General features: G+C 63.6%; 213 protein-coding genes, 1 tRNA gene and 1 other RNA gene (1 of these 215 running past the window's edge). 142 read left to right on the top strand and 73 right to left on the bottom strand.

Going from position 1 to position 228,254, the window contains the following annotated elements:
- Nucleotides 1-478, bottom strand: partial view of an MATE family efflux transporter gene (locus tag OX459_RS19465; protein WP_289906241.1) — the beginning only. 917 nt of this gene lie to the left of the window's left edge; the window shows 478 of its 1,395 coding nt (coding positions 1-478); its start codon is at nt 476-478; the stop codon falls past the left edge of the window.
- Between the two features lie 189 nt (nt 479-667).
- Here OX459_RS19465 and OX459_RS19460 point away from each other — a divergent pair, with 189 nt between their 5' ends.
- From OX459_RS19460 to OX459_RS19435, 6 genes are all read left to right on the top strand, one after another.
- Entirely contained in the window at nt 668-1,333 is a 666-nt protein-coding gene (locus OX459_RS19460) for a beta/gamma crystallin family protein (RefSeq protein ID WP_099665187.1), read from the top strand.
- 179 nt (nt 1,334-1,512) lie between these two features.
- Entirely contained in the window at nt 1,513-2,373 is an 861-nt protein-coding gene (locus tag OX459_RS19455) for a beta/gamma crystallin-related protein (RefSeq protein ID WP_289906240.1), read from the top strand.
- Between the two features lie 102 nt (nt 2,374-2,475).
- Nucleotides 2,476-3,471, top strand: coding sequence for a beta/gamma crystallin-related protein (locus tag OX459_RS19450; RefSeq protein ID WP_180278612.1), 996 nt, complete (start codon nt 2,476-2,478; stop codon nt 3,469-3,471).
- Between the two features lie 159 nt (nt 3,472-3,630).
- Entirely contained in the window at nt 3,631-4,314 is a 684-nt protein-coding gene (locus OX459_RS19445; RefSeq protein ID WP_289906239.1) for a beta/gamma crystallin-related protein, read from the top strand.
- 130 nt (nt 4,315-4,444) lie between these two features.
- Complete coding sequence (locus OX459_RS19440; protein ID WP_099665183.1) at nt 4,445-5,371, top strand: DnaJ C-terminal domain-containing protein; 927 nt, start codon at nt 4,445-4,447, stop codon at nt 5,369-5,371.
- Between the two features lie 3 nt (nt 5,372-5,374).
- Nucleotides 5,375-5,686: a MerR family transcriptional regulator gene (locus tag OX459_RS19435; RefSeq protein WP_289906238.1), complete on the top strand. Its 312-nt coding sequence runs from the start codon at nt 5,375-5,377 to the stop codon at nt 5,684-5,686.
- A 3-nt stretch (nt 5,687-5,689) separates the two neighbouring features.
- Here OX459_RS19435 and OX459_RS19430 read toward each other — a convergent pair whose 3' ends face one another.
- Together OX459_RS19430 and OX459_RS19425 are read right to left on the bottom strand one after the other, a co-directional pair.
- Complete coding sequence (locus OX459_RS19430) at nt 5,690-5,917, bottom strand: hypothetical protein (RefSeq protein ID WP_099665181.1); 228 nt, start codon at nt 5,915-5,917, stop codon at nt 5,690-5,692.
- A gap of 174 nt (nt 5,918-6,091) precedes the next feature.
- Nucleotides 6,092-7,006 (bottom strand): LysR family transcriptional regulator, encoded by a 915-nt coding sequence (locus tag OX459_RS19425; protein WP_289906237.1) that lies wholly within the window; start codon nt 7,004-7,006, stop codon nt 6,092-6,094.
- A gap of 134 nt (nt 7,007-7,140) precedes the next feature.
- On the opposite strand from OX459_RS19425, the gene OX459_RS19420 reads away from it, so the two are divergent.
- Nucleotides 7,141-7,746: an FMN-dependent NADH-azoreductase gene (locus tag OX459_RS19420; protein WP_289899960.1), complete on the top strand. Its 606-nt coding sequence runs from the start codon at nt 7,141-7,143 to the stop codon at nt 7,744-7,746.
- 153 nt (nt 7,747-7,899) lie between these two features.
- Nucleotides 7,900-8,406: a nuclear transport factor 2 family protein gene (locus OX459_RS19415; protein WP_289906236.1), complete on the top strand. Its 507-nt coding sequence runs from the start codon at nt 7,900-7,902 to the stop codon at nt 8,404-8,406.
- A gap of 18 nt (nt 8,407-8,424) precedes the next feature.
- Here the strand turns inward: OX459_RS19415 and OX459_RS19410 are convergent, their stop codons facing one another.
- Nucleotides 8,425-8,724, bottom strand: a complete 300-nt coding sequence (locus tag OX459_RS19410; RefSeq protein WP_099665177.1) for a hypothetical protein — start codon at nt 8,722-8,724, stop codon at nt 8,425-8,427.
- A 139-nt stretch (nt 8,725-8,863) separates the two neighbouring features.
- On the opposite strand from OX459_RS19410, the gene OX459_RS19405 reads away from it, so the two are divergent.
- From OX459_RS19405 to pncB, 3 genes are all read left to right on the top strand, one after another.
- Nucleotides 8,864-9,118, top strand: a complete 255-nt coding sequence (locus OX459_RS19405) for a hypothetical protein (protein ID WP_099665176.1) — start codon at nt 8,864-8,866, stop codon at nt 9,116-9,118.
- A 123-nt stretch (nt 9,119-9,241) separates the two neighbouring features.
- Nucleotides 9,242-10,105, top strand: coding sequence for a cysteine hydrolase (locus OX459_RS19400; protein ID WP_289906235.1), 864 nt, complete (start codon nt 9,242-9,244; stop codon nt 10,103-10,105).
- Nucleotides 10,106-10,182: 77 nt separating this feature from the next.
- Nucleotides 10,183-11,373: a nicotinate phosphoribosyltransferase gene (gene pncB, locus OX459_RS19395; RefSeq protein WP_099665174.1), complete on the top strand. Its 1,191-nt coding sequence runs from the start codon at nt 10,183-10,185 to the stop codon at nt 11,371-11,373.
- A 42-nt stretch (nt 11,374-11,415) separates the two neighbouring features.
- Here pncB and OX459_RS19390 read toward each other — a convergent pair whose 3' ends face one another.
- The gene (locus OX459_RS19390) at nt 11,416-11,715 is read right to left on the bottom strand and encodes an antibiotic biosynthesis monooxygenase family protein (RefSeq protein WP_034781921.1); all 300 of its coding nucleotides are present in this window, start codon (nt 11,713-11,715) and stop codon (nt 11,416-11,418) included.
- Between the two features lie 66 nt (nt 11,716-11,781).
- Nucleotides 11,782-12,120: a hypothetical protein gene (locus tag OX459_RS19385; protein WP_289906234.1), complete on the bottom strand. Its 339-nt coding sequence runs from the start codon at nt 12,118-12,120 to the stop codon at nt 11,782-11,784.
- A 195-nt stretch (nt 12,121-12,315) separates the two neighbouring features.
- On the opposite strand from OX459_RS19385, the gene OX459_RS19380 reads away from it, so the two are divergent.
- The 4 genes from OX459_RS19380 (at nt 12,316) to OX459_RS19365 (ending at nt 15,726) form a co-directional block, all read left to right on the top strand.
- Nucleotides 12,316-12,897 carry a DJ-1/PfpI family protein gene (locus OX459_RS19380; protein WP_289906233.1) on the top strand — a complete coding sequence of 194 codons (582 nt, stop codon included), beginning with the start codon at nt 12,316-12,318 and terminating at the stop codon, nt 12,895-12,897.
- Nucleotides 12,898-12,961: 64 nt separating this feature from the next.
- Nucleotides 12,962-14,194: a GAF domain-containing protein gene (locus OX459_RS19375; protein ID WP_099665170.1), complete on the top strand. Its 1,233-nt coding sequence runs from the start codon at nt 12,962-12,964 to the stop codon at nt 14,192-14,194.
- Nucleotides 14,195-14,227: 33 nt separating this feature from the next.
- On the top strand, nt 14,228-14,875 hold the full coding sequence (locus OX459_RS19370) for a response regulator (RefSeq protein WP_231958435.1): 648 nt from the start codon (nt 14,228-14,230) through the stop codon (nt 14,873-14,875).
- Between the two features lie 155 nt (nt 14,876-15,030).
- Nucleotides 15,031-15,726: a Crp/Fnr family transcriptional regulator gene (locus OX459_RS19365; RefSeq protein ID WP_034759676.1), complete on the top strand. Its 696-nt coding sequence runs from the start codon at nt 15,031-15,033 to the stop codon at nt 15,724-15,726.
- Nucleotides 15,727-15,836: 110 nt separating this feature from the next.
- Here the strand turns inward: OX459_RS19365 and OX459_RS19360 are convergent, their stop codons facing one another.
- Nucleotides 15,837-17,036 carry an MFS transporter gene (locus OX459_RS19360; RefSeq protein ID WP_289906232.1) on the bottom strand — a complete coding sequence of 400 codons (1,200 nt, stop codon included), beginning with the start codon at nt 17,034-17,036 and terminating at the stop codon, nt 15,837-15,839.
- Between the two features lie 91 nt (nt 17,037-17,127).
- Here OX459_RS19360 and OX459_RS19355 point away from each other — a divergent pair, with 91 nt between their 5' ends.
- Both OX459_RS19355 and OX459_RS19350 read left to right on the top strand, forming a co-directional pair.
- Nucleotides 17,128-17,580, top strand: coding sequence for a helix-turn-helix domain-containing protein (locus OX459_RS19355; RefSeq protein ID WP_289906231.1), 453 nt, complete (start codon nt 17,128-17,130; stop codon nt 17,578-17,580).
- The gene (locus tag OX459_RS19350) at nt 17,577-18,800 is read left to right on the top strand and encodes a D-amino acid dehydrogenase (RefSeq protein WP_289906230.1); all 1,224 of its coding nucleotides are present in this window, start codon (nt 17,577-17,579) and stop codon (nt 18,798-18,800) included. Before OX459_RS19355 ends, OX459_RS19350 begins: the two co-directional genes overlap by 4 nt.
- On the opposite strand, the gene OX459_RS19345 is transcribed toward OX459_RS19350, so the two are convergent.
- The 3 genes from OX459_RS19345 to OX459_RS19335 form a co-directional block, all read right to left on the bottom strand.
- Nucleotides 18,775-19,854 (bottom strand): hypothetical protein, encoded by a 1,080-nt coding sequence (locus OX459_RS19345; protein WP_289906229.1) that lies wholly within the window; start codon nt 19,852-19,854, stop codon nt 18,775-18,777. The two genes, OX459_RS19350 and OX459_RS19345, sit on opposite strands and share 26 nt — an antisense overlap.
- Before the next feature lie 67 nt (nt 19,855-19,921).
- Complete coding sequence (locus tag OX459_RS19340) at nt 19,922-20,956, bottom strand: MerR family transcriptional regulator (RefSeq protein ID WP_289906228.1); 1,035 nt, start codon at nt 20,954-20,956, stop codon at nt 19,922-19,924.
- Nucleotides 20,957-21,043: 87 nt separating this feature from the next.
- On the bottom strand, nt 21,044-21,958 hold the full coding sequence (locus OX459_RS19335) for a LysR family transcriptional regulator (protein WP_289906227.1): 915 nt from the start codon (nt 21,956-21,958) through the stop codon (nt 21,044-21,046).
- Between the two features lie 97 nt (nt 21,959-22,055).
- Here OX459_RS19335 and OX459_RS19330 point away from each other — a divergent pair, with 97 nt between their 5' ends.
- Nucleotides 22,056-23,123: an SDR family oxidoreductase gene (locus OX459_RS19330; protein ID WP_289906226.1), complete on the top strand. Its 1,068-nt coding sequence runs from the start codon at nt 22,056-22,058 to the stop codon at nt 23,121-23,123.
- Here the strand turns inward: OX459_RS19330 and OX459_RS19325 are convergent.
- From OX459_RS19325 to OX459_RS19315, 3 genes are all read right to left on the bottom strand, one after another.
- Nucleotides 23,110-24,126 carry an SMP-30/gluconolactonase/LRE family protein gene (locus OX459_RS19325; protein ID WP_289906225.1) on the bottom strand — a complete coding sequence of 339 codons (1,017 nt, stop codon included), beginning with the start codon at nt 24,124-24,126 and terminating at the stop codon, nt 23,110-23,112. The two genes, OX459_RS19330 and OX459_RS19325, sit on opposite strands and share 14 nt — an antisense overlap.
- A 76-nt stretch (nt 24,127-24,202) precedes the next feature.
- Nucleotides 24,203-24,445: a hypothetical protein gene (locus OX459_RS19320; protein ID WP_289906224.1), complete on the bottom strand. Its 243-nt coding sequence runs from the start codon at nt 24,443-24,445 to the stop codon at nt 24,203-24,205.
- Nucleotides 24,442-25,200 (bottom strand): hypothetical protein, encoded by a 759-nt coding sequence (locus OX459_RS19315; protein ID WP_099665162.1) that lies wholly within the window; start codon nt 25,198-25,200, stop codon nt 24,442-24,444. The genes OX459_RS19320 and OX459_RS19315 overlap by 4 nt, the downstream gene beginning before the upstream one ends.
- Nucleotides 25,201-25,472: 272 nt before the next feature.
- Here OX459_RS19315 and OX459_RS19310 point away from each other — a divergent pair, with 272 nt between their 5' ends.
- From OX459_RS19310 to OX459_RS19280, 7 genes are all read left to right on the top strand, one after another.
- Entirely contained in the window at nt 25,473-25,715 is a 243-nt protein-coding gene (locus OX459_RS19310) for a hypothetical protein (protein WP_099665161.1), read from the top strand.
- A 197-nt stretch (nt 25,716-25,912) separates the two neighbouring features.
- Nucleotides 25,913-27,514, top strand: coding sequence for a sensor domain-containing diguanylate cyclase (locus OX459_RS19305; RefSeq protein WP_289906223.1), 1,602 nt, complete (start codon nt 25,913-25,915; stop codon nt 27,512-27,514).
- A 109-nt stretch (nt 27,515-27,623) separates the two neighbouring features.
- Nucleotides 27,624-28,286, top strand: a complete 663-nt coding sequence (locus OX459_RS19300; protein WP_289906222.1) for a hypothetical protein — start codon at nt 27,624-27,626, stop codon at nt 28,284-28,286.
- 187 nt (nt 28,287-28,473) lie between these two features.
- On the top strand, nt 28,474-28,926 hold the full coding sequence (locus OX459_RS19295; protein ID WP_289906221.1) for a GTP pyrophosphokinase: 453 nt from the start codon (nt 28,474-28,476) through the stop codon (nt 28,924-28,926).
- Nucleotides 28,927-29,193: 267 nt separating this feature from the next.
- Nucleotides 29,194-29,655 carry a penicillin-insensitive murein endopeptidase gene (locus OX459_RS19290; RefSeq protein WP_289906220.1) on the top strand — a complete coding sequence of 154 codons (462 nt, stop codon included), beginning with the start codon at nt 29,194-29,196 and terminating at the stop codon, nt 29,653-29,655.
- Nucleotides 29,656-29,668: 13 nt separating this feature from the next.
- The gene (locus tag OX459_RS19285) at nt 29,669-30,037 is read left to right on the top strand and encodes a hypothetical protein (RefSeq protein ID WP_289906219.1); all 369 of its coding nucleotides are present in this window, start codon (nt 29,669-29,671) and stop codon (nt 30,035-30,037) included.
- Nucleotides 30,031-30,417 carry a hypothetical protein gene (locus OX459_RS19280; protein WP_289906218.1) on the top strand — a complete coding sequence of 129 codons (387 nt, stop codon included), beginning with the start codon at nt 30,031-30,033 and terminating at the stop codon, nt 30,415-30,417. The genes OX459_RS19285 and OX459_RS19280 overlap by 7 nt, the downstream gene beginning before the upstream one ends.
- A gap of 13 nt (nt 30,418-30,430) precedes the next feature.
- Here the strand turns inward: OX459_RS19280 and OX459_RS19275 are convergent, their stop codons facing one another.
- The 5 genes from OX459_RS19275 to ompA form a co-directional block, all read right to left on the bottom strand.
- Nucleotides 30,431-30,850, bottom strand: a complete 420-nt coding sequence (locus OX459_RS19275; protein ID WP_289906217.1) for a hypothetical protein — start codon at nt 30,848-30,850, stop codon at nt 30,431-30,433.
- A gap of 461 nt (nt 30,851-31,311) precedes the next feature.
- Nucleotides 31,312-31,672: a transfer-messenger RNA gene (gene ssrA, locus OX459_RS19270) on the bottom strand.
- Nucleotides 31,673-31,755: 83 nt separating this feature from the next.
- Nucleotides 31,756-32,460 (bottom strand): HAD-IA family hydrolase, encoded by a 705-nt coding sequence (locus tag OX459_RS19265; RefSeq protein WP_289906216.1) that lies wholly within the window; start codon nt 32,458-32,460, stop codon nt 31,756-31,758.
- A gap of 68 nt (nt 32,461-32,528) precedes the next feature.
- A complete protein-coding gene (gene ubiG, locus OX459_RS19260; protein ID WP_077400739.1) occupies nt 32,529-33,224 on the bottom strand; it encodes a bifunctional 2-polyprenyl-6-hydroxyphenol methylase/3-demethylubiquinol 3-O-methyltransferase UbiG in 696 nt (231 codons plus the stop codon).
- Nucleotides 33,225-33,351: 127 nt separating this feature from the next.
- Complete coding sequence (gene ompA, locus OX459_RS19255; protein ID WP_034782001.1) at nt 33,352-34,062, bottom strand: outer membrane protein OmpA; 711 nt, start codon at nt 34,060-34,062, stop codon at nt 33,352-33,354.
- A 656-nt stretch (nt 34,063-34,718) separates the two neighbouring features.
- Here ompA and gyrA point away from each other — a divergent pair.
- From gyrA to OX459_RS19180, 15 genes are all read left to right on the top strand, one after another.
- A complete protein-coding gene (gene gyrA, locus OX459_RS19250) occupies nt 34,719-37,403 on the top strand; it encodes a DNA gyrase subunit A (protein ID WP_251349945.1) in 2,685 nt (894 codons plus the stop codon).
- A gap of 107 nt (nt 37,404-37,510) precedes the next feature.
- Entirely contained in the window at nt 37,511-38,095 is a 585-nt protein-coding gene (locus tag OX459_RS19245; RefSeq protein ID WP_289906215.1) for a DUF2059 domain-containing protein, read from the top strand.
- A 27-nt stretch (nt 38,096-38,122) separates the two neighbouring features.
- Entirely contained in the window at nt 38,123-39,214 is a 1,092-nt protein-coding gene (gene serC, locus OX459_RS19240) for a 3-phosphoserine/phosphohydroxythreonine transaminase (RefSeq protein ID WP_289906214.1), read from the top strand.
- Nucleotides 39,215-39,297: 83 nt separating this feature from the next.
- Nucleotides 39,298-40,368, top strand: a complete 1,071-nt coding sequence (gene pheA / locus OX459_RS19235) for a prephenate dehydratase (protein WP_077400751.1) — start codon at nt 39,298-39,300, stop codon at nt 40,366-40,368.
- A gap of 44 nt (nt 40,369-40,412) precedes the next feature.
- Complete coding sequence (hisC, locus tag OX459_RS19230; protein ID WP_289906213.1) at nt 40,413-41,519, top strand: histidinol-phosphate transaminase; 1,107 nt, start codon at nt 40,413-40,415, stop codon at nt 41,517-41,519.
- A gap of 4 nt (nt 41,520-41,523) precedes the next feature.
- On the top strand, nt 41,524-42,429 hold the full coding sequence (locus tag OX459_RS19225; protein WP_289906212.1) for a prephenate dehydrogenase/arogenate dehydrogenase family protein: 906 nt from the start codon (nt 41,524-41,526) through the stop codon (nt 42,427-42,429).
- Nucleotides 42,430-42,447: 18 nt separating this feature from the next.
- Nucleotides 42,448-43,803, top strand: a complete 1,356-nt coding sequence (aroA, locus tag OX459_RS19220) for a 3-phosphoshikimate 1-carboxyvinyltransferase (RefSeq protein ID WP_099665146.1) — start codon at nt 42,448-42,450, stop codon at nt 43,801-43,803.
- Nucleotides 43,804-43,818: 15 nt separating this feature from the next.
- Entirely contained in the window at nt 43,819-44,487 is a 669-nt protein-coding gene (gene cmk, locus OX459_RS19215; RefSeq protein WP_099665145.1) for a (d)CMP kinase, read from the top strand.
- 141 nt (nt 44,488-44,628) lie between these two features.
- Nucleotides 44,629-46,341, top strand: coding sequence for a 30S ribosomal protein S1 (gene rpsA, locus OX459_RS19210; RefSeq protein WP_071650172.1), 1,713 nt, complete (start codon nt 44,629-44,631; stop codon nt 46,339-46,341).
- Nucleotides 46,342-46,358: 17 nt separating this feature from the next.
- Nucleotides 46,359-46,664, top strand: a complete 306-nt coding sequence (locus tag OX459_RS19205; protein WP_008446215.1) for an integration host factor subunit beta — start codon at nt 46,359-46,361, stop codon at nt 46,662-46,664.
- A 124-nt stretch (nt 46,665-46,788) separates the two neighbouring features.
- Nucleotides 46,789-47,091, top strand: coding sequence for a LapA family protein (locus OX459_RS19200; RefSeq protein WP_077400759.1), 303 nt, complete (start codon nt 46,789-46,791; stop codon nt 47,089-47,091).
- 46 nt (nt 47,092-47,137) lie between these two features.
- Nucleotides 47,138-48,313, top strand: a complete 1,176-nt coding sequence (lapB, locus tag OX459_RS19195) for a lipopolysaccharide assembly protein LapB (RefSeq protein WP_077400762.1) — start codon at nt 47,138-47,140, stop codon at nt 48,311-48,313.
- A 139-nt stretch (nt 48,314-48,452) separates the two neighbouring features.
- The gene (locus OX459_RS19190) at nt 48,453-49,820 is read left to right on the top strand and encodes a UDP-glucose/GDP-mannose dehydrogenase family protein (protein WP_099665144.1); all 1,368 of its coding nucleotides are present in this window, start codon (nt 48,453-48,455) and stop codon (nt 49,818-49,820) included.
- Nucleotides 49,817-50,770, top strand: coding sequence for a D-glycero-beta-D-manno-heptose-7-phosphate kinase (rfaE1, locus tag OX459_RS19185; protein WP_077400769.1), 954 nt, complete (start codon nt 49,817-49,819; stop codon nt 50,768-50,770). Before OX459_RS19190 ends, rfaE1 begins: the two co-directional genes overlap by 4 nt.
- A gap of 165 nt (nt 50,771-50,935) precedes the next feature.
- Nucleotides 50,936-51,643, top strand: a complete 708-nt coding sequence (locus OX459_RS19180; RefSeq protein ID WP_099665143.1) for a helix-hairpin-helix domain-containing protein — start codon at nt 50,936-50,938, stop codon at nt 51,641-51,643.
- A gap of 86 nt (nt 51,644-51,729) precedes the next feature.
- Here the strand turns inward: OX459_RS19180 and OX459_RS19175 are convergent, their stop codons facing one another.
- The 4 genes from OX459_RS19175 to OX459_RS19160 all read right to left on the bottom strand — a co-directional run bounded on the left by OX459_RS19175 (nt 51,730) and on the right by OX459_RS19160 (nt 57,102).
- Nucleotides 51,730-52,575 (bottom strand): sterol desaturase family protein, encoded by an 846-nt coding sequence (locus OX459_RS19175; protein ID WP_289906211.1) that lies wholly within the window; start codon nt 52,573-52,575, stop codon nt 51,730-51,732.
- 77 nt (nt 52,576-52,652) lie between these two features.
- Nucleotides 52,653-53,411, bottom strand: coding sequence for a PEPxxWA-CTERM sorting domain-containing protein (locus tag OX459_RS19170; RefSeq protein WP_289906210.1), 759 nt, complete (start codon nt 53,409-53,411; stop codon nt 52,653-52,655).
- 230 nt (nt 53,412-53,641) lie between these two features.
- Nucleotides 53,642-55,207, bottom strand: a complete 1,566-nt coding sequence (locus OX459_RS19165; protein ID WP_289906209.1) for a phospholipase D family protein — start codon at nt 55,205-55,207, stop codon at nt 53,642-53,644.
- A 125-nt stretch (nt 55,208-55,332) separates the two neighbouring features.
- On the bottom strand, nt 55,333-57,102 hold the full coding sequence (locus OX459_RS19160) for an FAD-dependent oxidoreductase (RefSeq protein WP_289906208.1): 1,770 nt from the start codon (nt 57,100-57,102) through the stop codon (nt 55,333-55,335).
- 252 nt (nt 57,103-57,354) lie between these two features.
- Here OX459_RS19160 and cysM point away from each other — a divergent pair, with 252 nt between their 5' ends.
- Nucleotides 57,355-58,257 carry a cysteine synthase CysM gene (gene cysM, locus OX459_RS19155; protein ID WP_289906207.1) on the top strand — a complete coding sequence of 301 codons (903 nt, stop codon included), beginning with the start codon at nt 57,355-57,357 and terminating at the stop codon, nt 58,255-58,257.
- A gap of 100 nt (nt 58,258-58,357) precedes the next feature.
- Here the strand turns inward: cysM and OX459_RS19150 are convergent, their stop codons facing one another.
- The 5 genes from OX459_RS19150 to OX459_RS19130 all read right to left on the bottom strand — a co-directional run bounded on the left by OX459_RS19150 (nt 58,358) and on the right by OX459_RS19130 (nt 64,228).
- Nucleotides 58,358-58,690, bottom strand: a complete 333-nt coding sequence (locus tag OX459_RS19150; RefSeq protein ID WP_034751784.1) for a hypothetical protein — start codon at nt 58,688-58,690, stop codon at nt 58,358-58,360.
- A 438-nt stretch (nt 58,691-59,128) separates the two neighbouring features.
- Nucleotides 59,129-60,289 carry a lytic murein transglycosylase B gene (mltB, locus tag OX459_RS19145; protein WP_289906206.1) on the bottom strand — a complete coding sequence of 387 codons (1,161 nt, stop codon included), beginning with the start codon at nt 60,287-60,289 and terminating at the stop codon, nt 59,129-59,131.
- 8 nt (nt 60,290-60,297) lie between these two features.
- On the bottom strand, nt 60,298-62,319 hold the full coding sequence (locus OX459_RS19140) for a DUF3488 and transglutaminase-like domain-containing protein (protein WP_289906205.1): 2,022 nt from the start codon (nt 62,317-62,319) through the stop codon (nt 60,298-60,300).
- Nucleotides 62,316-63,314, bottom strand: coding sequence for a DUF58 domain-containing protein (locus OX459_RS19135; protein ID WP_289906204.1), 999 nt, complete (start codon nt 63,312-63,314; stop codon nt 62,316-62,318). The genes OX459_RS19140 and OX459_RS19135 overlap by 4 nt, the downstream gene beginning before the upstream one ends.
- A gap of 5 nt (nt 63,315-63,319) precedes the next feature.
- Nucleotides 63,320-64,228 carry an AAA family ATPase gene (locus OX459_RS19130; protein WP_289906203.1) on the bottom strand — a complete coding sequence of 303 codons (909 nt, stop codon included), beginning with the start codon at nt 64,226-64,228 and terminating at the stop codon, nt 63,320-63,322.
- 244 nt (nt 64,229-64,472) lie between these two features.
- Here OX459_RS19130 and OX459_RS19125 point away from each other — a divergent pair, with 244 nt between their 5' ends.
- Entirely contained in the window at nt 64,473-65,399 is a 927-nt protein-coding gene (locus OX459_RS19125) for a histone deacetylase family protein (protein ID WP_099665135.1), read from the top strand.
- Nucleotides 65,400-65,413: 14 nt separating this feature from the next.
- On the opposite strand, the gene OX459_RS19120 is transcribed toward OX459_RS19125, so the two are convergent.
- Both OX459_RS19120 and OX459_RS19115 read right to left on the bottom strand, forming a co-directional pair.
- A complete protein-coding gene (locus OX459_RS19120; RefSeq protein WP_143451364.1) occupies nt 65,414-65,800 on the bottom strand; it encodes a hypothetical protein in 387 nt (128 codons plus the stop codon).
- A 169-nt stretch (nt 65,801-65,969) separates the two neighbouring features.
- A complete protein-coding gene (locus OX459_RS19115; protein ID WP_289906202.1) occupies nt 65,970-66,767 on the bottom strand; it encodes a hypothetical protein in 798 nt (265 codons plus the stop codon).
- A gap of 200 nt (nt 66,768-66,967) precedes the next feature.
- On the opposite strand from OX459_RS19115, the gene ylqF reads away from it, so the two are divergent.
- Nucleotides 66,968-67,915 carry a ribosome biogenesis GTPase YlqF gene (gene ylqF, locus OX459_RS19110; protein WP_083411975.1) on the top strand — a complete coding sequence of 316 codons (948 nt, stop codon included), beginning with the start codon at nt 66,968-66,970 and terminating at the stop codon, nt 67,913-67,915.
- A 69-nt stretch (nt 67,916-67,984) separates the two neighbouring features.
- Here the strand turns inward: ylqF and OX459_RS19105 are convergent, their stop codons facing one another.
- Nucleotides 67,985-68,788 carry a class III extradiol ring-cleavage dioxygenase gene (locus OX459_RS19105; protein WP_289906201.1) on the bottom strand — a complete coding sequence of 268 codons (804 nt, stop codon included), beginning with the start codon at nt 68,786-68,788 and terminating at the stop codon, nt 67,985-67,987.
- A gap of 114 nt (nt 68,789-68,902) precedes the next feature.
- On the opposite strand from OX459_RS19105, the gene OX459_RS19100 reads away from it, so the two are divergent.
- A complete protein-coding gene (locus OX459_RS19100; protein WP_289906200.1) occupies nt 68,903-69,793 on the top strand; it encodes a LysR family transcriptional regulator in 891 nt (296 codons plus the stop codon).
- Here the strand turns inward: OX459_RS19100 and OX459_RS19095 are convergent, their stop codons facing one another.
- Both OX459_RS19095 and OX459_RS19090 read right to left on the bottom strand, forming a co-directional pair.
- Entirely contained in the window at nt 69,794-70,678 is an 885-nt protein-coding gene (locus OX459_RS19095) for a hypothetical protein (protein WP_289906199.1), read from the bottom strand.
- Nucleotides 70,675-72,963 (bottom strand): M1 family metallopeptidase, encoded by a 2,289-nt coding sequence (locus OX459_RS19090; protein ID WP_289906198.1) that lies wholly within the window; start codon nt 72,961-72,963, stop codon nt 70,675-70,677. The genes OX459_RS19095 and OX459_RS19090 overlap by 4 nt, the downstream gene beginning before the upstream one ends.
- A 245-nt stretch (nt 72,964-73,208) precedes the next feature.
- Here OX459_RS19090 and OX459_RS19085 point away from each other — a divergent pair, with 245 nt between their 5' ends.
- The 5 genes from OX459_RS19085 (at nt 73,209) to OX459_RS19065 (ending at nt 77,446) form a co-directional block, all read left to right on the top strand.
- A complete protein-coding gene (locus tag OX459_RS19085; protein ID WP_289906197.1) occupies nt 73,209-74,744 on the top strand; it encodes a TonB-dependent receptor in 1,536 nt (511 codons plus the stop codon).
- A gap of 146 nt (nt 74,745-74,890) precedes the next feature.
- On the top strand, nt 74,891-75,562 hold the full coding sequence (locus tag OX459_RS19080; RefSeq protein ID WP_289906196.1) for a thiol:disulfide interchange protein DsbA/DsbL: 672 nt from the start codon (nt 74,891-74,893) through the stop codon (nt 75,560-75,562).
- 14 nt (nt 75,563-75,576) lie between these two features.
- Nucleotides 75,577-75,801: a hypothetical protein gene (locus OX459_RS19075; RefSeq protein ID WP_289906195.1), complete on the top strand. Its 225-nt coding sequence runs from the start codon at nt 75,577-75,579 to the stop codon at nt 75,799-75,801.
- A 228-nt stretch (nt 75,802-76,029) separates the two neighbouring features.
- Nucleotides 76,030-76,776, top strand: a complete 747-nt coding sequence (locus tag OX459_RS19070) for an SDR family oxidoreductase (RefSeq protein WP_289906194.1) — start codon at nt 76,030-76,032, stop codon at nt 76,774-76,776.
- A gap of 217 nt (nt 76,777-76,993) precedes the next feature.
- Nucleotides 76,994-77,446, top strand: coding sequence for an ester cyclase (locus OX459_RS19065; protein WP_289906424.1), 453 nt, complete (start codon nt 76,994-76,996; stop codon nt 77,444-77,446).
- A 10-nt stretch (nt 77,447-77,456) separates the two neighbouring features.
- Here the strand turns inward: OX459_RS19065 and OX459_RS19060 are convergent, their stop codons facing one another.
- From OX459_RS19060 to OX459_RS19030, 7 genes are all read right to left on the bottom strand, one after another.
- Nucleotides 77,457-78,374 (bottom strand): LysR substrate-binding domain-containing protein, encoded by a 918-nt coding sequence (locus OX459_RS19060; protein WP_289900001.1) that lies wholly within the window; start codon nt 78,372-78,374, stop codon nt 77,457-77,459.
- Entirely contained in the window at nt 78,371-79,276 is a 906-nt protein-coding gene (locus OX459_RS19055) for an efflux RND transporter periplasmic adaptor subunit (RefSeq protein WP_289906193.1), read from the bottom strand. The genes OX459_RS19060 and OX459_RS19055 overlap by 4 nt, the downstream gene beginning before the upstream one ends.
- Nucleotides 79,277-79,314: 38 nt before the next feature.
- On the bottom strand, nt 79,315-79,515 hold the full coding sequence (locus OX459_RS19050) for a DUF1656 domain-containing protein (protein ID WP_070224633.1): 201 nt from the start codon (nt 79,513-79,515) through the stop codon (nt 79,315-79,317).
- A complete protein-coding gene (locus OX459_RS19045) occupies nt 79,505-81,649 on the bottom strand; it encodes an FUSC family protein (RefSeq protein ID WP_289906192.1) in 2,145 nt (714 codons plus the stop codon). The genes OX459_RS19050 and OX459_RS19045 overlap by 11 nt, the downstream gene beginning before the upstream one ends.
- A 10-nt stretch (nt 81,650-81,659) precedes the next feature.
- Entirely contained in the window at nt 81,660-82,166 is a 507-nt protein-coding gene (locus tag OX459_RS19040; protein WP_034782299.1) for a MarR family transcriptional regulator, read from the bottom strand.
- Between the two features lie 73 nt (nt 82,167-82,239).
- A complete protein-coding gene (locus tag OX459_RS19035; RefSeq protein WP_289906191.1) occupies nt 82,240-83,652 on the bottom strand; it encodes an efflux transporter outer membrane subunit in 1,413 nt (470 codons plus the stop codon).
- A gap of 127 nt (nt 83,653-83,779) precedes the next feature.
- Nucleotides 83,780-84,097, bottom strand: a complete 318-nt coding sequence (locus OX459_RS19030; RefSeq protein WP_180278609.1) for a DUF4148 domain-containing protein — start codon at nt 84,095-84,097, stop codon at nt 83,780-83,782.
- A 284-nt stretch (nt 84,098-84,381) separates the two neighbouring features.
- Here OX459_RS19030 and OX459_RS19025 point away from each other — a divergent pair, with 284 nt between their 5' ends.
- The 3 genes from OX459_RS19025 to OX459_RS19015 all read left to right on the top strand — a co-directional run bounded on the left by OX459_RS19025 (nt 84,382) and on the right by OX459_RS19015 (nt 85,637).
- Nucleotides 84,382-84,687 (top strand): hypothetical protein, encoded by a 306-nt coding sequence (locus OX459_RS19025; protein ID WP_289906190.1) that lies wholly within the window; start codon nt 84,382-84,384, stop codon nt 84,685-84,687.
- 96 nt (nt 84,688-84,783) lie between these two features.
- A complete protein-coding gene (locus OX459_RS19020) occupies nt 84,784-85,101 on the top strand; it encodes a hypothetical protein (RefSeq protein ID WP_099665117.1) in 318 nt (105 codons plus the stop codon).
- 74 nt (nt 85,102-85,175) lie between these two features.
- Nucleotides 85,176-85,637 carry a DUF2244 domain-containing protein gene (locus OX459_RS19015; RefSeq protein WP_289906189.1) on the top strand — a complete coding sequence of 154 codons (462 nt, stop codon included), beginning with the start codon at nt 85,176-85,178 and terminating at the stop codon, nt 85,635-85,637.
- A gap of 14 nt (nt 85,638-85,651) precedes the next feature.
- On the opposite strand, the gene mgrA is transcribed toward OX459_RS19015, so the two are convergent.
- On the bottom strand, nt 85,652-86,692 hold the full coding sequence (mgrA, locus tag OX459_RS19010) for an L-glyceraldehyde 3-phosphate reductase (protein ID WP_289906188.1): 1,041 nt from the start codon (nt 86,690-86,692) through the stop codon (nt 85,652-85,654).
- A 121-nt stretch (nt 86,693-86,813) separates the two neighbouring features.
- Here mgrA and OX459_RS19005 point away from each other — a divergent pair, with 121 nt between their 5' ends.
- Nucleotides 86,814-88,394 (top strand): CYTH and CHAD domain-containing protein, encoded by a 1,581-nt coding sequence (locus OX459_RS19005; RefSeq protein ID WP_289906187.1) that lies wholly within the window; start codon nt 86,814-86,816, stop codon nt 88,392-88,394.
- Between the two features lie 48 nt (nt 88,395-88,442).
- Here OX459_RS19005 and OX459_RS19000 read toward each other — a convergent pair whose 3' ends face one another.
- The 4 genes from OX459_RS19000 to OX459_RS18985 all read right to left on the bottom strand — a co-directional run bounded on the left by OX459_RS19000 (nt 88,443) and on the right by OX459_RS18985 (nt 91,926).
- Complete coding sequence (locus OX459_RS19000) at nt 88,443-89,318, bottom strand: Kdo hydroxylase family protein (protein WP_289906186.1); 876 nt, start codon at nt 89,316-89,318, stop codon at nt 88,443-88,445.
- A 78-nt stretch (nt 89,319-89,396) separates the two neighbouring features.
- A complete protein-coding gene (locus tag OX459_RS18995) occupies nt 89,397-89,768 on the bottom strand; it encodes a lysozyme inhibitor LprI family protein (RefSeq protein WP_289906185.1) in 372 nt (123 codons plus the stop codon).
- A 230-nt stretch (nt 89,769-89,998) separates the two neighbouring features.
- Nucleotides 89,999-90,577, bottom strand: a complete 579-nt coding sequence (locus tag OX459_RS18990) for a Fe-Mn family superoxide dismutase (protein WP_099665109.1) — start codon at nt 90,575-90,577, stop codon at nt 89,999-90,001.
- Between the two features lie 329 nt (nt 90,578-90,906).
- Nucleotides 90,907-91,926 (bottom strand): substrate-binding domain-containing protein, encoded by a 1,020-nt coding sequence (locus OX459_RS18985; RefSeq protein WP_289906184.1) that lies wholly within the window; start codon nt 91,924-91,926, stop codon nt 90,907-90,909.
- 420 nt (nt 91,927-92,346) lie between these two features.
- Between OX459_RS18985 and OX459_RS18980 the strand changes: the two genes are divergently transcribed.
- The 6 genes from OX459_RS18980 to OX459_RS18955 all read left to right on the top strand — a co-directional run bounded on the left by OX459_RS18980 (nt 92,347) and on the right by OX459_RS18955 (nt 100,461).
- On the top strand, nt 92,347-93,636 hold the full coding sequence (locus tag OX459_RS18980; protein ID WP_289906183.1) for an extracellular solute-binding protein: 1,290 nt from the start codon (nt 92,347-92,349) through the stop codon (nt 93,634-93,636).
- A 7-nt stretch (nt 93,637-93,643) separates the two neighbouring features.
- On the top strand, nt 93,644-94,633 hold the full coding sequence (locus OX459_RS18975) for a sugar ABC transporter permease (RefSeq protein ID WP_289906182.1): 990 nt from the start codon (nt 93,644-93,646) through the stop codon (nt 94,631-94,633).
- Nucleotides 94,630-95,448 (top strand): carbohydrate ABC transporter permease, encoded by an 819-nt coding sequence (locus OX459_RS18970; RefSeq protein WP_289906181.1) that lies wholly within the window; start codon nt 94,630-94,632, stop codon nt 95,446-95,448. Before OX459_RS18975 ends, OX459_RS18970 begins: the two co-directional genes overlap by 4 nt.
- Nucleotides 95,449-95,475: 27 nt before the next feature.
- Nucleotides 95,476-96,849, top strand: a complete 1,374-nt coding sequence (locus OX459_RS18965; RefSeq protein ID WP_289906180.1) for a GH1 family beta-glucosidase — start codon at nt 95,476-95,478, stop codon at nt 96,847-96,849.
- Between the two features lies 1 nt (nt 96,850).
- Entirely contained in the window at nt 96,851-97,891 is a 1,041-nt protein-coding gene (ugpC, locus tag OX459_RS18960; RefSeq protein WP_289906179.1) for a sn-glycerol-3-phosphate ABC transporter ATP-binding protein UgpC, read from the top strand.
- Between the two features lie 107 nt (nt 97,892-97,998).
- Nucleotides 97,999-100,461 (top strand): TonB-dependent receptor, encoded by a 2,463-nt coding sequence (locus OX459_RS18955; RefSeq protein ID WP_289906178.1) that lies wholly within the window; start codon nt 97,999-98,001, stop codon nt 100,459-100,461.
- A 93-nt stretch (nt 100,462-100,554) separates the two neighbouring features.
- Here OX459_RS18955 and xseA read toward each other — a convergent pair whose 3' ends face one another.
- Both xseA and OX459_RS18945 read right to left on the bottom strand, forming a co-directional pair.
- A complete protein-coding gene (xseA, locus tag OX459_RS18950; RefSeq protein WP_289906423.1) occupies nt 100,555-101,916 on the bottom strand; it encodes an exodeoxyribonuclease VII large subunit in 1,362 nt (453 codons plus the stop codon).
- 316 nt (nt 101,917-102,232) lie between these two features.
- Nucleotides 102,233-102,376, bottom strand: coding sequence for a hypothetical protein (locus tag OX459_RS18945; protein ID WP_289906177.1), 144 nt, complete (start codon nt 102,374-102,376; stop codon nt 102,233-102,235).
- Between the two features lie 869 nt (nt 102,377-103,245).
- Between OX459_RS18945 and OX459_RS18940 the strand changes: the two genes are divergently transcribed.
- The 9 genes from OX459_RS18940 (at nt 103,246) to OX459_RS18900 (ending at nt 110,476) form a co-directional block, all read left to right on the top strand.
- Complete coding sequence (locus tag OX459_RS18940; protein WP_289906176.1) at nt 103,246-103,848, top strand: MotA/TolQ/ExbB proton channel family protein; 603 nt, start codon at nt 103,246-103,248, stop codon at nt 103,846-103,848.
- Entirely contained in the window at nt 103,845-104,285 is a 441-nt protein-coding gene (locus OX459_RS18935; RefSeq protein WP_035825768.1) for a biopolymer transporter ExbD, read from the top strand. The genes OX459_RS18940 and OX459_RS18935 overlap by 4 nt, the downstream gene beginning before the upstream one ends.
- 74 nt (nt 104,286-104,359) lie before the next feature.
- Nucleotides 104,360-105,415, top strand: a complete 1,056-nt coding sequence (gene lpxK, locus OX459_RS18930; RefSeq protein ID WP_289906175.1) for a tetraacyldisaccharide 4'-kinase — start codon at nt 104,360-104,362, stop codon at nt 105,413-105,415.
- Nucleotides 105,396-105,572, top strand: coding sequence for a Trm112 family protein (locus OX459_RS18925; RefSeq protein WP_010395789.1), 177 nt, complete (start codon nt 105,396-105,398; stop codon nt 105,570-105,572). The genes lpxK and OX459_RS18925 overlap by 20 nt, the downstream gene beginning before the upstream one ends.
- A 2-nt stretch (nt 105,573-105,574) precedes the next feature.
- Nucleotides 105,575-106,330 carry a 3-deoxy-manno-octulosonate cytidylyltransferase gene (gene kdsB, locus OX459_RS18920; RefSeq protein WP_289906174.1) on the top strand — a complete coding sequence of 252 codons (756 nt, stop codon included), beginning with the start codon at nt 105,575-105,577 and terminating at the stop codon, nt 106,328-106,330.
- Nucleotides 106,331-106,574: 244 nt separating this feature from the next.
- Nucleotides 106,575-107,231, top strand: coding sequence for an adenylate kinase (gene adk / locus OX459_RS18915; protein WP_077400901.1), 657 nt, complete (start codon nt 106,575-106,577; stop codon nt 107,229-107,231).
- Between the two features lie 180 nt (nt 107,232-107,411).
- Complete coding sequence (locus OX459_RS18910; RefSeq protein WP_289906173.1) at nt 107,412-109,535, top strand: sodium-translocating pyrophosphatase; 2,124 nt, start codon at nt 107,412-107,414, stop codon at nt 109,533-109,535.
- A 190-nt stretch (nt 109,536-109,725) separates the two neighbouring features.
- Complete coding sequence (locus tag OX459_RS18905; protein ID WP_289906172.1) at nt 109,726-110,112, top strand: hypothetical protein; 387 nt, start codon at nt 109,726-109,728, stop codon at nt 110,110-110,112.
- A gap of 13 nt (nt 110,113-110,125) precedes the next feature.
- Nucleotides 110,126-110,476, top strand: coding sequence for a glycine zipper family protein (locus OX459_RS18900; protein ID WP_289906171.1), 351 nt, complete (start codon nt 110,126-110,128; stop codon nt 110,474-110,476).
- A 129-nt stretch (nt 110,477-110,605) separates the two neighbouring features.
- Here the strand turns inward: OX459_RS18900 and OX459_RS18895 are convergent, their stop codons facing one another.
- Nucleotides 110,606-112,666: a TonB-dependent receptor gene (locus OX459_RS18895; RefSeq protein WP_289906170.1), complete on the bottom strand. Its 2,061-nt coding sequence runs from the start codon at nt 112,664-112,666 to the stop codon at nt 110,606-110,608.
- 296 nt (nt 112,667-112,962) lie between these two features.
- On the opposite strand from OX459_RS18895, the gene OX459_RS18890 reads away from it, so the two are divergent.
- The 31 genes from OX459_RS18890 to OX459_RS18740 all read left to right on the top strand — a co-directional run bounded on the left by OX459_RS18890 (nt 112,963) and on the right by OX459_RS18740 (nt 152,315).
- Complete coding sequence (locus tag OX459_RS18890; RefSeq protein ID WP_289906169.1) at nt 112,963-113,382, top strand: hypothetical protein; 420 nt, start codon at nt 112,963-112,965, stop codon at nt 113,380-113,382.
- A 152-nt stretch (nt 113,383-113,534) separates the two neighbouring features.
- Nucleotides 113,535-114,293 carry a 3-hydroxyacyl-CoA dehydrogenase gene (locus OX459_RS18885; protein ID WP_289906168.1) on the top strand — a complete coding sequence of 253 codons (759 nt, stop codon included), beginning with the start codon at nt 113,535-113,537 and terminating at the stop codon, nt 114,291-114,293.
- An 84-nt stretch (nt 114,294-114,377) separates the two neighbouring features.
- Nucleotides 114,378-116,153 carry a gamma-glutamyltransferase gene (gene ggt / locus OX459_RS18880; RefSeq protein ID WP_289906167.1) on the top strand — a complete coding sequence of 592 codons (1,776 nt, stop codon included), beginning with the start codon at nt 114,378-114,380 and terminating at the stop codon, nt 116,151-116,153.
- A gap of 41 nt (nt 116,154-116,194) precedes the next feature.
- Nucleotides 116,195-117,364: a patatin-like phospholipase family protein gene (locus tag OX459_RS18875; protein WP_034751717.1), complete on the top strand. Its 1,170-nt coding sequence runs from the start codon at nt 116,195-116,197 to the stop codon at nt 117,362-117,364.
- Between the two features lie 54 nt (nt 117,365-117,418).
- On the top strand, nt 117,419-121,648 hold the full coding sequence (locus OX459_RS18870) for a two-component regulator propeller domain-containing protein (RefSeq protein ID WP_289906166.1): 4,230 nt from the start codon (nt 117,419-117,421) through the stop codon (nt 121,646-121,648).
- A gap of 86 nt (nt 121,649-121,734) precedes the next feature.
- A complete protein-coding gene (locus tag OX459_RS18865; RefSeq protein WP_289906165.1) occupies nt 121,735-122,445 on the top strand; it encodes a response regulator in 711 nt (236 codons plus the stop codon).
- 93 nt (nt 122,446-122,538) lie between these two features.
- Entirely contained in the window at nt 122,539-124,158 is a 1,620-nt protein-coding gene (locus OX459_RS18860) for an AMP-binding protein (RefSeq protein WP_289906164.1), read from the top strand.
- Complete coding sequence (locus tag OX459_RS18855; RefSeq protein WP_289906163.1) at nt 124,155-126,542, top strand: bifunctional salicylyl-CoA 5-hydroxylase/oxidoreductase; 2,388 nt, start codon at nt 124,155-124,157, stop codon at nt 126,540-126,542. Before OX459_RS18860 ends, OX459_RS18855 begins: the two co-directional genes overlap by 4 nt.
- 1 nt (nt 126,543) lies before the next feature.
- Nucleotides 126,544-127,332 (top strand): SDR family NAD(P)-dependent oxidoreductase, encoded by a 789-nt coding sequence (locus OX459_RS18850; RefSeq protein ID WP_289906162.1) that lies wholly within the window; start codon nt 126,544-126,546, stop codon nt 127,330-127,332.
- 13 nt (nt 127,333-127,345) lie between these two features.
- Nucleotides 127,346-127,858 (top strand): MarR family transcriptional regulator, encoded by a 513-nt coding sequence (locus OX459_RS18845; protein ID WP_289906161.1) that lies wholly within the window; start codon nt 127,346-127,348, stop codon nt 127,856-127,858.
- Between the two features lie 2 nt (nt 127,859-127,860).
- Nucleotides 127,861-128,715: an enoyl-CoA hydratase family protein gene (locus tag OX459_RS18840; protein ID WP_289906160.1), complete on the top strand. Its 855-nt coding sequence runs from the start codon at nt 127,861-127,863 to the stop codon at nt 128,713-128,715.
- A 4-nt stretch (nt 128,716-128,719) separates the two neighbouring features.
- Entirely contained in the window at nt 128,720-129,880 is a 1,161-nt protein-coding gene (locus OX459_RS18835) for an acyl-CoA dehydrogenase family protein (protein ID WP_289906159.1), read from the top strand.
- A gap of 17 nt (nt 129,881-129,897) precedes the next feature.
- Nucleotides 129,898-130,290 carry a RidA family protein gene (locus OX459_RS18830; RefSeq protein WP_289906158.1) on the top strand — a complete coding sequence of 131 codons (393 nt, stop codon included), beginning with the start codon at nt 129,898-129,900 and terminating at the stop codon, nt 130,288-130,290.
- Nucleotides 130,291-130,409: 119 nt separating this feature from the next.
- Complete coding sequence (locus OX459_RS18825) at nt 130,410-131,183, top strand: PEP_CTERM-anchored TLD domain-containing protein (protein WP_257218706.1); 774 nt, start codon at nt 130,410-130,412, stop codon at nt 131,181-131,183.
- Nucleotides 131,184-131,523: 340 nt separating this feature from the next.
- Nucleotides 131,524-132,891 (top strand): MBOAT family protein, encoded by a 1,368-nt coding sequence (locus OX459_RS18820; protein WP_354669673.1) that lies wholly within the window; start codon nt 131,524-131,526, stop codon nt 132,889-132,891.
- Nucleotides 132,892-132,899: 8 nt separating this feature from the next.
- Nucleotides 132,900-133,967 carry a hypothetical protein gene (locus OX459_RS18815; RefSeq protein ID WP_289906156.1) on the top strand — a complete coding sequence of 356 codons (1,068 nt, stop codon included), beginning with the start codon at nt 132,900-132,902 and terminating at the stop codon, nt 133,965-133,967.
- A 71-nt stretch (nt 133,968-134,038) separates the two neighbouring features.
- A tRNA-Arg gene (locus OX459_RS18810) sits at nt 134,039-134,113 on the top strand.
- A gap of 172 nt (nt 134,114-134,285) precedes the next feature.
- Nucleotides 134,286-136,178, top strand: coding sequence for an ATP-binding cassette domain-containing protein (locus tag OX459_RS18805; protein WP_077400945.1), 1,893 nt, complete (start codon nt 134,286-134,288; stop codon nt 136,176-136,178).
- 176 nt (nt 136,179-136,354) lie between these two features.
- Complete coding sequence (locus OX459_RS18800; RefSeq protein ID WP_289906155.1) at nt 136,355-137,017, top strand: CAAX prenyl protease-related protein; 663 nt, start codon at nt 136,355-136,357, stop codon at nt 137,015-137,017.
- A 40-nt stretch (nt 137,018-137,057) separates the two neighbouring features.
- Nucleotides 137,058-138,296 (top strand): XrtB/PEP-CTERM-associated polysaccharide biosynthesis outer membrane protein EpsL, encoded by a 1,239-nt coding sequence (epsL, locus tag OX459_RS18795; protein WP_289906154.1) that lies wholly within the window; start codon nt 137,058-137,060, stop codon nt 138,294-138,296.
- Nucleotides 138,297-138,304: 8 nt separating this feature from the next.
- Nucleotides 138,305-139,687 carry an undecaprenyl-phosphate glucose phosphotransferase gene (locus OX459_RS18790; RefSeq protein ID WP_099665081.1) on the top strand — a complete coding sequence of 461 codons (1,383 nt, stop codon included), beginning with the start codon at nt 138,305-138,307 and terminating at the stop codon, nt 139,685-139,687.
- A gap of 527 nt (nt 139,688-140,214) precedes the next feature.
- The gene (locus tag OX459_RS18785) at nt 140,215-141,153 is read left to right on the top strand and encodes an EpsD family peptidyl-prolyl cis-trans isomerase (RefSeq protein WP_289906153.1); all 939 of its coding nucleotides are present in this window, start codon (nt 140,215-140,217) and stop codon (nt 141,151-141,153) included.
- Between the two features lie 56 nt (nt 141,154-141,209).
- A complete protein-coding gene (gene epsE, locus OX459_RS18780; protein WP_077400957.1) occupies nt 141,210-141,998 on the top strand; it encodes a polysaccharide export protein EpsE in 789 nt (262 codons plus the stop codon).
- A 41-nt stretch (nt 141,999-142,039) separates the two neighbouring features.
- Nucleotides 142,040-143,437, top strand: coding sequence for a chain length determinant protein EpsF (gene epsF, locus OX459_RS18775; RefSeq protein ID WP_077400960.1), 1,398 nt, complete (start codon nt 142,040-142,042; stop codon nt 143,435-143,437).
- Between the two features lie 13 nt (nt 143,438-143,450).
- Entirely contained in the window at nt 143,451-144,329 is an 879-nt protein-coding gene (gene epsG, locus OX459_RS18770; RefSeq protein ID WP_077409017.1) for a chain length determinant protein tyrosine kinase EpsG, read from the top strand.
- The gene (gene xrtB / locus OX459_RS18765) at nt 144,329-145,237 is read left to right on the top strand and encodes an exosortase B (protein WP_251350013.1); all 909 of its coding nucleotides are present in this window, start codon (nt 144,329-144,331) and stop codon (nt 145,235-145,237) included. Before epsG ends, xrtB begins: the two co-directional genes overlap by 1 nt.
- Nucleotides 145,234-145,920 (top strand): exosortase-associated protein EpsI, B-type, encoded by a 687-nt coding sequence (gene epsI, locus OX459_RS18760; RefSeq protein ID WP_289906152.1) that lies wholly within the window; start codon nt 145,234-145,236, stop codon nt 145,918-145,920. The genes xrtB and epsI overlap by 4 nt, the downstream gene beginning before the upstream one ends.
- A gap of 64 nt (nt 145,921-145,984) precedes the next feature.
- Nucleotides 145,985-147,523 carry a lipopolysaccharide biosynthesis protein gene (locus OX459_RS18755; protein ID WP_289906151.1) on the top strand — a complete coding sequence of 513 codons (1,539 nt, stop codon included), beginning with the start codon at nt 145,985-145,987 and terminating at the stop codon, nt 147,521-147,523.
- Nucleotides 147,516-148,934 (top strand): O-antigen ligase family protein, encoded by a 1,419-nt coding sequence (locus tag OX459_RS18750; protein WP_099665077.1) that lies wholly within the window; start codon nt 147,516-147,518, stop codon nt 148,932-148,934. The genes OX459_RS18755 and OX459_RS18750 overlap by 8 nt, the downstream gene beginning before the upstream one ends.
- On the top strand, nt 148,934-149,878 hold the full coding sequence (locus OX459_RS18745) for a glycosyltransferase family A protein (RefSeq protein ID WP_289906150.1): 945 nt from the start codon (nt 148,934-148,936) through the stop codon (nt 149,876-149,878). The genes OX459_RS18750 and OX459_RS18745 overlap by 1 nt, the downstream gene beginning before the upstream one ends.
- A 205-nt stretch (nt 149,879-150,083) precedes the next feature.
- On the top strand, nt 150,084-152,315 hold the full coding sequence (locus tag OX459_RS18740) for a heparinase II/III family protein (protein WP_289906149.1): 2,232 nt from the start codon (nt 150,084-150,086) through the stop codon (nt 152,313-152,315).
- Nucleotides 152,316-152,363: 48 nt separating this feature from the next.
- Here OX459_RS18740 and OX459_RS18735 read toward each other — a convergent pair whose 3' ends face one another.
- The gene (locus OX459_RS18735; protein ID WP_289906148.1) at nt 152,364-153,350 is read right to left on the bottom strand and encodes a glycosyltransferase; all 987 of its coding nucleotides are present in this window, start codon (nt 153,348-153,350) and stop codon (nt 152,364-152,366) included.
- A 2-nt stretch (nt 153,351-153,352) separates the two neighbouring features.
- Here OX459_RS18735 and OX459_RS18730 point away from each other — a divergent pair, with 2 nt between their 5' ends.
- The 10 genes from OX459_RS18730 to OX459_RS18685 all read left to right on the top strand — a co-directional run bounded on the left by OX459_RS18730 (nt 153,353) and on the right by OX459_RS18685 (nt 166,406).
- Nucleotides 153,353-153,583, top strand: a complete 231-nt coding sequence (locus OX459_RS18730) for a hypothetical protein (protein WP_289906147.1) — start codon at nt 153,353-153,355, stop codon at nt 153,581-153,583.
- Nucleotides 153,584-153,666: 83 nt separating this feature from the next.
- On the top strand, nt 153,667-154,878 hold the full coding sequence (locus OX459_RS18725) for a glycosyltransferase (protein ID WP_289906146.1): 1,212 nt from the start codon (nt 153,667-153,669) through the stop codon (nt 154,876-154,878).
- Nucleotides 154,879-155,109: 231 nt separating this feature from the next.
- Nucleotides 155,110-156,144: a glycosyltransferase family 4 protein gene (locus tag OX459_RS18720; protein ID WP_289906145.1), complete on the top strand. Its 1,035-nt coding sequence runs from the start codon at nt 155,110-155,112 to the stop codon at nt 156,142-156,144.
- Between the two features lie 26 nt (nt 156,145-156,170).
- A complete protein-coding gene (gene asnB / locus OX459_RS18715) occupies nt 156,171-158,039 on the top strand; it encodes an asparagine synthase (glutamine-hydrolyzing) (protein ID WP_289906144.1) in 1,869 nt (622 codons plus the stop codon).
- Nucleotides 158,040-158,046: 7 nt separating this feature from the next.
- On the top strand, nt 158,047-160,062 hold the full coding sequence (locus tag OX459_RS18710; protein WP_289906143.1) for an alginate lyase family protein: 2,016 nt from the start codon (nt 158,047-158,049) through the stop codon (nt 160,060-160,062).
- Nucleotides 160,059-161,369 carry a UDP-glucose/GDP-mannose dehydrogenase family protein gene (locus OX459_RS18705; protein WP_077400992.1) on the top strand — a complete coding sequence of 437 codons (1,311 nt, stop codon included), beginning with the start codon at nt 160,059-160,061 and terminating at the stop codon, nt 161,367-161,369. Before OX459_RS18710 ends, OX459_RS18705 begins: the two co-directional genes overlap by 4 nt.
- Nucleotides 161,350-162,612 carry a glycosyltransferase family 4 protein gene (locus OX459_RS18700; protein ID WP_289906142.1) on the top strand — a complete coding sequence of 421 codons (1,263 nt, stop codon included), beginning with the start codon at nt 161,350-161,352 and terminating at the stop codon, nt 162,610-162,612. The genes OX459_RS18705 and OX459_RS18700 overlap by 20 nt, the downstream gene beginning before the upstream one ends.
- A gap of 49 nt (nt 162,613-162,661) precedes the next feature.
- Nucleotides 162,662-163,816 carry an NDP-sugar synthase gene (locus tag OX459_RS18695; protein ID WP_289906141.1) on the top strand — a complete coding sequence of 385 codons (1,155 nt, stop codon included), beginning with the start codon at nt 162,662-162,664 and terminating at the stop codon, nt 163,814-163,816.
- 20 nt (nt 163,817-163,836) lie between these two features.
- Complete coding sequence (locus tag OX459_RS18690; RefSeq protein WP_289906140.1) at nt 163,837-165,291, top strand: mannose-1-phosphate guanylyltransferase/mannose-6-phosphate isomerase; 1,455 nt, start codon at nt 163,837-163,839, stop codon at nt 165,289-165,291.
- Between the two features lie 74 nt (nt 165,292-165,365).
- A complete protein-coding gene (locus OX459_RS18685; RefSeq protein ID WP_289906139.1) occupies nt 165,366-166,406 on the top strand; it encodes a TIGR03790 family protein in 1,041 nt (346 codons plus the stop codon).
- A 65-nt stretch (nt 166,407-166,471) separates the two neighbouring features.
- Here the strand turns inward: OX459_RS18685 and OX459_RS18680 are convergent, their stop codons facing one another.
- Nucleotides 166,472-167,194, bottom strand: coding sequence for a PEP-CTERM sorting domain-containing protein (locus OX459_RS18680; protein ID WP_289906138.1), 723 nt, complete (start codon nt 167,192-167,194; stop codon nt 166,472-166,474).
- Nucleotides 167,195-167,643: 449 nt separating this feature from the next.
- Between OX459_RS18680 and OX459_RS18675 the strand changes: the two genes are divergently transcribed.
- The 4 genes from OX459_RS18675 (at nt 167,644) to OX459_RS18660 (ending at nt 172,896) form a co-directional block, all read left to right on the top strand.
- Nucleotides 167,644-170,658, top strand: a complete 3,015-nt coding sequence (locus OX459_RS18675; RefSeq protein ID WP_289906137.1) for an ExeM/NucH family extracellular endonuclease — start codon at nt 167,644-167,646, stop codon at nt 170,656-170,658.
- A 10-nt stretch (nt 170,659-170,668) separates the two neighbouring features.
- Nucleotides 170,669-171,307: an NF038129 family PEP-CTERM protein gene (locus tag OX459_RS18670; RefSeq protein ID WP_289906136.1), complete on the top strand. Its 639-nt coding sequence runs from the start codon at nt 170,669-170,671 to the stop codon at nt 171,305-171,307.
- 195 nt (nt 171,308-171,502) lie between these two features.
- On the top strand, nt 171,503-172,213 hold the full coding sequence (locus tag OX459_RS18665) for a winged helix-turn-helix domain-containing protein (RefSeq protein WP_289906135.1): 711 nt from the start codon (nt 171,503-171,505) through the stop codon (nt 172,211-172,213).
- Nucleotides 172,213-172,896, top strand: coding sequence for a LuxR C-terminal-related transcriptional regulator (locus OX459_RS18660; RefSeq protein WP_289906422.1), 684 nt, complete (start codon nt 172,213-172,215; stop codon nt 172,894-172,896). Before OX459_RS18665 ends, OX459_RS18660 begins: the two co-directional genes overlap by 1 nt.
- Nucleotides 172,897-172,902: 6 nt before the next feature.
- On the opposite strand, the gene OX459_RS18655 is transcribed toward OX459_RS18660, so the two are convergent.
- The gene (locus OX459_RS18655; protein ID WP_289906134.1) at nt 172,903-173,268 is read right to left on the bottom strand and encodes a protease inhibitor I9 family protein; all 366 of its coding nucleotides are present in this window, start codon (nt 173,266-173,268) and stop codon (nt 172,903-172,905) included.
- 262 nt (nt 173,269-173,530) lie between these two features.
- Here OX459_RS18655 and gspG point away from each other — a divergent pair, with 262 nt between their 5' ends.
- The 12 genes from gspG to OX459_RS18595 all read left to right on the top strand — a co-directional run bounded on the left by gspG (nt 173,531) and on the right by OX459_RS18595 (nt 183,619).
- Nucleotides 173,531-173,974: a type II secretion system major pseudopilin GspG gene (gene gspG / locus OX459_RS18650; protein WP_034782166.1), complete on the top strand. Its 444-nt coding sequence runs from the start codon at nt 173,531-173,533 to the stop codon at nt 173,972-173,974.
- Nucleotides 173,975-174,010: 36 nt separating this feature from the next.
- Complete coding sequence (locus OX459_RS18645) at nt 174,011-175,216, top strand: type II secretion system F family protein (RefSeq protein WP_251350032.1); 1,206 nt, start codon at nt 174,011-174,013, stop codon at nt 175,214-175,216.
- Nucleotides 175,213-176,919, top strand: a complete 1,707-nt coding sequence (locus OX459_RS18640) for a GspE/PulE family protein (RefSeq protein ID WP_289906133.1) — start codon at nt 175,213-175,215, stop codon at nt 176,917-176,919. Before OX459_RS18645 ends, OX459_RS18640 begins: the two co-directional genes overlap by 4 nt.
- Nucleotides 176,912-177,730, top strand: coding sequence for a hypothetical protein (locus tag OX459_RS18635; protein WP_289906132.1), 819 nt, complete (start codon nt 176,912-176,914; stop codon nt 177,728-177,730). Before OX459_RS18640 ends, OX459_RS18635 begins: the two co-directional genes overlap by 8 nt.
- Entirely contained in the window at nt 177,727-178,275 is a 549-nt protein-coding gene (locus tag OX459_RS18630; protein WP_289906131.1) for a hypothetical protein, read from the top strand. Before OX459_RS18635 ends, OX459_RS18630 begins: the two co-directional genes overlap by 4 nt.
- Nucleotides 178,272-178,844 (top strand): hypothetical protein, encoded by a 573-nt coding sequence (locus OX459_RS18625; RefSeq protein WP_289906130.1) that lies wholly within the window; start codon nt 178,272-178,274, stop codon nt 178,842-178,844. The genes OX459_RS18630 and OX459_RS18625 overlap by 4 nt, the downstream gene beginning before the upstream one ends.
- A complete protein-coding gene (locus OX459_RS18620; protein WP_289906129.1) occupies nt 178,841-179,362 on the top strand; it encodes a hypothetical protein in 522 nt (173 codons plus the stop codon). The genes OX459_RS18625 and OX459_RS18620 overlap by 4 nt, the downstream gene beginning before the upstream one ends.
- A complete protein-coding gene (locus OX459_RS18615) occupies nt 179,362-181,377 on the top strand; it encodes a secretin N-terminal domain-containing protein (protein WP_289906421.1) in 2,016 nt (671 codons plus the stop codon). The genes OX459_RS18620 and OX459_RS18615 overlap by 1 nt, the downstream gene beginning before the upstream one ends.
- A complete protein-coding gene (locus OX459_RS18610; protein ID WP_251350037.1) occupies nt 181,374-181,865 on the top strand; it encodes a type II secretion system protein in 492 nt (163 codons plus the stop codon). The genes OX459_RS18615 and OX459_RS18610 overlap by 4 nt, the downstream gene beginning before the upstream one ends.
- A gap of 3 nt (nt 181,866-181,868) precedes the next feature.
- A complete protein-coding gene (locus OX459_RS18605) occupies nt 181,869-182,252 on the top strand; it encodes a prepilin-type N-terminal cleavage/methylation domain-containing protein (protein WP_099665056.1) in 384 nt (127 codons plus the stop codon).
- Between the two features lie 5 nt (nt 182,253-182,257).
- A complete protein-coding gene (locus OX459_RS18600; protein WP_289906128.1) occupies nt 182,258-182,899 on the top strand; it encodes a type II secretion system protein in 642 nt (213 codons plus the stop codon).
- Between the two features lie 222 nt (nt 182,900-183,121).
- Nucleotides 183,122-183,619 carry an FxDxF family PEP-CTERM protein gene (locus tag OX459_RS18595; RefSeq protein ID WP_077401053.1) on the top strand — a complete coding sequence of 166 codons (498 nt, stop codon included), beginning with the start codon at nt 183,122-183,124 and terminating at the stop codon, nt 183,617-183,619.
- 160 nt (nt 183,620-183,779) lie between these two features.
- Here the strand turns inward: OX459_RS18595 and murJ are convergent, their stop codons facing one another.
- Nucleotides 183,780-185,327, bottom strand: coding sequence for a murein biosynthesis integral membrane protein MurJ (gene murJ, locus OX459_RS18590; RefSeq protein ID WP_099665054.1), 1,548 nt, complete (start codon nt 185,325-185,327; stop codon nt 183,780-183,782).
- 308 nt (nt 185,328-185,635) lie between these two features.
- On the opposite strand from murJ, the gene rpsT reads away from it, so the two are divergent.
- A complete protein-coding gene (gene rpsT, locus OX459_RS18585; RefSeq protein WP_010395935.1) occupies nt 185,636-185,902 on the top strand; it encodes a 30S ribosomal protein S20 in 267 nt (88 codons plus the stop codon).
- 162 nt (nt 185,903-186,064) lie between these two features.
- Here rpsT and OX459_RS18580 read toward each other — a convergent pair whose 3' ends face one another.
- The 3 genes from OX459_RS18580 to OX459_RS18570 all read right to left on the bottom strand — a co-directional run bounded on the left by OX459_RS18580 (nt 186,065) and on the right by OX459_RS18570 (nt 187,675).
- Entirely contained in the window at nt 186,065-186,508 is a 444-nt protein-coding gene (locus OX459_RS18580; RefSeq protein WP_251350039.1) for a DUF192 domain-containing protein, read from the bottom strand.
- 169 nt (nt 186,509-186,677) lie between these two features.
- On the bottom strand, nt 186,678-187,001 hold the full coding sequence (locus tag OX459_RS18575) for a hypothetical protein (protein ID WP_289906127.1): 324 nt from the start codon (nt 186,999-187,001) through the stop codon (nt 186,678-186,680).
- A 110-nt stretch (nt 187,002-187,111) separates the two neighbouring features.
- Nucleotides 187,112-187,675, bottom strand: coding sequence for a pseudouridine synthase (locus OX459_RS18570; RefSeq protein ID WP_289906126.1), 564 nt, complete (start codon nt 187,673-187,675; stop codon nt 187,112-187,114).
- Nucleotides 187,676-187,967: 292 nt separating this feature from the next.
- Here OX459_RS18570 and icd point away from each other — a divergent pair, with 292 nt between their 5' ends.
- Nucleotides 187,968-189,221, top strand: coding sequence for an NADP-dependent isocitrate dehydrogenase (icd, locus tag OX459_RS18565; RefSeq protein WP_289906125.1), 1,254 nt, complete (start codon nt 187,968-187,970; stop codon nt 189,219-189,221).
- 92 nt (nt 189,222-189,313) lie between these two features.
- Here the strand turns inward: icd and OX459_RS18560 are convergent, their stop codons facing one another.
- Nucleotides 189,314-189,517 carry a cold-shock protein gene (locus OX459_RS18560; protein WP_010395943.1) on the bottom strand — a complete coding sequence of 68 codons (204 nt, stop codon included), beginning with the start codon at nt 189,515-189,517 and terminating at the stop codon, nt 189,314-189,316.
- A gap of 321 nt (nt 189,518-189,838) precedes the next feature.
- Between OX459_RS18560 and clpS the strand changes: the two genes are divergently transcribed.
- The 3 genes from clpS (at nt 189,839) to OX459_RS18545 (ending at nt 195,999) form a co-directional block, all read left to right on the top strand.
- Nucleotides 189,839-190,141: an ATP-dependent Clp protease adapter ClpS gene (gene clpS / locus OX459_RS18555; protein ID WP_034751577.1), complete on the top strand. Its 303-nt coding sequence runs from the start codon at nt 189,839-189,841 to the stop codon at nt 190,139-190,141.
- Entirely contained in the window at nt 190,138-192,438 is a 2,301-nt protein-coding gene (clpA, locus tag OX459_RS18550; RefSeq protein ID WP_035825884.1) for an ATP-dependent Clp protease ATP-binding subunit ClpA, read from the top strand. The genes clpS and clpA overlap by 4 nt, the downstream gene beginning before the upstream one ends.
- A 207-nt stretch (nt 192,439-192,645) precedes the next feature.
- A complete protein-coding gene (locus tag OX459_RS18545; protein ID WP_289906124.1) occupies nt 192,646-195,999 on the top strand; it encodes a S41 family peptidase in 3,354 nt (1,117 codons plus the stop codon).
- Nucleotides 196,000-196,004: 5 nt separating this feature from the next.
- Here OX459_RS18545 and OX459_RS18540 read toward each other — a convergent pair whose 3' ends face one another.
- From OX459_RS18540 to prpR, 5 genes are all read right to left on the bottom strand, one after another.
- The gene (locus tag OX459_RS18540; protein ID WP_289906123.1) at nt 196,005-196,724 is read right to left on the bottom strand and encodes a LytTR family DNA-binding domain-containing protein; all 720 of its coding nucleotides are present in this window, start codon (nt 196,722-196,724) and stop codon (nt 196,005-196,007) included.
- Nucleotides 196,721-197,785, bottom strand: coding sequence for a histidine kinase (locus tag OX459_RS18535; RefSeq protein ID WP_289906122.1), 1,065 nt, complete (start codon nt 197,783-197,785; stop codon nt 196,721-196,723). The genes OX459_RS18540 and OX459_RS18535 overlap by 4 nt, the downstream gene beginning before the upstream one ends.
- A gap of 3 nt (nt 197,786-197,788) precedes the next feature.
- The gene (locus OX459_RS18530; protein ID WP_289906121.1) at nt 197,789-198,661 is read right to left on the bottom strand and encodes an alpha/beta hydrolase; all 873 of its coding nucleotides are present in this window, start codon (nt 198,659-198,661) and stop codon (nt 197,789-197,791) included.
- A gap of 90 nt (nt 198,662-198,751) precedes the next feature.
- Entirely contained in the window at nt 198,752-199,678 is a 927-nt protein-coding gene (locus tag OX459_RS18525) for a phytanoyl-CoA dioxygenase family protein (RefSeq protein ID WP_289906120.1), read from the bottom strand.
- 25 nt (nt 199,679-199,703) lie between these two features.
- Nucleotides 199,704-201,329, bottom strand: a complete 1,626-nt coding sequence (gene prpR / locus OX459_RS18520) for a propionate catabolism operon regulatory protein PrpR (protein ID WP_289906119.1) — start codon at nt 201,327-201,329, stop codon at nt 199,704-199,706.
- A 212-nt stretch (nt 201,330-201,541) separates the two neighbouring features.
- Between prpR and OX459_RS18515 the strand changes: the two genes are divergently transcribed.
- On the top strand, nt 201,542-205,204 hold the full coding sequence (locus tag OX459_RS18515) for an EAL domain-containing protein (RefSeq protein WP_289906118.1): 3,663 nt from the start codon (nt 201,542-201,544) through the stop codon (nt 205,202-205,204).
- 86 nt (nt 205,205-205,290) lie between these two features.
- Here the strand turns inward: OX459_RS18515 and xth are convergent, their stop codons facing one another.
- The gene (gene xth / locus OX459_RS18510; RefSeq protein WP_289906117.1) at nt 205,291-206,055 is read right to left on the bottom strand and encodes an exodeoxyribonuclease III; all 765 of its coding nucleotides are present in this window, start codon (nt 206,053-206,055) and stop codon (nt 205,291-205,293) included.
- Nucleotides 206,056-206,624: 569 nt separating this feature from the next.
- Between xth and OX459_RS18505 the strand changes: the two genes are divergently transcribed.
- From OX459_RS18505 to OX459_RS18490, 4 genes are read left to right on the top strand one after another with little or no spacing between them, the layout of a single operon-like run.
- The gene (locus tag OX459_RS18505) at nt 206,625-206,996 is read left to right on the top strand and encodes a hypothetical protein (RefSeq protein WP_034751548.1); all 372 of its coding nucleotides are present in this window, start codon (nt 206,625-206,627) and stop codon (nt 206,994-206,996) included.
- A 10-nt stretch (nt 206,997-207,006) separates the two neighbouring features.
- Nucleotides 207,007-207,195, top strand: a complete 189-nt coding sequence (locus tag OX459_RS18500; protein ID WP_034782199.1) for a DUF1653 domain-containing protein — start codon at nt 207,007-207,009, stop codon at nt 207,193-207,195.
- A 33-nt stretch (nt 207,196-207,228) separates the two neighbouring features.
- Complete coding sequence (locus OX459_RS18495) at nt 207,229-207,699, top strand: CreA family protein (RefSeq protein ID WP_289906116.1); 471 nt, start codon at nt 207,229-207,231, stop codon at nt 207,697-207,699.
- A 10-nt stretch (nt 207,700-207,709) separates the two neighbouring features.
- Complete coding sequence (locus OX459_RS18490) at nt 207,710-208,237, top strand: hypothetical protein (RefSeq protein WP_289906115.1); 528 nt, start codon at nt 207,710-207,712, stop codon at nt 208,235-208,237.
- A gap of 186 nt (nt 208,238-208,423) precedes the next feature.
- Here OX459_RS18490 and OX459_RS18485 read toward each other — a convergent pair whose 3' ends face one another.
- Nucleotides 208,424-209,917: a leucyl aminopeptidase gene (locus tag OX459_RS18485; protein WP_289906114.1), complete on the bottom strand. Its 1,494-nt coding sequence runs from the start codon at nt 209,915-209,917 to the stop codon at nt 208,424-208,426.
- 67 nt (nt 209,918-209,984) lie between these two features.
- Between OX459_RS18485 and lptF the strand changes: the two genes are divergently transcribed.
- From lptF to OX459_RS18465, 4 genes are read left to right on the top strand one after another with little or no spacing between them, the layout of a single operon-like run.
- Complete coding sequence (gene lptF / locus OX459_RS18480; RefSeq protein ID WP_077401100.1) at nt 209,985-211,130, top strand: LPS export ABC transporter permease LptF; 1,146 nt, start codon at nt 209,985-209,987, stop codon at nt 211,128-211,130.
- Nucleotides 211,127-212,296 carry an LPS export ABC transporter permease LptG gene (gene lptG, locus OX459_RS18475; RefSeq protein WP_289900075.1) on the top strand — a complete coding sequence of 390 codons (1,170 nt, stop codon included), beginning with the start codon at nt 211,127-211,129 and terminating at the stop codon, nt 212,294-212,296. Before lptF ends, lptG begins: the two co-directional genes overlap by 4 nt.
- Nucleotides 212,296-212,703 (top strand): CbiX/SirB N-terminal domain-containing protein, encoded by a 408-nt coding sequence (locus OX459_RS18470; protein ID WP_099665039.1) that lies wholly within the window; start codon nt 212,296-212,298, stop codon nt 212,701-212,703. The genes lptG and OX459_RS18470 overlap by 1 nt, the downstream gene beginning before the upstream one ends.
- Nucleotides 212,700-213,668 carry a Stealth CR1 domain-containing protein gene (locus OX459_RS18465; protein ID WP_289906113.1) on the top strand — a complete coding sequence of 323 codons (969 nt, stop codon included), beginning with the start codon at nt 212,700-212,702 and terminating at the stop codon, nt 213,666-213,668. Before OX459_RS18470 ends, OX459_RS18465 begins: the two co-directional genes overlap by 4 nt.
- Here the strand turns inward: OX459_RS18465 and OX459_RS18460 are convergent.
- The 8 genes from OX459_RS18460 to OX459_RS18425 form a co-directional block, all read right to left on the bottom strand.
- The gene (locus OX459_RS18460) at nt 213,665-214,315 is read right to left on the bottom strand and encodes a hypothetical protein (protein ID WP_289906112.1); all 651 of its coding nucleotides are present in this window, start codon (nt 214,313-214,315) and stop codon (nt 213,665-213,667) included. The genes OX459_RS18465 and OX459_RS18460 overlap by 4 nt on opposite strands.
- A 248-nt stretch (nt 214,316-214,563) precedes the next feature.
- Nucleotides 214,564-215,328, bottom strand: a complete 765-nt coding sequence (gene cobA / locus OX459_RS18455) for a uroporphyrinogen-III C-methyltransferase (RefSeq protein WP_289906111.1) — start codon at nt 215,326-215,328, stop codon at nt 214,564-214,566.
- Nucleotides 215,329-215,356: 28 nt separating this feature from the next.
- Complete coding sequence (locus OX459_RS18450) at nt 215,357-216,673, bottom strand: GTP-binding protein (RefSeq protein ID WP_251350055.1); 1,317 nt, start codon at nt 216,671-216,673, stop codon at nt 215,357-215,359.
- Nucleotides 216,673-217,584: a sulfate adenylyltransferase subunit CysD gene (cysD, locus tag OX459_RS18445; protein WP_034782216.1), complete on the bottom strand. Its 912-nt coding sequence runs from the start codon at nt 217,582-217,584 to the stop codon at nt 216,673-216,675. Before cysD ends, OX459_RS18450 begins: the two co-directional genes overlap by 1 nt.
- A gap of 40 nt (nt 217,585-217,624) precedes the next feature.
- Complete coding sequence (locus tag OX459_RS18440) at nt 217,625-218,341, bottom strand: phosphoadenylyl-sulfate reductase (RefSeq protein ID WP_289906110.1); 717 nt, start codon at nt 218,339-218,341, stop codon at nt 217,625-217,627.
- A gap of 9 nt (nt 218,342-218,350) precedes the next feature.
- Nucleotides 218,351-218,911, bottom strand: a complete 561-nt coding sequence (locus tag OX459_RS18435) for a DUF934 domain-containing protein (RefSeq protein WP_289906109.1) — start codon at nt 218,909-218,911, stop codon at nt 218,351-218,353.
- Entirely contained in the window at nt 218,904-220,592 is a 1,689-nt protein-coding gene (locus OX459_RS18430; RefSeq protein ID WP_289906108.1) for a nitrite/sulfite reductase, read from the bottom strand. Before OX459_RS18430 ends, OX459_RS18435 begins: the two co-directional genes overlap by 8 nt.
- A gap of 82 nt (nt 220,593-220,674) precedes the next feature.
- A complete protein-coding gene (locus OX459_RS18425; protein WP_289906107.1) occupies nt 220,675-221,448 on the bottom strand; it encodes a sulfite exporter TauE/SafE family protein in 774 nt (257 codons plus the stop codon).
- A gap of 160 nt (nt 221,449-221,608) precedes the next feature.
- On the opposite strand from OX459_RS18425, the gene OX459_RS18420 reads away from it, so the two are divergent.
- The 3 genes from OX459_RS18420 (at nt 221,609) to OX459_RS18410 (ending at nt 224,395) form a co-directional block, all read left to right on the top strand.
- Complete coding sequence (locus OX459_RS18420; protein ID WP_034751505.1) at nt 221,609-222,550, top strand: CysB family HTH-type transcriptional regulator; 942 nt, start codon at nt 221,609-221,611, stop codon at nt 222,548-222,550.
- A 61-nt stretch (nt 222,551-222,611) separates the two neighbouring features.
- Nucleotides 222,612-223,262: a class I SAM-dependent methyltransferase gene (locus OX459_RS18415; protein WP_289906106.1), complete on the top strand. Its 651-nt coding sequence runs from the start codon at nt 222,612-222,614 to the stop codon at nt 223,260-223,262.
- A gap of 185 nt (nt 223,263-223,447) precedes the next feature.
- On the top strand, nt 223,448-224,395 hold the full coding sequence (locus OX459_RS18410; protein WP_046682561.1) for a porin: 948 nt from the start codon (nt 223,448-223,450) through the stop codon (nt 224,393-224,395).
- A gap of 46 nt (nt 224,396-224,441) precedes the next feature.
- On the opposite strand, the gene OX459_RS18405 is transcribed toward OX459_RS18410, so the two are convergent.
- From OX459_RS18405 to OX459_RS18395, 3 genes are all read right to left on the bottom strand, one after another.
- Complete coding sequence (locus tag OX459_RS18405; RefSeq protein WP_099665029.1) at nt 224,442-225,632, bottom strand: PAS domain-containing sensor histidine kinase; 1,191 nt, start codon at nt 225,630-225,632, stop codon at nt 224,442-224,444.
- 166 nt (nt 225,633-225,798) lie between these two features.
- Entirely contained in the window at nt 225,799-226,557 is a 759-nt protein-coding gene (locus OX459_RS18400; protein ID WP_034751497.1) for a LytTR family DNA-binding domain-containing protein, read from the bottom strand.
- Between the two features lie 68 nt (nt 226,558-226,625).
- Nucleotides 226,626-227,918, bottom strand: a complete 1,293-nt coding sequence (locus OX459_RS18395) for a histidine kinase (protein WP_289906105.1) — start codon at nt 227,916-227,918, stop codon at nt 226,626-226,628.
- Between the last annotated feature and the right edge of the window lie 336 nt (nt 227,919-228,254).

Genomic DNA, 228,254 nt, shown 5'->3' with positions numbered 1-228,254 from the left:
TGGTGCTGTAGCCGTACAGCGCGCGGTAGGCGGCGAACGGCGGCAGCGCGCAGCTGATGATGTGCACGAACAGCTTGGCCTTGGCCGCGACAAGGGGTTCGAGCATCAGGTGGTCGAACACCAGCGCCGCCATGTTCGTCAGCAGGCAAGCCACGAGGCCGACCAGCAGCGCCTTCCACAGCGACTGGCGCACGATGTGCGGCACCCGGTCGTGGCGCGCGGCGCCGATTTCATGCGCCACCAGGGTATTGATCGCCATCATGATGCCGCTCACGGTGACGAGTACGATGGACCAGATGGCCGCGCCCAGCGAGACGGCGGCCAGTTCCTCGGGATTCGTATGCCCCGTCATCGCCACGTCGGCCGCGCCCATGCCGACGGTGGCCAGCTGGCCGATCAGGATGGGCCACGCCAGCTTCCACAGCGAAGAAATTTCAGTACGGACGGCGGGCAGGGTGAACGAGGTAGTGTGTGGCATGGTCGGCAAGCTTGACTAAACACAAGATTCTACCGGCATTCACCGTGCTTGTCCGCCGTGGCATCCCTGGCGCCCGGGCACGGTAATCATTTGTTACAGCTAAGTGGGCCAGTCGCGGATAGACTGCGCGCTCTATTTGGCAAAATGACCAAATAGTCAACCGCAGTACCCTGACTATGGAGTAAGACCATGTTGAAGAAAGCTTTGAACTGCGCCCTGCTGCTGGGCGCCGCCATGACGGCCGAACTGGCCGGCGCCGGCGAACTGACCCTGTATTCGCGCGACGATTATCACGGCCGCTCGCACACCGTGCGCGACGCCGTCGCCGACCTGGAAGAGGTCCGTTTCAACGACACGACGCAAAGCATCCGCGTGCGCTCGGGCCGCTGGGAAGCGTGCGAGGAAGCCGATTTCCGCGGCGCCTGCTTCCTGCTTGAGGCGGGCGAGTATCCGTCGCTGGACGGCCATGCCAACAAGATCACCTCGCTGCGCGAAGTGCGCGGCGGCTGGGATGGTTATCCGGGCCGCGACCGCGACCGGGGGCGCGACTGGGACGGACGCCGTGACCGCGACCGCGAGCGGGGCCATTTGCCGGGGCGCTCGCTGGGCGGCGAACTGACCTTCTATACGCGCGACGATTTCGCCGGCCGCAGCTTGACCGTGCGCAATGCCTCGGCCGATTTGCGCGAACGCGATTTCAACGACACGGTGCAAAGCGTGCGCGTGCGCTCCGGCTATTGGGAAGTGTGCGAGGACGTGGATTTCCGCGGCCGCTGCCGCACCCTGGAACCCGGTGAATACGCGAGCCTGGAGCGCCTGAGCAACCGCATCTCGTCGGTGCGCGAAGTGCGCTGACGCGGGGCAGCGCGTCAGCAAAATGGCAATAACCGGCTCCCGCAGGGCCGGTTATTGCTTTTGGTAACAATTTGTTGTCCTTTTCTCATACTTTGTTACACCGTTTTTTCTACGGATGGCTACACTGACATCAGTTGTCATGTCGATCACTTGCCTTTGCCGCCACCGGAGACCGCCCCATGAATCGCCCGTTCGCTTTTGCCCTGCTGTGCGCCAGTTCGCTGTTTGTCCACCTCGCGGCGCAGGCCGGCGAGATCCGCCTGTACACCGACGATAATTTCAAGGGCAGGGTGGTGGTCTTGCGCGATACGACCGATGACCTGTCGCGCGTCAATTTCAATGACACTGTGTCGAGCATCCAGGTCGAGTCGGGCAGCTGGGAAGTGTGCACGAATTCCGATTTCAAGGGCGATTGCAAGACGCTGGAGCGCGGCGACTACCGCTCGATGCCGGGCATGAACGACAAGATTTCATCCGTGCGCGAAGTCGGCGGCAGCGGCAGCGGCGGCCGCCGCGCGGCGCTGGAACTGTATGCGGACGGCGGCCAGCGCGGCGCGTCTACCGGCATCAACGCGGACCGCGACGACCTGGTCGACATCCGCTTCAACGACCGCGCCAGCAGCGCGCGCATCGAATATGGCTACTGGCAGCTGTGCAGCGATTCCAACTACCGCGGCAGCTGCCGCGTGTTCGGGCCTGGCAGCCACGATGACTTGGGCAGCCTGAGCGGGCGCGTGTCGTCGGCGCGCCTCGTCGATCCGCGCGAAGAGAACCGTCCGCAGAATAACGAGGGACTGGTGGTGCTGTACGGCCGCGCGTTCCTGAATGGACCCGGGCTGCAGGTGAACCGCGACGTCAGCGACCTGGTGCGCCTGAACTTCAACGACCAGGCCGCCTCCATGACCATCCACGAAGGCACCTGGGAAGTGTGCACGGACTCGCAGTTCAGCGGCACCTGCGAGCGCATGGGACCGGGCAAGTATGAAACCCTGGGCGCGACGCTGGAAAAGCGCATTTCCTCGCTGCGCCGCCTGTATTGAATGCGCGACCGGGCCTTCGCCGAGGCCTTGTATTTGTTACACTAACACCCTGGCGTTTTGGCCAGGCGAATCATCACCAAAGAATGAAGAATGGAGTTAATCATGACGGGCCCTTTCAAACACGCGCTGGCATGCGCGGCGACCTTGCTGCTCTCGCTGGGGGCGCATGCAACCGCCCATGCGGGCGATATCACCTTGTTCGAGGATGATAATTTCCGGGGCCGCGCCGTGAACCTGCGCGAGACGACGGACGATTTGTCGCGCTTTGGCTTCAACGACAAGACATCGAGCATCCTGGTGCGTTCTGGGACCTGGGATGTGTGTACCGATGCCGGCTTCCGCGGCAATTGCAAGACCCTGGGGCCGGGCGAGTACCGCTCGATGCCGGGTATGAACGACGCCATCAGTTCGGTGCGCGAATCGGGGCGCGGCGACGGCTACAATCCGGGACGCCCCGGGCGCGATCCGGACCGAGGCCATGGCGGTTATGGCCGTGGCGGCACCCTGGAAGTGTATTCGGGCGCGGGGCAGAATGGCGGCTCGGCGCGCCTGAACCGCGATACGGACGATTTCGTCAGTATCGGCTTCAACGACCGCACCACGAGCATCGTCATCTATAACGGCTACTGGCAACTGTGCAGCGATTCGAACTACAACGGCGTGTGCCGCATCTTCGGCCCTGGCCGCCACGACGACCTGGGGCGCGGCCTCGATGGGCGCGTCTCGTCGGCGCGCATGGTGGACGAGCGCGAAGCGCGCCGCCAGCAGCAGTATGAGCAGCAGTACCAGCGGCCGCAATACGAGCAGCAGTATCCGCAACAGCAGTATCCGCAACAGCAGTACCAGCAGCGCGGCGCCGTCCTGCTGTTCCCCGAAGCGGGCATGCGCGGCGAACCGCTGGCGCTGGACCGCAATGCGGAAGACCTGGTGCGCTACAACTTCAATGACCGCGCCTCGTCCATCGTCGTCAACGAGGGCCAGTGGGAAGTGTGCAGCGATTCGAACTTCCGCGGCCGCTGCGAAGTGATCGGGCCGGGAGAGTACGGCCGCCTGAACAGCATGGAAAACCAGATTTCCTCGCTGCGCCGCGTGCGCTGATCGCGTCTTGACGCGGTACTGACAGGCCGCCTGCCGGGTTGATCCCGCCAGGCGGTTTTTACATTCCCTGCCGTGTGCTGACATTTGCTTGCCCTTTGTTACACTCGCCGCCTGCCGCCTGGACTACACTGGCGAAAATGTCTCAGTATTGGAGTTGTCATGGTTCGATCTTTCCGGCCCGCGCTGCTGTGCGCCGCCACCTTCCTCGCCCCCCTCGCCGCATCGGCGGGCGAAATCACCCTGTTCGAGGATGCCGGTTTCCGCGGCCGCCCGGTCACCCTGCGTTCCGATACGGGCGACCTGTCGCGCATGGGCTTTAACGACAAGACCTCCAGCATCATCGTGCGCTCGGGCACCTGGGAAGTGTGCAAGGACGCCAATTACCGGGGCAACTGCCGCACCCTGGGACCGGGCCGCTACGACACCATGCCGGGCATGAACGACGCCGTTTCCTCCGTGCGCGAAGTGGGCCGGCCGGGTCACGGCGGCGGCGATCACCGTCCCTACCCGCCGCGGCCGAACCGCCCGTATCCGGAGCCGGAACGCCCATACCCTGGCCACGGCCATGGCGGCGGCCACCGTCCCGACATGAATGGCGCCGTGCTGATGTTCCCCGATGCGGGCATGCGCGGCCGGCCCGTGCGCCTGGACCGCGAAGTGCGCGACTTGAGCCGCTATGGCTTCAACGACCGCGCCGAGTCGATCGTCGTCAATTACGGCCGCTGGGAATTCTGCGTCGATGCCAACTTCCGCGGCCGCTGCGTGGTGATGGGGCCAGGCAGCTACGGCCGCCTGCACCATGGCCTGGATCGCCGCATTTCCTCGCTGCGCCGCGTGCGCTAGACCTTTTCCGCTGCCCTTGCACCGCCCGCGCGACCCGTGTCCCGCGGGCGGTTTGGTTTGTGCGTCCGCTGTCCTTCGGCCAATTCGTGTACTCTTCCCATAGGCACTTCAACCATGGGGAGCAGGCACGGTGGAATACAAGGATTATTACAAGGAACTTGGCGTCGAAAAGACGGCGACCGAGGCCGAGATCAAGAAGGCGTACCGCAAGCTGGTACGCAAATACCATCCCGACGTGAGCAAGGAGCCGGACGCCGACAAGCGCACCAAGGCCCTCAACGAAGCCTACGGCGTGCTGGGCGACGCGGAAAAGCGCGCCGCCTACGATGAACTGGGGCGCAGCGCGCAGGGTCATCCCAAGGGAGAACCCTTCCGACCGCCGCCGGACTGGGGTGCGGGCTACGAATCGTCGGGCGCCGACGACAGCGACTTCTTTGCCGACCTGTTCGCCCACGTGGGCGGGCGGCGCCGCGCCAACAGCACGTTCCAGATGCAGGGCGAGGACAGCCACGCCGCCATCACCATCGATTTGCAGGACAGCTACCAGGGCGCCAAGCGCCATATCGTCATGCGCGTGCCCGAGGCGGATGCGCAAGGCCACGTGGTGACGCGCGAACGCACGCTGGAAGTGACGATACCGAAAGGCGTCACGGAAGGCCAGCAGCTGCGCATGAAGGGGCAGGGCAATCCGGGCAGCGGCGGCGCGCCCGCCGGCGACTTGTACCTGGAAATCCGCTTCCGGCCCGATGCGCGCTACAAGGTGGAAGGGCGCGACGTCTTCGAGACGGTGCCCGTCACGCCGTGGGAGGCGGCGCTGGGCGGCGAGATCGACGTGCCCACGCCATCGGGCACGGTGTCCGTCAGCGTGCCGCCCAATTCGCAGACGGGGCGCAAGCTGCGCCTGAAGGGACGCGGCATCCCCGCCGCCCAGCCGGGCGACCTGTATCTGCTGCTGGAAGTGGTGCTGCCGCCGGCGAACGATGACAAGGCGCGCGAACTGTATGCAACCATGGCGCGCGAGATGGCTTTCAATCCGCGCCAGAAGCTGGGAGGGTAAATCATGACAAACAAGGTTATTGGCGAATTGCTCGAAGACCGTGCCCTGAGCCTGGAAGAACTGGCGCGCGCCTGCGCCGTGGAGCCGGACTGGGTGGTGCAGCACGTGCAGACGGGCGTGCTGCTGCAAAATGGCCCGCCGCCGGGGCAACTCACGGCCTGGCGCTTCACCAGCCTGGACCTGGTGCGCGCGCGCCGCCTGCACGAAATCGAATCTGTGTTCGACGCGAACGCCGAACTGGCCGCGCTGGTGGTCGACTTGTCGGAAGAAGTGGCGCGCTTGCGGCGCCGCCTGCACGTGCTGGGCGTCGATTAGACCTTATGCCGGCTCGCCGTGCCGTTGCACGGTGAGCCGGGCAATATAAAACTGCCCGTCGACGACCACCCGGTGCGGGATGCCGGCCACGTCGAAGCCGGGGCCGCCGTCCTCCATCCATTCCTGCGCCAGCGAATCGAATTGCTGCGGCGTCATGCGCAGCATCTGCGCCGTGATGACGAAGCGCGCGCCAGGTTTTTGTTTGTTGACGAAGTCGTCGATGCCGGCCATGTGGTTCCTTATTAAAGTGTTACCCGCATCATACCTGTGTCAATTGTGAACTCACAACGCCTAACAAAACCGTAGCGAGCGGCAGCGATTTGTGGCTAAGAAGCGCAACCGTACTTTAGTACGGTGAGCATCGCAGGCCGCAAAGCGCGACGCGCAGTAGGTTTTGTTTTGCGTTTAAAACCCTTGGGCCAGTAGCGGCAACTGTTCCGCAAACCGCTCCGTCAGCCACTTGCCCGCCTGGCCCGGCGGCGTGTCGGCGCGCTGGATCAGGTAAATCGGGTAATTCTCGCCATTGTCGACGGCCAGCGGCAGGTGCACCAGGCGGCCTTCCGCCAGGTCGTCGCGCACCATCGCTTCGGGCATGTTGCCCCAGCCCAGGCCCGCGCGCAGCAGCGCGTGCTTGGAACCGAGGTCGCCCAGGCGCCAGTTGCGCAATCCCAGCACGCCGAAATCCTGGCCTTCCGTCAGCATGCTGCGGTCGCTGAGCACCAGCTGCACGTGTTCGCGCGCCACGTTGGAGGTGATCGGGCCTGCCAGCTGCGCCAGCGCGTGGCTGGGCGCGGCCACGGGAATCAGGCGCACGTGGCCCACGGCCAGGCGCTCGAAGACGCTGGCCGTGGCCGTCATCCAGCCACCGAGGCCGATATGGCAGCTGCCATCCATCACCAGTTGCGCCACGGCGCCCATCGCCTCGATGCGCAGGCGCAGGGCGACGGTGGGGAATTGCGCCTGGAACGCTTCGAGCACGCGCACCAGCACGCAGGTGGGAAACATCACGTCGACCACTACCGACACTTCCGCCTCCAGCCCGCCGGCCAAGGCCTTGGCGCGCGCGCGCATGCCGTCGACCTTCAGGGCCACGGCGCGCGCGTCGGCCAGCAGGGCCTTGCCCGCGTCCGTCAGGGTGGGCTTGCGCTTGCCGCGGTCGAGCAGCACCACGTTCAGTTGTTCTTCCAGGTTGGCGATGGTGTAGCTGATCACCGACTGCGTGCGGTGCAACTGGCGCGCCGCGTGGGCGAAACCGCCCGCGTCGATGACGGCGACAAACACGCGCAACTGGTCGAGCGAAGGCTGGCCCGGTTCTCTCATGCTGACTCCATATCTAGAAATTCGATGCTAATCATTTATATTTACACGGTTTTCTCGATGGTAGACCCGAACTATGCTGTGTGCAAGGGCTGCGATGCGGCCATTCCCGTCACCCGTTTTCACAGGAGCACTTCATGAGCAAGGTCTTATACATTAATAGCAGCGTGCGCAACAGCGGTTCCCTTTCTCGTCAATTGTCCGGCGAATTCGTCGCCAAACTGGCCGCGCAAGGGGCCAGCGTCGTCGAGCGCGACCTGGCGGCGCAGCCCGTGCCGCACTTGACGGAAGAGGTGATGGGCGCCTTCTTCACGCCGGCCGACCAGCGCAGCGCGCAGGCGGCAGCGGCCGTGCAATTGTCCGATACCCTGGTCGACGAATTGCTGGCGGCCGACGTGCTGGTGCTGGCCGCGCCCATGTACAACTTTTCCGTGCCCTCGACCCTGAAGGCGTGGATCGACCACGTGGCGCGCGCGGGCCGCACGTTCCAGTACACGGCGACGGGCCCGGTCGGCCTGGCCACGGGCAAGAAAGCGGTCATTTTCACGGCCAGCGGCGGCGTCTACAGCGAAGGCCCCGGCGCCGCGTATGACTACCTGAGCACTTATCTGCGCACGGCGCTGGGCTTCATCGGCATCACCGAGATCGAGTTCGTGCAAGCCGAAGGCGTGGCCATGGGCGAGGAAGCCGTCAGCAGCGCGATCGCCAAGGGCCGCGCGTCGATCGAGGCCCTGGCTGCCTGAATCAGGCTCTCCTCTAGTTCCAAAGGGGGATTGCCAATCTGCCATGGTTGACATAAGCTTGCCGGCGGCACGCCCCGTGCCGGCCCGGCGAGCGGTTCGCCATGAAAGTCCCTCATGCACAAGTTGGCAAGCGCAATATTGTTCGGATGTTCTTTGTTTTCAGCAGGCATTGCGCTGGCGCAAACTGCGCCCGTGGCGCCGCCCCACGTGGGCCGCCACGCTTCCACGCCCGAAGATATCCGCGCCATCGAAAAAGTCGTCGCCGACTTCCAGGCGGCCCTGATCGCCAAGGATGTCAAGCTGCTGTCGTCGCTGCTGCTGCATACGAACATCCTGTTCGCCTCGCCGGCCGACGACGATTTCATCAAGAAAATGCGCGACACGACGGACGTCCACTTCGACGGCGTCGGGGCGGCCGGCTATGTCGGTTTCGCCAACTTCATCAAGCGCGAACCCCAGCGCACGGAAGAAAAATTCTACAACGTCAAGATCACCCAGGACCGCCATGTAGCGTGGGTCAACTTCGACTACGAATTCCTCGTCGGCAATAAATTGTCCAACTATGGCGTGGAAGCGTGGCAAATGGTCAAGCGCGATGGCGAATGGAAAATCCTCAGCGTCGTGTGGTCCATGCATTCCGCGGCCGAGGCCGGAAAGTAGCGGGCCGGCGACGCCGTGTCAGTCGCGCGGCAGCTCGCGAATTTCCACCGTCCCCCCTGCGTTCAGTACGGGGTTTCCGATTAACAATTTTTTTGCATCGTCTATACTTTCAGCTTGTACACGTATATAACCTGACAAGTGTGGCGTCACTGGTTTGGCCTGGCCGGACCGGTGCACGCAGATACCGGGACCGATGGAACTGCCGCCGCAGAAGCGGCCGCTGGCCCTGAGCATGGCGAAGTAATCTTCCCAGGCCGGCGTGGCGACGTCCACCGGTGTTTCCGTGTCGTCGTGCATGAAGATGAGGTAGTCATTCATCCATTTTCTCCTGTGCCGCGTTATAAAAACAAAGCCGCATCGGGTATCCCGAGCAGGCGTGAACGCATGGTTTTACCTTTTTACCGCGTCAGTCCGTAGAGACAAGCTGTCCGGCCATGTCATTTTTGGAGCGAACATCGTGCCGATAAAGTATGTTGATTTTTATGAGGTGAATTACACGGCGGAACCCTTGCGGGGCTGCAAGCTATGGGGCGCCTACGTCGCCATCTATGCCCCGTCGCGCAACCCCATGCACCGGGTCAACCTGGTGAAAAAGCGCCGGGTTTCGGCCGACCACCAGTTTACAACGGAAGCGGACGCCGTGGCGGAGGCGGGCGAGGTGGCCGTCAAGCTGGTCGAGCGGCGCCAGCGCCGCTATGTCTTCCATCCCTGAAGCGTCGCGTGGCTTGTTTCGGCGCAAGTTATTGCGAGTGAGCACAGTCCGGGCGTAGCCGGTGCAGGCGCGCCGGCGCAGTTGCCCGTATCATGCGAACTATTGCCACGCCAGAGGACCGCCATGAAACGCCAGTTGCACCTGCTCGTCATCGATCCGCAAAACGATTTTTGCGACTTGCCCGCCGCCTGGCTGCCGCCAGACGCCGCACCGGCGCTGGCCGTGCCCGGCGCCCACCAGGATATGCTGCGCGTGGCGCAACTGATCCGCGAAGGGGGCGGCGGTTTGACGCAGATCAGTATCACGCTCGACGCGCACCACCGTTACGACATCGCCCACCCCGCCTTCTGGCGCACGGGCGATGGCGGCGCCGTGCCGCCATTTACGCAGATCAGCGCGCAGCAGGTGCGCGACCGCCTGTTCCTGCCCGCCGCCAGCGGCGCCTTGCCGCGCGCGCTGGCTTATCTGGATGCCTTGCAGCAAGCGGGGCGCTATCAATTGATGGTGTGGCCCGTGCATTGCGAGATCGGCAGCTGGGGGCAGAATGTCCACGCGGCCGTGCGCGCCGCCTACAACGCGTGGGAAGTGGAGCGGCTGCAAGTGGTGGCCAAGCTGAGCAAGGGTTCGAATCCATGGACCGAGCATTACTCGGCCGTCATGGCGGAAGTGCCCGATCCGCAGGATGCGGCCACCCAGCTCAACCGCGCCTTCCTCGATACCTTGCTGCCGGCGCAGCAGATTTATGTCACCGGCGAAGCGGGCAGCCACTGCGTGAAAGCCAGCACGGAGCACATCGCCGACTACCTGCAAGCGCAGCAGGGACCGCAGGCGCTGGCGCGCCTGGTCTTGCTGACGGACTGCATGAGCCCTGTCACGGGCTTTGAAGCGCAGCAGCGCGACTTCCTGGCCGCCATGCATGCGCGCGGCGCGCGGCTGGCCACGTCTGCCGACGTCTTGCCCGAACTGCAGGCGAACGCGATTGCCTGAGCCATTGTCGATTGTGTCCTGCTGAAATGCTTGCAGTGGCGTACTATTCTGGCTTCAGGAAGTTGGAGAAAACACACATGACCCCGATAGTGCGCAGTTTGCTGGAAACCGATCTGTATAAATTTACAATGTGGCAAGCATTGCTGCACGGTCATCCGAATACCCATACCGAATACGAATTTGTCTGCCGCAACGCCACGGCCTTTCCCCTGGCCGAACTGAAGGGCGAGCTGGAAGAGCAGCTAGACCATTTATGCTCGATGTCGTTTGCCGACGACGAGCTGGCCTATCTGCGCACCCTGCGCTTCATGAAGAGCGACTTCGTCGACTTTTTGACGGTGTTCCGCTTCCAGCGCAAGTTCATCGAAGTGAGCACGGATGGCGACACCTTGCTCGTGCACGCGGCCGGGCCGCAAGTGCACGTGATGGGCTTCGAGATTTTCGTGCTGTACATCATCAACGAACTGTATTTCCGCCGTTTCGACCTGGATGCGGCCATGCGCGAAGGGCGCCACCGCCTGGGCTTGAAAGTGGCGGCCGTGAAGGAATTCGGCAAGCTGCCAAGGCGCAAGCATCCATTCGAGTTTTCCGACTTCGGCGTGCGCCGGCGCTTTTCCGGTGCCTGGCATGACGAGGTGGTGCAGCGCCTGGCGCGCGAGGTGCCCGAGTATTTCAAGGGCACGTCGAATGTCTACCTGGCGAAAAAGCTCGGCATCGTGCCGATCGGCACCATGGCGCATGAATACATGCAATCGTTCCAGTCGTTTGGCGTGCGCCTGCGCGACTTTCAAAAGGCGGCACTGGAAGACTGGGTGCAGGAATACCGGGGCGACCTGGGCATCGCCCTGACGGACGTGGTGGGAATGGACGCCTTCCTGGCCGACTTCGACCTGTATTTTGCCAAGCTGTTCGACGGCTTGCGCCACGATTCGGGCGACCCCGTCGAGTGGGGCGAGAAGGCGCTGGCCCACTACGCGGCCCTGCGCATCGACGCCAATACGAAGCGCCTCGTGTTTTCCGACGGCCTGGACCTGGACAAGGCGTTTGCCCTGTACCAGCACTTCGCCGACCGCATCATGACGGGTTTCGGCATCGGCACCAATCTCACCAACGACGTCGGTTTGACGCCGCTCAATATCGTCATGAAACTGGTGCGCTGCAATGGCCAGTCCGTGGCGAAACTGTCGGATTCGCCGGGCAAGACCCTGTGCAAGGATGAAACTTTCCTCGCGTATTTGCGGCAAGTGTTTCACCACCCTGCCGTTTAAGGCGCCGGCACGGACATTTACAGCCCGTGCCGCTTGCCGATATTAAAACCCGGTCACCACCGTGTTCATGTGCTCGACCTGGGGCGGGGCGGCGAAGAATTCGCCCACCAGGCCGCGCCACGCCTGGAAGTCGTCGCTGCCGCGGAAATGCACGGTATGGTCTTCCAGCGTCGTCCAGCCCACGACGAGGCGGTAGGCGTCGCCGTTTTCGATCGAGCGCTCCAGGCGCATCGACTCGCAGCCGCGCGCGCGCTGGAACAGGGGGATGGCTTTCGTCACGGCCGCTTCGAAGGCAGCGTGCGTGGCCGATTTGATCTGGATGTGGGCAATTTCAAAAATCATGGCAAGTTCCACTGAGGAATGAAGGAAGCTTGATCTTGCCATAATTTGACCGCGCGGGGGAGGGCGTCAGCCGGCCAGCGCGTGCGCGCCTGCGCGCCGCCCGCCCGCGTGGCTGGCCGTGCGCTGGTCGATATCGCAGCCGTGATGCGCCTGCACGATGGCGTGCGCCCGTTCCCGTTCCTGCGGATTGCCGATGGCCACGACGAGGCGGAACATGCCGCGCCACGCGGCCTTGCCCTGTATGGGGACGGTGGGAACGGCCTCGTCGTCGACCGTGTCGAGCTGCACGGCGTGCGCGGGGAAACCATCGTCGAGCAGGGCGCTGCGGGCCTGCTGCGCATCGGCAAAATGGTCGAAGATACGGATCAGGGCAGGCGCAACAAGGGGGCTGGTGGCGGTGTGCATGGCCAGGCTTTCGAGAGGGGGCGTCCGAGTTTGACCTGCCAGCCTGTAAAAAATTCTGCCTCAGCCTGTAAAATCCTCGATCAAGGCGCAAAAGTTTGATAAATATCCAGTATGGTTGCCAAGTCGCGCTAAGATACGCCTTGCGGTGCGTCTTGCTGGCAGGGATGCGGGATCAATCTTTCATAGGAGAACTAAATGGCAGCGAAGAAAATTCTGTTTTTGACCGGCGATTTTGCAGAAGATTATGAAACGATGGTGCCGTTCCAGGCCCTGCTGATGCTCGGCCATACCGTGCATGCCGTGTGTCCCGGCAAGAAGAGCGGCGAGACGATCAAGACGGCCATCCACGATTTCGAGGGCGACCAGACCTATACGGAAAAGCCGGGCCATTTGTTCACCCTGAACGCCAGCTTCGACGACATCGACCCGGCCCACTATGACGCCGTGATGATCGCCGGCGGCCGCGCCCCCGAATACCTGCGCCTGAACGATAAGGTCATCGCCGCCGTGCGCCATTTCGCCGACGCGGGCAAGCCTGTCGCGGCCGTCTGCCACGGTGCGCAGTTGCTGGCCGCCGCCGACGTCATCCGCGGCAAGCGCATTTCCGCCTATCCCGCCTGCGCGCCGGAAGTGAAGCTGGCGGGCGGCACGTATGCCGACATCGCCGTCACGGACGCCGTCACGGATGGCCAGTTCGTCACGGCGCCCGCGTGGCCCGCGCATCCGGCCTGGCTGGCGCAGTTCGTCAAGCTGCTCGGTACCGAGATCCATTTGTAACCTTTACCAGCCCGGCAAGCCGCAGCGCTTGCCGGGCGCACCACTTTTCAGATTCGAGTTCTTCATGCATGCGCCGCGCAGTCAATCTTCCCGCAAACAACTTCCAGCGTCGCGCTGGCGCCAGCGCCGCCTGGCGCAAGCCGAGTCGGGCCTGAGCGCCGCGCAGGAACGCCAGCTGGCCACCCTGCACGAGATTTCCACCTTGCTGGCGGGACAGCACGCCATCGATGCGCTGTGCCGCGGCTTCCTGCGCCACGTGATGCAGTTCGCGCAGGCGGAAGGGGGCACCGTGCGCATCCTCGATCCGCAGCACGATACCGTGCACATCATCGTGCACGAGGGCATTTCCGATGCCATGGTGGAAGAGGAACACTGCATCCGCAACAACGATTGCCTGTGCGGCGCGGCCGTGGCGCAGGGCGTGATCCAGATCCGCGATTTCCGCCAGGTCGATGCCTTGCAGCGCTACCGTTGCCAGGATGAAGGATTTATCGCCATCGCCGTCTTCCCCATCCTCGCGCGCGACCAGGTGGTGGGCAGTTTTTCGCTGCACTTTGCGCGCCCGCAAGCCGTGCATGCGCAGCAGCAGGGCTGGCTGGAAACGCTGGGCCAGAGCCTGGGCATCGCCATCGAAAACCAGCGCCTGATCGCGCGCGAAAAGGAATTCGCCGTGGCGCGCGAACGCAGCCTGCTGGCCGAAGGCTTGCATGACAGCATCGCGCAAAGCCTCAACTTCATCAGCCTGCAAGTGCAGATGCTCGACGATTCCGTGCGCCGGGGCCAGCTCGACGAAGCGGCTGAAGTGTTGCCGCTGATGCGCATGGGCGTCGAGCAAAGCTACCAGGACGTGCGCGAATTGCTGGTCAATTTCCGCACCCGCTGGCATGGCAGCGACCTGGAAAGCAAGCTGTCGGAAGTGCTGGCCAAGTTCGAGCTGCAGACGGGCGTCGTCGGCACCCTGGACATGAGCGGCAATGGCGCGCCGCTGGCGCCCGAGCAACAGTTGCAGATCCTGTTCATCGTGCAGGAAGCGCTGTCGAATATCCGCAAGCACGCGCAAGCGAGCAACGTGGCGCTGCGCGTGGTCAACGGGCGCGATTTCGCGCTGCAGGTGCGCGACGATGGCGAAGGCTTCGCCGCCAACCTGCGCGACAAGAAAACGGAATTGCAGATCGGCTTGCGTATCATGCAGGAAAGAGCCGAGCGGCTCGGTGCGCAATTTGCCATCGACAGCACGCCCGGCGGCGGCACGACGATCTCGCTGGCCTTGCCGGCAGCCCGGCGCCAGGCCGCGTAACAGATGACTTATCCCTATCAGGCCACAAACATAGTGAACGCACCAATCAAAATCCTGCTGGTCGACGACCACACCTTGCTGCGCAGCGGCGTCAAGCTGCTGCTGCAGCGCAATCCTCAATTCCAGGTGGTGGGCGAGGCATCGAACGGGCTGGACGGCGTGCGCCTGACGGCCGAACTGCGGCCCGACGTGGTGCTGATGGACTTGAACATGCCCGGCGTGTCCGGCGTCGAGGCGCTGCAGCTGATCTTGCAGGACTTGCCGCAGATGGTCGTGCTGATGCTGACCGTGTCGGAAAACGCGGCCGACCTGGGCGCGGCCCTGCGCGCGGGCGCGCGCGGCTACCTGCTGAAAAATATCGAAGCCGAGCAGCTGGGCCAGGCCATTTGCCGCGCCGCCGCCGGCGAATCCGTGATCGCCGACGCCATGACGGCCAAGCTCGTGTCGCAGTTCCGCGCGGGGCAGAACGCGCCCCAGGCCGACTATGACAAACTGACGCCGCGCGAACGCGAAGCCATGGCTTGCCTGGCGCAAGGATTGAGCAACAAGGAAATCGCGCGCCAGCTCGATGTGGCCGAAAGCACGGTGAAAATCCACGTGCAAAACATCCTCAAAAAGCTTAAGCTCAGCAGCCGCGTGCAGATCGCCGTGTATGCCGTCGAGCGTGAGTTGAGCAAATAAAGATCAAACAAAGTGCAAATAGTGCGCAAGGAATGCGCGATTGTTTGATCTGCATGGCGTTCCGGCCTAGACAACCCTAGTTCCTTTGACGTATGGCCTTGACCGTGCCTGCGCATTACACTCTTAGTCATTCGCTAATCTAATAAGAGAGTGTCATGCATAAGGTCAACGTCGATGGCTTGCTATCGAGCCAGGCTCTGTTTCGCCATATTTCCCCTTCGCAATTAGAGCAATTGCGCCAGGATGTCGTGCGCGTCGAAGTGGAAAAAGGCAAAGTGCTGTTCCGCAAGGGCGAAGTGGCGGAAGGCGCCTATGTGGTGGTCTTCGGCCTCGTCAAGCTGAGCGTGTTTTCCATGGAAGGTACGGACAAGGTACTGGAACTGATCCGCCCGGGCCAGAGTTTCGGCGAAGCCATGATTTTCCTCGATGAACCGTATCCGTTCTGCGCCGAAGCGCTCGAGCACTGCCTGCTGCTGCGCATTCCGCCGCACGCGCTGCTGCGCCTGCTGGACCAGTCGCCCCGTATCGCGCGCCAGATGATGAACAGCCTGTCGCATCACCTGATGGGTTTTATCCGCAACGTGGAGCGCTGCTCCGTGCAGAACGCCACCCAGCGCGTGGTCGAGTACCTGCTGCAAGCGTCGGACCAGCAGCGTTCGAACGAGGTCAAGCTGGACCTGAAGAAAAGTCTGTTGGCATCGTTCTTGAACCTGGCGCCCGCCACCCTGTCGCGCGTGCTGCACCAGTTGACGGACTTGCATTTGATTAAAGTCAGCGGTTCGCTGATCCAGATTCAGCCGGATGCCTTGAAGACGTATCGCCATGGTTCCGCCACGGCCATGCTGAACTAAGCACCTAACATAACCTACTGCGCGTCGCGATTTGCGGCCTCCGATGCTCACTGTGCATCCGCACAGCTGCGCTTCTCAGCCGCAACTCACTGCCGCTCGCTACGGTTCTGTTAGGCGCTCTCAGTTTTTTCAGCAGGCAAGGTCAGTCGCCAGAACAGCAGGGCGAGCAAGCTGACCGCCGCGCCCAGCGCGCATACCCCATGCCAGCCCGCCAGCGCATACACGCTGGTGGCGGCAATCGCACCGAGTCCGCTTCCCACCGCATAAAACAGCATGTAGCACGCCACCAGGCGGCTGTGCGCATCGCTGTCCTGTTTGAAAATCAGGCTCTGGTTCGTCACGTGGATGGCCTGGCCCGCCAGGTCCAGCGCGATGATGCCGACGACCAGGGGCCACAGGGACGCGCCCGCAAAGCCGAGCGGCAGCCACGCGGCCAGCAGCAGCAACAGGGCTGCGCCCGTCGTCCACTGCGCGCGGCCATTATCGGCCAGCGCCCCGGCGCGCGCCGCGCCCAGCGCCCCCGCCACGCCCACGAGGCCAAACGCGCCGATGGCCGCATGGCTATAGCCTTGCGCCGTCAGGGGCAGCACCAGGGCGCTCCAGAAAATATTGAACACGGCAAACATCAGCAGGGCCAGCGTGCCCCGCACGCGCAAGACCTTGTTGTGCATCAACATCCCCGCCATCGAGGCAAGCAGGGCGCCGTAGGCCAGCCGTTCGCTGGCAGGCTGCGCCGGCGGCAGCTTGCGCCACAGCAGCAACAGCAGGGCGCAGGCGATGGCCGCCGACACAAAGTACACGGCGCGCCAGTCGGCCACATCGGCCACCACGCCGGACAGGGTGCGCGCCAGCAGCAAGCCGATCACCACGCCGCCCTGCGCCGTGCCGACCACGCGGCCCCGCTCGTGGCTGGCCGCCGCGCTGGCCGCATAGGCGATCAAGCCCTGCGTCATGGCCGTCCCCAGCAAGCCGACCAGGAGCATGCCGCCCAGCAAGGCGGCCGTGGAGCGGGCGCAGCCCAGCGCCGCCAGGGAGATGGCCAGCAAGCCCAGCTGGAACAGGGTCAAACGGCGCCGGTTCAGCATGTCGCCCAGGGGCACCAGCAGCAGCAGGGCCAGCGCGCAGCCGAGCTGCGTGGCCGTGATGACCATGCCGCTGGCCGCTTCCGTCATGCCGAATTCCTGCGCCAGGGTGGCGAGCAAGGGCTGGGCGTAATACACATTGGCCACGCTGAGGCCGGCCGCCGTGGCAAACAGCCAGACGAGGGCGGGGGGAAGTGTGGTGGTGAGGGGAGTCGTCGTATCGCGCATGGGTCTGTATGTAAGTAGTTTCAAATTAAAACCAGTTGGAGTCTACGCCGGGAAGTTTTAAAATGCAACCACTCAATCCTGGAGAATGCCCGTGGCCAAGCGCAAGAGCCTGAAAACCGACCCCTGTCCCGTGGCGCGCGCGCTCGACGCGATCGGCGAGCGCTGGTCGCTCCTGATCGTGCGCGACGCCTTCGACGGCATGCGCCGGTTCGGGGAATTCCAGAAAAGCCTGGGCGTGGCGAAGAACATCCTGGCCGACCGCCTGCACACGCTGGTGGAAGAGGGCATCTTTACGGTCGCGCCCGCCTCGGACGGCACGGCGTATCAGGAATACGTGCTGACGCCCAAGGGACTGGCGCTGTTTCCCGTCGTCGTTGGCTTGCGCCAGTGGAGCGAGGCGCAATTGTTCGCGGCGGGCGAGGCGCATTCGACCTTGCTGCAGCGCGGTTCAGGCTTGCCCGTGCGCAGGATGGACGTGCTGGCGCCGGACGGCAGCGTCTTGCAGGCGGGCGATACCGTCGTGCACAAGGTGTCGCCACCATGACGCGGGTGGCCGTGCTGGGCGCCGGCATCACGGGCGTCACGACCGCTTACGCGCTGGCGAAACGGGGCGTCAATGTCACCCTGATCGAGCGCCACCGTTATGCCGCCATGGAAACGTCGTATGCGAACGGCGGGCAATTGTCGGCCTCGCACGCGGAAGTGTGGAACCACAAGGCAACGATTTTGAACGCCCTGAAATGGATGGCGCGACGCGACGCGCCCCTGCTGCTGCATCCATGGCCCAGCTGGCACAAGCTGAGCTGGTTTGCGCAATTCCTTGCCGCCATGCCCGCCTACGAGCGCAACACCATCGCCACGGCGCGCCTGGCGATCGCCGCGCGCGCACACTTGTTTGCCTGGGCGCAGGAAGAGCATATTGATTTCGATCATCGCCGTGCCGGCATCCTGCACGTCTACCGTGACCAGCGCGGCTTCGAGCGGGCGGCCGGCGTGTCGCGTTTGCTGGCACAGGGCGGACTGGAGCGGCGCGCCGTCACGCGGCAGGAAATGCGCGCCATCGAGCCGACCTTGCAGGGCGACTTTTATGGCGGCTACTACACGGACAGCGATTCCACGGGCGACATCCACAAATTTACCAGCGGCCTGGCCGACGCCTGCCTGCGCCTGGGCGTGGCTTGCCGCTACGGTGCGCAGGTCACCGCGCTGGCGCGCGAACACGGCAAGGTGCGCATCAGCGTGGGCGCGGGCGAGGACAGCACCTTGTTCGACGCCGTCGTCATCTGCGCGGGCACGGCCAGCCGCGCCATGGCGGCAATGCTGGGCGACCACGTGAATGTATATCCCGTGAAAGGCTATTCGATTACCGTGCAGCTCGACGACGCAGCCAGCCGCGCGGCGGCGCCGAAGGTCAGCCTGCTCGACGACGCGACCAAGCTGGTCAGCAGCCGCCTGGGCGAAGACCGGCTCAGAGTGGCGGGCACGGCGGAATTCAATGGCTTCAATGACGACATCCGCGCCGACCGCATCCGCCCGCTGGTGCGCTGGGTGGAGCAGTGTTTTCCCGGCGTCAATACGCGCAAGGTGATCCCGTGGGCGGGCTTGCGCCCCATGCTCCCGGACATGCTGCCGAAAGTGGGGCCGGGCAAGGCCCCCGGCGTGTACTACAACACGGGCCACGGCCACCTGGGCTGGACCCTGGCGGCCGCCACGGCAGAGATGGTGGCAGAGGTGCTGCTTAGTTCTTCGGCAGCAAATCGCTGAGCGCGGCGCGGCCCTTGACGGTGAGGAAGGGGCCGACCTTGCTGTAGGGCAGCAAAAAGTCGTTTTCGCAGCCGCTGCCGTTCGAGTCTTCCCAGAACGACACGCCTTCCGGCTTCAGGGACAGGTGGAAGCGGCCGCGGCCGTCGTAATCCGTGCCCTTGCATTCGGCATCGATTTTCACGTCCTTGAACAGGGCCTGGCGCAGGCGGTCCGGCAATTCGGCCTTGTCGTCGCCATCGCTGGCGCTGGCGCCAAACCAGTTCCACACGTCCGTTTCCTGGCCCGTTTTGACGTCCCAGGTACGGAATTTGATGGAGATGCCGTTGGCGCCATAGCCTGCCGCCCAGCGGTAGAACTTGACCGTCACCCAGCGCGGCGACCAGTAGGTCGGCTCCGCATACACTTCGTCTTCCGTCGTGAACCCGTTGCGGCCCAGGTATTCGCGGCGCGTGGCATAGAAGTCGGCCAGGTCTTTTTTATTTTTTGCCAGCACGGCGCGCAACTGCGCATTGATTTTTGTCACGCCATCGCCGGGCGCGATCAATTCCACGGTGATGGTGTCGCCCACTTGCAGGTTGCGGTATTGCTTGCCTTCGAAGGCGATCGGCTTGCTCGTCTTGGTATTGGGAAAATCTTCCAGCGCCAGGTTGTAGGCATCGCTGGCGCAGGATGGATGCTCGCGGTCGCCCGCCGCTTCCAGCAGGGTCAGGGCCAGGGGCAGGGTCTTGCCGCTTTTCGGGTCCGCCCAGGTGCCGGTGACTTTGCCGTCTTGCGGCGCATTCAGGGACCAGGTGCCCGTCGTGTCGCCCTTGGCGTCGAGTTCCTGCCACAGCGTCTTGCCGTTCGGCTTGGCCAGCATGATCGGCGTCTTGTAGCGCGTGTAGTAATAGTTGCCGCTGCGGTCAGACCCTTGCGTGGGGCTGGGCTGGTTGAAGCAAGCCACGATATTGGCCTTGCCCACGGTGCCCTGCCACACCCCTTGCACGGGCGGCTCGGCCGCCATGGCGGCGTGCAGGGCGGGCAGGGTCAGGCAAGCAAACAGAAAGCGGCGCATCGGTTGTTCCTCTCGTGGGCGAAGGCCGATTCTACATGGCCCCGCCCACGAGATGCCACACGTCAACTTATTTGGCGGGACGCTCCTGCGCCACCACGGCCATCGCCGCGCCCAGGTATTGCAGCATGGCCCCGTCGACGAAGCTGCCTTCCATCAGACGCGGTTCCTGCTGGTGCGCCTGGCGGAATTTCAGCTGCGTGGCCGGGTTCGTGCCCGCATACGAGCGGAACAGTTCCAGCCACTGCCGCGCCAGCTGCAGCACGGCCGGGTCGGTGGGCGGCGTGCGCGCATCCATGGCGGCGCGCACGGCGGCGATCAGGGCCGGCCACTCGCCCGAACGCCTGCCGTAGTTGGCCACCAGGTACGCATATTCCTGCTCATCGAGGAAAGGTCGATACAGCGCAATGCGCGAGGCATTGAAGGCGGCGATGATGAATTGCATCACGTCCGCATCGACGCTGCTCGTCGCTTGCATCGATGGTTCCTGCTCGTGCATGCTGTTCAGGCGCGCGAACAGGCCCGGGTGGGCGCCCGTGTCGCGCACCAGCTTGACCATCCATTCCGTGGCCAGCGCTTGTGCTTGCGCATCGCCGGGGCCGGCGCCCGCCTCCTTGACGGCGCGCACCCTCGCTACCAGTGCTTTCCATTCCTGTTCCACGGCGCTATCTGTCAGCAGCGGCAGCTGTTGCAGTTCTTCGGGACTAAAGTATTTGTCGTACATGGTCATTAACTCCATAGTTGTGAGCCACTCGGCCAGTTCCGGCGCCTGCCCCTGCGCCAGTTGCGCCTGCAGGGTGCGCAGGCGTTCGCGCAGGGTGGAAGCTTGCGCGATCTGGCGTTCCAGCATGGCGATCTGCTGCGCCACGATGGAATGCAAAGGCAGGTCCGGGCCGGCGAGGGCGTTGGCGATATCGGCCAGCGACAACCCGAACTTGCGCAGCGCCATGATCCGGTGCAGCCGGTCCATGTCGCCGTGCTGGTACAGGCGGTAGCCAGCTTGCGTGCGCGCCGAGGGCGAGAGCAGACCGATGCTGTCGTAGTGGTGCAGGGTGCGGATGCTCAAGCCTGTCATCTTGGCCAGTTCACCGATTTTCAACAGCATGGGGTACTCCTTTCCGGGTGCGTGCAAGCAGAATCGCACCTGACGTAACGTCAGGGTCAAGCGGAATTTTCAACTGAATCAACTGAATCAACTGATCGTCAGCCGCTGCCGCAGTTCCTGCAGCAGGGTGCCTGTTTTCGGCGTCAGCTGGCGCGCTAGCGGCCACGCCAGGTACAGGGGCAAGCCTTGCGTGGCCAGTGCCGGCAGCACCGCCACGATGGCGCCCGTGGCCAGGTGCTCGTGCACCAGCCACGTAGCCAGCTGCGCCACGCCCAGGCCGGCCAGTACGGCGGCCGTGCGCGCTTCCGCGTCGCCCACCGTCATGCGGGGAGATGCCAGGCGGTGCTCGACCTGCCCGCCCGTGGCGACGTCAGGAAAGACCCACGGCATGGGCGAACCGTCGCCGCGCCCGTAGGCGATGCAGTCGTGGCCATCCAGATCCGCGATGGACGCGGGCGTGCCGCGCCGCGCCAGATAGCTGGGCGCGGCGCACAGGATCAGCTGTTCGTCGCCCAGGTGCATCTGGCCCAGCGCGGCCGGCCAGTGCGAGGGGGCGCCGATGCGCACGGCGATGTCGATGCGCTCCTCGAACAGGTCGACGAAGCGGTCGCTGAAGGCGATCGACGGCTGCAAGCGCGGATACTGCGCGCACAGTTCCAGCAGCGCCGGCATCACGCGCAGGCGCCCGTACGAGGCGGGTACGCCGATGCGCACCTTGCCCGCCAGCTCCGTCGCGTGTTCGGCCAGCACGTCTTCCGCATCCATCAGTTCCTGCAGCACGCGCTTGCAGGTGGCGTAGTAGGCGCGGCCCGCGTCGCTCAGTTTCAGCCGGCGCGTGCTGCGCTCGAACAGCAGCACGCCCAGCCGTTCTTCCAGCCGCGCCACGCTCTTGCTGACGGCCGAGCTGCTCAGGTGCAGGCGCTCGGCCGCCCTGGTAAAACTGCCCGCGTCGGCCGTGGCGAGAAATGGCGTGAGGCCCTTGAGATGTTCCGATGAAAACATGATCCGCGAATTTTATTCATGAATAGGGAGAAATAGTATCGCGGATAAGAATTGATGTCGCGGATATGATGTTTTTTTCTTTCGGAGGCTTTCTCTCATGCAAAAACACGCTCTCATCATCGGCGCCAGCGGCATCATCGGCAGCAATCTGGCCACGCACTTGCTGGCGCAGGGCTGGCAAGTGACGGGCGTTTCGCGCGGCCGCACGCCCGTGCCGGCAGGCTGCACTTCCCTGCAATTGGATGCCACGGATGGCGCGGCAGTAAACGCCGCCCTGGCGGGCCTGGACGCCAGCCACGTCTTTTTCACGGCCTGGGCACGCCAGGCAAACGAGCAGGAAAACATCCGCGTCAATGGCGCCATGGTGGCCAATGTGCTGGCCGCGCTGGGACCGGCCGGCCACTTGCGCCATGCGGCGCTGGTCACTGGCCTCAAGCATTACCTGGGACCGTTCGATGCGTATGGCAAGGGCAGCGTGCCCGTCACGCCATTTCGCGAAGAGCAGGGCCGACAAGCGGTCGAGAATTTCTACTATGCTCAGGAAGACCGGCTGTTTGAAGCGGCCGCGCAGTACGGTTTTACGTGGAGCGTGCACCGCCCGCATACCATCATCGGCTACGCGCTGGGCAATGCCATGAACATGGGCCTGACCCTGGCCGTGTATGCGAATTTGTGCAAGGCCGGCGGCCAGCCCTTCGTGTTTCCCGGTTCGCCCGCGCAATGGCACGGCTTGTCCGACATGACGGACGCGGGCCAGATCGCGCGCCACCTGGCGTGGGCGGCCGACAGCCCGGCCGCGCGCAACGAGGATTTCAATATCGTCAATGGCGACGTCTTCCGCTGGAAGTGGCTGTGGCCGTGCCTGGCCGCCTATTTCGGCGTCGCGGCGGCCGACCTGCCCGAGGTGATGGCACCGCTGGCCGAGCGCATGCAGGATGCCCCCGCCCAGTGGCGCGCCATCGCGCAGCAGCATGATCTGGTCGAGCTGGATGTCGGCCGCCTCGCTTCCTGGTGGCATACGGATGCCGACCTGGGCCGGCCGATGGAAGTGATGACGGACATGGGCAAGAGCCGCAAGGCCGGCTTCCTTGATTACCAGGATACGCAAGACGCCTTCTTCCAGCTGTTCGAGAAGTTGAAGGCGGAACGCGTCATTCCGCGCTGACGGACTCCGCGGCAGCCGGTGGCGGGGTTGTCGCGGCTGCTGCCGCTGCCGCCGCATTTGCCGCATTTACTTTATGCTGCTGCGCCCGCTGCCATTCCAGGCCCGGGCGGTCGACGCGAAATTGCAGCAGCCGTCCCTGCACCACTTCCGTCACGTACGCCGTGCGGCCATCGGGGCCGCCGAAGGTGATGTTACTCGGCTTGGCGCCGGGCACGCTGATCTCGCGCAAGATGCGGCCCTGCGGCGATAGTTTGACCACGCTGCCCTTGCCGTAGCGCGTCACATACAGGTTGCCGTCGACGTCCACGCGCATGCCGTCCATGCCGAAATCGTCGAACTCGATCAGCAATCGCTTGCCGCTCAGGCTGCCGTCCGCGGCGATGTCGTACATCCAGATATTGCGCTGCACGCTTTCATTCACATACAAGATATTGCCGTCAGGACTCACTTCGATGCCATTGGCCGTGCCCATGGTGTCGAGCGCCAGGGTCACCGTACCGTCTTGCGCGATGCGCCACACGCGGCCCGTGTTTTCCTTCCAGTTCGGGTCGCTCGCATACAGTACGTCGTCGGCCGTGATGGCGATGTCGTTCGGCTGCGTCATGCGCGGTTCGCGTGCGTGGATGGCGAGCGCGCGCGTGGCCGGGTCGACCAGGTAAATCGTGTGTTCCATGTAGTCGGCCAAGTACATCTGCCCGCGGCTGCCGAAGCGGATGCCGTTGGCGATGCTGGTGCCAGGCAGGGTCAGGTACACCTCGCCCATGCCGCCGGGGCTGACCTTGCCGATGGTTTGCTGGCGCGCAAAGTTGACGGCGTAGATATTGCCATCCGCATCCACGGCCGGGCCTTCGACGCCCTTGGTGAAGGAGTGCGCGGGCGTGAGGATGGTGGCGAGGAACAGCGTTTCGTGCGCCGGCGGGCTGGCGCAGGCGGACAGGTTGGCCAGCGCGGCGGCCAGCACGGCCGTGCGCAGCGACGGCAGGGCGTATCGGGAATGGGGCATCGGGTGTTCTCTGTATGGCGAAGGTGGCGTATGTTACCCGACGCGCGCCGACGCAGGCGCCTGGCTAGGTTGCCACCTAGGCCGCCACCACGACGAGGTCGGGGAAGTCGTCTTGCCAGCCGTCCCAGTCGTCTTGCAGATGGGCATGCATGCCGGCCCGGTCTTGCGCCTGATCAAAGGTGTCGGCGCTGGCCAGCAGGAAGCGGGCGATGGCGCGCAGGGTGGCCGGGTCGGCGTGGATGGTCACGTCGGAGCAGGGCAGGGGCCGCTCGGCGGCGACGTCCTGCAGATAGCAGTGCAGCGATAAATGTGTGCTCATGGGTGTCGGTGGCTGATATAGGCGCCCAGCATGGCGTGTGCGTTCAGCGCGGTGCGGGCGGCGTCCAGTTCCTCGGGCGGCAGATACCAGAAAGTCAAGCCGGCATGCTCTTCGCAGCGGCCATACGCCTGCATCGCGTCGCGCAGCGCTTGCCGGCGCTCGGGCGGCAGCGCATCCAGTCTGGCTTGCGTGAAACCGTTGATCGGATATACATCGCGCAGGTGCGAATCTTGCAGCCCGCGCCGCTTGATGGCGGCCCAGTTATTTGCGGGGCAAGGAGTGCCAAAGGTCATCGGATGGGCTTCATCGATCTGCCGGTAGCCGAGTGCGTAGCCGGTGCCATAGCCCTGCGTTTCAGCGTAGCAGTACACATATTCGCAATGCTCAAACAGGCCGGGTATGGCCCGGGCACCGTCGAACAACGGCATCAGCGCAAGCTTGCTGGCGCGTATGGACAGAACCAGCTCCGAGCCCGATGAATACATGGCCTGCGCGTCGCAGTTGACGGCCTCGTCAGCTTCGTCGGGCGGCACGAGACGCGGCGAAAGCAGTCCGATGCCGTCGGTCTCTGGCGCGAACAGCATCTTCTCGTAATTTCGCTGTGAGAACTTGACGATCTTGCCGCGCTTGTTGCCGTAGCGCTCGACGGGTTCGCCGATGTGCGCGAACCAGGCGAACAGCTGTGCGCTGGCCGCGGCGGCAATGAAGGGGGTATTTTTCTTGAATTCGCCTACCAGGAAGTGATATTGGTCCATGTGTCGCCAGAGTGAATGGGTAACGCGCATGATGCCATGTGCGGGAACGTGCGGCTAGCGCGCACGCGAGGAATGGCGCAGGTCTGGATGCACGGTGATGAAGCAGGACGGGTGGAATGGAAAAAGATGCGCGACAGGACGGCGCAATGGCCGGGTTGAGGCGTATGATGGAAATACGGATGTGGTTGCCGCAATGCAGTGCGACCGGCATGGGCCGCACGTCTTGCAGGTTTTTTTCGTGGTTTTGGCAGCAATAACAACGAGGAGACATCATGGACAAACCCGAATTCATCCTGGCCGCCAAGGCCATGGAAACCCTTGAGATGTATCAAACGTTTTACGGGCACTCCAGCGAATACCAGGCGCACCAGCAGGAAGTCTTGAAACTGCTGCGCCACAAGGGCGCCTCCCTGCTGGTGTCGGACCATGGCCCGGCGAAGTTCTTGCTGGCGTTTGCCGATGCGCTGGAGGTGGCCAGCTTGCCGGGGGAATACGTGCCGCTCAGCCGCAGGTAGGGCGGGCGCTGCCTGTCAGCCGCGTGTGTCGTCGAGAAAAGAGCGAGCACCATGGCGCAGCAGGCAAAATAATTATTCATCCATGCTCCCTGGCAAGTGCAGTGGTAATTTTTTTGTATCTTGTTTGTGACGATGTGTGAGTATGTTGCTGCCTATTTGGTGCACACTTTGCGGCATGTCAATCCGGGAGTGTCGCCATGATCAGGTCACGCAGCTTGCCGCCACGCTTGTTGGGAGCAGGTTTCCGTGGTTTTTCCTTGCTGCCGCTGGCCATCTCATTTGTCGTGCTGGTGTGCCTGTCGCTCCTGGCGATCCAGTTCTGGATGACCTTGCGCGCACGGGAAGTACAGCTGAGTGAGGCGGCCCGCGAAAGCGCCAATCTGGCGCAATCTGTTGCGCAGCATGCCTATGACACCATCAAGGAAGCCGATACGGTGCTGGTCGGACTGGTGGAGCGGGTGGAAACAGACGGTGTTTCCGATAGCGAATTGGCCCGTGTGCACAAATTGCTGGTCGCCCGTGTCGCCGAGCTGCGCCAGTTGCACGGCATCTTCATCTATGCGAGGGATGGCAGCTGGCTCGTGAATTCGCAGAAAACGCTGTTGAGCAATCTGAATAATTCTGATCGGGATTATTTCAACTACCATCGAACGCATGAGGACCGGGGGCCCTATGTCGGACCTCCCGTGCGCAGCAAATCAACGGGGCAATGGATAGTCACGGTATCACGGCGAATCAATATGCCCGACGGAAGTTTCGGCGGCGTGGCGCTGGCGACCATCGACATGAATTATTTCAGGCTGTTTTATGAACGTTTTTCGATAGGGGAAAAAGGCGCCATTTTCATTGCGAATGGAAAAGGCATTCTTTTATTGCGGAGGCCTTTCGATGAAAGCCTGTTGGGACGCGATATTTCGCAATTCCCCGTATTCCACGATTATTTGCCCAAAAGTCCCGTTGGCACGGCCGTGATCAAGTCGGGCGTCGATGGCGTGACGCGTATCAATAGCTATCGAAGGGTCGAGGAATACCCGCTGGTTGTCTCTGCCGCACTGTCACAGGATGAAGTCCTCGCTTCGTGGCGTCTCGACACGATTTTGCAGAACGCGGTGGGTGGCGTGCTGGTGCTGCTGATTGCCTTCATCGGATACCGCGTGGTGCGGCAAATCGATTTGCGGGTCAAGAGCGAGGCTGGATTGCTCGAGGCGCGCAATGAACTGGAATTGATCAATGAAACCCTGGCCCGCCTTGCCAACCAGGATGGATTGACGGGGCTGGCGAACCGGCGCCACTTCGACCAGTCGCTGCTTGCCGAGTTCAGCCGTGCACAGCGTGAAGACGGCTCGCTTGCGCTGGTGTTGATCGATGTCGACTTCTTCAAGCAATACAACGATATCTATGGCCATGTGGCCGGCGACGAGTGCCTGAGAAAAATCGGCAAAGTGGTCGGCTACAGCATGCGCAGGCCGGGCGACCTGGCGGCACGCTATGGTGGCGAGGAAATGGTCATTTTATTGCCTGGAACGGATTTGCCGGGCGCCCTGGCGGTGGCGGAAGGTGTTCGCCAGGCAGCGCAATCGCTGGGCGTCGAACATCGGGGCAATCCCCTGGGCGTGGTGACGGTCAGCGTCGGCGTGGCGGCTTTCATGCCGACGCACCTGGAAAACCAGGCGGTCGAACTGGTTGAACTCGCTGATACGGCACTGTACAAGGCCAAGGCATCCGGCAGAAATCAAGTCTGTTATGCCTCGCCTTGCGAGCCGGCCGAGCAGGCCGCGACTGCTTTTGCGTTTCGATAGCGATTGCTGACGGCTGAGGAAGGGGCGCGCGTGCGCCAGCCTTGTCCATGTACAATCGGCAACATCCGGATCGACGTATCCGCCCCTTCATTGCGGAGTACGCCTGAGCGTGACACAAACATTGCAAACCTGGCTGCAGGCCTGGCGGGAAGCCTTCACGTGCATCGGCCTGGGAGTGCGCGATGCGCGTCATGCGGGGCTGTGGTGGCGCTCCGCGCTGTGGTGCATGGCGGTCGTGGCCCTGTGGCTGGGGCTGTATGGCTGCTTCGGCCGTTTTTTTGTCGAGCTGAGCGCCATGCTGGCGCTGGTGTCGGTTACCGGCTTGCTGGGCCTGGGCGTGATGGATGGCGTCGGGACACTGGCCAACGGGCCTGCCACGCTCTCGCAGATGGGCAATGTCGCTGGTAGCCTGGGCAGCGCCGCCAAGGCCCTGCTGTCGATAGGCCAGATCGCCCTGGCCTTGCTGGCGCTGGCCACCTTGTTCTATGTCATGGTCTTTATCGTCGGCGCCATCGGCACGGCGCGCTTGCCGCTGCGCTGGCTGTTGCTGGAACGGGCCAAGGCTGTGGCGGCACGCCGCTATGCCTCGTGGCAAGCGCCGGCCGGCCTGGAGCTGTCCGCCCCGCCCCCCGTCTGGCGGCGCCTGTTGCTGCTGCTTTCCCTGCTGATCCCCGTGTGGGCCATGTGCGTGCTGGTGTCGTACCTGCTGGCTTGGAATGTCCGGATGATCTACGGCGCGGCGGCCGAAGACGTGCTCGGCGCAGAACAGTAAGCGGCGTTGCGCCGCGCGCAGCGCCCGGCGATTGCTGCCCTGGGTCTGCTGCTGTGCTTGCTGATGCTGATACCGGTCCTCAATTTACTGGTGCCAGCCTTGCTGTGCAGCAGTGTTTGCCATTTGCAGCGCCGCGGCTGGCGTGCAACGGGGTCAGCAACCAACATGGAGTGAACAAGGAATAAACATGAGTGAACACGCAAGACGCGGCACCCTGGAACGCGCGATTGAAATCGCCGCCGCCGCCCATGCCGGCCAGACGGACAAGGGCGGCGCGCCATACATACTCCACCCCTTGCGCGTCATGCTGCGCGTCGCCCCTGGCGCCCAGCAAATTGTGGCCGTGCTGCATGATGTTGTGGAAGACAGCGATGGAAAAATCACCTTCGACGACCTGGCGCGCGAAGGATTTTCCCGGGAAGTCATCGACGGCGTGCGCGCCGTGACCAAGATCGAGGGCGAATCGTACGAGGATTTCATCGCCCGCGCGGCCCTGAATCCGGTCGGCAAGGCCGTCAAGCTGGCTGATCTGGCTGAGAACAGCGAGTTGTCGAGGATAGGGGAGCCAACGCAGAAGGATTTGGAGAGGGGGGAGAAGTATCGGAGGGCGATGGGATATTTGCTGGGGGAGGTTCTTTAGTCTCAACGTGGCACTGCGCGATCTTGCGCTTGTTCAATGTCATGGCTGCAATTAGCGATAACGCCATTAACGTACAGGGATTTGATCCTTCGCAATGCTCAGAAGATGTATAACGGCAAAAATTGTCGAGTGTGCAGATTTCTTTGCGTGGCGCGAGGATTCCTGCCAGGGACGTCGGTGCGTAACATCTGCATCGAGATGTGCAGCGAGCACTGTTTGTTGCCATGGTTTGAACTGAGCGCTGGGATGTTACATTCAGGAGCACGCATGCTGGAATTGCAGCCAAGGGATGCACGCGGCTACTTTAATCTTCCGCAAAGGCCGGAAGGCGCGGGATATTACACCTATGGCACACCGCCCAATGGCGCCGGACAATATGCCCATCCCAAGTTACTTTCGCTACTATTTTTGGTCGAGCATCAATGGCAAGGTATCGATAGTCGGAAAATTGGTTTTGGAAATATCAGCTTGGCTGATGGCGTTGTTTACCATGACCATGCGAGCCATCGAAGCGGAAAAGACGTCGACGTCCGATTGTTTCGCAAAGATAAAATGGAGCGCGCGGTGACAAGGTTTGACACGCAATATGATCGCGATGCAACGGCGCAGCTAATCCGCATATTTTTTGAATTCAGCTTTGTCCAAGTTATTTATTTTAATGACCCTACTATCCCCCGGATAAGACCACTCATACATCACGACGACCATTTTCACATCACGATTAAATAGCGGGACGGATGACATGAAACGCCTTCTCGCTGTTTTTCCGCTCCTTGTCGTTGCTATGGCCATGGCTCAGTCCGCTCCCAAATGGTTATTTTCGTATCAGTCATTCAAAGGCCGCTATGCCATCTATAGCGGAGGCTTGAGCGATCCGCAACCGTCGACCAGTAAAGACAAGCGCATCGCGTTCTGGATCGACGGCAAGGCGGCAAAGCAGCTATTCGATGCGATGGGGCCGGACTTGCGCAACGTGTGCGGTATGGACGGCGAATATCGCCTGCGCCAGCGGGCGGAAGTGCGCTGCTCCTATCATCCCCGTGATGGGCACCATTGCGACTTCGGTTTTGATCTGGTGACCGGGCGCAGCATCGGCGGCTCCGTATGCTGAGGCGCGCCAGCCTGCTATTCGTCGCGCTGCTGTGCTTGTTGTTGGCGCATCAGGCCAGGGCCGTATGGGAATTCGTGCAAAAGGATTTTTCAGGGGGCTACGCGATCTATGGCGCATATCTCGACGATGCAGTGGCACCGGTTGCGGGCGATACCAAAGTTGCGTTTCGTTTGACGGGAGGCGCTGCAAAGGACATGTTCGACGCCATCGGGCCGGATATGCGCGATGGCTGCCCCGATCCGCAAATACGCATTCGCAATCGTGACATGCTGCTGTGCCGGCACCGTCCGAAAAATGGCTATCGCTGTGATTTTGGTTTCGATTTGTCGACGGGCTTGAGTATCGGGGGAGCGGTGGGTGGGGCGGTGTGTGGGGAGTAATGGGGGCGACCGGTCACCGGGTACGAGCAAGAGCTTTGCGGATGGCTTGTTCGGCGGGGCGGTCTATCAGCGCCAAAACGATGACCATGACAGCGGTAACGATCAGTCCGGCCAGCAAATCAGGGTCAGGGAAAAGTTGCTGATTGGTGATGGCACCGGGCACTGTTGCTCGTTTCCAGACAAGGAGCAACAGTGCGGCACCCGCGGCGAGAAGCATGGCCGGTCGACGATGGTGCAAGCGGGCGATTTGTCCCATCAGCAGCAGCGCGATACCCCACGCAAAGGGATATAAGCCGTGGTCGAACAAGATCATGCGCTCATCGTAGTATGCGCCCGTGTACCAGGTAAAACGGGAGACGCCGAAAAGACCATAGGCGACGAGGGCCACGGCTAGCACGAGGAAACTGGAGGAAAGGAGGCGAGCAATTTTCATGGTTGGGGTTTCTTTACCAATGCCTCGATATTGTGCCCGATCAGGTGGCCTTGCTGCTTGGTTACTTTGATGGTCTTGTCTTTGCTGAATATGGCTCGCTTGCCGTGTTTGTAGTCTTGCTTGCTATTTTTTTCTCGCCGCCGGCGTGGCTCGCCGGGCCACCTTTGCGTATGATTTTACCGGCTAAAGGACGAGGGGCACGTCCGCCATTCGTACACGGCCTGAGAAGTTGATGTTGTCGTTAGGAAAAACCGCCTGCGGCGCAAAACCTAACCAGACGAATCGGAGGGGGTTGCGCTTGCAAGCGCAACCCGGTTTTGCGGCGCCGAGCTGCGCTCGCCGAAGCCCCGCAAAACCCCCGCGTCCGTACCGGACGCGGATTCGACGCCCGCGTTCTGCATGCATGGAATAAATAAAAAGGGCCTCCCCGCCAAAACGGGGAAGCCCTTTTATTTATTCAGTGGTGGAGACGGCGGGAATCGAACCCGCGTCCGCAAGCACTCCACAGACAGTTCTACATACTTAGCACTATCATTTAATTTAACTCAGCCAGCACGGATGTGCACGTTATGGGCAAGCGAGTTACCTATTATTTAGTCGGACGCTAAGTAACCCAGCATACGACGAGTCCCTGTAAATGACTCTAGAGCTTTTGACGGCCCACCCCAGGGACGAGGTGTTCTAGAGCTAACAGCGATTAAGCTGCCAGTGCGTACGAGTTATCGTTTGCAGTTAAGTTTTTTCAGGTTGTATTTACGAGGTAGCCCGCCCTCGGTATGCCCTGCGCTGCTTTGCAACCCACGTCGAAACCAGGTCGTCCCCACAGAACCTTCATTGTAGCGCAATCCGCCCACTCTTGCATGGTGCATTCGCTTGCTGGTGTGCCAGATCAAGCGCGGGCCGATTTATGCCGCCAATTGCCGCGCCTGCGCCGCCTTCACTACCGCGCTGATCAGCTCGAGCAGCGCATGCGGGGTATCCAGCAGGTGGTCGGCGTTCCAGTGCTGCGGTTCGACGGGGCCGCAGTAGCCCCAGGCGCAGGCCACCGTGCGCATGCCGGCGGCGCGGCCGGCCTGGATGTCGCGCAGGTCGTCGCCCACGTACCAGCAGTCTTGCGGCGCCAGGTCCAGGCGGCGCGCCGCTTCCAGCAGGGGGGCGGGGTGCGGTTTCGGGTGCGCCATGGTGTCGCCCGAAATCACGCAGCCGGCGGCGCCCAGGCCGATCTGGCCCACCAGCGGGTCGGTGAAGCGGGCGGCCTTGTTGGTGACCACGCCCCAGGCCAAGCCCAGGGCTTGCAGGCCTTCCAGCAGGGCAGGGATGCCGTCGAACAGGCGGCTTTCCACGGCCAGGGCCGCTTCGTAATTGTTCAGGAATCCGTCTTTCAGGGCTTCGTAGCCGCTTTCGCCGGGGCCGATGCCGTAGGATGCACCGATCATGCCGCGCGCGCCGGCCGAGGCCGTGGGGCGCAGGACGTCATACGGGGTCGGCGCCAGGCCGGCGCGCGCGCGCAGCAGGTTGATGGCCGCCGCCAGGTCGGGCGCGGTGTCGGCCAGGGTGCCGTCGAGGTCGAACAGGATGGCGCGCGGGGCTGGCAGATGGTCAGTGATCATGGCGGAAAAAGTGTGTCAAGTAGGAATGAAAAATGGCGGCCGCAGCCGCCTTGTATTGTGCGTGATGGTTACAGCGGCCGGGTGCAGGCCACCAGATAATTGACGCTGGTATCGCTATTAAGTGAGTAAATCTTGGTCAGCGGATTGTAGCCCATGCCGCGCATGCTGTTGACGTCCAGGCCGGCGCTGCGCACGTATTGCGACAGTTCGGACGGGGTGATGAATTTGTCATAGTCATGCGTGCCTTTCGGCAGCAGGCGCAGCAGGTATTCGGCGCCCAGGATGGCGAACAGGTACGCTTTCGGGTTGCGGTTCAGGGTCGACAGGAACACGTGGCCGCCCGGTTTCACCAGCGCGGCGCAAGCCTTGACGATGGCGGCGGGGTCCGGCACGTGCTCGAGCATTTCCATGCAGGTCACGACGTCGTACTGGCCGGCCTCTTCCTCGGCCATGGCTTCGGCGGCGATCAGCTTGTAGCGCACCTTGGCGCCCGATTCCAGGCTGTGCAGGTCGGCCACTTTCAAGGCCTTGTCGGACAGGTCGATGCCCGTCACATCGGCACCCTTGCGGGCCATCGATTCGGCCAGGATGCCGCCGCCGCAGCCGATGTCGATCACGCGCTTGCCGGCCAGCGGCACTTTCGCGTTGATCCATTCCAGGCGCAGGGGGTTAATTTCGTGCAGGGGACGAAACTCGGAAGTGGGGTCCCACCAGCGGTGGGCCAGCTCACTGAATTTTTGGATTTCGAGAGGGTCGGCGTTCATAGGTCGAATAATAGCGGCAATTTTACAATTGGGCAGCCACGGACGAAAAAAAACCCCGCCGTGGCGGGGTTTTTCATGCTGTTCTTGACTTGCGCGATGACTTGCGGCAAGTCCAGGGGTTCAGCTATTACTTGTTGCGGGTACCAACAACTTCGATTTCCACGCGACGGTTTTTCGCACGGCCTTCGGCAGTTTTGTTATCAGCAACAGGTTGTTTCTCGCCTTTGCCTTCGGTGTACACGCGGTTGCTTTCAACGCCTTTGGTGACCAGGTAGGCTTTGACAGCATCAGCACGACGTACCGACAGTTTTTGGTTGTAAGCATCGGTGCCGACGGAGTCGGTGTGACCCACAGCGATGATGACTTCCAGGTTGATGCCGCCCAGTTGTGCGGACAGCTCGTCCAGCTTGGCTTTGCCTTCTGGCTTCAGCGTAGCTTTGTCGAAATCGAAGAATGCATCAGCAGCGAAGCTGACTTTTTCCGAGGTAGGAGCAACTACGACTGGTACTGGTACGACAACGACTGGTGCCGGTGCTGGTACGACTGGTGCTGGAGGAGCCACGCATTTGCCGTCTTGCAGGGTTTCTGGCTCTACGCACAGTGGCACGTCGCAACCTGGCACTGCGTCAGCAGGTGTCCAGTAGCCGGTACGCCAGCACAGGCCGAATGGGTCACGCACGATCACGCCGCGGGCATCTTGCACGTAAGCGCTTTTTGGGCTTGGTGCTTTGATGTCAGTGGTAACTGGCGCGAATGGTGGGGAGGTTGGGGTTTGGGCCGAAGCCGAGCCAGCAATCACTGCGGATGCAGCGAAAAACAGCGTTACAAATTTATTCATTCTTTTTTCCTTTCGGGGGGTGATATCCGCAGAACAACACTGCGCTACTGGTGCTACGTGCCAAGATTTTATCATGTAGACCATATGCGCTCGTTTCAGATTGCGAAACTAGCAATTAACTTCCCAGTCATTTTGCCACACGCATCAGGGGCGCACGACCGTGGTTAAATCAAAGCTTGCCCGATTTTAGACCGCGCGTTGTTTTTGCGCAACGAAAATGCCCATTTGTAACGCGTCTGTAACAATTGATCGCTTTTTTTGCCTCTTTTAAGGGCAGGTATCTTGAACTGGTATTGCCATTGTGCATTATCGAGAGGTCAGGCTGCACGGCTCCGGTGCAAACTGCCAATCTTGTTGGTATGGCCAATTTGTGCAGGTAGCTGGGCGCGCATGCTAAAATCGTGCGCTTGACTGTTAAGAGTGTCGGGCAAATGCCCACGGCGGCACTGCATGGCCAGCTCGTACCACTGCGGTGCACGTACTGGCCGTGCCGCCAGCCCGCCGATTTGTTCCGGTACTCTGCGACATGGAAGCCGGGCCGCGCCAGCAGCGCGCGGCGCGGCGTCCACGACGACAGCCACCCAGGATATGCAGTATTGCGTCATACATTGCGTAACAGATAAGTTAACCACAGCCTGAGATCAGTCGAACCGCCAATGGATCAATTCGCAAAAGAAACAATTCCTATTTCCCTCGAAGAAGAGATGCGCAAGAGCTACCTCGATTACGCCATGAGCGTGATCGTCGGTCGCGCCTTGCCCGATGCGCGCGATGGCTTGAAGCCAGTGCACCGCCGCGTCTTGTTCGCGATGCATGAAATGAACAACGTGTGGAACCGCCCTTACGTCAAGTGCGCCCGCGTGGTCGGCGAAACCATGGGTAAATACCATCCCCACGGCGATGCCTCGATCTACGACACGCTGGTGCGCATGGCGCAGGATTTCTCGCTGCGCTACATGCTCGTCGATGGCCAGGGCAACTTCGGTTCCGTCGACGGCGACGGCGCCGCGGCGATGCGTTACACCGAGTGCCGCCTGGACAAGATCGCCAGCGAGTTGCTGGCCGATATCGACAAGGACACCGTCGACTTCCAGCCCAACTACGATGGCAAGGAAAAGGAACCGACGGTCTTGCCGACGCGTATCCCGAACCTGCTGATCAATGGCTCGTCCGGTATCGCGGTCGGCATGGCGACGAACATTCCGCCTCACAACATTACCGAAGTCATCGACGGTGCGCTGCACGTGCTGCGCAACCCCGAGTGCACGATCGATGAATTGATCGAGCTGATCCCGGCGCCGGACTTCCCGACGGCCGGCATCATCTATGGCGTGTCCGGCGTGCGCGACGGCTACCGCACGGGCCGCGGCCGCGTCGTCATGCGCGCCAAGACCCACTTCGAAGAATACGGCAAGGATGGCGGCCGCATCGCCATCATCGTCGACGAGCTGCCATTCCAGGTCAACAAGAAATCCTTGCTGGAACGCATCGCTGAAAACGTGCGCGACAAGAAGCTCGACGGCATTTCCGACATCCGCGACGAATCCGACAAGTCGGGCATGCGCGTGGTGATCGAGCTGAAACGAGGCGAAGTGCCGGAAGTGGTGCTGAACAACCTGTACAAGCAGACCCAGTTGCAAGACACCTTCGGCATGAACATGGTGGCCCTGGTCGATGGCCAGCCGAAGCTGCTGAACCTCAAGCAGATGCTGCAATGCTTCCTGTCGCACCGCCGCGAAGTGGTGACGCGCCGCACCGTGTTCGAACTGCGCAAGGCGCGCGAACGCGGTCACGTATTGGAAGGCCTGGCTGTCGCGCTGGCCAACATCGATGACTTCATCGCCATCATCAAGGCCGCGCCGACGCCGCCGATCGCCAAGGTCGAGCTGATGGCCAAGGCCTGGGACTCGTCCGTCGTGCGCGAAATGCTGGCCCGCACGGGCGACGGCTCGACGCCAGGCGGCATCGACGCCTACCGTCCGGAAAATCTGCCGAAGCACTATGGCATGCAGGGCGATGGCCTGTACAAGCTGTCGGACGACCAGGCGCAGGAAATTCTGCAAATGCGCCTGCAGCGCCTGACCGGCCTGGAACAGGACAAGATCGTCAACGAGTACAAGGACGTGATGGAACATATCGCCGACTTGCTCGACATCCTGGCCAAGCCGGAACGCGTCACCGTCATCATCACCGACGAAATGACGGCGGCGAAGAACGAATACGGCGCCGGCAACAAGGACGTGCGCCGCTCGCAGATCGAGTTGAATGCCACCGACCTGGAAACGGAAGATCTGATCACGCCGCAGGACATGGTCGTGACCCTGTCGCACACGGGCTACATGAAGGCCCAGCCGATCACCGAATACCGCGCGCAGAAGCGCGGCGGCCGCGGCAAGCAGGCGATGGCGACGAAAGAGGAAGACTGGATCGACCAGCTGTTCATCGCCAACACGCACGACTACATCCTGTGCTTCTCGGATCGTGGCCGCATGTACTGGCTGAAGGTGTGGGAAGTGCCGCAAGGCTCGCGCAATTCGCGCGGCAAGCCGATCGTCAACATGTTCCCGCTGCAGGACAACGAAAAGATCACCGTGATCCTGCCGCTGTCGGGCGAGAACCGCACGTTCCCGGAAGACCATTACGTGTTCATGTCGACCAGCCTCGGTACCGTCAAGAAGACGCCGCTGAAGGACTTCAGCAATCCACGCAAGGCCGGCATCATCGCGGTCGACCTGGACGACGGCGACTTCCTGATCGGCGCGGCGCTGACCGACGGCCAGCACGACGTGATGCTGTTCTCCGATTCGGGCAAGGCAGTGCGCTTCGACGAAAACGACGTGCGTCCGATGGGCCGTACGGCGCGCGGCGTGCGCGGCATGAACCTGGAAGAAGGCCAGCACGTGATCGCCCTGCTGGTGGCCGAGAACGAGCAGCAGTCGGTGCTGACGGCCACGGAAAACGGCTACGGCAAGCGTACGCCGATCACCGAGTACACGCGCCATGGCCGTGGCACGAAAGGCATGATCGCCATCCAGACCAGTGAGCGCAACGGTAAAGTGGTTGCCGCGACCCTGGTCGATACCAGCGATGAAATCATGCTGATCACCACCGGTGGCGTATTGATCCGCACCCGCGTGTCGGAAATCCGCGAGATGGGCCGCGCGACGCAGGGCGTGACCCTGATCGCCGTGGAAGACGGCACCAAGCTGTCCGGCCTGCAGCGCGTGGTGGAGACGGATATCGACGAAGTCGAGCTGACGACGGAGGCGGGCCAGGAGGCTGCGGCCGCGCCGGCAGCGGCTGAACCGGCCGATCCTGTCGACCCGGCGCAGCCGGAGTAAGATGATTGGGGCTCTTTCGGGAGCCCCAATTGCTGTTGGCGTGCCAGTTGCGGCGCCAGCCTGCGTACCCCCAGATAGTTCCCCGCTTTTGTAAAGTCCCGCATGCCATGAGAAAAATCGTCGCCACCTTCTTCGCCGCGTTTTCGCTGGCCTTCCTTGCGACCCTGCCGGCCCTGGCCCAGAGCACGCAAGCCACGCCCGCCCGCCAGGCGGCGCCCAGCCCCGCCATGAAGGTGGCCGTGCGGCGCATGCTCGACGCGATGCAGTTTCCGCAACTGACGCGCAACATCTTCGACCAGATGCTGCAATCGGTGCCGGCCATGATCCGCCAGTCGGCGCAGCAGCAAATCAGCAGCAACCCGAACCTGGACGAGCAGCGCAAGGCGCGCGCGCTGGCCAGCGCCGAGGAAGAAATCCCCCTGGCCATCGCCACCCTGACGCAGGTGCTGGCCGACCCGACCCTGATCGACGAACTGGCCGCCGAAATGGTGCCCCTGTACGCGCGCTTCTACACGGTGCCCGAAGTCGAGCAGCTGACGACCTTCTACAAGACGCCGCTGGGGCGCAAGATGCTGGCCACCATGCCGCAACTGTCTGCCGAATCGATGGCCATCAGCCAGCGCGTGCTGATCCCGCGCGTGAATGCGGTGCTGGACCAGGTCATGCGGGCGGCCACGCAGGCACCCCAATAAGATTTCCATTTTGCCAAGGACCGTATCGTGACCCATATCTACAATTTTTCCGCCGGCCCCGCCGTCCTGCCCAAGGAAGTGCTGGCGCAAGCGGCTGCCGAGATGCAGGACTGGCATGGCAGTGGCATGTCGGTGATGGAAATGAGCCACCGTGGTCCCGAATTCATTTCCATCTACCAGCAGGCAGTGGCCGACCTGCGCGAGCTGCTGGCCGTGCCCGAGAACTACAAGATCCTGTTCCTGCAGGGCGGTGGCCTGGGCGAGAACGCCATCATCCCGATGAACCTGGTGGGCCTGGCCGCGCAGCAGCCGGCCACCGTGGACTTCGTGCACACGGGCTCGTGGTCCGGCAAGTCGATCCAGGAAGCGGCCAAGTACGCCAACGTCAACGTGGCCGCGTCGTCCAAGGCCGCCCGTTTCACGGGCGTGCCGCCGGTCGCCGAATGGCAGTTGACGCCAGGCGCCGCCTACCTGCACATCTGCACCAATGAAACCATCGACGGCGTGGAATTCCAGCAGGCGCCGAACGTGCCGGCAGGGACCACCATCGTGGCCGACATGTCGTCGCACATTCTGTCGCGCGTTATTGATGTATCGCAATATGGCGTCATCTTCGGCGGCGCGCAGAAAAATATCGGTCCGGCCGGCCTGACCCTGGTCATCGTGCGCGAAGACTTGCTGGGCAAGGCGCTGCCGATCTGCCCGTCGGCCTTCGACTGGAGCATCGTGGCCGAACATGAGTCGATGTACAACACGCCGCCCACCTACGGCATCTATATCGCCGGCCTGGTTTTCCAGTGGCTCAAACGCCAGGGTGGCGTTGCAGCCATGGAACAGCGTAATATTGAGAAAGCGGCGCTGCTGTACGCGGCGCTCGATGCGGACGACTTTTACCAGAACCGGGTCGCCCCAGAATACCGCTCGCGCATGACCATCCCGTTCTATCTGCGCGATGAAAGTCTGAACGACGCATTCCTGGCCGGCGCGAAACAGCGCGGCCTGCTGCAACTGAAGGGCCACAAGTCCGTCGGCGGCATGCGTGCATCGATTTATAACGCGATGCCGATCGAGGGCGTGCAAGCCCTGGTCAACTATTTGAACGAGTTTGCCGGACGCTGAGTCGCCTAGACGACCGCGCCGGCCCGCCGCCGGCGCAGGCCGCGCGGCCATGATTGAAGTACAGCTGACGAAACAAACCAACCATGACCGATAAATTGAAACCGCTGCGCGAACAGATCGATGCGATCGACGCGCAAATCCTCGAACTGCTGAACCGCCGCGCGCAAATCGCCCAGCAAGTGGGCCACGTGAAGGCTGAAACGCAGGCGCCCGTGTTCCGCCCCGAGCGCGAGGCGCAGGTGCTGCGCGGCGTGGCCGAACGCAATCCCGGCCCCATGGGCGACCGCGAAGTGCAGACCATCTTCCGCGAAATCATGTCGTCCTGCCGCTCGCTGGAAAAGCGGGTCACCGTGGCCTACCTTGGTCCGGCCGGCACTTTCAGCGAACAAGCCGTGTACCAGCAGTTCGGCAGTGCCGTGGAAGGCTTGCCATGCGCGTCCATCGACGAAGTATTCCGTTCCGCCGAGGCGGGAACGGCGGATTTCGGCGTGGTGCCGATCGAAAATTCCTCGGAAGGCGCCGTCAACCGCACCCTGGACATGATGTTGCAGACGAGTCTCATCATCAGCGGCGAGGTGGCGATCGCCGTGCACCACAGCCTGATGACGAAGAGCGGCAACATGGATGGCGTCACCGCCATCTGCGCCCATTCGCAGGCGCTGGCGCAGTGCCAGGTGTGGCTGAACCAGAATTACCCGCACATCGCGCGCCATGCCGTGGCCTCGAACGCCGAGGCGGCCCGCATGGCCGGCGAAGACGGCACGGTGGCGGCCATCGCCAGCGAACTGGCGGGCGCGCAGTACAAGCTGGGCGTGGTCAAGGGCCATATCCAGGACGACCCGCACAACCGCACGCGCTTTGCCGTCGTTGGCACCTTGCAGACGGCGCCGTCGGGCAAGGACCAGACGTCGCTGGTGCTGGCCGTGCCGAACAAGGCGGGCGCCGTGTACCAGTTGCTCGCGCCCCTGGCGAAACACGGCGTGTCGATGACGCGCTTCGAGTCGCGCCCGGCGCGCATGGGCAGCTGGGAGTATTATTTCTATGTCGACGTGGAGGGCCACGTGCACGACGCAGCCGTCGCCCAGGCGCTGGCCGAGCTGCAAAGCAATGCGGCGTTTTTCAAGGTGCTGGGGTCATATCCTGTCAGCCTGTGAAGCTGTAGCTATTCTTACAATCACCCACTTTTTTAAAGAACACCATGTCTAAAAATATCGGTCCAGAATACGTCCGCGCCATCGCCCCTTACCAGAGCGGCAAACCGATCGCGGAAGTCGCGCGCGAATTCGGCCTCGACGAGGCAGCCATCGTCAAGCTGGCGTCGAATGAAAACCCGTACGGCATGCCGGAATCGGCCAAGCAGGCGATGATCGCCGCCATCGATGACCTGGGCCGCTACCCGGACGCCAACGGCTTCGACTTGAAAGCCGTGCTGTCGAAGCGCTATGACGTGCCGGCCGACTGGATCACCCTGGGCAACGGCAGCAACGACATCCTGGAAATCGCCGCGCACGCGTTTGTGCAGCATGGCGAATCCGTCGTGTACTCGCAGTATTCGTTCGCCGTGTACGCGCTGGCCACGCAAGGCCTGGGCGCGCGCCACATCGTCGTCCCGGCGCAAGCCTATGGCCATGACCTGGACGCCATGGCGGCGGCGATTGCCGACGACACGCGTCTGATTTTCATCGCCAACCCGAACAACCCGACCGGCACCTTCCTGACGGCGGCGCAGCTCGAAGCCTTCCTGCAGAAAGTGCCGGCGCATGTCGTTGTCGTGCTGGACGAGGCCTACAACGAATTCCTGTCGGCCGACGAGCAGTACGAATCGACGGCGTGGGTGCGCCAGTATCCGAACCTGGTGGTCTCGCGCACCCTGTCGAAGGCCTACGGCCTGGCCGGCCTGCGTATCGGCTTCGCCATCGCCCAGCCTGTGCTGACGGACCTGATGAACCGCATCCGCCAGCCGTTCAACGTCAACTCGCTGGCGCAAGCGGCTGCGATTGCCGCCCTGAACGACAAGGCATTCCTCGAGCAAAGCGCGCGTAACAACGCGGCCGGCTACCAGCAGTTTACGGAAGCGTTTGCGCAACTGGGCCTGGAATACGTGCCGTCGCACGGCAATTTCGTGCTGGTGAAGGTGGGCGACGATGATGAAGCGGGCGCGCGCGTGAACCTGGCGCTGCTGAAACAGGGCGTGATCGTGCGCCCCGTGGGCAGCTATGGCTTGCCGCAATGGCTGCGCATTTCCATCGGCCTGCCGCAGGAAAACGCCATCTTCATCGCCGCGCTGACGAAAGCGCTGGCTTGACGCCATGACGACGCCTGCACTGAAGAAGGTCGTCATTTTTGGCGTAGGCCTGATCGGCGGCTCGTTCGCGCGCGCCTTGAAACACGCGGGCGCGGTTCAAACCGTAGTCGGCATGGGCCGCTCGCCCGCCTCGATGGTGCGCGCGCTCGAACTGGGTATCATCGACGAAATCGGCGGCGACATGGCGCAAGCCTTGCATGGCGCCGACCTGGTGCTGCTGGCTGCGCCCGTGGCGCAGACGGGTCCCATCCTGGCATCCATCGCGCCGCACCTGCAGCCCGGCACCATCGTCACCGATGGGGGCAGCACGAAGAGCGACGTGGTGGCGGCCGCGCGCGCGGCGCTCGGCGGCAAGGTGGGCCAGTTCGTGCCCGGCCACCCGATCGCGGGGCGCGAGACGAATGGTCCCGACGCCGCCATCATTGATCTGTATCAAGGCAAGAAAGTGGTGCTCACGCCGCTGGCGGAAAACGCCGCGGACGACGTCGAGCGCGTGGCAGTCGCCTGGCGTGCCTGCGGCGCCATCCTGCACACGTTGACGCCCGAAGAACATGACAAGGTATTTGCCGCCGTCAGCCATCTGCCGCATTTGCTGGCCTTTGCGCTGGTCGACGACATCGCCAACAAACCGCACGCGGGCCTGCTGTTTCAATACGCGGCCAGCGGCTTTCGCGATTTTACGCGCATCGCCGGCTCATCGCCGGAAATGTGGCGCGACATCAGCCTGGCCAACCAGCCGGCGCTGCTGCACGAACTGGACGCCTACCTGGCGCAGTTGACGACCTTGCGCGCCCACCTGGCCGCGCACGACGGCGCCGCCATCGAGGGCGTATACGCGAACGCCCAGCACGCGCGGCAGCAATGGATCGAGGCGATCGAGATGGCGGAAACTCCCGCGCCCGCACAATAAATACTCAAGGATTCCAGCATGACCCAGACCAAGCACTACCCCCACCATATCGACTTGAAACCGGTGATGCACGCCGAGGGCACGGTGCGCTTGCCCGGCTCGAAAAGCATTTCCAACCGCGTGCTGCTGCTGGCCGCGCTGGCCAAGGGCACGACGAAGATCGTCGACTTGCTCGCCTCCGACGACACCTTCGTCATGCTGACGGCCCTGACGTCGCTGGGCGTCAAATGGACGCAGGACGAGTTGCAGGGCGACCCGGCCACCGCGCACCAGATCCACCACGTGGAAGGCTGCGGCGGCGTGTTCCCGCACCACGAGGCTGACCTCTTTATGGGCAATGCCGGTACGGCGATCCGCCCGCTGACGGCGGCGCTGGCCGTCATCGGCGGCGACTACACCTTGCACGGCGTGTCGCGCATGCACGAACGCCCGATCGGCGACCTGGTCGACGCGCTGAACGCCGTCGGCACGCAGATCGAATACACGGGCGAGCAGGGCTTCCCGCCGCTGCGCATCCGCCGCGGCCACATCCACGCGCAGCGCATCGCCGTGCGCGGCAACGTGTCGAGCCAGTTCCTGACGGCCCTCTTGATGGTGGCGCCGCTGATGGCGCGCGATCATGCCGTCACCATCGATGTCACGGGCGAGCTGATTTCCAAGCCGTACATCGAGATCACGCTGAACCTGATGCGCCGTTTCGGCGTGACGGTCGAACATGACGGCTGGCAGTCGTTCACCGTGCAGCCGGGCCAGCAATACCAAAGCCCGGGCACCATCCACGTGGAAGGCGACGCTTCGTCGGCCTCGTATTTCCTGGCGGCCGGCGCCATCGGCGGCGGCCCCGTGCGGGTGGAAGGCGTGGGGCGCGACAGCATCCAGGGCGACGTGCGCTTCGTCGAAGCCTTGCAGCAGATGGGCGCGACCATCACCATGGGCGAGAACTGGATCGAAGCCCGTTCGAACGGCGTGCTGAAAGCCGTCGACATGGACTTTAACCACATCCCCGACGCGGCCATGACGATCGCCGTGGCCGCCCTGTACGCGGACGGCACTTCGACCTTGCGCAATATCGCCAGCTGGCGCGTAAAAGAGACGGACCGCCTGGCCGCCATGGCAACGGAGTTGCGCAAGCTGGGCGCGGAAGTGGAAGAGGGCGCGGACTACCTGCGCGTGACGCCGCCGGCGCAGATTCTTGCCGCCACCATCGACACGTATGACGACCACCGCATGGCCATGTGCTTTTCGCTGGCTTCGCTGGACGGCGCCGCGCGCCGCGGCAACGAGATGCGCATCAACGACCCGAAATGCGTGGCCAAGACCTTCCCCGAGTATTTCGCCGCCTTCGCGGGGATTGCCAAAGACACTTTGATTTAATTGATTGCTAACACTATGCCGACCTCCAACATCCCAGTCATCGCCATCGACGGCCCCACCGCTTCCGGCAAGGGCACGGTGGCGCACCGCGTGGCCGACAAGCTGGGCTTTCATTACCTGGACTCGGGCGCGCTGTACCGCCTGACGGCCTTGAGCGCGCTGCGCCGCGGCACGGACTTGCGCGACGAGCACGCGCTGGCCAAGCTGGCCGAGCACTTGCCCTGTCATTTTGCGGGCGGCGAGATCCTGCTGGCGCATGAAAATGTCACGGAGCAGATCCGTGCCGAAGAAGTGGGGAATACGGCGTCGAAAATTGCTGTTTTACCAACTGTCCGCCATGCCTTGGTCGGTTTGCAGCTGGGCTTTCGCAAGACGCCGGGCCTGGTGGCCGACGGACGCGACATGGGCACGGTGATCTTCCCGCATGCCCCATTGAAGGTGTTCCTGACCGCCAGCGTCGAGGCGCGCGCGCAACGGCGCTACAAGCAATTGATAGACAAGGGTTTTTCTGCTAATATGGAAGACCTTCTGATGGATTTGCAGGCGCGGGACGAACGTGATACTCACCGTGCGATTGCGCCGCTGGTCCCCGCGGAAGGGGCGCATGTCCTCGATACCTCGGCCATGACGGCAGATGATGCCGTCGAAACCGTGTTGAAATGGTATGCCGCAGTTGCAAAATAAGCAGCAAAATAGCGTGTATTGATGTGTAGTGCATGCTATGTGGTGCCCGTTGACGGCTCCTGGCCTGTCCGGGTGTGTCAAAAACCTAACCCAGTTTAAGTCGCATCGTGCGATCTCTGCTGGATAACCTGTGTGAACCCTATGTCTACTGTTACAACTAACGAATCTACCGGTATGGAAAGTTTTGCTGCGCTCTTCGAGGAATCGTTGTCGCGTCAAGATATGCGCTCCGGCGAAGTTATTTCCGCTGAAGTCGTGCGCCTCGACCACAATTTCGTGATCGTGAACGCTGGCCTCAAATCCGAAGCATTCATCCCTGTCGAAGAATTCAAGAACGACCACGGCGAACTGGAAGTCAAAGTTGGTGACTTCGTTTCCGTGGCGATCGAATCGCTGGAAAACGGTTTCGGCGATACCATCCTGTCGCGCGACAAAGCCAAGCGTCTGGCTTCGTGGCTGGCTCTGGAAAAAGCGATGGAATCGGGCGAAATCGTCGTCGGTACCGTCAATGGTAAAGTCAAAGGCGGTCTGACCGTGTTGACCAACGGCATCCGCGCATTCCTGCCGGGCTCGCTGGTTGATACCCGTCCTGTCAAAGACACCACCCCATTCGAAGGCAAAACCCTCGAATTCAAAGTGATCAAGCTGGATCGCAAGCGTAACAACGTGGTTCTGTCCCGCCGCGCCGTCATCGAAGCTTCGATGGGCGAAGAGCGTCAGAAACTGATGGAAACGCTGAAAGAAGGCACGGTCGTGACCGGCGTCGTCAAAAATATCACCGACTACGGCGCGTTCGTGGATCTGGGCGGTATCGATGGCCTGCTGCACATCACCGACCTGGCATGGCGCCGTGTACGTCACCCGTCGGAAGTTCTGACGGTTGGCCAGGAAATCACCGCCAAAGTCCTGAAATACGATCAAGAGAAAAACCGTGTTTCGCTGGGCGTGAAACAACTGGGCGACGATCCTTGGACCGGTCTGTCCCGTCGTTACCCACAAAGCACCCGTCTGTTCGGTAAAGTAACGAACCTGACCGACTACGGCGCGTTCGTTGAAGTGGAACAGGGTATCGAAGGTCTGGTACACGTTTCCGAAATGGACTGGACGAACAAAAACGTTGCTCCTAATAAAGTTGTCCAACTGGGCGACGAAGTAGAAGTGATGGTTCTGGAAATCGACGAAGAGCGTCGTCGTATTTCGCTGGGCATGAAACAATGCAAAGCCAATCCATGGGACGACTTCGGTGTTACCCATAAGAAAGGTGACAAAGTCCGCGGCGCGATCAAATCGATCACCGACTTCGGCGTGTTCATCGGCCTGGCCGGCAACATCGACGGTCTGGTGCACCTGTCCGACCTGTCCTGGACCGAAACCGGCGAAGAAGCCGTGCGTCGCTTCAAGAAAGGTGACGAACTGGAAGCCATCGTTCTGGCCATCGACGTTGAGCGCGAGCGCGTTTCCCTGGGCGTCAAGCAATTGGAAGGTGACCCATTCAACAACTTCGCAGCCATGAACGACAAAGGCTCGCTGGTAACCGGTACCGTTAAATCGGTTGAGCCTAAAGGCGCCGTGATCCAACTGTCCGAAGAAGTTGAAGGCTACCTGCGCGCTTCCGAAATCTCGCGCGACCGCGTTGAAGATGCTGGTACGCACCTGAAAGTCGGCGACACCGTCGAAGCAATGGTGTTGAACATCGACCGCAAAGCCCGTGGTATCCAACTGTCGATCAAAGCGAAAGACAACGTTGAAACCCAGGAAGCCATGCAGAAGATGGCAGCTACCGACAACAACGCAGCTTCGGGCACCACCAGCCTGGGCGCCTTGTTGAAAGCTAAGTTCGATAACAAGAACTAAGACTGCGGATACGGCAGATGACAAAGTCCGAGCTGATCAACCGCCTCGCTGAGCGTTATTCTCAGCTGGTGGCGAAAGATGCGGAGTATGCCGTCAAGACCATTCTCGATGCGATGACCAACGCCCTGGCGACCGGTCAGCGTATCGAGATCCGCGGTTTTGGCAGTTTTGCCCTGAACAGCAGGCCCCCGCGCATCGGCCGCAACCCGAAATCCGGCGACAAGGTGATGGTTCCCGAGAAACGGGTACCCCACTTCAAGCCGGGCAAACAGTTGCGCGAGCGGGTGGACGCGATGGTCGGGCAACCGATCATCGAGGATTAATCGTCTGCTGGAAGGCGACACAAAGAGCGGCGTCCTTGGATGCCGCTTTTTTTTGTTAATATGTTCTAAGTTTATGCCCTGTCGGCATTCACACCACCTTGTGTAGCTTTCTTTGGACCTATCGATGAAAATCATCTCCACCATCGTTGGCTGTGTTCTCTTCGTCCTGTTCTTCAGTTTCGCGCTGAAGAATGCGCAGGTTGTCGACCTGCATGTTTTCCTCAATTATGAAATTCGCGGCCCCCTGGTCCTGATGCTACTGGGCTTTTTTGTCGCCGGCGCCAGCCTGGGCGTACTGGCCCTGACGCCGACCGTGTTCCGTCACCGCCGCGAAGCGAGCAAGCAAAAAACCACCATTGCCGCGCTGCAGACCGTTGGCGTGGCCAGCAATGTCCAGCCGCAACCGGACAGCGTGAGCGCGCAGTAAGCGGCGCCATCGCTCCTATCTCTCTTACTCGAATAAAAACAATCGCATGGATTTTGAACTCTGGTGGCTCTTGGGTATCCCCGTGTTTTTCGCGCTGGGCTGGATTGCCGCGCGTGTTGACATTCATCAACTGGTGTCAGAATCGCGCAGCCTGCCGCGCAATTACTTCAAGGGCTTGAATTTCCTGCTCAATGAGCAGCATGACAAGGCCATCGACGCCTTCATCGAAGTCGTCAAGCTGGACCCGGAATCGGCCGATATGCACTTTGCGCTGGGCAATTTATTCCGCCGCCGCGGCGAGACGGAGCGCGCCATCCGCGTGCACCAGAATTTGCTGGCGCGCCCGGACTTGCCGCTGGAGCAGCAGGGCCATGCCGCCTATGAACTGGGCATGGATTACCTGAAGGCGGGTCTGCTGGACCGCGCCGAAGAAACCTTCAACAGCCTGGTCGACACGCAATATGCGGCCCAGGCGCGCCGCGCGCTGCTGGAAATCTACCAGCGCGAAAAGGAATGGCCACGCGCCATCGAAGCGGCCGTGGGCTTGCAGGAATCGGGCGCCGGCGCGCGCCAGAAGGAAATCGCCCAGTTCTATTGCGAACTGGCGCATGACGCGCTGGTGCACATGAAGCCGGACGAAGCCATGCCGCTGCTGGAAAAAGCCTTGCAGACGGACCGCAAGAGCGTGCGCGCCACCATCCTGACGGGCGACGTGCTGCTGGCGCGCGGCGACGTGGAAGGCGCGCTGACCACCTGGCGCCGCGTGGAGCAGCAAAGCGTGCCGCACGTGGCCCTGGTGGCGCAGCGCCTGATGGATGGTTATACCAAGCTGGGCCGTCCACAGGAAGGCGTCAACCTGCTGCGCTCCTACCTGGAAGAGGCGTCGTCGATCGACTTGATCGAAGTCGTCTTCAAGGCCGTCATCGAGCTCGACGGCGTGGAAGCGGCGAAACAGTTGGTCAGCGCCGAGCTGCGCCGCACGCCGACCCTGCTGGGCCTGGATAAACTGCTGGAAGCGCGCATGATGGATGCGCCGGCCGCCATCTGGTCGGAGCTGTCGATGGTGAAAAACCTCGTGCACGGCTACACGCAGAAGCTGGCCCGCTACCAATGCAGCCACTGCGGCTTCAAGGCGCGCCAGTTCTATTGGCATTGCCCGGGCTGCAACAAGTGGGAAACCTATCCGCCGCGACGCACGGAAGAGCTCAACGTCATGAATTAGTCGTGCCCACCACAGGGCCCATGGCTGCGTTGCAGCGCCTCGCCGTACTATTCGTACTGTCTTCGGCGCCGCGCCTCGCCCTGAACCCTGTGCTGTGCACTTGCAGGTCAGATATATATATTACAAATACGGCACAACCATGAAAATCACCATTATCGGCACGGGCTATGTGGGCCTCGTGACGGGCGCCTGCTTGGCGGAGCTGGGCAATGACGTCTTTTGCCTCGACCTCGACGTACAGAAGGTCGCCTTGCTCAACAGCGGCGGCATCCCCATCCATGAACCGGGCCTGGAAGAAGTCGTGGCGCGCAACCGCGCCGCCGGGCGCATGACCTTTTCCACCGACGTCGAGGCTGCTGCCGCGCACGGCGTGATGCAATTCATCGCCGTCGGCACGCCGCCCGATGAAGACGGTTCGGCCGACCTGCAATACGTGCTGGCCGCCGCGCGCGGCATCGGCAAGTACATGACGGACTTCAAGGTCATCGTCGACAAGTCCACCGTGCCCGTCGGCACGGCCGAAAAAGTCCGCGCCGCCATCCAGGGCGAACTCGATGCGCGCGGCGTGGCCGCCACGTTCTCGGTGGCGTCGAATCCGGAATTCCTCAAGGAAGGCGCGGCTGTCGAAGACTTCATGCGCCCGGACCGCATCGTCATCGGCGTCGACGCCACGCCGGACGGCGAACGCGCGCGCGAATTGCTGAAAAGCCTGTACGCGCCGTTCAACCGCAACCACGAGCGCACCTACTGGATGGACGTGCGCTCGGCCGAATTCACGAAATATGCGGCCAACGCCATGCTGGCCACGCGCATCTCGTTCATGAATGAGCTGGCGAATCTGGCCGACAAGGTGGGCGTCGATATCGAAGCCGTGCGCCACGGCATCGGTTCCGACCCGCGTATCGGCCACAGCTTCCTGTATGCCGGTTGCGGCTACGGCGGTTCCTGCTTCCCGAAAGACGTGCAGGCGCTCGAGCGCACGGCGCGCGGCCACGGCCAGGAATTGCTGATCCTGCGCGCCGTCGAAGCCGTCAACGACCAGCAAAAGCAGGTGCTGGGCCGCAAAGTGGTCGCTCGCTTCGGCGAAGACTTGACGGGCAGGCATTTTGCCGTCTGGGGCCTGGCCTTCAAGCCGAATACGGACGACATGCGCGAAGCGTCGGCCCGCGTGCTGCTGGCCGACTTGCTGGGGCGCGGCGCCACGGTGGCCGTGTACGACCCCGTCGCCATGGCCGAGGCGCGCCGCGTGCTGCAACTGGACTTGACGCCGGAGCAACTGGCGAAGGTGCGCTTTGCCGACAGTCCGAAGGATGCGCTGCAGGACGCCGATGCGCTGGTCATCGTGACCGAATGGAAAGCCTTCCGCAGCCCCGACTTCGAGCAGGTCAAGGCGCGCCTGAAGCAGGCCGTCGTCTTTGACGGGCGCAACCTGTTCGAGCCGGCCGTCATGGCCGAGAATGGCATCGAATACCACGGGATCGGCCGCTCGATCCTGACGCGCGCATGAGCGCCCAAGAGGTGGTCGCCTTGACGGCGCCGGCCGCATTGGCCCAGGTACGCCTGCTGGTGGTGGGCGATGTGATGCTGGACCGCTACTGGTTCGGTGACGTCAGCCGCATCTCGCCGGAAGCGCCCGTGCCCATCGTGCGCATCGAAAAGCGCGAGGAACGCCTGGGCGGCGCGGCCAACGTGGCGCGCAACGCGGCCGCGCTGGGCGCGAAGACGAGCTTGCTCGGCGTGGTGGGCGACGACGAGGCCGGCAGCCAGGTCGAGCGTCTGCTCGAAGGCGGCGGCATCCACAGCTATCTGCAGCGCGACGCAGCCATTTCCACCATCATCAAGCTGCGCGTGATCGGCCGCCAGCAGCAGATGTTGCGCATCGACTTCGAGGATGCGCCCAGCGATACGGTGCTGCGCGACAAGCTGGCGCAGTTCAACGCGCTGCTGCCCCATTATGACGTGGTGATCCTGTCCGACTACGCCAAGGGCAGCCTGGTGAACGTGGCCGAGATGATCAAGGCGGCCCGGGCCGCCGGCAAGATCGTCATGGTCGACCCGAAAGGCGATGATTTCAGCCGCTATTCAGGTGCGTCAGTACTCACTCCGAACAAGTCCGAACTGCGCCGCGTGATCGGCAGCTGGAATACGGAGGAGCAACTCACGGAGCGCGCGCAGCAGATGCGCGCGCAACTGGGGCTGGACGCCTTGCTGCTGACCCGTTCCGAAGAAGGCATGAGCTTGTACACGGCCGATGAGGTGCTGCACATGCCGACCGATGCGCGCGAAGTGTTCGACGTCTCGGGTGCCGGCGACACGGTGATAGCCACCATGGCAGCCATGCTGGGGGCCGGCATGGCCCTGGGCGACGCCGTGCGCACGGCCAACCGCGCCGGCGGCATCGTCGTCGGCAAGCTGGGCACGGCCACCGTCACCCGCGACGAGCTGTTTTCGCAGTAATATGTTGTATCGCCTGCGCCGGACCGTTTGATCTGGCGCAGGTTTTCCCGCAGTTCCGCAGTCCCATCTTGTCAACCGTATCACGCTACAGCCGTTAAAGCCGTTAAGGCGCTGTTCCTCCCTTGCGTTCGAGTCATCTTGAAACCACATCACGGAGAGATACCCATGTTCAAAAAAATACTGCTGGCCATCGCCACCCTGATCGCGACGATGGGCTTTGCCTTTGCCCAGGTCGATGTCAACAAGGCGGACCAGGCGGCACTCGACAGCGTCAAGGGCATCGGCCCCGTCACGTCGAAAGCCATCGTCGATGAGCGCGCCAAGGGCGGTGCCTTCAAGGATTGGGCCGATTTCGAAAGCCGCGTAAAAGGTATCGGCCCGAAAAGCTCCGTGAAACTGTCGGAAGCGGGCTTGCAAGTGAATGGCCAGGCCAAGTCCGGCGCGCCAGCGGCACCCGCTCCGGCGGCGAAAGCTGCCCCGGCAAAAAAGGATGCTGCAGTGAAGGAAGTTGCAGCGAAAGAAGCCGCACCGAAGCCAGCTGCTGCGACCGACACCGCTGCGGCACCAGCCAAGTCGGCCGCTGAAGCGAAGAAGGAAGCTGCTGCAGCCAAGAAAGAAGCCAAGGCCGCTGCCGCTGCCGCCAAGAAAGAAGCCGCCGCCAAGGCAGTGCCTGCTGCTGCGCCGGCTCCCGCTGCTGCCGCGGCCGATGCCGCCCCTGTGAAAACGGCTGCCGAGACGAAGAAGGAAGCCGCTGCCGCGAAGAAAGCGGCAACGGCGGCCAAGAAAGAAGCCAAGGCTGCGGAAGCGGCTGCGAAGAAGGAAGCCAAACTGGCTGCTGCCGACGCGAAGAAGGCAGAAGCCGAGAAAAAGTAAGCGTGTTGCTGTAAAGCGTGTTGCGTGGTGGTGCCGCGCAGCACGAGAAGAAAACCCCGCGTGGTACCGGCCGCGTGGGGTTTTTTTTATTCCGCGGCCGGAACTTCCCGCTTGTCGGTGGGCCGGAATGGCGCAGCCAGTTGCCCTGCCAGCGACTTCGGCATGTACGCCTCGATGCCGCAGGCATCGGGCCATGTGCGCGGCAAGTGATGGGTGCCGAACACCCGGTCCAGCACGGGCAGGGTTGACGCATAGTTGCGGTTGATGTGTTCGAACTTACTGTGGTGCCAGTGGTGGAAGGCGGGTGTGGCCACCAGCCATTCCAGCGGGCCGAAGCGCCAACGCAGGTTGGCGTGGATGAAGAAACCCCAGACGGTGCCGATCAGCAGCAAGAGCACGGGTGCCGCGCTGCCTGCCGCGCCGGGGCCGGCCAGGCCCAGCAGATACAGCGGTGTCAGGCCGAATAGGCGCGTGATGACCATGTCGACGGGATGGGTGCGCGTATTGGCGAGGAAATACAGCTGTTCCGTGCTGTGGTGCACGGCATGGTAGCGCCACAGCCATGGAATTTCATGGCTGAGCCTATGCCCCCAGTAAGTGCCGACTTCGCCGATCAGCAAGCCCAGCAGAAGCTTGCCCCACAGGGGCAGGGCAGACATGGTGGCGGGGATGGCGTCCGGCAGCAGGTGCTGGCCGGCGACGGCGAGCAGGGCCAGCGGCGCGGCCAGCAAGGCGGCCGGCAGTAGGCTGCTGATGAAATAAAAGCCCAGGTCGCTGAACAGTTCCGTGCGGGAGCGCCCCGCGTGGCGTTCGCCAAAGAAGCGCTCGAGCGGCACGAAGATCACGGCCAGCAGCACCAGCCACAGGCTCAGGCGCAGCACATCGACGGCGATGCCGGGCAGGTGGGTTTGCAGGGTGTGCAGCAGGCTCATTTCATTCCATCAGGTAAGAAACAAAAAAATCCGGACAAAGCTGGGCTGGTCCGGATTCTGTCACGCGCGCTGGCGGCTCAGACTGCTACAGCAGCCTTGCGGCGGCGTGCCATGAAGCCCAGAAGGCCCAGGCCGCCGATCAGCATGCCCCAGGTCGACGGTTCCGGCACGGCCGACACCAATGAGACGCCGTCGAGCAGCATGAATGGCGGCGCGCCGGACGGGCTGCCCTTGGCCATGAACGACAGCAATTCGCTGCTGTTGGCGGCCGTGAAGGTCATGCTGGCCTGGTGCCAGCCCGTGAAACCCTGGCTGACGTTGGCCAGGGACGCCGTCTGCTGTTTGCTGTTGCCCAGCGACACATCCCAGTAATTGACCAGGTTATCGCCACGGAAGCCCACTTGCTGGGCCGCGCCGTAGGAAAAGCTCAGGGTGTAGGCCTGGCCGGGGATCAGGCCGCTGACTTGCTGCGTGACGGGGCCGGGAAAGTAATCCCAGTCGGCCGCCAGCACATTGCCGCCCGTCGGACTGGCGCCCAGACCGTTTTGCGGGCCGTGGCCGCTGTACGAATTCGGACCCCACAAGGCCAGCGCCGTCGCGGCGTTGGTGTCGTCGATGTTGTTACCGTTCAAGACGAAGTTATAGCCTTTGCTGGACCAGTCGCTCAGGTAGGTGCGGTCCGCGCGCGCGTACGTGCCTTCGTTCAGCTGTTTCGAGGTACCGTTGCTGGTCAGTTCGAAATCGCCATTCTTGACCAGGTTGGTCGTGGCGGCCTGGGCGGCGGTGACGCACAGGGAAGCGACGGCCAGCGCCAGCAAGGTAGATGTTTTACGCATGATAAAGCTCCAAAAGTGACAGGGTAGTGTTGCAGTCTGTCGGCGAGCTTTTGGCCAACGTTTATTCAATCGCGGAAGGGGCGAGAAGGGTACTTCAAGGACAGCGGTGGTGTCCCGTCGAAGCGATTATAGCAGCGTTTGGCAAAACAGCATCTAACATGTCTCGAAAACAACAAATATTTTTAGATGGCAATCTTGCCAGGATTAAAGTTTTTACATGCCGCGCACGCCTACAGCTGCGATTCGATCGGCAGCCAGCGCATCACGGATACCAGCGTGCGGCGCCAGAAGCCTGCTTCGGGATCGTGCGTCCACACTTTGGCGGGTTCCTCGGTAGCATCGGACCAGCGCAGGGCGCCCTTGTCGAGGAACACGCGGTAGCTGGTGTCGCTGGCCGTCGAATGCTGGAACAGCGCGCGCATGTCGGCCGCCAGCGCGGCATCGTCGAACAGCACGCCCATTTCCGTATTCAGCTGGGCCGAGCGGGGATCGAGGTTGAAGGAGCCGACGAAACCCCGCTGGCCATCCACCACGACGGCCTTGGTATGCAGGCTGGCGCGGCTCGAGCCCATCAGGCTGATGCGCTTGCGGTGCAGGGTCTTCAATTCATACAGCTCGATGCCGCCGCCCAGCAGCGCCTGGCGGTAGCGCGCATAGCCTGCATGCACGAGGGCAACGTCGGTGGCGGCCAGCGAGTTGGTCAGCACCTGGACCTGGACGCCGGCGGCAACCTTTTCACCCAGGGTCTGCGTCAGTTCCGCGCCGGGCACGAAGTATGGCGAGGTCAGCAGCGCTTCCTCGCGCGCGTCCGTCAGCAGCGGCAGCAAGCTGTGCATGAGCCAGTGCTCGCTGCGCTGCAAACTGGCCACGGGCGCGGCTTTTTCCGGCGGGTCCGACAATACTTGCACGTGCGTGCTCCAGTGCAGGCGCAGGCGGCCATCGAGGTGGGCTTGCAGCTGGCCCGCATCGGTCAGCTGGCGCAGGTAGGGCGAGGCGTCCAGTTCTCCGGTCAGCGCGTCGAGGCGGGTGCGCACGGCCTGTAGCTCCGATGCGCCCGTGTTCTTGCCAGCGTGCAAGGCGCTGATGGGAATGACGGCGCGGCTGTTCCAGAAGCGGTCGAAGATGTCGCTCGTCTGCTGCACGGCGGGTCCCACCAGCAGCAAGTCGGCATCCTGGAAATTGACTTGCTCTGCGGCATCGAAGTATTCATCGCCGATATTGCGCCCGCCGACGAGGGCGACCCTGCCGTCGACGATCCAGGCCTTGTTGTGCATGCGCCGGTTCAGGCTGACGGCGCGCAAGGCCATTTCCATGGCGCGCAACCAGATGCCGTCGCGGTTGCGGCCCGGATTGAAGATGCGCACGTCGATCAGCGGGTGGCTGTCGAGCGCCAGGATGGCGGCGTCCTGGCCCCGCGCGTTGATATCGTCGAGCAACACGCGCACGCGCACGCCACGGTCGGCCGCGCGCAGCAGTTCGCGCACGAGCAGGCGTCCCGTGACGTCGTTATGCCAGATGTAGTATTGCAGGTCGATGCTGCGGCCCGCTTCGCGCGCGCTCAGGGCGCGCAGGGCGAACGCTTCCAGGTTGTCGTCGATCAGCGCCGTGCCGCTGTGGCCCGGGCGTTGCGCCAGCTGCGGCGCCAGCACGCGGTCGAGCAGGGTGGCATCCATCGCCACGGGCAAGGCCATTCCTGGCGCACCCAGCGACCGCTCGGCGAAACGCCCGTAGCTGTACAGGGCAGCGATGCTGAGCACGGTAAACAAGGTGGCCAGCAGCAACAGTTTGACGAGCATGCGGCGCACCGTCAGCGAACCGCGGGCATGCTGCGGCGCGAGGAAAGCTTGGCGGTGTGGGGCATGCGGACTCTTTCAGCTGGATGGCAACAGCCGATTGTAGCAGTTTCTACAATGCACGATTTTCAGGCGGAGCCCGCCGGCAACCGCGCCAGGAAGCCGTGAATCTGCGACACCACGGCCGCCCCTTCGCCGACGGCGGCGGCCACGCGCTTGGTGGAACCGGCCCGCACGTCGCCGATGGCGAACACGCCCGGCACGCTCGTTTCCAGGGCGGCCCGCTCCGGCAAGTCCGGCGGCGGGTAGGCTAAATGCGCCGCATGGCCATGCGCGCGGCATTCGGCGCGCGTGACGTCGAAGCCCGTGCGGATGAAGCCCTGTTCATCGACGGCCACGGCGCAGTCGTGCAGCCAGTCCGTGTTCGGATCGGCGCCGACGAAGAGAAACACGCGGCGCACGGCGCAAGCGGCTTCCTCGCCCGTGCGGTTGTTGCGCCAGCGCACCTCCGTCAAGCCATCGTCGTCGCCTTCGAGGGCGATGATTTCCGTGTGCGTGTGCAAGGTGATGTTGGGCGTGGCGGCGATGCGCTCGATCAAATAGCTCGACATGCTGGCCGCCAGCCCTTCGCCGCGGATCACCATGTGGACCTTGGCGGCATGGCCGGAGAGAAACACGGCCGCCTGGCCGGCCGAATTGCCGCCGCCGACCAGGATGATCTCTTCCTGCCGGCACAGCTTGGCTTCGATGGGCGAAGCCCAGTAATACACGCCCCGTCCCTCATACGTTTTCAGGTTCGCCAGCGAGGGGCGGCGATAGCGCGCGCCGCACGACAGCACCACCGTGCGGGCCCGCACCTGCGTGCCGTTGCACAGGTTGACGCGCAGGGGCCAGGTGTCGCACAGCAAGTTGGCGGCGCTGGCCGGCGTGGCGATTTCGACGCCAAATTTTTGCGCCTGCACATAGGCGCGCCCCGCCAAGGCGCGGCCAGAGATGCCGGTGGGAAAACCCAGGTAATTTTCGATGCGCGCGCTGGCGCCTGCCTGGCCGCCGTACGCGCGCTGCTCCAGCGCCAGCACGGTGAGACCTTCGGACGCCGCATACACGGCCGTGGCCAGGCCGGCAGGGCCGGCGCCCACCACTAGCACGTCAAAAATCTTGTCGCCGGACAAATCGGGCAGCATGCCCAGACAGCGCCCCAGTTCCGCATTGCCAGGATTCTTCATGATCTTGCCGTCCGGACAGACCACCAGCGGCCATTCCTGCGGCGTGGGCTGGTAGCGCCCGGCCAGCGCGGCGGCGGCCGCATCCGTGGCCGGATCGAGTACCGTGTGCGGATGGCCATTGCTAGACAGGAAACTTTGCAGGTGGAACAGATTGCCGTTGCCGCGCGGCCCCACCAGCACGGGGCCGCCCGAGTTGGATTCGATCAGCGCCACGCGGCGCAGGATCAGGGCGCGCACGATGCGTTCGCCCATCTCCGCCTCGGCTACGATCAGCGCGCGCAAGGATTCCGAGCTGATGTCGAGCAATTCCACGGCGCCCACGGCGCTGCCGTTGACGAGGGTGGGGCGGCCGGACAATTGCGCCACTTCGGCAATGAAGTGGCCGACGCCCACTTCGCGCAGCTGCGACGCCTGCCCCAGCACTTCGTGACGCTTGATGCTGACCCGCCCGGACAATATCACCAGCATGCCGAAGCTGCTGCTGCCCGCCTCGAACAGCGTATCGCCATCGGCAAAGCGCCGCCGCGTGCCATAGCGCTGCAAGCGCTGCAGTTCGAGCGCGGTGAAGACGGGCGAGATCTGGTGGCTGCGGCCCTGCAAGTCGAGCGTGGCAAACTGGACGGGATCGTCCTGCGTCGTTTCGGGAATGAATTCGGGTGTGTTGCTGGCCATGGCGAGTCCGTTCGGAGGCTGAATAAGCAAATAACAAAAATAACTAACAGTGGCGAGTCTAGCGCATGCGGCGCGCGCCTGCCGCAATCGCCCTTGTACACGCCCGGAAACGGCAGCGCGGCAGGCGCCGTGCGGCATGCGGCGGCGCAGCCGGACGCGCGCGCAGGCCCGGATGCAGGCGCCGATGAGCGATACGCCACCCAGCATCTCATATTAGAATGGGTCTTTGTTGAATCTACTCAAACAGACACGATGGCTTACAAGACACTTGAAGATACGATAGGCAATACCCCGCTGGTGCAGCTGACGCGCTTGCCGGGTGCCGATGCGCTTGCGCGCAACAACGTCATCCTTGGCAAGCTGGAGGGCAATAATCCGGCCGGCTCCGTGAAGGATCGCGCCGCCATGTCCATGCTCAAGCGCGCTGAAGAGCGCGGCGTCATCAAGCCGGGCGATACCCTGATCGAGGCGACCAGCGGCAATACGGGCATCGCGCTGGCCATGGCCGCCGCCTTGCGCGGCTACAAGATGCTGCTCCTGATGCCGGACAATCTCAGCGTGGAGCGCCGCCAGAGCATGGCCGCCTACGGCGCCGACATCCTGTTGACGCCGAAGACGGGCGGCATGGAATATGCGCGCGACCTGGCCGAGCAGATGCAGAAGGATGGCCGTGGCGTGATCCTCGACCAGTTCGCCAACGAAGACAATTCGCGCGCCCACTATGAAAGCACGGGGCCGGAAATCTGGCGCGATACCAATGGCCAGATCACGCATTTCGTCAGCGCCATGGGCACGACGGGCACCATCATGGGCGTGTCGCGCTATTTGAAGGAGCAGAATCCCGCCATCCAGATCATCGGCGCCCAGCCCGAGGAAGGTTCGCAGATTCCCGGCATCCGCAAGTGGCCGGAAGCGTACTTGCCGAAAATATATGACAAGTCGCGCGTGGACCAGGTGGAATACGTGAGCCAGGGTGTGGCCGAACGCATGGCGCGCAGCCTGGCGGCGGAAGAGGGCTTGTTCTGCGGCATCTCGGCCGCCGGCGCGTGCGAAATCGCGCTGCGCATCTCGCAAACGGTGGAAAACGCGACGATCGTGTTCGTCGTCTGCGACCGTGGCGACCGCTATCTGTCGACCGGCGTGTTTCCTGCTTGATAGTTGATACGGGAAAATAATATCGGCCAGAACGGCCTGAGAACTGCTGGAAATACCCCCTCCCCATGGCGGGGAGGGAAAACCTGCGCAACTGGCAGGATCAGCCTTGTGGCGTTTCGCCTTCTTTTGGCTTGAATTGCTTGTCGCTGATGCGGAATTTGTTGCGACGGTCACCCATCAGGTAACGCAGGTCGCGGATGCTCAGGTCGCTAACTTCGTGCATGCGGATCAGCAGCGATGCGCCGACCGGCAGGCGGTGGTGGCGGATTTTGCTGATGACTGGCGGCGCTACTTCCAGCGCGCGGGACAGGGCTGCGTCGTTTTTCAGGCGCAGGTTTTCGATCAGGGTATCGAGCAATCTGTTTGGGTTGTATTGAAGCAGATCGTCGGAGTCCGAATCGCTGTTCATATCAATGCCGACTTGGTTTGTCATGATGTTATTGTTCCTTCTGTAGTTGCACTGCAAAGTAAAAAACACTCGGAGCTCGCTCTTGCTGCGTTCATGTTCATTCTTTACTAAAAGGAACGAATTCACACACGGTACGATCCGGGATACAGTTTTTCGTAATATATACACAATTGTACAACAGGATTCAATTTCAGGCCGGAAAGCCCAGTAATCTTGCTTTGTACAAAATAGGTGTTGTCTTGTTGCAACACCTATTTATTCTTTATTATGCTCTATGATAGAACAAAAATTGTACTTTGACAAAAGTTAAGTATAAAACCATTTCCGTATTCCGTGCCGCACAAAGGCTGGCGAGCAAGGCTGGCACATGTTATCGGCCCTACCATAGACTTGTTTTCTGGTCGCTTCAACATCCCTTACGCTTTCTTACAAGTAATATTATAACTTTACACCGACTTTCAGTTAGCGTGCGCGCACTTGACTGATGGCCTTGCCCAAGTCGATCACTGACATGGCATAAAAATAACTTCTGTTGTACTGAGTTATAGCAAAGAAGTTATTGGTTGCCAAGTGATACTCAGTTGCTTCTGAACCATTTTGCAGATCGATCAGGCCGAACAACATGTTCTGCGGCGTGGACGGGCCAGCGCTCACGCCGGCCTCCTGCAATTCCGCCAGCCGGTACTTGGCTTGCAAGCCCTGGCCGATGAATTTTTCCCAGGCGCGGCTGGCAGAGACGGTGACGGGATAGGTGCTGATGACGGGATCGTCGCGCCGCCAGCCGTGCTCGACGAGGAAATGCGCGACGCTGCCGATGGCGTCGGCCGTGGAATTGCGCAGGTCGATGTGACTATCGCCATCGAAGTCCACCGCATATTTCATGATGCTGCTAGGCATGAACTGGGGCAAGCCGATGGCGCCCGCATACGAGCCGAGCAGGGTCAAGGGATCGATGCCATCCTTGCGCGCGTACAGCAGCGCGTTTTCCAGTTCTCCCTTGAAAAACTCCATGCGCGCGGCGCGGGTCGGGCTTTCCGGATAGGAAAACGCCAGGGTGGTCAGCGCGTCGAGCACGCGGAAGCGGCCCGTGTTGCGTCCATACACCGTTTCCACGCCGATGATGCCGACGATGATTTCGGCCGGCACTCCATACTCGCGTTCGGCGCGCGCCAGCGCTTCCGCATTTTCTTCCCAGAATTTCACGCCCGCATTGATGCGCACCGGCTCGATGAAGCGGGCGCTGTACGCTTGCCAGTTCTTCGGTTTGCCCGGCGGGGCCGGCTTCATCAGTTGCACGGTCGATTCGACATAGCGCACCTTGCCGATCAGGGTATCGAGTTCGGCGCGGTTAAAGCCATGCTTGGCGGACATGTCGTCGAGGAAAGCGCGTACTTCTTTCCAGTTGGCATAGTCGACAAATTCGCCTTCGAAGTCGAATTTCGCCGGCGCTTTCTTCGCCGCTGGCTTGCCGGCAACCTTCTTGACGGGCTGGGCCTTGGCCGCGCGCACGGCGCGGGCGCGGTCGGCGTCGGAAATATTGCTGTTTTCGCCAGCGTGCGCGGTGGACAGGCACAGGGGAAGGGAGAGGAGCAGGGACAGGGCGGAGGTTTTGATCGGTAACAAGGAGCGTCTCATCGGCATTGGGTTAACAGGCGGCGCAAGCTGCGCCGCGCGCGGAGTTGTTCGTCTGGGTTGGCATTACCATACTTCATCGCGGCATAGATTGCCAGAAACTGTGCGATGGCGGCGTGCGCTTCTTGTGTGGCCTTGCCTGCGGCCAAACGGGCAGCATAACCGTGCGGGCCTTCATGCGGCGCACGGCTGTAGCCGCGCCGCGCCTGCCGGTGGCAAAACTGCGCGTACAGGGCGTCGAGCGGATCGCCTTGCCGCGTCTGCCGCCACCAGACCAGTGCGCCGGCCAGGGCGGACAGCAGGGCCAGCACGGCGCAAGCGGCTGCCAGTTTCTTTGCCGGCAGGTTTTTCAAGCCATCGAGCATGGCGCGCCGGCGTTGCGGCGTGGTGTCGAGCACCCAGCTGCTCCAGGCTTGCTCGGCTTGCTGCCATTGCTGGCGCCACGCGGCCAGCGCTCCGTGCGCGCCGCCGTCGAGGCCAGCCAGGGCGCGCCATGCCGTCAGCGGCGATGGGGCCGGCGGCAGGGCGGCATCGAGGTTGCGCTCCGTGCGCAGGGGCGCGACGGCGCTGGTGGGATCGACGCGCACCCAGCCCCGGCCCGCGAGCCACACTTCGCTCCACGCATGGGCGTCGGACTGGCGCACGCTCAGGCTGTTGTCTGCCGCGCCATGCAGGCCGCCCTGGTAACCGGTGACGACGCGCGCGGGAATGCCCATGGCGCGCATCAGCACGACAAAGCTGCCCGCGTAATGTTCGCAAAAGCCCGCTTGCGTGGCAAACAGGAAGTCGTCGACGCCATGCTTGCCCAGCAGCGGCGGCTTCAGGGTGTAGCGGAAGGGTGCGCGGCGGAAGTGCTCGAGCACGGCGGCGATGGCGTCGGCGGGCGCCAGCGCCTGCGCGCCATGGCCGCGCAATGCGCGGGCCCAGGCCACGCTGCGCGGATTGCTGCCGGCAGGCAAGGCCAGCCAGGGCTGCTGCTGGGCAAAAGTCAGGCTGGCCTGCAAGCGGTAGCGGGGCTGGGAACTGACGCGGTAACGGACGGTCGAAGTAATGGGCTGTATGGTCAGCACTTCCAGCGCGGACGACACGACGTACGGATTGCCGGGCAAGCGTTCGATGCTGCGCGGCACGTCGAGCGCGAAGATGCGCCGCTGGCCGCTCGCTTGCAACGTCACTTCGTACTGGCTGGGCTGGCCTTCCAGGGCGATGTCTATCCGGCTGTCGCTGGCAGGCGTGCGCTGGCCAGCGCCCCTGCGCGTCCAGGTGGCGCCGTCGAAGTCGCCCAGCACCACGCCGCGCCAATACAGCTGGTCTTGCGGCGGGAGCGGTGTGCTGAAACGGGCTGTGAAGACGGGTTCGCTTGACAGGGCCAGCGAGGCGATGGCGCCCGGCTGCATGCTGTCGGACAAGCCCGTGCGCGCCTGCGTGCCTTCTGGTGCCGCGCCCCACAGGGGGCCGTCGACGCGTGGCACGGCAAGAAACATCACGGCCGACAGGGGAAGGGCCAGCGCCAGCATGCGTCCCAGCAAGCCCAGCCTGTGCGCCAGGCGTGGTTGCACGGCGCCATACTGGGACGACAGCAGGCCGGCCAGCAGGACGATGACGGTGGCCAGCATCCAGGCGGCGCTGACGATGCCTTGCGCATGAAAGAAGTTCGCCAACAGGAGGAAAAAACTGAGGAAGACAAAGACGAAGATGTCGCGCCGGCCATGCATTTCCAGCGATTTCAAGGCCAGCAGCAAGGCCAGCATGGCCACGCCCGCATCGCGTCCCAGTACGGTGCCGTAGCTGACATAGACGGCGGCGATGCCGAGCAAGGCCAGCGGCGCGAGCACGGCCAGCCGCGGCTGGCGCCGGCCCCGCAGGGTGATGAAGGCGCGCCACAGCAGGGGCGCGGCGGCCGCGGCCGACAGCCATGGGGGCAGGTGCAGCGCGTGCGGCGCCAGCACCATGGCGGCGGCCAGCAACAGCAGCAGGATGTCGGCCTTGTCGCGCGACAAGTTAGCTAGCCATTGCCTCATGCCATGGCCTCATCCTGTGGCAAATCGTGCAGGGCCAGCGCGCGCAGGCAGGCGTCGCGCTGGTGGGCGCCCAGGGCCGGCGCCACGGTCAGCGTGCCCAGGCGCAAGCCGTATGGCAGGCCCGTGCGTTCCGCCTGCAACACCCAGGCGGCCAGGCGCGACAATCGCGCTTCCGGCGCCAGCGCGTGCAGGGCGGCGTGCTCGAGCACGATGCTGTCAGGGGCGGCTCCCGTTGGTGCGTCGGCGGCTGGCTGGAATTGCTTGCTGAATAAATGCTCGCCGTCATGGCGGGCGATCTGGCGCCAGGCCAGGCGCCGCAAGGGGTCGCCCGCTTGGTAGGCGCGCACGCCCGCCAGTTCCACTGCCAGTTCCAGGGCGCCATCGGACGTGCGTGGCCGTGTTTGCTGCCGTGTCTGCTGTACCGTGCCAGCCGGCAAGGGCAGCGGCGGCGCGTTGTGCTCGGGTTGCGGATACACGAGCACGTGCGCTTCGGGCTGCCAATGGCACCAGGCGATAAACAGGCCCAGCGGGAAACTGCCGGACAGGCGCACCGGCGGGGCAATCACCCATCCGCGTTGCCGCGCCGCAACGACGATGGTGACGGCCGTTTCCCCGTGGGCGGCGATGTCGACCGGGCCGGGCGCCGCCGCCGAATCGCGCATGGTCAGGTGGATCGCATGGCGCGGGCGGGCGCTGCGGTTGATCAAGCGCAAGGTGAACGTGGCCTGACTGCCCGCGAACACGGGATTGCCCGGCGTGGCGGCCAACGCCAGGCCCGCCAGGTTACGGCTGGCAAACAGCATGTCGGCGATGGCGCAGGCGGCCGCGAAACAGGTCAGCGCGTAGCCCAGGCCCAGGCGGTAGTTGACGGCGGCGATCCACAGCGCCAGCAGCAGGGCGGCAAACGCCAGGCCCGCGCGCGAGGGACGGATGTGCACGCGCTGCGCGCCCAGCCAGGGGCGCGCCGGCAGCCAGCGGATGGTACGCAGGCGCACGGCTGTCAGACGGGTGTCGCCAGCAGCAATTGCTGCAGCAGCGTGCGGCTGTCCGTGACCCCTTGCGCGGCGTGCAGGCGGTGGGCGCAGACGGGAATGAGTACGGCTTGCACATCGTCGGGCGTGACGTGGTCGCGTCCGGCCAGGGCGGCCCAGGCGCGCGCCGCCTGCAGCAAGGCCAGCGCGGCGCGCGGGCTCAGGCCATCGGCAAACACGCCCGGCACGCGGGTGGCATGCACGAGGGACAGCACGTAGTCGACGACGGCAGGTGAGGCGTGGATGGCGCGCAGGCCCGCTTGCGCCTGCAGCAATTCTTCCGCGTTCATGACGGCCGGCAAGGTTTGCAGCATGGCGCGGCGGTCGGCGCCCAGCAGCAGCTCCCGTTCGGCGGCCGCATCGGGGTAGCCCAGGGTGACGCACATGAGAAAACGGTCGAGCTGCGATTCGGGCAGGGGGAAGGTGCCCAGCTGGTGCGCGCAGTTTTGCGTGGCGATGACGAAAAACGGCTGCGGCAGCGCGCGCGTGACGCCATCGAGCGTCACTTGCCGCTCTTCCATCGCTTCCAGCAAGCCCGATTGCGTCTTCGGCGTGGCGCGGTTGATCTCGTCGGCCAGCAGCACCTGGGTAAACAGGGGGCCAGGATGAAAGATGAAACTGCCACTGCCACGGTCATACACGCTCATGCCGGCCACGTCGGCGGGCAGCAGGTCGCTGGTAAACTGCTGGCGCTTCCATTGCAGGCCCAGCGAGATGGCCAGCGCATGCGCCAGGGTCGTCTTGCCCACGCCGGGCACGTCCTCGATCAGCAGGTGGCCGCCGGCCAGCACGCAGGCGAGGGTCTGGCGGATCTGTAACTGTTTGCCGACGAGAACTTCGCCGATCTGCTGTGCGGCCTGGTGTATTTTCGAAAACATGCTATTTCTATCACAGTAAGACGGATTATTTAATTTACAATCGCTTTGGCCAGGTCAAACCACGCCGCCCGTCGCCTGCGCGCTCGTGGTAGATTAGCGTGACAGCAAAGGCGGCAAGGGCGGCACAGACCAGCCAGTGATTTTATGCGAGAACGGGCCAGGCAGGCAGGAATGCTCTGCAGTGATTCCGGCATGCGTTCCCGGTATGGATAGAGAGCAGAGACAGAGGTAACCAGTACAGCGCATGAGCACAGCCATTTATACCCATCCCGATTGCCAGCGCCACGAAATGGGCGACTGGCATCCCGAATCGCCGGCCCGCTTGCAGGCCATCAACGATCAATTGATCCTGGCGCACATCAGCGACCTGGTCGAGCACCGCGACGGCGTGCGCGCGCAATTGTCCGATATCGAGCGCAACCACAGCGCCACGGCCATCGGCCTCGTGCGCGACAACGTGCCGCCCGCGGGCGATTATTACCCGCTCGACGGCGACACCCTGCTCAACGCGCACAGCTACGACGCGGCGCTGGCTGCGGCCGGCTCGGCCGTGGCCGCCACGGACGCCGTCATCGACGGCGAGATCAGCAACGCTTTTTGCGCGATCCGCCCGCCCGGCCACCATGCGCGGCCCAGCGAGCCCATGGGCTTTTGCCTGTTCAATAATATCGCCATCGCCGCCAAGCATGCGCTCGACGTGCGCGGGCTCGAACGGGTCGCCATCGTCGACTTTGACGTACATCATGGCAATGGCACGGCCGAATCCGTGGCGCACGATCCGCGCATCCTGATGGTCAGCTTTTTCCAGCACCCGTTCTATCCGTACAGCGACGTGGAATCGTACACGGACACGCGCGTCAACGTGCCCGTGCCGGCCCGCTCGAAAGGCGACGCCGTGCGCCAGCTGGTGCTCGACCACTGGCTGCCCGCGCTGCACCGGCAGCAGCCGCAGATGATTTTCATTTCCGCCGGTTTCGACGCCCACCGCGAAGACGACGTGGGCGGCATGGGTCTGGTGGAGGCCGACTACACGTGGATGACGCAGCAAATGATGGCCGTGGCCCATCAGTATGGCAAGGGCCGCATCGTCAGTTGCCTCGAAGGGGGCTACAACCTGTCGTCACTGGGCCGCAGCGTGGCCGCGCACGTGAAGGCGCTGGCGGAGCTGTAAGGAGTGAGCTTGAACTACAGCAGGCTGGGGCGGCTGCGGGAATTCGTGTGGCGGTGCGTCTGGTAGTCGAGCGCGTCGCCAGCCATGAAGCGGCGCCAGGCTTGCGTGTAGACGAGCGATGATTTATCCGCGTCAAAACTGTCGAGCTGCAACATGTCGCGGTGGTGCTTGATTTCATTGACCAATTGGTCATACAGCACTTGCAAGCCATAGCTGTCGGCGCTCTGGCGCTTCAGGCGCTCTTCCAGCTGCGCCACTTGCCCCTGCAATTGCCGGCATTCCTTCTTCCACTGCAACAGGCTGCCATTGCGCGGCACGCGCTTGGCCGCCGCCTTGGCCGGGCGCGCGCTGCCACGTTCGCATTCCACGTGTGCCGCTGGCGCCTTGCCAGTGTGTTCCATCACCATATCGAGCCATCCCTATCGCCTATCTCCCTGCACCCGGCGCTAGCCAGCCTGGAAAATAATTGCTTTTCATTTAAGAGGCGATATTAGAACATACTTCTTTATTTCTTTCAGTAAATATAAGAATCCATGTGGAAATATTTGACCTGGCTGCGCGGGCGGCGCCTTACTGGCGCTGCGCTGCCGGCGAGGGCGCTGCCAGGGCGGCTCCCGCCATTTTTCCGTCGTCGGCGTAGGTCAGGGTCAGCAGGGTATTGTCGTCCCAGTTCAGGTCATGCAGCGGCGGCACGAAGCGCTGCCGGTCTTGCGTGACGCGGATGTCCAGCGTGCGCTCGCCCGAGCGCGCCTGCACGGCAAGCAGCTTGCGCACCACGGGAAACGGCACGTGGATCAGCGACGAGTGGCATGGCCCGCCTGCCAGGCGGAACAGGTTGCGCCGGACAAAGGACAACTCATCCTGCTCGACGGCCCAGCGGATTTCGCATTCCAGGCGCAAGTCGCCCAGGCGGCGCACGTTCTGGGGCAGGCCCGGCGTATGGATGTCGGCGCGCCAGCGCAAGGTGTCGCGCTTCTTGTTGCTGACCAGGTCGGCATTCGCATCGTAGGCGGTCTTGTCGCGCGACAAGGTAAAGCCGCCGTCCGCCGCCAGCGGCACGGGGATCGACAGGTTGTCGGCCGACAAGTGCAAGGTCACGCCGTCGAGCCTGGCCTGCGGCGTGGCGGGAATCAGCATGAAGCGCAGCGGCGCGCCCGGCGCCAGGCGCTGGTGGTCGGCATACGCATCGAGTCCCTTGAGCATGGTGCGGTAGGGGCGCAGGTCGGGATCGCGCGTGCTTTGCACGTCGACAATCTGCTGCATTTCCTGGCTTGCCGCGTCGCCCCGCGCCGCCGCTTGTTCCTGGGCCATGGCGGGCAGCAGGCTGGCATAAAGGGAGGCGAGGAGGCAAAAGCGGGGAAAGTGCATGGATTGCGTGCCAGGTTAAGCTTGCGATGGGAAACCGTCCAGGCTGGACGGACTGCGAATCTTATCATTCATGTAACTGCCAAATTATCACCAATTGTCTCGTTCGTGTCGCACGGCTGGCATTGGCGGCGGAAAATGGGACGTCGTGGCGGCAACCACGTAAAATAGCGGATTGACCGAACGATTTTGAAAGCAAGAGCATGGCGATACAATGGTACCCAGGACACATGAACGCGGCCCGCAAGAAAGCGGCCGAGACCATGGAAAACACCGATCTGGTGATTGAAGTGGTGGACGCGCGCCTGCCGGCAGCCAGCTGCAATCCCATGGTGGACGAGCTGCGCCTGTTCCGCCAGCGCCCTTGCCTGAAGATCCTCAACAAGACCGACCTGGCCGATCCTGCCGCCACGGCCGCCTGGGTGGCGTATTTCAACGCCCAGGAAGGCGTGACCGCATATGCGATGACGACCAAGAAGCCGGGCGACGTGGCGCGCATCCCGGAACTGGCGAAATCGCTGGCGCCGCACCGCGGCGTGCCGACGAAGCCGCTGCGCATCATGATCATGGGCATCCCCAACGTGGGCAAGTCGACCCTGATGAACGCGCTGCTGAAAAAGCGCGTGGCCAAGGTGGGCGACGAGCCGGCCGTCACCAAGATGCAGCAAAAGTTGTACCTGGACAAGAACACGATTTTGGTCGACACGCCCGGCATGCTGTGGCCGAAGATCGCCATCCCCAGCGATGGCCTGATGCTGGCGGCCAGCCACGCCATCGGCTCGAACGCGCTGATCGAAGAGGAAGTGGCCGTGTTCCTGGCCGAGGAATTGCTCAAGCGCTATCCGGACTTGCTGGCGGCCCGCTACGGCACCAAGGTCGATGAAGTCGACGCCATCGGCGTGGTCGAGGGCATCGCCGCCAAGCGCGGCTTCCGCATCAAGGGCGGCGACTACGATTTCGAGAAAGCCTCGCATACCCTGCTGCTCGACTACCGCAGCGGCATCCTGGGACGCATTTCGCTGGAAACGCCGGATACGCGCGCGGCCCTGCTGGCCCAGCACGCGGCCGAGATGGCGGAAAAAGCGGCCAAGGCGGCGGAAATCGCCGCCGAGAAGGCCAGGAATGCGGCGCGCGGCAAGCGCGGCACGTAAGTTACCGCTTCACCATGCAAAAAGCGCCGCGACAGCAATGTCGCGGCGCTTTTTGCATGCGCTGGCCGATTAGCCGAATTTGAAGCTGGTGACGGCCAGCGCGCCAAAGAAATCCTCCTCGTGGTACACCACCTGCGCCGCTTCCTGCTCGGCCGCGCCCAGCGCCACCATCAGTGGTAGCAGATGGTCTTCCTGCGGATGAGCCTGGCGCGCGCCCGGCGCCTGGTCCCAGGCCAGCAATTGCTCCAGCCTTTGTTCTGGCGGCAAGGCCATGGCCTGGCGCAGCCAGGCGTCGAACTGGTGCGAGGCGACGGCGCCCGCCTGGCCGAACTGGCGCAGGTTGTGATAACTGAGGCCGCTGCCGAGTATCAGCACGCCCTGGCGGCGCAGGCTGGCCAGCGCGCGGCCCACCTCGACGTGCGTGAGCGGGTCGTAGCCGTGTTTCAGCGACAGTTGCACCAGCGGCATGTCCGCCTGCGGGTAGATGGGGAACAGGGCGCTGAAGGTGCCGTGGTCGAAACCCCGCTCGTGGTCCAGGCGTGCCGGATGGCCGGCCGCGTCGAGCAACTGTTTGACTTGCGCCGCCAGTTCCGGCGCGCCCGGCGCCGGGTACTGGATCTGGTACGTATGCGGCGGAAAGCCTGAATAATCGTAGATCATGCCCGGACGGGGGCTGGCCGAAACGAGGAATTGCGGCCCTTCCCAGTGCGCCGTGACGACCAGCACGGCCTTGGGACGCGCGCCGACCTGGCGCGGGATAGCCTGCAGCGACGCTTCCAGCACGTCGTAGCGGCCGCCGAACTGGTCTTTCATGAACGGCCACGGGCCGCCGCCGTGCGACAGGAAGTAGGTGGGGAAGGTGTGCTCTTGCATGGCGGCTCCTGGTGGGAATGGCTAACGATGGAACCATGATAGTCATGCGCAGTCAGTTGATCAAGATCGCTATTATTGATATATCATTTCCATTTTGTTGATGATTGGGTCGTCATGGATACCTTGCGCAGCATGCGCGTGTTTCGCGCCGTGGTGGAGCTGGACAGTTTTGTGCGCGCCAGCGAGCGCCTGGACCTGTCGCCGGCCATGGTCAGCAAGCATGTGATGCACCTGGAGCGCCACCTGGGCGCGCGCCTGCTGAACCGCAGCAGCCGCCACCTGAGCCTGACGGAAATCGGCAAGGTGTATTTCGAACAGTGCCGCGATATGCTCGACAATCTCGACGAGGTGGAAGCGACCGTCGGCCGCACGACGGTAGTGCCGCGCGGCATGCTGCGCCTGAGCGCGCCCGTCTGGTTCGCCAACGCCATCTTTACGCGCACCCTGGCCGCCTACCGCGAGCGCTTTCCGGAGGTGACCTTCGACATCGACCTCAGCGGCCGCGTGGTGAACCTGGTGGAAGAGGGCTTCGACCTGGCCCTGCGCGTGAGCCAGGCCCCATCGCCGACCCTGATCGCGCGGCCCATCGGCAGCATCGAATTCCACCTGGTGGCCGCGCCCGCCTATCTGGCGCGCGCGGGCCACCCGCACCTGCCGCAAGACCTGGCGCAGCACGCCATGATCAGCTATTCCTTGTTGGCAAACGGCAATGAACTGGCCTTCGACGGGGCACAGGGGCGCGAGACGGTGAAGTTTTCGCCTGTCCTGCAATGCAATAACGAAAGCCTGCTGCACGCGGCCGTGCTCGACGGCATGGGCATCGCGCTGCTGCCGTCGTGGCAGACGGATGCGGACCTGGCGGCGGGGCGGCTGGTGCGCCTCTTCGACGATTTCAAGCTGGCGGGCGGCAAGGTGTACGCCGTGTACACGAGCCGCCGCTACCTGTCGTCGAAAGTGCGCACCTTCATCGACTTCCTGGCCGATGAAGGGCGCCTGGGGGCGTGATTACGCGAGCGAGCGCTTGACGTCAATCAAGGCGAACAGGCGCGCGCTGCGCATCCACGCCAGCACCAGCGCGGCCAGCTGCGTCACCAGCAAGCCGGCCACGATGGCCAGCGGGCCGGGCGCTGCCAGGTTCAGGCGCGCCACGCCCAGCAGCGCATACAGCGCCAGCCCCAGCAGGGTGATGACGAGGTAGATGGCCAGGCTGGCCAGCGGACGCCGGCGCAGCATGCCCAGTCCCCGCCACCAGGCCTTGACGGCCGACGTGCGGCGGCGGTCGACGGCCAGCGCCGCGCGGCCCGCGTCGAGCGTGGCGCAGGCCAGCAGGAACAGCAAGCCCGTGAGCAGCAAGGCCAGGTGGCGGGCCAGGTCGGCGTCCGCTTCCAGGATGGCCTTTGCCGCGTGCTTGTCGGCCAGTTTCAGCGCGCCGGCGCCGATCGCCAGCGCCACGCCCAGCGGCACGATGCTCCACAGCAACATGCGCAGCATGCGGCCGTATTCGCTGAAGGCACCCGTCAGCAGGGGGCCGAAGCCGGGTGGCGCAGGCGCGCGCGCGGCCGTCACCACCAGGCCGCTCAGCAGCGGCGACAGCAGCAGGGCCAGCACGACGCCGGTGATGGCGGCCTGGCTGATGGCGGCGCCGTTGCGTCCCGTGTTGGCCACCAGGTCGGCCAGGGTCATCAGGTCGAGCTTGTGCGCCAGGGCCGCCGCATGCACGGCGTTATCGAGGCTGGCGCTCAAGGTGCGCCAGAGGGGTATGACGGCAAGGATGGCGGGGACCAGCAGCAGGCCCGCCCACAGCAGCAGCAAGCGCCATTGCAGGGCGGCGCGGCCGGCGCGCGTGGTCAGGGTCAGGCCGCTGGCCCGTGTCGTGGAAGTGGCGCTCATACGGTGGCAATCAGGGAAAGGAGGTATTGGAAGACGGCGGCAAGGTCGAAGCTCCAGCGCCGCGCGGCCGAGGTGTCGGCTTTCAGGGTGCGGCTGTCATCGAGCTTGTTGACGTCGAGGTAGTGCACGCGGTCGGGATCGAGTTCGGCCGAGACGGCCTTCACGGGCTTGCTCCAGGTGTAGCGCTGCCACAGCTGCTCGTTATCCCACACCACGCGTTCGGAGCTGCCGTCGGCGAATTTCACCAGCAGCACCTGCGGCACGGGCGCGCCGCGGCGGCGCAAGACCACGCTGGTGAGATAAGGATACGGGCCCGTGCCGGGCTTGGCGTCCGGATGCGCCTTGTCCCACGCCTCGCGTACCTTTTTCTCCTCTTTTTCCAGCGCTTCGGCCGTATGTTCCACGCGCTTGCCGTTCACCACCGCCATGCCGGCCAGCGGCGTCTGCTCTTCGCTGGTGAAGGTGCCGATGCGGTCGTCGATATTCGCGCTGGCATAGACCTGCTGCGCGAAGACCTGTTCCACGATGCGGCGCTGGCCCGTCGCCTCGGCCAGCGTTTCGCGCAGGTCGGCCACGCTCGGGTGGCGGAATTTCCACTGTTCGTAATAGGCCTTGAAGCCCCGTTCCATGGCTTCGCTGCCGATGCGCGCCTCCAGGTCGCGCATGGTGATGGCCGTGCGGCTGTAGACGGGGCCCACGCCCTGCAGGCGGTTCCACGCGTTCTGGCCCAGCGGGTCGGCCGCATCCTGGCGCGGGGCGGCCATGCGCTCGAATTCGAAGACCTTGAAGACGGGATCGAAGCCCAGGCGCTTGAGCAGGGGCGTGGTGGCGTGGATGTCCTGGCCGCGCGCGCGCAGCATGCGCTGATCCCAGTATTCGTTCAAGCCTTCGTCGAGGAGGGGTTCCTCGAACTCGTTCGACGCCAGGATGCCATAGAAATAGCCATGACCGAATTCATGGATGGTGACGAAATCGAGGCCGAATTCGGGGATGGTCTTCGGCTGCAGGTTGGCGTAGCTCGAGGCCGTGATGAAGGTCGGGTATTCCATGCCGCCCGCTTCGGCCGCGTTAAACGGCGGAATCACCACCGTCAGGGTCTTGTACGGATACGGGCCCAGGGTGCGCGAGAAATACGTGAGCGAATCCTTCGCCGCCTGCAGCGCGGGCGCCGCGTTCGACGCGTATTCGGGCGGGTACAGCACCTTGATGGCCACCGGCGGGCTGCCCGGGCCGCTCCAGCTGCCCGTCAACGGCTGCGCGCTGCGCTTGTCTGCCGTCCAGGCGAAATCGTGCACGTCGCCCTGCACATAGTGATGCGTGAGCATGCCGTTCTTTTCCTGCGGCGCGGCCTGCAGTTCGCCCGTGGCGCCCACCGTGTACTCCTTGGGCACGGTCAGCTTCACGTCGTAGTTGCCGAAATCGGCGTAGAACTCCGAATTGAGGTGGAATTCATGCGCGTTCCAGCGCGGCGCGGTGGCGCCCCGTTCGCCGGGCAGTTCCAGCACGGCGATCTTGGGGAACCACTGGCCCACCAGGTGGAAGCTGCCGAAATAGCCGGTGCGCGCGATGACGCGCGGCAGCTGGTCGAAGAAGCGGATGTCGAGCGTCGTCTCGGCGCCCGGCGCGACGGCCTGCGGCAAATCGACGCGCACGACCGTGCGGTCGGTGGCCGGGCCGTTGTCCGGCTGGACGAAATGCCAGGGCGCCTTGGCGCCGTTCTGCGTCATGCTGCGCAGTTCGATGTAGCCCCACTCGCCGTCGCGCGTGTCGACCCCCGAGCGGAAACCCGTGTCGAGCTTGCGCTTTTCGGTGAAGAAGGTCGAATGTTCGCCTTCGAAGGCATTCAGGTACAGGTGCAGGTACACGCTGCTGACGGCTTGCGCGCTGCGGTTGCGCCAGCGCAGTTTCTGCTGGCCGTCTATCGTGTGCTTGACGGGATCGAGCGTCGCTTCGATCTGGTAATCGACGACGCGGTCCGACAGGGTCGCTTGCGCGCCTGTGCGCGCACCGCCCCAGGCATTGCTGGCGCTGGGCGTGCTGACGGCCGACGCATGCGGCGACGCCAGGGCGATGCCGTCGGCGGACGGCGCCAGCGGCGTGGGCGCGCCGGCCGGCTTGCCTTGGCTTGGCTGGGCGAACAGGTCGGCCTGCAAAGCAAGGCCGGCCAGCAGCATGGCGGTGATGGAAAGGGCTTTGAGCTTGCCCGAGATGGGGAAAAAACCAATGCTGCGGCGCGTGCCGCGGGGACTTGGCGGCCCCCGGCGCGTTGTGCTACGACTTTCCATGCGTGACTCCCACAGTGACTTCTTATTGTTGATTTTTAAATGCAGTCGGCTGCGCCCGGGATCGCCGGGCGCACCTTAATATACCTACAAAAATGCCAAATAACCAATAAAATATTGGCATAAGGAAAGTACCGCCGGGCTGGCGCTTGCGGCGCCGTGCGCCGTGCGTATAATGATTCGCTTTTGCCATCCCTCCGTTCCACCAGCGCGCGTCCGCGCCGCGGTGACGCCTCAAGCCTGCCGCCATGATGCCTGCCCCTCCCATCCTGACCATCGCCACGCGCACCTTGCTGCTGTGCGCCCTGGCCATGCCGGCGTGCGCGCAGGAAGGCGTGGATGCCGGCGCGGCCGGCGTCACGCATGGCGACGTGTCCGCCGAGCTGGCGCAGGGCGGCCAGCACAGCGTGCGCGGCGCCCTGTCGCGCGAACAGGACGGCATGACGCTCGATGTGGCCATGGATGGGCTGCGCAATGGCAATTACCGCGATGGCAGCGTGTTTCACCAGCGCGGCTTCAACGGCGGCGCGGAATGGAAGGCGCGCCAGGGCCGCTTCGGCTTCAGCGCCGACCAGCTGAAGCAGGACACCCGCTATCCCGCGCCCGAGGCGCCGTTCCTGGCCTTGCTGTCGGCGCGCCCGGAAGACCTGTACCGCTATGAGGTGCGGCGCGCCAGCGCCTTCGTGCAGCGTTATGTGGGCAGTTTCGAGCTGGGCGTGGAACTGTCGCAGCGGGAAAAGCGCGCCACGGCCCACTATGCGGGCGAGTACGGCAGCAGCGAATCGAGGTACAGCAGCCGCCGCCGGCAACTGGCGCCCCGCCTGCGCCATTACGGCAAGGTGGGCGGCGTGGGCACGGATACGGAAGTGGGCCTGGACCTGATGCAGTGGCAGCGGCGCTCGGACCGCGATGGCGACGGACAGCGCCGCCAGTATTCGCGCGCGCTGCTGCTGCGCGAAGAGCTGGCCTTCGGCGGCCCGTATGCGCCGCGCCTGCTGCTGGGGCTGCGGCATGAACAGTTCCAGCTCGATCCGGCCGACCTGCCCGCCGGCGGCAGCGACTGGGAAAACCAGAATGCCTGGGACTTGCAGGGCAGCCTGCAATTGCGCCCGCAATTGAGCGTCTACGCCAAGGCCGCGCGCAGCTACCGCATCGACGACGATGGCTATACCCGCGCCGGCTACCGCCCCCTGGCGGGTCAGTTGCGGCGCGAAATGGAAGTGGGCGCCACCTTTGGCGACGCGGCGCGCAGCGCTTCCGTGCGCGTATTCAGCGAGCGCCTGAGCAACCAGATCGTCTTCGACCAGAGCCTGGGCCAGCTGGGCTTTGCGGGCAACCTCGACCCCTCGCGCCGCGACGGCATCGCCATCGAGGCCAGCATGGCGCTGGCGCGCGACTGGCGCCTCGACGGCCAACTGCGGCAAGTGCATGCGCGCTACGACGATTACGCCTATGACGGCCCGGATATCGCCCTCGTGCCGAAAACCCTGGCCAGCCTGCGCCTATACTGGACGGGGCAGGGCGGCGCCAGTGCCGACGCGGGCGTGCAATGGCTGCGCGCGCTGCGCTATGGTCCCGATTTCGCCGGCAGCTGCCTGGCGCAGGTGCCCGCGTTTGCAACCGTGGACGGGCGCTATGTGCACAAGCTGGGCGCCTGGGAGCTGGAACTGGCCGGCAGCAACCTGGCCAACCGCCGCCATTTCGGCGATGCGCCCGGCTGCCGCTCCAGCATTTACCTCAAGGATGCGCGCCAGCTGCGCGTGTCGGCGCGCTACCATTTTTGAGGCGCGGGCGCAGCGGGGCTTAAATACGGCTTAAGCTGGCGCAAACCGGGGCGATAAACACGGCTTTTTTCCGCCCGGGCCTCATCGCCTGGCGCAAAAAGTGGTAATCTCGCCCCGTTCACGACCATTTATGATGAAGGATTATTATGCGTTTTCTGCGTTTCTTGCGTCCCCTGCTTGCCGCTGTCACCCTGGTGGCGGCCACCGGCGGCGCCATGGCGGCCGATACCGGCTTTACCACGCTCCCGACGCCAGTGCGCACGGACACGGGCAAGAAGGTGGAAGTGGTGGAGTACTTCATGTATTCCTGCCCGCATTGCTACGCGCTCGATCCGCTGATGCACGACTGGGTCAAGAAGCAGGGCGACAAGATCGCCTTCCGCCGCATCCACCTGGCCTTCTCCGGCCCGAAGGATCCGCAGGCGCACGCCTACGCCACGCTGGAGGCGATGGGCCAGCTGGACCAGTTCCACGACAAGATCTTCCGTGCCATCCACGTCGAGCGCAACCGCCTGAACCGCGATGACGCCATCCTCGACCTGCTGGTGAAGAACGGCATCGACAAGGCGAAATACCTGGACATGTTCAATTCCTTCGGCGTGCAGACCAAGCTGAAACGCAATGAACAGCTGATCACCGCCAGCAAGATCGACAGCGCGCCGACCATCGTCATCGATGGCCGCTTCGTGACGTCGCCGGCGCAGCTGTCGCGTCCGGGGCAGTCCGAGCCGCAAACCCAGACAGCGACCCTGCGCGTGATGGATGAACTGGTGGCGCGCGTGCTGAAAGAGCGCGCCCCCGCGCCAGCGAAGAAGTAATACAGGAGAACGTCATGAAACAGCTGCCCTGGACCCTGTGCGCGCTGGCTCTTGCCCTCGTGGCCTGGCTGGCGATTGCCATCGTCAGCGTGGAAAACCAGCGCAATGCGCTGGCCACCAAGGCGTGCGTGGACCCCGCGTTCAAGAACGAGGTCGACGCGAAATGCCTGGCGTCCGTGCAGTCGCGCGAGCACTGGTGGCAGCATCTGACTTACGCCATGACGCATTTCAGGCCATAGAACGCCGGATAAAATCTACTGCGCGTCGCGCGTCGCGCTTTGCGGCCGGCGATGCTCACCGTAATAAAGTACGGTTGCGCTTCTCGGCCACAAATCACTGCCGCTCGCTACGATTTTCTCCGGCGTTGTGACGATAAGGAATAGACAGACAAACTGCCCGCCTTGCGCGGGCTTTTTTACGCCTGCAGCTTACAGGTATCATGAAGCCACAACCATTCAGGAGGGGCGATGAAGGAAGTGATCTTGATTACCGGTAGCAGCCGCGGCATCGGCGCGGCGACGGCGCAGCTGGCGGCGCGCCAGGGCTATGCCGTTTGCGTCAACTATGTGCGCGATGCGCAGGCGGCCGAGGCGCTGTGCGCGCGCATCGTCGCCGGCGGGGGCGAGGCCATCGCCGTGCAGGCTGACGTCAGCGATGAAGCCGACGTGCAGCGCCTGTTTGCGGAAGTCGACGCGCGCCTGGGGACCTTGACGGCGCTGGTCAACAATGTGGGCGTGCTGGAGCAGAAATGCCGGCTGGCCGACATTTCCGTGCAGCGCCTCGAACGCGTGCTGCGCACCAACGTGATCAGTTATTTCCTGTGCTGCCAGCAAGCCGTGCGGCGCATGTCGACGGCCAATGGCGGGCAGGGCGGACGCATCGTGAATGTCTCGTCGGCAGCCGCGCGCCTCGGCTCCCCGGGCGAATACATCGATTACGCGGCCTCGAAAGGCGCCGTCGATACGCTCACCATCGGCCTGGCGAAGGAAGTGGCGGCCGAGGGCATCCGCGTCAACGGCGTGCGCCCCGGCATCATCTACACGGACATCCACGCGTCGGGCGGCGAACCGGGACGGGTGGCGCGCCTGGCGTCCGGCGTGCCCATGCAGCGGGGCGGCCAGCCGGAAGAAATCGCCGACGCCATCCTGTACCTGCTGGGACCGGGCGCCACGTATGTGACGGGCAGCATCCTCGACGTGGCCGGCGGCCGCTGATTTTCAACTACTGCAAGCAAGTGATTCAATCTTGGGGCCAATTATCAAATAGGGCAAGCGAGTCCAGAATGACGGGGTGCCCTATGCAGCAGGCACGCCGATCAACCCACCTGGATTCATTATGCCCGCACCTGTTCTTGCCCCCGCCATCCTGGCCCTTTCTCTGCTGGCCGCTGCCGCGCCAGTCCATGCCGCCGACGTGGCGCCTTCACTGCCCATGCCGGCCCACCTGGCCGGCGCCGCCGCCACCGACAAGGTGGTGCTGGCCGCGCGCCGCTATGCCGCGTTCTGGCAGAGCGGCGATCCGGCCCTGGCGCGCCTGGCGCTGGCCGACGATTTTACCGATCGCAGCTTGCCCGCCGGCCGCCCGCAGGGACTGGCCGGCCCGCTGCAGGCGTCACAGGTCTTTCACGCGGCCGTGCCGGATTTGCAGGTGGCCATCGACGACATGCTGGTGGCCAGCGACCGTGTCACCTTGCGCCTGCATTTCACAGGCCGCTTCACGGGCGTCTTCCCCACGCCGCAGGGCGAGGTGCGCGGCAAGGGACAAGCCATCGACTTTTACGCGTTCGATCTGTACCGGGTCAATGCGCAGGGGCGCATCAGCGACAACTGGCACCTGGAAGATAATCTGACCCTGCTGCGCCAGCTGGGCGTGCTGGCGCCCTGACCGTGGCCCGCTAGCGCTGCGCCGGCAGGGCGGCGAATTGCTGCAGCAGGAAGTCGGCCAGCAGGGCCACGCGCGGCGGCTGGAAGCGGCTGCGCCGGTACAGCAGGTTCAGGGGGACGCTGTCGGCAAAGTAATCGTCGAGCACCGTGTGCAAGCGCCCCGCGCGCAGGTCGTCGCCGATGTCGAGCAGGGATTTGTAGGCATAGCCATGGCCGGCCACGGCCCAGCGGCGGATGATTTCGCCATCGTTGCTGTGCCAGGCGCCTTGCGGGCGCAGGCTGTGGCGCTTGCCATCCTCACGGTAGCGCCACTCCTGCGGCGCGCCGTCACCCGCCGTCAGCACGAGCGTCGGCAGCAGCGCCAGGTCGCGCGGTGTGGCCGGCACGCCCACTTTGGCGGCCAGCGCGGGCGCCACGCACACGACGCGCCGGCCCGGGTGCAGCAGGCGCGCCACCATGTCGCTGTCGGGCAGCTCGCCGTAGCGGATGGCCAGGTCGATATCGTCCTGCACCAGCCTGGCCGTGGCGTCCGTCAAGGTCAGCGCATGGCGCACCTGCGGGTGCAGCGCGGCAAAGCGGTCGAGCATGGGCAGCAGCAGCTGGCGGCCGATGTCGGACGGCGCCGAGATGCGCACCACGCCGCGCACGGCGGCGCCGCCTGCAGGCAAGCCGTCTTCCGCCTGCGCCAGCAAGTCCAGCGCCTGTTCGCTGTAGTGGCGGTAGTGCAGACCCTCTTCCGTCAGGCGCAGCTGGCGCGTGGTGCGCTCGAACAGGGTGACGCCCAGCGCCGTTTCCAGGCGCGCGATGGCGGCGCTGGCGGCGGCCGGCGACAGGCCGTGCTTGCGGCCGGCCGCGGAAAAGCTGCCCAGCGCCGCGGCGTTGAGGAACAGGGCGATTTCCGCCAGGCGTCCGGCGCCGCCGCGGCTCATGCCGGGTGCGCGGCCGCTGGCTTCGGCGCCGGTGCGGAATGCGCCGAGTGGGGCGTGATCACCACGGTGCACGTGGTGCCGGCCACCAGCAATTGCCCCTTCGGCTGCTCGTCGATGTGGATGCGCACGGGCACGCGCTGCGCCAGGCGCACCCAGTTGAAGGTGGGATTGACGTCGGCCAGCAATTCCCGGCCCGTGGCGGCGTCGCGGTCGGTGATGCCGCGCGCGATGCTCTCGATGTGGCCATGCAGGGTGCCGCCGCTCATCAGATTCATTTCCGCCTTGTCGTCCTGCGCCAGCATGCCCAGCTTGGTCTCTTCGAAGTAGCCGACGACGTAGTACGAGGCGCTGTCGATGACGGCCAGCTTGGCCGCGCCGACGGCGGCGAAATCGCCCTTGTGCACGTTCAGGTTGGTCACGTAGCCGCTGACGGGGGCGCGCACGGTGGTGCGCTCCAGATTCAATTGCGCCAGCGCGCGGGCGGCCACGGCGGCCTGCACTTGCGACGAGGCCGAGCTGGCGGCAAAGGCCGCGCTTTCGCGGCTTTCCGTCGAGATGATGCTGGCGTCGAGGCCTGCGCGGCGCTGCGCTTCCTTGCCGCGGCGGCCCATCTCCGTTTTTTGCGCCGCCAGCACGGCGTCGGCCTGCGCCAGCGCGCTCGCATAGCGTTCCTTGTCGACGACGAACAGCACGTCGCCTTTTTGCACCACCTGGTTGTCGCGCACCAGCACGTCCGTGACGGTGCCGGCCACGTCGGCGCTGATGTTGACGATGTCGGCCTTGATGCGGCCGTCGCGCGTCCACGGCGACTCCATGTAGCGGTCCCAGACGGTCTTGCCTATCCACAGGGCTGCAGCCAATAGCAGCAGGGTGATTGCATAGCGGGTCAGTTTGCTTACCATGTCGGCAGCCTTTCCTTGATTGGATTGAACAGTTTTTTTTATTTGTAAAGCGATAAGGCCAGCGCGCCGAAGATGGCGATGAAGATGCACAGCCGCGCCAGCGACGGGTGCCACACCATGCGGTACACGCCCAGCCAGCCCAGCACGCGGTCGAGCAGGGTTTGCAGGCCGATGCTGAGGATGAACAGGGGCAGCAGGGTAGGAATCAGAATTCCGAACAGGGCGAATTCACGCGGCATGGTGGTCTCCGGCGCCAGGCGCCATGTGGTCGAGTAAAGAGGTGTAGATCGAATGCAGGTCGGCCAGCGCCGTCTGCAGGCGCGCGCTGCGCTCGGGTGTGACGCCGGCTTCGTTCTGCGCCGCGCGCACCACGGCGCCCGCCTGCAGGGTCGCCGCCAGGGCCGCCTGCAGTGCCGTGTCGCCGCGCGTGCGCAGCCAGCCGGCGATGTGGTCCACGCACTGCTGCAGCGCGTGGCGCGTGGCGCCCGGCCGGGCGGTCGCGATCAGTTCGCGCAATTCGATCACCGAGTGGCCGATTTCCAGCAGGGTCAGGGCCTGGCGCACGACGGCGCGCGTGGCCTCGCCAGGCGCCGGGCCGGCCGCCGCATTGAGCTGGCTGAGCAAGTCGCGCACGCGGTTGTCGAAACGGTGTTTCACGCGCCGCGCCGGCGCCGTGCACGCATGCAGCGCTTCGCGCCACAGGGCGCGGCCGATATGGTCCTTGTGGCCCATCGTGTGCTCGGGCAACAGCACGGCAAACACGAGGGCGGCCAGCATCAGGCCGACGATCAGCGCCATGCCCGTGTTGAGGAAGGCGGCGCCGTCGACATGCATCAGATTTGTCGGCGCCATCTGCGTGATGAAGGTCGACACGCCCAGGCCCACGCCCAGCTTGGCCGGATTCGTCATCAGATACAAGCCCACGGCGAGGAAGGGCGCAAAACTCAGTACCAGCATGGGGAAGCCGTCGCCATGCACCAGCACGAAGTACACGCAGACGAGCGACAGCGGCATGGCGATCAAAAAACCCGCCAGCACTTGCCGGATCATCAGGATGGGGCGCGGCGAGGACGAGGCCAGCGCGCAGAACACGGCCGCCATCAGCATCGCCGTGCTGGCGTAGGGCCAGGCGAGGAAGTAGGCGCCCAGCGCCAGCAGGGCCAGGCTGATGGCCGCGCGCGCGCCGCTGGCGATCACCAGCGCGGGCGGCGTCTTCGGCGCGTAGGCCTGCGGCGTGCTGATTTCCAGTGGCGTATCGTGCGCCAGGCTGAAATACACTTCGTGAAAGCGGCTCATGTCGCGCGCGAAGCGCTCGAGCAGCTCGCACACGGTGTCGAAATCGATGCGCTGCGCATGCGCGATGGGGGCGCCGTCGATGTCCGCGCGGGCCTGCCCCAGCGCCGTTTGCAGGTGCTGCTGCATGGTGTCGAGCGAGTCTTGCGACGGCGTCGTTTGCAGCGCTTCGGCGACGATGGCGTACAGGGGCGCGCAAGCCTGCATGACTTGCGTCTCGTCGTCGCGCTGCAGGCGGTCGAACAGGCGGTGGAAGGTATAGAAGGTGGTCAGCGCCGTCATGAAGGTGGCGTTGAAGGCATGCAGCTTGCGGTTTTGCGCGCGCACGTGGCTCACTTTGCTGGTGACTTCGAACAGGGCGGCCGAGCGGCCCAGTTCCAGCGCCGCCACGTCGGCGGCGAATTGCAGGTGCGTCAGCTCCACCTGCGCCGGCGTGAGTTTTTGCTGCAGCACGTCCTGGCAAAAGGTGAGGAATTTGCCGTAGCGCGCTTGCACCGTGCGCATCACCTGCGTGCCCTGGTGGCGCGGCAGCAGCACGCTGGAGACGGCCGCCGAGCAGATGATGCCCAGGCCCACTTCAGCCACGCGCGTGACGGCCAGCGCGAACACCTGCATCGGCTGCTCGATGGCGGGCAGCACGATCATGCAGGCCGTGTAGCCGGCCAGCACGTACACATACGATTGCGCGTTGCGGTGCAGGGCCGAGCCGCTCGTGCACAGACCCACCCACAGGGCCAGGCCGGCGAACAGCAGCACGGGCTGCTGCGGGAACAGGCCGATCAGGGTCAGCGCGGCCGTGCATCCGAGCAGGGTGCCGCACAGGCGGTAAAAGCTTTTTTCCAGCACCATGCCGCTGCTGGGCAGGGCCAGGATGATGGTCGTGGTCATCGCCGTGCTGGGCGAATCGAGGCCCAGGCGGTAGGCCAGCCACAGCGCGCAGAACGAGGCGATGAGGGTCTTGCCGACGTAGATCCAGCGTTCGCCTTCCGTCGAGCGCCAGTCCTGCAGCGCCAGCGCCAGCCAGTGGGCCGCCCGGGTCAGGGGGCCGTATATAGGTTTTGTTGCTGTGGCTGGCGTCATCGATAGGCTATCAGTTCTGGTTGTTGAGATTGTTGAGGTTGCGCAACTGGCGCATGTACAGCTTGTCCAGCACTTGCAGCTCTTCGTCCGTGAAACCTTCGTACAGGGCCGAGGTTTCCTGGTACACGTCCGGCAGCGCCGTTTCGATCAGGGCGCGGCCCTTGTCGGTCAGCGAGATCATCACGGAGCGGCGGTCGCCGGGGCGCGTGCCGCGGTGGATCAGTCCGCGCGTTTCCAGGTCGTTGCACACGCGCGTCAGGTTGGCCGGCTTTTCATGGCACGCCATGCCCAGGGTGCAGGCGTTCGAGGTTTCGTCGTCCGTGCCGTACAGCACGGCCAGCACCATGTAGCTGGCATCGACCAGGTCGTGCTTTTTCAGCGCGGCATTGGTCAGATCCTTCATGCCTTTTTGAATGTGGTACGTCATGCGCAACAGGCGCATCAGTTCCATGGGGAAGCCTGGCATGCGCGTGCGGATGTTTTGCAGCCGCTTGGAGGTGGCGTCAAAAGCGGTCATGTCATATTCCTTCATGTGTGAATAAAGTTCCGATTGTATCTTGTTGGGCTAGGGCAATGCCAGGATTGCAAGCTCAGATGCCGCCTCCCAGTGCATTCATCAAGGAAACGTACAGATCGAGCTCGCGCGCCCCATTTTGCGCCTGCTGCTGTTCTTCCGCCAGCAGCGCCACTTGCGTGTTGAGCATGTTGATGGCGTCGCTCATGCCCGCCTTGTAGGCCTTTTCCGCCAGGTCGCGCGCGCGCTGCGCCGTGGCCAGCGCCTGCACGGTCAGCTGGTGCTGCTTTTCCAGCGACTGGGCCTTCGTGACGGCGTTGGCCACGTCCGACATGGCGTTGATGACGGTGGCGTTGTATTGCTCCACGGCACCGTCGTACACGGCCGTCTGGCTGCCCAGCTGGGCGCGCAGGCGGGCGCCGGCGAAGATGGGCAGGCTCAGCGCGGGCGAGACGCCGCGGATGTCCGAGTTGGCATCGAGAAAATGGCTGAAGCCGAAGGCCTGGAAGCCGGCAAAGGCCACCAGGTTGACGTTCGGGTAGAACTCGGCCTTGGCGGCGTCGATGCGTTGCGCCGCCGCTTCCACGCGCCAGCGCTGGGCGGCGATGTCGGGGCGGCGGCCGATCAGGTCGGCTGGCAGGGCGGCGGGAATGGCCAGCGGCTGGTCCAGGCGCAGCACGGGCCGCGTGAGCGCCGCACCGGCTGCCGGACCCTTGCCCGATAGGGCCGCCAGCTGGTTGCGCAGCAGGGCCAGCGACTCGGCCGACTGTTCCAGCTGGCGCCGGCCGGCGGGCAAAGTGGTTTCTATTTGCGCTACATCAATATCGGTGCCGATGCCGGCTTGCTTGCGCTGGCGCGTGATGTCGAGGATGCGGGCGCGCTGCGCCAGGCTGCGTTCGATCACGTCCTGCAGCTGGAATTCATACGACAGCTGGATATAGGTGCGCACCAGCGCCGTTTCCAGCGCCAGGCGGGCCATCTGCGATTCGGCCGACGCCATCTGCACGTCGCCCAGGGCGGCGGACAGGGCGGCGCGGTTGCGGCCCCACAGGTCCAGGTCGTACGAAGCCGTGACGGTGGCCTGGTTGCGCCAGGCGTAATTGCCGGCCAGGGGCGCCGGCGTGCTGCCATGCTGCGAATACAGTTCGCGGTTGATCGAAACATTCGCGTCGGCCTGCGGGCGGGTCTTGTCTTCCGCCGCGCCCGCCAGCGCCTCGGCCTGGCGCACGCGCGCCTGGGCCCCGCGCAGGGTAGGGCTGTCGGCCAGCGCCTGCTCCATCAGGCGGTTCAATTGGGGGTCGTGCAAGTCTTGCCACCATTGCGTGCGCGGCCATTGTATGGCGGCGCTGGCGGCGGCATCCATGGCCTGGCTCGCCTGCAGCTTGTTGGCGTCGAGCATGGCCGATTGCGGCGCGATATGGCCCATGTCGGCGCAGGCGCTCAAGGCAAGGATCAGGCTGGCGGCAAGCAAACGGCGGTGCAGGGACATGCAGGGACTCCGGGAAAGATCGTGTTGGGGGTGCTGCTGACAGCTCGCCGCGGTGAGCTTCGGGAGTGGCCCGAGTGCTGCGCCGCAACTGAGGTGTGTTACTGACTGAAACCGGCTGACTGGTTTCTTATTTCACGACGTGCTTGGTCGTTTGCGCGACGTCAAAGTCTGCTTCCGTTTGCGGGATCAGGCCAGCCTTGCGGGCGGCGTAGAACTCGGCCATGACTTCTTCGCGCGTCACTTTGCTGGCGGCGGTGGCCGGCGTTTTCGGGTAGTCGACTTCGCTGGTGGCGATTTCGCCGGCGTTGCGGGCACGGATGTATTCGGCCGTGACGTCAGCGCGCGTAAGTTGCTGGCTGGCAGCGGCAGGCGCGGCGCTTTGGGCGAAAGCCGACGTGGCGGCGGTGATGGCAAACAATGCTGCGATGAGTGATTTGGCTTGCATGATAAAACTCCAATATGTGCATGATGGCTGGGTGGATGGGCCGGCTCGCCACGTACCGGTCGGTTCGGCGGCATGGCGCTGGTGGGCGCCGTGCCGCCGATGAAGCAGTTTCTGGATGAGAAGATGCTTACTTGAATTAACTATATCAATGAATAGTACATTTGTGAAGTAATTTCTGAAAATAGTTGTGCGCCGCCGCATTTTTCCCACGGAAATGCCGTGCAGGCGTGCGCCGCAGGCCAGGCCAGCGGAGTAAGCTGGTTTTTTATGAACGGGAGGCCGCCATGAGCAGCAGCACACTCGATCCGGACAATTTGCCCGTCACGCCTGACCGCGTCCTGGGCAGCGGCCATGGCAAGGGGGCGCTCGGTCCCAGCGACAGTTCCGACAGCGGCAGCGACATGCAGGGCGTGCCGGGTCAGGATGCGGAAGCGCTGGAGAACGACAGCGATGCGGCCGGCACGGGCGAGCGGGCCGGCGTGGAGCCGCGCAATACGGTGCCCGACGGCGGCGACATCGACGTCGATCATGTGGAAAGCGTGGCGCCCGTGCAGCCGGCGCAGGGTGGTGATGGCGAATTGCCCCCATGAATTACCGCCTCTCCTGCGCCATCGGCGTAAAATGCAGGCAAGGCGGCGTGCGCGCCGCCATGGCCAGCCGGCCGGTACAGGATAGGATGTCAGAGGATGCAAACGCAGATGTCGGAAGAGAAAGAAAAAGACTTGATGTCGATGTACCGCGAGACGCGGCCGCGCGAGTTTTTTGGCGAAAAAAGTAACACCAATCACCTGGCCTGGAGTTCGCTGGTGGTCTTGCTGGCGCTGGCGTTCTGGCTCGTCGTGGCCCTGGCGGCGGCGGAGAATCAGCGTTACGCGCTGGAAACGAAGGTGTGCCAGGATCGTGTCTTCCCCGCGGAAATCGACACGTCTTGCCTGAAACAGATCAAGTCGCGCGATCACTGGTGGCAGCACGTGGGCCATGCGCTGGTGCGGATGGGCGCCTGAGCGGCGCAAGCATATCCTGAAGGACGCGCCGCTGCAGCGATGACGCCGGCGCCCTTCCTGTTGCGGGAGGCGAGATGCCACGCGATACTGCACGGGAACAGCCGCAATGGCTGTTTACGCGCCACAGTGCCTTGACGGTGCGCCAGTTGCTGCGCGCCTATGGTGTGCTGTGCCTGTTTTCCACCGCCATCGCCGCCGCCTTTGCGCTGCGCGGCTACTGGTACATTCCCGTCTTTTCATTTGCCGAACTGGTCTTGGTGGCCATTTCCCTGCTGTATTACCTGCGCCATGCCCGCGACTACGAGCATCTGGCCCTGCGCGACGGCGTGCTGGTCGTCGAACAGGTGAGCGCCGGCCGGCGCCAATGCAGCAGCTTTCGCCCCTGGTGCACGCATATCGTCGTGCCGGAGGGGCCGCGCCAGCTGATATGCATCAGCTGCGGCGACACGCATGTGGAGGTGGGCGCCTTTGCCACGCCGGAGCGGCGGCGGCAGGTGGCGCAGGAGTTGCTGGCCTGGCTGCCGCCGCCCTTGTAGCCGTCGTGATTGCGTTACACGGCCCGCGACGGACCTTCCCACAGATTGATATGGCCTTCGCGCGCCTGCACGTCGATGGCGGCCAGCTCGTCGGCCGTGAATGACAATTGCTGCAGTGCAGCCACGTTTTCGCGGATTTGCGCGCTGCTGCTGGCGCCGATCAGGGTCGAGGTGACGCGCGGATCGCGCAGCACCCAGGCCAGCGCCATCTGCGCCAGGGTCTGCCCCCGCTGCGCGGCGATCTGGTTCAGCGCGCGCACGCGGGCCAGGTTTTCCGCGCTCAGGTGTTTTTGCAGCAGCGAGCCGCCGCCGGGGCGGTTGACGCGGGCATCCTGCGGCACGCCGTCCAGGTATTTGTCGCTGAGCAAGCCCTGCGCCAGCGCCGTGAACGTGATGCAGCCCATGCCTTCTTGCTGCAGGGTATCGAGCAAGCCGTCTTCCTCGATCCAGCGGTTGAGCATATTGTAGGCTGGCTGGTGGATCAGACACGGCACTTTCCACTCTTTCAGCAGTTTGGCTGCCTCGGCCGTCTTTTGCGGCGAATACGAGGACAGGCCCACGTACAGCGCCTTGCCCTGCTGCACGGCGGTGGACAGCGCGCCCATGGTTTCTTCCAGCGGCGTGTCGGCGTCGTAGCGGTGCGAGTAAAAGATGTCGACGTAGTCGAGGCCCAGGCGCTGCAAGCTCTGGTCCAGGCTGGCCAGCACGTATTTGCGCGAGCCGCCGCCCTGGCCGTACGGGCCCGGCCACATGTCCCAGCCTGCCTTGGTGGAAATGATCAGTTCATCGCGGTACGGTAAGAAATCGTCGCGCAGCAGCTTGCCGAAATTGCTTTCCGCGCTGCCATATGGCGGGCCGTAGTTGTTTGCCAGGTCGAAATGCGTGATGCCCAGGTCGAAGGCCGTGCGCAGCATGTCGCGCTGCGAGGCCAGGCTGTTGCTGTCGCCAAAGTTGTGCCACAGTCCCAGGGACAACAGCGGCAGTTTCAGCCCGCTGCGCCCGCACGTGCGGTATTGCATGGTGTCGTAGCGGTTTTCGGCGGCGTGGTAGGTCATGGCATCTCCTGGTTGAATGAAGCGCCTATTTTCGCGCAAAATCAAGGTCGGTGCGCGTGCTCCTTGTATGTGGCTGGACGCGCCTTACAATGGGCGTTCAGGAGTCTCGCGAGGAGCGGTCATGGAAATCGAATTGAAATTGTTGCTGGCGCAGCAAGATGTAGCGCGCCTGCGCGCGCACCCGTTGCTGGCGCAGCAGGCGCAAGGAGAGGTGCAGCTGCTGCAGATGCACGATATCTATGTCGACACGCCCGATTTGCAGCTGTGCCGCCACCAGGCGGGCTTGCGCGTGCGCCAGGTGGACGGGCGCTGGGTGCAGACCCTGAAGGCCGGTGGCACCGTCAACAGCGGCTTGCACAGCCGCCACGAATGGGAAGGCGAAGTTTCCGGGCCGCAACCGGATCTCGCCGCGCTGGATTCGGCCATCGGCCGCAAGCAGCCCATTCGCGCGCTGCTGCGCCGGGACGCCGTCCGCGACGCCTTGCAGCCTGTGTTTACCACGCGCATGGAGCGCACCGTATGGCAGCTGCGCACGCCGCAGGGCGACGAGATCGAATGCGTGCTGGACCAGGGTGTCATCGAAAGCGGCGCGGATGGGGCGAATGGCGCCGTCCGCAGCGTGCCCGTCAGCGAGATCGAACTGGAATTGAAGCAGGGGCAAGCGGCCAGCCTGTTCGACGTGGCGCTGGCCCTGCTGCAGGACGTGCCGCTGCAGCTGGGCCACATGAGCAAGGCGGAACGCGGTTACCGCCTCGCGGCATCGCAGCCTCTGCAGGCGGTCAAGGCGCAGCCCCTGGCGCTGGACGCGGCGATGTCGGTGGAGCAAGTGTTCCTGGCCATCGCCGGCAATTGCCTGGAGCAGGTCAGCGGCAACCAGGATGGCGTGGCGGCGGGCGAGGATGTGGAAAGCGTGCACCAGATGCGCGTGGGCCTGCGCCGTCTGCGCTCGGCGCTGGGCATGTTCAAGTCGCTGCTGGCGCTGCCGGACGCCTTGAAGGTCGAACTCGACTGGATGGGCGGCGCGCTGGGCGAGGCGCGCGACTGGGATGTGTTGGCTGGCAATACCCTGGCGCAGCTCGATGGCGAGGCGCAGGCGGATGCGGCGGCGCTGGCAGAGGCGGCGCACGCGCAGGCGCGCCTCAAGCATGCGCAAGCGGCCCAGGCCGTCACGTCGGCGCGCTACACGGCTTGCATGCTGGGCTTGCAGCGCTGGCTGCAGGCGCGCGCCTGGCGCGACAGCTGTTCCGCGCGCCAGGTGCGGCGCCTGGATGCGCACGTCTCGCCGTTTGCCCGCGCCACCCTGCGCAAGGACCAGCGCCGCCTGGTGAAGCGCGGCAAGCGCCTGCTGCATGCCACACCGCTGCAGCGCCACCGGGTGCGCATCGCGGCCAAGAAGACGCGCTATGCGACGGAATTTTTTGCCTCGCTGTTTGCCGCGCGCGCCGTGCAACCGTATGTGGGGCGGCTGTCGGTGCTGCAGGATGAACTGGGCTGGCTCAACGATGTGCAGGTGGCCGACCGGCTGCTGCAGCAATTGCCTGATGTTCAGACTGGCCAGGCTGACCAGTCCGCCCAGGATGGGTTGCGGCAGCACGCGGCCTTCGTGCGCGGCTACCTGGCGGCGCGCGCGCAGGCGCAGGGCAGCGATGGCCGCATGCACAAGGCCTGGCGGCGCTTCAAGGCGGCCCGTTTGCCGGCCTGAGCCGGTTTGCCTGAGCCTGGCTTTGCCGGGGCGCAGTGCCTGGTCAGGCTAGGCCAGCGGGCGTTGCAACTGGCGCTCGAGGATGGCCAGCGGCGACTTGTCGGGGGCGGCCATGGCACGCACGGGCAGTAGCCAGGTTTGCTCCAGCGCATGCTGTCCCCGCAGGGCCGCGTGCGATACGGCGTCGCTGAAGATGATCCACGTCTGGCCCGGCGCGAAGGCATGCGTGTGCTGTTCCACCTGCGCCTGGTAGGCCAGGTCGGCCTTCATGGCGTCGTGCAGCTGCAGCATGTAGTGATCGTAGGCCGTGCGCCGCGACTTGGTGATGCGCAGCCATTGCAGCAGGGTCGCCAGCACGGGTTGCGGACGCTGCGCGACGGGTAAAAAATGCTGCGCCACCTGCTCGAAGGGCGGGCCCAGTTTCCACACGCGGGGCGCGTCACGCGGATGGATGTTGGTGAAGACGCGCAGGATGCGCCGGCCCTGCGTGGGCGAGGAGGGGAAACTGTCGATATGCAGGCGCGTATCGTCCTTGCGCCAGGACGTTACCCTGCCGGCGATTTCCACGGGGCGAAAGCTGCCCTTGCCTTGCTGCAGATGCGCCTGGTAGCTGGGCAGCAAGCCGGCCAGCAAGCTGCGCGTCTGGCGTGCGTAGCGCTGCATCAGCGCCGCCAGCAGGGCCGCATCGCAGGCGTCGCCCTGGCCGCGTACGCCGCGCGCGGGATCCCAGCTGATGTTCTTGGCGCCGCTGGCGCTACCCGCCGCGCCGTTCAGCAGCCCATGTTCTTCCGGGTATAGGACGAAACCCAGGCGGGGCAGCAGCAGTACGTGCCCATCTTCGAGGGCTTGCAGCGCCGCCGCCTGCTGCGCGGGGCTGCCGCTGGCGTCCCATTGATCCAGGGAAATATCGATGAGTTTGCTCATGGCATAAACGGAAAGACCTCCGAGTGGCCAGTATGGGTGATTACCGCCCGCTCGTGTTTGCGCTGGCGCAGCTTCAGCTCACAGTTTGCTGTTCTGGCAGCCGGCGCTCACGCATTCGCGCACGCGGTCCTGCAAAAATTGCGCGCGTTCGATGGTGGTCTGGGTGGCGCAATCGAGGTTCACATAGAAGCCCGAGGATTCGCGTTTCGAGCAGTTCTGGTTGCGTGCGCTGATCCACGCCAGCTGGCCCGTTTTCAGCTTTTGCTTGCCGCTGGCGTCGAGCTGGGAGCTCAGTTTCTTGTAGTTGGCGTTGAGTTCCTTGTCCGCTTCCTGGTACACCTTGTTGAGGCAATACAGGCCGTCGAAGTCGTTGCGCGGCGTGTCGCAGGCCGAGTTGGCGAAGGCGGAACCGGAGGCGCAGAGCAGCAGGGCGAGCATGAATCTTTTCATTTTTTTCTTTCAGCAAGGAAACGGGGACAGGGCGCATGGAGGAGCGCAGCTCTTGCGCATCTTATAACATTCCGATTGCCATACCGGTTCGCTTGACAGCGCGTGGCGGGCACGCGTGTTCTGCAGGGGCAAAAAAAAGAAGCCCGGCTCGCAGGCACAGGCTTCTTTTCAAGACGGGTCACTGCGGCACATGCCGCAAGCGCGTCCGTTTTACGTTGTCAGGAACGCGCTTACGCGAAGTTCTTGGCAACGAAGTCCCAGTTGACCAGGCCCCAGAACGTTTCCACGTACTTGGCGCGCAGGTTGCGGTAGTCGATGTAGTAAGCGTGTTCCCACACGTCGCAGGTCAGCAGCGGCTTGTCGCCGGTGGTCAGCGGGCAGCCGGCGTTCGAGGTGTTGACGATGTCGACGGAGCCGTCGGCTTTTTGCACCAGCCAGGTCCAGCCCGAACCGAAGTTGCCCACGCACGACTTGGTGAATTCTTCCTTGAACTTGTCGAACGACGACCATTTGGCGTTGATCGCGTCAGCCACGGCACCCGCAGGCGCGCCGCCGCCGGCCGGCTTCATGCCGTTCCAGTAGAAGGTGTGGTTCCATACTTGCGCTGCATTATTGAAGATGCCGCCCGACGATTTCTTGATGATGTCTTCCAGCGACAGGTTCTCGAACTCGGTACCCTTGATCAGGTTGTTCAAGTTGGTGACATACGCCTGGTGATGCTTGGCATAGTGGTATTCCAGGGTTTCTTTCGAAATATGCGGCGCCAGAGCGTCCATTTCATACGGCAGTGGTGGCAGAGTATGTTCCATGTGATGTCCCTTTGTGGTGAGTGTTCGGAGTCTTCCAGCCTGCGGCCGGAGGGTTGAGCCAAGCTTGCTTGAAGCAGGCATTCTTGCTGAACGAGCCACTATTGTAAAGCGGATGCGCCATTGCTGCAGATTCCGGCACGCGTTGCGGATACTGGTAGCGTATTGATTCTCGTTCAGGAAAATAGTGGTATATGGTGAAGCGTCAGCACCTTGAGAAACCGTAGCGAGCAAGCCCGATATCGGGTTGAGTAGTGCAGCTGTACAAAAAGTACAGCGAGCAACGCCGACCCGAGAGTGGGCTGCGCAGTAGGTTTATCATGGTGCAATCCTTAGCGGATGCGGCGCGTAGTCTCGCGCACGATCAGCGCCAAAGGCGGAATGGCGGCCTGCACGGCTTCGCCATTGATCAGCCCCAGCAGCGCTTCGGTGGCGATGCGGCCGATGTCGTACAGGGGCTGGTGGATGGTGGTCAGCGGCGGCGTCGTGTAGGACGAGCCGGGCAAGTCATCGAAGCCGACGAGCGAGATATCGTCGGGCACGCGGATCCCCTTGCGGTAGAGGCACAGGCGCACGCCATAGGCGGACAGGTCGTTGGCGGCGAAGACGGCGCTGAATTGCTGCTGTGTATCGAACAAATGGTTCATGGCCAGCATCCCGCTTGCTTCGTGGAAATCACCTTCCACCATCAGCTTCGGGTCGATGGGTATGTCCGCTTCGCGCAGCGCGCGCTGGTAGCCCGTCAGGCGTTCGGCCGCATCCGTGTTGTTGGCGGGGCCGGCCACGAAGGCGATGCGCCGGTGGCCCAGTTCCACCAGATGGCGCACGGCCAGGTAGGCGCCGTATTCGTTGTCGAGCTTGAAGCCGATGGCGCTTTTCGTGGCGAGCAGGCGGCCCGTCGAGACGATGGGCCGCTGCTGCGAGAAATCGAGCACGCTCTCGTCCGAAATGCGTCCCGACAGCAGGATGATGCCGTCGACCTTGCGCGCCAGCAGCAGACGGATGCGGTCGGCCTCTTCCTGCGCATTCCAGTGTCCGCTGACGATGACGGATGCGTAGCCCGTGTCTTTCAAGCCGTCGTCCACCCCGCGCAGGCTTTCGTCGAAGAAGGGGCTGGAAATGTCCTGCACCACGATGCCGATGGTCATCGAGCGGCCTTTTTTCAGCCCCTGCGCCATCTGGTTCGGTGCGAATTTCATCTGCGCAATGGCCGCCAGCACGGCGTCGCGCTTGTCGTCGGAGACCCTGGCCGTGCCGTTCAGGATGCGCGAGACGGTGCTGGGCGACACGCCGGCCTGGCGGGCCACGTCGAGCAGGGTGGAAGGGGGAGCAGCGTGGGCGCTATCGTTCAAGGTGATTCCTGGGTATCAAGATGGCTGGTTGTCAGTGCTCTGAAAACCTTTTCATCGAAAGATTACCATAAATGGCCATAGCTGATAGCGCAGCGGGTCGGGTGCAGCGCGGCCTGGCCCGCAGGGTGTAAGCCGACAGATTGTGGGCGGTGCACGTCGGATGATGCCACCGCACCTGGGCGGCCCTGCTTATCGACCCTTCCTTGAAAACGTTTTCACAAAAAACAACAGCGCTAACGGCAGCCCGTATTTTCGCCTCTGTCATAGGGGAACACGCGCCGCGGCATGCCGCTTGACAGGCTCCCCTCAATAAAAATGACAACTTTTTCGGTTGACTTGATTTTCTTTGCGGTGTTAAATGGACACATGTTGTGAAAACGTTTTCAAGATAGAAGACGCTCAATAATCGGAGATGAAATAATGAAGTCAAGCATCCTTGGCGCCGCCCCGCTGGCAGCGCTGACCCTGGCCTGTGGCGTGGCCGCCGCGCCTGCAGTCGTCCCGCCGGCGGCACCGTTGCCCGCGCTGGCCCCCGCCACGATTACCGTCGCCTCGTTCCCCGACCTGGACCGCGCCGTCAAGACGGCCTTGCCCCTGTGGGAGAAACTGTATCCGCAAGTGAAGGTCAAGCTGGTCAGCCTGCAGATCGACGACCACCATAACTCGATGACGACGGCGCTGGCGGCCGGCGCGCGCCTGCCCGACGTGATGGCCATCGACTTCCGCTATGTCGGCAGCTTTGCCGAATCGAAGGGCATGGAAGACCTCTTGCAGGCGCCGTACGGGGCAGGGCAGTACCGCGCCCAGTTCGTGCCGTTCACCTTCGTGCAGGCGACCAGCTCGCGCGGCACCCTGGGCGCCATGCCGGCCGACCTGGGGCCGGGCACCCTGTTCTACCGCAAGGACTTGATGGACAAGGCGGGCATCAAGGAAGCCGACCTGACGCAATCGTGGGAATCGTACATCGCCGCCGGCAAGAAGCTCAAGGCTGCCACCGGCACCTATCTGCTGGCCGGCGCCAGCGACCTGGCCGACATCGTTATCCGCGCCAACCTGAAGGATGGCGAGGGCATTTATTTTGGCGACAAGGGCCAGGTGCTGGTCGACTCGCCCCGCTTCGTCAAGGCGTTCGAACTGGCCAAGGCGGCGCGGGTGGCCGGCATCGATGCGCGCACCGTGGCCTGGACGGGCGAGTGGGCCGAAGGCTTCAAACGCGACAAGGTGGCCAGCCAGATGATGGGTTCCTGGCTCAGCGGCCACCTGGCCAAGTGGCTGGCGCCCGATTCGAAGGGCCAGTGGCGCGCGGCGAACTTGCCGGCCGGCGCGCTGGCGTCGTACGGCGGCTCCTTCTACGGCATCCCGAAAAAGGCGGCGAATAAAACCCAGGCCTGGGAATTCATCAAGTTCATGACCGTCAACAAGGATATCCAGCTGCACTCGCTGAAGGAAATCGGCGCGTTTCCCGCCCTGAAGGCCGCCTATGCGGATCCCATGATGGACGAGCCGCAGCCGTACTTCGGCGGCCAGAAGACGCGCTTGCTGGCGCGCGACACGGCGGCGAAGATTCCCGTCATCCGTGTCGACAAGTTCGACGCCGTGGCGCGCGATATCGTCAACATGGAGCTGGAAAGCGTGCTGGCGCAAAACAAGGATATCAAGACGGCGCTGGCCGACGCCAAGGCCCTGATCACCCACCGCGCGCGGCGCTAGGAACAGCATGACTACCTCCATGCCTTGTACCGAGGGCGCGCCCGCTGCCGCTGCAGCGCGGCCCGCCAGGAAACGCTTCAACATGAAGAAATGGGCGCCGTACATCTTCATCAGCCCTTTCTTCATCCTGTTTGCCGTCTTCAGCCTGTTCCCGCTGCTGTTTTCCATCTATTTGTCGTTCAACCAGTGGGAAGCGGCCAGCGGCGTGGAAGCCATGCAGTGGGTGGGCCTGGATAACTACAAGTACGCCTTGAGCGACCCGTGGTTCTTGCGCTCGCTGGGCAATACGGTCTGGCTGGCGCTGGCTTCGGGCGTGCCGCAGCACCTGGTGGCCATTCCGCTGGCGGCCTTCATCCACAACAGCTTCAAGCGCTCGCGCAACCTGGTGATCGGCATATACTTTTTACCGTTCATCACCTCCAGCGTGGCCATCGCCATGGTCTTCAATACCCTGTTCTCGCGCGACTATGGGCAGATCAATGTATTGATCGAATGGTGCGCCAGCCTGTCGCTGGTCGGTGGCTTGTTCCCGGCCGAATCGATCGACTGGCTGGGCAGCTCGCTGTTCATCAAGCCGGCCGTCGCCTTCGTTATTTTCTGGCGCTACCTGGGCTGGAACCTGGTGCTGTACCTGTCCGCGCTGCAGGTGATTCCGAAGGATTTGTATGAAGCGGCCACCATCGACGGCGCCTCGAAACGCCAGCAATTCTGGTACATCACCCTGCCGCAGCTGCGCCCCATGATCTACCTGGCTGTCACCTTGACCATCATGGGCAATTTGCAGCTGTTCGAGGAACCTTTCGTGCTGGTGGCCGAATCGAGCGGCGTGAGCCAGTCCGTGATGACGACTGCCATCTTTGTCTACAAGACGGCGTTTTCCTCGGGCGACTTCGGCACGGCGTCGGCCATTTCCTGGCTGCTGTTCCTCATCATCGCCAGCACCACCTGGGTCAACAACCGCATCTTCAGCCGCAATGAACGCAAGGAGGTCCGATGAAAACCACCCGCTGGACGGCCTACGCCATGGTGGCCATCGGCACCCTGATCATGGTCGCGCCGTTCTACTTCATGTTCGTCTTCGCCACGCACACGAGCGCCGAGATCTACAGCCTGCCGCCGCCACGCTGGTTCGGCACGGCCCTGCTCAACAACCTGGAACTGCTGCAGGAGCGCCTGCCGTTCTGGCGCAATATCGGCATCAGCCTGTACGTGGCCCTGATGACCACAGCGCTGACTTTGTTCTTTTGCTCGCTGGGCGGCTATGCCTTCGCCATGTACGAATTCCGCTTCAAGCGGCCCCTGTTTACGCTGGTGATGGCGTCGATGATCATCCCGTCCTTCATGAACATGATCCCCACCTTCATGCTGATGGATTTCCTCGGATGGCTGGACCAGCCGCGCGCCCTGTACGTGCCGGGAGCGGCCGGCGCGCTGGGGATTTTCCTCATGCGCCAGTACATCGGCACGGCGATTCCGAAGGATTTGATCGAGGCGGCGCGCATCGACGGCTGCGGCGAATTCGCCATCTACTGGCGGGTCGTGCTGCCGCTGATCGGTCCCGCCATGGGCACCCTGGGCCTGATCACCTTCATCAACTCGTGGAACAATTTCATCACGCCGCTGGTCGTCATGCGCTCGGTCGAGAACTATACGATCCCGCTGGCCCTGCGCAGCATGCAGGCGCCGAACAACACGGAGTGGGGCGCGCTGATGACGGGCGCCGCCATTGCCGTGCTGCCGCTGCTGCTGATGTTCTTTGTCGCCTCGAAGCGCCTGATCGAGGGCCTCACGCAAGGCGCCGTCAAAGGCTAGCACTCTCTTTAATCCACTCACACTGACATGACCACCATGCATAACGACGACATTGATATCAACTTTCCCGCCACTTTCACCTGGGGCGTGGCCACCAGCGCCTACCAGATCGAGGGCGCCGCCGCCATCGATGGCCGCGGCCCATCCATCTGGGATACCTTCAGCCACACGGATGGCAAGATCATCGACGGCAGCAATGGCGACGTGGCCTGCGACCACTATCACCGCTATGCCGAGGACGTGGAGCTGATCGCCAACCTGGGCGTGAACGCCTACCGCTTTTCCATGTCCTGGTCGCGCGTGCAGCCCACAGGTTCCGGCGCCTGGAACGAGGCCGGTTTCGCTTTTTACGCGCGCCTGCTCGACGCCCTGGCCGCCAAGGGCCTCGACGTCCACCTGACCCTGTATCACTGGGACTTGCCGCAAGCGCTGCAGGACGAGGGCGGCTGGCTCAATCGCGCCACCTGCTACCACTTCGCCGCCTATGCGGCCGAGGTGGCGCGCCGCTTCGGCCACAAGGTCGCCAGCATCGCCACCCACAACGAACCGTGGTGTACGGCCGTGCTGGGCCACGGCACGGGCCAGTTCGCGCCCGGCATGGCCGATCCGGCCGCCGCCGTGCAAGTGTCGCACCATCTGCTGCTGTCGCACGGCTTGGCCATGCAAGCCATGCGCGCCGTCAATCCGCCCGCGAAACTGGGCATCGTGCTCAATCAGTGGACGGCCACGCCGGCCACCGACAGCGCTCAGGACCGCGAGCTGGCCGAACTGGAATATGCGCGCTCGGTGCAGTGGTATATGGACGCCATCTTCAAGGGCCGCTACCCGGCCCTGGCCCTGAAACACGCCGACGCTTCCGCTTTGTCCATCTTTGAAAACGATTTCATAGATATCAAGCAGCCTATCGATTTTCTTGGCGTGAACTACTACACACGCGCTTTCATGAGCGCCGAGACGCCGCCGCGCAAGCCCGAATGCAAGCTTGGCGTTAACGACATGGGCTGGGAAACCTATCCGCAAGGCTTGACGGAACTGCTCGTGGGCCTGCACCGCGAATACCGGCTGCCGCCCGTCTACATCACGGAAAACGGCATGGCCGTCGCCGACAAGCCCGTCGGCGGCAAGATCCACGACGAGGCGCGCATCGAATACGTGCAGCTGCACCTGGATGCCTTGCGCGCCGTGATCGCGCAGGGCATCGACGTGCGCGGCTATTTCTACTGGAGTTTGATGGACAACTTCGAGTGGAATTCGGGCTACGCCAAGCGCTTCGGCATGCTGTACGTCGATTACGCCACGCAGCAGCGCAGCTTCAAGGACAGCGCCCTGTGGTACCGCGACTTCATCGCCGCCCAGCGCGCCGCGCATGCCGACGCACCGGCCCTGGCAGGGGAGCACTGACATGGCCGCCATCTCCCTGCGCGGCATCCGCAAGACCTACGGCGACGGCCCGGAAATCGTCAAGGGTCTGGACCTCGATATCCACGACGGCGAATTCATGGTCTTCGTCGGACCGTCCGGCTGCGGCAAGTCGACCCTGTTGCGCATGATCGCGGGACTGGAAGACATCAGCGCGGGCCAGCTGCGCATCGGCGACTTGCTGGCCAACGACGTGGCGCCGGCAGAACGGGGCATCGCCATGGTCTTCCAGAGCTACGCCCTGTATCCGCACATGACGGCGCGCGACAACATGGGTTTTGCCCTGAAACTGGCGGGCAGGCCGGAAGCGGAGGTGCGCGCGGCAGTCGGCAAGGTGGCCGAGATCTTGCAGATCACGCACCTGCTCGACCGCAAACCCAAGGCGCTATCGGGCGGCGAGCGCCAGCGCGTGGCCATCGGCCGCTCCATCGTGCGCCAGCCCAAGGTGTTCCTGTTCGACGAGCCGCTGTCGAACCTCGATGCCTCGCTGCGCGTGCAGACGCGCATCGAGCTGGCCAAGCTGCACCAGGAACTGGGCACCACCATGATCTATGTCACGCATGACCAGGTTGAAGCCATGACCCTCGGCGACAGGGTCGCCGTCTTCCACGGCGGCCACCTGGAGCAGGTGGGCGCGCCCCTGGAGCTGTACCGCCACCCGGCCAGCCAGTTCGTGGCCGGCTTCATCGGCGCGCTGCGCATGAATTTTTTGCCGTGCGCCGCCGTTCCCGCGCTGGCCAGCCAGCTCGGTGGCGAGGCGGGCATGCTGGTCGGCATACGCCCCGAACACCTGCGGCTGGTGCCGCGCAATGAAGGCTACGGCGCCACGGTCACCCTGATCGAGCAGCTGGGCGATGCGCAAATCATCCACGCCACGCTGGACGCCAGCGCCCATACGGTGGCCATCAAGCTGCATGGCGAGGCGCGCCATGCGCTGGCGCAGGGCAGCGCCATCGGCTTCGCGCCGGAAGAAGGCCATGCCTTTCTATTCGACACGGCCGGGCGCGCCGTGGCTACCCATTGACCCCGCACGGAGGCGACATGACTTCAGATTGACACCCAAAAAATGTGCAGCAGTAGCCAAAGAGCTATGTGATCATCATTCAACCAGCGGTACAGGAGACAACCACAATGCAACAGCTCAAACGCAATACCATCGCCCTCAGCCTGGCGCATGCGACCTTCGCCCAGTTCATTTTGCTGGGCAGCGGCGCCGCCATGGCACAGGAAGCGGCCAGCACCGCGGCAGCCACCGACGCGGCAAAACCGGCCGCCGAGCAGATGGACCGCATCGTCGTCACGGCCACGCGCCGCAATACCTTCGTGCAGGAGACGCCGCTGGCCGTCACCGCCTTCAACCAGGACACCCTGCAAAACAACCAGGTCAAGGACCTGGCGTCGCTGGCCACCATGGTGCCCAGCCTTGTCGTCGAGCAGCATGGCGACTCGGGCGGCGTGCACGTCTACATGCGCGGCGTCGGCTCGGCCAATCACACGGAGCTGGGCGACCCGGCCGTCGCCTTCTATGTCGACGGCGTGTATTCGCCGCGTCCGCAGGGCGCCACGGCGCTGATGTATGACTTGAGCCACGTGGAGGTGGCGCGCGGACCGCAGGGCACCCTGAACGGCCGCAATTCGACGGCCGGCGCCGTCAACCTCGTGTCGGCTGCGCCGAGCACGGCCAAGTTCATGGGCTCGGCCGGCATCACCGTGGGTGACAAGCGCCATCTGCAGACGCAGGGCATGATCAATATCCCGTTTTCGGACGACGTGGCGCTGCGCATCGCCGCCATCAAGGATAGCCATGACGGCACGGTGGACTTCCGTCGCGGCTCGAACGTCATGCCGGGCACGGCCAAGTATGGCGCCGGCGACCAGATGGGCGTGCGCGCCTCCCTGCTGTGGAAGTTCACGCCGCAGTTGCGCGGCACGTTCATCGCCGACTACTTCCTCGACCAGGGCGCCGGCAACGTCTACCTGGCGGCCGAACCGAAAGCGGGCGAGAAGCTGCGCTCGGCCCTGATCGACACGCCGGGCACCCTGGATCAGTCGATCCTGACCTACAAGGGCAAGCTCAATTACAAGCCGACCGATGCGCTCGACTTTACTTACCTGGGCAGCTGGAGCCGCTACAAGCGCCAGAACAGCAATGATGCCGATGCGGGCCTGTTCCCCGGCTTCAAGTCGGAAAACCGTACCGACTGGGCGCAGTTCGACAGCTATTCGCACGAGCTGCAGGCGCGCTCGGACGACGATGCGCCGTTCCAGTGGGTGGCGGGCCTGTTCCTGTTCAATGAAAAGAACAAGGTGCGCTTCGATATCGACCGCAGCCAGATTTCGCAGGCGGCCGTGCAGCAGGATATCGCCAACGGCGCCGTGATCTTCGTGCAGCCCACCGTGGGCCAGTATGCCTCGGCCATGTCCTTCATCCAGGGCGACCGCCAGCTCAAATCGAAAGCCGTATTCGGCCAGGTCAGCCAGCAGGTGACGGATCAGATCAAGCTGACGGCCGGCGCGCGCTACACGAAAGACCATAAATTCGATATCGGCGGCAAGAACTGGGCTTGTCCGAACTGGCCCGCCAACACGCCGCTGGGCACCACGGTCCTTACTGCCGACCAGCTGCGCCAGCTGGTCACGCCCGGCACGGGCCTGGCCAACACGCACAATATCGGCCCCGGCGGCGCCATCACGGCCGCCAGCTGCGGCAATACGCCGGGCGACAACACGGCCGACCTGAAATACGGCCAGGCCACCTGGCTGGGCCGCATCGAGTACAAGCTGCGCCCGGATATTTTGCTGTTCGGCTCCGTGACGACGGGCTTCCACTCGCCGGCCATCGGCGACGGCGGCGCCACCACCAAGCCGGAAAAGCTGACCAGCTATGAAATCGGCTTCAAGTCGGACTTGCTGAACCGCGAACTGACCCTGAACCTCGACGCGTTTTTGATGAAGTACAAGGACAAGCTCGAGTCGCAGGTGGTCAACAGCGTGCTGGCCAACTTCAATGCGGCCGGTGCCACCGTCAAGGGCCTGGAAGCGGAATGGGTCTGGCGGCCAACGAAGGTCGACCGCCTGACGGGCAACGCCACCTGGCTCAAAGCCGTGTATGACGACTTCATGTCGTGCGACGTCGATGCGGCGCGCGCGAATGGGCAGTCCTGCGGTTCGACGGCGCCATTGGTGAACGTGGGCGGCAGCACCATGAAGCATGCGCCGAAGTTTTCCACGACCGTCCAGTACGAGCATGATTTCAATGTCGCCGGCGGCCAGCTCACGCCGCGCGCCTCGGTGCACTACGAAACCATGTCGTATGTCGGTGCGGGCGCGTTCAACGGCGACGTGCCGGGCCATGCCGGCGTCAAGCGCCAGGAAGCGTATACGACGCTGGACCTGAGCCTGCGCTTCCAGCCGGCGAACAAGGCCTACACGGTGGAAGCGTTCGTGCAGAATGCCACCGACAAGGCCGTCAAGCTGGACGTCAATGAAATCTGCACGGACGTAGGCATGCCATGCCAGCCCACGCAGCAGATCTACGGCGCCTTCTACAACGCGCCGCGCACCTTTGGCGCGCGCGTGTCGATGAAGTTCTGATGGCGTAGGGTGAAAGAGCAGTTGCAGTAGCAGTCCACTCAGTAGGGAAGGTGTTGGGCCGGGGTTCTTCCCCGGCCTTTTTTGTTCCAGCGTTTATTCCAAACTCGCTTGCACGCTGGCGATGCCGATCTGCGCGCTGCCTTCGGCCAGGCGCACGTTGACGTTCTGGCGCGCCTGCAGCTGCGCCGGCGAGCGCACGATCGCGCCTTTTTCATCGCGCAGGATGGCGTAGCCCCGTTCCAGGGTGCGCTGGGGATTGAGCAGTTCCAGCTGCGCCGCCAGGCCGTCGAGGCGGTGGCGCCGCTGCGTCAGTTGCTGCGCCATGGCCGCGCCGCCGCGCCGCTGCATTTCCACCAGGCGCGCGCGCGGCGCCGTGACGTCGGGCCGCAAGGCCGTCCAGCGCGCACGCAGGCGCTCCAGCGCGTACTGCGACTGGGTCACGGGCGCGCGTGCCGCATGCGTCATGGCCGTCGACAGGGCCAGCAACTGCAGGCGCTGCTGCTGCAGCTGCGCCTTCGGGTTGAGCAGGCGGCGGCTGTGGCGGTCCAGGGTCTGCGCCGCATCGTCGAGGCTGCGGCGCATGGCGCGGCGCAGGTCCGCCGCATCGGCGCGCAGGGACGCCATCCAGTCGGCGCGCGGCGTGGCCGCCAGTTCGGCCGCCGCCGTCGGCGTGGCCGCGCGCAGGTCGGCCGCGAAGTCGGCGATGGTGAAATCCGTCTCGTGGCCCACGCCGCTGATCACGGGCATGGAGCAATCGGCGATCGCGTATGCCACGGCTTCATCGTTGAACGACCACAAATCCTCGATGCTGCCGCCGCCGCGGCACACCAGCAGCACGTCGCACTCGGCCCTTGTTGATGCCGTGCGGATGGCGTGCGCGATCTTTTCCGGCGCCTGCTGGCCCTGCACTGGCGTGGGGTAGAGGATGATGTTGACGTGCGGCGCGCGGCGCTTGAGCGCGATCAAGACGTCGCGCAGGGCGGCCGCCTGCGGGCTGGTGACGATGCCGATGCTGCGCGCGAACATGGGGATGGCGCGCTTGCGTTCCTGGTCGAACAGGCCCTGCGCGGCCAGCTTTTCCTTCAGGCGCTGGAACGCTTCATACAGGGCGCCCACGCCGGCGCGGCGGATGGCTTCCACGTTGATCTGGTAATCGCCGCGCGCGCCGTACAGGGTGACGAGGGCGCGCACTTCGACCTTGTCGCCTTCGCGCGGCGTGAAGCCGGCAAACTGGGCGCGGCCGCGGAACATCACGGCGCGCACCTGGGCGCCATCGTCCTTCAGGGTGAAATACCAGTGGCCGGAAGCGGCGCGCGTGAAGTTGGAAATCTCGCCGGCGATCCAGGTCAGGGGAAACGAGCGCTCGAGCAGGCGCGCAACGGCCTGGTTCAGGGCGCTGACGGTCAGCACGGGCGGGGCGGCAAAGCCGCTGTCAGTCGGGGTGTCGGTCATCATCAAGCTGGGGGAGGTGAGGGAACTGTCCACATATTATCGGCGAGGTCATGCTTATGTCATATATCGTGCAAAACAACAAGTTCTATTTCTAAGTATTTGATTTCATGATGAATTCCCATATGCCTGATTTGCGTGCACAGGGAAAAAAACCTTTAATATCAAGCACATCAGTATAGCCCCCGCCACTTACGCACAAAGTTATCCACAGAAAGTGTGCGGAACTTTTTGCCTTGGACAAACATGGCCCGGCAAGCCGGCATTGACCGATAAAAATGCCTTGCTACATTTTTGCGCACGGAAATAAAGAGCATAGGAATCAAGCGCTTAGTATGCCATGCATGGCCTTGCGCACAATCTTATCCACAAAAAATGTGCAGAACTCTGGCCCGGCGCCGGATTTATCCACCGGAATGCCCATGGCATGGCTTGCTTGAATTTTGCGCAGCATAAAAATAGCCATATAAATCAATGGTGTAGCATCACATCGTAGGCCTTGCTCACAATCTTATCCACAGAATATGTGCAAAACTGCATAAATCATTTCGCTTTTTCGCTTGCTTTTCCACCGCGCGGCCAGGCCGTTGCGCTGCCTCATTTTTCAGCATTGAAAAAAACTCCTTTAAAATCAATGACCTTGAATGGAGTCAATCCGCTTGCTCACAATCTTATCCACACTTTATGTGCGAAACTGCCTGCGCGGTGGAAAACTGCCGTTTCGAAGCGCAATCGGACCGATAAAAGCCCGCTTTTCAGCGCTTGCCACATTTTTATGCATGGCAATAAAAACGATATAAATCAAAGTACTTAGCGCGTATCCTTGCGCTTGCACACAATCTTGTCCACAGATTGTGTGCAGAACTTTGACGGTCTCTCTGGCATCGATTTCGCGCCAGCTGCCACTTTTTTACTCATTGATTTAATTTCCTTTAAAATCAATGGTTTAATTGAATTCCTCGGCTTTGCGCACAATCTTGTCCACAGTAAATGTGCAGAACTCTTGAACTCTTAATTTTATGACATTGACTCCTGTCGATAAGCTGCTATGCCTGTATTTTGCGCAGTATAATAATTCGCTTGTAAATCAACGGCTTGCATGCTGGACTTCATGCTTGCTCACAATCTTATCCACACAAAGTGTGCAAAACTGGGTGCGCTTGGCGCCCGCCCGCCGCACCGTGTGGACAAGTGCCATGCGGGCGCCACTTGCCGCCGGCGCGGCAACGCGCTACATTGCGCCATTCCCGCGCGGACGTACAATCGGTCTTCGGCGCTCGGTACAATACAGGCTGTTCGGGCGGTTCATCGCCTTTCCTCTATCAGGAGTTTCTTTTGCTCGCTATATTTCAAGCCGCTGGCTGGCCCATCTGGCTGTTGTTGATCGCTTCCATCGTTGCCCTGGCCCTGATCATCGAGCGCCTGTTGTATTTGCGCCGCGTCAAGATACTGCCCCGCAAGCTGTTTGATGAAGTGGTGCAGGTGTATCGCAGCGGCAAGATCACGCCGGACACGGTGGCCAAGCTGGAAGGCAACTCGCCGCTGGGCGTGGTACTGGCCGCCGCCCTGCGCAACGTCGACGCGCCGCGCGAGGTGATGAAGGAATCGATCGAAGAGGCGGGCAGCGGCGTGGCCCACACGCTGGAACGTTTCCTGACGACCCTGGGCACCATCGCCACCCTGGCGCCGCTGATGGGGCTGTTCGGCACGGTGATCGGCATGATCGAGATTTTTGCCTCGCCCGGCGCCACCGCGTCGAACGCGGCGCTGTCGCACGGTATTTCCGTCGCCTTGTATAACACGGCATTTGGCCTGGCCATCGCCATGCCGGCCCTGATTTTCTACCGCCACTTCCGCGCCCTCGTCGACAGCTTCGTTATTGACATGGAGCAACAAGCGGTCAAATTCGTCGACATCGTCCACAGTGGCCGCAAATGAACTTCCGCAAAGGCAAGGGGCGTGAAGACCCCGAAATCAACCTGATTCCGTTCATCGACGTGTTGCTGGTGATCCTGATCTTCCTCATGGTCAGCACCACCTACAGCAAGTTCACGGAGCTGCAGATCACCTTGCCGACGGCCGATGCCGAGCAAGCGAAGGACAAGCCGCAGCAGCTCGACGTCACCATCGATGCCAAGGGTAACTACACGGTCAACCGCGAACCCGTCTCGTTTCGCGACGTGGCCGGCCTGGCTGACGCCTTGCAGGATGCGGCCAAGGCGGCCAATGGCGGCAAGGCGCCGGCGCAGACGCCCGTCGTGGTGGTCAACGCCGACCAGTTCGCCATGCACCAGATGGTCATCCACGTCATGGAAGCGGCGCGACTGGCCGGTTATGAAAAGCTGACGTTTGCGGCGCAGGCGGGCGGCAAGTAAGTTTCGACCGTTACCGGCAACAAAATTGGGGACTGACCCGCCGGGTCAGACCCCAGCCCTTTACCCTTCACCGCATGCCCACTTCCTCCCCCCTCAAGCTTGAATCCACTCTCACCCGCGCCTGGCTGACGCGCGGGCCGCTGGCGTGCGCGCTGTGGCCCGTGTCGCTGCTGTTCGGCGCCTTGAGCAGCGTCAGGCGCGGCCTGTACCGGGCCAACCTCCTGAAATCGGCGCGCCTGCCCGTGCCCGTCGTTGTCGTCGGCAACATTTTCATCGGCGGCACGGGCAAGACGCCGTTGACGATCTGGCTGGTGCAAGCCTTGCGCGACGCGGGCATGCGCCCGGGCGTCATTTCGCGCGGCCATGGCAGCGCCGACCGCTTGCCGCGCGCCGTCAGCGCCGCCTCCACGCCGCAACAGGTGGGCGACGAGCCGCTGCTGATCTTCCAGCGCGGCGGCTGCCCCGTGGTGGTGGGGCGCGACCGCGCGCAAGCGGGCAGGGCGCTGCTGGCCGCGCACCCGGAGGTTGACGTGCTGGTGACGGACGACGGCTTGCAGCATTACGCCCTGCGGCGCGACGTGGAAATCGTGCTGTTCGACGGCCGCGGCGCAGGCAATGGCTGGCTGCTGCCGGCTGGCCCGCTGCGCGAATCGCCGCGCCGCCGGCGCGACGTGACGGTGATTAATGCGCCCGAGCTGGCGCCGGCACTGGTGGACCAGGTCGCGCCGCGAGGTGGGCTGGTGGTGCAGATGCGGCTGGCCGGCGGCGTGGCCGAGCGCCTGCTGAACCGCGGCGAAAGCATGGCCCTTGCAGACCTGGCGGCCAGCGGCCGGCGCCTCGTGGCGGCGGCCGGCATCGGCAATCCCGGGCGCTTCTTTGCCATGCTGCGCGGGGCCGGACTGGACTTCACGGAACTGCCCCTGCCCGACCATCACGACTTCCTCGACCAGCCATTTGCCGCCCTCGACACGGATGTGATCTTGATCACCGAGAAGGATGCAGTAAAATGTGCGCAAATTGAACATCTCAAAGATGACCCGAGACTGTGGGTCGTCCCCGTCAGTGCGCGTATCGATAGCGCGCTGGCCCAACAAATTGTGGAGAAATGTCGTGGACGCTCGACTGCTTGATATCCTGGTCTGCCCTGTTTGCAAGGGTCCGCTTGAACACGATAAGAAGGCGCAGGAACTGATTTGCCGCGCCGACCGTCTGGCCTATCCTATCCGCGATGGCATCCCCATCATGTGGGCGGACGAAGCGCGCACCCTGCAAGACGCAGTGGAATAACGATGGCGTTCATCGTCATCATCCCGGCCCGCCTGGCCTCGACGCGCCTGCCGGGCAAGCCGCTGGCTGACCTGGGCGGCAAACCCATGGTGGTGCGCGTGGCCGAGCAGGCGCTGCTCTCGGGCGCTGCGCGCGTCATCGTCGCCACCGACCATGACAGCATCCGCGAAGCCTGCGCCGAGCATGGCGTGGAAGTGTGCATGACGCGCAGCGACCATCCGTCGGGCACGGACCGCATCGCCGAAGTGGCGCGCACGCTCGGGCTGCCACTGGACGCCGTCGTCGTCAATCTGCAGGGCGACGAACCCTTGATCGATCCGGCCCTGCTGGCCGCCTGCGCGGCGCAGATCAGCGCCGCCGTCCCCATGGCTACCTGCGCCCATCCGCTGCATGATGTGGCCGACGCGTTCAATCCGAACGTGGTCAAGGTCGTGCTGGACAAGAACGGCCGCGCCTTGTATTTCTCGCGCGCCACGATTCCCTGGCACCGCGACGGCTTCGCGCAGTCGAAAGACAGCTTGCCGGCAGGCTACGTGCCCCTGCGGCATATCGGCCTGTATGCGTACAGCAATGCGTTTTTGCAAGAATATCCGCAATTGTCTGCCTCGCCGCTGGAAGCCATCGAAGCGCTGGAGCAGTTGCGCGTGCTGTGGCACGGTGTTGCCATCGCCGTCCACGTGACCGATAGCGCCCCGGCCGCCGGTGTCGACACGCCGGAAGATCTTGCCAGGGTGCAAGCCCACTACGGCGCCCTGTAAGCGCTACCCGCAAAACGGCAGGCGTGCAAATATAATTTTGTGCGCCTGCAGTAAAAACCACATTTTGAAACGTGCGCCGCGCGAATTGCTGGCTTTGATCAATCAGGGCATAGCAATTCGATAGCAAACTGGCGTTCCGGGGATTTTTTGTGGTAAGTTTCGTAGGGAAAGATAGCCTTAGCAACACCATCTAAAAAAAATTACACATACCACCATCCAAAATCTGTTTTTTAGGAACTTTTCAATGCGTCTGATACTTTTAGGAGCACCCGGTGCCGGCAAGGGCACCCAAGCTAATTTCATCAAAGAAAAATACAACATTCCACAAATCTCCACGGGCGACATGCTGCGCGCGGCGATCAAGGAAGGCTCCGAACTGGGCCTGGCCGCGAAAAAAGTCATGGATGCGGGCGGCCTCGTGTCGGACGACATCATGATCGGCCTGGTCAAGAATCGCCTGCAGGAAGCCGATTGCGCCAATGGCTATCTGTTCGACGGCTTCCCGCGCACCATCGCGCAGGCGGACGCCATGAAAGACGCCGGCATCAATGTCGACTACGTGCTGGAAATCGACGTGCCTGACGCTTCGATCATCGAGCGCATGGACGGCCGCCGCAGCCACCCGGGTTCGGGCCGCGTGTATCACGTCAAATTCAACCCGCCCAAGGTCGACGGCGTCGACGATATCACCGGCGAACCGCTGATCCAGCGCGACGACGACAAGGCGGAAACGGTCAAGAAGCGCCTGGACGTGTACCACAACCAGACCAAGGTCTTGTTGGGCTACTACAATGATTGGGCCAAGTCCGGCCTGCCAGGCGCACCGAAATACCGCCGCATCGCCGGCGTCGGTCCGGTCGAGCAAATCCGCGACAGCGCATTTGCCGCCCTGGCGGAATAAGCAGTTTATGAAAAGCGGACCTGAGTGTCCGCTTTTTTTGTGCCCGCTTTTCAACAGCGGTGCCGCATCGTTTTCGTAGTTCAGGTTTTTTGCAGGTCGTGTTTTCCTGGCTGCGCGTGCCTACCCGGTGCGGTCTGCAGCTGTTGGCAATGACGTCGGATAAAAACAGAAGGGGACGATATGGCAGCCAGCTTGTGGTTTGCGGTAGCCTGCGGCGTGGTCGCAGTCATTTACGGTTTGGTGTCGCGCAGCTGGATCCTGAGGCAGGATCCCGGCAACGCGCGCATGCAGGAAATCGCCCTGGCCATCCAGCAGGGCGCGGCCGCCTACCTGGCGCGCCAGTACCGCACCATCGCCATCGTCGGCGTGGTGTTATTGATCGCCATCTATGCGCTGCTTGGCCTGCACACGGCGCTGGGCTTCTTGATCGGCGCCGTGCTGTCGGGCGCCTGCGGCTTCATCGGCATGAATGTCTCCGTGCGGGCCAATGTGCGCACGGCGCAGGCGGCCACCCTGGGTATTAACCAGGCGCTGAACGTGGCCTTCAAGGGCGGGGCGATCACCGGCATGCTGGTGGTGGGACTGGGCCTGCTGGGCGTGACCCTGTTCTACTGGCTGCTGGCGACGACGGGCGCGCCCGGCCTCACGCAGCATGACCTGATCAAGCCCCTGATCGGCCTGGCCTTCGGCGCCTCGCTCATTTCCATCTTCGCGCGCCTCGGCGGCGGCATCTTTACCAAGGGCGCCGACGTGGGCGCGGACCTGGTGGGCAAGGTCGAGGCGGGCATCCCCGAGGACGATCCGCGCAACCCGGCCGTCATCGCCGACAACGTGGGCGACAACGTGGGCGACTGCGCCGGCATGGCGGCCGACCTGTTCGAAACCTATGTCGTGACCCTGATCGCCACCATGCTGCTGGGCGCACTGCTGATGGCAGAGGCCAGCAGCACGGCCATCATCTACCCGCTGCTGCTGGGCGCCGTCTCCATCCTCGCGTCCATCGTCGGCTGCTCGATGGTGAAGACGGCCCCCGGCAAGAAGATCATGTCGGCCCTGTACACGGGCCTGTGGTGGGCGGCCGGCCTGTCGCTGGTCGGTTTTGCCGTGGTCACGTGGCTGCTGTGGCCCGACGACGCCATGCGCTACAAGATGCTGGGCGCCACCGTCGTCGGCATCGTCCTCACGGGCCTGATGGTGTACATCACCGAGTACTACACGGGCACGGATTTCAAGCCCGTGCGCCACATCGCCGAAGCGTCGACGACGGGCCACGGCACGAATATCATCGCCGGCCTGGGCGTGTCGATGAAGTCCACGGCGTATCCGGTGCTGGCCGTCTGCGTCGCCATCCTCGTTTCGTATCAATTGGCGGGCCTGTACGGCATCGCCATCGCGGCGACATCCATGCTGTCGATGGCGGGCATCATCGTCGCCCTTGACGCGTATGGCCCCATCACGGATAACGCGGGCGGCATCGCGGAAATGTCGGGCTTGCCCGACTCCGTGCGCGCCATCACCGATCCTTTGGATGCCGTCGGCAATACGACCAAGGCCGTCACCAAGGGCTACGCCATCGGCTCGGCCGGGCTGGCTGCGCTGGTGCTGTTCGCCGACTACACGCATGCGCTCGAATCCGTGGGCCAGCACATCACCTTCGATTTGTCGAACCCCATGGTCATCGTCGGCCTGTTCATCGGCGGCTTGATACCGTATCTGTTCGGCGCCATGGCGATGGAAGCCGTGGGCCGTGCGGCCGGCGCCGTGGTGGTGGAGGTGCGGCGCCAGTTCCGCGACATCAAGGGCATCATGGAAGGCACGGCGCGGCCAGAATACGACAAGGCCGTGGACATGCTGACGGCGTCGGCCATCCGCGAAATGATCGTGCCGTCGCTGCTGCCCGTGGTGGTGCCCATCGTCGTGGGCATGCTGCTGGGGCCTGCGGCGCTCGGTGGCTTGCTGATGGGGACGATCGTCACGGGCCTGTTCGTGGCCATTTCCATGACCACGGGCGGCGGCGCCTGGGACAATGCGAAGAAATACATCGAGGATGGCCATTTCGGCGGCAAGGGTTCGGACGCGCACAAGGCGGCCGTCACGGGCGACACGGTGGGCGACCCGTACAAGGATACGGCCGGTCCGGCAGTGAACCCCTTGATCAAGATCATCAATATCGTGGCCCTGCTGCTGGTGCCGCTGCTGCCGGCCACGGGCTGGCTGGCCGTCAAGGCGCCGGTGCCCATCCACGCGCCCGCGCCGCCCATCCTGGCGCCGGCGACACCCGTGCAAAGCTTGCCCGCGCAATAAACTGCGCCATCCCTGCAGCCCCGTGGCCAGCGCCGCGGGGCTGTTTGTATTTTGCGTAAATGAAACTTTCCTGCCGTCCATATCCTCGGCGTATCAAAGGTGAGCAATTGTTACGGCGCCTTTGCTTGTGCTGGCTCTCTGTCAATAATGGAATGAGCGTCACAGTTGGGCATGAAGGCGGGAGGATGTCATGGACAGCATCAGCAGGAAGGGCGGCGCGCTGGCGGCGCTGTTGGTATTGGCGGTCACGGCGGGAGTGGCCCAGGCGGCGCCGGGCCGGCATGGCGGCTTTCACGGCGGCCACGGCCACTTCCATGGTCGTTCGCACGTGGGCGTCTGGGTGGGATATCCCTGGTGGTATGGCTACGGGCCTGGCTGGTATGGCGACCCGTGGTATGGCTATCCCTATCCATATGGGCGCACCCTGGTCGTGCAGCCGCCGCCCGTGTACATCGAGCAGGGCGGCGAGCCGACGGCGCAGATGTGGTACTACTGCGCGAGACCGCAGGGCTATTATCCCTATGTGAAAAATTGCAGTACGGCATGGCGTGCCGTGCTGCCGACCAGCGTGCGCTGACGGGGAGGCGAAGATGAACACGAAAGCCTTGATGGGGCGTGCCGGCCTGCTGGCGCCCCTGCTGCTGGCCGCCTGCACGGCGATGCCGGAAGGGCCGTCGGCCACGGCCTTGCCCGGCACGGGCAAGAGCCCCGAGCAATTCCGCGTCGATGACGGCAGTTGCCGTGGCTACGCGCAGGCGCAGCTGGCCGGCACGGGCGCGGCCGACAGTTCCTCGCATGGCATGCAGCGCAGCTACGATGATTCTTATCAGAAATGCATGTATGCGAGCGGCCACAAGGTGCCCGCGGCCGGGTGGATGCTGGGCAGCGTGCCGGCGAATGCCGCCACGCCGCCGCCCGATACGCCGCCGCCCCGGTACTAGGTTGTTACAATGCCTGGCACAAGCGTAGCGAGCGGAAGGGGGATGCGGTTGAGACGCGCAACTGTACGGAGGTACAGTGAGCATCGCAGACCGCAACCCGCGACGCGCAGCAGGTTTTGACAGGCGTGTTTAGAAGCGCGACGTCAGGCCGACGAACATGCGCCGTCCCGGCACGTAATAGTCGACCAGTCCATCGGCCATCGGACCCTTCTTGAACAGGTTTTGCACGCCGCCACGCACGGTCCATTGCGGCGTGACCTTGTACGACACGACGGTGTCGACGATGGTGTAGGCCTTGTCGGCCAGCTTGCCGGCGTCGAGTTCCTTGCCCGTGTACTGGGCCGAGACTTCGCCGAACAGCTGGTCGTTGACTTGCCAGCCCAGCGCCGAGTACCACGACAGCTTCGGCGTCGACAGCAGGTTGGCGCCCGTGGTCAGGTTTTTCGCTTCCGCCATGTAGGTGACGTTGTTACGCCAGTTCAGGTTTTTCGTCAGCGGGATGGTGGCCGTCGCTTCCAGGCCGCTGGTGCGCGCTTTCTGGATATTCGTCATCTTGGTCCACCACTGCTTCTGGTAAAAGCCCAGCGGCGCATAGTCGATCTTGTTCTTGAAATCCGTGTGGAAGTAGGTCAGGCCCACGTCCCAGCCATTCTGTTCCCACGCCACGCCGATCTCGCCGGCCGTGCTCGTTTCCGGCTTCAAGTCCGCATTGCCGGCCATGTAGCAGCCGCCCGTGATGTAGCCCAGCGGTTTCAAGCTGCCGCAACCGCGTCCGCCCGACTGCGTGGCTGCCGCCGGCGAGTTTTCCTTCAGGCTGGGGGCGCGGAAGCCTTGCGAGACGCCGCCCTTGATGGTCCAGGCGGGAGCCGGGTGGTACACCAGGTACAGGCGCGGGCTGTAATGGTTGCCGAATTTGCTGTGATGGTCGAGACGCAAGCCGGCCGTGGCCGTCAAGTTTTCGCGCAGGAACAGCTGATCTTCCGCAAACAGGGCCGAGGTAGTGCCCGACAGGGTGGCGCCGCTCACGGGGTTGCCCAGGTAATCGGTGGGGATGGTGCCGATGGTGTCCGTATTCGTCAGTTCCTGATGCTTCCACTGGCCGCCCATCACCAGCATCTGTTCGATGCCGCCCCAGCCGACCCGTTTTTCCAGGCTGGCATCGAGGGTGCTGTCCTTGGATTTGGCCACCGTGCCGACGACTTCGTTATCGAAATCGTTGTGATACAGGTTGACCGTGGTCTTGCCGAAGTCCCAGCGGCCCTCGTAGCCGAGGCTGGCGCTCTTGCGTATCAGCTTGCTCGCGCCCCAGGCGCCGAACAGCGGGTAGCCGTCCGCATCGAGCGTGGTCGAATCCGTCGATTGCTGCTTGCCGTAGCTGGCGTCCAGCGACAGGTTCTGCTTCTTGCCCAGCGCCCAGTTCAGCTGGCCCGAGACAGTCTGGTTGCGTTCGCCGCCCATGCCGCCCGCCTTGCCGGCGGCTTTTTCATCGGGGTTCTGGCGCGTCTGGCCCACGCCCAGACGCATGCCCACCGTGTCCGACAGGGGGCCGGCCAGGTTCACGCCCAGCTGGTGCGCCGTGCCGCGGTCGCTTTCCTGCGGTTGCGTGTAGTTGGCCGTGGCCGAACCGTTCCACTTGCCCGGCACCTTGCGCGTGATGATGTTGATCACGCCGCCCATGGCGTCCGAACCGTACAGCGACGACATGGGCCCGCGCACCACTTCGATGCGCTCGATCATGTCGGGCGAGATCCAGTTCAAGTCCTGACGGCCCAGGTCGGGACGGTAAGCCGTGTCGCTCGAGCTGCCCACGCGCTTGCCGTCGACCAGGATCAGGGTGTATTTGTCGGGCAAACCGCGCAGCTTGATCTTCGACGCTTCGCCTTCGGGGCCGGTGCCGCCCGTCACGCCGGGGATACGGCGCAGCAAGGTATTCAAGTCATACACGGGCTGGCGCTCGATTTCCTCGCGCGTGATGACGCTGATGCTGGCCGGCGCATCCTTGATGTCGATGGCCGTGCCGGACGCCGTGACGACTACCGTGTTCATGGTGGGATCGGCGGCTACATTGCCTTCGGCCCAGGCGTTGCTGACGGCCAGTGAGAGCAGGCAGGGCAGGAGCAGGGCGGCGGAATGCATGGAGCGGGCGGGAGTGGAAACGGGGGCTGCGAAGGCGGGACTACGCTTGGTCATGGTGAACTTTCCGGATGTTGTTATTTCCTGGCTGCCTTCCGGGTGGCTCGGGTATGAATGAATGAAAAGAGTAAAAAATGCGCTCCCATCCTGCGAATGAGAATAAGAATCGTTCTTATTGTAATGCCATACTAGCAAGAAGGAAAGTGCTGGAAGGAAATAAAACACCGTTACGCTGTGCGCATGGCAGGTACAAGCGTGACAAATTGTTACCCGCGCTGGCATCTGGCGCGGCGTGTGCCAATAATGAAAGTTGCGATGGATGCTTGGGAGGCGGCATGAAGAGGCTGGCAAAAATGATATCGGCACTGGCATGCGCCGTGCTGCTCGCTGGCGGCCATGCCCGGGCGCAGGAGCAGGCGGCGCCTGCCGAGTCCTTGACTGAGCCTTTGCCCGTGTGCCAGCTCGACCCGCGCGACAGCGGTAAGCTGGCGGTGGAGCCGTGCCGCCCGGCGCCGCCCGTGCAGCCGCGCCGTTCCGTGGCGCAGGTGATCGGCCGCATGCCGGCGCAGCCTGCGTCACCGGTCGTGCCCATCGCGCCCCTGCCTCCCAGCCCCGCCGTGCCGATGCCGCGCGCGCCGCAGCCCATCGGCTCATGCGATTCAGGCGGTTGCCGCGATGCGGCAGGCGCGCGCTACAACGGCGCGGGCAATGCCACGCTCGATGCCAATGGGCGCATCTGCCACCGCAATGGCGCTTTCATGCAGTGTTTTTAACTTTCTCATTCGCCAGCGCTGCAAGTTTTCGCTCGGTGACCATAAAAATGGCTACAATTGTCGCCGACATTACGTTTACGTAAACGTAATGATGGCATCATGTATCAACCATCAGGCGCCGGGAACACGGCCCTTATCACTCAGGAGATTTCATGCAGATTCAGGACAATGTATTCATCATCACGGGCGGCGCATCGGGTTTGGGCGCGGCCACGGCGCGCATGCTGACGGCGGCCGGCGGCAAGGTTGTGCTGGCCGACGTGCAGGCGGAAGCGGGCCAGGCGCTGGCCGCTGAACTCGGTGGCGTGTTCGTCCAGTGCGACGTGACGTCGGAAGAGGACGGCCTGGCCGTGGTGGCGGCAGCCACGAAGCTGGGCACCTTGTGCGGCTTGGTCAACTGCGCCGGCGTGGCGCCTGCCGTGAAAACCGTGGGCAAGGATGGCCCGCATCCGCTGGCCCTGTTCCAGAAGGTCGTCAACATCAACCTGGTGGGCACCTTCAATATGTGCCGCCTGGCGGCCGACGCCATGGCGAAACAGGATGCGACGGCCGAAGGCGAGCGCGGCATCATCATCAACACGGCTTCCGTGGCGGCCTACGATGGCCAGATCGGCCAGGCCGCGTACGCGTCGTCGAAGGCGGCCGTGGTGGGTCTGACCCTGCCGATGGCGCGCGACCTGTCGCGCAACGGCATTCGCGTGATGACGGTGGCGCCCGGCATTTTCGAAACGCCGATGTTGCTGGGCATGCCGGCCGAAGTGCAGGATGCGCTGGGCAAGATGGTGCCGTTCCCTTCGCGCCTGGGCAAACCCGGCGAATACGCGCAACTGGTGAAAGCCATCGTGGAAAACGTCATGCTCAATGGCGAGACGATACGTTTAGATGGCGCCATCCGCATGCAGCCCAAATAAGCCTAGCGTGATTTGATGTAGGATACCCCCGTATGGGGCGTACAGCCTTGCCTGGCTGTGCGCCCTTTTTTTATCGGAGAATCCATGATCATATTGAAGCCGCTGGCACTGAGCCTGACCTTGCTGGGAGCCCTCGCTGCCAGTCCCGCATTTGCCGAAGTGCCGCAAAAGGCACCGGAAATCGCCACTGCGTATGCGGAAAAATCGGGTTGGGCGGCACAGAAATTCATGGTCGCCGCCGCCAATCCGCTGGCCGCCGATGCCGGCTACCAGATGCTGAAAAAGGGCGGCAGCGCCATCGACGCGGCCATCGCCACGCAGCTGGTGCTCACCCTGGTCGAGCCGCAATCGTCGGGCATCGGCGGCGGCGCCTTTTTGCTGTACTCCACGGCCAAGGGCGTGCAAGCGTTCGACGGACGCGAAACGGCGCCTGCCAGCGCCGATGAACACCTGTTCCAGAATGCCGACGGCAGTCCCGTCTCGCGCGCCACGGGCGTGGTGGGCGGGCGTTCCGTGGGCGCGCCGGGCGTGCTGCGCATGCTGGAACTGGCGCACAAGGAGCACGGCAAGCTGCCGTGGGCGACCCTGTTCGGCCCCGCCATCAAGCTGGCGCACGGCGGCTTTCCCGTCAGCCAGCGCCTCAACGGCCTGCTGAACTGGGACCAGGCCCTGAAGCGCGACCCTGTCGCCGCCGCGTATTTCTATGACCCGGACGGCAAGGCCTGGCCCGTCGGCCACGTGCTGAAAAACCCGCAGCTGGCGCGCACCCTGCGCGAGATCGCCCGTGGCGGCGCCGACGCGTTTTACAACGGCCGCATCGCGCGCGACATCGCCGCCAAGGTGGCGGCGCATCCGACCAATCCGGGCAAGCTGACGGCGCAGGATATCGCCGGCTACCGCGCCAAGGTGCGCGAACCCGTCTGCAGCGATTACAAGGCCTGGACCGTGTGCGGCATGCCGCCGCCATCGTCGGGCGGCATCGCCATCGCGCAGATGCTGGGCATGCTGGAAGTGAAGGATATCCGGCCGTATGCGCCCGTCGACGGTGTGCTCGATGCGCGGGCGATCCACCTGTTCTCGGAAGCGGGGCGCCTGGCTTACGCGGACCGCAACCGCTACGTGGCCGACACGGACTTCGTGCCGCTGCCGGGCAATGGCGTCGCTTCGATGCTCGATAAAACCTACCTGGCGCAGCGCGCCTCGCTGATCGGCGAGAAATCCATGGGCCGCGCCTTGCCTGGCACGCCGCCGGGCATGCAGGTGGCGTGGGGCATGGACAACGCCTTGCAGCGTCCGTCGACGTCGCACCTGGTGGCGGTGGATGCTTTTGGGGGCGGCCTGTCGATGACCACCAGCGTGGAAGACGCGTTCGGTTCGCGCCAGATGGTCGACGGCTTTTTGCTGAATAACCAGCTGACGGATTTTTCGTTCGATTCGCGCGATGCGGACGGCCCCATCGCCAACCGGGTCGAAGCGGGCAAGCGTCCGCGCAGCGCCATGTCGCCCACCCTCGTGTTCGAGAAGGGCACGCACAAGCTGGTGCTGGCGACGGGTTCGCCCGGCGGTTCATCCATCATCAACTATGTCGCCAAGGTGCTGGTCGGCACCATGGACTGGGGCTTGAACGTACAGCAAGCCATCAGCCTGCCGAACTTCGGCAGCCGCAATGGCCCGACGGAGCTGGAAAAGGGCCGCGCGCCTGTCGCGCAAGTCGAGGCGCTGCAGGCGATGGGCCACGAGGTGCGCGTGATCGAACAGAATTCCGGCCTACAGGGCATCATGCGGCTGAATGCGCACGGCAAGGATTTCTGGTTTGGCGGTGCCGATCCGCGTCGTGAAGGCATGGTCAAGGGAGATTGAAACTTTTCCACAAAGTATCAAGACCCTGCTAATCTGCCGGCATGGGAATGCAAAATAAAACAGGCTTGATACTCACGGGAGGAGGCGCCCGTGCCGCCTACCAGGTGGGCGTGCTGCAGGCGATTTCGGCGATTTTGTGGGAAGCGGGCTGGGCGCCGGCGCGCAACCCGTTCGACATCATCTGCGGCACCTCGGCCGGCGCCATCAACGCCACGGCGCTGGCCTGCCGTGCCGACAACTTCGGCGAAGGCGTGCAAAAGCTGCTCGACGTGTGGCAGCACATCGAAGTCGAGCAAGTCTACCGGGCCGATTCGCTGGGCGTGATCCGCTCGGGCGCGCGCTGGCTGTCGTTGCTGTCGTTCGGCTGGCTGCTGCGCCAGTGGCACGCGTCGCCGCCCAGTTCCCTGCTCGACAATACGCCGCTGGTCAGCCTGCTGCACCGCATGCTCGACCTGCCGCGCCTGGACGCGGCCCTGGCCGACGGCCTGCTGCATGCGCTGGCCGTGACGGCGTCGTCGTACTCGGGCAGCCGCCACATGACGTTTTACCAGACGGCCGAGGATATCGCGCCCTGGGTGCGCACGCAGCGCCTGGCCCTGCCGGACCAGATCGGCGTGGAGCACTTGCTCGCCTCGGCCGCCATCCCCTTCATCTTTCCCGCCGTGCCCCTCTACGTGGGCGGCCAGCGCGAGTATTGCGGCGACGGTTCCATGCGCCAGCTGGCGCCGATCTCGCCGGCGATCCACCTGGGCGCGAACAAGGTGCTGGTGGTGGGGGCGGGACGCATGACGGAACCGGCGCCCGCCGCGTCCGAAGCGGCACGCTACCCGAGCCTGGCGCAGATTGCCGGCCACGCGCTGTCGTCGATCTTCCTCGACGGCCTGGCCGTCGACATCGAGCGCCTGAACCGCATCAACCTGACCCTGTCGATGTTGCCGCCCGAATTGCTGGGCAAGACGGCCTTGCGGCCTGTGGAGTTGCTGGTCATCGCGCCGTCCGAGCGGCTCGACGCCATCGCCAGCCGGCATATCGGCAGTTTGCCCCGCCCCATCCGCACCATGTTGTCGGGTATCGGCGCGGCCGAAGCGCGCGGCGCGGCGCTGGCATCGTATTTATTGTTCGAATCGACGTATACTAACGAGCTGATCCGTCTTGGACAGCGCGATACGCAAGCCCGCAAGGATGATGTCCTGGCGTTCTTTGGTTCCTGAGACGGCCCCTGGAGCGGTGTGCGGGTTTTTCGCGTTTTTTTTGACAGGACGATTGTGCTGGTATTTCGACGTGTTTGCGATGTTGCTTTACTGTTAATTCTGCTGCTGGGCGTCCCGGCCGCGGCGGCGCCTGCGCCCACCCTGCGTTTCGACCAGCTCAGCGTCGATCAGGGACTGGCGCAGGAATCGGTGCTGGCCATCGCCCAGGACCGGCAGGGCTATATGTGGTTCGGCAGCCAGTCTGGCCTGAGCCGCTACGATGGCTACCGCATGGTCGTCTACAAGAATATCGAGGGCGACAAGACCAGCCTGGCCGACAATTGGGTGGGCGAGCTGCATGTCGATAGCCAGGGCCAGCTGTGGGTCGGCACCGACAATGGCCTGGACCGCTTCGACGCCGCCAGCCAGACCTTCATCCATTACGTCCCGGCTGAAAAGAGCAAGCGCGGCAACGGCAACCGGCATATCCACGCCATCCTCGACGATGGCGCGCGCGGCTTCTGGATCGCCACCTCGGACGGCTTGCAGCATTTCGACCCGGCCACGGGCACCTTCCGCACCTGGCACCATGAAGAGGGCAACCCGCACAGCCTGGGCGACAATGAAATCAAGGCGCTGGCGCTGGACGCGCAACAGCGCCTGTGGATCGGCACGGTAACGGGCCTGGACATGCTGGCGCCGGGCAGCGAGCGCTTCGAGCATTTTGCCGTCGATACGGAGCCTGGCTCGAAATACAACGTGATCCAGTCGCTGCTGATCGACCGCCAGCAGAACCTGTGGATCGGCACCATGGCCGGCGCCGAGCGCTGGCGCCTGGGCGGCGCCGGACAGCCGCCGCAGGCGCGCGTGCGCTTCGGCGAGAAGCATGGCTTTTCCGCCATCCGCGTCGCCAGCCTGTACCAGGATGTCGACGCCACTGTCTGGCTGGGCAGCAATGCCGATGGCCTGTTCCGCTGGCTGCCCGCGAGCGACACCTTCCTGCAATACCGGCACCAGACGGGCGACAAATTCAGCGTCGCCGACAACCAGCTGTCGTCCTTGTACCGCGACCGCGCCGGTACCTTCTGGGTCGGCTCCTGGTACAGCGGCGTGAGCCGGGTCGACCTGGGCAGTGGCGGCTTTTCGCGCATGGCGCGCGCGCCCGGCGACGTGGGCGCGCTGGCGGACAAGAAGGTGCGCGCCGTGGCCGATGCGGGCGATGGCAAGCTGTGGCTGGCCACCAAGGGCGGCCTGAAACTGTACGACACGCGCGACGGCAGCTCGCGGCTGTTCGACTTGCGCAGCTCGCCTGGCATGTCGCGCGACGAGCAGGTCACGACGCTGTACAAGGCGCCGGACGGCGTGCTGTGGGTGGGCGGCTCGACGGGCTTGCACCGCTTCGATCCGGCCCTCGGGCGTTTTTTTACCATGCGCTTTGCCGCCGGCGACCCGAACAGCGACACGATCCGCAATATCGTGAGCGACCGCAGCGGCATGCTGTGGGTCTCGACGCGGGGCGGCGTGCACCGTTTCGACCCCGTCAGCCGCCGCTTTACCACCTACCGCCACGACCCGGCCAACCCGAACAGCCTGTCCGACAACATGGTGCGGCCCGTGCTGGAAGACGGCAAGGGGCGCTTGTGGATCGGTTCCTTCCACGGCCTGGACTTGCTGGACCGCGCCAGCGGCCACTTTCGCCATTTCCGCCACGATCCGCAAAACCCGCATAGCCTGAGCCACGACGAGGTGCACTACCTGCACGAAGACAAGCGCGGCGTGCTGTGGGTGGGCACGGCCAATGGCTTGAACCGCATGGACGTCGACGCCAAGGGCGAGATCCGCTTCCGGCGCTTCGTGCGCAAGGATGGCATGGCCGACGACGCCGTCGCCAGCATCCTCGGCGACGACAACGAGCAGCTGTGGCTGAGCACGAACAGCGGCATCACGCGGCTCGACATGCGCAGCGGCCTGTTCCGCAATTACGACAGCGCCGATGGCACGGTGGAAGGCTCGTACTTCGATGGCGCGGCCCTGCGCGCGGCCGATGGCACCATGTATTTCGGCGGCTTCAACGGCATGACGGCGTTTGTGCCGGAGGATATCCACGACAACCGCGTGCCGCCGCTGGTGGCCATCACGGAGCTGCAGATATTCAACAAGCCGGTGGCCATCGGCCGCGGCGAGTTCGCGCACGTGCTCAAGGCGGCGATCGACCATACGCGCAACCTGGTGCTGACCAGCCGCGAAAGCGTCTTTTCGCTGGAATTCGCGGCCCTGCATTTCGCCGCGCCCCAGCGCAATATGTTCGCCTACCGGCTCGAAGGCTTCGACCAGGACTGGGTCATGACGGATGCGGGGCGGCGCTTTGCCACCTATACCAACCTCGATGCCGGCAACTACGTGTTTCGCGTCAAGGCGGCCAACAAGGACGGCGTGTGGAACGAGAGCGGCGCCACCCTGGCCATCACGATCCTGCCGCCGTTCTGGAAAACCTGGTGGTTCCGCACCCTGATGGCGGCGCTGCTGCTGGGCGTCATCTATGGCGCGTACCGCCAGCGCGTGCGCGCGCTGCGGCATCAGCAGAATGAATTGGAAAAGCAGGTCAGCGAACGCACGGCGGAGTTGCAGAGCAAGGAAATCGAAGTGCTGGCCCAGTCGGAAAAGCTGGCGCAAGTCAACAGCAGTTTGACGAAAAACGAGGAAAGCCTGCGCCAGGCCAAGCGCAAGGCCGAGGATGCGACGCGCCAGAAGTCGGAATTCCTGGCCAACATGAGCCACGAGATGCGCACGCCCCTGGCCGGCGTGATCGGCATGCTGGGCTTTGCTTTGCGCGACGAGCAGCTGCACGACGCCACGCGTGAGCAGATCCTGCGCGGCCAGGCCAACGCCCAGTCGCTGCTGGTGATCATCAATGACTTGCTCGATTTTTCCAAGATCGAGGCGGGCAAGCTGAGTATCGAAAACATTGACTTCGCGCTCGGCGCGGCGATCGAGACGGTCGTCACCCTGTTCGAGGAGCAGGCGGCCGCGCGCAGCATCGGTTTCGCCATCGATTTCGCGCCCGACCTGCCGCCCTTCGTGGTGGGCGACCCGACCCGCTTGCGCCAGGTGCTGGTCAACCTGGTCGGCAATGCCTTCAAGTTCACCCAGCGCGGCGGCGTCAGCGTGAGCGTCGAGCGGGCCGGCGTGGCCAGCGGCAGCGGCGGACGCAAGGTCAACCTGATCCGCTTTACCGTCAGCGACAGCGGCATCGGCATCGATGCCGATGCCATGGCGCGCCTGTTCCAGAAATTCGAGCAGGCTGACGCCAGCACCACGCGGCGCTACGGCGGCACGGGACTGGGCCTGGCGATCTGCCGCCAGCTGGTCGAACTGATGGATGGCCAGATCGAGGTGGCCAGCACGCCGGGGCAGGGCAGTACCTTTGCCTTCACCTTGCCGCTGGCCGATGGCGTGGCGCCGCCGCTGGTGCCGCAGGTGGCGCTGGCGCCGCACAGCCACCAGTTGCGCGTGCTGTGCGCGGAAGACTTCCCCACCAACCAGATCATCATTCGCGTCATGCTCGAAGAGCTGGGGCACCGGGTCGACGTGGTCGCCAACGGCGTGCTGGCGGTGGCGGCCTGCGTGCATACGCGCTATGACCTGATCTTGATGGACGGGCGCATGCCGGAGATGGACGGCGCCACGGCGACGCGCCTGATCCGCGTGGGCGGCTGGCCGGACCAGCCCGTGCGCGACCAGGAATTGATGATCGTGGCCCTGACGGCGAACGCCAGCGAAGAAGACCGCAGCCGCTATCTTGGCGTCGGCATGGATGATTTCCTCAGCAAACCCGTCGATGAGGCGGTGCTGCATGGCTTGCTGGCGCGCGCCATCGAGCGCCAGCTGCAGCGCGGTTTCATGTTGCCGCGCATGCCGTCGAACGCGCCGCGCGGCACGGCGCGGGGACAGGCCGAACTCGACGCCCTGTTCGGCATCGCGCCGGCAGTTCCTGTCGCGGCGCCTTCCCAGTCCATCCGCAGCGGCGAACTGCAACGGCGCATCCGCGTCGCCTTCGTCGCCGACCTGGAAGGGCGTTTGCGTGAACTCGACGACGCCCTGGCGGCGCAGGACAAGGACAACGCCGGGCGCCTGCTGCACGGTTTGAAGGGCAGCGCCGCCTATCTCGATGAAACACAGCTGCACATGCTGTGCACGGAAATGGAGGAAGCGGCGGACGGCGGGCGCTGGACGCAGGTGTCCCTGCATTTGCCGCAATTGCGCGCACTGTTGGCGCAAATAGCCGTTTCGGGCAAGGAAATGTAAAATAGGCAATGCCGGCCATGGAGCGCGCGGCGAAACTGGGTAGAATACGGCCAGGCACCGAGACGCTGCCGCCAATGGAGAAAGCAATGAAAGTACTGGTGGTTGACGATGATGTCGTGTCGCGCATGGTATTGATGCATTTGATCGACAGCTGCGGCGTGCACGATATCGTGGAAGCCGAAGATGGCGCGGCGGCGTGGGAACAGCTCGAAGGCGGCTTGCGCCCGTCGCTGTGCTTCTGCGACCTGCGCATGCCGCGCCTGTCCGGCATGGAGCTGCTGCAGAAAATCCGCTCCGACAGCGCGCTCGATGCCATGCCGCTGGTGCTGGTGTCGTCGGCCAATGACCAGGACACGGTGCGCGACGCCGTGCAGGCCGGCGCCGCCGGCTACATCGTCAAGCCTTTCCAGCCGGAGCAGGTGCGCCAGCATATCGACGCCTGCTTCGACGTCTCGGCCTTGCCGGCCGAGGCGCCGCGCGACACCTTGCAGCGGCTGGGCATCGACAGCGAACGCCTGCTGGCGTATCTGACGGGCTTCCAGGGACAGATAGTCGCCGCCGGCGAACAGGTCGACGCCTTGCTGGCGCGCGGCGAACCGGCCCAGGCGCGCCAGCAGCTCGAACGGCTGCACCTCGGTTGCCGCACCCTGGGGTTGCATGGCGCGGAAGCCGGGATGATGGCCCTGCTGCAGGCCTCGGTGCTCGACGGCGACCAGATGCAGACGGCGCTGGCCGCGCTGGCGCGCAGCGTGGCGCAGCAGGCGCGCTTGCTGCGGCAACAGGACGGGATCGACTGAATCTGCCGTTTTTCGCTTGCCGGGGAAATACTTTAGGTTTAAAGTATCTGCTTCCGGGCCTTGTGCACGCGCCCGCTACCAGCCAGGATGAGCATGAGCAGCGACCCTTCGCCTACCACCGCATCTCCCCAGGATGACTTTGCGCGCGCGCATTTGCCGCCGCGCGCACTCTGGCCGCAACTGTGCCTTGACTTGCCCGAGCTGCAGTATCCGGCGCGCCTCAATTGCGTCGCCGCGCTGCTCGATGCCGCCGTGGCCAATGGCGGCGGCGGGCGCACCGCCATCCTTGCCGACGGCCAGCGCTGGACTTACGCGCAGCTGGCGCGGCAGGTCGACCGCATCGCCCACGTGCTGCGCAGCGACCTGCGCCTGATCCCCGGCAACCGCGTGCTGCTGCGCGGCGCGAATACTCCCATGATGGCCGCCTGCCTGCTGGCCGTGCTGAAATCCGGCTGCATCGCCGTGCCCACCATGCCGTTGCTGCGCGCGCGTGAACTGTCGACCATCCTGGCCAAGGCGGAAGTGAACGCCGTGCTGTGCGCGCAAGGCTTGCGCGCGGAACTTGACGCGTTAGCGTCCCTGCCGCCCATGCTGTGCTTTGGCGCCGAGGGCGCCGAACTGGAACAGCGCATGGCGGTCCACGATGCGCCCTTTGCCGCATGCGATACGGCGGCCGACGACGTGTGCCTGATCAGCTTTACCTCGGGCACGACGGGCGTCCCCAAAGGCACCATGCACATGCACCGCGACCTGCTGGCCATCTGCGACTGCTTTCCCCGCTCCATGCTGCAGGTGCGCGCCGACGATATCTTCATCGGCACGCCGCCGCTGGCGTTCACCTTCGGCCTCGGCGGCTTGCTGCTGTTCCCCCTGCGCTTTGGCGCTTGCGCCGTGCTGCTGGAAAAACTCACGCCCGAGGGCTTGCTGCGCGCCATTGAGGCCTATCACGCCACCATCTGCTTCACGGCGCCCACCTTTTACCGTCAGATGGCGCCCCTGGCGGCCAGCCACGACCTGCGCAGCCTGCGTTTGTGCGTATCGGCCGGCGAGGCGCTGCCGCTGGCCACGCGCGACGCCTGGCAGGCGGCGACGGGCCTGGCCATGACGGACGGCATCGGCGCCACCGAGATGCTGCACATCTTCATTTCCGCCACGGGCGAGGGCATCCGCCGCGGCGCCATCGGCAAGGCCATCCCCGGCTACCAGGCATGCATCGTCGATGACGCCGGCGTGCCGCAGCCGCCCGGCGTGACGGGCCGCCTGGCCGTGAAAGGCCCTACCGGTTGCCGCTACCTGTCCGACCCGCGCCAGCGCGAGTATGTGCAGAATGGCTGGAACCTGACGGGCGACACCTTCGAGATGGATGCCGACGGCTATTTCTATTACCGCTCGCGCAGCGACGACATGATCGTTTCGGCCGGCTACAACATCGCCGGCCCGGAAGTGGAGGAGGCGCTGCTGCGCCACCCGGCCGTGGCCGAATGCGGCGTAGTCGGACGCGCCGATGCCGAGCGTGGCCAGATCGTCGAAGCGCACGTGGTGCTCAAGGAGGGCTGCCAGGCCAGCGACCTGCTTGCGGCCGAACTGCAGGACTTCGTGCGCCAGCAGATCGCCCCGTATAAATACCCGCGCGCCATCCATTTCCTGCCGTCCCTGCCGCGCACGGAAACGGGCAAGCTGCAGCGCTTCAAACTTCGCACGGACACCCCATGAATATTGTCTGCATCGGCGGCGGTCCCGCCGGCCTGTATTTCAGCCTGCTCATGAAAAAGCAGGACCCCGCGCACCGCATCACCGTCATCGAACGCAACCGCCCCTACGATACCTTTGGCTGGGGCGTCGTGTTTTCCGACCAGACCCTTGGGAACCTGGCCAACGCGGACGAGCCGACGGCGCGCGCCATCCTGCAGGCGTTCAACCACTGGGACGATATCGAGATCCACTTCAAGGGCGAGACCGTGCGCTCCGGCGGCCATGGCTTTTGCGGCATCGGCCGCAAGCGCCTGCTCAACATCCTGCAGGCGCGCTGCGAGGAACTCGGCGTGCAGCTGGTGTTCGAGACGGAAGTGCAGGACGACCAGGCCATCGCGCGCCAGTACGGCGCCGACCTGGTGATCGCCAGCGACGGCTTGAACAGCCGTATCCGCACGCGCTATGCGGCCAGCTACCAGCCCGAGATCGAGCAGCGCCATTGCCGCTTCGTCTGGCTGGGCACGCGCAAGAAATTCGAGGCCTTCACGTTCGCCTTCCGCCAGACGCCGCACGGCTGGTTCCAGGCGCATATCTACCAGTATGACGGTGACACCTCGACCTTCATCGTCGAAACGCCCGAACACGTGTGGCGCGCGGCGGGCCTCGATGCCATGAGCCAGGAAGAGGGCATCGCCTTTTGCGAAGCCCTGTTCGCCGAGGAACTCGATGGCCACGGCTTACTGAGCAATTCGCCGCACCTGCGCGGCTCGGCGCAGTGGATCACCTTCCCCCGCATCGTCTGCCGCCAATGGGTGCACCGCCAGGGTGGCGTGCCCGTCGTGCTGATGGGCGACGCGGCCCACACGGCGCATTACTCCATCGGCTCAGGCACCAAGCTGGCGCTGGAAGACGCGATCGAACTGGCGCGCTGCTTCGGCCAGCATGCCGACGCCGCTGCCGGTACGAATGCTGCGCTGACCGCCTACCAGCAGCTGCGCGCCATCGAGGTGCTCAAGATCCAGAGCGCGGCGCGCAATTCCATGGAGTGGTTTGAAAACGTCGAGCGCTACAGCGCCATGGAAGCGCCGCAGTTCGCCTATTCCATGCTCACGCGCAGCCAGCGCATCTCGCATGAAAACCTGCGCCTGCGCGACCCGGCCTACGTGGCCGATTACGAGCGATGGCTGGCGCGGCGCGCGGGCGAGCAGGCTGGCGTGGCGATGCGGGACGAGGCCTTGCCGCCCATGCTTACGCCATTCCGCTTGCGTGGCGTGCTGCTGAAAAACCGCATCGCCGTCTCGCCGATGGCGCAGTACAGCGCCGTCGATGGCGTGGCGGGCGACTACCATCTGATGCACCTGGGCGCGCGCGCCATGGGCGGCGCGGGGCTGGTATTTGCCGAGATGACGTGCGTGTCGGCCGATGCGCGCATCACGCCCGCCTGCCCGGGCATGTACAGCGAAGCGCACACGCACGCCTGGCGCCGCATCGTCGATGTCGTGCATGCCAACAGCGATGCGAAGATCGCCCTGCAGCTGGGCCACGCGGGGGCGAAAGGCTCGACGCGGCCCATGTGGGATGGCATCGACCTGCCCTTGAAAGAGGGTAACTGGCCGCTGATCTCGGCCTCGGAGCAGCAATACCTGGCTGGCGTGTCGCAGGTGGCGCGTGCGGCCACGGAAAGCGACCTGGCGCGCATCGAGCAGGATTTCGTGCGCGCCACCCTGGCGGCGGCCGTCGCCGGTTTCGACTGGCTGGAGCTGCATTGTGCGCACGGCTATTTGCTGTCGAGTTTTATCTCGCCGCTGACCAACCGCCGCACGGATGAATATGGCGGCAGCCTGGAAAACCGCTGCCGCTATCCGCTGCGCGTATTTCGCGCCATGCGGGCCGCCTGGCCGCAGGATAAACCCATGAGCGTGCGCATCTCGGCCCACGACTGGGTAGAAGGCGGCATCACGCCCGACGACGCCGTCGTCATCGCGCGCCTGTTCAAGCAGGCGCGCGCCGACTTGATCGACTGCTCCTCGGGTCAGGTCAGCAAGCTCGAACAGCCCGTGTACGGGCGCATGTTCCAGGCGCCGTTCGCCGACCGCGTGCGCAACGAGGCGGGCATCGCCAGCATGGCCGTCGGCTCGATTTTTGAAGCCGACCACGCCAACAGCATCATCGCCGCCGGGCGCGCCGACCTGTGCGCCGTGGGCCGGCCGCACCTGGCCAACCCCGCCTGGACCCTGATGGAGACGGCGCGCATCGGCTACAGCGGCGCCGGAGCTGTCTGGCCGAAACAGTACCGGCCGGGCCAGCAGCAGCTGGAACGCAATCTGCAGCGCGAGCGCCAGCTGGCGGCCGCCAATACGGGTCTCACCCCGCAACAGGTAGCCGCACGGCTGCTGGAAGGATGACATGAAGACGCAAGCGATAATCGACAGGCACGCGCTGGTGACGGGCGCCGGCAGCGGCATCGGGCTCGCTTGCGCGCGCGCCTTGCTCGATGCGGGCGCCCGGGTCACCCTGGCCGGGCGTGACGGCGCGCGGCTGGCGCGTGCGCGCATGCAGCTGGAAGAGGAGGGCCATGCGGGCAGGGTGGCCATCTGCGTGCTCGATGTGGCCGTGGAAGCGTCCGTGCAGGCGGGTTTCGCGCAGGCCGCCGCGCATTTCGGCCGCATCGATATCTTGATCAATAACGCGGGCCAGGCGCATGCGGCGCCTTTCGGCAAGACGGACGCCGCCATCTGGCAGCAGATGCTGGCCGTGAACCTGACGGGCGTGTTCCACTGCTGCCAGGCGGCCATGCCGGGCATGCTGGAAGCGGGCTGGGGACGCATCGTCAACGTGGCGTCGACGGCGGGCTTGAAAGGCTACCGCTACGTCAGCGCCTATGTCGCCGCCAAGCATGGCGTGATTGGCCTGACGCGCGCGCTGGCGCTGGAAGTGGCGCCGCGCGGCGTCACCGTCAACGCCGTCTGCCCCGGCTACACGGAAACGGACATGGTGGCCCAGGCCGTGCAGAATATCGTGCGCAAGACGGGGCGCGGCGAAGATGCGGCGCGCGCGGAACTGGCGGCCAGCAATCCGCAGCAGCGGCTGGTGCAGCCGCGCGAAGTGGCCGATGCGGTGGCGTGGCTATGCATGCCCGCGTCGGCCGCCATGAATGGACAATCGATCGCCGTCGCCGGCGGTGAAGTCATGTAACGGAATGAAGACCATGGATAAAGAACCCGACAATGTGCAGGACGAACCCGTGCTGGATCTGGCCAGCCGGTTGACGCAGGACCACCACCAGTCGCTCAAGCTGTGGCTGCGCATGCTCTCGTGCACGGTCAAGATCGAAAACAAGGTGCGCACGCGCCTGCGCGCCACCTTCGGCATCACCTTGCCCCGCTTCGACTTGATGGCGCAGCTGGAACGCTTTCCCGAAGGTTTACGCATGGGCGAACTGTCCAAACGCATGATGGTCACGGGCGGCAATATCACGGGCATCACCGACCAGCTGGAGCAGGAAAAACTGGTGGCGCGCGTGGTCGACCCGAAGGACCGCCGCTCGTACAGCGTCAAGCTGACACCGGCGGGCCGGCGCGCGTTCGACGAAATGGCGCGCGTGCACGAAGGCTGGATCGCCGAACTGCTGCACGGCGTGACGCCGGACGACAAAACCCGATTGATCGACCTGCTGTCGCACATGAAGCAGCAGTTGAATAACACCTCCCTAAAGGACTGAGCATGCGCCATCTACCCGGCCAGCCGCAAGACCTGCCAGGCAACCGCGCCAGCCTGGCCGGCTACGCCGCGCGGCATTTCCTGTTTTCCGTCGACGCAGGCGTCGCCACCCTGACCTTGCACCGGCCCGAGCGCAAGAATCCGCTCACCTTCGATTCGTATGCGGAGCTGCGCGAGCTGTTCCGCGCGCTGGCGCATGCGGACGATGTGAAGGCCGTGGTCATCACGGGCAGCGGCGACAATTTCTGTTCGGGCGGCGACGTGCACGACATCATCGGCCCCCTGACGCAGCTCGACATGCCCGGCCTGCTGGCATTTACCCGCATGACGGGCGACGTGGTGAAAGCCATGCGCGCCTGTCCGCAACCCGTCGTCGCCGCCATCGACGGCATTTGCGCGGGCGCTGGCGCCATGCTGGCGCTGGCCTCCGATATCCGCATCGGCACGGCGCGCAGCAAGACGGCCTTTTTGTTTACCCGCGTGGGCCTGGCCGGCTGCGACATGGGTGCCTGCGCCTTGCTGCCGCGCGTGATTGGCCAGGGCCGCGCCGCCGAATTGCTGTACACGGGGCGCTCCCTGCCTGGAAGCGAGGCCGAGCGCTGGGGTTGGCTCAACCGCCTGGTCGAGCCGGAAGAATTGGCCGAGGCGGCGCAGCTGTTCGCCGCCGGCCTGGCCGGCGGCCCCACCTTCGCGCACGGCATGACGAAAAAAATGCTGCAGCAGGAGTGGAACATGGGCGTCGATGAAGCCATCGAAGCGGAAGCGCAGGCGCAGGCCATTTGCATGGCCACCAACGATTTCCACCGCGCCTATCACGCCTTCGTGGCGAAGGAGCAACCCCGGTTCGAGGGCGATTAAGAAGATGAAAAATACACGCGACACCACTTATCTGGACTGGCCGTTTTTCGAAGCGTGGCATGCCGAACTTGAACGCGAACTCGATGCCTGGGCCGCGCAGCACCTGCAGGAAGCCCATGGCGCCGATGTCGATGCCGCCTGCCGCGCGCTGGTGGCGCAACTGGGGCAGGGCGGCTGGCTGGCATACGCCACGGGCACCGATGGCAAGATCGACACGCGCGCCATTTGCCTGATGCGCGAAACTCTGGCGCGCCACGACGGCCTGGCCGATTTCGCCTTCGCCATGCAGGGACTCGGTTCCGGCGCCATCGGCCTGTTCGGCAGCGCCGACAACAAGGCGCGCTATCTGCCGGACGTGGCCAGCGGCAAGCGCATCGCCGCCTTTGCCCTGTCCGAGCCGCAGGCCGGCTCCGACGTGGCGGCCATGGCGTGCGCGGCGCGACGCGATGGCGACGATTACGTGCTCGATGGCGAAAAGACGTGGATCTCGAACGGCGGCATCGCCGATTTTTATGTGGTGTTCGCCCGCACGGGCGAGGCGCCGGGCGCGCGCGGCATCAGCGCCTTCATCGTCGACGCGGACAATCCCGGCCTGGAAATCGCCGAGCGCATCGCGGTGATCGCGCCGCACCCGCTGGCGCGCCTGCGTTTCAATGCCTGCCGCGTGCCCGCCACGCAGCGCCTGGGCGAGGCGGGACAGGGCTTCAAGGTGGCGATGGCCACGCTGGACGTGTTCCGCACGTCGGTGGCCGCTGCTGCGCTGGGCTTTGCGCGGCGCGCATTTGACGAGGCGCTGCGCCACGCCATGGCGCGCCAGATGTTCGGCCAGACCCTGGCGGACTTCCAGCTGACGCAGGCAAAATTAGCGCAGATGGCCACCGGCATCGAGGCGGCTGCCTTGCTGACCTACCGCGCCGCCTGGCAGCGCGACCAGGGCCGCAAGGTGACGAAGGAAGCGGCCATGGCCAAGCTGACGGCCACGGAAACGGCGCAGCAGGTGATCGACGCGGCCGTGCAGCTGTTCGGCGGCATGGGCGTGGTCAGCGACCATCCGGTCGAGCGTCTGTACCGCGAAATCCGCGCCTTGCGCATCTACGAGGGCGCCAGCGAAGTACAGCAATTGATCATCGCGCGCGAACTGCTGCGCGAGGCGGGGCATGTATGAATAACCAGGAGAACGCAATGCAAGTGCTGCAACCACCGGGATGGACCAGGCCGCGCGGCTATGCGAACGGCGTGGTCGCCAGCGGACGCACGGTGTACGTCAGCGGCATGATAGGCTGGGATGCGCAGGGCCAGTTCCATACGGACGATTTTGCGGGGCAGGTGCGCCAGGCTTTGCAGAATATCGTCGCCGTGCTGGCGGAGGCGGGCGCCTTGCCCGAGCACATCGTGCGCATGAACTGGTATGTGCTCGACAAGAAGGAGTATGTGGCGGCGTATCCGCAAATCGGCGTGGCGTACCGCGAGCTGATCGGCAAGCACTTTCCTGCCATGACGGCCGTGCAGGTGGCCGGCCTGATCGAGGATCGCGCCAGGGTGGAAATCGAGGTGACGGCGGTGCTGCCGCCATGATGGCTACAATAAACTATTGCCTTAACTGCATTTCAATTGAAATAAATTAATGTAATTAATATATCACCCTGTGCTATATTGATATGCCGAAAATTCGCGGCATATATACAGGGGGAGCGATGCAACAACAAATCATGCTGAAAATCAAGGCGGTGCGGCCCGTCACCTTGCTCGCCGGTGCCTTGCTGTGCATCGGCAGCGTTCCTGTCGCCTCGGCGCAATCCTTGCTCAACGGCGCGCAGGAAGCGCAGCTGTCCGCCTGGCTGGGCGAAGGGCCGCTGGCGCTGACGGCCATCTACACGAAGTCGGCGGGCGACACCTCGCGCGACTTCCACCTGGCCGCCGACGGCAAGGGACGCACGTTTTCCGTGATGCAGGCGAGCAACGCCGCCGGCCAGACCTGGCTGGTGGGCGGCTACAACCCGCAAAGCTGGAATTCGTCGGGTACTTACAACATGACGCCGGAAGACCGCGACCGCACGGCCTTCATCTTCAACCTGACGTCGGGCCAGTATTTCCGGCAGACGCCGAAAACCTATGCGCTGGACTCGGTGGGGGCGTATCAAACCTTCAATGATATCGACGCCGGCCCCACGTTCGGCATCGGTGCCGACCTGGGCATGTCGGCGGACCTGAGCACCAATGGCATTTCTTCGCGTTACTCGTACATCGACCCGGTCAATGGCATCTTTGGCGCAAGCTTGCTCGATGGCGCGCCGTATGGCTCCTATCCGAACGTCACGTTTGGCGCCATGCAAGTATTTAGCGTCAGCGCCGTGCCCGAGCCCGCGATGTTGCAACTCATGCTGGCCGGCTTGTTGCTGGTTGGTGCAGGCGTCGCGCGGCGCAGGAAATTCAGCGTGCCGCCGTTTGCCACCATGGGTGTCAAATAAGGCAGGGCGCTGGTACGGGTTCGGCAGCGTGGCGGGAAATGGTACACAGGAATGGCTGACGGCGACGGCGCGCCTGGCCGTGACTGTCCGGCGCATGCCCGCACGTTGTGCGGGCAAGAGTTCGTCTCGTCACCATGTTCAGAATAATAATAAACAAAACTCAGCGTTAAAAGCATAAACTTGCCATTGCTGGCTGCCAACGCGTTACGTATAAGCAACTTTATGGAATTGCACCGTGTTATTTAATTCATTTCCGTTCTTTCTGGTGTTCTTGCCGTTGGCGTTGCTGGGATACTTTCTCCTGTCAAAATACTCGCTGCGGCTATCCATAATTTTCCTGTTGCTGGCCTCGCTTGCATTCTATAGCTACTGGGATGTCGCCTACCTGCCGCTGCTGCTGCTGTCAATCTGCTGTAACTTCAGCATTGGCCGAGTCGTTTCGAAACGTCAAGAGACGGGCCGCAAGCGCGAGGCAAAGCACTGGCTGTGGCTCGGACTCGCCTTCAATTTGTCGCTGCTGGTGTTTTTCAAGTATTTTGATTTTTTTATCAGCAATATTGCCACCCTGACGGGGGCGACATTCCAGCCGCTGGGGATTACCCTGCCGATCGGCATCTCGTTTTTCACCTTCACGCAAATCGCCTACCTGGTCGATTGCCACGCCGGCAAGGTCAAGGATTACCAGCCAGAAAGCTATGGTTTGTTCGTCACCTACTTTCCGCACCTGATCGCCGGTCCGATTCTGCATCACAAGGAGATGATGCCGCAGTTCGTGCAGGCCGAATCGCATGTCTTCAGCCGCGGGCGCCTGATCGTCGGCCTAACATTCTTCACGATTGGCCTGTTCAAGAAAGTCATCTTGGCCGATGGCATCGCGCGCTACGTCGCACCCGTCTTCGACCTCCATCACGCCCATTTGAGCATGCTGGAGGCATGGGCCGGTGCGCTGGCCTATACGTTCCAGCTGTATTTCGACTTTTCGGCCTACTGCGACATGGCGTATGGCTTGTCTTATATGTTCGGCATTATCTTGCCGATTAACTTTCTCTCGCCATACAAGGCGACCTCCATCATCGATTTCTGGCGCCGCTGGCACATCACGCTGTCCAATTTCCTGCGCGATTATCTGTATATCCCCCTGGGCGGGAACCGCAAGGGCGGATTCTTGCGCTACCGCAACCTCCTGATCACGATGCTGCTGGGCGGACTGTGGCACGGCGCCAACTGGACCTTTGTGGTCTGGGGCTGCTTGCACGGCGCTTATCTGATCGTCAACCATGCCTTGCGCCATCTGCTGGGCCAGCGCAGCAACCTGGCGATACGGGCCGGCGGCGCACTGGCGACTTTTTTTGCCGTGGTGCTGGCCTGGGTGTTTTTTCGCGCCAGTTCCCTCGAGGTGGCGCTGGACGTGCTGCAAGCCATGGGCGGCGGCACGCTGACGCCCGCCATGCAGGAAAGCATGCTGGGCGTGAACCGCATCATGCAGCTGAGTTCCTGCCTGTGGTGGCTGGGCGTCTGCGCCGCCATCGTTTTCTTCCTGCCGAACGTGTATGAGCTGCTGGGGCGAGGCTTGCGCCTGTCGACGGAGCAGCGCCTGGACAGTGGCCGGGGCAGCGTCTTGCTGGGGGCCATGTTGATGCTTTGCCTGGTCTTGCTGGCAATTAGCGAGACGCGTGGCGTTTCTGAATTCTTGTACTTTAATTTCTGACAAATCATATGCGCTCCATATTTGCGATAGGCCTGGGTGTGCTGGTCACGGCACTGGCGTTGGAAGCGTTCCTGCAATGCATGCCGGTGGTGTCCGGATTGCGCATGGAGCAGAGCAGCGAGCAGCGCCCGTATGCCCGTTATCTGCCGCAGCAGGACTACGTGTATTCGCACGGCTGGGCCCTGGCGAATGCCCGGCATGGCCGCACGAATCGGCAGGGCTTTACCAACTCCCCCGATTTCAAGGATGGCGCGGCCGTGCTTGTCATCGGCGACAGCTTTATCGAAAGCCTGATGCTGGAATACCCGGAAACCCTGCAAGGCCGGCTGAGTCAAGCCCTGGGCGGCGGCGTGTATGCCGCCTCTGCCTCGGGCAACGGCTTTGCCGACGCGCTGGAAGTGTTCCGTCATACGCGTGCGCAGCTGCATCCGCGCACGGTGGTGATGTTCGTCGAGCCGATGGACATGCAGGACATCCTGGCGCCGGCGCAGCGGGGCCACAGCATGTTTGTCAGCGAAGGGAACGATATCAGGCTGGTGCATGTTCCCTATGTCGAGTCCAAGGCCAAGCGGCTGGTCGCCTATTCGGCCCTGGCCCGTTATATCTATTACAACTTGAAATTTCCTGACTGGTTGATGAGCCAATTGCGCCGCAGTCCTCCTGCCGCGGCGCAGGAGCCGGCCGCCAGCGCGCCTGATGCACGCCGCGCCGCCGCGCTCGAGTACTACATGACGCAATTGCGCGCGCTGGGCGGCGCTGGCGATACGCGCTTTATCTTCCTGGTCGATGCGGACCGGAACATGCTGTACGCGCCGCAGAAGGCGGTGCCCAACTGGAAAGCGGGCGATCGCGCATTTTTCATCCAGACGGCCCTGCGACACGGCCATCAGGTGGTGGACATGCAGCCGGTATTCGCGCGCCATTGGGCGCAACAGCGCGAGCGCATGGATTTCCTGCCGATGGACGGCCACTGGAACCCGGTGGCGCACGATCTGGCGGCGCAGCAAATCCTGCCCTTGTTGCCTTCGGCATCGCCTGCGTTGCCGGCGCCATTGCGGCAGGTGGCAGGGCACTGAGGCGCCGGCCCCACGCACGCGCTGCCGGACTGTCAATGGCAGGAACTAGCCTGTATAATGCCGCTGCGCGTGTCGCCATCGTACAATGGATAGTACAAGGTCCTCCTAAGACTTAAATGCAGGTTCGATTCCTGCTGGCGACACCACGTTTCCACGCAACGCGCGTCGGCAGCCTGTGATCATCCAGGCGGTAATTACTGGTCGATGGCGATTGAAGTCCGAGTTATCGGTACAATGCGTGCTTCATTCATCCAATCGGCGGCTGTTTTGCACACCACGCGGTGTGCGCGAGACGGCGCCCGAGCACTCTTACTCATTATGGCTGTCATTTCTCTTTCATCGGCGCAACTTGCGTTCGGTCACGTCGCGCTGCTCGATCACGCGGAATTTTCACTGGAAACCTCGGAGCGGGTCGGCTTGATCGGCCGCAACGGCACGGGTAAATCGTCGCTGTTGAAGGTTATTTCGGGCAAGTTCAAGCTCGATGACGGCTTGTTGGTAATGCAACAAGGCATCAAGATCGCGTATGTGGAGCAGGAACCGCAATTCGACCCGGAAATGTCCGTGTTCGACGCCGTCGCGTCCGGCATGGGCGAATCGCAGGCGTGGCTGAAGGAATACGATGCGTTGACGGGCCAGTTTGGCCAGGGCAATGACGACGAACTGATGGAACGCATGCACGACATCCAGGTCAAACTCGATGCGGCCGATGCGTGGAGCTTGCCGAACAAGGTGGAAACCGTACTCGACCGTCTGAACCTGACGGGCGACATGGCCATGAAAACCCTGTCCGGCGGGATGCAGAAGCGCGTGGCGCTGGCGCGCGCGCTGGTGTCGGCGCCCGACGTGCTGCTGCTCGATGAGCCCACCAACCATCTGGACTTCAGCTCCATCCTGTGGCTGGAAGGCTTGTTGCGCGACTTCAAGGGCAGCGTGCTGTTCATTACCCATGACCGCTCCTTCCTCGACAACGTTGCCACGCGCATCATCGAGCTCGACCGCGGCCGTTTGCTGTCGTATCCGGGCAACTTCACGGCGTATCAAGTGCGCAAGGCGGAGCAGCTGGAAATCGAAGAAGTGGAAAACGCCAAGTTCGACAAGTTCCTGGCGCAGGAAGAAGTGTGGATACGCAAGGGCGTCAAGGCCCGCCGCGTGCGCGACGAAGGCCGCGTGCGCCGCCTGGAAGCGCTGCGCCTGACGCGCAATGCGCGCCGCGAACAGCAGGGACAAGTCAAGTTGGACGTCTCGGCTGGCGAACGCTCGGGCAAGATCGTGGCGGACCTGGAAAACGTCTCGAAGATTTACGGCGACAAGGTCATTGTCAAGGATTTCAGCGCCACCATCTTGCGCGGCGACAAGGTCGGCCTGATCGGCGCCAACGGCGCCGGCAAGACCACCCTGCTGAAGATGATCCTCGGCGAAGAGCAGTCGGACACGGGCACCATCCGCCTGGGTACCAAGCTGCAAGTGGCGTATTTCGACCAGATGCGCACGCAGCTGAACGAAGAGGCGAACCTGATGGAAACCATCGCGCCGGGCAGCGACTGGGTCGAGATCAACGGCCAGCGCCGTCACGTGATGACGTACCTGAACGACTTCCTGTTTGCGCCGGAACGCGCCCGTTCGCCCGTCAAGTCGCTGTCCGGTGGCGAGCGCAACCGTTTGCTGCTGGCGCGTCTGTTCGCCAAGCCGGCCAACGTGCTGGTGCTCGATGAACCGACCAATGACCTGGATATCGATACCCTGGAATTGCTGGAAGAGTTGCTGGAAGAATACACGGGCACCGTCTTCCTCGTCAGCCATGACCGCACCTTCCTCGACAACGTGGTCACGCAGGTGATCGTCGCCGAAGGCGAGGGCAAGTGGCGCGAATTCGTCGGCGGCTACACGGACTGGGAGCGCGTACGCACCTTGCCGATCGCCACGGCGCCAGCCAGCAAGCCGGCCGTGAAGGTCGAGGCTGCCGCGCCGGCCGCCAAGCAGAAAAAGCTCAGCTACAAGGAACAGCGCGAGCTGGAAGAGTTGCCGAAACTGATCGCCAAGCTGGAAGACGAGCAATCGGTGCTGGCCGCCGAACTGTCGCATCCAGACTTCTACAAGAAGACGCCAGCCGAAGGCAAGCGCCTGAATGCGCGCGTGGCCGAGATCGAAGGCGAACTGCTGGAAGCGCTGGAAAAGTGGGAGCAGATCGAGGCGCGCGCGAATAGCTGATGCTTTTTTGCATACCCTGTTGTAATTAAGTCAGGATTATTTGCCACGGCAACGGTTCTGCTTGATATAATTATATAATTATATTTATTACATCGGGGGATGCATGTTTGTCATGAAAAACATGCGCTCCGGACCACCGCGTCCGGCGCGCAGCTCCTCCTCCGATGCGTGGCAGCATGTTTGACCGCGCCGCCTTGCCCCGGGTAGCGCCATTCCTGGCCTATCTCTCCTTCATTGCCATTGCCGACATACTCGGCCGCCTGGGCGTTGCCGCGCAGGACTTGCGCTGGCTGTATGTCGTCAAGATCGGCGTCGTGCTGGGCTTGTTGTTGTACTGGCGCCGCAGTTACACGGAATTACGGTGGACGCCGTTGGGCGCGCGTGCCATTCTCGGGGCGCTGGCAGGCGGTGTTGTTGTTTTTTTGCTGTGGATCAATCTCGATGCCAGCTGGATGAGCATCGGCAAGCCGGACGGTTTCGACCCCCGCACCGATGGCCGCATCGAGTGGAGCCTGGTGGTGCTGCGCATTGCCGGCGCGGCGCTGGTGGTGCCCGTGATGGAGGAGCTGTTCTGGCGCTCCTTCCTGCTGCGCTGGATCGACAAGCCGGACTTTTTGCGGGCCGATCCGCGCCTGGCCAGCGCCAAGGCCTTCGCCATCAGCGTGTTGCTGTTTGGCTTTGAGCATAATTTATGGCTGGCCGGCATGGTGGCCGGTGCGGTCTATAGTTTGTTGTACATGCGTAGCCAGTCCCTGTGGTCGCCCATCCTCGCGCACGGCGTGACGAACGGCGTGCTGGGCCTCTGGATTATTTCTGGTGGGCACTGGATTTACTGGTAGTATTGCCTATCAACTGTGTGATCTTTCAAAGACAAAATCCATGTTGAATTCCTTGCGTAAAAAAGCCGTTGCCGCCGCCTTCACGGCCAGCCCACGTTTGCCGGTTGCGCTGTTACTCTTGGGCACCCTGGCCAGCGGCGGCGCCGTGGCCGATATCAGCGACACCATCAAGCCCTTCGTTGCCACGTCCTATTCGTACGACGACAACCTGATGCGCCTGCCGGACGATGTGCGGGGTTTTTCCGGCCCCCGTTCGGATACGTCGAGGATGCTGCAGGCGGGCTTCCTGTTCAACCGTCCCATCGGCCGCCAGATACTGACGGGCCAGGCCAAGTGGTCGAAGGTGAGCTTCAACCGCTTCAGCCAGTTCGACTACGACGGCAAGGATTACCTGGCCGACCTGGAATGGCACATCGCCAACCACCTGGAAGGCCATGTGGGCGCCAGTTATTCGCAGACCCTGACGCCGTTCAGCGACTTCCAGAGCTCGGTGCGCAATCTGCGCACGCAGCGCCGCGAGTACGTGAATGGCGCATGGCGCTTCCACCCCAGCTGGCGCGTGCGCGGCGGCCTGTCGCGCGACCGCTACTCGTATGACTTGCCATCGCAGGCGTTTTCCAACTGGGTGGAAGACGCGACGGAATTTGGCGTCGACTACCTAGCGCGCAGCAATAGCCGCGTCGGCGTGCAGCTGCGCCACCTGAATGGCAAGTATCCGAACCGCGGCGCGTTCGACGCCAGTGTGTACGGCAACGGCTATAGCCAGGACGAGGTCAAGGCCAATGTCCTCTGGGATTTCAGCGATATCACGCAGATGGAATTCCTCGGTGGCTGGGTGCGCCACCGCAACAACTTGCTGTCCGGGCGCGATACCAGCGGCACGAATGGCCGGCTGAGCGTGTACTGGAAGCCGTTGGGCAAGGTCAATTTCACGGGTATCGTCTGGCGCGAATTCGGTTCCGTCGACAATTCGCTGGTGACAAGCAGCCTGAACACGGGCGCCAGCCTGGGCGCGACCTGGACGGCCACGTCGAAGGTGCGCGTGGATGCGCAGCTGCGCCAGGAACGGCGCGATTTCGAGGCCGTCAGCGGCCTGGTGCTGCCCGGCGACGGGCGCGACACCACGCGCACGGCTTCGCTGGGCGCGACGTATGCGCCGCACCGGAAAATCCAGCTTGGCGTGCGCGTGTTCCACGAGCGGCGCGAAGGCGTCGCCATCATCGATAGCGGCAGCTACCGGGCCAAGGGCATTTCCTTCAATGGCAGCGTACAGTTTTAAAGATCAACATGACTGTCAATGATATACCCCTGATTTCGTTTTTCCAGCGCGTTCTCGACCCGATCATCATCATGGGCTTGCTGTACCTGATGACGGTGTTGTCGGGTTCGACCTTCACCGGCTATACGCTGGTGCTGATGATACTGGCTGTCTTCATTTCATCGACGGTCTACCAGCATGTCGACCCCTACCGTACCTGGCGCAGCGGCCGCATGCTGGCGTATGCGCGCGATATCCTCGTCGGCTGGACGATCGTCGCGCTGATCCTCACCTTCCTGGGCTCGGCCACGGGCCTGGCCTATCATTTCGATACCGAAGTGGTGCTGGCCTGGTTTGTCCTCACACCCTTCGTGCTGCTGGCCGGGCACCTGGCCGGGCGCAGGTTCAGCCTGCGCCCGGACGGCGACAGCGAAGTGCGCTCGGTGGTCATCATCGGCGCCAACGACGCCAGCCTGAAGTTTGCCGCCACCGTCGAGCGCAATGCCAACCTGTTCATGCACGTGCACGGCTTTTTCGATGACCGCACGGACGACCGCTGGCCGGAAAAGATGCGCGAGCCCATGCTGGGGCGCATGGATGATATCGCCTCCTATGTGCGCGAACACAACATCAAGATGATCTTCATCAGCCAGCCGATTTCGGCCCAGCCGCGCATCCGCAAGATGCTCGACGAGCTGGAAGATACGACGGCTTCCGTGTATTTCCTGCCGGATATTTATATCTTCGACCTGATGCAGGCGCGTTTCGACAACGTGGGCGGCATGCCCGTCATCGCCATCCGCGAATCGCCGTTCACGGGCTTTAACAGCATGGTCAAGCGGGGCAGCGATATCGTGCTGGGGCTGATGATCCAGATCCTGCTGCTGCCGGTGATGCTGGTCATCGCCATCGCCGTCAAGACCACCTCGAAAGGCCCCGTGATTTTCCGCCAGCGCCGCTATGGCCTGTATGGCGAGGAAATCGTCGTCTACAAGTTCCGCTCCATGACGGTGGGCGAAGATGGCGACACGGTGGTGCAGGCCACCAAGAACGACCAGCGCGTGACGCGCGTCGGCGCCTTCCTGCGCCGCAGCTCGCTCGACGAGCTGCCGCAATTCCTCAACGTCCTGCAGGGCCGCATGAGCATCGTCGGGCCGCGCCCCCATGCCGTCGTGCACAACGAGCAGTACCGCAAGCTGATCAAGGGCTACATGCTGCGCCACAAGGTCAAGCCCGGCATTACGGGCTGGGCCCAGGTCAACGGTTTGCGGGGCGAGACGGAAACGCTCGACAAGATGGAGGCGCGCATCCATTTCGACCTCGATTACCTGCGCAACTGGTCGCTGTGGCTGGATCTGTGGATTATCGCGCGCACGGTCAAAGTGGTGCTGGCGCGCGAGAACGCCCATTGAGCGTCAGTATGCTGCCCGCAGGAAAAAATAGCGTTTGAATATACTTTGCACGGAGTCAATACGCGTTAAAATGGAGCATCTATAGAGCACCAGCGCATTACGCGACCACTCCGCGCTCACCTTGCCACGAGTCGTGCCGGCCATGCGCCATTACTTTCCTCTTGGAAAGGGTTCACGATGTGAGCAGTATCCGGCCTTGCCCCTGCCGGACGTGCGTCACCCTGACGGGAAGCCGTCCGGGACGGCACGCGCCAACTATCGATTTTAAAGTCGGTCTGAACCACGCAATACATAATTTTTTGCAATCAAGTAGACTGTGGAAATAGTTGTTTTTATATCTCATTAGTAGATTTTTAAGCAAATATTTTGCTTGTCGTCATGCATTATGTGTATTATGTTTACAATATTGTTAATTATTTGACGAATAACTATTTTTCGGGGCATCCGTGCAGTGCAGCCTGGCCATGGCCCGTTATACTGCGCCGGATTTTCCACCCCCGTCATACCTGTCATCCGAAGGAGCACGCTTGAATCATTTTATTCACTCCCGCCCCGCGCCACGTTTGTTGTGCGCCGCCCTGGTCCTGCTGGCCGCTGCTGGCCTGTCCGCTTGCGGCAACAAGGAAAAAAAGGCTGGCCAGGCGCTGGCCAGCGTGAACGGCGAAGAAATCACCGTCTTGCAGTTGAATGAAGAGTTGCAGCGCGCCGGCGTGCAGGCGCCGCAGCAGGCCGCGGCCAGCAAGCAGTTGCTCGAGTCGCTGATCGACCGCCAGTTGCTGCAGAACGAAGCGGCCAAGGAAAAGGTCGACCGCGATCCGAAAGTCATGCAGGCCATCGAGCGCGCCAAGGCGCTGATCGTTGCCCAGGCATACATGCAAAAGCGCATCGGCGCGGCCACCCGCCCGAGCAAGGCCGAAGTGGAAGAGTATTTCGCGAAAAATCCGCTGTTCTTCAGCCAGCGCAAGCAATTCGATCTGCGCGAGCTGGTCATCCCGACGGCGGTGTTGAACGATGAGCTCAAAGCCGTCATGGACCGCGCCAAGTCGCTGGAAGACGTGGCGCAATGGCTCGAGGAGCACAAGATCGCGTTCGGCCGCACCCAGGTGTCGCGCACCAGCGCCGACCTGGCGCCCGAACTGAGCAGCAAACTGCAATCGATGCCGAAGGGCCAGCTGTTCATCGTGCGCGAAGGCGAGCGCAGCCTGCTCATCGCGCTGGCCGATATCAAGGACAGCCCGGTGGGCCTGGACGCGGCGGCGCCGCAAATCGAGCAGTTCCTGGCCAACAAGAAGAACAAGGATGCGGCCGAAGCGGAACTGAAGCGTCTGCGCGCCAGCGCCAAGATCGAGTATTTCAACAAGGATGCAGCGGCTACGGCCTCGGCAACGGCCAGCGCACCTGCGGCAGCGGCGCCGGCGAACAGCGCGCATGAAGCCAACGAGCGCGGCGTGGCGGGCTTGAAATAAGTGACTTATCGACAAGTAGTTAAACATCAGCAATCTACCAACGGGAATCTGTAATCATGAAACGACTCGCAAACTGGATGATGGCGGCCTTTCTGGCCCTCGCCGCAGGCATGGCCGGTGCAGCCGATGTCCCCCTTGGGGCTGGTGACGTGCTGAAAATCTCCGTCTACGGCAACCCGGACCTGGGCCTGGAGACGCGCGTGAGCGAAGCGGGGGAAATCACCTTCCCGCTGGTGGGCGCGGTGGCCGTCGGCGGCCTGTCCACGTCGGCAGCGGAAAAGAAACTGGGCGGCCTGCTCGAGAGCGGCGGCTTCCTGCGCAAGGCGCAAGTCAACATCATCGTCACCAGCCTGCAAAGCCAGCAGGCGTCCGTGCTGGGCCAGGTCAACCGTCCGGGCCGCTACCCGGTGGAAGGCAAGCGCAGCGTGATGGACATGCTGGCCATGGCCGGCGGCGTCAGTCCTGACGGCGCCGACCAGATCACCGTGATCCGCAAGCGCGGCGGCACTGCCACGCGCGACGTGGCCGACATTCTCGACATCGTGCGCAACGGCGACCTGAAGGGCGACATGGAAGTGGGCGGCAACGACATCATCTACGTGGAACGCGCGCCGCGCTTCTACATCTACGGCGAAGTCCAGCGTCCGGGCGCTTTCCGCCTGGAACGCAACATGACCGTGCTGCAAGCCCTGTCCGTGGGCGGTGGCCTGACCTTGCGCGGCACCGAACGGGGCGTGCGTGTCAAGCGCCGCAATGCGGAAGGCCAGATGGAAGTGTTGTCGGTCAAGCATGACGACCTGCTGCGCGTCGACGATGTCGTGTATGTCCAGGAAAGCCTGTTCTAAGAGCAACTGGCTCCCTACCTTTTTGTATTGAAAGTTTCCAAATGAACCTCACCCAACTATTGCTGATCCTTCGGGCGCGCAAGAAGATTGTGCTGCTGACCTTGATGATCACCGTGGCGCTGGCGCTGGGCGTCAGCCTGGTGCTGCCGAAGACCTACAAGGCCACCAGCACCCTGCTGCTGAACTACAAGGGCGTCGATCCCCTGACGGGCATGACCATGCCGGGGCAGTTGCTGCCTGGCTACATGGCGACCCAGGTCGATATTATCGGCAGCAAGAACGTGGCCTTGCGCGTCGTCGACCAGCTGGAACTGGCGCGCAGCCCCGCCGTGATCGCCCAGTTCAATGACGCGGCGCAAGGCAAGGGCACGGTGCGCGACTGGCTGGCCGACTTGCTGCTGAAGAAACTCGAAGTGATGCCGTCGCGCGAAAGCAGCGTGGTCGATGTCAGCTTCAAGGGCGCCGACCCGCAATTCGTCGCGGCCGTGTCGAACGCCTTTGCGGAACAGTATCAAAAGGTCAGCATCCAGCTGAAGGTTGACCCGATGCGCAAGGCGACGACGTACTTCGATGACCAGACCAAATTGCTGCGCGACAACGTTGAGCGCGCGCAAAGCCGCCTGTCGAAATACCAGCAGGACAATGGCATCGTCAGCGTCGACAACCGCCTCGATGTGGAATCGAACCGCTTGAACGACCTGTCGGCACAACTGGTGCTGGCGCAGGGCCAGGCCATGGAAGCCAATTCGCGCCAGCGCATGGCGCAGGGCGGCAACCTGTCCGAATCGCCGGACGTCGCGTCGAATCCGCTGATCCAGAGCCTGAAGTTGGGCCTGGGCAATGCCGAGGGTAAATTGGCCGAACTGGGCCAGCGCCTGGACCGCAATCACCCGCAATACCAGAGCGCCAAGGCGGAAGTGGACAAGCTGCGCCGCGACCTGGCCGAGCAGACGCGCGCCACCTCGCAAAGCGTGGGCAACAATGCGCAGATCCTGCAGCAGCGCGAAGGCGCGATCCGCGCCGCACTGGCGGCGCAAAAAGCCAAGGTGCTGGAATTGAACCGGACGCGCGATGAAATGGGCGTGCTGAGCAAGGATGTGGAAAGCGCCCAGCGCGCCTTCGACGTGACTTCGCAGCGCCTGTCGCAGACGCGCATCGAAGGCCAGGCGGAGCAGTCCGATATCGCCATGCTCAATCCGGCCACGGCGCCGATCGAGCCGGACAGCCCGAAGATTCTCCGCAACGTGCTGCTGTCGATCTTCCTCGGCCTCATGCTGGGCTGCGGCATCGCGCTGCTGGCCGAATTGCTGGACCGCCGTATCCGTTCCGACCAGGACCTGAGCGAAGTGCTGCAGATTCCCGTGTTCGGCGTGGTCGACTGGAAACCTAAACAGCGTCGCATGCGCGGCATGCTGCCGCGCCGTTTGCGCCTGAACTGAGATGGAACCTATCATGACTTCAAGTCCACACCTCCTCAATACCACTGCGCCGCTGGCGCGCGGCACCGATTCCAGCATTGGCGGCCTGTTGCTCGAATCAGGCAAGATCACGCCGGAAAACGCCGAACGCGTGCTGCGCATGCAAAAGGAACTGGGCATCCGCTTCGGCGAAGCGGCCCTGCGCCTGGGCCTGATCACGGAAGCCGATATCGAGCAAGTGCTGGCGCGCCAGTTCGACTATCCCTACCTGCAGCCGGGCGCCGGCAAGTATCCGCAGGAACTGGTGGCCGCCTACCAGCCTTTCAGCCACCAGGTGGAAACCCTGCGCGCCGTGCGCAGCCAGCTGATGCTGCGCTGGTTCGCCCGCGGCAGCAAGTCGCTGGTGGTGCTGGGCATGGAGCCGGGCGACGGCGCCAGCCTGTTCGCGGCCAACCTGGCCGTGGTGTTTTCCCAGCTGGGCGAGCACACCTTGCTGGTCGACGCCAACCTGCGCGCGCCGCGCCAGCAGGAAATCTTCGACCTGAAGACACGCCAGGGCCTGTCCGACGTGCTGGCCGGCCGCGCCGAACTCGATATCATCGCCAAGGTGGAATCGTTTGTCGCGCTGTCGGTGCTGTCCGCCGGCACCTTGCCGCCGAATCCGCAGGAACTGCTCAGCCGTACCTCCTTCGTCACGCTCAACAAGCAGCTGGAAAGCCGCTACGACGTGGTGCTGTACGACGTGCCGGCGTATGCCACCGGTTCCGATGCGCTGGCCGTGGCGGCGCGTGCGGGCGGCGTGCTGCTGGTGGCGCGCAAGAACAAGACGCCGATGGCGGAAGTGGCGGCCATGGCCGAGCAAATGACGCATAGCGGCGCCCAGGTGGTCGGTTCCGTGATGGTCGACTTTTGATGGCTGCGCCAGGCCACGCCATGCCGCCGGCGCAGGCCGGCCGCTCCGCCGTGCCGGACTGGCTGCCGCTGGCGCTGGGTTTCCTGGCCATGCTTGCACCCAGCCTGGTCGGGCTGTTCCGCGGCATCTGGTCCACCGAAGAGCAGGCGCACGGCCCCATCATCCTGGCCCTGTCGCTGTGGTTGATCTACCGCAAATGGCCCGAGATGCTGGCGCAGAGCGCCGGCGCCCGTCCGGCCCGCGCCGGCTGGCCGCTGCTGGCCGTTTCGCTGCTGCTGTATGTGCTGGGCCGTTCGCAGCATATCCTGTCGCTGGAAATCCTCGCCCTGATCGGCACCGGCCTGTCCCTGCTGCTGCTCAAGCGCGGCTGGATTGCCGCGCGCATTCTGTGGTTTCCCTTCTTTTTCATGCTGTTCATGGTGCCGCTGCCGCTGCCGCTGGTGACGACCCTGACCATGCCGATGAAAATGGCGGTTTCGTATGTGACCGAACACCTGCTTTTCCTGGCCGGCTATCCGATCGCCCGCAATGGCGTGATCCTGCAGATCGGCCAGTACCAGCTGCTGGTGGCCGACGCCTGCGCCGGCTTGCAGACCCTGCTGACGCTTGAAGCGCTGGGCCTGTTCTACCTGAACCTGGTGCGGCATACTTCGCCGTTCCGCAACATCGTGCTGGCCCTGCTGATCGTGCCGATTTCCTTTACCGCCAATGTCATCCGCGTGATGGTGCTGACCCTGATTACGTATTATTTCGGCGACGCGGCCGGGCAGGGCTTCCTGCACGGCTTCGCCGGCATGGTGCTGTTCATTTCCGCGCTGCTGCTGATCCTCAGTGTCGACAGCTTGCTGCAGTGGATCGTGCGCAAGCGCCAGGCGGGCCGCGCGCCAACCGTGGGAGCGTCGACATGAACGCTGCAATGCGCATGAATATGCTGCTGGGCGCCTTGCTGCTGGGCGCGGCCGTCCTCAGCCACGGCGTGGCGCCGGGCGTGAAGATGGCCGACCAGCGCCCGAGTTTTTCGCTGGAAGCGGCGATACCGCAAGCGTTCGGCGACTGGCGCGTCGACAGTTCCATCGTGCCGCTGCAGGTGGATCCGGAAACCCAGGAACGCCTGAACAAGATCTACAACCAGACCTTGTCGCGTACCTACATCAATGGGCACGGCGAACGGGTGATGCTGTCGATCGCGTACGGCGGCGACCAGAGCGACAACATGGGCGTGCACAAGCCGGAAGTGTGCTACGCGGCGCAGGGTTTCCAGGTCGAGCGCGACGAATACGGCGAGCTGGCCTCGGCCTACGGCAGCCTGCCCGTGAAGCGCTTGCTGGCCGTGAATGGCAACCGCAGCGAGCCCATCACGTACTGGATCACCATCGGCGACAAGATCAGCAAGGTGGGCATGCAGCAGCGCCTGGAGCAATTGCGCTATGGCCTGACGGGCACCGTGGCCGACGCCATGCTGTTCCGCGTGTCGAGCATCGATACGGATTTGCCGCGCGCCTACCGCTTGCAGGCCGATTTCGTCAACGGCTTGCTGGCCAGCATGCCGGCAGCGCAGCGCAGCCGCCTGATCGGCGCGCCGCCCGGATGAGGCATGGCTTGAACGATGACAAAGCGCCGGCGGGCGCGGCACGGCGTGGCGGACAGCGAGAATCATGAGCAGCGACATCAACAAGAAAAGCGTCAGCGCCGTCAAGTGGGCGGCGATGGGCACGGTCCTCATGTTTGGCCTGCAGCTGGTCACGCAAGTGGTGCTGGCGCGCCTGCTGGGGCCGGAAAACTACGGCTTGTTTGCGATGGGACTGATTGTGCTGACATTTAGCAACTTTCTGGCCGATTTCGGTTTTTCCTGGGGGCTGGTGCAAAACCGCACGCTCAGCGAGGAAGACGTGCGCTTCACGGTGACGTGGCAGGCGCTGACGGGCCTGGCGGCCATGAGCTTGCTGTTTTTCATGGCGCCGTGGATCGCCGCGTACTTCAAGGAACCGCGCATCGCGCCCGTGATCGCCTGGATGAGCCTGACTTGCCTGCTGAATGCGCTGACGGCGCCGGGCAGCAGCCTGCTGCGGCGCGCCCTCGATTTCCGCTGGCTCAACATCATCCAGGTGATCAGCTACATCGTCGGCTACCTGCTGGTGGGCTTGCCGCTCGCGTATGCGGGCGCCGGCGTGTGGACCCTCGTGTGCGCCTGGCTGGGACAGGCTTCCACGGCGCTGGTGCTGACGTATGCGCGCACGCGCTTTTCGCTCAAGCCGCTGCTGTGGTACGAGGGCGCGCGGCGCTCGACGAATGTGGGCGTGACGGTGTTCGTGACGAATCTGTGCAACTGGTGCCTGAACAATATGGACCGCGTGTTCCTGGGCCGCTTCCTGAATGCCCACGCGGTGGGCGTGTATGCGGTCGGCTACAACCTGGCCAATACGCCCAACTCGCTGTTCCTGAGCGCCTTGCAGCCGGCCTTCCTGGCCACGGGCGCCAAGCTGCAGGACGATCTGCCGCGCCTGCGCGACACGTATCTGTCGGTGCTGGCGACCATCTGGATCATCATCCTGCCCCTGTTCGTGCTGCTGGCGATGACGGCGCCGGACTTGATCGGCGTGTTGTACGGCAAGGTGTGGCAAGAGTCGGGCATCGTGCTGAGCATCCTGGCGCTGGCCATGCCCGCGTACATCACGTGGGGCATGTCGACGCCGATCTTGTGGAATACGGGCGGCAAGCACCTGGAAAGCCTGCTGCAGCTGCCGCTGATCGTGCTGGCCGGCGCGGCGCTGGTGCTGTGGGCGGGGCAGGGCGGGGCGGTGGTTGCCATGATCGCCGCCGGCACCTTGCTGGCGCGGGCGCTGGTGGTGGGCACGGTGGCGTGCCTGCGCCTGCAGGTGGGGCTGGGCGATCTGGCGCCGCTGGCCGCGCGCGGCCTGGCCATGGGCTTGCTGGCCGCCGCCGGCAGCTGGGGCGGCGCCATGTTGGGCAGCCTGGGCGGCAGCCATCCGCTGCCGGCATTCCTGGGCGGCGCGCTGTTCGGCGGCCTGACCCTGCTGCTGGCCGTGCTGGCCTGGCCTGAACTGCTGGGCACGCGCGCGGTGGGCATGCTTGCCCGCTTCAGCCCGCCGCTGCCGGCCAGGGTGGTCTCTTATTTGCGCGCCCGCTGTGGCGCGCGCGACAACTTACTGGATACGCGAGAACTACATGAGTGAAATACTGTTTGGCCTGTTTGCCGTGGTCGCCGCGCTGGTGGTGGTGTTCGTGATCGCCTTGAGCATCCATTGGGGCAGCAAGCGCGAGACGGGACTGGTGCCGTACGTGTTCTATCCGGTCTTCCTGTCGATCGCCGTGGCGGCCATCCTGTCGAACCGCGATGTCTCGGGCGATGAACTCCAGATGGGCATGCAGGCGCTGGCGCGGCATCCGGCCAGCTCCTGGTTTGGCCGGCTCACGTCCCTGTTCGTGATCTTTGCCTGCGGCGAGCGCATTCTGCACCGCCTGACTACGCGCGACAAGCTGCAGCCGATACCGATGCTGCTGTTCTGGGCGCTGTTCGTGTATTTCCTCAGCAATATCGTCAGTCCGGCCGTGCTGGGGCGCCATACCAATGTATCGCATGAATACCTGTACATGTTCCTGGCCGGCTATGCGGCCTTGCTGATGACGCACAAGGAGGTCGACCTGAGCGTCATCTCGATGCGCAACGCCACCTTGCTGTTCCTGGTGCTCAGTGCCGCCGTGTTTGCCTGGAAGCCGAACATGGTCGTCAACCGGAATTACCACGGCCTGATTCCCTTCCTCAGCATCCGCTATACGGGCCTGGCCAATCACGCCAACAGCCTGGGACCGATGGTGGTGGTGTTCCTGCTGTGCCTGTGGCGCAAGCCCTATGGCTGGCGCCCGTTGAATTTGTTCGCCTGGGGCCTGGGCCTGGGCAGCCTGCTGCTGGCGCAATCGAAAACCAGTTGGATCGCCTGCTTCCTGTGCTTTGCCTGCGTCGCCTATTTCGGTTTCCGCGAACAGATCAAGGAGCGGCTGTTCGATTACCGCCGCCCGCAATTGTCGATCGTCGGCATCTTCTGCTTCATCCTGCTGTGTACGCTTGGCATGTTGTATGTGATGTTTGGCAATATCGATGCCAAGCTGGCGCACTTTGCCACGAGCAGCGAAGGCTCCGACTTGATCAGCTTGACGGGCCGCGACGTGATCTGGCAGGTGGCGCTGCAGGAATGGCACAAGAATCCCGTGTTCGGCTACGGCTTGCCGCTGTGGGATGACGCATTCCGCATCAGCATCGGCATGCCATACGCCACCCATGCGCACAGCCAGTTTTACCAGAGCCTGGCCAGCGCCGGCACCATCGGCGCCATCGGCCTGGTGCTGTATGCCATGGCGCTGCTGTATGCGTGCGCGCGCACGGCGCGGGCCAGCCAGGGCCTGTCGATGGCCTTGTTCGTCCTCATCGCCATCCGTTCGATCAGCGAAGTGCCGCTGTCGCTGACGGGCTTTGCCGCCGAGGCGATGACGCATTTGCTGCTGCTCATTATCGTGACGGCGTATTTCCCGGTGGCCGACAAGCAGGCCGTCAGGGCGCGCAAGGTGCGCGTGCCGGGGATGGCTTGATGCTGTGCTCGGTTATTGTTCCCCTGTATAACAAGGGGCCGTATATCGAAGCGGCGCTGGCCTCGGTGCTGGCGCAAACCCATGCCGACTGGGAAGTGGTGGTGGTCGATGACGGCTCCAGCGATGATGGCGCGCAGCGCGTGCGGGCTTGCGCCGATGCGCGCGTGCGGCTCGTCAGCCAGGCCAATGGCGGCGTGTCGCGCGCGCGTAACCGCGGCATCCTCGAAGCGCGCGGCGACTTGATCTGTTTTCTCGATGCGGACGACTGGTATGGCCCCGTGTATCTGGAAACCATGGTCGGCATGGCGCGCGCCTATCCGTCCGGCTCGTTTTTCGCCTGCGGCTTCGAACGCATACCGGACAGCCGCGCCGCAGCGCTCAGCTACCAGGGCGCGGCCGTGCGCGAGACGCGCCTGCTCGACGACTTTTTCGAGCGCCGCCGCCGTGGCGGACCGTTTTTCTGCACGAATTCAGTGGCCATCCGGCGCAGCGACTTGTTGCCCTTGCAACCATGCTTCCCGGAAGGCGAGTCGGCTGGCGAGGACCAGGATCTGTGGTTCCGCCTGGCCGAGCGCCTGACGCTCGTGTTTACGCCGGCACAGCTGGTGGCCTACCGTGTCGAGGTGGCCGGCAGCCTGTGCGCGATCGAGTCGGCCGATGTGCTGGCGCCCACGTTCGAACGGCTGGAACGGCGCGCCCTGGCCTGGCCGGCGGCCAATCCGGCGCGCCGTTCCGCCTTGCGGCTGGTGTCCGATGCGCGCGTCAGCGTGGCGCGCGCGGCGCTGGCGCGGGGCCGCCGCGGCGAAGCGCTGGCCGGGTTGCGCCGCGCCGCCGGCGGCGGCATGTCGCGCCACTGGTGGGTGGCCCTGGCCTTGTGTTGTTTGCTGCCGACCCGGCTCGCCGTCAAATGGCAAATGTGGCGCGAAACGCACATTAATAGCTGAGCTGCAACTAATATTAATGTTCGGAAGAATACTTTAGGTATATGCTTACAGGTATTCGCAGTGCCTTCCGCAGTGTCTTCGCCTTTTGCCCGATTTTGTACGGCGGGCCGTCCTGTGTCTCGCAAGCAGCCTCGACAGGAGGCGTATGATATGCCCCACGCAGCGGCGGTATCTTGCTCGATAGTTGATGTTAAGAAGGTAATCTATGAAATTCGCTAAATATACGCTGGTCAAAGTGGCGCTGCTGCTCGTCTGTTCAGCCTGCGGCCAGGCCCAGGCCGACTGGGCCCTGGCGACCGACCCATTGGCCGTCCGCACCTTGCCGGACAACCGCCAGATCCAGCCGCAAAATCCCCCCAGTTTTACCTGGTCGCGCCATCCGCTGTCGCCGGCGTCGTATGTCATTGAAGTCAAATTGGCGGGCGCCGTGGTCAGTACCTTCACGTCGGCGCGCAACTGGTATCTGCCATCCAAGAAATTTGCGGCAGGCACCTATAGCTGGCGCGTGCGTCCCAGCACGAGCAATGAGTGGTCGAGCCCGCGAACCTTTGTGATCGACGCCACGTCGAAAGTGTTCGAAGTGCCGGAAAGCAGCTCCTTGCGCGCTGCCATCGTCTTGCGCCCGCGCCCGCGCGGCCTGGAGGATAACGCGACCTTTTTTGCGAGCTGGAGCGCGGCCAAGCGCGCCGACCGCAGCCAGGTGCTGACCTGGCTGAGTACCGAGGTGATACGTAATATGACGGCGATCGCGCCCGTCTCCGACGCCGAGTGGCCATTGTCTCCAGGCAAGGTGCGCACGGCCGCCAACGAGGCGCAGAATGCGCGCGTCATTTCGCGCACGAATCAGAGCGCACGCCAGCTCGAAGCGGCCTCGCTGCTGTACCGCGTGACGGGCGAGAACCAGTATCTGGTGGAGGCGATCGCGCGCGGCGACCAGGAAGCCGCGCTCAGCCCGAACGGCGGTACCAGTTTTGTCAACCATGACCAGGGCAACCGCGCCATTGCGCAAAGCCTGATCAAGGCGGTCGACAACCTGGGCAGCGCCCTCGATGCGCCGCGCCGCGCCGCGTGGCTGGAAATGGTACGCGTTCGTACGAATGCGATGTACCTCGACCTGGCTGCGCAGACGGGGCGCCTGGACCAGTATCCCTACGATTCCCACGCCGCCAGCAATATCGGTTTCCTGACGCTGATTTCAACGCTGTCCCTGGGCGATATCCCGGAGGCGAAGGACTGGTTCGATTTTTCGTTCCGCGCCTTTGTCAGTTCCTACAGCGTGTGGAGCGGTCCGGAGGGCGGTTTTGCCAACGGCACGGCGTATGCCGAGTATGAAGCCGACTATGCGCTGCAGATCTGGCCGGCGCTTGCCTACGCGACCAAGGTCGACCTGTTCACCAAGCCCTGGGCCAGCGGCTTCCTCGATTACCTGATGCATTTCGTGCCACCCGGTTCGCAGACCCATGTGTTTGGCGACGGGCACGAGACGCTGCCTGAAATCCGCATGATGAAGGGTTTCGCCGCGCATTTCGCCACGCCTGCCGCGGCGTGGTATTACAAGAACCTGATCCGCACCGACGATTCGCTGGCCACCTTGCAGGCGCCGTACCCGTTGCCGGTGGCGACGGTGGCCACGCCAGCGCCGCCAGCCAACTCGGCGTATTACCCCAGCATCGGCTGGGCCGCCATGCACAGCGACATCGGCAATCTGCAGCGCACCTCGGTGTATTTCAAATCGAGCCCTTACGGTTCGTTCAATCACAGCCACGGCGACCAGAACGGCTTTGTGCTGGCCAGCGCGGGCGTGCCCCTGCTGACGGAAAGCGGCTGGTACGACTGGTACGATTCGCCGCTGTGGAGTTCCTGGTACCGCCAGACCAAGGCGCACAATGCCTTGACGTTCGACAATGGCCAGGGCCAGCTGGTCGACGGCTATGAAACGACCATGGCGCGCAACGGCCGCATCACCGCCTTTGCTCCCAAGGCCACCGTCGACTATGTGGCGGGCGACGCCACGCTGGCCTATGGCGGCCAGCTGACATCGGCGCTGCGCAAGCTGTGGTTCCTGCGCACCACGGACGCCGTGGTGGTGCAGGACCAGGTGACCTCGGCCACGCCGCGCGTGTTCGAGTGGAACTTCCATACGTATGCGCCTATCGTGGTCGACGCCGGCGGCGCCATCTCGGTGACGAATCAGGGCCGCAAGGTGTGCGTGGTGCCGGTCAGCACCGGTGCGCGTTTCGAAAAGCGCACGGGACCTCCGCCGCAGCCCGGTACCTATGAAGAACATGGGGTATTCATCAAGTCGGCCGCGGCGCTGAGCGGCGAATTCCTCACGGTGCTCGATGTCGGCTGCAAGAAGCCGCTGATCAAGCTGGGCAAAAGCGGCACGGCCCGCACGCTGACGGTCGGCAAGCAAGTGGTGACATTGCCGAACTGACCGCTGCTTCAAGGAAAATCCACTGTCGTTGTTGCGGCAGTGGATTTTTTAATTGGCGAGCAGAAATTGTTCGATTTCCTGGCCCGGTCCGCCGCGCTGCTCCATCCGGGCACAGGCGCGCGACACTTGCTGGGCCAAGCCTGCGCGGAAGGCGTCGTCGGACAGGGCGCGGCGCAAGCCTTCGCGCATGGCGCCGCTGTCGCCGGCGGCAACGAAACCGGCATAATCGCGTCCCAGGTACGCTTCGATGGCTTCGTGGCGCGTGGCGATCAGCGGTTTTCCATTGCGCAATACCCGCAGCAGCACGCTCTGGCCACAGGCTTCGCCCTGGCTTTTCAGCGGCATGGCGACCACCCGGCTGCTTGCCAGCAGCTTTTCAAACTGCGCTTCCGGCAAGTCGAGATGGACCGTGGTCTGCGCCGGGTCTTGCGCGGGGATCTGGTTTTGCGCCGACGCCACGATCACCAGGTGCGCTTCCAGCCCGTGCGCCGCGTCCAGCAGCAGGTCGTAATCGCGGTTGGAAAAGCCGCCGGAGAAGATGCTGCCGTCATCTTGCCGCTGGGACGCCGTGGTGGCGCCGTCGAGATGCTGGCGCCACAGGTGGAAATGCACGGCGGAGGGTGCGATGCCGACGTTGTCGGTCAGGTTGCGCGTTTCTCCGCTGGAAAAAGTAATGAATTCCAGTCCGGGGAAATTGAGCAGGCGCCAGGCCCGGTTGATCACGTTGCGGGCCCGCGTGCCATGGATGAAACAAGCCATCACCAGCAGGCGCTGCGGGCGCGGTAGCAGACCCAGGCGTATCAGCGCCAGCACGGGCAGCGCTTGCCAGCCGACGACCAGCAGGCGGTCTTGCTGGCACCATAATTTGCGCGTGCGCAACAGCGACGGCGACAGCATGGAGGCCAGAATGGACAGTTTGCTGCGCATGTGCGCCTGCGCGTCCGGCCCGATATGCGTCACGCGCGCGCCGCCCGCCGCCAGATGCTCGACGATGTCGTGGTAGGTTCCCGCTTCCGACAGCAGCACGTGGATCATTGTTGCGCCTTATTAAAAATGAACATTATCACATTAAAACAACAGCCAAAGCCGTTCCGGTGCTCGTTGTCACACAATTAATGATTGGCAATCGACTGCATTATTACAATAGCATTAAAATGGACGTTTATGCATTGTTTCAGCGTGAGGTCTGTCATGCTGCGGCCAGCTTGCCGCATGCTTGCCGCTCATTAATGGCGCAAGCTTGGTTTGATGCTACTAATGCAATATAATTAATTATTTCGTAAGGGCATGATATGCTTCGGCGCATGGCGTATTGTATCTGCCTCAACCTTTTTTTGCCGTCGAACCGCCTATGTCCCTGAAGATTTTGCAACTGGTGCCGGAAAGCCTGCCCACGTTTCGCCCCGATGTCGCGGTACTGTTCGGCAAGTACCTGCCGCGCCACGGCGTCGAATGCGATATCGTCGGCATGCCGTCGCAACAGCCGCCGCAGGCGCAGGGTTTCCGTTCGGTACGCCACGGGCGTTTCCTGGGCAGCCGCCTGTTGCGCGAACTGGCTTTCCAGTGGCTTTGCCTGCGCGCCCTGGCGGGCGCCCGCCGCGCCGGTTGCGATGCGATCCAGGTGCGCGACATGGTGCCCACGGGCCTGCTCGCCTTGCTGGTGGCGCGCCTGAAGGGCATACCGTTCTATTACTGGGTGTCATACCTGATCAGCGAGGGACGTATCGAACGGGCGCGCAGCAGCCTTGCGCAGCGCCGTACCTTGCGCGCGCGCCTGGTGCTGTGCAAGGGTTTGCTCGAACAATGGTTGCTGTACCGCATTGTGTTGCCGCGCGCTAATCATGTGTTCGTGCAAAGCGACGCGATGCTGCGCATGATGCAGGCGCGCGGCATCGCGCCGCAGCGCCTCACTGCCGTGCCCATGGGGGTCGACATGGAAGTGTTGCAGGCGCAAGCCATCGCGCCCGTCCGGCCGGAGGGCTGGGAGGCGGTGCCCTTGCTGGCCTACCTGGGCACGCTCGACCAGTCGCGCCAGCTGGAACGCTTGCTGGACGCCTTGCTGATCGTGCGCCAGCGCATTCCCGCGGCCTGTTTGTTGCTGATCGGCGCTTCCGATACGCCATCCGACGTCGATGACTTGCTTGCCTATGCGCAGCGCGCCGGCCTGGCCGGGGCCGTGCGCGTGACGGGCTGGCTGCCCTCGGACCAGGCCTGGCCCCTGCTGGCCGGGGCCGACGCCGCGCTGTCGTATATTCCCCGTGGCGCCCTGTTCGACGTCAGTTCGCCCACCAAGCTGCTCGAATACCTGGCCTTGCGCATGCCGGCCGTGGGCAATGACAGCCCGGACCAGGCCGAAGTGCTGATGGCCAGCGGCGCAGGCTGGCTGACGGCCAGCGAACCGGCCGCCATGGCCGCGGCGATGGCGGCCATCTTGTCCGATGTGTCCGCAGCGCGCGCCCGCGCCCAGGCCGGCGTCGCCTATATCGAGGCGCGGCGCAGCTACCGCGTGCTGGCGCAGGCACTGGCGCAGCGCTACCTGGATCTGGCCGGCGCGCGCCGTTGATGCCCGTGGCTGGAAGCACAGGCAAGAAGTTGTTGCCGAACACGTAAACGGCGCTCAGAATGCACCATGGGTGGTGTTCCCTGGAAGAAAATTGTTGTAGATGTTAGCGCAATGCAGCAAATATATTTGTCTTCGCGTCTAAATTACAAAAGTACAACATATAATACCAATATGACTACGATAATGCTGCTAGGACCTGCACTTAATGCGGTGAGCGGGGTAACCACCCATTTGAATCAACTATTTCACAGTTCTTTGTCGCAAGACTACAAGCTTGTGCACTTCCAGGTCGGCAGCGAGGGCCGCAACGAGTCGCGCCTGCACAAGCTGCTGCGTTTTGCCTGGAGCCCCGTGCAGTTCGTGCAGGCCGTGCGCAGGCAGCGCCCGCAGATCGTGCATATCAACACGTCCATGGAGTGGCGCAGCTATTGGCGCGACATCGTGTATCTGCTGCTGGCCAAGGCCATGGGCAAGCGCGTCGTGTACCAGGTGCATGGCGGCGCCTTGCCGCAGGTGTTTTTCAACGGCAAGCCATTGCTGACGGGTTTGCTGCGGCGCGTGCTGCGCGCGGCCGATGTGGTGGTGCTGCTGGCGCAATGCGAACTGCAGGGCTATCGCGATTTCGATCCCGCGCTGGCGCTCGACGTGATACCCAACGCCATCGATGCGGGCAGCGACCCCGGCGACAGGCCGCTCGTGCCGCAGCGTCCGCTGTCACTCGTGTACGTGGGGCGCCTGGCGGAAAGCAAGGGCCTGTTCGACTTGCTCGAAGGGCTGCGCCTGGCGCGCGCCGCAGGCGTGCAAGCCACGCTGGCGCTGGCCGGCAGCGGCCCCCAGGAAGCGGCGCTGCGCGAGCGCGTCGCCGGGCTCGGCTTGCAAGAGGCGGTGCGCTTTCTCGGCCCCGTCTTTGGCGCGGAAAAGGAAGCCGTGTGGCGCCAGGCCGACCTGTTCGGTTTTCCCACCTTGCACCAGGAAGGCTTGCCGTATGCGTTGCTGGAAAGCATGGCCGCGCGCACGCCCGTCCTGGTGTGCCCCGTGGGCGCGATAGCCGACGTGATGCAGGATGGCGTGCATGGCGTGTTCTTGCCGCGGCGCAATCCCCAGGCGCTGGCGGACGCCATCGCGCGCCTCGACGGTGACCGCGCCCTGTTGCGGCGCATGGGGCAAGCGTGCCGCGAGCGCATCGAAAGCGCCTATACGGTCGAGCGCCTGGCGCAGGATTTTCGCCGCGTCTACCGCGCCTTGCTGGCGCCGCCGGCAGTCTAGCCGAACCCTTTTTTAAGCGAGCCCATATGTGCGGTATTGCCGGTTTGATTTTCCCCTCGTCCGTCGCCGGCTTGCCCGCGGCGCTCGACGCCATGGGGCGCGCCATCGCGCACCGCGGTCCCGATGACACGGGCGTGCTCAACGCGGCCACGGCCGACGGCGCCTGGCAGCTGGGCTTGCTGCACCGCCGCCTGTCCATCATCGACATCGCCACGGGCCACCAGCCGCTGGGCAATGAGACGGGCGATGTGCAAATCATCTTCAATGGCGAAATCTACAATTTCCAGCCCCTGCGCGACGAATTGATCGCGCTGGGCCATCATTTCCGCACGGCATCCGACACGGAAACCATCGTGCATGCCTACGTGCAATGGGGCGAGGAATGCGTGCAGCATTTCCGCGGCATGTTTGCGTTTGCCATCTGGGATGCGCGCAACGACCGCCTGTTCATGGCGCGCGACCCGTTCGGCAAGAAACCCCTGTTCCTGTGGCAGCACGAGGGAAAACTGGCTTTCGGCTCGGAAATCAAGGCGCTGCTGGCCTTGCCGGACGTGGCGCCGCAAGCGGACGAGGCCGCCATCTGGGATTATTTCGCCTACCGCTACGTGCCGGGCCCGGCCACCTTGTTCCAGGGCATCCGCAAGCTGGCGCCCGGTTCCACGGCCACGTGGGAAAACGGCGTGCTGCGCGAGCGCGTGTATTACACGCCGCCCGACAGCCGGCCCCGCCTGGCGGCCCCGCTGCCGGCCGACCCCGTCGCCACCTTCCTCGACAAGCTCGATGAATCGGTGCGCATCCGTATGATTTCCGACGTACCCTTCGGCGCCTTCCTGTCCGGCGGCATCGATTCGTCGGCCGTGGTGGCGCTGATGTCGCGCCATGCGGGCGTGCCCGTGAAGACTTTTTCCGTCGGGTTCAAGGAGGGCGGCTTCAGCGAGCTGGCGTACGCGGCCGATATCGCGCGGCAATTTTCCACGGAACACCATGAGCTGGAAGTGTCCGTCGACCAGGTCATCGCCTTGCTGCCCGACCTCGTGCGCTTCCGCGATGCTCCCGTGGCCGAACCATCCGACATTCCCATCTACCTGCTGGCGAAGGAATCGCGCAAGACGGTCAAGATGGTCTTGACGGGCGAAGGTTCCGATGAAATCCTCGGCGGCTACCCCAAGCACGTGTACGAGCGCTATGCGGGCAACTACCAGATGCTGCCGGGCCTGCTGCGCCGGGGCTTGATCGAGCCGGCCATCGGCGCCTTGCCATACCGTTTCCGCCGCGCCAAGACGGCCATCGTCAACCTGGGCCTGGAAGCGTTCGACGAACGCATGCCGCGCTGGTTCGGCATGATGTCCGACCAGGAACGCGCGCGCCTGGTGGCCATGCCGGCGCCGGCGCGCCAGCGCGATCCTTCGCTGGGCTGCGGCAGCGCCGGCAACAGCGCCTTGCGCCGCATCCTGTGCTTCGACCAGCTGAGCTGGCTGCCCGACAACCTGCTCGAGCGGGGCGACCGCATGACCATGGCCGCGTCGCTGGAAGCGCGCATGCCCTTCATGGACCACGAACTGGCGGCGTATGTGGCTAGCCTGCCGGACGAGTACCGCGTGCGCGGCCGCGCCACCAAGTGGATCTTGCGCGAAGCCATGAAGCAGCTGTTGCCGCAAGCTATACTGGAACGGCCGAAAGTGGGCTTCCGCGTGCCCGTCAACGAGTGGTTCCGCGGCCCCATGAAGGATTACCTGTACGAACACTTGACGGGCGCCGGGTCGCGCACGCGCCACTATTACCATACACAAGCCCTGCAGCAGGTGCTGGCCGAGCACGTGGCCGGACGGCAAAACCACGAGAAACTGCTGTGGAGCTTGCTCACCCTGGAAATCTGGCACCGCCAGTATCTGTGAGGCGTCCATGCTGAGCAACCTGTCCTGGAAACTGAACCGCTTGCGCGCCATGGGGGCGCCCGAGGTGGCGCATCGCGTGCGTGATGCCTTGCAGCAACGGCTGCAGGCGCGCGGCTACGGCCTGGCGCAGGTGCCGCCGCCCGCCGTGCGCCAGCGTTTCGGCGCGCCCTGGCTGGGCATGCCCATCGACACGGCGCCGCACCTGGCGGCGGCCGAGCGCATCCTCGCGGGCCGTTTCGATGTGTTCGCCCTGCGCGATACGGAGCTGGGTTTCCCGCCGCAATGGAACCGCGATCCGAAGACGGGCACCGTCGTGCCCTTGGATTTTGGCAAGACGCTCAATTACCGCGATGAAACCGTGGTGGGCGATATCAAATGCCTGTGGGAACCGAACCGCCACCTGGCCGTGGCCGACCTGGCGATGGCCTACCGCCTCGGCGGCGACTTGCGCCATGCGCAAGGTGTGCAAGTCTTGCTTGAATCGTGGTGGCAGCAATGTCCGTATCCGCTGGGGCCGAACTGGAGCAGCGCGCTGGAGCTGGCCTTGCGCCTGGTCAGCTGGTCGCACGCGTGGCACTTGCTCGGTGGCATCAACAGTCCCTTGTTTGAAGGCGCGCAGGGGCAAGCCTTCCTGCAGCGCTGGCTCGACAGCATCTACCAGCATTGCCACTTCATCGCAGGACACTTTTCGCGCCACTCGTCGGCCAACAACCACCTGTTTGGCGAATTGACGGGCTTGCATATCGCCGCGCTCACATGGCCTTGCTGGCCGGAAAGTGCCGGCTGGCTGGCGCAGACGGAACGCGAGCTGGAAGCGCAGGCGCTGCAGCAGAACGGCCCCGATGGCGTGAACCGCGAGCAAGCCATTTATTACCAGCACACGGTGGCCGATGAAATGCTGCTGTGCGTGCTGGCGGGCCGCGCCAATGGCCGGCCCCGCTCGGCCGCCTTTTTGCGGCGCCTGGAAGCCATGCTGGAATTTATCGCCGCCATGACGAACGTGGCGGGCGAGGTGCCGATGCTCGGCGACGCCGACGACGCGTTGCTGGCGCACTGGGACAAGGCACCGGGCGCCAATCCCTACACATCGCTGCTGGCCAGCGGCGCGGCCCTGTTCGGCCGCGCGGACTTCAAGGCCAAGGCGCGCACGTTCGACGAGAAAAGCGCCTGGCTGCTGGGCGAGGCGGGAAGCCAGGCGTTTGACGCCTTGCCGGACGCTGCGCCCGATACCTTGCCGCGCGCCTTCCCCGATGGCGGTTATTACGTGATGGGCGCCGGCTTTGGCACGCCCGATGAAGTGCGCCTGATTGCCGATGCCGGCCCGCTGGGCTACCTGGGCATCGCCGCGCACGGCCACGCCGATGCGCTGGCGCTGACCTTGTCCGTGGCGGGCCAGATGGTGCTGGTCGATCCGGGCACCTATGCCTACCATACGCAAAAGCAGTGGCGCGATTATTTCCGCGGCACCAGCGCGCACAACACCGTGCGCATCGATGGCCGCGACCAGTCCGAGTCGGGCGGCAACTTCCTGTGGCTGCGCAAGGCCAGGGCAGCGTGCCTGGCGTGGCGTGACGATGCCGATGGGCAATTCTGGAGCGCCAGCCATGACGGCTACCTGGGCTTGAAAGATGGCGTGCTGCACCGGCGCGACGTGCGCGTGGCGCCCGGCGCCGCGCTGATCGTGGTCGATGACGTGCTCGAATGCCAGGGCGCGCATGAGGTGGAATTGTTCTGGCACTTTGATCCCCGCTGCCGCGTGCAGCTGGATGGCCAGGTGCTGCGCGTGGCAGGCGACGCCTTTGCGCTGGAGATGCATTTACCGCCGTTGCCGGATGCTTCCGTGCAACTGGTATGCGGCAGCGACCATCCGCCGCTGGGCTGGATTTCGCACCGCTTCGATGAAAAACAGGCTGCGCCTGTGTTGGTCTGGCGCGGGCGCCTGCAAGGCGCAGCCACCTTGCGCACAGAGTGTCACCTGAGTTTGGCTACCCCTGATCTGTCAGAAAATACGAGGAAAACATGAAAATTAGCATATTTGGTTTGGGTTATGTGGGTGCCGTCTCGGCTGGTTGCCTGGCAACGGATGGACACGAAGTCATCGGCGTCGATCCGAACAGGACCAAGGTGGAGCTGATCAACCAGGGCACCACGCCCATCATTGAAAAAGACATCGGCGAAATGATCGCCGCCACCGTGAAGAGCGGCCATTTGCGCGCCACGTTCGACGTGCGCGACGCCGTCTTCGGTTCGGACATGTCGCTCATCTGCGTGGGCACGCCGTCGCAGCTCAATGGCAACCTGGACCTGAGCCACGTGCGCAAGGTGTGCCAGGAAATCGGCGCCGCCATCCGTGAAAAGGATACCTTCCACGTCGTCGTGGCGCGCTCGACCATGCTGCCCGGCTCCATGCGTTCGCTCGTCATCCCGACCCTGGAAGCGGCGTCGGGCAAGGTGGCTGGCGTCGATTTCGGCGTGTGTAACAACCCGGAATTCTTGCGCGAAGGCACGGCCGTCTACGATTACTACAATCCGCCGAAGACGGTGATCGGCGAATCCGACGAGAAGGCCGGCGCGCTGCTGGTGCAGCTGTATGAAAAGATGGATGCGCCGCTGGTGCGCACGGACGTGGAAACGGCCGAGATGGTCAAGTACACGGACAACACCTGGCACGCCGTGAAAGTGGCGTTCGCGAATGAAATCGGCAACATCTGCAAGGCCGTCGGCATCGATGGCCACAAGGTGATGGAAATCTTTTGCCAGGACACCAAGCTGAACCTGTCGCCGTACTACATGAAGCCGGGCTTCGCCTTCGGCGGCTCGTGCCTGCCGAAAGACGTGCGCGCGCTGACTTACAAGGCCCGCAGCCTGGACCTCGATTTGCCCTTGCTGAACTCTATCCTGCCGTCGAACCAGCGGCAAGTGGAAAAAGGCATCAAGATGATCGTCGACAAAGGTGCGCGCAAGGTGGGCATCCTGGGCTTCTCGTTCAAGGCCGGCACGGACGACTTGCGCGAATCGCCGCTGGTCGATGTCATCGAGTATCTGCTGGGCAAGGGCTACGAGCTGAAGCTGTACGACAAGAATGTCAACCTGGCCGCCTTGACGGGCGCCAACCAGGATTACATCCTCAATCACATCCCGCACATTTCCAAGCTGATGGTGACGAACATGCAGGACGTGCTCGATTTTGCCGACACCATCGTCATCGGCAATGGCGCGGCCGAATTCAAGACCGTGCCCGCCAGCCTGCAGCCGCACCAGCACATCGTCGACCTGGTGCGCATCAGCAAAGAACAAAGTGGAGAGCAATATGACGGCATCTGCTGGTAACACCGTGGCAGGACAGCCGCGCCGGGTGCTGATCCTGGTGGAAAACCTGCCGTCGCCGTTCGACCGGCGCGTGTGGCAGGAAGCGACCACCCTGCATGCGAACGGCTATGAAGTGTCGATCATCTGCCCGACGGGCAAGGGCTACGAGTCGCGCTATGAAGCCATCGACGGCATCCATATCTACCGCTACAACCTGCCGCTGGAAGCGGAAGGGGCGAAGGGCTACCTGGTCGAGTATTCGCTGGCGCTGTTCCACACTTTCCGCCTGGCATGGAAAGTGCATTTCGCGCGTGGCTTCGACGTCATCCACGCCTGTAATCCGCCCGACCTGCTGTTCCTCATCGGCGGCTTCTTCAAGTTGACGATGGGTAAGCGTTTCCTGTTTGACCACCATGACATCAATCCGGAGCTGTACGAAGCCAAGTTCGGCCGGCGCGATTTCTTTTACAAGCTGATGGTGCTGTTCGAGCGCTGGTCGTTCCAGAGCGCCGACGTGTCGATCGCCACCAACGAATCGTACAAGAAGATCGCCATCGAGCGGGGCGGCATGAAGCCCGAGGATGTCTACGTGGTGCGCAGCGGACCCAAGCTGGACCGCCTGCGCGTGCTGCCGCCCGTGGCGGAACTCAAGAAGGGCCGCGCCTACCTGGTCGGCTACGTGGGCGTGATGGGCGCGCAGGAAGGCATCGACCTGCTGCTGCAGGCGGCGCAATACATCGTGCAAACCCTGAAGCGCGAAGATGTGCAGTTCGGCCTGGTGGGCGGCGGCACCTCGCTGGAACAGATGAAGCAGATGGCGCAGGACCTGGGCATTGCCGACTACGTGACGTTTACAGGGCGCGTGCCGGACCAGCAATTGCTGGAAATGCTCAATACGTCCGATGTGTGCGTGAATCCGGACGTGGCCAACGACATGAACGACAAGTCGACCATGAACAAGATCATGGAATACATGGCGCTGGGCAAACCGATCGTGCAGTTTGATCTGGTCGAGGGCAAGGTTTCCGCGCAGCAGGCATCCTTGTATGCATTGAAGAACGATCCCATCGACATGGCGCGCAAGATCGTCGAATTGCTGGACGACCCGGCCCGCCGCGAGCAGATGGGGGCGTTTGGCCGCCATCGCGTGATCAACGAACTGGAGTGGGAATATGAAGCGCCGAAGCTGCTGGCCGCGTATGCGCGCCTGTTTCCCGCCGCCGCGCCCGCCGCTCCCGTGACCTTGAGCAAGGATGGCCGCTGAAGTGCGCCGCCTGGCCAGCCATCCCCAACCCTGATGGAGCAGTTTGACGATGAAAGCGATGATATTGGCAGCAGGCAAGGGCACGCGCGTGCAGCCCCTGACCTATGATTTGCCCAAGCCGATGATCCCCATCCTGGGCAAACCCGTGATGGCTTACCTGGTGGAACACCTGGCGCAGCATGGCGTGACCGACATCATGGTCAACGTCAGTTACCTGCATGAAAAGATCGAGGAGTATTTCGGCGAAGGCCACCAGTTCGGCGTGCGCATCGGCTATTCCTTCGAAGGCTATACGAACGATGCGGGCGAGGTCGTGCCGCAACCGCTCGGCTCGGCTGGGGGCATGAAGAAGATCCAGGAGTTCGGCGGCTTTTTCGACGATACGACGATTGTGCTGTGCGGCGACGCCTTGATCGACCTCGACCTGGAAGCGGCCCTGCGCGAGCACCGCAGCAAGGGCGCGCTGGCGTCCGTCATCACCCTGGAAGTGCCATGGGACAAGGTGTCGAGCTATGGCGTGGTGGTCAGCGATGCCGACGGGCGCGTGCGCGCCTTCCAGGAAAAGCCGGCGCAGGCTGATGCGCTGTCCAATTGCGTCAGCACCGGCATCTACCTGTTCGAGCCGGCCGTGCTGGACCTGATTCCCGCCGGCCAGCCCTTCGATATCGGCTCGGAACTGTTTCCCCTGTTGGTCGCGCAAGGCTTGCCCTTCCATGCGCAAAAACGCCAGTACAACTGGATCGACATCGGCAGCATCAAGGATTACTGGGAAGTGCTGCAAAGCGTGCTGATGGGAAAAGTGGCCCATTTGCACGTGCCTGGCACCCAGATCGCCGATGGCGTGTGGGCCGGCCTGAACACGAGCATCGACTGGAGCGGCGGCACGCGCATCGAAGGCCCCGTCTACATCGGCTCGGGTTGCCGCATCGAAGCGGGCACGACCATCATCGGGCCGGCCTGGATCGGCCATGGCAGCCACGTCTGCGGCGGCGCCGAAGTGGTGCGCAGCGTGCTGTTCGAGTACACGCGCGTGCTGCCTGGCGTGGTGCTTGATGAAATGATCGTCTTCAAGGATTATAGTGTCGACCGTGCCGGCCAGATGCGCCATGTCTCCGACTATGAAAAAGATGCCTGGGGCAATGCGCGCGACCGGCGCAGCCTGCGCCGCGACGAAACGCCGCCGGCCCTGTATGCTGCCCAATAAACTGTTTGCGAAGTGAAACCATGAAAATTTATCCAGTCATCCTGTCCGGCGGTTCGGGCACCCGTTTATGGCCGCTGTCGCGCGCCGTGTTGCCCAAGCAACTGTTACCGCTGGTAACGGACAAGACCATGTTGCAGGAAACGGCGTTGCGCGTGACCAGCCTGCCCAACCGCCGTGCCGGCGATAGCGGACTGGCCGGTTTCGACGTCATGCCGCCGCTGGTGGTGTGCGGCAACGAGCACCGCTTCATGGTGGCCGAGCAACTGCGCGAGATCGGCTTGCCGCCGCTGGGCATTTTGCTTGAGCCCGTGGGGCGCAACACGGCGCCGGCCGTGGCCGTGGCCGCGCAATTCCTGCTGGGCATCGACCCGCAGGCGCTGATGCTGGTCTTGCCGGCGGACCATGTCATCACCGACGTGGCCGCGTTTCACCAGGCGATCGCCGAGGCGGCGCTGCTGGCGGCCGATGGCGCGCTGGCCACCTTCGGCATCGTGCCGACGGCGCCGGAAACGGGCTATGGCTACATCCGCAGCGGCGCACCCGTCAATCCGGGCGCCGCGGGCTGCAAGGTCGAGCGTTTCGTGGAAAAGCCGGACCTGGCCACGGCGCAGTCGTTCCTTGCTGCCGGTAATTATTTCTGGAACAGCGGCATGTTCATGTTCCGCGCCGAACGCTATCTGGGCGAACTGGGGCAATTCCAGCCCGCCATGCTGGCCGCCTGCGAAGCGGCCGTGCGCGACGGCTACCGCGACCTCGATTTCTGCCGCCTGCAAGAGCAGGCCTTTGCCGCCTGCCCATCCGATTCGATCGACTATGCCGTCATGGAGCATACGGCGCATGCGGTGGTGCTGCCGGCCGCCATAGGCTGGAGCGATGTCGGTTCCTGGTCGGCCCTGTGGGAAGTGCAGCAGGGGGACGCCAACGGCAACGTGGTGCGCGGCGACGTGTATCTCGATGGCGTGAGCAATTGCCTGGTGCGCGCCGAGCGCCGCATGGTGGCCGTGCTGGGCGTGCAGGACCTGGTCGTGGTGGAAACGGACGATGCGGTATTGATCGCGCACAAGGACCAGGTGCAGCGCGTGAAGCAGGTGGTCGACCACTTGAAGCAGGCGGGACGCAGCGAACACGTGCAGCACCGCAAGGTGTACCGCCCGTGGGGCAGTTATGAAGGCATCGATATCGGCGAGCGCTTCCAGGTCAAGCGCATCACCGTCAATCCGGGCGGCAAGCTGTCCCTGCAGATGCACCATCACCGCGCCGAACACTGGGTGGTGGTCAGCGGCACGGCGCAAGTCACGTGCGGCGAGAAGGTGACCTTGCTGACGGAAAACGAATCGACGTATATTCCCATCGGCATGACGCATCGTCTGGAAAACCCGGGCAAGCTGCCCTTGCACCTGATCGAAGTGCAGTCGGGCAGCTACCTGGGCGAAGACGACATCGTGCGCCTGGAGGATGTCTACCAGCGCGCCTGATGGCGTTCTCATCGCAGGGCAGCCGCGCCCCTGGCCGGCTGCCTCCGATCCCTCACTTACCGGTGTACCGACCCTTGCGCAACTTCCTTTGTCTTTCGCTGGCGCTGGCCGCCGGCGCCGCCCATGCCGACGCGCCAGCCGCCGCTGCCGCAGCCGTGGCGCCGCCCGGCTTGCAGGCGTCGCAGCTGGCCATCGTCATCAATGACGCCGAACCCAACAGTGTCGAGGTGGGCGAGTATTACCGCAAGGCGCACGGCATTCCTGCCGCGAATGTGGCGCACGTGAATATTCCCAACCGCCCCCGCAAGCTCAGCATCGACCAGTTCGCGCAGTTGAAGGAGCGCATCAATGCGCAGCTGAAACCCGAGATCCAGGCCGTGCTGATGGTGTGGAGCGCGCCGTATGCCGTCGAATGCAATGCCATCACCGCCGCCTTCACCCTCGGTTATGACGGGGATCAATGCGCGAAGACGTGCGATCCCGGCAAGCCCAGCAAGTATTTCAACAGCGAGGCGGCGCAGCCCTACACGCAGCTGGGCTTGCGCCTGTCGATGCTGCTGCCTGTCGATTTCGTGGAAGAGGCCAAGGCCGTGGTGGACCGTGGCGCCGTCAGCGGCTTTTCCGTGCCGGCCGCCAGCGCCTATTATTTGACCACCAGCGACGCGGTGCGCAACAGCCGGGCCGGTTTCTTTCCACCCGCCGGCGTCGTGCGCCAGCGCAAGCTGACCGTCAAGAACCTCAAGGCGGACAGCCTGGAAGGGGCGCAAGACATCATGGTGTACCAGACGGGGCAGGCCAAGGTGGCCAAGCTGGAAACCCTGCATTTCCTGCCCGGCGCCCTGGCGGACCACCTGACCTCGTTTGGTGGCGACTTGCAGGGCAGTAGCCAGATGAGCAGCCAGCGCTGGCTGGAGGCGGGCGCGACGGCCAGCTACGGCACTGTCAGCGAACCGTGCAGTTATTGGCAAAAGTTTCCCAATCCAACCGTGTTGCTGCGCCGCTACCTGTCCGGCAGCACGGCGCTGGAAGCGTACTGGGGCAGCGTGCTGTGGCCGGCCCAGGGCCTGTTCATCGGCGACCCGCTGGCGGCGCCGTATGCGGGTTTCCGGCGCTGAAACCGTATTCTTCCAGACAATAAAAAAGGCCCTTGCGGGCCTTTTTTCATGGTGCAGCGTGACGGTTACTTGCTTTTGCGGCGGCGCGCCAGGGCGACGAGGCCCAGTCCGGCCAGCAGCATGGCATAGGTTTCCGGTTCCGGCACGGCCGGGATTTCCGGCGTCACGGGGAGGATGCTGCCGCCCGTGAAGCCGCCACCCGAACCGCCGCCGCCGACACCGTTGCTGCCTGTGGGCAAGTTTTCACCCAGCGACGACGAAACGATCAAGGGCGCCTGGGTCTCGCCGCTGCGGGCCTGGTACGAACGGCCCGGGCCACGGTAGCCGGCCGCGTCATCGAAAGGACGGTTTTCTTCGGCGGCCACGAAGTCGCGCGTGATAAAGCTGAAGTCGCGGTCGTCGCTGGCACGCACCTTGCGCGGTTCGCCGGCACCGGCACCGTCAGGCAACTGGCGTGCGGTCAGGCGGTGATTATTCTCGGCCGATGACGAGTTGCGGAATTCCTGGTCAGACACGATGCCGTCAAATTCCGGCGTCTTGTTCGAGCCGTCGTTGGTGCGCGTGCCGGAGCCGATGAAGCCATTGGCCAGGCTGCAGGCGCTGTAGGTGCCGTCCAGGTTGGCGTCTTTCGTATTGCCATTCGCCGATTGCGTGCTGGCCTGGCAATTCTTTTCATTCTTTTGCGCAGGCGCGGCCGTTTGTGCCTGGGCGCTGGCGCCGAAGAACATCAAGGCCGCGGCCAGCAGCAAGGGACGGGAAGAGGCTGGCGTGAAAATTGGTGTTGGCATGATCGATCTCTCAAAAAGCATGGAAGGGTGCGCCGCTGGGCGCGTGTGTCCGCATGCGATTGTTGCCGCTCCCGTCCAGGCTACTGTTGCGAGCAAGGCAGGGAGTGCGTTTCAAGGTCAGGCATGGATGGGGCCTGCACTACTGGGTCTGGTGTTGCCGTTCAATTTCTTATCAGGAACTAAACTTATTTGTTTGAATTATATCATATTGTGCAGCGGCATAACGACCTGGCTTGCTTTGTATAGCCTGGCGTTGTTGAAAGGATACTTTCGGCAGGCAGCCGCCAGCCTGGATCCGTGCTGCGCATTACTCCGTTCAGCTTAATGAAATGTCATCAACTCGTCATGCACACTGTTTAGTATGCAAATCATAAGTTCGTCATCATTTTGTCAAGAACAGCCTGCCAGCGCCTGTCCGGGTTGGCGTCATCTTACCGACCAGGAAAACCATGAATGTCCACCTTGCCGTCCCGTCCGTCCCGCGCTCGTCCCTGCGTAAACCGTTGCGCCTGACGGTCATGGCCGCCGTGCTGGCCAGCCTGTCCTTGCCGGCCCTGGCCGTGTCCGATATCGTCATCAGCCAGGTGTATGGGGGCGGCGGCAACACGGGCGCCGTGTACCGCAACGATTTCATCGAACTGTTCAACCGTGGCGCCAGTCCCGTCAACCTGAGCAACTGGAGCGTGCAGTACGGCGCCGCCGCTAATACGAGCTGGTCCGTGACGGCCTTGCCGGCTATCGATTTGCAACCTGGCCAGTATTTGCTGGTCCAGCAAGCCAAGGGCACGGGCGGCACGCAGGACTTGCCGACGCCGGACGCCACGGGCACCCTGGCCATGTCCGGCACGACGGGCAAGGTACTGTTGAGTAATAGCAAGACGGCCCAGGTGGGCGCCAGCCCCACGGGCGCGGCCGTCATCGACCTGGTCGGCTTCGGCACGGCCAACGGCTTTGAAGGCGTCGTGGCGCCCGCGCCCTCGAATACCCTGGCGATTCTGCGCGCCAATGGCGGCTGCGGCGACACGGACGATAACAGCGTGGACTTTGCCACCGGCAGCGTGACGCCGCGCAATACGGCCTCGCCGCTGAATGTCTGCGGCGGCCCCGTCGTGCACAAGATCATCACCAGTTGCCCTGCCAGCCTGGCCTTGGCCGTGGGCAATGGCGGCAGCGCTGTGCTGGGCGCGTCCGACGCGGATGGCGTCGTGAACGCCGCTATCTTGAGTTCGCCGGCCGTGGCCGGCATCAGCCTGGCCAACTTCAGCGCGGCTGGCGTGGCGGGCGAGAGCGCCATGGTCAGCCTGCTGGTGGCCGCTGGCGTGCCGGTGGGCAATTATCCCGTGATCGTCAGCTTCAGCAATGACCAGCAGCAGACGGCCACCTGCAAGGTGGACGTCGCCGTGCAAGGCCTGGCCGCCGTCAGCCACACGATTCCGCAAATCCAGGGCAGCGGCGCGGCCAGCCCCTACGCCAATTCCGTGCAGACGACGGAAGGCGTGGTGACCCTGAAAGTGGGCACGGGCCTCTTCATCCAGGACGCGGCCGGCGACGGCGACCCATCGACGTCGGACGGCATCTTCGTGTACACGGGCGCGACGGCCACCACCGTGCAGCCGGGCGAACTGGTGCGCGTGACGGGCACGGTGTTCGAATACACGCCCACGGGCGCCAAGAATTCCTACACGGAATTGAAGGACGTGACGGCCATCCTCACGCAAAGCGCGGGCCACGGCATCGTGCCGACGAATGTGACCTTGCCGAACGACAAGCTGGCCGCCGTGGAAGGCATGCTGGTGCGTTTCACCCAGCCCCTGACCGTGTCGCAAAACGCCTACCTGGGCGCGCGCGGCGAGCTGACCCTGTCGGCGGGCCGGCGCGAAGTGCCGACCAACCGTTATCCGGCCGGCTCCGCCGAGGCGCAAGCCTTGATCGCCGCCAATGCGAACAACCTGATTGTGCTCGATGATGGCATTTTCGTCACGCCGCCCACGATTCCCTACATCGGCCAGGACAACACCGTGCGCAGCGGCGACACGGTGGCCGACCTGACGGGCGTGGTCGATTTCGGTGCCATCGGCGGTGGCGGCGCCGCGTATAAATTGCAGCCGACGCAGACGCCGCAGTTTTCGCGTGACAACCCGCGCATGGGCAGCCCGGAACTGCCATCGGGCAACGTCAAGGTGGCCAGCGCGAATGTGCTGAATTTCTTCACGACCTTTACGAATGGCAACAATATCTTTGGGCAGACGGGGCAGGGCTGCACCTTGGGCGCCTCGACCACCAAGTCGAACTGCCGCGGCGCCGACAACCTGGCCGAATTCGAGCGCCAGCGCGACAAGATCGTGGCCGAACTGAAAGCCATCGATGCGGATGTGGTGGGTTTGATGGAAATCCAGAACAATGGCGAAATCGCCGTCACTTACCTGGTCGACCAGCTGAACGCGGCCATCGGCGGCGTCACGTACGCCGTGGTGCCGAAACCGGCCGCCACGGGCACGGACGCCATCCGCGTGGCCATGATCTACAAGCCGGGCAAGCTGGGCCTGGTGGGCGGCGCCTTGTCGGACGCCAACGCCATCAACAACCGGCCACCGATGGCGCAAACTTTTCTTGCGAGCAATGGCGAGAAATTCTCGCTGATCGTCAACCACCTGAAATCGAAGGGCAGCTGCCCTTCGAGCGGGCTGGACGCGGACCAGAACGATAGCCAGAGCTGCTGGAACGCCACCCGCGTGCAGCAAGCCCAGCGCCTGGTGGGCAGCTTCGTGCCGCAGGTGGCGGCCGCTGCCGGCGACGCTGACGTGCTGGTCATCGGCGACTTGAATTCCTATGGCGCGGAAGACCCGATCCAGGTCATCACGGGCGCCGGCTTCGTCAATGAACTCGAGCGTTTCGTGCGGCCGTCCGGCATGCCGTATTCGTATGTATTCGGCGGCCAGAGCGGCTACCTCGACCACGCGCTGGCCAGCGCGTCGCTGAGCCCGCAAGTGGCCGGCGTGGCCGAATGGCATGTGAATGCGGACGAGCCGGAAGTGATCGACTACAACATCGATTCGGCCAAGCCGCAAGACTTGTACAACGCCTTGCCTTACCGCGCCTCGGACCACGACCCGGTCGTCATCAGCCTGGATTTGCAGCCCGCCTACCGCGACATCACGGCCGCCGTCTCGACGGCCAGCTCGGGCCTCACGTACAACCGCGCGACGCAAAAATACACGGGCACGTTCTCGTTGACCAACACGGGTACGAGCGCCTTGAGCGGCCCGTTCCAGGTGGTGTTCGGCGGCTTGCCGGCCGGCGTCAGCCTGGCCAATGCCACGGGCACCCATGCGGGCGCCGCATATGTCACCGTCAACGCCGCCAGCCTGGCGCCGGGCGCGACGGCCTCGTTTGCCGTCAGTTTCACCAATCCGTCGAAAGTGACGATCACCTACTCGGCCAGCATCTATGCCGGCAACTTCTAAGGACACCATCATGTTGACAACAAAACTCCATCCGGCCCTGCGCCGCGCCGTGCTGGCCGCCGTGCTGGCCGCCAGCTCCAGCGTGGCGCTGGCGGACCCGCTGGCCTATCGCGTGGAAATCGACACGAGCGCCTTTTCCGGCGCCGGCTTCCTCGACTTCGCCTTTATCGCCGGCAACAGCCCCGCGCCGGGCGCCAGCGCCGTGCTCAGCAATTTTTCGGGCGCGTTCGGCGCGCTGGAATCGCTGGAAGGCAATGTCAGCGGCAGCGTGCCCGGTACCTTGACCTTCGGCAATAGCGGCGCCTACAACGACTGGTTCCACAACGTGACTCTGGGCGGCAAGTTCGGTTTCAACGTCGTCTTCGGCGGCGACTTCCTGAACACGGCCGGCAACGCGGGCACGACGTTTGGCGTGGGCTTGCTCGACTACACGGGTATGTCTTACCTGGGCAATGCGAATGGCAACGTGGTGCAATTCGAGCTGACCCCGCTGAACGGCGGCTTGCCTGCCAGCATTACCGGCAGCAGCTACGCCAGCATCGCGACGATCTCGGCCGTGCCGGAAGCGTCGGAATGGATGATGCTCACGGGCGGCCTGGCGCTGATCGGTTTTGCCCTGCGCCGGCGCCAGTTCGTCACGCCAGCATAAATAGTCGTTGTTCCGTCTGAACACAGCGCGCCTTCGGTGCGCTGTGTTTTTTTTCGCCTATTTATTCGGAATAGCTATAAATCAGGAAACTAAATTGTATTAGTCACCGTTTTACGCTTGATGCATAGTCAAAAACTTGTCGTGCCGTCTAGTTTTTCAGGGAGGGCCGCCCACTTTTTTCGGGAGGATGCATCGATGCGCCGTCATATTCTGCTGCTGGATCCTGCGCCAGCCTCGCAAGCCTTGCTGGTGCATAACCTGCAAGGCGCCGGCTACCGGGTCAGCTGCGCCGTGGATGCGCGCGGCGCGCTGGCCTTGCTGGCCGCCGATCCGCCCGACGTGCTGCTGCTGGAGTGGGAATTGCCCGATGCGTCCGGCATCGCGCTGCTGCGCCAGGTGCGCCAGGATGGCCTGCTGTGCGACTTGCCCATCATCATGGTCAGTGCGCGCGACAGCGAACAGGACAAGGTGCTGGCCCTGGAAAGCGGCGCCGACGATTATCTGTGCAAGCCCGTCGGTCCCCGTGAAATGCTGGCCCGCGTGCATGCGCTGCTGCGCCGCCGCGCGCCAGCGGCCTTGCGCGCAGGCTCAGGCGCGGACGGCGCCGCCTTGCGGCTCGATCCGCACACCCGGCGCGTGACGGCCGGCAGCGTGCCCGTCAGCCTGGGCCGCGTGGAATTCAAGCTGCTGCATTTTTTGATGGATCATCCGGGCCGGGTGCACAGCCGCGCGCAACTGCTGGACCAGGTGTGGGGCCATGCCGCGTATCTGGACGAACGCACGGTCGACGCCCACGTGGGACGCTTGCGGCAGGCTTTGCTGCCGGGCGGCTGCGGCCACCGCATCGAAACCGTGCGCGGCAGCGGCTACCGCTACCTGGCGTTTGACACCGCCGTGTGCGCCTGATGCTGCTGACGGGGCGGGAACAGGAATACTTGCTGCACGCCATACTCGGCGCGCATGGCATCGCCGCGCCCGGCGATTTCTTTTTGTGGAGCCAGGGGCCGCTGCAGGCGCTGCTGCCGCATGCCGTCCTCGTCTGCGCGCAACTGGGCGCCGATGGCGGCGTGGTGCGCAGCGCGGCCTGGCATAGCGCGGTGCTGGCCGAGGCGGTGGTGCGGGACTTCAGCGACCCGCGCCACGGACAGGTGGCCCGGCTGGCGCATGCCTGGCGCGCAGGCGGGCGGCGCGTCGCCTTCATTGACGGGGCCCTCGTGCATGGCAGCGCGGGCGCTGGCGGCGGCAGTTTCTTCGCCCTGTTCCGCGCCCCCTATGCCTCCTGGCCCGACCCGGCGCGCCAGGCGTACGTGCTGGAATTGCTGCTGCCCTGCCTGCATCTGCATTGGCTGGCGCTGCCGGACGGCGCGCAGGCAGCTCCCGCCGGCGCGGCGCGCGCGGCCAGTGCGCGCGAGCTGGAAGTGCTGCACTGGGTCAGCATCGGCAAGAGCAATGAAGAGGTGGGGCAAATCCTCGGCATCAGCGGGGGGACCGTGAAAAGCCACTTGCAGCGCATCTATAAATTATTGGGGGTGAGCAATCGCACGCAAGCCGTCTCGCGCGGCATCGCGCTGCGCCTGCTGGCCGCCTGATGCCGCTTAGCGCTGCGGCCGGGGTGCGGCGGTCCGGTGCGTGCCGCCATCGTTGAACTGATCCTCGGTGCCGGGCGCCACCCGCGCGACGAGGGGGCTGGCGCGCAGGCGCTGGACTTCGGCCGGCGTCAGCAGGGCGGCAAAGCCGTTCAGCGCGGCCGTGTAGTGATATTGCACGGTGGCATCGGGCACCAGCGCCAGCACGGCGCGCCGTCCCGCTTCCCGCTGGGTTTCCCGTTGCGCTGCGTCAGGCGGCGTCAGCTGAAGGCGCAGTTCAACAACATAGGGCTGCCGCTGCTGCGGCGCCGATGCGCCGGCAGGCAGCACGCTGGCGGCGGCCAGGATGGCAAGGCTGAAACGGATTGCAGACATGCAGGCTCCCAAGGCAGGCGGCGTGGCCGCACATGCGCCGATTGTACGCCTGCCGCAGGGCAGGTGGCGCGCGACTTGCGTTAGTGCAAACGCGATGGTTTCCCCTGGGATTTTGTTGTTTTCAGTACAAACAAAAGATTGTATTAACCATAAGCGGCATGGTAGCCTGCTAGGCATCAGGCAGGCGCGCGCCGCCTGTGCGCGGCCACCAGCGGTGCACATGGCGGCAATGTATTGAAGGTAGGCAATAAGGAGTTACCGGATGCATGCAGCACACAGGCAGAACCTTGCAGCAACGCGCCATGCGCGCGGCTTTACCTTGCTCGAATTGCTGGTCGTCATCGTCATCATCGGCTTGCTGGCGGCGTATGTTGGCCCCAAATATTTCGCCCAATTGGGCAAATCCGAAGTGACGGTGGCCAAGGCGCAGATCGAGGCGTTTGAAAAATCGCTCGATACCTACCGCCTCGACGTGGGGCGCTACCCGACCACGGAAGAAGGCCTGGCCGCGCTGCTGGCCGCGCCGCCCGCCGCCGGCACGCGCTGGAATGGTCCCTACCTGAAAAAGGCCGTGCCGCTCGACCCGTGGGGCCATGCCTATCAATACCGCGCCCCGGGCAGCAAGGGCGAATATGACATCGTCTCGATGGGCAAGGATGGCCAGCCGGGCGGCAGCGGCGAGAACGCCGACATCAGCTCGCAATAACGCCAGCACCATTCTTTTTCCTACGGACAAGCCATCATGCAGTTTGAAGTACGCGCGCTTTCCACGGACCAGGCCGTAGCAACCTTGCATACGTGCGTGATCGACGGCCGCGACGAAGCCGACGCGCGCCGCCAGGCCGAGGCGCGCGGCCTGTTCGTCAGCGCCATCCGCCCGCTGCGGGCCACGCCGTTCAGCGCGGCCGGACGCCAGCGCGCGCGGGCCTTGCCCCTGCTGTTGTTCAGCCAGGAGTTGCTGGCGCTGCTGAACGCGGGCCTGGGCATCGTCGAAGGATTGGAAGCCTTGCTGGAAAAGGAAGCGTCGCCGGCCACGCGCAGCGTGCTCACGCGTCTGCTGGAAGGCTTGCGCGAAGGTAAGCGCTTTTCCGCCGCCCTGGCGGAGCAGGCGGAACTGTTTCCTCCCTTGTATATCGGCATCGTCAAGGCGGCCGAAGGCACGAGCGACTTGCCGCGCGCCTTGTCGCGCTACATCGATTACCAGCAGCGCATCGATACGGTGCGCGGCAAGATCGTCAGCGCCGCCATCTATCCCGCCATTTTGCTGGCCGTGGGCGGCGGCGTCAGCGCCTTCCTGATCAGTTATGTCGTGCCCCGCTTCGCCGAGGTGTACCAGGGCGCGGGACGCAACTTGCCGTGGATGTCGCAAGTCATGCTCAGCTGGGGCCAGTTCGTCACGCAGCATGGCGTGCTGCTGTTGCTCGGGCTGCTGATCACGGGCGGCGTCGCATGGTCGGCCGTGCGGCGCGTGCTGCGCCATGGCGGCGTGGCGCGCCTGCTGGCGAAGTTGCCTGGCATCGGCGAGCGCGTGCGTATCTATGAATTGTCGCGCCTGTACCTGACGCTGGGCATGCTGGCCGAGGGCGGCATCACCATCGTGCAGGCGATCGCCACCGTGCAGGCGATGGTGTCGCCCGGCATGCAGGCGTCGTTGCAGCAGGCGCGCGGCGCCATCGAGGCGGGCCAGCCCCTGTCGTCCGCGTTTGAGCAATATCAACTGACCACGCCCATTTCCCTGCGCATGCTGCGCGTGGGCGAGCGCACGGGCGACATGGGGCCCATGCTGACGCAGTCGGCGGCCTTTTATGACGGCGAAATCAGCCGCTGGATCGACCGTTTCACGCGCACCTTCGAACCCTTGCTGATGGCCGCCATCGGCCTCGTCGTGGGCGCCATCGTGATCCTGCTGTACATGCCCATCTTTGACCTTGCCGGCGATATTTCATGATGCAGAGCGCAGCCGAATCCCCCGTGGCCGGCGTGGCCATCGATCCCGCGCTGCTGCAGCGCGCGCGCCTCCTGTGCCGCCAATCGAAGCGCAGCCTGGTCGAGGAATTGCAGCAGTTGAGCGGCATCGAGGCGCGCGCCGTGGTGCGCGAACTGGCGCGCCCGTTCGGCCTGGACGTGCTGGAAACGGCCGACATGCTGGCGTTGTCTCCCGCCTTCGACGTGCTGCCCCTGTCGCAGGCGCTGGCGCGCCACAGCGTGCTGCTGCGCGCCGCCGACGGCCAGCTGGTGGGCGTGATCGCCGACCCCTTCGACCTGGACCTGCAAACCTGGCTCGGCGCGCGCGCGGGGCAGGGCGCCCTGAGCATCCGCCTGGCGCTGCAGGCCGACATCGGCGCCTACCTGTCGAAGCAGGAAGAGTCGGCGCGCGCCGTCGACAGCCTGCTGCCCGGCGCCGCCACCGATGCGCGGCGCGACGGCAAGACGGCCGCCGTGCTGTCGTTCGCCAGCGTATCGGAAGCGGCCAGCCCCGCCGTCAAGCTGGTCAACTCGACCTTGTATGACGCGCTGAAGGCGGGCGCTTCCGACATCCACCTGGAAAGCACGGCCGGCGGCCTGGCCGTCAAGTACCGCGTCGACGGCGTGCTCGATCACGCCACGTCCGTCAACGGTATCGAAGTGGCGGAACACATCATCTCGCGCCTGAAAGTGCTGGCCGAACTCGATATCGCCGAGCGCCGCGTGCCGCAGGACGGCAGCTTCCGCGTCGAATCGGGCGGGCGCGAAATCGATTTGCGCGTCTCCATCATGCCCAGCATCCATGGCGAGGACGCCGTCATCCGCATCCTCGACAAGCGCGCCATGATCGAGGCGTACGGCGCCCTGACCCTCGAAGCGCTGGGCTTTGACGCGCCGTCGCTGGAAGCCCTGCGCGCGCTGGCGCAGGAAGCCTACGGCATGCTGCTCGTGACGGGCCCCACGGGCTCGGGCAAGACGACGACCCTGTATGCGGCGCTGACGGAAATCCATAACGGGCGCGAAAAGATCATCACCATCGAAGACCCCGTCGAATACCAGCTGCCCGGCATTCTGCAAATCCCCGTCAATGAAAAGAAGGGGCTGACCTTTGCCAAGGGCTTGCGCTCGATCCTGCGCCACGACCCCGATAAAATCATGGTGGGCGAGATCCGCGACCGCGAGACGGCGGAAATCGCCGTGCAGTCGGCCCTCACGGGCCACCTGGTGCTCACCACCGTGCATGCGAATAACGTCTTCGACGTGTTCGGCCGTTTTACCCACATGGGCATCGATCCGTATGCGTTTGTCTCGGCCCTGAACGGCATCTGGGCGCAGCGGCTGATCCGCACCAACTGCCCCCATTGCGCTACCGAATATACGCCGGACGATTCTGAACTGGCCAGCGTGGGCCTGGCGCGCGCCGACGTTGATGCATATCAATTCAAGCAGGGCAAGGGGTGCGGCGACTGCCGCGGCACGGGCTACAAGGGGCGCCGTTCGATCGCCGAAATCCTCGTGCTGACCGATGAAATCCGCGAACTCATCGTCGACAAGAAGCCGATCCGCCAGATCAAGGCGGCCGCGCATGCGAACGGCACGCGCAGCCTGCGCCTGGCGGCGCTGGAACTGGTCAAGCGGGGCGCCACCACCATCACGGAAATCAAGAGGGTCACCCTGCATGCGTAGAGCTTATGGACTGGGACTGCGCCTGGGCGTGGCGGCGGGCAAGGTGAGCCTGTGGCGCAGCAGCCGCTGGCGCGCGCCCGCCTGGACACCGCTGGGCGAAGCCGCGTATGTGCCGGGCGACACGCTGCACGGCGACTTTGCCGCCCTGGGCCAGGCGTTGGAACAGATTCTGCCGGCCGGCGAGTACGCGGGCTGGCCCCTGTCCGTGGTGCTCGACGATGGCTTGGCGCGCCTGTGGCAAGTGGACATGCCGCACGGCGCCGCGCGCCTGGCCGATATCGAGGCGGCCGCCGCGCTGCGCTTCCAGTCGCTGTATGGCGATCCTCCCGGCCTGTGGTACAGCAGCAGCGCCTGGGATGCGCGCGCGCCTTTCTTTTGCGCCGTGCCCCGTGCCCTGCTGGCGCAGCTGACGCGCGTGGCGGCCGCGCGCAAGCTGGCCCTGATTTTCACCACGCCGCAATTCGCGCGCCACTGGAACCGCTGGCACGGCGCGCTGAAACCGGGCGCCTGGTTCGGCCAGCTGCAGGAGAATGCCTTGACCCTGGGCGTGCGGCACGATGGCCGCCTGCGCGCCGTGCGCGCGCTGCCCGTGCCGCCCGGCGCGGGCCAGGATTGGCTGGAACATACGCTGGCGCGCGAGGCGCTGCTGCAAGGCGTGCCCGCACCGGCGCTGCTGCAGCTGTGCGGCGCGCCGCCAGCGCTCTGGCTGGCGCCGGCGGCAGCGTTCCGCTGCCAGATTTTTTCCGCGCCGGACGGGGAAGGCGCCTTGTCGCCGGCCGCCCGGCTGGCCCGCAGCGGAGGCGTGGCATGACGCGCCTCGATTTCGATTTCGCGCCGCCCGGCTGGCGCCGCAGCCTGCACCGCGTGCCCGCATGGGCGTGGATGACGGGGGCGCTGGGCGTGGTGCTGGCCGTCACGGCGGCCTGCAGCGGCAGCGCCGCACTGCAGCGCCAGCAGGCAAGCGAAGCACGCTGGCATCTGGCGCAGCAGCGCGTGATGGCCGCCATGCAGGGCCCCGCGCCTGCGCCGCAAATCGCCATCGCGCCCGCGCAGGCGGCGGCCGTGAATGCGGCCATCCTGCAATTGAACCTGCCGTGGCGCGACTTGCAGGATGCGCTGGCCAGCGCCACGCCGCCCGCCATCGCGCTGCTGGCGCTGGAACCGGATGCGCGCAAGCGCGTGCTGAAGATCACGGCCGAGACGACCGGCAGCGACGCCATGGTGGCCTACATCGCGCAACTGAAGCAGCAGGAGCTGTTTGGCGCCAGGGTGCAGCTGCTGCGCCATGAAATCAATGCGCTCGACCCCAACAAACCCTTGCGCTTCCAGCTCGAAGCGCGCTGGGGCACGCCATGATGGCCATCGACATCAATAGCCTGCGCCTGCGCGCGCAACTGCTGCTGCGCCGCCTGGGCGCGCCCGCCTGCATCGCCGTGGCCTTGCTCGCGCTGGGCGTGGCCGCCTGGGCGTGGGCCTGGCAGCAGCGGGCCGTGGCGGCGCAGCTGGAAGCGCGTCCGTTACCTGTGCCATCGCTGGCCGTGGCCGTCGCGGCGCCGCCGGCGACGGCCAGCGAAAACCTGGCGCGCTTTTATGCGGCCCTGGGACAGCAGCGCCACGCGGAGCAGCAGGTCAAGCAGCTGTTCGACCTGGCCGCGAAGAACGGCTTGCTGCTGGCGCAGGGCGAATACAAGAGCGGCTACGACAAGGCCAGCCGGGTCGCCACGTATCAGGTGACCTTGCCGCTGAAGGGCAGTTACGGGGCCGTGTGGCAGTTCGCGCTGCAGGCGCTGCGCGCCTCGCCCTTCGCCTCGCTCGACGAGCTGAGTTTCCGCCGCGAGCAGATCGCCGATACGCAACTGGAAGCGCGCTTGCGCCTGACGTTTTATCTGACCGAAACGCAGGCCGATGCGGGAGGCGCGCCATGACGCCGCGCCATTGGCTTATGCTGGCCGGCGTGCTGGGCGCGGGCGCCTTGCTGCTGTTCGGCGAGCGCCAGCCCGTGGCCGACGTGGCCGAAGCGGTGGAGCGGGCCGTCGCGCCCGCGCGCCATGCGGCCGCCAGGCCGCAGGCCGCACAGCCGGCCATCCTGGCCCTGCTGCCGCGCAGCGAAGTGGCGGGCGAGGAGGGCGAGACCTTTGGCGGCGCCGACGGCGTCTTCCAGAGCCAGAACTGGAATCCGCCGCCGCCGAAAATGGCGCTGACGGCAGCGCCGCCGCCACCGCCGCCGATGGCGCCGCCGCTGCCCTTCGTCTACCTGGGCAAGGCGGCCGCCGACGGCGCCTGGGAAGTGTTTTTGTCGCGCGCCGACAAGACGTATATCGTGCGCGCCAATACCGTCGTCGATGGCGCCTACAAGGTCATGACGATCGCGCCGCCCGTCATGACGCTCACTTATCTGCCGTTGAACCAGGTTCAGCAGCTCAACATTGGAGTTTCCGAGTGATGTCTCGTTCCTTTTCATCGGCGCTGCTGCTCTTGCTGCTGTCCGGCTGCGCAGGGCAGCAAGCCTACCGCGACGGGCGCGAGCTGATTGCGCAAGATCAAGTCCCGGCCGGCCTGCAAAAACTGCAGGAAGCGCTGCAGCAAGACCCCGGCAATGCGCAATACCGCAGCGCCTATCTGCAGGCGCGCGAGCGGGCCACCAGCAGCCGCTTGCAGCAGGCCGAACGCCAGGCGCAGGCGGGGCAGGGCGAGCTGGCGCGCGCCTCGTTCATGAGCGTGCTGGAAATCGATGCGCAGAACGAGCGGGCCAACAGCGGCTTGCGCGCGCTCGAACGCGAGCAGCGCCAGGGAAAATTGCTGGCCGATGCGCGCACGGCCCTTGAGGCAAAACAATACGACCCCGCGCGCCAGCGCTTGAACGCCATCCTGACGGAGCAGCCGAATCACGCGGGCGCGCGCGCGCTGCTGCGCGAGGTCGATGAAAAGACGGCGCCGCCCATCGTCGAATCGGGCCTGGCCAGGTCGTACAAGCAGCCCATCACGATCGAATTTCGCGACGCGCCGTTAAAACAGGTGTTCGAGCTGATCGCGCGCCGTTCCGGCCTCAATTTCGTCTTCGACAAGGACGTCAAGGCGGATGCGAAAACGTCGATCTTCCTGAAAAACAGCACGGTGGAATCGGCCGTCTACTTCCTGCTGGTGACGAACCAGCTGGAGCAGCAGGTGATGGATGCGAACACCATTTTGATCTATCCCAATGTGGCGGCGAAATTGAAGGAATACCAGGAAGTGCTGGTGAAAACCTTCTTCCTGGCGAACGCGGACGCCAAGCAGGTGGCCAACACGCTCAAGACCATCCTCAAGACGCGCGACGTGGTGGCCGATGAAAAACTCAACCTCGTCATCGTGCGCGACACGCCCGAGGCGATCCGCCTGGCCGAGCGCCTGATCGCGCTGCAGGACGTGCCGGAGGCGGAAGTGGTGCTGGAACTGGAAATCCTCGAGGTCAAGCGCAGCCGCCTGATGGAGCTGGGCGTGGCCTGGCCATCGAGCCTGACCTTGACGCCGCTCAGTACCTCGGGCGGGATCGGGCTGACCATCAACGACTTGAATAATCTGAATCAGCGTACTCTCGGCGTGAGCAACCTGGCCGTGACGGCGAACGCCAACAAGACGGACGGCGACGCGAACATCCTGGCCAATCCGCGCATCCGCGTGCGCAACCGGGAAAAGGCGAAATTCGTCATCGGCGACAGGGTGCCCGTGGTGACCACCACGATTTCGCCGGGCACGGGCGGCTTCGCTTCCGAATCGATCAGCTACCTGGACGTGGGCCTGACGGTGAACGCCGAGCCGACCATTTATTTGAACAATGAAGTGGGCATCCGCATCTCGCTCGAGGTGAGCAACCTGGGCGCGGCCACCACCACCCGGAGCGGCTCGACCCTGTACCAGATCGGCACGCGCCAGGCGTCGACCATGCTGCAACTGAAGGATGGCGAAAACCAGGTGCTGGCGGGCTTGATCAACAATGAAGAGCGCAGCTCGGGCAACAAGGTGCCGGGCCTGGGCGACATTCCCGTGCTGGGCCGCCTGTTCGGCAGCAGCAAGGACGATAGCCAGAAGACGGAAATCGTGCTGTCGATCACGCCGCACCTGGTGCGCACGGTGCAGCGTCCGGAAGCGAAGGAGTCGGAATTCTCGGCCGGCACGGAAGGCAGCTTCCGCCGCCGGCCCGATATGGCGGCCAAGGCGCCCACACAGATGCCGGGCACGGTGATCGTGCGTTCCGGCCCGTCGGCCGTCGGCATGCAGCCGGCGCCGGCGCAGCAGCTGATGACGCCGGGCCAGGTGCCGCCCGCCTTGCCGCAGAGCGTGCCCGCGCCGGAAGTGGCGCCATCGCCCGAGCCGGCCGCCTCGCCCTTGCCGATCTCGGCTGGCCAGCCCGTGCCGCTGCAGGCATCGCCCTTGCCGCTGTCATCGAGCCAGCCGGTGCCGGTGGCGCCCGCCAAATGAGACTGGCGCATGCGCAGGGCGGGCCAGGCGGCTTCACCCTGATCGAGCTGCTGGTGACCCTGGCCATCCTGGGCGTGCTGGCCACCCTGGTGATCCCCGTCACGCAGGTGACGGTGCAGCGGCGCCAGGAGCAGGAATTGCGGCGCGCGCTGCGCGAGATCCGCCAGGGGCTCGACGCTTATAAACGGGCCGGCGACGAAGGCCGCGTCATGCGCACGCCCGACGCCAGCGGCTATCCGAAAAGCCTGGAGCTGCTGGTCGAGGGCGTGCCGGACCAGCGCAACCCGAAGCGCAGCAAGCTGTTTTTCCTGCGCCGCGTGCCGCGCGACCCGTTCAATGCGGATGCGGGCCTGAGCGATGCGCAAACGTGGGGCAAGCGCAGCTACGCCAGCGAAGCGGCCGAACCGCGCGAGGGCGACGATGTGTACGATGTGTACTCGACTTCCAACAAGACCGGCCTGAACAACGTGCCTTACCGTCTATGGTGAACCATGCCTGTCCCTGACCGCGCGCGCGGCTTTACGCTGATCGAGCTGCTGGTGGTGCTCGGCATCGTGGCGCTGTTGCTGACCCTGGCCGTGCCCCGCTACTTTCCCAGCCTCGACAAGGCGAAGGAAACCGTGTTGGCGGACAACTTGCGCAACCTGCGCACGACCATCGACCAGTTCCACGGCGATACGGGACGTTATCCCGATACTTTGGAGCAACTGGTCGAAAAGAAATACCTGCGCGCCATGCCCATCGACCCCATCACGGACAGCGAATCGACATGGCTGATCGTGCCGCCGCCCGACGATACGCCGGGCCAGGTGTATGACGTGAAAAGCGGCGCGCCCGGCAAGGACCGCAGCGGCACGCCGTTCGCCGACTGGTAGCGGCCATGCACCGTCCTGCGCGCCGCCAGCGCGGTGTTACGTATCTGGGCCTGATCATCCTGGTCGCCATCCTGGGCCTCGTGGGGGCGGCCGGGCTGAAGATGGGCTCCTTGCTGCAGCGCCAGGCGGCCGAGCAGGAGCTGCTCGACATCGGGGCGGAGTTTGTCGATGCGCTGCAGAGTTACACGGGCGCCACGCCCGCCGGCCAGCCGCAGCATCCGCCGACCCTGGCCGCCTTGCTGCGCGACCCCCGCTTTCCGCAGGTGCGCCGCCATTTGCGCAAGCTGTATGTGGACCCCGTCACGGGACGCGCCGAATGGGGCTTGTTGTACCAGCCCGGTGGCCAGGGCATCATCGGCGTGCATAGCCTGTCATCGTCCGCGCCCTTAAAAGTGGGCAATTTCGACGCCCGCTTCACCGGTTTCGAAGGCAAGTCGCACCTGTCCGAGTGGCAGTTCGTTGCCGGCGGGCCCGTGCCGCCGGCGGGACTGGTCCTGGCGCCGCCAGACGCTGGCGCGCCGCCCTCCGCCGCGCCGCCCGTCTTGTTCCCGCCGCCGCATCCGGCTGCGCCAGCGCCCGAACCATCGGCGCCCGAGGCGGTGGAGCCGGAGGAAGAGGCCGGCGCGCAAGCGCGCAATCCACTTTAACCATAAGTCAACGATGAAGAATACAGGGATAACTATTTTCACCTGGAAATTCATCTTGACCTCGAACCATTTCATAGAGGAAATACTTTCAATAAATGAAATTTCAATAAAATAATTACAAGTAATTTGATGTCTTTATGCTACCATCCTTCCTGGTACTTTCAGTACTAAAGCGATGGCTGGCCCACCTGGCGGCCATAAATTACTTTTAAGGGATAATTTATGAAATTGAAATTTATCGCGGCAGGCATTCTGGCTGCAGCATCGTTCAGCGCATCGGCGGCCACCTACAATCTGGGCATCCTGGATCCAAGCGGCTTCGATACGCGGGCATCGATCACCACCAATTTCGCCGCCAATTCGGTGGTCGATGATTTGTGGACCTTCAAACTGCTGACCCCGTCGTCGACCTCGTTTGGCGCATTGCAAACGTTTTCCGTTGCCGAAGGCGCGATCAGCAACTTCGCCGCCACCCTGGTGGGCTATGGCGACCTGACCCTGACGTCGGTGGCCGGCATCCAGAGCCTGAGCTGGGCCGGTTCCCTGGCGGCGGGTACCTATGAGGTGCGTGTTTCGGGCTTGACCGGTTTGCAGAATGGCCAGTACGTGGGCACGGTCTCGGCCTTGCCTGTGCCGGAACCGGAAACCTACGGCATGCTGCTGGGTGGCCTGGCGCTGGTCGGTTTCGCCGCCCGCCGCCGCGCCCGCAAAGCTGTTTGATTTTTGCTGGCAAGAATGACAAAACCCGCCGAGGCGGGTTTTTTTGTTTCTAATGCATGATTACATGTGCGATTGCGACAACATGTGCAGGACTAGGCGCCCAGTCGAAGACAGTACGCCAGTACGGCGAGACGCAGGCAACAACGTCCTGCCCATGCTGTCAAGCGTGGCGCTTGAAGTCGCGGAAGCGGAAGCCAACGAGGAACAAGGTGGCAAAATACGCCACGCCGCACAGGGCCACTACCAGGGCCAGCGCGCCGGCCCGCAACAGCGGATGGGCTTGCATAGCGATCCAGTCGATGCGCATGGCGCCAGCATACGCCACGCCGCCCATCACGACGAGTGCCGGCAGCAGGCGCAGGAAGAACTTGGCCCAGCCCGGTTTCGGCTGGTAGATGCCGCGCTTGCGCAAGCCCCAGTACAGGAAGCTGGCGTTCAGGCAGGCGCCCAGGCCGATCGACAGGGCCAGGCCGGCCACGGCGATGTAGGGCACGAACAGCAGATTCATCAGCTGCGTGGCGATCAGCACGCCGATGGCGATTTTCACGGGCGTGCGGATATCCTGGCGCGCATAGAAGGCGGGCGCCAGGGTTTTCACGAGGATGATGCCGATCAGGCCCAGGCTGTAGGCCACCAGCGGCTGCGTCGACATGGTCACGGATTCGGCCGTGAACTTGCCGTAGTGAAATAATGTCGCGATCAGCGGCGTGGCCAGGGTTGCCATGCCGACGGCGGCGGGCAGGGCCAGCAGGAAGGTCAGACGCAAGCCCCAGTCCAGCAGGGCCGAGTATTCCGTCTTGTCGCCATCGACATTCGCCTTCGACAGGCTGGGCAGCAAGATGGTGCCCAGGGCCACGCCCAGCATGGCGGTCGGGAACTCCATCAGGCGGTCCGCATACGACAGCCAGGAAATGCTGCCCTCGGCCAGGCGCGACGCGATACTCGTGTTGATCATCAGGCTGATCTGCGCTGCCGAGACGGCAAACACGGCCGGCCCCATCTTTTTCAGCACGCGGCGCACGCCGCCGTCGGACAGGCCGATGGCGGGATTGATCGACAGGCGCGGCAGCATGCCGATCTTGATCAGCGCGGGAATCTGGATCGCCACTTGCAGCAAGCCGCCGGCGAACACGGCAATGGCCATGGCGTAGATCGGCTGTTTCAAGTGCGGCGCGAGGAACAGCGAGGCGGCGATGAACGACAGGTTCAGCAAGACGGGGGTGAACGCGGGTATCTTGAATTCGCGCCAGGTATTCAGGATGCCGCCGGCCAGGGCCACGAAAGACATGCAAGTAATATAAGGGAACATCAGGCGCGTCATCCACACGGCCGCGTCGAAGGCCCCTGGGTCCTTGGACAGGCCCGTGGCGATCGCGTACACGAACCAGGGCGCGCCGACGATGCCGATGGCGGACACGAGCAAGGTGGCCCAGACGAGGGTAGTGGCCACATGGTCGGCCAGTTGCTTGCTCGCTTCCTGGCCATGCTGGTTCTTGTATTCAGACAAGATCGGCACGAAGGCTTGCGAGAAGGCCCCCTCGGCAAACAGGCGGCGCAACAGGTTGGGAATGCGGAAGGCAACGATGAAGGCATCCGTGTAGGCGCCGGCGCCAAAGGCGCGCGCGAACAGGCTTTCGCGCAATAATCCGGTTACACGGGACAGCATGGTCATGCTGGAAATGGCGGCGAGGGTTTTAAGCAAGTTCATGGGGGCAGATTATAGCCGGGCGCGGTACCGGCAAACGGTTAAAATATGGTAACAAGCGGGTAACAAGCGGGGCCGATTCGCCCTTGCCAGGCCCATTTTCAGGTGATTTTGGCATCACACACGGTTTTTTGATTTGCCCCCGCTTGAAAATATCGCTATAATCGAAGGCTGTACAGAATTCTGTTACGCAGACACTAATGTTTGACAGGCACTGGTTTGGCACACATGGTTCGGCAGACGCACAGAACGCACCGGTTGGCAAACACTAATGTTTGCAAACGCACTTTGACCCTGTTTTAGGAAATTCCATGGCAAATACCGCACAAGCGCGCAAACGCGCTCGTCAAGCAGTTAAGCAAAACGCACACAATTCGTCCCAACGTTCGACCTTGCGCACGGCTATCAAAGCTGCTCGCAAAGCGATCCAGGGCGGCGACAAGGCAGCTGCTGCTGCAATCTTCCAAGCATCCGTGTCGACCATCGACCGTATCGCTGACAAGAAGATCATCCACAAAAACAAGGCAGCTCGCCATAAGAGCCGTCTGGCAGCTGCTTTGAAAGCACTGTCCGCTTAATATTCGCCAGCAGGCAAGCCGCCACGGCGGCCTTGCCTGTGCCGGTACGCTGGCACTGGTTGAAAAGCAAAAACCCGCAGATTCATTCTGGCGGGTTTTTTCGCGTTTTTTCAGGATTTTTTGCGGCCGTGCCCGCCAGCGGCAGGCCGCGGCCGTGCTGGCCTAGCGTGTCCCTGGCAAGTTGCCGATGCTCATGCCCGGCTTGATGTTCTTTTGCTTGAACCAGCCCAGGTTCATTTCCAGCGCATAGCGCACGGGCACCGTCTTCGTGGAGCAATGGCTGTCGAGCGTGTGCGGCTGCATGTCTTCGATGTTGACGATCTTGCCGCCGGCATCGATAAAGGCCACGGACAGGGGCAGCGGCGTGTTTTTCATCCACATGCATTGCGTCGATGGGTTGCCGAAGACGAACAGCATGCCCGCATTGGCCGGCATCTTTTCACGGTACATCAAGCCCTGTTCGCGCTGCTCTTCCGTGGCGGCCACTTCCGCCTGGATCAAATGCATGCCAGCCGACAGCTGCACGCTCTTTGTTTGAGCTTGAGCAATGTTGGCGCCGGCCAGCAGGGCGATGGACAGGCTGAGATGACGTAGGGAATTTTTCATGGGGCGGGACGGTGGCTGCGAAGCGGCGATTAAGCCATGCTGGCGGCTGCCTGGTCAAGCATGCTGCCTGTCCGCGCCGAAAGCGTGGGGTTACAGCAACATGGCTGCTGCCGTAACCCCGGGAATTACCCTTGCTTCTTCTTGCTTCTTGCTTCTTACTTCTTGCTGCTTACTTCGCGGGCTTGCCTGCCTCGGCGGCTGGCTGCTTCGCCTTGCGTGCCTGGGGAACCAGGCGCGGGGCATCCGTTGCGGCCGAAGCCTTGGTCGATGCGCCCGAACGTGCCGCATCCGTCGCGGCCGAAGCGTTGACGGTGGCCGACGCCGGCGGCACCGGCTTGACGGCGTCGGTCGCGGCCGACGCATGGCTGGCTGCCGAAGCGGGTGGCGGCTTGACGGCATCGGTCGCTGCGGAAGCGTGCACCTTGGCGCCCGATTGCGCCAGTGCGGCGCCGGCAAGCAGGGAAGCGGCCAGGGCCAGGATTACTTTTGTCATCATCTTTCCTTTTCTATCATGTTAAGGTGGGATGATTTTAATGCATTATCTAAAAATAAATAGTGCATCTTGGCAAAATTCGGTGCCGGGGGCGTTTTTTCTTGTCCGGTTCACGCTTTTCCGATGTTTTCGGCCGGCACTTCGCACCATTCGCCGGGCAGCAAGGGGTGGCTGGCCAGGGAAAACGGGCCGATGGCGCTGCGCACCAGGCGCAGCGTGGGCAGGCCGACGGCGGCCGTCATGCGCCGCACTTGCCGGTTTTTCCCTTCTTTCAGGGTGATCGCCAGCCATGAGGTGGGCTTGTCGGCGCGCGCGCGGATCGGCGGATTGCGCGGCCACAGCCAGTCCGGCTCGGCGATGCGCACGGCCTTGCACGGCTTGGTGATGAAGTCGCCCAGGTCCAGCGGCGCCTGCAGGCGCGCCAGGCTGGCCGCATCGGGCACGCCGTCGACCTGCACCAGGTAGGTTTTCGCTTCCTTGCGGTCCGGGTGGCTGATCTCGTGCTGCAGGCGGCCGTCGTCCGTCAGCAGCAGCAAGCCTTCGCTGTCGGCGTCGAGCCGGCCGGCCGGGTAGATGCCGGGGATGGTGAGATGGTCGGCCAGGGTGGCGCGGCCCTCCTGCGGCGAAAACTGGCACAGGACCTGGAATGGTTTATTGAAGAGGATGAGTGGCATGCTGGTAAGGGAATTGATGTAAGCGATGGTGGCTGCTGATCGGCGCCGCAAAAGCGTGGCGCCCTGTAAGATACTGGTGCATAATGTGAAATGTTAGTCTTATGTCTTATAGAAGACTTGAGGCGGTATGGCAATGCGGTTCTTTGGCGCCGCGGGTGGCCCGGGTGTTCTTTCCCTGCTAAAGTGCGTTGTTGCCGCCCTGTTCGGACTTGTTTTTGTAAACTCTGCAACCGCAGAGCGCGTCGCCGGCCTGTGTTGCCCGCCAGCGGTGTGTCCCACTTCGGAGATCACGATGTATCAACATATCACTGTACCTGCTGACGGCCAAAAAATCACCGTCAACGCCGATTTTTCGCTGAATGTACCAGATAATCCCATCGTTCCCTTCATTGAAGGCGATGGCACGGGCATCGATATCAGCCCCGTCATGATCAAGGTGATCGACGCGGCCGTGGCCAAGGCCTACGGCGGCGCGCGCAAGATCAGCTGGATGGAAATCTATGCGGGCGAAAAGGCGACGAATGTGTACGGCCCCGATGTGTGGCTGCCGGAAGAAACCTTGGCCGTGCTGAAAGATTACGTGGTTTCCATCAAGGGCCCGCTGACCACGCCCGTCGGCGGCGGCATCCGCTCGCTGAACGTGGCCTTGCGCCAGCAGCTCGATCTGTACGTCTGCCTGCGCCCCGTGCGCTACTTCACGGGCGTGCCATCGCCCGTGAAAGAGCCGGAAAAGACGGACATGGTGATTTTCCGCGAAAACTCGGAAGATATCTACGCCGGCATCGAATACCAGCAAGGCTCGCCCGAAGCGAAGAAACTGATGGATTTCCTCGTCAATGAAATGGGCGTGACCAAGATCCGCTTCCCGGCCACGTCGGGCCTGGGCATCAAGCCCGTCTCCATCGAAGGCACCGAGCGCCTGGTGCGCAAGGCCATCCAGTATGCGATCGACAATGACAAGCCATCCGTGACGATCGTGCACAAAGGCAACATCATGAAATACACGGAAGGCGGCTTCCGCGACTGGGCGTATGCGCTGGCGCAAAAGGAATTCGGCGCCGAGCTGATTGATGGCGGCCCGTGGTGCAAGTTCAAGAACCCACGGACGGGCCGCGACATCATCGTCAAGGATTCCATCGCTGACGCGTTCCTGCAACAGATTTTGCTGCGTCCGGCCGAATACAGCGTCATCGCCACCCTGAATTTGAACGGCGATTACATTTCCGACGCGCTGGCGGCGCAAGTGGGCGGCATCGGCATCGCGCCGGGCGCCAACCTGTCCGACTCCGTCGCCATGTTCGAAGCGACGCACGGCACGGCGCCGAAGTACGCGGGCAAGGATTACGTGAACCCCGGTTCGCTGATTTTGTCCGCGGAAATGATGCTGCGCCACATGGGCTGGCTGGAAGCGGCCGACCTGGTGATTTCCTCGATGCAAAAGTCGATCGCCTCGAAGCGCGTCACCTATGATTTCGCCCGCCTGATGGAAGGCGCCACGCAAGTGTCGTGCTCCGGTTTCGGCCAGGTGATGGTCGAGCACATGTAAAGGAAACGGGGCAGGGTGCTGCGCGCCCTGCGGACGAAAAAAAACCCCGCTTCAAGGAAACGGGGTTTTTCACATCTGAGGGCCGGCGATGCTTAGGCTGCTTGGATGTTGGAAGCTTGCTTGCCTTTAGGGCCTTGCGTGACTTCGAATTGAACTTTTTGACCTTCTTTGAGGGTCTTGAAACCGTTCATGTTGATTGCGGAGAAATGAGCAAACAAATCTTCGCCGCCATCATCTGGAGTGATGAAGCCAAAACCTTTGGAATCATTGAACCACTTAACTGTACCTGTTGCCATAAAAAGAACTTTCAAAATTAAAACAAATCACACGAGCCATAAAAGCAAGAAGCTTCTTGCCCCCTCCTCGACGTCTCACTTCTTATCAAGCTGTACATTACTGCAACAGTCGATACAGCATTGTTGGCGGAATAAATAATGAAGTCAAGCGCTTTTCCATCGATATTGCCAAATTCTTCACGGCAACCAAAAAAGCAACTCTTGATTTTGACGGCAAGGTCGCCATCTGCGCACTATTAAGAAAACGCGTAAGATTGAAAACAATTGGAAAGGCGTAGATATTGCGCATGACAACCACTGTGAAAGCATTAGAATAAGCGTATGGCAACCAAGCACGACACAGAAACCCTGCTGGAGCGGCAAGTGCTGAAGCCGCCACCGCTCTACCAGGTAGCCTTGCTCAATGACGACTACACCCCCATGGAATTTGTGGTGGCCATCATTCAGGAGTATTTCAACAAGGACCGTGAAACGGCGACGCAAATCATGCTCAGTGTTCATCGCTACGGCAAAGGAGTGTGCGGCGTGTTCTCTAAAGATATAGCGTGTACCAAAGTGGAGTTCGTTTTAACGCATGCGCGCAAGGCGGGGCACCCCCTGCAGTGCGTGATGGAGGAAGTATGATTGCGCAGGAATTAGAAGTAAGTTTGCACATGGCGTTTGTCGAAGCTCGGCAGGCACGGCACGAATTCATCACGGTTGAGCATTTACTGCTGGCACTGCTGGACAATCCCTCCGCTGCCGAGGTGTTGCGTGCCTGCGCGGTCAATATTGAAGACCTGCGCAAGACCCTCACCAATTTCATCGGCGATAACACGCCGACCGTGCCTGGCACGGGCGAAGTCGACACCCAGCCGACGCTTGGTTTCCAGCGCGTGATCCAGCGTGCCATCATGCACGTCCAGTCCGCCTCGAATGGCAAGAAGGAAGTCACGGGCGCCAATGTGCTGGTGGCCATCTTCGGCGAAAAGGATTCGCATGCTGTCTACTACCTGCACCAGCAGGGCGTGACGCGCCTGGACGTGGTCAATTTCATCTCGCACGGCGTGCGCAAGGACCAGTCGACGGAAAGCGCGAAAGCCTCCGAAGGCGTGGAAGAGGCGCCCGTCGATGGCCAGCCGAAGGAAAGCCCGCTCGACCAGTTCACGCAAAACCTGAACAAGGCCGCTGCCGAAGGCAAGATCGACCCGCTGATCGGCCGCGAGGAAGAAGTCGACCGCGTGATCCAGATCCTGTGCCGCCGCCGCAAGAACAATCCGCTGCTGGTCGGCGAGGCGGGCGTGGGCAAGACGGCCATCGCCGAAGGCCTCGCCTACCGCATCACGCAAAGCGACGTGCCGGAAATCCTGCAGAATGCCGTCGTGTATTCGCTGGACATGGGCGCCTTGCTGGCCGGTACCAAATACCGCGGCGACTTCGAACAGCGCCTGAAAGCCGTGCTGAAACAACTGAAGGACAATCCGAACGGCATCCTGTTCATCGACGAGATCCACACCATCATCGGTGCGGGTTCGGCGTCGGGCGGCACGCTGGATGCGTCGAACCTGCTGAAACCGGCACTGGCCAACGGCCAATTGAAGTGCATCGGCGCGACCACGTACACGGAATTCCGCGGCGTGTTTGAGAAAGATCATGCCTTGAGCCGCCGCTTCCAGAAAGTGGACGTCAACGAGCCAACCGTCGAGCAAACCGTGCAAATCTTGCGCGGCCTCAAATCGCGCTTCGAAGAGCACCATGGCGTGAAATACTCGGCCTCGGCCCTGTCGACGGCGGCCGAACTGGCGGCGCGCTTCATCAACGACCGCCACTTGCCCGACAAGGCGATCGACGTCATCGATGAAGCGGGCGCGGCGCAGCGCATCTTGCCGAAGTCGAAGCAAAAGAAAACCATCGGCAAGGCCGAGATCGAGGACATCATCGCCAAGATCGCCCGCATTCCGCCGCAAACGGTCAATCAGGACGACCGCAGCAAGCTGCAGACGATCGACCGCGACTTGCGCAATGTTGTGTTCGGGCAAGATCCGGCCATCGATGCGCTGGCGTCGGCCATCAAGATGGCACGTGCCGGCCTGGGCAAGACGGACAAGCCGATCGGCTCCTTCCTGTTCTCCGGTCCGACCGGCGTGGGCAAGACCGAGGTGGCGAAACAGCTGGCCTTCATCCTCGGTATCGAGCTGATCCGTTTTGACATGTCGGAATACATGGAACGCCACGCCGTCAGTCGTCTGATCGGCGCGCCACCGGGCTACGTCGGTTTCGACCAGGGCGGCTTGCTGACGGAAGCGATCACCAAGAAGCCGCATGCGGTCTTGCTGCTCGATGAAATTGAAAAAGCCCATCCGGACATTTTCAATATCCTGCTGCAAGTGATGGATCACGGCACCTTGACGGACAACAATGGCCGCAAAGCCGATTTCCGCAACGTGATCATCATCATGACGACGAATGCGGGCGCGGAAAGCTTGCAAAAGACGTCGATCGGCTTCACCAACTCGAAGCAGGCTGGCGACGAGATGGCCGACATCAAGCGCATGTTTACGCCGGAGTTCCGCAACCGCATCGACGCGACCATCAGCTTCCGGTCGCTGGACCAGGAAATCATCCTGCGCGTGGTCGACAAGTTCCTGATGCAGCTGGAAGAGCAGTTGCACGAGAAAAAGGTCGAAGCCGTATTTACCGAGAAGCTGCGCGCTTTCCTCGGCAAGAAAGGCTTCGATCCGCTGATGGGCGCGCGGCCGATGGCGCGCCTGATCCAGGACATGATCCGCAAGGCCCTGGCCGACGAACTGCTGTTCGGTCGCCTGGTGACGGGCGGACGGGTCACGGTCGACCTCGACGACAAGGATCAGGTCTTGCTGGAATTCCCGGAACCGCCAGATGCGGCGCCGACGGCTGCGCCGGAAACGGTGGAAGTGGAATAAGCTTCCTGCCGTCAACAAGAACCCGCCCACGCAAGTGGCGCGGGTTTTTTTACGCCCGTAAGTGATTCATGGAAACTATTATGCAAATTGCCTTGTTTAAAAAAAGGTATTGCTTTTGCATTAGCTATGCAAGAATCGGGATCCCGGTGTCGGCCTTGCCCCGCATCGTTTCCATGACCGCTGACTGCTCGTTGAAAGACTGCCTACATGAAAATTTCCCGTACTCTCGCCTTCCTCTTGTTTTCCGCCGGCTTGCTGGGGAGCGCTGCCGCCGCTGCCGCGCCTGCCGGCAGCTACTTCCGCTTTCCTGCCGTGCGCGGCGATACCGTCGTCTTCACGGCCGAAGGCGACTTGTGGAAAAGCAATCTGCGCGGTGGCGCGGCGCAGCGCCTGACCACGCATCCGGGCTATGAAACGAATGCGGCGATTTCGCGCGATGGCCAGTGGATCGCCTTTTCCGCCGCCTATGAAGGGGCGCAGGAAGCGTATGTGATGCCGCTGGCCGGCGGCTTGCCGCGGCGTATTTCGTACGACAATGGCGGCGTGCTGGTGCTGGGCTGGACGGCGCAGGGCGAAGTGCTGGTCAGCACGCAAAATACGGATGGTCCCGCGTCGCGCCGCATCGTCGCCGCCGTCGATCCCGTGAAACAGACGCGCCGCGTGTTTCCCGTGGCCGACGCCAACGATGCCGTGCTCGACGACGCCGGCAAGACGCTGTTCTTCACGCGTTTCGGCCTGGCCATGACCAACGACAATGTGCGCAACTACCGGGGCGGCGCGCATGCCGTCCTGTGGCGCTACGACCTCGATGGCAAGGGCGAGGCCGTGCGCATGCACGCGGAACCCGCTGTGTTGGCTGGCAACAACAAGCGCCCCATGTGGTGGCAGGGCCGTGTCTACTATATCAGCGACGCGGGCGGCAGCGACAATCTGTGGAGTATGCTGCCCGACGGCTCCGACCGCCGCGCCTTGACGAGCCACACGCAGTGGGACGTGCGCAATGCGTCCCTGGGCGACGGCAAGATCGTCTACCAACTGGGCGCCGATTTGCACGTGCTCGACCTGAACGTCGCGGCAACGGGCGCCTCGCAGCCGCTGGCCATCAGCCTCGTGTCCGATTTCGACCAGCAGCGCGCGCGCCAGATCCGTTCGCCGCTCGATACCTTGAGCAATGTCCAGGTGTCGGTCAAGGATGAGCGCATCATCCTTACTGCAAGGGGCCGTGTCAGCATCGCCGGCACGGGCAGCTTGCGCCGCGTCGACATCGCCATTCCGGAAGGGGCGCGGGCGCGCGACGCCGTCTTTTCCAGCGACGAGAAATCCGTCTTCGCCATCGTCGACACGAGCGGCGAGAATGAAATCTGGAAGTACGCCGCCGATGGATCGGGCAAGGGCGAGCAGCTGACGACGCAGGGCGATAATCACCGCTGGAAATTGTATCCGTCGCCGGACGGGCGCTGGCTGGCCCACACGGATAAAAAAGGCCGCTTCTGGCTGCTGGACCTGGCCACCAGGGGCAACGCGCTGATCGACGACGCGGGCAAGGCGGGCGTGGACAAGCATGACGAAGTGCAATGGTCGCCCGACAGCCGCAACCTGGCCATCGTGCGCGTGGCCAGCAACGAGCAGCGCGAGCAGATCGGCTTGTACAACCTCGCGTCGAAGCAGCTGCAATTCGTCACCAGCGACCGCTACACGTCCGCTTCGCCCGTGTTTTCGCCGGACGGGCGCTGGCTGTATTTCCTGTCGGCGCGCAATTTCCAGCTGGCCAACGGTTCGCCATGGGGCGACCGCAACATGGGCCCCGTGTTCGACAAGCGCACCGGCGTGTATGCGCTGGCGCTGCAGCCGGGCAACCGTTTCCCGTTCCAGCCCGACGATGAGCTGAGCCGTCCGGGAGTGAAACCGCCCGAGACGGACGATGAAAAGGCGGCCGAATCGGCGGCGGAAAAAGCGCTGGAAAAGGCGGGCGGCAAGGGCGCCGTGAAAAAAGCGCCGGCCGCCTTGCCGGCCATCGTCAGCCAGGGCCTGGCCGAACGCCTGTATGAAGTGCCGCTGGCGGCGGGCAACTACAGCGCGCTGGCCGCCGATGACAAGCGCCTGTATTTCCTCGAGCGGGACAGCGGCGAAAACAAGTCCAGCCTGAAGACCTTGGCGATTGGCAACACCGGCTCCAAGCCGGAATTGCTGGTGGCCAATGTGCGCGAATTCGACCTGGCGCAGGATAAGAAGCATTTGTACTACCGCACGGCAGCGGCCACGGGACCGGGCGAGATGCTGGTGATCGAGGCGGGCGCCAAGCTGCCGGCCGACCTGTCGAAGGCCAAGGTCAAGGTCGACGACTGGACTTTCGTGTCGAATCCGCGCCTGGAATGGAAGCAGATGTTCAACGACGCCTGGCGTTTGCACCGCGATTTTCTCTACGACGCGAAGATGCGCGGCGTGGACTGGAAGGCGGCGCGCGACAAATATGCGCCGCTGGTCGAGCGGGTCACGGACCGCGCCGAACTCAATGACGTGCTCGGCATGATGGTGGCCGAAGTGGGCGCCCTGCATTCGCAGATCCGTCCCGGCGAATTGCGCCGCACGGAACAGGAAGGCACGCCGGCGGGCCTGGGCGCCGTGCTGGCGCGCACCAGCGACGGCTACCGGGTCGAGCATGTCTACCGCAGCGAAGCGGAGCTGCCCTCGACGCGCCCGCCCCTGTCGCGGCCCGACGTGGACGTGAAGGCGGGCGACGTGATCACGGCCGTCAACGGCAAGGACGTCTTGGCCGCGCGCGACATCAGCGACCTGCTGCTGAACCAGGCCGACAAGCAGGTGCTGCTGCAGGTCAGGCGGGGCAAAGGCGCGCCGCGCGCCGTCATCGTCACGCCCGTCAACATGGCGAAACAGACGGCGCTGCGCTATGGCGACTGGGAATTGAGCCGCGCCGAGCAGGTGGCGGCCGCCTCGCAAGGGCGCATCGGCTACCTGCATTTGCGCGCCATGGGCCCGAACGACATCGCCTCGTTCGCGCGCGATTTTTACGCCAACATCAACCGCGAAGGCCTGGTCATCGATGTGCGGCGCAATAACGGCGGCAATATCGACAGCTGGATCATCGAAAAACTGCTGCGCAAGGCCTGGGCCTACTGGGCGCCGCCGGGTGTGCAGCCGTCGTCGAACATGCAGAATACCTTCCGCGGCCACTTGGTCGTGCTGGTCGACGAACTCACGTATTCGGATGGCGAGACCTTCGCTGCCGGCATCAAGGCCCTGGGCCTGGCGCCGCTGGTGGGCAAGCGCACGGCGGGCGCGGGCGTCTGGCTCAGCGACAATACGCGCCTGGCCGACAATGGCATGGCGCGCGTGGCGGAAAACGGCCAGTTCGGCATCGACGGCCAGTGGCTGATCGAAGGCGTGGGCGTGGTGCCGGACGTGGAGGTGGAAAATCCGCCGCACGCCACCTTCAATGGCGCCGACCGCCAGCTGGAAGTGGCGCTCGACATGCTGGCGAAAAAGCTCAAGGAGCAGCCGCGCCCCGCTTTCCAGGCGCAGCCGATCCCCGCGCTGAAGTAGTCCCGCTACAGGCCGCAGGCGGCCTTGAACTGTTGCGCGCGGCGGCGCGACACCTCGACCACGCTGCCGTCCAGCAGGTGCAGGTCGAGGCCATCGGCCGCATTCGGCGCCACTTGCGCCACCTGCGCCAGGTTGACGATCTGGCGCCGGTTGGCGCGCAGGAACAGGGCCGGATCGAGCTTTTCTTCCAGCTGGTTCAGGGTGCGCAGCATCAGCGGACGCTGCGCGCCGAAATGCACGCGCGTGTAGTTGCCTTCCGATTCCAGCAGGCGGATATCGTCAAACGCCACGAACCAGCAGCGTTCCCCGTCCTTGATGAAGACTTTGCGCGGCGCGGGCGGCGGCACGGCTTGCGCCCGCGCGCCGGCGCGTGCCAGCGCCGTGGCCAGGCGTGCCGCCTGCACGGGTTTTTGCAGGTAGTCGAGGGCGCTGACCTCGAACGCCTGCAGCGCGTACTGGTCGAAGGCCGTGCAAAAGATGACGTCGGGCGCATCGTCGAGCGCGGCCAGCAGGTCGAAGCCGGAGCCGCCCGGCATCTGCACGTCGAGCAGCAGCAGGTCGGGCCGCAGCTTGCCGATCTGCGCGACGGCGTCGGCCGCGCTGGCCGCCTCGCCCACGATCTCCACGGCACCGCGCTGCACATGCGGCGCCAGCAGCCGTCGCAGCTCGGCGCGCGCCAGGCGTTCGTCATCGACCAGCAGTACCTTGAGCGGCTGGCCGTTCATGCCTGCTCCGGCAGGTGGATGGTGGCATGCACCCAGCCCGCCTGTTCGCGCAATTCCAAGCTGGCGCGCTCGCCGCAAGCCAGTTGCAGGCGCTGGCGCGCATTGCGCAGGCCGACGCAGGTGGAGTTGCCCGGTTCGCGCAAGGCGCCCGTGTTGGCCACGTCGATCTGCAGCATGGCCGCGCCGTCGGCGGGGCTGGCGCGGCGCACCGCGATGCGGATGTCGGCGCCTTCGGCGCTCGCTTCGACGCCGTATTTGACGGCGTTTTCCACCAGCGTCTGCAGGGCCATGGGCGGCACGCGCACGTGTTCCACGTCGGGCGCGCTGATCTCGATCGCGAAGCTGACGCGCAGGCGTTCCTCGAAGCGTATCTGTTCGATGGCCAGGTAGGCGCGCACGGCGTCCAGTTCGGCCGCCAGCGGCACCGTGGCGTGCTGGCCCGATTGCAGCGCGTGGCGCATCAGGCCTGCCAGCTGGTCGATCATGTGCGCGGCCGCTTCGCGGTCTTCGAAGATCAGTGCGCGCACGCTATTGAGGCTGTTGAAGAAAAAATGCGGATTGACTTGCGCCTGCAGGGCGCGCAGTTCGGCCTCCCGTCCGTGCAGCTGCAGGCGCAGGGTTTCCGCTTCCAGGCGAGCGGCGCGGCGCAGCGACAGCGCGGTGAAGTAGAACACCGTCCAGGTCAGGAATACCCCGAACCAGAACAGCAGTGCGCCAGGCAGCCAGGCGATGCCGCGCAGGATGTCGGGCGGATACATGACGTGGAAGGCGGCCGTCACACTGGCCGTCTGGATGGCGGCCAGCAGGATCAGCGACGGCACGATGCGTTTCCAGCGCAAGCCGTTTGCCGCCCAGCCGCGCCGGCGCAGCACGCCATGCCACAGGTGCGACAGCAGCAAGCCGCCCAGCGATCCCCAGCAGGCGATGGTCGCGACGATGCGCAGTTGCGAGGAGCCGCCGTACACGCTGTTGAACAGGGCCAGCGCGCCCCAGCCGGCCAGCTGGAAGGTCCAGTACCAGTCGATCCGAGCCAGCAACGGGGGGCGGTGGGGTGGCGTCATGGCTCAATGCAGGAATTGCTCGATCTGGCCGAACATCCAGTCCGGCTGGTCGTACATGATGAAGTGGCGCGCCGTGTCGGCCAGCGCGATCTGCACGCCGGGCAGCTGTGCATACTGTTGCTGGAACGTGGCTTCGATGGCGGCGCGCGGCGCGTAGTCCTTGTAGGCGATCCAGGTGCCCAGCACCAGCGTGGGCGACTGCACTTTCGCCACGTCCTGGCGCAAATCGCTGGCCATCAGGGTGCCCATGGCCTTGATCACCGTTTCGCGGTCCGAGCGCTGGCCCCAGCCGATGATGCGTTCCACGTCGGCCGGCGCGCTGGCCATGGCCGCGACGGTGCGGCGCTGACTGGCGCTGGCGGCCGCCGCATCCTGGGCCCGCATGGCCGCCTGCATCTGCTGCGACATGGCTTGCAGCTGCTCCGGCGTGATGGAGGGCAGCTGCGTCGCGCCCAGCGCCGGCAGCGAATCGACGATCACCAGCTTGCCCGTCTGCGCCGGATGGTCGATGGCCATTTTCAGGGCCAGGAAGCCGCCCAGGCTATGCCCGATGATGGTTGGCTGGCCCAGTTTGCGGGTGCCGATGTAGTCGGCCAGCTGCTGTTCCGCCTGCGCCAGCAAGTCGCCTTCGATGGGCGCCACGCCGGCAAAGCCGGCCAATGTCAGCACGTGGCATTGGTGCGCGGCTTGCGGGCCGCACAGGCGCGCCACCGTGGCTTGCCACACTTCGCCCGAGGATGCGAGGCCGGGAATCAGGATCAGGGGACGGCCTTGTCCGGTGACCTCGACCGTGAAGGCCTGGGGCGCGGCGGCCTGGCTGGCGCCCGCCAGCAGCGCGGTACTGAGCAAGATCAATGTTTGCAGTGTTCGTTTCATGGGGTACTCCTCCTTGACGACCATGCTAGCGGCGCCGGGAACGCGCGGCCAGCGCCGCGGGATGAGCGGCGCCAGGACGGGATGAGCGGTTCAGATCCATCCATCGTGGTCCTGGCAATGGTCCGGATGGTAGGTCAGGTATTGCACCATGCGCGGCGCCGAGCCGCGGTTGGGCGTGGCGCAATGGGGCAGGGCCTGGTGCCAGATGATGAAATCGCCGGCCATGCCTTCGACGGGCACGGGCCGCAAGTCGTTGACGGCCCATTCGCGCGGCTGGCGTCCTGGCGGCACTTGCCGCAGCCAGCCGGCCATGCGGTGCTGGAAGCCGGGCACGCAGTGGAATGCGCCGTGCTGCGCCGGACAGTCGCTCAGGTACAGCATGCCCTGCAGCTTGAACGGAATCGGCTGCTGCAGGCTGACGTCCCAGTGCAGGGCGCTGCCGAGGAAACGGTGCTGCGGCGTTTCCGGAGCATTGAAGCTTACCTTGTCGATGCTGGCGTAGATGCCGGCGCCAGTGCCGTACAGCTGCTGGTAGGCGTGGCGGATGTGCGCAACGTGGCGGTTTTCCTCGAGGGCCGGGTGGTCGGAAAACTGCAGCATCAGGCCCCGCTTGCCCGGGTGCGGCTGGTACCACGATGCCGCATCGTCCGGGGAGGCGCCCAGATAGTCCCAGATGGCCGCCCGGGCAGCGGCGCACTGCGTGCGCGGCACGGCGCCGCGCAGCACCAGATAGCCGTGTTCCTCGAAATGGCGCAGCTCGGCGGCGGACAGCACGTCCTCGTGCGCGCTGGCGGCATGGGCCGGGCGTGGGCGCGTGCGCGCGGCGATCCAGTCCGTGTAGGCTTGCAGGGTCGGCCGTTGCTGATACAGGAAGTGCAGCGCGTCTTCCATCGAAATGCCGCGTGCGTACAGCGCCTTGATGTCGCTGTGGTCGCGCGCCAGTCCCGGGTTGCCGCTCGCGGCGCCTTGTCCCGTGCAGCGCTGCCATAAATCGTGCAAGTGAGCCCAGTCGTCCATGGTGTTTTTTGTCTGGTTGGAAAAATCAGCCGGCGCGCAGGCGGCGCCACAAGGTGGTACGGCTGATGCCGAGGTACTGGGCGGCGGCGTCGCGGCGCCCGCCGAAGCGCGCCAGCACGGCGCTGGCGCTTTCGTCTTCCAGGCGCGGCGCGACGGCGGTGGCCGGCGCCGGCGGCAGCGCCGCCGTGCCGGCAGCGTTGGCCAGTTCCGGCGCCACGCCCAGCACGAAGGCGGGCGTCAGCGCCTGCAGCGGTTCGGCGGCCAGGAACAGCGCCAGGCGTTCGGCCAGGTTGCGCAGCTCGCGCACGTTGCCGGGCCAGTCGTAGCGGCGCAGCAGCGGCGCGCAAGCCTGGATTTCTGCGTGCAGGTTGGGATGCGGACGGGCGCCCAGCGCCGCCAGCGCGTTTTTCAGCGACCATTCGGCCAGGCCGGGAACGTCGCTGGCGCGTTCGCGCAAGGCGGGCAAATGCAGGCGCAGCACGGCCAGGCGGTAGAACAGGTCGGCGCGGAAGCGTCCTTCGCGGATGCGCTGTTCCAGGTCGCAATGGGTGGCGCTGATGATGCGCACATTGATGGCGATGGGCCGCGTGCCGCCCACGCGCACCACTTCGCGCTCTTCCAGCACGCGCAGCAATCGCGTTTGCAGGGCCAGCGGCATTTCGCCGATTTCGTCGAGGAACAGGGTACCGTGGTTGGCCGCCTCGAACAGGCCCGCATGGCCGCCCCGGCGCGCACCCGTGAAGGCGCCATCTTCGTGACCGAACAGTTCCGATTCCAGCAGGGATTCGGCGATGGCGCCGCAATTGATGGCGATGAAGGGCCGGTTCGCGCCCAGGCTGCGCGGGCTTTCACGGTGGATCGCCTGCGCCACCAGTTCCTTGCCGCTGCCCGTCTCGCCCTGGATCAGCACCGTCGCCGGCGAGCGGGCATACAGCACCACCGACTGGCGCAGCGCTTCCATCGCTTCCGATTCGCCGCGCAAATCGTGCAGGCCGTGGCGCGCGCGCAGGGTGTCGGCCACCACCGCGCGCCGCCCGCGGTTCGACTCGATCTGGGTCAGGCGCGCCAGTTCCAGCGCGTCGTCGAAGGCGCGCCGGATGGCCGTGGCCGAATACACGAAGACGGCGGCCAGTCCCGCTTCCTCGGCCAGGTCGGTGACGAGCCCCGCGCCGACGACGGCCTTGACGCCGGCTGCCTTCAGTTCATTGATCTGCGCGCGCGCGTCTTCCTCTGTGGCGTAGGTGCGCTGCGCGATCTGGAAGCCGAAGGTGGCGGCAAATTCGGCCAGTTCCGGCATCGGGTCCTGGTAGGTGACGACGCCGATGTGCGGCGAGATGCGCCGCGCGCGCGCCAGCGCCTGCATCACGTCGTAGCCGCTGGCCTTGGCGATGATGACGGGTACCGACAGCCGTCCCTTCAGGTAGGCGCCGTTCGAGCCGGCCGCGATGACGGCGTCGCAGCGCTCCGTGGCCATGCGTTCGCGGATGTGGCGCACGGCGTCGTCGAAACCCAGGTTGATCGGTTCGATCGTCGCCAGGTCGTCGTATTCGAGCGTGATGTCGCGGAACAGATCGAACAGCCGCGAGACGGAGACGGTCCAGATGACGGGTTTGTCGCGGTGGTCGAGCGGAGGTTGGGGAGGGCGGCGCATGCTTTATTCTAAACGATTTGTTTCAATTTCCAGCCATGCAACGGCGTTGCAACGGGCGTGTTGCAGGTGGTCTGTGGTGTTTCAGATATTGCCAATAAGGAATATGAAAAAACCGTGGGAAACTGGTTTATGATCTAGCAGCACCATGATGCTTGTAAGAATCTTTTTCCCAGGCGCATGTTTATCTTGTCCTTAACCGTCCCATGGTGTCCATGAACCGCGTACCGACCAGTCCCGATTTCATCGCCGATGCCTTGCAACTGATCGCCTTGCCGGCCTGCGCCTGCGATGCCTGCGGCATGGTGGTGGCGGCGAATGGCGCCTTGCAGGCCCTGCTGGGCCGGGATATCGCGGGCCGGCTGCTGGCCGACTGCTTTACGGACGCCTACCGCGCGTCGAGCACCAGCATGCTGCGCGGCGCGCTTGGTGCGGCCGGGCGCGAGCGGCACTGGGACAGCAGCCTGGAAGGGACGGCGGGCGCCATCGCCGTGCAGGTCTGGTCCCGGCCCCTGCTGGTGGACGATGGCTTGCCCGGCGCGACCCTCGTGTTTGCCGACATCCGCGTGCAGCAGCGCGACCAGCAAGCCTTGCGCAAGACCTTGCTCGAGCAGCAGGCCATCCTGGAAAGCGCGGCCGTCGGCATCGTCTTTTCCAAGGGCGGCTTCATCGAGGAGTGCAATATCCGCGCCGCCGAGATGCTCGGCTACGCGCGCCACCAGTTGACGGGCATGCCGGGCGCGGTGCTGTACCGCTCCGCCGAGCATTGCCGCGCCCTGGGGCTGGAAGCGGCGCCGCTGCTGTCGAAGGGCAAGCCGTACCGCACCGAACTGGAATTGCGGCGCCAGGACGGCAGCTTGTTCTGGAGCCGCCTGCACGGGCGCGCCGTCGATCCCCTCAATACGCATGACGGCACGGTCTGGATCATCGAGGATATCAGCGACCACCGGCGCGATGAAGACCAGTTGCGCCGCGCCATGCTGGAAATGCAGGCCGTGATGGATAACGCGCCCCTGGCCATCGGTTTTCAGCGCGACAAGGGCGTGCTGCGCTACAACCGGCGCTTCGCCGAATGCTTCGGCTTCGATGGCGACAGCGGCGTGGGCATGGCCGTCGCCGACCTGTATCCGTCGCGCGCGGCGTATGAAAATGTCGTCAGGCAGGCGTCGCCCCTGCTGCGGCGCGGCCAGCCGTTCCAGGGCGAGATGGAGATGCGCCGCCGCGACGGTTCCACTTTCTGGGCGCTGGCGTATGGCTATGTCCTGAATCCGGAGAGTCAGACGGACCGCGGCTTGCGCGACACGATCTGGCTGTTCGACGACCGCAGCGCGCAGAAGGCGGCGGAGGAGGCGACGCGCCAGCTGATGCTGGAGCAGCAGGCTATCCTCGACAATGCCTCCGTCGGCATCCTGTTTTCCCGTTCGCGCCTGGTCCTGCGCTGCAATCCCCGCTTCGCCGAAATGTTCGGCTACGCGCAGGAGGAGATGACGGGCTTGCCCGCCGCCGAGCTGTTTCCTTCCCCCGCCGCCTACGAGGCGTTTGGCGTGCAAGCCACGCCGCTGCTGGGACAGGGCTTGCCGTACGAGCAGGATGAATCGCTGTTCCGCCGCCGCGACGGCAGCCTGTTCTGGTGCCGCATCCGCGCCAAGGCCGTCGACCAGGCGCACAGCGAGCAGGGCGCCATCTGGATCCTGGAAGACGTCACGGCCAGCCGCCAGACGCAGATGGAAGTGGCGGCCATCATGACGAATGCCTCGGTGAGCATCCTGTATACCAAGAACCGCCAGATCACGCGCTATAACCTGGGCTTTGCCGCGATGTTCGGCTACAGCGGCGACGAGGCGCTGGGCTTGCCCGGGCGTGCGCTGTACGTGTCGCAGCAATCCTATGAATTGCTGGGCGCGGCGGCCTTTCCCTTCCTGTCCGTGGCCAAGCCCTTCCAGACGGAAGTGGAAATGATGCGCCGCGACGGCAGCACCTTGTGGGCGCAGCTGATCGCCTATGTCGTCAATCCCGACGATCCCGCCGCCGGCACCATCTGGATCATCGAGGACCGCACGGAAGCCAAGCGCGCCGAAGAATCCCTGCGCAACGCGCTGCTGGAAAACCAGGCCATCCTCGACAGCGCCGTGCTGGGCATTTCGGTGGTGGAAGGCGGCCACAATTTGCGCGCCAACAGCAAGATGGAAGAGCTGTTCGGCTATGGACCGGGCGAGATCAACGGCCTGTCGGTGCAGGCCCTGTATCCCGACGTGGCCGCGTGGAAGGCGGCGCGCGGCGAGACGGCGCGCGATTTCGATGCGGGCAGGGTGCACATGTCCGAATACCAGCTGGTGCGCAAGGATGGCAGCCGCTTCTGGGCGCGCCTGTCCGGCCGGCCGTTCGACCTGGCGCATGCGCATGGCCGTTCCGTGTGGCTGGTTGACGACGTGACGGCGCGCCGCGAGGCGGCCGAGGCGGTGCGCCGCGCGCGCGACGAGCTGGAATTGCGCGTGCAGGAGCGCACGGCCGAACTGGCCGGCGCCAACCTGCTGCTGCAGGGCGAAATCGTCGAGCGGCGCCAGGCCGAGGCGCGGGTGCATCACATGGCGTACCACGACAACCTGACGGGCTTGCCGAACCGCGCGCTGCTGTCGGACCGGCTGGAGCGGGCCATGCTGGCCGCGCAGCGCTCCGGGCGCAAGCTGGCCGTGATGTTCATCGACCTGGACCGCTTCAAGACCATCAACGATTCGCTGGGCCACATGACGGGCGACCTGCTGCTCAAGGAAGTGGCCGCCCGGCTGTGCGGCGCCGTGCGCGCCAGCGACACGGTGGCGCGCCTGGGCGGCGATGAATTCGTCGTGCTGGTGCCGGGCATCCGCGGCAGCGACGAAGCGGCGCACGTGGCCGAGAAGGTCATCGAGGCGCTGACGCCCGCCTTTCCGCTCGACGGCCACGTGCTGCACGTGACGCCGTCGATCGGCATCTGCCTGTATCCGGACGATGGCGGCGATGTCGACGCGCTGATGCGCCATGCGGATGCGGCCATGTACCACGCCAAGGGCAATGGCCGCAACAACTACCAGTTTTTCACGCAGACGATGAACCAGGCGGCGGCCCTGCACTTCGACCTGGAAAGCAGCTTGCGCACGGCGCTGGCGCTGCAGCAGTTCGAGCTGTTTTACCAGCCGGTCATCGATATCGCCACGCGCCGGCTGCACGGCATGGAAGTGCTGCTGCGCTGGCGCCGTCCCGGCCACGGCCTGGTGCTACCGGACCGCTTCATCCCCATCATGGAGGAAAACGGCTTGATCGTGCCGGTGGGCGAGTGGGTGATGCGCCAGGCGTGCGAACAAAGCATGGCTTGGCAGCGCCAGGGCTTGCAGCCCGTGCCCTTGGCGGTGAATCTGTCGCCGCGCCAGTTCATGCACAAGGGCCTGGTGGCTGCCATCGGGACCGTGGTGCGGGAAACGGGCATCGACCCGGCGCTGCTGGAATTCGAGATCACCGAGACGGCGCTGATGCAGCACGGCGAGCATACGCTGGAGATTTTGCGGCAGATCAATGGCATGGGCTTGCGCCTGTCGATCGACGATTTCGGCACCGGCTATTCCAGCCTGGCTTACCTGAAGCGCTTCCCCGTGAAGAAGGTCAAGATCGACCGCGCCTTCATCAAGGACCTCGAACACAGCGGAGAGGACCGCGCCATCGTGGCGGCCATCATCGCGCTGGCCGACAGCCTGCAATTGTCGGCCGTGGCCGAAGGCGTGGAGACGGAAGAGCAGTTCGCCCTGCTGCAGGCGAACGGCTGCCGCTATGCGCAGGGCTATCTGTTTTCCGCGCCCGTGCCTGCCGTGAACGCGCAGGCCTTGCTGGAGCGGATAGCCGTTAGTTAATCAATCGTTGCCACGACGGGCGCGTGGTCGGACGGCTGTTCCCATTTGCGGGGCGAGTGCTCCACTGTCGATGATGCGCGCCTTGTCTAGTCGATGGTGGCCACGACGGGTGCATGGTCGGACGGCTGCTCCCACTTGCGGGGCACGCGGTCGATGACGCACGCCGTGCAGCGGGCGCTCAGGGCGGGCGAGAGCAGGATGTGGTCGATGCGCAGGCCCTTGTTCAGGCGGAAGCCCAGTTGGCGGTAATCCCACCAGCTGAACGATTTGTCCGCCTGCTCGAACAGGCGGAAGGCGTCCGTCAGGCCGATGTCGAACAGGCGCTGCAGGGCGGCGCGTTCCTTGTCCGACACCAGTACCTGGCCGGCCCAGGCGACTGGGTCGTGCACGTCGCGGTCGTCGGGCGCGATATTGTAGTCGCCGACGACGGCCAGCTGCGGGTGCTGCTGTGCTTCTTCCGCCAGCCAGTCGTGCAGGGCGGCCAGCCAGCCCAGCTTGTACTCGTACTTGTCCGAATCGATGCTCTGGCCGTTCGGCACGTAGGCGCAGACGACGCGCACGCCTTTGACGGTGGCGGCCAGGATGCGCTGCTGCGCATCTTCATAGCGCGGGTTGTTCTTCACCACGTCGGTGATCGGCAGCTTCGACAGGATGGCCACGCCGTTGTAGGTTTTCTGGCCGCTGAAGACCACCTGATAGCCGGCCGCCTCGATTTCGGCGACGGGAAACTTGTCGTCCGTGAGCTTGGTTTCTTGCAGGCAGAGTATGTCGACCGGGTTGTCCGTCAGCCATTGCAGCACTTGCGGCAGGCGCACTTTGAGCGAATTGACGTTCCAGGTGGCGAGTTTCATGGGAAAAATCCTTGCTTGAATAGGTATCGATAGGCGCGAATCTTACCGCATGCGTGTCGCCGGCGTCCTGCGCTGCCTGGCCGGTACGGGCTTTATTTACTGGCCGGGAAAAAGAGGGCAAATAAAATATTTATACTTAACCAATCGTGGCGCATGAATATTATGTTTTTGTGTATCATTGATCAACCCCTATGTTTGATTTGGCATAAGTGGCTGGCGCGGCAGGATGCGTCTGGCCGTTTAACGCGACAAAGGTGTAAAGTTTCTCGCTAAAACGCGATAAAAACTACTAAAATGGCACCGTGTAACAACTGTGTCATACGGCTTTGTTACAGCCAAGTTAAGAACCGAACAGGAAGCAGTTGTAATTAGTTGTAATTGCTATTCCGATTACATGACCACTGTGCCGGGGACGGAGTGTCAATTCCGTCCTTGGCGCCGCCAGACTTGTTATATAAATTGCAGTACTATATCTATGAGACTGTTTTGCGACATCAATAGATGGTACTATTTTGAAATGTTGCAGTTTTAATAGTGAGACTTGCGCGTAGCATTTGCAAAGGAAGAAAATGCGAACTGCATTTGAAGCGTGGGCGCAGCGTGACGGCCACATTGTGCGGCGAAGAGAAGACAAACCGGATGAGTACCTGATTTTCGAGACCCAGCGCCGCTGGGTTATCTGGCAGGCTGCTCTGACGCATGGCAAGACGGCTGCCAAGCCGCGCGTGAGCGCGGCCGAAAAGGCGGCGAAAGCCCAGCGCGCGCTGGAAATGTCTTCCGATGAAGCGACCGTGCGCAACAAGGTGCTCAATGAGGTGCTCGACGCCTTCAGCGGCGCCGATGGTGCGGCCGGCATGGAAGGCATACTGAAAGTGATCCAGGGCCTGAAGCAGAAGCAGAAGGCACTGGCCGACGACAAGAGCGAAGATTCCACGGCTTGAGGGGACGGCGATGCGTTATCGGCACTACAAGGGCGGCATTTATGAACTGGTGTGCGAAGCCACGCTGGAAGCGGATCTGACGCCGATGATCGTGTATCGCGCCGCCGACGGTTCCATCTGGACCCGGCCGAAAGACGTGTTCTTTCAACTGATCGAAGTCGAAGGCGTCATGGTCCAGCGTTTCGCTCCCATCAACTGATGGCCGCCTGCGTGCGTGCCCGGGATACTCTTCATGCGTAAATTGCTGCCTGCCGCTCTGGTGTTGGGCCTTGCCTGCGCCGCGGCGCATGCCGAAACCATCGGTTCGGTCGACACGGTGTTCAAACTGATCGGCCCTGACCACAAGATCGTCGTCGAAGCGTATGACGATCCGCGCGTCGCCGGCGTCAGCTGCTATCTGTCGCGCGCCAAGACGGGCGGCATCAAGGGCGCCGTCGGCCTGGCCGAAGACAAGGCCGATGCGGCCGTGGCCTGCCGCCAGGTGGGGCCGCTGCAATTCAAGGGCAAGCTGCCGCGCCAGGAAGAAGTGTTTACCGAGCGTGCCTCGATCTTCTTCAAGCACGTGCGCGTCGTGCGCATGGTCGACAGCAAACGCAATGCGCTGGTCTACCTCGTGTATTCCGACCGCCTGATCGAAGGCAGTCCGAAAAACAGCGTCACCGCCGTTGCCGTGCCTGGCGACCAGCCGATTCCCGTCCGTTAAGCGAGCTCCCATGCGCGTGCCGCTGTCTGCTCCCTTTGCCGCCAGGACGCTGTTGCTGTTGGGCCTGGGTGGCTGCGCCACCCTGACGGGCAACACCGAGCAGATGGTGCTGGTGCAAACCATCCAGGACAACCGCGAGCTGACGGGCGCCGGCTGCATCCTCAGCAACGACGTGGGGAAGTGGTTCGTTACCACGCCCGGGCGCATCACCATCCGCAAGAGCCAGGAACCGCTGAAGGTCGATTGCCGCAAGCACGGTTCGCCCGCCATCGCGACGGACGACCATATCGATCCCAAGCTCAATGGCAGCGTCTGGGGCAATGTCATCCTGACCCTGGGCGTCGGCTATTTCGTCGACCGCAACACGGGCGCCGGCTTCGACTACCCGTCCATTTTGACCATCGTCATGCAGGACCCCGCGCGCCTGGCGCCGCCGCCCGCCCCGATTTCAGCGCCGCCGCCAGCGGCCGCCGTGCCGGAAGCGGTGGTGCAGCCGAAAGTGGCGCCGTCGCCTTTGCCTAATCCCGTCGTCTACTGATTCAACTGCACATAAAAAAGCCGCCAGGGTCAGTGACCATGGCGGCTGTCTTCTTGCGTAACGACGCCTGACAAAACCGTAGCGAGCGGGAGCTAGTGGTGGCCGAGAAGCGCAGCTGTACTTTATGTACAGCGAGCATCGCCGGCCGCCAATAGCCCCGCGCAGTAGGTTTGGTCTGGCGTTCTCTTACACGCGGTTGATCAGGAACGTCGTCAGCAGGGGGACGGGACGACCGGTCGCGCCCTTCGAGCCGCCCGACTTCCATGCCGTGCCGGCGATGTCCAGATGCGCCCAGGTGTACTTCTTGGTGAAGTTTTCCAGGAAGGCCGCTGCCGTCACCGAACCGCCGCCTGGCGTGCCGATGTTGGCCAGGTCGGCGAAGTTCGACTTCAGCTGCTCGTTGTACGCCTCTTCGATCGGCATGCGCCATGCCGTGTCGCTCGACTGCTTGCCCGCTGCCAGCAATTCATTGGCCAGCTGGTCATGCGCCGCATCGCTGCGCGTAAACAGGCCGCTGTTGTGGTGGCCCAGGGCCACGACGCAAGCGCCCGTCAGGGTGGCGATATCGACCACGGCCGCCGGCTTGAAGCGTTCGGCGTAGGTCAGCGCATCGCACAGCACCAGACGGCCTTCGGCGTCCGTGTTCAGCACTTCGATCGTCAGGCCGTTCATGGAGGTGACGATGTCGCCCGGTTTGGTGGCGCGGCCCGACGGCATGTTTTCGCACGCGGCGATGACGCCGATGACGTTCAGCTTCAGGTTCATTTCGCCGATGGCGCGGAAGGTGCCCAGGACCGAGGCGGCGCCGCACATGTCGTACTTCATTTCATCCATGCCAGGACCGGCCTTGATCGAAATGCCGCCCGTGTCGAAGGTGATGCCCTTGCCGACCAGGACCACTGGCGCATCCTTGGCCTTGCCGCCCATGTGTTTCAGGACGATGAACTTCGGCGGTTGCTCGCTGCCGTTGGTGACGGACAGGAAGCTGCCCATTTTCAGCGCTTCAAGCTGTTTGCGGTCCAGCACTTCGACTTCGAACTTGTAATCCTTGGCCAGCTGCTTGGCCGTGTTGGCCAGGTAGGTCGGATTGGCGATGTTCGCCGGCAGGTCACCCAGGTTGCGCGTCAGGTCGGAACCGTTGGCGATGGCGATGGCTTGCGCCAGCGCGCCGCGCGTGGCTGCCGTTGCAGGCGCCGCCAGGACGATCTTGCGCACGCCTGCCGGTGCCGGATCTTTTTTGCTTTTTTGCGAGTCGCAGCGGTATTCGCTGTCATGTGCGGCTTGCACCACGCAACGGATTGCCCAATTTACGTCGCGCTCTTTCACTTCAGTCAGCGGTAATGCGATAATGGCGTCCGCAGCGCCCAGCGAGCCGAAGGCCTTCAGTGCGGCTTGTACGCCGGTCGTGAAGCTTTTTTCGCTGACAGCGTCATCGCTGCCCATGCCTACCAGCAGAACACGTTCGGCGGCGACGCCATCGACTGCGCGCAGCAGCAAAGTGCTGCCAGGCTTGCCGCTGATGTCGCCGGACTTCAGCGCAGCCGAAATCGCACCCTTGCTGTCCAGCGATTTTGCCGCTGGCGACAGTTTTTTGTTTTCGAATACCGCAACCGCGATGCATCCGCTTTTGGCCGTGCCGAGGGTGCTCTTGGTATCGAATGCTTTTATGCTAAAGTCCATTTGGTTCTCCGTTTTCATTTACTAGTAACGTGTTACTCAACTAACTGACCCGAATTATAAACTCCGAATGATCTTTCAACGCGCCCTTCGACGTGAATTGGCTAGTGCCGCCGGGGCCACCTTCACAGTTTTGTTCAGCATCCTGCTCACCTGGATGCTGATCGGTATTCTCGGCAAGGCGGCGGGCGGCAAGATCGCGTCGTCCGACGTCATGTCGCTGATGGTTTTTTCTGCCCTGATGCAGCTGCCCACCATCCTCATCCTCACCGGTTTCATCTCGGTGCTGATGGTCGTCACCCGCAGCTACAAGGAGTCGGAGATGGTGGTGTGGTTCGCCTCCGGCCTGAGCCTGTCGCGCTGGATCTGGCCCGTGCTCAGCTTCGGCCTGCCGCTGGTGCTGGCCACCGGCATCCTGAGCCTGTACGCCACGCCGTGGGCGCAAAAGAAGAGCGATGAATACGTGGCGCGCTTCGAGAAGCGCGAAGACCTGCAGAAAGTCACGCCTGGCCAGTTCCGCGAATCGGCCGGCAGCAACCGCATCTTCTTCGTCGAGGGCGTCAGCGGCGAGAAGACCGTGGTGCAGAACGTCTTCGTCAATACCGTCGATGAAAAGGGCAGCGCCGTCGTCGTCGTTGCCAAGGAAGGCGTGATCAATACCGACGCCAAGGGCGAACGCTTCCTGGTGCTCAAGAGCGGCCGCCGCTACCAGGGCGTGCCGACGCAGGCGGACTTCCAGACCATGGAATTCGAACAGTACATCATGCGCATCGAGAGCAAGCAGCAGGAACTGGGTGCGGAACTGGGCGTGCGCGCCATGAGCACCATGGCGCTCATCGCCGAACCGAATCCCTACACCATGGCCGAACTGCTGTGGCGGGTGAGTGCGCCCCTGATCGGCCTGATGCTGATCCTGCTGGCCATTCCGCTGGGCTTTGTCAATCCGCGTGCCGGCAGTTCGACCAATTTGATCATCGCCCTGCTGATTTTCTTTACGTATAGCAACCTGATCAAGGTCATTGAAGCGAGCGTGAAGCAGGGCCGGCTGACCTTCGGCCTGGCCTGGTGGCCGCTGCACCTGCTGGCGGCGCTGGCCGTGGTGGGGCTGTTCGCGTGGCGCCTGAATGTGAACCACCGCTATCATCCGCTGGTCCTGCTGGCGGCTTTCAAGCGCGCGCGCCGCGCCGGCAACACAAGTAAAGCGGCATCGAAATGAAGATTTTACAGCGCTATTTTGCGGTCTCGATATTCCAGGCGGTGCTGTTCGTGCTGCTGGCCTTCCTGGCACTGCAAGCCTTCATCGACCTGACGGGCGAGCTGCCCAAGGTGGGGCGCAACGGCTACACCATCCAGTATGCCTTCCTGTACGTGCTGGTGCTGGTGCCGGGACACGTGTATGAGGTGATGCCGATCGCGGCGCTGATCGGCACCATCTACACGATGGCGCAGTTTGCCGCCAGCTCCGAATTTACCATCATGCGCGCATCGAGCATGTCGACGGCGATGGCGGCCGGTTTCCTGTTCCGCATCGGTATCGTCTTCGTCGTCATCACCTTCATCTTCGGCGAATTGATCACGCCGCGTACGGAACCGCTGGCCGAACGCCTCAAGCTGACCTCGCGCGGCGCGGCCGTGTCGAGCGAGTTTCGCTCCGGCCTGTGGACCAAGGACATGGTCAAGAGCGAGGGCTTGACGGGCACCGTCACCGGTTCGCGCTTTTTCAATGTCGGCGAAGCGCGTCCGGACGGCCAGCTGAAAAACGTCAAGCTGTATGAATTTGACACCGATATGCGTTTGCGCACCTTGACCGTGGCCAAGGGTGCTACGTATCAGGGCAATAATATCTGGCGCCTGACCGAGGTGACGGAAACGTCGTTCTCGAACAGCGCGGCCGCCTCGCCAGGCTTCGAGCCGAAGCTGGCGAACTACTATGGGCAGGAAACGAGCCTGGTGCGCACGGTGCAAAGCGCCAGCAAGGACATGACGTCGGAAGTGACGCCGAAGATCCTGACGGTGTCGGCGTCCGATCCCGAGCGCATGTCTGCCAGCGAACTGGCCGTGTACACGCGCCACCTGGCCGAGAACAAGCAGGAAACCGAGCGTTTCCGCATCGCCTTCTGGAAAAAGCTGATCGATCCGCTGGCCATTTTCGTGCTGATGGCGCTGGCGCTGCCGTTCGCCTACATGCACACGCGCAGCGGCGGCATCAGCCTGAAGATCTTCATCGGCATCATGATCGGCGTGAGCTTCATGCTGGTCAACACCCTGTTCTCGCATCTTGGACTGCTCAGCACCTGGCCGGCCTTCCTGACGGCCGTGGCGCCGAGCGCCCTGTACCTGCTGCTGGCGCTGGGCGCCCTGTGGTGGGTGGAGCGGCACTGATGGAGACGAACGTGCAGCAGGCGCTGATCCTGTTTGCCCATGGTGCGCGCGCCGCATCGTGGGCCGCGCCCTTCGAGCGCCTGCGCGACCTGACCCAGGCGCGCATGCCGGGCACCGGCGTGCACCTGGCCTTCCTGGAACTGATGTCGCCGCGCCTGCCTGAACTGGTGGCGACCCTGCTGGCCCAGCTGCCCGCCGGCGCCATCCTGGACGCCACCGTGGTGCCCGTGTTCCTGGGGCAGGGCGGGCATGTGCTGCGCGACTTGCCGCTGTTGCTGGAAGAATTGCGCCAGCAGCATCCGGCGCTGCGCCTGAAGGTGGTCGAGGCGGTGGGCGAGAACGCCAGCGTGCTTGCCGCCATCGCCGATTACTGCGTGGCGGCGCCAGGCTCCAGCCCTCTGCCTTGAGCGGCATCGACATCGTCTACCTGTGGGTGGACGGCGCCGATCCCGCCTGGCGCGCGCGCCGGCAGCAGGCATATGCCGCCTGGGCGCAGGCGCATCCCGGCCAGCTGGCCCTGCACGGCAACGTGGCGGGGCGCTACCGCGACAATGGCGAACTGCGCTACAACCTGCGCGCGCTCGAGCGCTTCTTCCCCGGCCACGGCCATGTCTACCTGCTGACGGACCGGCAAGTGCCCCGCTGGCTGCGTGCCTCGCCGCGCCTGACGGTGATCGACCATGCGAGCCTGATGCCCGGCGCATCCCTGCCGGTGTTCGATTCCGGCCATATCGAATCGTATCTGCACCATATTCCGGGTCTGTCCGAGCGTTTCCTGTATCTGAACGACGACGTGTTTTTCGGCGCGCCGTTCGAACCCGCATTCTGGTTTGGCGGGGAAGGGGATGGGCGGTTGAGCGTTTTCACGGAGAGCGCGCTACAGGATGAGCTGCAGGGCTTGCGCGCCGACGTGGCGGCGCCCGTCAATTGCGCCACCTTGTCGCGGCAATGGCTGTCGGCGCACTACGCCGATTACCGGCATGAACCGCGCCTGTATGCGCATGCGCCGCGGCCCATGCTGAAAAGCGCGCTGCATGTACTGGAAGGGTTGGCGCCGGCCATGTTTGCCGGCGTGCGCGCGACGGTGTTCCGCTCGTGGCAGGTGCCGGCCTTGCTGCCCGACCTGGTGCCGCGCTGGATGGTGCATCAGGGGCTGGCGCGGGCGCGCATGCTCGACCCGCTGCATATCGCCAGCGGCGATGTGCAGGCGCCGCAGCAGCTCGAGGAGCTGGCGGCGCGTTTCGGCAGCTTGCCGTTTTTCTGTATCAACGATACCTGCGACGAGGCCGAGGACGACGACCCGCGCCTGTTGCGCGTGGCCGCTACCTTGCAGCGGCTGCTGCCGCTGCCATCCTCGTTTGAACTGGGCTAGGCCAGCTTTGTCTTCGGCTCCAGGCTGATGCGGGCGGCGGCCGAGCTGTCGGACAGCGATGCGAGGAACAGCAGCAGATAGGCGCCCAGTTCGAAGACTTCCTCGCCCAGCAGCGCATAGGCGTCCGGCATGCCATGGAAGACCTTCTTGTCGAAGGGCCAGCCGGCGACCATCAGCAAGCCGCCGATGGCCGTCAGGATGGTGATGCGCATGCTGAAAATCTGCGGCGCATGGGCAAATACCTTGCGCGCGCGCGGTGCGAAAAAGATCAGCACGCGTATCAATATCAGCAGTTCCACCACGCGCAGGGCTTTTTCCAGCTGGGCCCAGGCGGGCGCCGTGCCGAACTGGTCGATATCGAGTTCGCGCAACAGGAAGCCGAACAGCAGGGCCGACAAGCCGGCATGCATGAGGAAACGCAAGGATTGGCGGTCAGTCTCTTGCCAGGCGCGCGTGCCGTGCACGCTGCAGGCCAGGGCCAGGAACAGCGCCTGAAGCCATTCCAATAAGTGGTTTTCATCGTCGATATTCGGGAACACCGTCCACAGGGCGATGGAGGCGAGCATGCTGAGCAGCACAGCGCCGGCGACGCCGGCATTGCTGCGGCTGAGCGAAGTCAGGGCTTCGCGCACGGAAGAGAAATTCATTGTTGATTGTGACGGCTCAAGTTGCGCGGCGCGGTATTGCAGCCTGCGGGCGCAGCTTTTTTCGGGGAGATTGCCGGGCGGTTCCCGTCAGCCGGGAGGCCGCGCAGCAAGCGCTATGGCGGGGCGAAGCGTGATTTTCTTGCTATCACGCAACAACTTCTCGAGAAAAGATGCGTGAGCATCGTATCATGTTTCGCCGGAAGACGTCAGTTACTGACTCTAAAGTCGGTAAAATACGGTGTGTTTATTCAAGCATGGCGCGCCAGAATGGCGACCGATGCTTCCGTGACCTGGTGCGCGCGCGCGGCCATGGCGTCGCCCAGCATTACCAGCACGGGGCCGTGGGTGTCGCCCAGGCCATGCGCCATGCTGCTCAGCGGCAGGCGCACGATGCGCTGGTCCGGGCGGCTGCAGTTTTCAATCACCACCACCGGGGTGTCGGCACGGCGGCCCTGGGCCAGCAGGCGCTGGGCCGTGGCGATGGCTTCGCGGCCACCCATGTATTGCACCAGGGTATCGCAGTCGGGAATGCGCGTCTGGTCCGGCTCGCCCGGCGCCGTGCTGGACGTGAAAAATGCCACGCTGCGCGACACGCCCCGCTTGGTCAGCGGCTGCTGCGTGGCGGCCGCGGCCGCCAGGGCCGTGGTGATGCCGGGCACCACTTCGACGGCGATCCCCGCCTCTTCCAGCGCGCGCAATTCCTCGTCGGCGCGGCCGAACAGCATGGGGTCGCCCCCTTTCAGGCGCACGACGACGGCGTGCTTGCGCGCGTTGTCGACCAGTTGCTTGTTGATGAAGGCCTGCGCCGTCGACAACTGGCCGCAGCGCTTGCCGACCAGGATTTTTTGCGCCTGCGGGCACAGCTCCAGCATCTCTTCGGTGACCAGCGCGTCGTGCAGCACGACGTCCGCTTGCGCCAGCAGGCGCGCGCCGCGCAAGGTCATCAAGTCTTGCGCGCCGGGGCCGGCACCGACCAGGTAAACCTTGCCGGGGAGAGATGGGGAGCTGTTCATATGGCTGCCTTTCCTGGACGATACGGGGTTAGAGCCGAACCATGCCGGCAGCGACCGTCTGGTGGGTCACTTCATCGATCAGGATAAACGCGCCCGTGGCACGGATATCGGCATACGCGTCGGCCGCCAGCGCCTGCTGCACGTTCAGGCTGATGCGGGCGATGTCGTTCAGCTTCAAGCCTTCGGCCGGATGGCGCTGCTGCGTGTTGATGTCGAGGATAGATTCGATCGCCGTCACCTTGGCCGCCGTCTGTTTCGTGCCGTGCTTGATCCAGTATTTGCGGCGCAGGTCCAGTGCATCTTCCGACAGCCAGCACACGTCGGCCACCACCTGTTTCAGCAGGGTGGCAGGGCGATCGTTGCTCGCCAGCAAGTCGCCGCGCGAGATATCCAGGTATTCATTGAGCAGCAAGGTCACGGACTGGCCCACGACGGCCGTCGGCAGCGAGCCGTCCAGGGTGACGATATCCTTGACGGTGGCCGTCTGGCCCGATGGCTGCACCACGAGGGTGTCGCCGATGCTGACCTTGCCCGCTTCGATGCGGCCCATGTAGCCACGGAAGTCGTTCGCTTCGTGGCCATTGTGGCGCGCCACCAGCTGCACGGGGAAGCGGAACGGCGTGTCGTGCGATTCGTCGTAGACGGACAGCGATTCGAGCAGTTCGATCAGGGTCGGGCCCGTGTACCAGCCCAGCTTGTCGCCGCGTTCGACGACGTTGTCGCCCGTCAAGGCGGACAGGGGGATCGGCGTGATGTCCTTCAAGCCCAGCGACTGGGCGAATTCGCGGTAGGCGGCGACGATGCGGTTGTAGACCGTTTCATCGTAGTCGACCAGGTCCATCTTGTTGACGGCCACGACCACGTGCTCGATCTGCAGCAAATGGGCGATGGTCGAATGGCGTTTGGTCTGGATCAACAGTTCCACGCTGCCATCGTCACCCAGTTTGACCTTCGACACGTCGATCAGGATGATGACGGCGTCGGCCGTGGATGCGCCGGTGACCATGTTGCGCGTGTATTGCTCGTGGCCGGGCGTGTCGGCGATGATGAATTTGCGTTTCGGCGTGGCAAAGTAACGGTAAGCCACGTCGATGGTGATGCCTTGCTCGCGTTCCGCTTCCAGGCCGTCTGTCAGCAGCGACAGGTCGACCGTGTCGCCCACCGTGCGTTTGTGCTTGGAGCGCGACATGGCGTCGAGCTGGTCGGCGAAGATGCCCTTGCTGTCGAACAGCAAACGGCCGATCAGGGTGCTCTTGCCGTCATCGACGGAACCGGCCGTGATGAAGCGCAACATGCCGCGTTCGACGCTGTCGGTGAGATTGGTGTTCTGGATTGCTGCGTTCATTAGAAATACCCTGCTTTCTTGCGTTTTTCCATCGAGGCTTCGGACGTCTGGTCATCCATGCGGGTGGCGCCCCGCTCCGTGATTTGCGTGATTGCCGTTTCGGCGATGATGGCGTCGACCGTCGCCGCATCGGATGACACGGGGCAGGTGCACGAAATATCGCCCACCGTGCGGAAGCGCACGACCTGCGTTTCCACCGTTTCGCCTTCGCGCGGCGGCGTCAGATCCGTCAGCGGCACCAATAAACCGTTGCGCGGGATCACCTGGCGCTCGTGCGCGAAATAGATCGGCGGCAATTCCAGTTGCTCGCGGGCGATGTATTGCCACACGTCAAGTTCGGTCCAGTTCGAGATGGGGAAGACGCGCATGTTTTCACCGGGATGCACGCGGGTGTTATACAGGTCCCACAGTTCCGGACGCTGGGCTTTCGGATCCCAGGCGCCGAATTCGTCGCGGAAGGAAAAGATGCGTTCCTTGGCGCGGGCCTTTTCCTCGTCGCGGCGGGCGCCGCCGATGCAGGCGTCAAAACCGTGTTCGGCGATGGTTTCCAGCAAGGTCACGGCTTGCGCCGCATTGCGCGAATCCGTGGCCGGGTTGCGCAGGCGCACGGTGCCGCGCTTGATCGAGTCTTCCACGGAGCCGACAATCAGGCGCTCGCCCAGTTCCGCCACCTTCTTGTCGCGGAAAGTGATGACTTCCGGGAAGTTGTGGCCCGTGTCGATATGCACGAGGGGAAACGGGAACTTGCCTGGGCGGAAGGCTTTCTCGGCCAGGCGCAACAGGACGACGGAATCCTTGCCGCCGGAAAACAGCAGCGCAGGGTTGGCCGATTCGGCCGCCACTTCGCGCATGATGTGGATGGCTTCCGATTCAAGGCTGTCGAGGTGACGCTGGTTCAAAATATTGCTCATATAGGGTGCTTTCTTGTTCTGCTGTATCTGTTGTGTCTGATCAAGCTGCCACGGATTTGATGCGTATCAATTTGCCGTCCACCATGTGCAGGCCGCATTCCTTGGAATCCGGATTTTCCCACCACCAGCGTCCGGCGCGCACATCCTCGCCAGGCTGCACGGCCCGCGTGCACGGTTCGCAGCCGATCGACGGGTAGCCCTGGTCGTGCAGCGCGTTGTACGGCACGTCGTTGGCGCGGATATAGGCCCACACGTCTTCTTCCGACCAGTCGGCCAGCGGATTGAATTTCGTCATCGCATGCGCGGCGTCCTCTTCCTGCACGTGCAATTCGGCGCGCGTGGTGGACTGGGCGCGGCGTTGGCCCGTCACCCAGGCCTTGTTGCCGGCCAGGGCGCGGCCCAGCGGTTCGACCTTGCGGATGCGGCAGCATTCGCGGCGCATCTCGACACTATTGTAGAACGCGTTCAGGCCATTCTGTTCCACGTAGGCAGCCACGGCTTCCGGCTGCGGGCGGTACAGGGTGATGTCGTGCGCGTAGCGGGCCTTGACCTTGTCGAGCACGGCCAGGGTTTCCTGGTGCAGCCGGCCCGTTTCCAGGGAAAAGATGCCGATGGGCAGCTTCGCCTTGAGAATCATGTCGGTCAGCACCATGTCTTCGGCTGCCAGGCTGGACGCGAACACGGCCGGCGAAAAATCCGCGGCGATGCGTGTCAGCGTTTGCTCGGTGGCGTGTATCAAAGAAGTCAGATCGCTCATGATTGGCCCTCAGATGCCGGCCGCGTTGTCGAGGTCAGGATTCTGGCCTTCGCGCTGGTGGCGGCGGAACAGCGGCGATTTTTGATCCCACGACGCCTGGTAGGTTTCCGAAAAGACAGACAAACCTTTCAGCGCGTCATGGATACTGCGGTCCGGGCGCGTCGCATACGCATCGAAGCCGACGCGGTGCATGGAAAACAGCTGGTCGCGCAACACGTCGCCGATGGCGCGCAATTCCCCTTGGAAACCCAGGCGGGCGCGCAGGTTGAAGGCGATGGAATAGCCGCGGCCATCCGTGAATTTCGGGAAATCCACGCCGATGACGGGCAGTTGCGCCACGTCGGCCGCCAGTTCTTCCGGGCGCTCGTCGCTGGCCAGCCACACGCCGATGTCGGGCAGGCGCGCGGCCAGGGTTGCGCGCTGGGCTTGCCAAACGAGCAACGGCACGATGACCTTGCCGGCGGGAACGACCACCGTTTCCGGCGCGTCGTTTTCATCGAGGCGCAGCAAGCCCCAGGTATTCGGCACCACGGCGGCGTTCTTGATGATTTCTTCGCGTACTTCAAACATATTCGTCTTCTCCCACCAGGTTGCCGACGGTGATCGGCGTTGCATATACGTGTTCCTTGAACGGCGCCAGGCCCAGGCGCTGGGCCGTATCGACGAAGCGCTCGCCTTCATGGCGGTCGCGCACGTAGACGTGCAGCAGGCGGCCGATGACTTCAGGCATCTGCAGGGAAGAGAACGATGGTCCGATGATCTTGCCGATGGCCGCGTTGTTGCCTTGCGCGCCGCCGATCGACACTTGATACCATTCGCTGCCATCCTTGTCGACGCCCAGGATGCCGATGCTGCCCACGTGGTGGTGGCCGCAGGCATTGATGCAGCCGGAAATGTTCAGTTCGATCTCGCCGATGTCGTGCTGGAAGTCGATGCTGTCGAAGCGTTCCGCAATGGCGGCCGCGATCGGCAAGGACTTGGCGTTGGCCAGTGAGCAAAAGTCGCCGCCGGGGCAGCAGATCATGTCCGTCAGCAAACCGATGTTCGGCGTGGCCAGGCCGTGCGCCTTGGCTTCTTGCCACAGTGCAAAGAGTTTCGATTGCTCCACGTCGGCCAGCACCAGGTTTTGCTCGTGCGTCACGCGCAGTTCGCCAAAGCTGTAGCGGTCGGCCAGGTCGGCCACGAAGTCGATCTGCTCGGCCGTCGCGTCGCCCGGCGGCACGCCGGTCTTCTTCAGGGACAGTACCACGGCCACGTAGCCGGGGCGCTGGTGCGGCTTGACGTTGCGCGCCAGCCAGTTCACATACGCCTTGTTGTCCGCGTGTTCGGCCTTGTAGTCGAGTTCCGGCAGGGCCAGGTAGGCGGGCGGATTGAAGAAGTCCGCCACGCGCTGCATTTCCTCGGCGCTCAAGGTTTCCGGGCCATCCTTCAGATCGACCCACTCCGCTTCCACCTGGCGCGTGAATTCCTCCACGCCGATGGCTTTCAACAAAATCTTGATGCGCGCCTTGTATTTGTTGTCGCGGCGGCCGTGCAGGTTGTACACGCGCATGATGGCCTGGATGTAGGTCAGCAAATGCTGCCACGGCAGGAACTCGCGCACGACACTGCCCAGGATGGGCGTACGGCCCATGCCGCCGCCGGCCATGACCTTGAAGCCCACTTCGCCGGCCGCATTGCGCACGGCCGTCAAGCCGATATCGTGCACGGCGATGGCGGCGCGGTCTTCTTCGGCGCCATTGATGGCGACCTTGAACTTGCGCGGCAGGGCGATGAACTCGGGGTGGAAGGTGCTCCACTGGCGCAAGACTTCCGCGTACGGGCGCGGATCGATGATTTCATCGGCCGCGACGCCGGCGAACGGGTCGGATGTTGTATTACGGATACAGTTGCCCGAGGTCTGGATCGCGTGCATTTCCACGGATGCCAGGTCGGTCAGGATATCGGGCGTTTGCTCCAGCTCAATCCAGTTGAACTGGATGTTCTGGCGCGTGGTGAAGTGGCCATAGCCGCGGTCGTACTTGCGCGCGATGTGCGCGAACATGCGCATCTGCTTCGACGACAGCAAGCCGTACGGCACGGCGATGCGCAGCATGTAGGCATGGCGCTGCATGTACAGGCCGTTTTGCAGGCGCAGCGGAATGAATTCCTCTTCCGTCAGTTCATTGGCGATACGGCGCGCAACCTGGTCTCGGTACTGGGCGATGCGTTCTTTGATGATGAGGTGGTCGTACTGATCGTAATGGTACATATCAATTCCTAAAAAAGCCGGGGTGCTGGAAGATTGCCTGGGATTATGTTCTTGATACTGTTCGTGTTACATGGTCGGTCAATTAATAGATTAGCTTCACTGCCACGCCGGTCAAGGTCATCGCCAGCAGCACTCTTAAAAACTTTTCCGGCACGGAGCGGGCGACCCAGGAACCGAGCGTGATGCCGGGCAGGGAGCCGACCAGCAAGGAGGCCAGCAATTCCCAGTGGATGGAGCCGAGCCACCAGTGACCGAGGGCGGCGATGGCCGTCAGGGGTACGGCGTAGGCGATATCGGTGCCGGCCACTTCGGCCGAGCTCATGCGTGGATACAGCATCACCAGCAAGGTGGCGCCGATGGCGCCGGCGCCGATCGACGACACCGTCACCAGCACGCCCAGGACGGCGCCGGAAATAATGGTCGCGGCGGCAAGCTTGTTGCCTTGTAATTGTTTCTCGGGGTGTGCATTGATCCAAGCCAGCATGCGGCCCTTGAAGATCAGCGCCACGACGGTCAGCAGTACGGAGCCGGCGATCGAGTAACGGATAATCTGGCCGATTTCCGGCGACAGGGTGCCGAACGATTTCAGCGCCAGGGTCGAGACGACGGCGGCGGGCAGGGCGCCGATGCACAGGCGCTTGACGATATCCCAGCGGATGGTGCCGCGCAGGCGGTGCGTCAGCGTGCCGGCGCTCTTGGTGATCGAGGCGAAGGCCAGGTCGGTACCCACGGCCACGGAAGGCGGCACGCCAAACAGCAAGGTTAGCAGCGGCGTCATCAGCGAACCGCCGCCCACGCCGGTCATTCCTACGAGTAATCCTACGGCAAATCCTGAGACTATATAAGACAAAGTCATGCTTTCACCCCCAAAGTACCCGCAATAGTAATAAACTTGGCGTTTAATCCAAACTACTAAGTACGCATTTGCTTATATGCGATATGCGTATATGCATGAACGCAAAATCATGGGTGGGGCGGAAACTCGGCAAATCACGGCAATCTAGGGCAAACCAGCAATGAATCTCCATCAACTGCGCTTCGTGCGCGAAGCGGTCCGGCAGAATTACAACCTGACGGACGCCGCCAAGGCATTGTTTACGTCGCAACCGGGCGTATCGAAAGCCATCATCGAGCTGGAGGAAGAACTGGGCGTGGATATTTTTACGCGCCACGGCAAGCGCATCCGCGGCTTGACGGAGCCGGGCCGCCTGGTGCTGGAATCGGTCGAGCTGATCATGCAGGAAATCGACAGCATGAAGCGCATCGGCAAGGAATTCGCGGCGCAGGACAGCGGCAGCTTTACCATTGCCACCACGCATACGCAGGCGCGCTACACCTTGCCCAAGGTGGTGCAAGCCTTCATGCTGAAGTTCCCGAAGGTAAGATTGTCGTTACTGCAAGGCAATCCGCGCCAGATCGCCGAAATGGTGCAGCGCGACCAGGCCGACCTGGCCATCGCCACGGAATCGATCGCCGCCATCGATGGCTTGATCACCTTGCCCTGCTATCAATGGGAACACGTGGTGGTGGTGCCGGTCGACCATCCGCTGCTCAAGTCGAAGTCCGTGACCCTGGAAGAAATCGCCGCTTTCCCCCTGATTACCTATGACAGCGCGTTCGCCGGACGCAACAAGATCGACCATGCTTTCGTGCTGCGCGGCCTGAAGCCGGACATCTTGCTGGAGGCCATCGATGCGGACGTGATCAAGACTTATGTCGAGTTGGGCATGGGGATTGGTATCATAGCGGGTATGGCCTTCGATGCCGAGCGCGACAAAGGCTTGCGCGCCATCCCTGTCGGCCACCTGTTCGGCATGAATGTGTCGCGCGTGGCCGTCAAGCAGGGAGCGTATTTGCGCAGCTATATCTACACCTTTATCGAGTTGCTGACGCCGACCCTGAATCGCAAGCTCATCGAGCAGGCGATGAGCGGTGATAAAGAGCACTACGAACTATAACAATGCATGAAGTCGGCCGGGCGAGGTGCCTGGCCAAGATTATTTAAGAAGAGAAGAAACAATGATTACCGATCAGCTTGCCAAATATTACGCCACCATCGCGCAGCAGTACGAGCGCGTCTATGACAAGCCCGAACGCCAGGAAGACCTGGAAGTGTTGCGCGACAAGGTCGCCGACGTGCTGGAAGGCCACACCGTGCTGGAACTGGCTTGCGGCACCGGCTACTGGACGGAAGTGGTCGCCGAGTCGGCCGAGTCCGTGCTGGCCACCGATATCAACGATGAAATGCTGGCGCTGGCACAACAGCGCGGCTTGCCCGACAACGTGACCTTCGCCAAGCTCGACGCATTCAATCTGCCGGATGATCTGCTGGGCAAGTTCACGGCCGTGTTTGCCGGTTTCTGGTGGTCGCACGTCAAGCGCGAAGATCAGGACAAATACCTGAAGCAATTGCGCAGCAAGCTGGGCAAGGACATCCTGCTGGTGCTGATCGACAATTCCTATGTCGACGGCAGCAGCACGGTCATCGCGCGTACCGACCTGGAAGGCAATACCCACCAGTTCCGCACGACGGAGGCAGGCGAGCGCTATGAAGTGTTGAAGAATTTCCCGTCGGATAGCCACCTGCGCAAGAAGTTTGCCCACTCGGCTCGTGAAATCCGCATGAAGCGCCTGGAATACTACTGGCTGCTGAGCTGCCGCCTGAAGTAAGGCAGTCACGGCAACACAAGCCGCCCTCGGGCGGTTTTTTTTCGCCTGTTGTTTTTATCTGACAAGATGTTGTGCTAAAAAACAACATCTTGTCGATGTCATATTGTTGAAGTATTTGGTGGGCATGATTCGGTTCAGCAGCTAAGCAGCACCACTCTTGTCCAACCTAATGTAGAGAATCTCAAGTGAAAAAAATTACTCTGGCAGCATTGATCATCGGCACCTTCGCAGCAGCTACGGCACAAGCACAATCGAACGTCACCGTGTACGGCCTGGTTGACCTCGGTATTGCCAAGACCACTGGCCAGCCGACGGTACAACGCGAAAACAACGCGTCGCGCCTCGGTTTCAAGGGTACGGAAGATCTGGGTGGCGGCCTGTCCGCAATTTTCAACCTGGAAAGTGAATTCCTGGCCGACACCGGCGCGCAAAAAGGCGTGTTGTTCGACCGTCAAGCGTATGTGGGCTTGAAAGGCGCGTTTGGTACCGCCATCCTGGGCCGCACCAAGAATCTGGTCGATGGCACCATCGCCCGCGTCGATCCGTTCAACACCTACGGCGTGGTCGGCAAGAACAATGAAACCTTGCTGCGTTCGGGCGTCGGTTCGTCGCGCGTCAACAATGCAGTGACCTACAACAGCCCAAGCTTTGAAGGTTTCGTGGGCAGCCTGCAATACGTGTTGAGCGAAGTCAACAGCGCTGACGCAGGCGTGATTGGCCTGGCAACCTACGACAACGGCCCGATCAGCTTGCACGCCGGCTACGAAAAAGCCGTGCAAGCAACGGCAACGGCCGCCAAGCCTGACCTGTGGTCCATCGGTGGCGGCTATAAATTCGGCCCGGCCAAGATCACGGCCGCCTACTCGAAAGGCGACACCAAGGTAGCCACGACTGGCGAATTCAAGTCCTACCTGATCGGCCTGAACTACACGGTTGGCGGCGGCGATGCCAAAGTGTCGTATGGCAAGCAAGAGCAAAGTAACAACAAGTTCAAGGATCAGGACACCATCAAGGAATTCGGCGTCGGCTACGACTACCACCTGTCGAAGCGCACCGACGTGTACGCTTACGCTGGCCGCGAGCGCGTGAAGTCGCTGACCTCGTACCAGATCGGCCTGGCACACAAATTCTAAGCATCGTTCGATGTGACGAAGTGAAAGGCGCCTGCGGGCGCCTTTTTTATTGCATCGCCGCCGCTGCCGCCTCCGCATGCATGGGCAGCGAGATTTCGATGCGCGTGCCGCCCAGCTCGCTGTCGGCGCCGATATGGATGCTGCCGTTCAATCCCCACACCCGTTCGCGCATGCCCAGCAAGCCCAGGGCCGTGGCTTTTTCCAGGTCGTGTTCGGCAATCCCGCGGCCGTCGTCCTGGATGGTGATGGCCAGCGAGGAATCGATGCGGTGCAGGGCGATGGTGATGTGGCTGGCCTCGGCATGGCGCGCGATATTCGTCAGCGCTTCCTGCACGATGCGGTAGATGGCCGTGCTGCGCGCATCGTCGAGCACGAGATCGGCCTCGTCGGCCAGCAAGTCGAAATGGATGGCGCGGCGCAGCAGGAAGTCGTGGCGCAGTTTTTGCAGCGCAAAATACAATCCCCCTTCATCGAGCGCGCGCGGACGCAGGTTGCTGGCGATGCGCCGCAACGAGGTGATGGCCGTCACCAGCAAGCCATCCATGCTGTGCAGCAGCGCTTGCAGGGACTCGGTGGTGTCCGTGTGCTGGCGCACCAGGGTCAGGTCGACGCGCAAGGTGGCAAGCAATTGCCCCAGGTCATCATGCAATTCACGCGCGATATGCTTGCGCTCCTCTTCGCGGATGGATTGCAGCGCGCTCGACAATTCGCGCAGTTGCGAGAAGGAGCGGGCCAGCTGTTCATGCATCTGCTGGCGCGCGCTGATGTCGCGCACGATGATGGTAAACACGCTATGGCCGTCTTCCTGCATGGCCGAGAGCGAGCCTTCGAGGGGAAACATGAGGCCATCGCTGCGCCGTCCCGTCAGCGTGTAATCGGTGGCGCGCCGGCCCGTCAGGCGCAGCTCCTGGCTGATGTCGCCAAACGGCGGATCGCCATCGTGCTTGCCCAGGCCGCCCAGGGTGCGCAAGTCGCGCAGGATGTAGTGGCCCAGGCGCATGCCGCGCATGCCGGCCGGCGTGTCGTCGAACAATCTGGCTGCTGCCGCGTTCGCATGCAGGATGATTTGCCCGCTGTCGATGCTGATGAAGGCGTCGCTGGCGCTGTCGATGATGGCCTGGCCACGCGCCTGCCGCTGCCGGCGGGCTTTCAGTGGAGGAAACAAGCACAGCAAAAGCATCGCCGCCATGCCTAGCGGCAGGATGCGCAGCAGTGTCGAACTGCCTCGGTCAGGCATGGGGTTCTCCTTGCGAACGTGAACGAAGGCAGGCAAGACAGGAGTGGCGGACAGGACTTGATATAGCCTATGCCTGTTGGCGCGGCGTGGCTTGATGTGGCGCAGGAAGGGGAAAGAAGAGGGGGGGGCGCGCCGCGCCGGCCTGGGCCGGGCGGCGGTGGGAGACTTACATTTGCTTGAACAGGTGCAAGAAGCTGCGGCTCACTTCGAGCTTGTCGGACTTGCCTTTGATGAGTACCAGGTGGCGGCCGCGGATGTCGCGCGTCACGCCCTCGATGGCATTCACGTTGACCAGGGTGGCGCGGTGGATTTGCCAGAACAGCGAAGGATCGAGCTCTTCGGCCAGGTCGCGCACGGGCTTGCGGATCAGCGCCTCGTACTTGGCGGTCTGCACGCAGGTGTATTTCTCGTCAGAACGGAAGAACAGGATCTCTTCCACGGGGATCATGCGCAAGTCCTGGCCGATGCTGGCCTGTATCCATTGCAGGTAGGTGGGCTTGGCCGTGATTTTTTCCGCCAGCTGCGACAGCATGGCTGTGACGCTGCTGTTGACGTCCAGGGCCGGCTTGTTCAAGTGCGTTTTCAGGCGCTCCACAGTGACCAGCAAGCGCTCATGCTCGGGCGGCTTGAGCACGTAGTCGACGGCGCCCCGCTCGAAGGCTTCGACGGCGTGGCTATCGTAGGCCGTGACGAAGACGATATGCGTCTTGCTGCCGATCACTTGCGCCGCTTCCATGCCTGTCTTTCCCGGCATGCGGATATCGAGGAAGGCAAAATCCGGTTTGAGTTGTTCCACCAGTTCGATCGCTTCGTCGCCATTCTTGGCTTCGCCGATGATTTCCAGTTCAGGCCAGGCTTGGCCCAGGCGCAGGCGCAGCTGGTCGCGCATCAGTCTTTCGTCGTCGGCAATAATAGCGGTAGGCATAGGTCTCAAGTGTGAACAGGCGAAGATTGATTATTCAATGATTTAGCGTTTTTATCAACTACTCTGTCTTATTTGGACAATTGATATGGCACTTCGATCACGGCGCACACGCCGGACGGTTGATTTGGCGTAATGGTCAGGCTGCCCTGGTCGCCATGCAACAGCTTCAGGCGCTCGCGGATGGTGGGCAAACCCAGTCCCGTGCCATCGCTGGGCACCACGCCAAAGCCCAGGCCGTCATCGGTCACCGTCACGCGCAGCTTGCTGTGCGCCACTTCGGCCACGATGCGCAGGGTGCCGCCTTCCGGTTTGACTTCCAGGCCGTGCTTGATGGCATTTTCCACCATCGATTGCAGCATCATGGGCGGGAAGGCGGCGCTGCGCAGGCCGTCGGGAATCTGGAAGTCGACGGTCAGGCGTTCTTCCATGCGCATTTTCAGCAGGTTCAAGTACGCTTGCACCATGTCCGCTTCACGGCCCAGGTTGGTAATCAGGGCGTTGTCGCGCATTTGCGGCAGCACGGCGCGCAGATACTGGATCAGGCTGCGCTGCATCTTGGCCGCGCGCGGCGGGTCAACCTGGATCAGGTGTTCGACGGAAGCAAGCGTGTTGAACAGGAAATGCGGCTCGACCTGGGCTTGCATCATCTGCATCTTCGCTTCGCTGAGCTGGCGCTGCATGGATTCGCGCTCGGCTGCCTCGTTTGCCGTGACGGTTTCCGCTTCCGCACGTTTCTTGCCGCCGACCAAGGCCTTCATGGCGAACAGGGCCAATACCAGCAAGGACACAAAGCTCTTGAACCAGGTCGATGCTTGCTGGTGATAGCGCGACACTTTTTGTTCTGCCGCATCATCGACGGCTTCTTCGATGGCATTCGACAACTCTTCACCGATTTGCGGCGGCAGTTCAATATGGACTTCTTCTCCCGAGGCATTCGTTGTTACGGGATAGCTGGGCTTGGCGGGGGCGGCCGGCGGTTCCGGCGGCGCCGGCGGCACGGCGTTTGCGTGTTCGTCCGCCTCGGCGGCATCTGCCGGCTCGCTGGCCGCATCCGTCGTGCTGCTGCGCCGGTTCTTGCTGTTGCGGGGATTGAAATGGATGCCCGTATCGTCGATCAGGATATTGGTTTCACCCGAACCCTTGCTGCTGCGCTTGTGCGACTTGATAACCACTTCTTCGTTCTGGCTGGACGAGAACAGCTCATCTTGCAAAATGGACCCGGCGATCAGGGCCAGCGCGGCGAACAGGAAGAATTTCCACCAAGACAGTTGGGTGACCCAGGTCGTCGTCGCGTCGAATGCCCGTTGCAACCAAGCGAGGATGGTTTTCAACAATTGGGGCAGGCTGGAAATCGGAAGCATGGGGGCACTTTCAAGTACAAGAGTTAATCGACGCAGCGGGCAAGTTTAACCTCTTGTTGAGCCGCGTCAGAGTCTGATGTTGCCACTGTGCCTAAAGACCACGAACTACACCAGCCGATTGCGACAGGCTGCACAAAAAGGCGCTTGAAGTGAAGACAAGGCTTGCTGGACCGTGAGGGCGGGGAAATAGCCCTTGCGGAGAGTGCAGGGCACGGCTATAATTCGCCCCCTCGCTGAACGACGCATGCAAATGCCGAGTGAGACGAGAAAAAGAAGGAGTTGACGGACGTAGCAAATTGCTTCATACTCTTCCTTCTTCGCAGCTGACAAACACAA

Origin of the sequence: Janthinobacterium sp. SUN026, assembly GCF_030397625.1 — a bacterium.
GTDB classification, from domain to species: domain Bacteria; phylum Pseudomonadota; class Gammaproteobacteria; order Burkholderiales; family Burkholderiaceae_D; genus Janthinobacterium; species Janthinobacterium kumbetense.
Note: the sequence above shows the minus strand (reverse complement) of the source record. Positions and strands in the feature narration are given on the sequence as shown.

Bases quoted from the DNA above. Each gene is read 5' to 3' on its own strand.
- cysD (WP_034782216.1), bottom strand. From the start codon at position 217,584: ATGAGCAATATTTTGAACCAGCGTCACCTCGACAGCCTTGAATCGGAA.
- pncB (WP_099665174.1), top strand. From the start codon at position 10,183: ATGACCCCGATAGTGCGCAGTTTGCTGGAAACCGATCTGTATAAATTT.
- epsE (WP_077400957.1), top strand. From the start codon at position 141,210: ATGAAACGACTCGCAAACTGGATGATGGCGGCCTTTCTGGCCCTCGCC.
- OX459_RS19430 (WP_099665181.1), bottom strand. From the start codon at position 5,917: ATGGCCGGCATCGACGACTTCGTCAACAAACAAAAACCTGGCGCGCGC.
- OX459_RS19400 (WP_289906235.1), top strand. From the start codon at position 9,242: ATGAAACGCCAGTTGCACCTGCTCGTCATCGATCCGCAAAACGATTTT.
- OX459_RS19000 (WP_289906186.1), bottom strand. From the start codon at position 89,318: ATGAGCAAACTCATCGATATTTCCCTGGATCAATGGGACGCCAGCGGC.
- OX459_RS19290 (WP_289906220.1), top strand. From the start codon at position 29,194: ATGCTGGAATTGCAGCCAAGGGATGCACGCGGCTACTTTAATCTTCCG.
- OX459_RS18830 (WP_289906158.1), top strand. From the start codon at position 129,898: ATGCAAGTGCTGCAACCACCGGGATGGACCAGGCCGCGCGGCTATGCG.
- OX459_RS19105 (WP_289906201.1), bottom strand. From the start codon at position 68,788: ATGCAAGAGCACACCTTCCCCACCTACTTCCTGTCGCACGGCGGCGGC.
- OX459_RS18660 (WP_289906422.1), top strand. From the start codon at position 172,213: ATGCTGCTGACGGGGCGGGAACAGGAATACTTGCTGCACGCCATACTC.
- OX459_RS19225 (WP_289906212.1), top strand. From the start codon at position 41,524: ATGACGACGCCTGCACTGAAGAAGGTCGTCATTTTTGGCGTAGGCCTG.
- OX459_RS18525 (WP_289906120.1), bottom strand. From the start codon at position 199,678: ATGGACGACTGGGCTCACTTGCACGATTTATGGCAGCGCTGCACGGGA.
- OX459_RS18670 (WP_289906136.1), top strand. From the start codon at position 170,669: ATGTTGACAACAAAACTCCATCCGGCCCTGCGCCGCGCCGTGCTGGCC.
- OX459_RS18415 (WP_289906106.1), top strand. From the start codon at position 222,612: ATGATTACCGATCAGCTTGCCAAATATTACGCCACCATCGCGCAGCAG.
- OX459_RS19205 (WP_008446215.1), top strand. From the start codon at position 46,359: ATGACAAAGTCCGAGCTGATCAACCGCCTCGCTGAGCGTTATTCTCAG.
- xrtB (WP_251350013.1), top strand. From the start codon at position 144,329: ATGGCTGCGCCAGGCCACGCCATGCCGCCGGCGCAGGCCGGCCGCTCC.
- OX459_RS18790 (WP_099665081.1), top strand. From the start codon at position 138,305: ATGACTGTCAATGATATACCCCTGATTTCGTTTTTCCAGCGCGTTCTC.
- OX459_RS18745 (WP_289906150.1), top strand. From the start codon at position 148,934: ATGCTGTGCTCGGTTATTGTTCCCCTGTATAACAAGGGGCCGTATATC.
- OX459_RS18470 (WP_099665039.1), top strand. From the start codon at position 212,296: ATGGAGACGAACGTGCAGCAGGCGCTGATCCTGTTTGCCCATGGTGCG.
- OX459_RS18735 (WP_289906148.1), bottom strand. From the start codon at position 153,350: ATGATCCACGTGCTGCTGTCGGAAGCGGGAACCTACCACGACATCGTC.
- OX459_RS18905 (WP_289906172.1), top strand. From the start codon at position 109,726: ATGGACAGCATCAGCAGGAAGGGCGGCGCGCTGGCGGCGCTGTTGGTA.
- OX459_RS18890 (WP_289906169.1), top strand. From the start codon at position 112,963: ATGATATCGGCACTGGCATGCGCCGTGCTGCTCGCTGGCGGCCATGCC.
- OX459_RS18570 (WP_289906126.1), bottom strand. From the start codon at position 187,675: ATGCCACTCATCCTCTTCAATAAACCATTCCAGGTCCTGTGCCAGTTT.
- OX459_RS18580 (WP_251350039.1), bottom strand. From the start codon at position 186,508: ATGAAAAATTCCCTACGTCATCTCAGCCTGTCCATCGCCCTGCTGGCC.
- OX459_RS19280 (WP_289906218.1), top strand. From the start codon at position 30,031: ATGCTGAGGCGCGCCAGCCTGCTATTCGTCGCGCTGCTGTGCTTGTTG.
- OX459_RS18845 (WP_289906161.1), top strand. From the start codon at position 127,346: ATGGATAAAGAACCCGACAATGTGCAGGACGAACCCGTGCTGGATCTG.
- OX459_RS18990 (WP_099665109.1), bottom strand. From the start codon at position 90,577: ATGGAACATACTCTGCCACCACTGCCGTATGAAATGGACGCTCTGGCG.
- OX459_RS19340 (WP_289906228.1), bottom strand. From the start codon at position 20,956: ATGCTGTTGAAAATCGGTGAACTGGCCAAGATGACAGGCTTGAGCATC.
- OX459_RS18625 (WP_289906130.1), top strand. From the start codon at position 178,272: ATGATGGCCATCGACATCAATAGCCTGCGCCTGCGCGCGCAACTGCTG.
- OX459_RS18605 (WP_099665056.1), top strand. From the start codon at position 181,869: ATGCCTGTCCCTGACCGCGCGCGCGGCTTTACGCTGATCGAGCTGCTG.
- OX459_RS19120 (WP_143451364.1), bottom strand. From the start codon at position 65,800: ATGGAACACACTGGCAAGGCGCCAGCGGCACACGTGGAATGCGAACGT.
- OX459_RS18490 (WP_289906115.1), top strand. From the start codon at position 207,710: ATGCGCGTGCCGCTGTCTGCTCCCTTTGCCGCCAGGACGCTGTTGCTG.
- OX459_RS18640 (WP_289906133.1), top strand. From the start codon at position 175,213: ATGATGCAGAGCGCAGCCGAATCCCCCGTGGCCGGCGTGGCCATCGAT.
- OX459_RS18815 (WP_289906156.1), top strand. From the start codon at position 132,900: ATGCGCTCCATATTTGCGATAGGCCTGGGTGTGCTGGTCACGGCACTG.
- OX459_RS18440 (WP_289906110.1), bottom strand. From the start codon at position 218,341: ATGAGCGATCTGACTTCTTTGATACACGCCACCGAGCAAACGCTGACA.
- OX459_RS18805 (WP_077400945.1), top strand. From the start codon at position 134,286: ATGGCTGTCATTTCTCTTTCATCGGCGCAACTTGCGTTCGGTCACGTC.
- OX459_RS18995 (WP_289906185.1), bottom strand. From the start codon at position 89,768: ATGAAAAGATTCATGCTCGCCCTGCTGCTCTGCGCCTCCGGTTCCGCC.
- OX459_RS18835 (WP_289906159.1), top strand. From the start codon at position 128,720: ATGAAAAATACACGCGACACCACTTATCTGGACTGGCCGTTTTTCGAA.
- kdsB (WP_289906174.1), top strand. From the start codon at position 105,575: ATGGCGTTCATCGTCATCATCCCGGCCCGCCTGGCCTCGACGCGCCTG.
- hisC (WP_289906213.1), top strand. From the start codon at position 40,413: ATGTCTAAAAATATCGGTCCAGAATACGTCCGCGCCATCGCCCCTTAC.
- cobA (WP_289906111.1), bottom strand. From the start codon at position 215,328: ATGAACAGCTCCCCATCTCTCCCCGGCAAGGTTTACCTGGTCGGTGCC.
- OX459_RS19265 (WP_289906216.1), bottom strand. From the start codon at position 32,460: ATGATCACTGACCATCTGCCAGCCCCGCGCGCCATCCTGTTCGACCTC.
- OX459_RS19180 (WP_099665143.1), top strand. From the start codon at position 50,936: ATGTTCAAAAAAATACTGCTGGCCATCGCCACCCTGATCGCGACGATG.
- OX459_RS19090 (WP_289906198.1), bottom strand. From the start codon at position 72,963: ATGGAAAGTCGTAGCACAACGCGCCGGGGGCCGCCAAGTCCCCGCGGC.
- OX459_RS18430 (WP_289906108.1), bottom strand. From the start codon at position 220,592: ATGTACCATTACGATCAGTACGACCACCTCATCATCAAAGAACGCATC.
- OX459_RS19005 (WP_289906187.1), top strand. From the start codon at position 86,814: ATGGAAATCGAATTGAAATTGTTGCTGGCGCAGCAAGATGTAGCGCGC.
- OX459_RS18875 (WP_034751717.1), top strand. From the start codon at position 116,195: ATGGGAATGCAAAATAAAACAGGCTTGATACTCACGGGAGGAGGCGCC.
- OX459_RS18710 (WP_289906143.1), top strand. From the start codon at position 158,047: ATGCTGAGCAACCTGTCCTGGAAACTGAACCGCTTGCGCGCCATGGGG.
- gspG (WP_034782166.1), top strand. From the start codon at position 173,531: ATGCATGCAGCACACAGGCAGAACCTTGCAGCAACGCGCCATGCGCGC.
- OX459_RS18725 (WP_289906146.1), top strand. From the start codon at position 153,667: ATGTCCCTGAAGATTTTGCAACTGGTGCCGGAAAGCCTGCCCACGTTT.
- OX459_RS19345 (WP_289906229.1), bottom strand. From the start codon at position 19,854: ATGCGCCGCTTTCTGTTTGCTTGCCTGACCCTGCCCGCCCTGCACGCC.
- mgrA (WP_289906188.1), bottom strand. From the start codon at position 86,692: ATGACCTACCACGCCGCCGAAAACCGCTACGACACCATGCAATACCGC.
- OX459_RS18675 (WP_289906137.1), top strand. From the start codon at position 167,644: ATGAATGTCCACCTTGCCGTCCCGTCCGTCCCGCGCTCGTCCCTGCGT.
- OX459_RS19140 (WP_289906205.1), bottom strand. From the start codon at position 62,319: ATGAGGCAATGGCTAGCTAACTTGTCGCGCGACAAGGCCGACATCCTG.
- OX459_RS19435 (WP_289906238.1), top strand. From the start codon at position 5,375: ATGACAAACAAGGTTATTGGCGAATTGCTCGAAGACCGTGCCCTGAGC.
- OX459_RS18485 (WP_289906114.1), bottom strand. From the start codon at position 209,917: ATGGACTTTAGCATAAAAGCATTCGATACCAAGAGCACCCTCGGCACG.
- OX459_RS19080 (WP_289906196.1), top strand. From the start codon at position 74,891: ATGCGTTTTCTGCGTTTCTTGCGTCCCCTGCTTGCCGCTGTCACCCTG.
- OX459_RS18850 (WP_289906162.1), top strand. From the start codon at position 126,544: ATGAAGACGCAAGCGATAATCGACAGGCACGCGCTGGTGACGGGCGCC.
- cmk (WP_099665145.1), top strand. From the start codon at position 43,819: ATGCCGACCTCCAACATCCCAGTCATCGCCATCGACGGCCCCACCGCT.
- OX459_RS19365 (WP_034759676.1), top strand. From the start codon at position 15,031: ATGCATAAGGTCAACGTCGATGGCTTGCTATCGAGCCAGGCTCTGTTT.
- OX459_RS18635 (WP_289906132.1), top strand. From the start codon at position 176,912: ATGCGTAGAGCTTATGGACTGGGACTGCGCCTGGGCGTGGCGGCGGGC.
- OX459_RS18425 (WP_289906107.1), bottom strand. From the start codon at position 221,448: ATGACTTTGTCTTATATAGTCTCAGGATTTGCCGTAGGATTACTCGTA.
- murJ (WP_099665054.1), bottom strand. From the start codon at position 185,327: ATGAACTTGCTTAAAACCCTCGCCGCCATTTCCAGCATGACCATGCTG.
- OX459_RS18515 (WP_289906118.1), top strand. From the start codon at position 201,542: ATGAACCGCGTACCGACCAGTCCCGATTTCATCGCCGATGCCTTGCAA.
- OX459_RS19295 (WP_289906221.1), top strand. From the start codon at position 28,474: ATGAGTGAACACGCAAGACGCGGCACCCTGGAACGCGCGATTGAAATC.
- clpS (WP_034751577.1), top strand. From the start codon at position 189,839: ATGGCAACCAAGCACGACACAGAAACCCTGCTGGAGCGGCAAGTGCTG.
- OX459_RS18610 (WP_251350037.1), top strand. From the start codon at position 181,374: ATGAGACTGGCGCATGCGCAGGGCGGGCCAGGCGGCTTCACCCTGATC.
- OX459_RS19390 (WP_034781921.1), bottom strand. From the start codon at position 11,715: ATGATTTTTGAAATTGCCCACATCCAGATCAAATCGGCCACGCACGCT.
- OX459_RS19315 (WP_099665162.1), bottom strand. From the start codon at position 25,200: ATGGACCAATATCACTTCCTGGTAGGCGAATTCAAGAAAAATACCCCC.
- OX459_RS18400 (WP_034751497.1), bottom strand. From the start codon at position 226,557: ATGCCTACCGCTATTATTGCCGACGACGAAAGACTGATGCGCGACCAG.
- OX459_RS18505 (WP_034751548.1), top strand. From the start codon at position 206,625: ATGCGAACTGCATTTGAAGCGTGGGCGCAGCGTGACGGCCACATTGTG.
- lptF (WP_077401100.1), top strand. From the start codon at position 209,985: ATGATCTTTCAACGCGCCCTTCGACGTGAATTGGCTAGTGCCGCCGGG.
- OX459_RS18755 (WP_289906151.1), top strand. From the start codon at position 145,985: ATGAGCAGCGACATCAACAAGAAAAGCGTCAGCGCCGTCAAGTGGGCG.
- OX459_RS19150 (WP_034751784.1), bottom strand. From the start codon at position 58,690: ATGACAAACCAAGTCGGCATTGATATGAACAGCGATTCGGACTCCGAC.
- OX459_RS18405 (WP_099665029.1), bottom strand. From the start codon at position 225,632: ATGCCTGACCGAGGCAGTTCGACACTGCTGCGCATCCTGCCGCTAGGC.
- OX459_RS19200 (WP_077400759.1), top strand. From the start codon at position 46,789: ATGAAAATCATCTCCACCATCGTTGGCTGTGTTCTCTTCGTCCTGTTC.
- OX459_RS19050 (WP_070224633.1), bottom strand. From the start codon at position 79,515: ATGCCGCGTGAATTCGCCCTGTTCGGAATTCTGATTCCTACCCTGCTG.
- icd (WP_289906125.1), top strand. From the start codon at position 187,968: ATGTATCAACATATCACTGTACCTGCTGACGGCCAAAAAATCACCGTC.
- OX459_RS18450 (WP_251350055.1), bottom strand. From the start codon at position 216,673: ATGAACGCAGCAATCCAGAACACCAATCTCACCGACAGCGTCGAACGC.
- gyrA (WP_251349945.1), top strand. From the start codon at position 34,719: ATGGATCAATTCGCAAAAGAAACAATTCCTATTTCCCTCGAAGAAGAG.
- epsG (WP_077409017.1), top strand. From the start codon at position 143,451: ATGACTTCAAGTCCACACCTCCTCAATACCACTGCGCCGCTGGCGCGC.
- OX459_RS18750 (WP_099665077.1), top strand. From the start codon at position 147,516: ATGAGTGAAATACTGTTTGGCCTGTTTGCCGTGGTCGCCGCGCTGGTG.
- OX459_RS19160 (WP_289906208.1), bottom strand. From the start codon at position 57,102: ATGGCCAGCAACACACCCGAATTCATTCCCGAAACGACGCAGGACGAT.
- OX459_RS19025 (WP_289906190.1), top strand. From the start codon at position 84,382: ATGAGCAGCAGCACACTCGATCCGGACAATTTGCCCGTCACGCCTGAC.
- OX459_RS18705 (WP_077400992.1), top strand. From the start codon at position 160,059: ATGAAAATTAGCATATTTGGTTTGGGTTATGTGGGTGCCGTCTCGGCT.
- OX459_RS18540 (WP_289906123.1), bottom strand. From the start codon at position 196,724: ATGAACGGCCAGCCGCTCAAGGTACTGCTGGTCGATGACGAACGCCTG.
- OX459_RS19420 (WP_289899960.1), top strand. From the start codon at position 7,141: ATGAGCAAGGTCTTATACATTAATAGCAGCGTGCGCAACAGCGGTTCC.
- OX459_RS18530 (WP_289906121.1), bottom strand. From the start codon at position 198,661: ATGAAACGAACACTGCAAACATTGATCTTGCTCAGTACCGCGCTGCTG.
- OX459_RS18690 (WP_289906140.1), top strand. From the start codon at position 163,837: ATGAAAATTTATCCAGTCATCCTGTCCGGCGGTTCGGGCACCCGTTTA.
- OX459_RS18980 (WP_289906183.1), top strand. From the start codon at position 92,347: ATGAAGTCAAGCATCCTTGGCGCCGCCCCGCTGGCAGCGCTGACCCTG.
- OX459_RS18615 (WP_289906421.1), top strand. From the start codon at position 179,362: ATGTCTCGTTCCTTTTCATCGGCGCTGCTGCTCTTGCTGCTGTCCGGC.
- OX459_RS19360 (WP_289906232.1), bottom strand. From the start codon at position 17,036: ATGCGCGATACGACGACTCCCCTCACCACCACACTTCCCCCCGCCCTC.
- epsF (WP_077400960.1), top strand. From the start codon at position 142,040: ATGAACCTCACCCAACTATTGCTGATCCTTCGGGCGCGCAAGAAGATT.
- OX459_RS18800 (WP_289906155.1), top strand. From the start codon at position 136,355: ATGTTTGACCGCGCCGCCTTGCCCCGGGTAGCGCCATTCCTGGCCTAT.
- OX459_RS18935 (WP_035825768.1), top strand. From the start codon at position 103,845: ATGAACTTCCGCAAAGGCAAGGGGCGTGAAGACCCCGAAATCAACCTG.
- asnB (WP_289906144.1), top strand. From the start codon at position 156,171: ATGTGCGGTATTGCCGGTTTGATTTTCCCCTCGTCCGTCGCCGGCTTG.
- OX459_RS18885 (WP_289906168.1), top strand. From the start codon at position 113,535: ATGCAGATTCAGGACAATGTATTCATCATCACGGGCGGCGCATCGGGT.
- OX459_RS18560 (WP_010395943.1), bottom strand. From the start codon at position 189,517: ATGGCAACAGGTACAGTTAAGTGGTTCAATGATTCCAAAGGTTTTGGC.
- OX459_RS19190 (WP_099665144.1), top strand. From the start codon at position 48,453: ATGAAAATCACCATTATCGGCACGGGCTATGTGGGCCTCGTGACGGGC.
- OX459_RS19060 (WP_289900001.1), bottom strand. From the start codon at position 78,374: ATGAGCCGCGGCGGCGCCGGACGCCTGGCGGAAATCGCCCTGTTCCTC.
- OX459_RS18910 (WP_289906173.1), top strand. From the start codon at position 107,412: ATGGCAGCCAGCTTGTGGTTTGCGGTAGCCTGCGGCGTGGTCGCAGTC.
- OX459_RS19115 (WP_289906202.1), bottom strand. From the start codon at position 66,767: ATGCACTTTCCCCGCTTTTGCCTCCTCGCCTCCCTTTATGCCAGCCTG.
- OX459_RS19070 (WP_289906194.1), top strand. From the start codon at position 76,030: ATGAAGGAAGTGATCTTGATTACCGGTAGCAGCCGCGGCATCGGCGCG.
- OX459_RS19095 (WP_289906199.1), bottom strand. From the start codon at position 70,678: ATGAGCGCCACTTCCACGACACGGGCCAGCGGCCTGACCCTGACCACG.
- OX459_RS19045 (WP_289906192.1), bottom strand. From the start codon at position 81,649: ATGACGCCAGCCACAGCAACAAAACCTATATACGGCCCCCTGACCCGG.
- OX459_RS19085 (WP_289906197.1), top strand. From the start codon at position 73,209: ATGATGCCTGCCCCTCCCATCCTGACCATCGCCACGCGCACCTTGCTG.
- OX459_RS19130 (WP_289906203.1), bottom strand. From the start codon at position 64,228: ATGTTTTCGAAAATACACCAGGCCGCACAGCAGATCGGCGAAGTTCTC.
- OX459_RS18630 (WP_289906131.1), top strand. From the start codon at position 177,727: ATGACGCGCCTCGATTTCGATTTCGCGCCGCCCGGCTGGCGCCGCAGC.
- OX459_RS19035 (WP_289906191.1), bottom strand. From the start codon at position 83,652: ATGTCCCTGCACCGCCGTTTGCTTGCCGCCAGCCTGATCCTTGCCTTG.
- OX459_RS19170 (WP_289906210.1), bottom strand. From the start codon at position 53,411: ATGCGTAAAACATCTACCTTGCTGGCGCTGGCCGTCGCTTCCCTGTGC.
- OX459_RS19275 (WP_289906217.1), bottom strand. From the start codon at position 30,850: ATGAAAATTGCTCGCCTCCTTTCCTCCAGTTTCCTCGTGCTAGCCGTG.
- OX459_RS19385 (WP_289906234.1), bottom strand. From the start codon at position 12,120: ATGCACACCGCCACCAGCCCCCTTGTTGCGCCTGCCCTGATCCGTATC.
- OX459_RS19125 (WP_099665135.1), top strand. From the start codon at position 64,473: ATGAGCACAGCCATTTATACCCATCCCGATTGCCAGCGCCACGAAATG.
- OX459_RS19325 (WP_289906225.1), bottom strand. From the start codon at position 24,126: ATGCCCCATTCCCGATACGCCCTGCCGTCGCTGCGCACGGCCGTGCTG.
- OX459_RS18620 (WP_289906129.1), top strand. From the start codon at position 178,841: ATGACGCCGCGCCATTGGCTTATGCTGGCCGGCGTGCTGGGCGCGGGC.
- pheA (WP_077400751.1), top strand. From the start codon at position 39,298: ATGACCGATAAATTGAAACCGCTGCGCGAACAGATCGATGCGATCGAC.
- OX459_RS19065 (WP_289906424.1), top strand. From the start codon at position 76,994: ATGCCGGCCCACCTGGCCGGCGCCGCCGCCACCGACAAGGTGGTGCTG.
- OX459_RS18975 (WP_289906182.1), top strand. From the start codon at position 93,644: ATGACTACCTCCATGCCTTGTACCGAGGGCGCGCCCGCTGCCGCTGCA.
- rfaE1 (WP_077400769.1), top strand. From the start codon at position 49,817: ATGAGCGCCCAAGAGGTGGTCGCCTTGACGGCGCCGGCCGCATTGGCC.
- OX459_RS19455 (WP_289906240.1), top strand. From the start codon at position 1,513: ATGAATCGCCCGTTCGCTTTTGCCCTGCTGTGCGCCAGTTCGCTGTTT.
- clpA (WP_035825884.1), top strand. From the start codon at position 190,138: ATGATTGCGCAGGAATTAGAAGTAAGTTTGCACATGGCGTTTGTCGAA.
- xseA (WP_289906423.1), bottom strand. From the start codon at position 101,916: ATGATGACCGACACCCCGACTGACAGCGGCTTTGCCGCCCCGCCCGTG.
- OX459_RS18665 (WP_289906135.1), top strand. From the start codon at position 171,503: ATGCGCCGTCATATTCTGCTGCTGGATCCTGCGCCAGCCTCGCAAGCC.
- OX459_RS18495 (WP_289906116.1), top strand. From the start codon at position 207,229: ATGCGTAAATTGCTGCCTGCCGCTCTGGTGTTGGGCCTTGCCTGCGCC.
- rpsA (WP_071650172.1), top strand. From the start codon at position 44,629: ATGTCTACTGTTACAACTAACGAATCTACCGGTATGGAAAGTTTTGCT.
- OX459_RS18645 (WP_251350032.1), top strand. From the start codon at position 174,011: ATGCAGTTTGAAGTACGCGCGCTTTCCACGGACCAGGCCGTAGCAACC.
- OX459_RS18395 (WP_289906105.1), bottom strand. From the start codon at position 227,918: ATGCTTCCGATTTCCAGCCTGCCCCAATTGTTGAAAACCATCCTCGCT.
- OX459_RS19445 (WP_289906239.1), top strand. From the start codon at position 3,631: ATGGTTCGATCTTTCCGGCCCGCGCTGCTGTGCGCCGCCACCTTCCTC.
- OX459_RS19020 (WP_099665117.1), top strand. From the start codon at position 84,784: ATGCAAACGCAGATGTCGGAAGAGAAAGAAAAAGACTTGATGTCGATG.
- OX459_RS18895 (WP_289906170.1), bottom strand. From the start codon at position 112,666: ATGACCAAGCGTAGTCCCGCCTTCGCAGCCCCCGTTTCCACTCCCGCC.
- OX459_RS18855 (WP_289906163.1), top strand. From the start codon at position 124,155: ATGAATATTGTCTGCATCGGCGGCGGTCCCGCCGGCCTGTATTTCAGC.
- OX459_RS18825 (WP_257218706.1), top strand. From the start codon at position 130,410: ATGCAACAACAAATCATGCTGAAAATCAAGGCGGTGCGGCCCGTCACC.
- ugpC (WP_289906179.1), top strand. From the start codon at position 96,851: ATGGCCGCCATCTCCCTGCGCGGCATCCGCAAGACCTACGGCGACGGC.
- OX459_RS19375 (WP_099665170.1), top strand. From the start codon at position 12,962: ATGCATGCGCCGCGCAGTCAATCTTCCCGCAAACAACTTCCAGCGTCG.
- OX459_RS18945 (WP_289906177.1), bottom strand. From the start codon at position 102,376: ATGGCTATTTTTATGCTGCGCAAAATTCAAGCAAGCCATGCCATGGGC.
- OX459_RS18655 (WP_289906134.1), bottom strand. From the start codon at position 173,268: ATGTCTGCAATCCGTTTCAGCCTTGCCATCCTGGCCGCCGCCAGCGTG.
- OX459_RS19165 (WP_289906209.1), bottom strand. From the start codon at position 55,207: ATGCTCGTCAAACTGTTGCTGCTGGCCACCTTGTTTACCGTGCTCAGC.
- OX459_RS19285 (WP_289906219.1), top strand. From the start codon at position 29,669: ATGAAACGCCTTCTCGCTGTTTTTCCGCTCCTTGTCGTTGCTATGGCC.
- OX459_RS18600 (WP_289906128.1), top strand. From the start codon at position 182,258: ATGCACCGTCCTGCGCGCCGCCAGCGCGGTGTTACGTATCTGGGCCTG.
- OX459_RS18865 (WP_289906165.1), top strand. From the start codon at position 121,735: ATGAAAGTACTGGTGGTTGACGATGATGTCGTGTCGCGCATGGTATTG.
- OX459_RS18970 (WP_289906181.1), top strand. From the start codon at position 94,630: ATGAAAACCACCCGCTGGACGGCCTACGCCATGGTGGCCATCGGCACC.
- OX459_RS19330 (WP_289906226.1), top strand. From the start codon at position 22,056: ATGCAAAAACACGCTCTCATCATCGGCGCCAGCGGCATCATCGGCAGC.
- prpR (WP_289906119.1), bottom strand. From the start codon at position 201,329: ATGCGCCGCCCTCCCCAACCTCCGCTCGACCACCGCGACAAACCCGTC.
- OX459_RS19425 (WP_289906237.1), bottom strand. From the start codon at position 7,006: ATGAGAGAACCGGGCCAGCCTTCGCTCGACCAGTTGCGCGTGTTTGTC.
- OX459_RS18695 (WP_289906141.1), top strand. From the start codon at position 162,662: ATGAAAGCGATGATATTGGCAGCAGGCAAGGGCACGCGCGTGCAGCCC.
- OX459_RS19015 (WP_289906189.1), top strand. From the start codon at position 85,176: ATGCCACGCGATACTGCACGGGAACAGCCGCAATGGCTGTTTACGCGC.
- OX459_RS19075 (WP_289906195.1), top strand. From the start codon at position 75,577: ATGAAACAGCTGCCCTGGACCCTGTGCGCGCTGGCTCTTGCCCTCGTG.
- OX459_RS18595 (WP_077401053.1), top strand. From the start codon at position 183,122: ATGAAATTGAAATTTATCGCGGCAGGCATTCTGGCTGCAGCATCGTTC.
- lapB (WP_077400762.1), top strand. From the start codon at position 47,138: ATGGATTTTGAACTCTGGTGGCTCTTGGGTATCCCCGTGTTTTTCGCG.
- OX459_RS19380 (WP_289906233.1), top strand. From the start codon at position 12,316: ATGGCAGCGAAGAAAATTCTGTTTTTGACCGGCGATTTTGCAGAAGAT.
- OX459_RS19305 (WP_289906223.1), top strand. From the start codon at position 25,913: ATGATCAGGTCACGCAGCTTGCCGCCACGCTTGTTGGGAGCAGGTTTC.
- OX459_RS18535 (WP_289906122.1), bottom strand. From the start codon at position 197,785: ATGACGCCACCCCACCGCCCCCCGTTGCTGGCTCGGATCGACTGGTAC.
- xth (WP_289906117.1), bottom strand. From the start codon at position 206,055: ATGAAACTCGCCACCTGGAACGTCAATTCGCTCAAAGTGCGCCTGCCG.
- OX459_RS19030 (WP_180278609.1), bottom strand. From the start codon at position 84,097: ATGCAAGCCAAATCACTCATCGCAGCATTGTTTGCCATCACCGCCGCC.
- OX459_RS18460 (WP_289906112.1), bottom strand. From the start codon at position 214,315: ATGAATTTCTCTTCCGTGCGCGAAGCCCTGACTTCGCTCAGCCGCAGC.
- OX459_RS18700 (WP_289906142.1), top strand. From the start codon at position 161,350: ATGACGGCATCTGCTGGTAACACCGTGGCAGGACAGCCGCGCCGGGTG.
- OX459_RS18860 (WP_289906164.1), top strand. From the start codon at position 122,539: ATGAGCAGCGACCCTTCGCCTACCACCGCATCTCCCCAGGATGACTTT.
- OX459_RS18955 (WP_289906178.1), top strand. From the start codon at position 97,999: ATGCAACAGCTCAAACGCAATACCATCGCCCTCAGCCTGGCGCATGCG.
- OX459_RS19100 (WP_289906200.1), top strand. From the start codon at position 68,903: ATGGATACCTTGCGCAGCATGCGCGTGTTTCGCGCCGTGGTGGAGCTG.
- OX459_RS18965 (WP_289906180.1), top strand. From the start codon at position 95,476: ATGACCACCATGCATAACGACGACATTGATATCAACTTTCCCGCCACT.
- cysM (WP_289906207.1), top strand. From the start codon at position 57,355: ATGGCTTACAAGACACTTGAAGATACGATAGGCAATACCCCGCTGGTG.
- OX459_RS18840 (WP_289906160.1), top strand. From the start codon at position 127,861: ATGCGCCATCTACCCGGCCAGCCGCAAGACCTGCCAGGCAACCGCGCC.
- OX459_RS19245 (WP_289906215.1), top strand. From the start codon at position 37,511: ATGAGAAAAATCGTCGCCACCTTCTTCGCCGCGTTTTCGCTGGCCTTC.
- lpxK (WP_289906175.1), top strand. From the start codon at position 104,360: ATGCCCACTTCCTCCCCCCTCAAGCTTGAATCCACTCTCACCCGCGCC.
- OX459_RS19450 (WP_180278612.1), top strand. From the start codon at position 2,476: ATGACGGGCCCTTTCAAACACGCGCTGGCATGCGCGGCGACCTTGCTG.
- lptG (WP_289900075.1), top strand. From the start codon at position 211,127: ATGAAGATTTTACAGCGCTATTTTGCGGTCTCGATATTCCAGGCGGTG.
- OX459_RS19310 (WP_099665161.1), top strand. From the start codon at position 25,473: ATGGACAAACCCGAATTCATCCTGGCCGCCAAGGCCATGGAAACCCTT.
- OX459_RS19175 (WP_289906211.1), bottom strand. From the start codon at position 52,575: ATGAGCCTGCTGCACACCCTGCAAACCCACCTGCCCGGCATCGCCGTC.
- OX459_RS19040 (WP_034782299.1), bottom strand. From the start codon at position 82,166: ATGACCGCTTTTGACGCCACCTCCAAGCGGCTGCAAAACATCCGCACG.
- OX459_RS18900 (WP_289906171.1), top strand. From the start codon at position 110,126: ATGAACACGAAAGCCTTGATGGGGCGTGCCGGCCTGCTGGCGCCCCTG.
- OX459_RS18575 (WP_289906127.1), bottom strand. From the start codon at position 187,001: ATGACAAAAGTAATCCTGGCCCTGGCCGCTTCCCTGCTTGCCGGCGCC.
- OX459_RS18435 (WP_289906109.1), bottom strand. From the start codon at position 218,911: ATGTTTGAAGTACGCGAAGAAATCATCAAGAACGCCGCCGTGGTGCCG.
- adk (WP_077400901.1), top strand. From the start codon at position 106,575: ATGCGTCTGATACTTTTAGGAGCACCCGGTGCCGGCAAGGGCACCCAA.
- OX459_RS18420 (WP_034751505.1), top strand. From the start codon at position 221,609: ATGAATCTCCATCAACTGCGCTTCGTGCGCGAAGCGGTCCGGCAGAAT.
- OX459_RS18680 (WP_289906138.1), bottom strand. From the start codon at position 167,194: ATGCCAACACCAATTTTCACGCCAGCCTCTTCCCGTCCCTTGCTGCTG.
- OX459_RS18740 (WP_289906149.1), top strand. From the start codon at position 150,084: ATGAAATTCGCTAAATATACGCTGGTCAAAGTGGCGCTGCTGCTCGTC.
- ylqF (WP_083411975.1), top strand. From the start codon at position 66,968: ATGGCGATACAATGGTACCCAGGACACATGAACGCGGCCCGCAAGAAA.
- OX459_RS19320 (WP_289906224.1), bottom strand. From the start codon at position 24,445: ATGAGCACACATTTATCGCTGCACTGCTATCTGCAGGACGTCGCCGCC.
- OX459_RS19410 (WP_099665177.1), bottom strand. From the start codon at position 8,724: ATGAATGACTACCTCATCTTCATGCACGACGACACGGAAACACCGGTG.
- ubiG (WP_077400739.1), bottom strand. From the start codon at position 33,224: ATGAACGCCGACCCTCTCGAAATCCAAAAATTCAGTGAGCTGGCCCAC.
- aroA (WP_099665146.1), top strand. From the start codon at position 42,448: ATGACCCAGACCAAGCACTACCCCCACCATATCGACTTGAAACCGGTG.
- OX459_RS18545 (WP_289906124.1), top strand. From the start codon at position 192,646: ATGAAAATTTCCCGTACTCTCGCCTTCCTCTTGTTTTCCGCCGGCTTG.
- OX459_RS19460 (WP_099665187.1), top strand. From the start codon at position 668: ATGTTGAAGAAAGCTTTGAACTGCGCCCTGCTGCTGGGCGCCGCCATG.
- OX459_RS19055 (WP_289906193.1), bottom strand. From the start codon at position 79,276: ATGGTAAGCAAACTGACCCGCTATGCAATCACCCTGCTGCTATTGGCT.
- ggt (WP_289906167.1), top strand. From the start codon at position 114,378: ATGATCATATTGAAGCCGCTGGCACTGAGCCTGACCTTGCTGGGAGCC.
- epsL (WP_289906154.1), top strand. From the start codon at position 137,058: ATGTTGAATTCCTTGCGTAAAAAAGCCGTTGCCGCCGCCTTCACGGCC.
- epsI (WP_289906152.1), top strand. From the start codon at position 145,234: ATGAACGCTGCAATGCGCATGAATATGCTGCTGGGCGCCTTGCTGCTG.
- OX459_RS19350 (WP_289906230.1), top strand. From the start codon at position 17,577: ATGACGCGGGTGGCCGTGCTGGGCGCCGGCATCACGGGCGTCACGACC.
- OX459_RS19335 (WP_289906227.1), bottom strand. From the start codon at position 21,958: ATGTTTTCATCGGAACATCTCAAGGGCCTCACGCCATTTCTCGCCACG.
- rpsT (WP_010395935.1), top strand. From the start codon at position 185,636: ATGGCAAATACCGCACAAGCGCGCAAACGCGCTCGTCAAGCAGTTAAG.
- ompA (WP_034782001.1), bottom strand. From the start codon at position 34,062: ATGAATAAATTTGTAACGCTGTTTTTCGCTGCATCCGCAGTGATTGCT.
- OX459_RS18500 (WP_034782199.1), top strand. From the start codon at position 207,007: ATGCGTTATCGGCACTACAAGGGCGGCATTTATGAACTGGTGTGCGAA.